General features: G+C 29.4%; 150 protein-coding genes, 2 other RNA genes, 1 pseudogene, 4 CRISPR repeat arrays and 1 riboswitch. Of the genes and pseudogenes, 101 read left to right on the forward strand and 52 right to left on the reverse strand.

Going from position 1 to position 166,271, the window contains the following annotated elements; all coding sequences use genetic code 11:
* Positions 1 to 110 precede the first annotated feature (110 nt).
* From HBE96_RS25945 to HBE96_RS02905, 7 genes are all read right to left on the reverse strand, one after another.
* Positions 111 to 335 (reverse strand): hypothetical protein, encoded by a 225-nt coding sequence (locus tag HBE96_RS25945; RefSeq protein WP_206154812.1) that lies wholly within the window; start codon positions 333 to 335, stop codon positions 111 to 113.
* Positions 336 to 438: 103 nt separating this feature from the next.
* The gene (locus tag HBE96_RS02880; protein ID WP_169296263.1) at positions 439 to 1,542 is read right to left on the reverse strand and encodes a DnaD domain-containing protein; all 1,104 of its coding nucleotides are present in this window, start codon (positions 1,540 to 1,542) and stop codon (positions 439 to 441) included.
* Between the two features lie 35 nt (positions 1,543 to 1,577).
* Positions 1,578 to 1,928: a sigma-70 family RNA polymerase sigma factor gene (locus HBE96_RS02885; protein WP_169296264.1), complete on the reverse strand. Its 351-nt coding sequence runs from the start codon at positions 1,926 to 1,928 to the stop codon at positions 1,578 to 1,580.
* Positions 1,919 to 2,563: a sigma-70 family RNA polymerase sigma factor gene (locus HBE96_RS02890; RefSeq protein WP_169296265.1), complete on the reverse strand. Its 645-nt coding sequence runs from the start codon at positions 2,561 to 2,563 to the stop codon at positions 1,919 to 1,921. Before HBE96_RS02890 ends, HBE96_RS02885 begins: the two co-directional genes overlap by 10 nt.
* Before the next feature lie 276 nt (positions 2,564 to 2,839).
* A complete protein-coding gene (locus HBE96_RS02895) occupies positions 2,840 to 3,013 on the reverse strand; it encodes a YvrJ family protein (protein ID WP_169296266.1) in 174 nt (57 codons plus the stop codon).
* Between the two features lie 247 nt (positions 3,014 to 3,260).
* Entirely contained in the window at positions 3,261 to 3,479 is a 219-nt protein-coding gene (locus HBE96_RS02900) for a DUF2922 domain-containing protein (RefSeq protein ID WP_169296267.1), read from the reverse strand.
* Positions 3,480 to 3,531: 52 nt separating this feature from the next.
* Positions 3,532 to 3,756, reverse strand: a complete 225-nt coding sequence (locus HBE96_RS02905; protein WP_169296268.1) for a DUF1659 domain-containing protein — start codon at positions 3,754 to 3,756, stop codon at positions 3,532 to 3,534.
* Positions 3,757 to 4,128: 372 nt separating this feature from the next.
* Between HBE96_RS02905 and HBE96_RS02910 the strand changes: the two genes are divergently transcribed.
* Both HBE96_RS02910 and HBE96_RS02915 read left to right on the forward strand, forming a co-directional pair.
* The gene (locus HBE96_RS02910) at positions 4,129 to 4,665 is read left to right on the forward strand and encodes a hypothetical protein (RefSeq protein ID WP_169296269.1); all 537 of its coding nucleotides are present in this window, start codon (positions 4,129 to 4,131) and stop codon (positions 4,663 to 4,665) included.
* 28 nt (positions 4,666 to 4,693) lie between these two features.
* On the forward strand, positions 4,694 to 5,278 hold the full coding sequence (locus HBE96_RS02915) for a hypothetical protein (protein ID WP_169296270.1): 585 nt from the start codon (positions 4,694 to 4,696) through the stop codon (positions 5,276 to 5,278).
* Positions 5,279 to 5,645: 367 nt separating this feature from the next.
* Here HBE96_RS02915 and HBE96_RS02920 read toward each other — a convergent pair whose 3' ends face one another.
* Positions 5,646 to 6,401 carry an MBL fold metallo-hydrolase gene (locus HBE96_RS02920; RefSeq protein ID WP_243186812.1) on the reverse strand — a complete coding sequence of 252 codons (756 nt, stop codon included), beginning with the start codon at positions 6,399 to 6,401 and terminating at the stop codon, positions 5,646 to 5,648.
* Between the two features lie 106 nt (positions 6,402 to 6,507).
* On the opposite strand from HBE96_RS02920, the gene HBE96_RS02925 reads away from it, so the two are divergent.
* The 5 genes from HBE96_RS02925 to HBE96_RS02945 all read left to right on the forward strand — a co-directional run bounded on the left by HBE96_RS02925 (position 6,508) and on the right by HBE96_RS02945 (position 10,696).
* Positions 6,508 to 6,921 carry an Lrp/AsnC family transcriptional regulator gene (locus HBE96_RS02925; RefSeq protein ID WP_169296271.1) on the forward strand — a complete coding sequence of 138 codons (414 nt, stop codon included), beginning with the start codon at positions 6,508 to 6,510 and terminating at the stop codon, positions 6,919 to 6,921.
* 176 nt (positions 6,922 to 7,097) lie between these two features.
* A complete protein-coding gene (locus tag HBE96_RS02930) occupies positions 7,098 to 7,655 on the forward strand; it encodes a sigma-70 family RNA polymerase sigma factor (RefSeq protein ID WP_169296272.1) in 558 nt (185 codons plus the stop codon).
* 4 nt (positions 7,656 to 7,659) lie between these two features.
* Entirely contained in the window at positions 7,660 to 8,520 is an 861-nt protein-coding gene (locus HBE96_RS25950; RefSeq protein ID WP_206154813.1) for a hypothetical protein, read from the forward strand.
* Positions 8,521 to 8,601: 81 nt separating this feature from the next.
* Positions 8,602 to 9,510, forward strand: coding sequence for a DUF4351 domain-containing protein (locus tag HBE96_RS02940; RefSeq protein WP_169296273.1), 909 nt, complete (start codon positions 8,602 to 8,604; stop codon positions 9,508 to 9,510).
* 277 nt (positions 9,511 to 9,787) lie between these two features.
* Entirely contained in the window at positions 9,788 to 10,696 is a 909-nt protein-coding gene (locus HBE96_RS02945) for an EamA family transporter (protein ID WP_169296274.1), read from the forward strand.
* A gap of 204 nt (positions 10,697 to 10,900) precedes the next feature.
* Here the strand turns inward: HBE96_RS02945 and HBE96_RS02950 are convergent, their stop codons facing one another.
* The gene (locus HBE96_RS02950; protein ID WP_169296275.1) at positions 10,901 to 11,443 is read right to left on the reverse strand and encodes an MORN repeat-containing protein; all 543 of its coding nucleotides are present in this window, start codon (positions 11,441 to 11,443) and stop codon (positions 10,901 to 10,903) included.
* Between the two features lie 199 nt (positions 11,444 to 11,642).
* On the opposite strand from HBE96_RS02950, the gene HBE96_RS02955 reads away from it, so the two are divergent.
* Together HBE96_RS02955 and HBE96_RS02960 are read left to right on the forward strand one after the other, a co-directional pair.
* Positions 11,643 to 11,891, forward strand: a complete 249-nt coding sequence (locus HBE96_RS02955; RefSeq protein ID WP_169296276.1) for a hypothetical protein — start codon at positions 11,643 to 11,645, stop codon at positions 11,889 to 11,891.
* A gap of 398 nt (positions 11,892 to 12,289) precedes the next feature.
* On the forward strand, positions 12,290 to 13,300 hold the full coding sequence (locus tag HBE96_RS02960) for an Rpn family recombination-promoting nuclease/putative transposase (RefSeq protein WP_169296277.1): 1,011 nt from the start codon (positions 12,290 to 12,292) through the stop codon (positions 13,298 to 13,300).
* 176 nt (positions 13,301 to 13,476) lie between these two features.
* On the opposite strand, the gene HBE96_RS02965 is transcribed toward HBE96_RS02960, so the two are convergent.
* Both HBE96_RS02965 and HBE96_RS02970 read right to left on the reverse strand, forming a co-directional pair.
* Entirely contained in the window at positions 13,477 to 14,493 is a 1,017-nt protein-coding gene (locus HBE96_RS02965) for a fumarylacetoacetate hydrolase family protein (RefSeq protein ID WP_169296278.1), read from the reverse strand.
* Between the two features lie 140 nt (positions 14,494 to 14,633).
* Positions 14,634 to 15,266, reverse strand: coding sequence for a TetR/AcrR family transcriptional regulator (locus HBE96_RS02970; protein ID WP_169296279.1), 633 nt, complete (start codon positions 15,264 to 15,266; stop codon positions 14,634 to 14,636).
* A gap of 402 nt (positions 15,267 to 15,668) precedes the next feature.
* Between HBE96_RS02970 and HBE96_RS02975 the strand changes: the two genes are divergently transcribed.
* The 5 genes from HBE96_RS02975 (at position 15,669) to HBE96_RS02990 (ending at position 20,233) form a co-directional block, all read left to right on the forward strand.
* Entirely contained in the window at positions 15,669 to 16,601 is a 933-nt protein-coding gene (locus tag HBE96_RS02975) for a DUF1848 domain-containing protein (protein ID WP_169296280.1), read from the forward strand.
* A gap of 140 nt (positions 16,602 to 16,741) precedes the next feature.
* Positions 16,742 to 16,876, forward strand: coding sequence for a hypothetical protein (locus tag HBE96_RS26595; RefSeq protein WP_281064323.1), 135 nt, complete (start codon positions 16,742 to 16,744; stop codon positions 16,874 to 16,876).
* Positions 16,877 to 16,936: 60 nt separating this feature from the next.
* A complete protein-coding gene (locus HBE96_RS02980) occupies positions 16,937 to 17,791 on the forward strand; it encodes a GNAT family N-acetyltransferase (RefSeq protein WP_169296281.1) in 855 nt (284 codons plus the stop codon).
* Positions 17,792 to 18,124: 333 nt separating this feature from the next.
* The gene (locus HBE96_RS02985; protein WP_169296282.1) at positions 18,125 to 18,400 is read left to right on the forward strand and encodes a CD3324 family protein; all 276 of its coding nucleotides are present in this window, start codon (positions 18,125 to 18,127) and stop codon (positions 18,398 to 18,400) included.
* Between the two features lie 264 nt (positions 18,401 to 18,664).
* Positions 18,665 to 20,233 (forward strand): ATP-binding cassette domain-containing protein, encoded by a 1,569-nt coding sequence (locus HBE96_RS02990; protein WP_169296283.1) that lies wholly within the window; start codon positions 18,665 to 18,667, stop codon positions 20,231 to 20,233.
* 63 nt (positions 20,234 to 20,296) lie between these two features.
* Here the strand turns inward: HBE96_RS02990 and panC are convergent, their stop codons facing one another.
* The 3 genes from panC to HBE96_RS03005 are packed head-to-tail and all read right to left on the reverse strand — an operon-like array spanning position 20,297 to position 22,833.
* The gene (panC, locus tag HBE96_RS02995) at positions 20,297 to 21,142 is read right to left on the reverse strand and encodes a pantoate--beta-alanine ligase (protein WP_169296284.1); all 846 of its coding nucleotides are present in this window, start codon (positions 21,140 to 21,142) and stop codon (positions 20,297 to 20,299) included.
* A 15-nt stretch (positions 21,143 to 21,157) separates the two neighbouring features.
* Positions 21,158 to 21,985, reverse strand: a complete 828-nt coding sequence (gene panB, locus HBE96_RS03000) for a 3-methyl-2-oxobutanoate hydroxymethyltransferase (protein WP_169296285.1) — start codon at positions 21,983 to 21,985, stop codon at positions 21,158 to 21,160.
* Positions 21,985 to 22,833, reverse strand: a complete 849-nt coding sequence (locus tag HBE96_RS03005; protein ID WP_169296286.1) for a Rossmann-like and DUF2520 domain-containing protein — start codon at positions 22,831 to 22,833, stop codon at positions 21,985 to 21,987. The genes panB and HBE96_RS03005 overlap by 1 nt, the downstream gene beginning before the upstream one ends.
* 341 nt (positions 22,834 to 23,174) lie before the next feature.
* Here HBE96_RS03005 and HBE96_RS03010 point away from each other — a divergent pair, with 341 nt between their 5' ends.
* Complete coding sequence (locus tag HBE96_RS03010; RefSeq protein ID WP_169296287.1) at positions 23,175 to 25,292, forward strand: C1 family peptidase; 2,118 nt, start codon at positions 23,175 to 23,177, stop codon at positions 25,290 to 25,292.
* Positions 25,293 to 25,526: 234 nt separating this feature from the next.
* On the opposite strand, the gene helD is transcribed toward HBE96_RS03010, so the two are convergent.
* A complete protein-coding gene (gene helD, locus HBE96_RS03015) occupies positions 25,527 to 27,773 on the reverse strand; it encodes an RNA polymerase recycling motor HelD (RefSeq protein WP_169296288.1) in 2,247 nt (748 codons plus the stop codon).
* 485 nt (positions 27,774 to 28,258) lie between these two features.
* Between helD and HBE96_RS03020 the strand changes: the two genes are divergently transcribed.
* The 4 genes from HBE96_RS03020 (at position 28,259) to HBE96_RS03035 (ending at position 31,227) form a co-directional block, all read left to right on the forward strand.
* Positions 28,259 to 28,495: a hypothetical protein gene (locus HBE96_RS03020; RefSeq protein ID WP_169296289.1), complete on the forward strand. Its 237-nt coding sequence runs from the start codon at positions 28,259 to 28,261 to the stop codon at positions 28,493 to 28,495.
* A gap of 648 nt (positions 28,496 to 29,143) precedes the next feature.
* Complete coding sequence (locus HBE96_RS03025) at positions 29,144 to 29,716, forward strand: MarR family winged helix-turn-helix transcriptional regulator (RefSeq protein ID WP_169296290.1); 573 nt, start codon at positions 29,144 to 29,146, stop codon at positions 29,714 to 29,716.
* Entirely contained in the window at positions 29,706 to 30,692 is a 987-nt protein-coding gene (locus tag HBE96_RS03030) for an alpha/beta fold hydrolase (protein ID WP_169296291.1), read from the forward strand. Before HBE96_RS03025 ends, HBE96_RS03030 begins: the two co-directional genes overlap by 11 nt.
* A gap of 214 nt (positions 30,693 to 30,906) precedes the next feature.
* Positions 30,907 to 31,227 carry a YbjQ family protein gene (locus HBE96_RS03035; RefSeq protein ID WP_169296292.1) on the forward strand — a complete coding sequence of 107 codons (321 nt, stop codon included), beginning with the start codon at positions 30,907 to 30,909 and terminating at the stop codon, positions 31,225 to 31,227.
* A gap of 240 nt (positions 31,228 to 31,467) precedes the next feature.
* Here the strand turns inward: HBE96_RS03035 and HBE96_RS03040 are convergent, their stop codons facing one another.
* On the reverse strand, positions 31,468 to 31,632 hold the full coding sequence (locus tag HBE96_RS03040; RefSeq protein WP_169296293.1) for a hypothetical protein: 165 nt from the start codon (positions 31,630 to 31,632) through the stop codon (positions 31,468 to 31,470).
* Positions 31,633 to 32,166: 534 nt separating this feature from the next.
* Between HBE96_RS03040 and yjeM the strand changes: the two genes are divergently transcribed.
* Positions 32,167 to 33,711: a glutamate/gamma-aminobutyrate family transporter YjeM gene (gene yjeM / locus HBE96_RS03045; RefSeq protein ID WP_169296294.1), complete on the forward strand. Its 1,545-nt coding sequence runs from the start codon at positions 32,167 to 32,169 to the stop codon at positions 33,709 to 33,711.
* 324 nt (positions 33,712 to 34,035) lie between these two features.
* Here yjeM and yeiL read toward each other — a convergent pair whose 3' ends face one another.
* The gene (gene yeiL / locus HBE96_RS03050; protein ID WP_169296295.1) at positions 34,036 to 34,710 is read right to left on the reverse strand and encodes a transcriptional regulator YeiL; all 675 of its coding nucleotides are present in this window, start codon (positions 34,708 to 34,710) and stop codon (positions 34,036 to 34,038) included.
* Between the two features lie 89 nt (positions 34,711 to 34,799).
* Between yeiL and HBE96_RS03055 the strand changes: the two genes are divergently transcribed.
* The 4 genes from HBE96_RS03055 to HBE96_RS03070 all read left to right on the forward strand — a co-directional run bounded on the left by HBE96_RS03055 (position 34,800) and on the right by HBE96_RS03070 (position 40,242).
* Complete coding sequence (locus tag HBE96_RS03055; RefSeq protein ID WP_169296296.1) at positions 34,800 to 35,987, forward strand: MFS transporter; 1,188 nt, start codon at positions 34,800 to 34,802, stop codon at positions 35,985 to 35,987.
* A 371-nt stretch (positions 35,988 to 36,358) separates the two neighbouring features.
* On the forward strand, positions 36,359 to 37,048 hold the full coding sequence (locus tag HBE96_RS03060; RefSeq protein ID WP_169296297.1) for a response regulator transcription factor: 690 nt from the start codon (positions 36,359 to 36,361) through the stop codon (positions 37,046 to 37,048).
* A complete protein-coding gene (locus HBE96_RS03065; protein ID WP_169296298.1) occupies positions 37,045 to 38,259 on the forward strand; it encodes a sensor histidine kinase in 1,215 nt (404 codons plus the stop codon). Before HBE96_RS03060 ends, HBE96_RS03065 begins: the two co-directional genes overlap by 4 nt.
* A 114-nt stretch (positions 38,260 to 38,373) precedes the next feature.
* The gene (locus tag HBE96_RS03070) at positions 38,374 to 40,242 is read left to right on the forward strand and encodes a subtype A tannase (protein ID WP_169296299.1); all 1,869 of its coding nucleotides are present in this window, start codon (positions 38,374 to 38,376) and stop codon (positions 40,240 to 40,242) included.
* Between the two features lie 183 nt (positions 40,243 to 40,425).
* Here HBE96_RS03070 and HBE96_RS03075 read toward each other — a convergent pair whose 3' ends face one another.
* On the reverse strand, positions 40,426 to 41,658 hold the full coding sequence (locus tag HBE96_RS03075; RefSeq protein WP_169296300.1) for a PucR family transcriptional regulator: 1,233 nt from the start codon (positions 41,656 to 41,658) through the stop codon (positions 40,426 to 40,428).
* Between the two features lie 212 nt (positions 41,659 to 41,870).
* Here HBE96_RS03075 and HBE96_RS03080 point away from each other — a divergent pair, with 212 nt between their 5' ends.
* The 5 genes from HBE96_RS03080 to HBE96_RS26135 all read left to right on the forward strand — a co-directional run bounded on the left by HBE96_RS03080 (position 41,871) and on the right by HBE96_RS26135 (position 47,260).
* The gene (locus HBE96_RS03080) at positions 41,871 to 43,349 is read left to right on the forward strand and encodes an FAD-dependent oxidoreductase (protein WP_169296301.1); all 1,479 of its coding nucleotides are present in this window, start codon (positions 41,871 to 41,873) and stop codon (positions 43,347 to 43,349) included.
* Positions 43,339 to 45,108, forward strand: coding sequence for a CocE/NonD family hydrolase (locus tag HBE96_RS03085; RefSeq protein ID WP_169296302.1), 1,770 nt, complete (start codon positions 43,339 to 43,341; stop codon positions 45,106 to 45,108). The genes HBE96_RS03080 and HBE96_RS03085 overlap by 11 nt, the downstream gene beginning before the upstream one ends.
* A gap of 109 nt (positions 45,109 to 45,217) precedes the next feature.
* The gene (locus tag HBE96_RS03090; protein ID WP_169296303.1) at positions 45,218 to 46,624 is read left to right on the forward strand and encodes a DHA2 family efflux MFS transporter permease subunit; all 1,407 of its coding nucleotides are present in this window, start codon (positions 45,218 to 45,220) and stop codon (positions 46,622 to 46,624) included.
* Entirely contained in the window at positions 46,621 to 47,013 is a 393-nt protein-coding gene (locus HBE96_RS03095) for a MarR family winged helix-turn-helix transcriptional regulator (protein WP_169296304.1), read from the forward strand. The genes HBE96_RS03090 and HBE96_RS03095 overlap by 4 nt, the downstream gene beginning before the upstream one ends.
* Positions 46,997 to 47,260, forward strand: coding sequence for a hypothetical protein (locus HBE96_RS26135; RefSeq protein WP_243186828.1), 264 nt, complete (start codon positions 46,997 to 46,999; stop codon positions 47,258 to 47,260). Before HBE96_RS03095 ends, HBE96_RS26135 begins: the two co-directional genes overlap by 17 nt.
* On the opposite strand, the gene HBE96_RS03105 is transcribed toward HBE96_RS26135, so the two are convergent.
* Positions 47,208 to 47,342 (reverse strand): DUF4829 domain-containing protein, encoded by a 135-nt coding sequence (locus HBE96_RS03105; protein ID WP_169296305.1) that lies wholly within the window; start codon positions 47,340 to 47,342, stop codon positions 47,208 to 47,210. The two genes, HBE96_RS26135 and HBE96_RS03105, sit on opposite strands and share 53 nt — an antisense overlap.
* A 751-nt stretch (positions 47,343 to 48,093) precedes the next feature.
* On the opposite strand from HBE96_RS03105, the gene HBE96_RS03110 reads away from it, so the two are divergent.
* Both HBE96_RS03110 and HBE96_RS03115 read left to right on the forward strand, forming a co-directional pair.
* Positions 48,094 to 48,318 (forward strand): hypothetical protein, encoded by a 225-nt coding sequence (locus HBE96_RS03110; protein ID WP_169296306.1) that lies wholly within the window; start codon positions 48,094 to 48,096, stop codon positions 48,316 to 48,318.
* The gene (locus tag HBE96_RS03115; protein ID WP_169296307.1) at positions 48,309 to 49,052 is read left to right on the forward strand and encodes a serine/threonine protein kinase; all 744 of its coding nucleotides are present in this window, start codon (positions 48,309 to 48,311) and stop codon (positions 49,050 to 49,052) included. The genes HBE96_RS03110 and HBE96_RS03115 overlap by 10 nt, the downstream gene beginning before the upstream one ends.
* 98 nt (positions 49,053 to 49,150) lie before the next feature.
* Here HBE96_RS03115 and HBE96_RS03120 read toward each other — a convergent pair whose 3' ends face one another.
* A complete protein-coding gene (locus HBE96_RS03120; protein WP_169296308.1) occupies positions 49,151 to 50,074 on the reverse strand; it encodes a cation diffusion facilitator family transporter in 924 nt (307 codons plus the stop codon).
* Between the two features lie 266 nt (positions 50,075 to 50,340).
* Here HBE96_RS03120 and HBE96_RS26935 point away from each other — a divergent pair, with 266 nt between their 5' ends.
* Positions 50,341 to 50,565: a hypothetical protein gene (locus tag HBE96_RS26935; RefSeq protein WP_425350700.1), complete on the forward strand. Its 225-nt coding sequence runs from the start codon at positions 50,341 to 50,343 to the stop codon at positions 50,563 to 50,565.
* Positions 50,566 to 50,589: 24 nt separating this feature from the next.
* Here HBE96_RS26935 and HBE96_RS03130 read toward each other — a convergent pair whose 3' ends face one another.
* On the reverse strand, positions 50,590 to 51,228 hold the full coding sequence (locus HBE96_RS03130; protein ID WP_169296309.1) for a hypothetical protein: 639 nt from the start codon (positions 51,226 to 51,228) through the stop codon (positions 50,590 to 50,592).
* A gap of 535 nt (positions 51,229 to 51,763) precedes the next feature.
* On the opposite strand from HBE96_RS03130, the gene HBE96_RS03135 reads away from it, so the two are divergent.
* The 3 genes from HBE96_RS03135 (at position 51,764) to HBE96_RS03145 (ending at position 55,380) form a co-directional block, all read left to right on the forward strand.
* On the forward strand, positions 51,764 to 52,573 hold the full coding sequence (locus HBE96_RS03135) for a MerR family transcriptional regulator (RefSeq protein WP_169296310.1): 810 nt from the start codon (positions 51,764 to 51,766) through the stop codon (positions 52,571 to 52,573).
* Between the two features lie 141 nt (positions 52,574 to 52,714).
* Entirely contained in the window at positions 52,715 to 54,658 is a 1,944-nt protein-coding gene (locus HBE96_RS03140; protein WP_169296311.1) for an NAD(P)/FAD-dependent oxidoreductase, read from the forward strand.
* A gap of 113 nt (positions 54,659 to 54,771) precedes the next feature.
* Positions 54,772 to 55,380: a flavodoxin family protein gene (locus HBE96_RS03145; protein ID WP_169296312.1), complete on the forward strand. Its 609-nt coding sequence runs from the start codon at positions 54,772 to 54,774 to the stop codon at positions 55,378 to 55,380.
* A 10-nt stretch (positions 55,381 to 55,390) separates the two neighbouring features.
* On the opposite strand, the gene HBE96_RS03150 is transcribed toward HBE96_RS03145, so the two are convergent.
* Positions 55,391 to 55,606, reverse strand: coding sequence for a hypothetical protein (locus HBE96_RS03150; protein ID WP_206154814.1), 216 nt, complete (start codon positions 55,604 to 55,606; stop codon positions 55,391 to 55,393).
* Positions 55,607 to 55,992: 386 nt separating this feature from the next.
* Here HBE96_RS03150 and HBE96_RS03155 point away from each other — a divergent pair, with 386 nt between their 5' ends.
* The 4 genes from HBE96_RS03155 (at position 55,993) to HBE96_RS03170 (ending at position 59,119) form a co-directional block, all read left to right on the forward strand.
* Complete coding sequence (locus HBE96_RS03155) at positions 55,993 to 56,673, forward strand: TetR/AcrR family transcriptional regulator (RefSeq protein ID WP_206154815.1); 681 nt, start codon at positions 55,993 to 55,995, stop codon at positions 56,671 to 56,673.
* Between the two features lie 59 nt (positions 56,674 to 56,732).
* On the forward strand, positions 56,733 to 57,521 hold the full coding sequence (locus HBE96_RS03160; protein WP_169296313.1) for an acyl-CoA thioester hydrolase/BAAT C-terminal domain-containing protein: 789 nt from the start codon (positions 56,733 to 56,735) through the stop codon (positions 57,519 to 57,521).
* 227 nt (positions 57,522 to 57,748) lie between these two features.
* The gene (gene cap37, locus HBE96_RS03165) at positions 57,749 to 58,378 is read left to right on the forward strand and encodes a transcriptional regulator Cap37 (RefSeq protein ID WP_169296314.1); all 630 of its coding nucleotides are present in this window, start codon (positions 57,749 to 57,751) and stop codon (positions 58,376 to 58,378) included.
* Between the two features lie 18 nt (positions 58,379 to 58,396).
* On the forward strand, positions 58,397 to 59,119 hold the full coding sequence (locus tag HBE96_RS03170; RefSeq protein ID WP_169296315.1) for a polymer-forming cytoskeletal protein: 723 nt from the start codon (positions 58,397 to 58,399) through the stop codon (positions 59,117 to 59,119).
* A gap of 205 nt (positions 59,120 to 59,324) precedes the next feature.
* Here HBE96_RS03170 and HBE96_RS03175 read toward each other — a convergent pair whose 3' ends face one another.
* Positions 59,325 to 60,011 carry a YjjG family noncanonical pyrimidine nucleotidase gene (locus HBE96_RS03175; protein ID WP_169296316.1) on the reverse strand — a complete coding sequence of 229 codons (687 nt, stop codon included), beginning with the start codon at positions 60,009 to 60,011 and terminating at the stop codon, positions 59,325 to 59,327.
* A 347-nt stretch (positions 60,012 to 60,358) separates the two neighbouring features.
* Between HBE96_RS03175 and HBE96_RS03180 the strand changes: the two genes are divergently transcribed.
* The 3 genes from HBE96_RS03180 (at position 60,359) to HBE96_RS03190 (ending at position 63,519) form a co-directional block, all read left to right on the forward strand.
* Positions 60,359 to 62,359, forward strand: coding sequence for a molybdopterin-dependent oxidoreductase (locus HBE96_RS03180; protein WP_169296317.1), 2,001 nt, complete (start codon positions 60,359 to 60,361; stop codon positions 62,357 to 62,359).
* A 52-nt stretch (positions 62,360 to 62,411) separates the two neighbouring features.
* Complete coding sequence (locus tag HBE96_RS03185; protein ID WP_169296318.1) at positions 62,412 to 63,287, forward strand: Rpn family recombination-promoting nuclease/putative transposase; 876 nt, start codon at positions 62,412 to 62,414, stop codon at positions 63,285 to 63,287.
* An 88-nt stretch (positions 63,288 to 63,375) separates the two neighbouring features.
* Complete coding sequence (locus tag HBE96_RS03190) at positions 63,376 to 63,519, forward strand: hypothetical protein (RefSeq protein WP_206154816.1); 144 nt, start codon at positions 63,376 to 63,378, stop codon at positions 63,517 to 63,519.
* Between the two features lie 282 nt (positions 63,520 to 63,801).
* Here the strand turns inward: HBE96_RS03190 and HBE96_RS03195 are convergent, their stop codons facing one another.
* Positions 63,802 to 64,638 (reverse strand): class I SAM-dependent methyltransferase, encoded by an 837-nt coding sequence (locus HBE96_RS03195; RefSeq protein ID WP_169296319.1) that lies wholly within the window; start codon positions 64,636 to 64,638, stop codon positions 63,802 to 63,804.
* A 372-nt stretch (positions 64,639 to 65,010) separates the two neighbouring features.
* Between HBE96_RS03195 and HBE96_RS03200 the strand changes: the two genes are divergently transcribed.
* The 8 genes from HBE96_RS03200 to HBE96_RS03235 all read left to right on the forward strand — a co-directional run bounded on the left by HBE96_RS03200 (position 65,011) and on the right by HBE96_RS03235 (position 74,164).
* Positions 65,011 to 67,983, forward strand: coding sequence for a DEAD/DEAH box helicase (locus tag HBE96_RS03200; protein ID WP_243186813.1), 2,973 nt, complete (start codon positions 65,011 to 65,013; stop codon positions 67,981 to 67,983).
* A gap of 371 nt (positions 67,984 to 68,354) precedes the next feature.
* Positions 68,355 to 69,116, forward strand: a complete 762-nt coding sequence (locus HBE96_RS03205; protein ID WP_169296320.1) for an MBL fold metallo-hydrolase — start codon at positions 68,355 to 68,357, stop codon at positions 69,114 to 69,116.
* A gap of 174 nt (positions 69,117 to 69,290) precedes the next feature.
* Positions 69,291 to 69,728, forward strand: a complete 438-nt coding sequence (locus tag HBE96_RS03210) for a MarR family winged helix-turn-helix transcriptional regulator (RefSeq protein WP_169296321.1) — start codon at positions 69,291 to 69,293, stop codon at positions 69,726 to 69,728.
* A gap of 137 nt (positions 69,729 to 69,865) precedes the next feature.
* A complete protein-coding gene (locus tag HBE96_RS03215) occupies positions 69,866 to 70,177 on the forward strand; it encodes a 2Fe-2S iron-sulfur cluster-binding protein (protein WP_169296322.1) in 312 nt (103 codons plus the stop codon).
* Between the two features lie 21 nt (positions 70,178 to 70,198).
* A complete protein-coding gene (locus tag HBE96_RS03220) occupies positions 70,199 to 70,660 on the forward strand; it encodes an L-2-amino-thiazoline-4-carboxylic acid hydrolase (protein ID WP_169296323.1) in 462 nt (153 codons plus the stop codon).
* A gap of 20 nt (positions 70,661 to 70,680) precedes the next feature.
* Entirely contained in the window at positions 70,681 to 72,474 is a 1,794-nt protein-coding gene (locus HBE96_RS03225; RefSeq protein ID WP_169296324.1) for an FAD-binding protein, read from the forward strand.
* Between the two features lie 186 nt (positions 72,475 to 72,660).
* Positions 72,661 to 73,098, forward strand: a complete 438-nt coding sequence (locus HBE96_RS03230) for a GNAT family N-acetyltransferase (protein ID WP_169296325.1) — start codon at positions 72,661 to 72,663, stop codon at positions 73,096 to 73,098.
* 196 nt (positions 73,099 to 73,294) lie between these two features.
* The gene (locus HBE96_RS03235; RefSeq protein WP_169296326.1) at positions 73,295 to 74,164 is read left to right on the forward strand and encodes a LysR family transcriptional regulator; all 870 of its coding nucleotides are present in this window, start codon (positions 73,295 to 73,297) and stop codon (positions 74,162 to 74,164) included.
* Positions 74,165 to 74,268: 104 nt separating this feature from the next.
* On the opposite strand, the gene HBE96_RS03240 is transcribed toward HBE96_RS03235, so the two are convergent.
* From HBE96_RS03240 to HBE96_RS03260, 5 genes are all read right to left on the reverse strand, one after another.
* Entirely contained in the window at positions 74,269 to 75,570 is a 1,302-nt protein-coding gene (locus HBE96_RS03240; protein ID WP_169296327.1) for an acetyl-CoA hydrolase/transferase family protein, read from the reverse strand.
* 158 nt (positions 75,571 to 75,728) lie between these two features.
* Positions 75,729 to 76,670, reverse strand: a complete 942-nt coding sequence (locus HBE96_RS03245; protein ID WP_169296328.1) for a thiamine pyrophosphate-dependent enzyme — start codon at positions 76,668 to 76,670, stop codon at positions 75,729 to 75,731.
* Positions 76,671 to 76,685: 15 nt separating this feature from the next.
* Entirely contained in the window at positions 76,686 to 77,867 is a 1,182-nt protein-coding gene (gene porA, locus HBE96_RS03250) for a pyruvate ferredoxin oxidoreductase (RefSeq protein WP_169296329.1), read from the reverse strand.
* A gap of 12 nt (positions 77,868 to 77,879) precedes the next feature.
* Positions 77,880 to 78,188 carry a 4Fe-4S binding protein gene (locus HBE96_RS03255; protein ID WP_169296330.1) on the reverse strand — a complete coding sequence of 103 codons (309 nt, stop codon included), beginning with the start codon at positions 78,186 to 78,188 and terminating at the stop codon, positions 77,880 to 77,882.
* Positions 78,185 to 78,763 (reverse strand): 2-oxoacid:acceptor oxidoreductase subunit gamma family protein, encoded by a 579-nt coding sequence (locus HBE96_RS03260; protein ID WP_169296331.1) that lies wholly within the window; start codon positions 78,761 to 78,763, stop codon positions 78,185 to 78,187. Before HBE96_RS03260 ends, HBE96_RS03255 begins: the two co-directional genes overlap by 4 nt.
* Before the next feature lie 161 nt (positions 78,764 to 78,924).
* On the opposite strand from HBE96_RS03260, the gene HBE96_RS03265 reads away from it, so the two are divergent.
* Positions 78,925 to 80,340, forward strand: coding sequence for a sigma 54-interacting transcriptional regulator (locus HBE96_RS03265; RefSeq protein WP_169296332.1), 1,416 nt, complete (start codon positions 78,925 to 78,927; stop codon positions 80,338 to 80,340).
* A gap of 283 nt (positions 80,341 to 80,623) precedes the next feature.
* On the opposite strand, the gene HBE96_RS03270 is transcribed toward HBE96_RS03265, so the two are convergent.
* The 4 genes from HBE96_RS03270 to HBE96_RS03285 form a co-directional block, all read right to left on the reverse strand.
* A complete protein-coding gene (locus HBE96_RS03270; RefSeq protein WP_169296333.1) occupies positions 80,624 to 80,908 on the reverse strand; it encodes a hypothetical protein in 285 nt (94 codons plus the stop codon).
* 97 nt (positions 80,909 to 81,005) lie between these two features.
* A complete protein-coding gene (locus tag HBE96_RS03275; protein WP_169296334.1) occupies positions 81,006 to 81,698 on the reverse strand; it encodes a radical SAM protein in 693 nt (230 codons plus the stop codon).
* A 99-nt stretch (positions 81,699 to 81,797) separates the two neighbouring features.
* Complete coding sequence (locus HBE96_RS03280; RefSeq protein WP_169296335.1) at positions 81,798 to 83,009, reverse strand: trans-sulfuration enzyme family protein; 1,212 nt, start codon at positions 83,007 to 83,009, stop codon at positions 81,798 to 81,800.
* A 453-nt stretch (positions 83,010 to 83,462) separates the two neighbouring features.
* Complete coding sequence (locus tag HBE96_RS03285) at positions 83,463 to 83,894, reverse strand: EamA family transporter (protein WP_169296336.1); 432 nt, start codon at positions 83,892 to 83,894, stop codon at positions 83,463 to 83,465.
* Between the two features lie 668 nt (positions 83,895 to 84,562).
* Positions 84,563 to 84,658: riboswitch (guanidine-I (ykkC/yxkD leader) on the forward strand.
* Positions 84,659 to 84,761: 103 nt separating this feature from the next.
* Here HBE96_RS03285 and sugE point away from each other — a divergent pair.
* From sugE to HBE96_RS03325, 8 genes are all read left to right on the forward strand, one after another.
* Entirely contained in the window at positions 84,762 to 85,082 is a 321-nt protein-coding gene (gene sugE, locus HBE96_RS03290; RefSeq protein ID WP_169296337.1) for a quaternary ammonium compound efflux SMR transporter SugE, read from the forward strand.
* A 102-nt stretch (positions 85,083 to 85,184) separates the two neighbouring features.
* Positions 85,185 to 85,892 carry a B3/B4 domain-containing protein gene (locus HBE96_RS03295; protein WP_169296338.1) on the forward strand — a complete coding sequence of 236 codons (708 nt, stop codon included), beginning with the start codon at positions 85,185 to 85,187 and terminating at the stop codon, positions 85,890 to 85,892.
* Positions 85,893 to 85,992: 100 nt separating this feature from the next.
* Positions 85,993 to 86,682: a radical SAM protein gene (locus HBE96_RS03300; protein WP_169296339.1), complete on the forward strand. Its 690-nt coding sequence runs from the start codon at positions 85,993 to 85,995 to the stop codon at positions 86,680 to 86,682.
* Positions 86,683 to 86,984: 302 nt separating this feature from the next.
* A complete protein-coding gene (locus HBE96_RS03305; protein WP_169296340.1) occupies positions 86,985 to 88,562 on the forward strand; it encodes a spore germination protein in 1,578 nt (525 codons plus the stop codon).
* Between the two features lie 2 nt (positions 88,563 to 88,564).
* Complete coding sequence (locus HBE96_RS03310) at positions 88,565 to 89,752, forward strand: Ger(x)C family spore germination protein (RefSeq protein ID WP_169296341.1); 1,188 nt, start codon at positions 88,565 to 88,567, stop codon at positions 89,750 to 89,752.
* Between the two features lie 14 nt (positions 89,753 to 89,766).
* Positions 89,767 to 89,973, forward strand: coding sequence for a hypothetical protein (locus HBE96_RS03315; protein ID WP_169296342.1), 207 nt, complete (start codon positions 89,767 to 89,769; stop codon positions 89,971 to 89,973).
* A 9-nt stretch (positions 89,974 to 89,982) separates the two neighbouring features.
* Complete coding sequence (locus HBE96_RS03320) at positions 89,983 to 91,053, forward strand: GerAB/ArcD/ProY family transporter (RefSeq protein ID WP_169296343.1); 1,071 nt, start codon at positions 89,983 to 89,985, stop codon at positions 91,051 to 91,053.
* 227 nt (positions 91,054 to 91,280) lie between these two features.
* A complete protein-coding gene (locus tag HBE96_RS03325) occupies positions 91,281 to 92,831 on the forward strand; it encodes a cell wall-binding repeat-containing protein (protein ID WP_169296344.1) in 1,551 nt (516 codons plus the stop codon).
* Positions 92,832 to 93,075: 244 nt separating this feature from the next.
* On the opposite strand, the gene ssrS is transcribed toward HBE96_RS03325, so the two are convergent.
* The 3 genes from ssrS to HBE96_RS26600 form a co-directional block, all read right to left on the reverse strand.
* Positions 93,076 to 93,267, reverse strand: a non-coding RNA gene (gene ssrS / locus HBE96_RS03330) — 6S RNA.
* A 12-nt stretch (positions 93,268 to 93,279) separates the two neighbouring features.
* Positions 93,280 to 93,545, reverse strand: an RNA gene (gene ffs, locus HBE96_RS03335) — signal recognition particle sRNA large type.
* A 103-nt stretch (positions 93,546 to 93,648) separates the two neighbouring features.
* Positions 93,649 to 93,780 carry a hypothetical protein gene (locus HBE96_RS26600; protein WP_281064324.1) on the reverse strand — a complete coding sequence of 44 codons (132 nt, stop codon included), beginning with the start codon at positions 93,778 to 93,780 and terminating at the stop codon, positions 93,649 to 93,651.
* A 373-nt stretch (positions 93,781 to 94,153) separates the two neighbouring features.
* Between HBE96_RS26600 and HBE96_RS03345 the strand changes: the two genes are divergently transcribed.
* Together HBE96_RS03345 and HBE96_RS03350 are read left to right on the forward strand one after the other, a co-directional pair.
* Complete coding sequence (locus HBE96_RS03345; RefSeq protein WP_169296345.1) at positions 94,154 to 95,083, forward strand: AraC family transcriptional regulator; 930 nt, start codon at positions 94,154 to 94,156, stop codon at positions 95,081 to 95,083.
* Between the two features lie 30 nt (positions 95,084 to 95,113).
* Positions 95,114 to 96,094: a serine hydrolase domain-containing protein gene (locus tag HBE96_RS03350; RefSeq protein ID WP_169296346.1), complete on the forward strand. Its 981-nt coding sequence runs from the start codon at positions 95,114 to 95,116 to the stop codon at positions 96,092 to 96,094.
* A 553-nt stretch (positions 96,095 to 96,647) separates the two neighbouring features.
* On the opposite strand, the gene HBE96_RS03355 is transcribed toward HBE96_RS03350, so the two are convergent.
* Positions 96,648 to 97,847: a pyridoxal phosphate-dependent aminotransferase gene (locus tag HBE96_RS03355; RefSeq protein ID WP_169296347.1), complete on the reverse strand. Its 1,200-nt coding sequence runs from the start codon at positions 97,845 to 97,847 to the stop codon at positions 96,648 to 96,650.
* A 488-nt stretch (positions 97,848 to 98,335) separates the two neighbouring features.
* Positions 98,336 to 98,755, reverse strand: a pseudogene (locus tag HBE96_RS26140) (AI-2E family transporter); the annotation flags it as partial.
* 660 nt (positions 98,756 to 99,415) lie between these two features.
* On the opposite strand from HBE96_RS26140, the gene HBE96_RS03365 reads away from it, so the two are divergent.
* Entirely contained in the window at positions 99,416 to 99,943 is a 528-nt protein-coding gene (locus HBE96_RS03365; protein WP_169296348.1) for a GNAT family N-acetyltransferase, read from the forward strand.
* A 182-nt stretch (positions 99,944 to 100,125) separates the two neighbouring features.
* On the opposite strand, the gene HBE96_RS03370 is transcribed toward HBE96_RS03365, so the two are convergent.
* Both HBE96_RS03370 and HBE96_RS03375 read right to left on the reverse strand, forming a co-directional pair.
* Positions 100,126 to 100,584: a DMT family transporter gene (locus HBE96_RS03370; protein ID WP_169296349.1), complete on the reverse strand. Its 459-nt coding sequence runs from the start codon at positions 100,582 to 100,584 to the stop codon at positions 100,126 to 100,128.
* A 14-nt stretch (positions 100,585 to 100,598) separates the two neighbouring features.
* Positions 100,599 to 101,021, reverse strand: a complete 423-nt coding sequence (locus tag HBE96_RS03375; protein ID WP_169296350.1) for a DMT family transporter — start codon at positions 101,019 to 101,021, stop codon at positions 100,599 to 100,601.
* A gap of 184 nt (positions 101,022 to 101,205) precedes the next feature.
* On the opposite strand from HBE96_RS03375, the gene HBE96_RS03380 reads away from it, so the two are divergent.
* The 4 genes from HBE96_RS03380 (at position 101,206) to HBE96_RS03395 (ending at position 104,250) form a co-directional block, all read left to right on the forward strand.
* Complete coding sequence (locus HBE96_RS03380) at positions 101,206 to 101,898, forward strand: cyclic nucleotide-binding domain-containing protein (RefSeq protein ID WP_169296351.1); 693 nt, start codon at positions 101,206 to 101,208, stop codon at positions 101,896 to 101,898.
* A gap of 436 nt (positions 101,899 to 102,334) precedes the next feature.
* Positions 102,335 to 102,601, forward strand: a complete 267-nt coding sequence (locus HBE96_RS03385) for a CD3324 family protein (RefSeq protein WP_169296352.1) — start codon at positions 102,335 to 102,337, stop codon at positions 102,599 to 102,601.
* Positions 102,602 to 102,832: 231 nt separating this feature from the next.
* Positions 102,833 to 103,588, forward strand: a complete 756-nt coding sequence (locus HBE96_RS03390) for a class I SAM-dependent methyltransferase (RefSeq protein ID WP_169296353.1) — start codon at positions 102,833 to 102,835, stop codon at positions 103,586 to 103,588.
* 248 nt (positions 103,589 to 103,836) lie between these two features.
* Complete coding sequence (locus tag HBE96_RS03395; RefSeq protein WP_169296354.1) at positions 103,837 to 104,250, forward strand: GNAT family N-acetyltransferase; 414 nt, start codon at positions 103,837 to 103,839, stop codon at positions 104,248 to 104,250.
* A gap of 242 nt (positions 104,251 to 104,492) precedes the next feature.
* Here HBE96_RS03395 and HBE96_RS03400 read toward each other — a convergent pair whose 3' ends face one another.
* Positions 104,493 to 104,864, reverse strand: coding sequence for a MerR family transcriptional regulator (locus HBE96_RS03400; RefSeq protein WP_169296355.1), 372 nt, complete (start codon positions 104,862 to 104,864; stop codon positions 104,493 to 104,495).
* 118 nt (positions 104,865 to 104,982) lie between these two features.
* Between HBE96_RS03400 and HBE96_RS03405 the strand changes: the two genes are divergently transcribed.
* The 21 genes from HBE96_RS03405 to HBE96_RS03505 all read left to right on the forward strand — a co-directional run bounded on the left by HBE96_RS03405 (position 104,983) and on the right by HBE96_RS03505 (position 141,018).
* Positions 104,983 to 105,555 carry a flavodoxin family protein gene (locus HBE96_RS03405; RefSeq protein WP_169296356.1) on the forward strand — a complete coding sequence of 191 codons (573 nt, stop codon included), beginning with the start codon at positions 104,983 to 104,985 and terminating at the stop codon, positions 105,553 to 105,555.
* 473 nt (positions 105,556 to 106,028) lie between these two features.
* Positions 106,029 to 107,057 carry an Rpn family recombination-promoting nuclease/putative transposase gene (locus tag HBE96_RS03410; protein ID WP_243186814.1) on the forward strand — a complete coding sequence of 343 codons (1,029 nt, stop codon included), beginning with the start codon at positions 106,029 to 106,031 and terminating at the stop codon, positions 107,055 to 107,057.
* Between the two features lie 419 nt (positions 107,058 to 107,476).
* Entirely contained in the window at positions 107,477 to 108,343 is an 867-nt protein-coding gene (locus HBE96_RS03415) for an AraC family transcriptional regulator (RefSeq protein WP_169296357.1), read from the forward strand.
* 275 nt (positions 108,344 to 108,618) lie between these two features.
* Positions 108,619 to 109,434: direct repeats of the CRISPR family, unit length 30 nt; unit sequence GTTGAACTTTAACATAGGATGTATTTAAAT.
* Between the two features lie 99 nt (positions 109,435 to 109,533).
* Entirely contained in the window at positions 109,534 to 111,198 is a 1,665-nt protein-coding gene (locus HBE96_RS03420; RefSeq protein ID WP_169296358.1) for an AAA family ATPase, read from the forward strand.
* 208 nt (positions 111,199 to 111,406) lie between these two features.
* Positions 111,407 to 113,137: direct repeats of the CRISPR family, unit length 30 nt; unit sequence GTTGAACTATAACATAGGATGTATTTAAAT.
* 96 nt (positions 113,138 to 113,233) lie between these two features.
* Positions 113,234 to 114,904: an AAA family ATPase gene (locus tag HBE96_RS03425; RefSeq protein WP_169296359.1), complete on the forward strand. Its 1,671-nt coding sequence runs from the start codon at positions 113,234 to 113,236 to the stop codon at positions 114,902 to 114,904.
* Between the two features lie 208 nt (positions 114,905 to 115,112).
* Positions 115,113 to 116,588: a CRISPR direct-repeat array (repeat unit 30 nt; unit sequence GTTGAACTATAACATAGGATGTATTTAAAT).
* Between the two features lie 788 nt (positions 116,589 to 117,376).
* The gene (locus tag HBE96_RS03430) at positions 117,377 to 118,084 is read left to right on the forward strand and encodes a CRISPR-associated endoribonuclease Cas6 (protein WP_169296360.1); all 708 of its coding nucleotides are present in this window, start codon (positions 117,377 to 117,379) and stop codon (positions 118,082 to 118,084) included.
* Positions 118,085 to 118,100: 16 nt separating this feature from the next.
* Entirely contained in the window at positions 118,101 to 119,867 is a 1,767-nt protein-coding gene (locus tag HBE96_RS03435) for a hypothetical protein (RefSeq protein WP_169296361.1), read from the forward strand.
* On the forward strand, positions 119,860 to 120,792 hold the full coding sequence (locus HBE96_RS03440) for a type I CRISPR-associated protein Cas7 (protein WP_169296362.1): 933 nt from the start codon (positions 119,860 to 119,862) through the stop codon (positions 120,790 to 120,792). Before HBE96_RS03435 ends, HBE96_RS03440 begins: the two co-directional genes overlap by 8 nt.
* A 3-nt stretch (positions 120,793 to 120,795) precedes the next feature.
* Positions 120,796 to 121,524 (forward strand): type I-B CRISPR-associated protein Cas5b, encoded by a 729-nt coding sequence (gene cas5b, locus HBE96_RS03445; protein WP_169296363.1) that lies wholly within the window; start codon positions 120,796 to 120,798, stop codon positions 121,522 to 121,524.
* A 13-nt stretch (positions 121,525 to 121,537) separates the two neighbouring features.
* Positions 121,538 to 124,138 (forward strand): CRISPR-associated helicase Cas3', encoded by a 2,601-nt coding sequence (gene cas3 / locus HBE96_RS03450; RefSeq protein ID WP_169296364.1) that lies wholly within the window; start codon positions 121,538 to 121,540, stop codon positions 124,136 to 124,138.
* Positions 124,139 to 124,186: 48 nt separating this feature from the next.
* Complete coding sequence (gene cas4, locus HBE96_RS03455) at positions 124,187 to 124,681, forward strand: CRISPR-associated protein Cas4 (RefSeq protein ID WP_169296365.1); 495 nt, start codon at positions 124,187 to 124,189, stop codon at positions 124,679 to 124,681.
* Between the two features lie 179 nt (positions 124,682 to 124,860).
* Positions 124,861 to 125,862: a type I-B CRISPR-associated endonuclease Cas1b gene (cas1b, locus tag HBE96_RS03460; protein ID WP_169296366.1), complete on the forward strand. Its 1,002-nt coding sequence runs from the start codon at positions 124,861 to 124,863 to the stop codon at positions 125,860 to 125,862.
* Position 125,863: 1 nt separating this feature from the next.
* The gene (gene cas2 / locus HBE96_RS03465; protein ID WP_169296367.1) at positions 125,864 to 126,151 is read left to right on the forward strand and encodes a CRISPR-associated endonuclease Cas2; all 288 of its coding nucleotides are present in this window, start codon (positions 125,864 to 125,866) and stop codon (positions 126,149 to 126,151) included.
* Between the two features lie 179 nt (positions 126,152 to 126,330).
* Positions 126,331 to 128,647: direct repeats of the CRISPR family, unit length 30 nt; unit sequence GTTGAACTTTAACATAAGATGTATTTAAAT.
* A 328-nt stretch (positions 128,648 to 128,975) separates the two neighbouring features.
* A complete protein-coding gene (locus HBE96_RS03470) occupies positions 128,976 to 129,431 on the forward strand; it encodes a MarR family winged helix-turn-helix transcriptional regulator (RefSeq protein WP_243186815.1) in 456 nt (151 codons plus the stop codon).
* Positions 129,432 to 129,635: 204 nt separating this feature from the next.
* Positions 129,636 to 131,012, forward strand: coding sequence for an MATE family efflux transporter (locus HBE96_RS03475; protein WP_169296369.1), 1,377 nt, complete (start codon positions 129,636 to 129,638; stop codon positions 131,010 to 131,012).
* Positions 131,013 to 131,158: 146 nt separating this feature from the next.
* The gene (locus HBE96_RS03480; RefSeq protein ID WP_169296370.1) at positions 131,159 to 131,407 is read left to right on the forward strand and encodes an SHOCT domain-containing protein; all 249 of its coding nucleotides are present in this window, start codon (positions 131,159 to 131,161) and stop codon (positions 131,405 to 131,407) included.
* 174 nt (positions 131,408 to 131,581) lie between these two features.
* Entirely contained in the window at positions 131,582 to 132,277 is a 696-nt protein-coding gene (locus HBE96_RS03485; RefSeq protein WP_169296371.1) for a response regulator, read from the forward strand.
* 55 nt (positions 132,278 to 132,332) lie between these two features.
* Entirely contained in the window at positions 132,333 to 133,751 is a 1,419-nt protein-coding gene (locus tag HBE96_RS03490) for a HAMP domain-containing sensor histidine kinase (RefSeq protein WP_169296372.1), read from the forward strand.
* A 275-nt stretch (positions 133,752 to 134,026) separates the two neighbouring features.
* Positions 134,027 to 135,241 (forward strand): cytochrome c biogenesis protein/redoxin, encoded by a 1,215-nt coding sequence (locus HBE96_RS03495; RefSeq protein WP_169296373.1) that lies wholly within the window; start codon positions 134,027 to 134,029, stop codon positions 135,239 to 135,241.
* Positions 135,242 to 135,257: 16 nt separating this feature from the next.
* Complete coding sequence (locus HBE96_RS03500; RefSeq protein WP_169296374.1) at positions 135,258 to 135,683, forward strand: winged helix-turn-helix transcriptional regulator; 426 nt, start codon at positions 135,258 to 135,260, stop codon at positions 135,681 to 135,683.
* Positions 135,684 to 135,975: 292 nt separating this feature from the next.
* A complete protein-coding gene (locus HBE96_RS03505; protein WP_169296375.1) occupies positions 135,976 to 141,018 on the forward strand; it encodes a diguanylate cyclase domain-containing protein in 5,043 nt (1,680 codons plus the stop codon).
* A 153-nt stretch (positions 141,019 to 141,171) separates the two neighbouring features.
* Here HBE96_RS03505 and HBE96_RS03510 read toward each other — a convergent pair whose 3' ends face one another.
* Positions 141,172 to 143,253 (reverse strand): methyl-accepting chemotaxis protein, encoded by a 2,082-nt coding sequence (locus tag HBE96_RS03510; RefSeq protein ID WP_169296376.1) that lies wholly within the window; start codon positions 143,251 to 143,253, stop codon positions 141,172 to 141,174.
* Positions 143,254 to 144,027: 774 nt separating this feature from the next.
* Between HBE96_RS03510 and HBE96_RS03515 the strand changes: the two genes are divergently transcribed.
* The 3 genes from HBE96_RS03515 (at position 144,028) to HBE96_RS03525 (ending at position 146,046) form a co-directional block, all read left to right on the forward strand.
* Complete coding sequence (locus HBE96_RS03515) at positions 144,028 to 144,510, forward strand: RNA polymerase sigma factor (protein ID WP_169296377.1); 483 nt, start codon at positions 144,028 to 144,030, stop codon at positions 144,508 to 144,510.
* A complete protein-coding gene (locus HBE96_RS03520) occupies positions 144,503 to 145,273 on the forward strand; it encodes a hypothetical protein (RefSeq protein ID WP_169296378.1) in 771 nt (256 codons plus the stop codon). Before HBE96_RS03515 ends, HBE96_RS03520 begins: the two co-directional genes overlap by 8 nt.
* Positions 145,274 to 145,842: 569 nt before the next feature.
* On the forward strand, positions 145,843 to 146,046 hold the full coding sequence (locus HBE96_RS03525; protein WP_169296379.1) for a GHKL domain-containing protein: 204 nt from the start codon (positions 145,843 to 145,845) through the stop codon (positions 146,044 to 146,046).
* Here the strand turns inward: HBE96_RS03525 and HBE96_RS03530 are convergent.
* Complete coding sequence (locus HBE96_RS03530; RefSeq protein WP_169296380.1) at positions 146,038 to 146,175, reverse strand: hypothetical protein; 138 nt, start codon at positions 146,173 to 146,175, stop codon at positions 146,038 to 146,040. The genes HBE96_RS03525 and HBE96_RS03530 overlap by 9 nt on opposite strands.
* Positions 146,172 to 146,744, reverse strand: a complete 573-nt coding sequence (locus HBE96_RS03535) for an accessory gene regulator ArgB-like protein (protein WP_169296381.1) — start codon at positions 146,742 to 146,744, stop codon at positions 146,172 to 146,174. Before HBE96_RS03535 ends, HBE96_RS03530 begins: the two co-directional genes overlap by 4 nt.
* A gap of 1,018 nt (positions 146,745 to 147,762) precedes the next feature.
* On the opposite strand from HBE96_RS03535, the gene HBE96_RS03540 reads away from it, so the two are divergent.
* Positions 147,763 to 148,437, forward strand: coding sequence for a response regulator transcription factor (locus tag HBE96_RS03540; RefSeq protein ID WP_169296382.1), 675 nt, complete (start codon positions 147,763 to 147,765; stop codon positions 148,435 to 148,437).
* Complete coding sequence (locus HBE96_RS03545) at positions 148,434 to 149,447, forward strand: sensor histidine kinase (protein WP_243186816.1); 1,014 nt, start codon at positions 148,434 to 148,436, stop codon at positions 149,445 to 149,447. The genes HBE96_RS03540 and HBE96_RS03545 overlap by 4 nt, the downstream gene beginning before the upstream one ends.
* A 519-nt stretch (positions 149,448 to 149,966) precedes the next feature.
* Here HBE96_RS03545 and HBE96_RS03550 read toward each other — a convergent pair.
* The 5 genes from HBE96_RS03550 to HBE96_RS03570 all read right to left on the reverse strand — a co-directional run bounded on the left by HBE96_RS03550 (position 149,967) and on the right by HBE96_RS03570 (position 154,743).
* A complete protein-coding gene (locus HBE96_RS03550; RefSeq protein ID WP_169296383.1) occupies positions 149,967 to 151,409 on the reverse strand; it encodes an MDR family MFS transporter in 1,443 nt (480 codons plus the stop codon).
* A 194-nt stretch (positions 151,410 to 151,603) separates the two neighbouring features.
* Entirely contained in the window at positions 151,604 to 152,206 is a 603-nt protein-coding gene (locus HBE96_RS03555; RefSeq protein WP_169296384.1) for a TetR/AcrR family transcriptional regulator, read from the reverse strand.
* Between the two features lie 263 nt (positions 152,207 to 152,469).
* Positions 152,470 to 152,919, reverse strand: a complete 450-nt coding sequence (locus HBE96_RS03560) for a hypothetical protein (RefSeq protein WP_169296385.1) — start codon at positions 152,917 to 152,919, stop codon at positions 152,470 to 152,472.
* Between the two features lie 16 nt (positions 152,920 to 152,935).
* On the reverse strand, positions 152,936 to 154,111 hold the full coding sequence (locus tag HBE96_RS26145) for a 4Fe-4S binding protein (protein WP_169296386.1): 1,176 nt from the start codon (positions 154,109 to 154,111) through the stop codon (positions 152,936 to 152,938).
* Positions 154,108 to 154,743, reverse strand: coding sequence for a sulfite exporter TauE/SafE family protein (locus HBE96_RS03570; protein WP_169296387.1), 636 nt, complete (start codon positions 154,741 to 154,743; stop codon positions 154,108 to 154,110). Before HBE96_RS03570 ends, HBE96_RS26145 begins: the two co-directional genes overlap by 4 nt.
* A gap of 319 nt (positions 154,744 to 155,062) precedes the next feature.
* Between HBE96_RS03570 and HBE96_RS03575 the strand changes: the two genes are divergently transcribed.
* Positions 155,063 to 156,061: a DUF4003 domain-containing protein gene (locus HBE96_RS03575; protein ID WP_169296388.1), complete on the forward strand. Its 999-nt coding sequence runs from the start codon at positions 155,063 to 155,065 to the stop codon at positions 156,059 to 156,061.
* Positions 156,062 to 156,296: 235 nt separating this feature from the next.
* Here HBE96_RS03575 and HBE96_RS03580 read toward each other — a convergent pair whose 3' ends face one another.
* The gene (locus HBE96_RS03580; RefSeq protein ID WP_243186817.1) at positions 156,297 to 157,319 is read right to left on the reverse strand and encodes a PLP-dependent cysteine synthase family protein; all 1,023 of its coding nucleotides are present in this window, start codon (positions 157,317 to 157,319) and stop codon (positions 156,297 to 156,299) included.
* Between the two features lie 335 nt (positions 157,320 to 157,654).
* Here HBE96_RS03580 and HBE96_RS03585 point away from each other — a divergent pair, with 335 nt between their 5' ends.
* The 6 genes from HBE96_RS03585 (at position 157,655) to HBE96_RS03595 (ending at position 160,228) form a co-directional block, all read left to right on the forward strand.
* Positions 157,655 to 158,173 (forward strand): metallophosphoesterase family protein, encoded by a 519-nt coding sequence (locus HBE96_RS03585; RefSeq protein WP_243186818.1) that lies wholly within the window; start codon positions 157,655 to 157,657, stop codon positions 158,171 to 158,173.
* Positions 158,174 to 158,188: 15 nt separating this feature from the next.
* On the forward strand, positions 158,189 to 158,494 hold the full coding sequence (locus tag HBE96_RS26150) for a zinc-binding metallopeptidase family protein (protein WP_243186819.1): 306 nt from the start codon (positions 158,189 to 158,191) through the stop codon (positions 158,492 to 158,494).
* A gap of 18 nt (positions 158,495 to 158,512) precedes the next feature.
* A complete protein-coding gene (locus HBE96_RS26155; RefSeq protein ID WP_243186820.1) occupies positions 158,513 to 158,929 on the forward strand; it encodes a M20/M25/M40 family metallo-hydrolase in 417 nt (138 codons plus the stop codon).
* Between the two features lie 42 nt (positions 158,930 to 158,971).
* The gene (locus HBE96_RS26160) at positions 158,972 to 159,265 is read left to right on the forward strand and encodes a peptidase dimerization domain-containing protein (RefSeq protein ID WP_243186821.1); all 294 of its coding nucleotides are present in this window, start codon (positions 158,972 to 158,974) and stop codon (positions 159,263 to 159,265) included.
* On the forward strand, positions 159,244 to 159,525 hold the full coding sequence (locus HBE96_RS26165) for a hypothetical protein (RefSeq protein ID WP_243186822.1): 282 nt from the start codon (positions 159,244 to 159,246) through the stop codon (positions 159,523 to 159,525). Before HBE96_RS26160 ends, HBE96_RS26165 begins: the two co-directional genes overlap by 22 nt.
* 151 nt (positions 159,526 to 159,676) lie before the next feature.
* Complete coding sequence (locus tag HBE96_RS03595) at positions 159,677 to 160,228, forward strand: TetR/AcrR family transcriptional regulator (protein WP_169296389.1); 552 nt, start codon at positions 159,677 to 159,679, stop codon at positions 160,226 to 160,228.
* 157 nt (positions 160,229 to 160,385) lie between these two features.
* Here the strand turns inward: HBE96_RS03595 and HBE96_RS03600 are convergent, their stop codons facing one another.
* On the reverse strand, positions 160,386 to 162,380 hold the full coding sequence (locus HBE96_RS03600; protein WP_243186823.1) for a methyl-accepting chemotaxis protein: 1,995 nt from the start codon (positions 162,378 to 162,380) through the stop codon (positions 160,386 to 160,388).
* 694 nt (positions 162,381 to 163,074) lie between these two features.
* Between HBE96_RS03600 and HBE96_RS03605 the strand changes: the two genes are divergently transcribed.
* Positions 163,075 to 163,785, forward strand: coding sequence for a histidine phosphatase family protein (locus HBE96_RS03605; protein WP_169296390.1), 711 nt, complete (start codon positions 163,075 to 163,077; stop codon positions 163,783 to 163,785).
* Between the two features lie 159 nt (positions 163,786 to 163,944).
* Here HBE96_RS03605 and HBE96_RS03610 read toward each other — a convergent pair whose 3' ends face one another.
* Positions 163,945 to 165,006 (reverse strand): M20 family metallopeptidase, encoded by a 1,062-nt coding sequence (locus HBE96_RS03610; protein ID WP_169296391.1) that lies wholly within the window; start codon positions 165,004 to 165,006, stop codon positions 163,945 to 163,947.
* Between the two features lie 278 nt (positions 165,007 to 165,284).
* Here HBE96_RS03610 and nudC point away from each other — a divergent pair, with 278 nt between their 5' ends.
* Complete coding sequence (gene nudC / locus HBE96_RS03615; RefSeq protein ID WP_169296392.1) at positions 165,285 to 166,127, forward strand: NAD(+) diphosphatase; 843 nt, start codon at positions 165,285 to 165,287, stop codon at positions 166,125 to 166,127.
* The last annotated feature ends 144 nt before the right edge of the window (positions 166,128 to 166,271 follow it).

Below are 166,271 nucleotides of genomic sequence, written 5' to 3' on the forward strand. Positions count from 1 at the left end.
GCATGCCTTCCAACATTAAGACATCATAGGAATTTCACCTAATAATTCAGATATGAAGTTAGACTGAACATCAGTCTTCTAGTTTTATTGCATATTTCTATGCAGATTGTCTAGAAACAATTCATACAGTGTGATTTTCCACTACCAACTTGTCCTAAAAAAGCTATACTGTTTTTTCTGGTGTTTCTTATTTCTTTAAAGCTTTTAAAGTATTTGAGGGCAGAATCCTTTGCCTTTTTTGTAGCTTCATTATAAACTCTGTAGTTTCCAAAGGTAAGTCTATTTCTTTGAGGTTCTATACCTGAAAAGCTCCATATTCTCTTGAGTTTATCCATTTCTCTGCACCTGCAGAAAGCAATGGTATCCTGGCAGTCAGGAGAATGTTTTATAATATATCCTTTTCCACCACAAATAGGGCATGTTTCTAAAGCGTCAACTTCAGATGACTCCCTCCATGTCTCCCTGATACCATTCTGTTTTTTCTTCCTCTGATTGATATTTTCTATATTCTTCTTCCTCAATCTTTGAATTATATCCCCAACTCTTTTCATAGTTTCTCCATGTTGTTCCAAAGCGTTTCCCTCCTTGCAGCTTTTTATAATCATCAAGAAAATTACTTTTAGTTTTAAAGTTATGAAAACCGTAATAACTCTTATGTTTTTTATAATTATTTAAATAATTTATAACTTCCTTTTCATCTCTTAAACCTTTATTTTTCCAGCTGTAAAGCACCTTTTCAATATATCTTAAATTTTTGGCATTGCTTTTTAGTGCCTGCTTCATTCCAAGAATAATTAAGTCCTTGGAATTAAAGTCCTCCATAAAATTTTTTAACAGGTCAATTTCATAAGGACTAGCACAACTTATGTTGTCACTGTAAAAACTTACAACATCGGTGAACTCTTCTTCTTCTTTTTTTAAGTAAGTCTCTGTAGTAATCTCTGGTATTGCTTTATTAAAATAGGCATTATCCATTTGACTTTTTGACTCAATGGAAGAAGGAGAATGGTACTTACTTTTGGACTTATTTACATAATCTAAATTTTCATAAACTCTATCATTGTTGTAATAAATATTTTGATCTATAGAAACTTCATTTGCTTGTAAGTTATCAGTAGCTTCTAATTTTTTATCATCTTCAGAAATGTCAGATGAATTTTCACCTGGCTTTCCTTTAGTGTCAATTGTTGAATTAGTACCATCTTCAAAAGAATCACACAAACTTTGAAGTTTTTCATAATCTATGGTGTACCATTTAGTTTTGTCCATTTTTGATTTATTGAAATTAGAGCTTAAAACTACTCCGGTATCTTCAAGTTTTTTTATAGCTCTTATTATGGTCCTTTTACATAAAAAGCTTATTTGATTGTGCCAGGCTTCGTAGCTGTTATAAATCCAGGGTATACCATCTATTATGTGAGTGCTTTTTAAAAGCCAGTAGTGGATTTGTTGAAGTATTATACTTTCCGTAATCCCAAAGATTTTTGCAAGTTTAGGTTGAAAAACCATAGTTATTTCATCTTCTAAAAGTACTTTTTTCATAATTAACACCAATCCTTTACTTATAAGTTTTGTATTTAAAAATAATACGAACCTTCCTTTGAGGTACTATTCAGGCTAAATTCAAATTTTTCTCCATTTCTTTTATTTAGGAAACTTCTAAGTTCATTGTTTACAGCATTTTTAATAGCTGTGGTAGCATAGGTTGTAAAAGCATTTTTATATTCACAGTTATATTTAAATACAGCCTTAATTAAAGCTATACTTTCTATTTGAAAAAGATCTTCAACTTCATATCCATTTATGTAAATGGAACTGGCAATTTTGTACATAAAGCCTTGAAAAATTTTAATTATAGCTTGCAGAGACTTTTCATCTCCATTCTGAGCTTTTTTTACTAAATCCAGAAGTTGTGATATTATAGACACCCCCCAATGATACAGGCCATGAATAAGAAGAAACTGTGTTTCAATTCTAATAGGGATTTAATCTTTTTATAATCTATTTTTTTACACATTCTGCGAGAGATGGATCTTATAGAGGAATAGTTTAGGTTATGAGTTTCAGCAAAATATTTTAGTGTTTCCTTTTTATAATAAGTACTTTTAAATAACTGAATTTCTAAAGGGTTTAGTTTACGATTTAAATAATGCATTAATTCTTTATTAAATAAAGTTTCATTTAAAACATTATTTTCTTTACAGGTAACATTTTTTTCTATATAGGCTAAATCATTTTCATCATCTAAATATTTAATTACAATTTGAGATTTAGAGTTATTTCTAAGGGTTTTTCTTACACAATTTAATATGGTTTCATAGATATAACTTTTGTAATTACGGCTATTGTTCCCATTAAAATTTAAGGTTGCTGTAAAAATTGATAAAGATACTTCACTTACATAATCATTCCAATATTTATTGCCATAAAATCTACCAATTTTTTCGTTATATTTTTTTATAATGTAGCCGTTGCAGTATTTGAATAGTTCCTTAAAGGATTCATTATCTTTGGACCTTAACTTTTTTAAAAAATTTTGAAAATCAGTTTCGTAAGTAAGCATATTACTACCTCTCTTTCTTTTTTTACTCTTCAATAGCTTATTTCCAATTTATGAATGAAATGTTGCATAAACAGTTTTACTTATTTATACAGCTTTTTTCTACAATACGTCAAAAAGTTAGTGTTATATGCTGATTGTTTAAAATTAATGAAGAAACATAACTACTTTTAGTGTTGAATTTTTTCTATATAGATAAGTTTTATGGGGAAAATAATTCGAAAAAAATTCTGATTGACTTGATATCAATCAGAATTTTTTAAAGTTGATTATTTTGTATCAGGGATCATTTGACTTTTTTTCATCCAGTAACATTTGGTTTATAGCATTGGATAAATTATTTATGCTGCAGGTTAAGTTTTCCATTTTACTTTCAATTCTCACCAATAGGTAAGCAGATACTGCAATAGGAAAACCTAAATTGCCTATTAAGTTTACAAGATTTACTTCCATGTTTTAAACCTCCAGGTTGATTTTGAAAATAATGTGACAAATGGACAATTAAATTTGATTTAGGCATATGAAAGAAAATAGCAAGTCAAAGATGTTAGTATATTTTGCCATGGACAAGGAAACAGTTTCCGCTGATAGTTGTTCTATCAAAGGGTTCTGTTGACGCAAAATATACTAACATACTGACTTGTTATTTTTTGAATATGCCTTAACTGTCCATCTGTCAATTATGAGTTTTAAAATTTTATTATTTTACTGATAGGCTGGAACTATTTCTTTCTATTATGTGAGCTGAGTCTTTTGTCTTTAAGTCTAAACCATCACATGTAAATATATTTTTAGCCAGTATTACATCCATAGCTGCTTTAACTTCAGCTTCAGTAACATCATTCTTAACGTTGTTTAAGGTTATAGAAGATTTTTTTCCGTCTTCATTTAAAAAAGTCATAGATAATGATTTTGCCATATTAATGCCTCCTTACTTTTTATTATTTGGAAATAGTTAAATGTGCAATTTTCTAAGCGTTAGTTATTCCGTTTTGGTCTTCCCTTATAAGTTCATCTAAGGTCCTTCCAAGAAGCTTTTCAAATTCCTTTGCTACATCAAAAAGATCCTGATTTTCTGCTGAAGTTTTGATTTTTGAAAAGCTTTGTTTCTTGATTACCTCCTTCCCGTTTTTATCTACTCCATCTGGGTATTTAAGAATCATTACAGTTTCAAGCTTTGTTGCTTTTGCAGCCATACTTATCATCTCCTTTCACTTAATATATAGGTACAATTTTTTAAAAGGAGACAATTAAAGATTATTGTTGCATACAAGATAGTTATTGAAAATATAGATGAAACTTCAATAAAGTATAATAATACTTATGTTAGTAGAATAAAATTTTTAGAAAGAGAAGATTTTTTGTGTAGAAAATTATTATATAGTAAAGAAATACGAAAAAATTTACTATTTATTGAAATTATTGTAAAGTATTCATTTTTTGAAAAAATATACGATATATTTCATGTAGCTGGTGTTTCTAAAATATAGTTTTTTTGTTAAAAAAGAGGAATTTGCAAGGTGTAAAAAACTATATGTACATTACTAAAAATTTTAAGGAGGTTCTTTATGAAAATAAAAAAATGTATAACAGCGTTAGTTGCAACTTTGGTGATTGCTTGTAGTACTTTTCCAACAAGTGCATATGCATCAACAACGACACAAAAAACAACATGTGACAAAACAATAATGTATACTTCAAACATGTCAAAAACAGTTAACGCTTCTAGAGCAATGTCCTTAGCACTTTATCCTGGTCAAAGTGGTTATTCTAATACAGTTTCATTTAATTTTATAGGTCTACCTGCTAATGCTATTGTAAAAAGCATTAAAGTAGATGCTGGTAGAGGTACTGTTTTAGGAGGTTTGGGTGCAATTTTACCCCAAAAGATAAAAATTACCAACCCTGCTGGTGAATCAAAAGAAGAACCATGGGGTAGAGGTAATGTAACTACTACATCAGCATTTATTGCTGATAAAGCAGCTGGTGTATGGAATGTTTGTTATTATGGAACCAATATAGCTTCTCCATCTAGTGGTTCACAATTTATAGGTGGTACAAAATATGCATCTGTTAAAATGACTATTGACTATGTACTTGAATAAGTATTATATAGAAAGTTAGTGATTTTCAATGTTAGTATCAAAATTATCATACAATAACCTGTCACCGCTTAATAAATTTTATAAGAAAGCTGAAAAAGAAAACATAGTAAAAGAATCAAAATCTACAAAATCTACTCAAAACAACAGCTTAGAAGAATCTATTATTGAAATGGCAAAAAAAGATGCATATAATGGAGAATATATGGGTAGAGAATTTATGGCACTTAGGCGAGCTTGTGTTAATAAAGTATCTCCAAATAGAAGTTTACCAATGTTTCAAGCATCTAACCTTATGAGAAATAGATACACTTTTACTAACGAACTTAGCTATTGGATTGCTAAGTTACTAGAGCTTCCATTTAAAGGTGAATCTACAGGCATCTCATTTGGACAAGATACTGCACAAATATATAGCCCTAATGGAGAAATGATTGCAGCTTATCATTGGCAAAGTGGATGGACATCTGTTCCAACATCTGCTGAAATTGCAAAGAGTGATGAACTAAAATTTGCTTATTACAAGGCTTACCATGAAGCACGAGAAGTTATGAAAACAAGAAATATTTCAAATGCAAGAGATACTCAAGGAACACTATTTAATGCTGAAGCTTAAACAATAAACAATTTTTAAAGTAACAAATTTAAATTTTAATTTGGTAGAGATAAATAATTTTTTTACCTTCTTTAATAACTCTTAAAAAACTCTATCAAATAGTATTACAGATTTTAGAGCATCAGCTATAAGCTTCATATTTATTAAGAAGCACTGTTGTAATAGCAATTTTTCAGATGTCTAATACCAAAATTTCATTTATAAATAATGAGTGGTTTTGGAGGGAATAGAGGTGTTTGTTATATATTTTAGTGTGATGGTTGCAAAATAAGTGGGCTTGAATGGTAGTGTGGATAGTTCATTTTACAATAGTTACTGTAAAGTAAAATAAGAGTAGTTTGTTTTAAAGAAACTACTCTTATTAATTTTAAAAAGTTATTAATTCACCATCCTCAGGTATAAATATATTGTTATCTATATTATTAATTTTAATATAATGCTTTAAGTCTTTTCTTGATACTCTGCAATGATTCCATGATTCCATGTGTACAGCAACAACTGTTATGCTTGGAAACCTGTAGCACAAGCTCTTAATATCTTTTGGTGTCATAGTTATTGGTTCACCATAGGAAAATTGAGCAGCGCCACAATTACAAACAACTATTTCAGGGGTGTATTTTTCAATAGATTTTTCTACTTCATTACACCAAACTGTGTCCCCAGCAATATAGACAGATGGTTCTCTATTAGATGAAATAATAAAGCCTGATACTGGTGCCATTTGTACAGCTAATTCACCATGACCATGTTCTCCATTAGTGCGATTAAAAGTTATATTATCCCATGTATAACTATTATTAATAGGATATACATTAATAAAACCGTATGATTTTATTTTAATTTCATCTTGAGGTTGACAGAATATAGGAATATTTTTAGAAAGTAATTTTGTGGCTGCATCATCAAAGTGATCTCTGTGGGTATGAGTAACAAGTACAGCATCACAATTGATAATAGTATCAATATTTACAGGTAATTTTACTAAAGGATTAAAATTTTGGTTTGGGACATTTGGAAGAGGAGCTATAGCTCCCATATGACTTAACACAGGATCTACAAGTATTTTTTTATTACCTAAATATATTTTTAATGTACTATGTCGTATTAATTGGATTTTCAACATAAAGCCCTCCTGTAATTTAATATACATTTAGTATATAATAATTGTTAATTGACTGGCCAAAGTATATTGGAAAAAAATATTTAATTGTGAAAGGATTTTAGGGGTTATGCTTGATCAAACTGATATAGAAATTTTAAATTTGCTTATAAAAAATTCACGTATGCAGTGGCAAGAAATTGGTGAAATAGTTCATCTAACTGGACAAGCGGTTAGAAATAGGATAAAGAGAATGGAAAAGTTAGGGGTTATAGAAGAATATACACTAAAAATAAATTCTTCTAAAATAGGCAAAGTTTTAATTGCTTTTATAACTATTTTTATGAAGACAAGAGACCATGGAGCATTTCAAAGTTATATACAAAATAATTCACTAATAATTGAAGCAAATAGGATAAGTGGGGAAGGATGCTATATGCTAAAAGTAGGTGCATCTACTCAAGAAGAAATTGTAGAACTTTTAGATGAAATTTTAAAATACGGTAATTATAAAATAAATTTATCAATAGAAAAAATAAAGTAAATTTCTAAATAGCAAGCTCAGGAATGCCTTAATAAATATTTTAGTGGTGTACTTTTTACATGATAGATATTATTCATTAACTAAAAAGGTAGTAATACCTTTTTTTATTTATGTATGATAGAAATATGTATTAACAATCGTATTAGGTTTATGAAGAGCTCTTCAGGAGGTATATGATGAAGATAGATGAAAGTAACTATATAAGCGAACTAAAACGAAAAAATAGCAAGGCATTGGAGTATACATACTCAAAATATGTTGGGTTGGTATATAAGGTAGTATTTGATTTATTAAAAGATACAGCATCTAGGCAGGATGTTGAGGAATGCGTAAGCGATATTTTTATATCACTTTGGAAAAATGCTGTACAATATAATGATAATATCACAACTTTTAAAAAATGGCTTGTTGCTATATCAAAATATAAAGCTATTGACTACATAAGAAAGCTAAGAAAAGCACAAGAAATAGTTGAACTTAAAGAGGATACAGCAATATCTAATGACAATATTGAGGAAAAAATCATTCAAACTGATGATGTTAATACAATTGTAGGTATTATAAAAAATATGAGTGAAATCGATAAGCGAATATTTTTTAAACGGTATATTTTAAATGAAAATATCAATAATATTGCTGAATACTTAAAGTTGCCTAGAACCGTAATTGATAATAGGTTATCTAGAGGTAGAAAACTTATAAAAAATAAATGGGAAAAGCTTATGGGGAGGTAATTATATGAGGAATGCAAATAATAATGAAGATGTTATATTCCAGTTATTAAATTATGCTGAAACAAATGATGAATTTGATGAAAGTTTAGAATTAGATGATTTAACGTCAAAAAGAATTAAAAATAGAATTAACAAAAAAATACAAAAAAGAAAAAACAAGCTAAAATATGCTGTTGCAGCGTGCACTATACTTATATGTACAGGGTTAGTTTTTGCAGTTTCATTTAACATCAGAGCATCAAAGCTTCAAAATATAGATAAAAATGTTGCTGGTTATACAACAATAAAAAATTATGATAAAGTACCATCAAAAGAGGAATTAAAAACAGATTTAGGCTTTGAAGCAAAAATGCCAGAACTTCTTCCAGAAGGATATAAGTTAGTTGAAGGTAGTATAGCTGGTTATATTGATGGAGCACAGCCAGCAGAAAAGCAATATGAAAAGAAACAAGTTGGTGCAATATATTCAAAACATATCTTTAGTCCCAAAATAGTTACATTAAGCATTTGGAAAGTTGGATCAAAACCTGATTCATCAATTTTAAAAAATGCTAAGAGCATAACTATTGGAAATACTACTGCATATTGGACAGAGTATAAAAAATGTAGAATTCCAATAAATACTTACAATAAAATGACACAACAACAGAAGGATAAACTTCATGAAGATATGAAGAATGGTAAAGCAACTCTACAACTTCATGGTGGTAGTATTTGGGGGGATAATGGAAAAGAGAAAGTTAAAATCACACATGTATTAAAATGGACAGAAAATGACGTGAATTATCAGCTTACTGATTCAGATTATGGATTAAGCTTTGAGCAAATGTCAAAAATGGCTAATAGTATAATAACTTCGAAATAAGAACTTATGTTTGCATAAAATCTGAAAATTATACCAATACTATAGTTAAGTAAAATTTGGTATAATTAAAGGAGATTTATTATGGATTATCAAAAAATTGAAGATTCAGTTTTAAAGAGTGCTATGGATTTCTTTAGACAAAGTGCAGTTAATTTCTTTGGTATAAATACTAAAATAACTGCACCAGCGGAAACAGAATTAAAAGATATAAAAATAAGTACAAATATTATGGATTATACCTTTTATACAGAGGATGGCAATTATCTTCATTTTGAATTTCAAACTACAAATAAGGAAGAAGACATAAGAAGATTTTTATTTTATGATGCATCGTTACATTATAAAAGCAATAGAAAAATAAAAACTATAGTTGTATATTCATCAGATATAGAAAATGTTAAAACTTATATAGATGCAGGTAATATAAAGTATAGTATAGATGCATTTTATATGAATAGTATAAATGGAGATGAAAAATATGATATTTTAAAAGATAAAATTGAAAACAATGAAGAGCTTACTGATGAGGAAATATTAAGTCTTACATTTATACCTTTAATGAAGGGGAAATTAACTAGAACGGAGAGAACTTTAAAGAGCATAGAATTAGCAGATAAGATAGAATCAGGTGAAAAGAAGATAAAGTGCCTTGCAATGTTGTATGCACTTTTAGAAAAGTTTGGGGATGAAGAAAGTAAAAAAAGGTTTAAGGAGGTTTTCAATATGACTGAGATAGGGAAAATGATATTAGAAGATGGAATGGCAAAGGGTATGGAAAAAGGTATGGAAAAAGGGAGAGCTGAAGGGAAAATTCAAGGGAAAATTGAAGGTAAAGCTGAACTTTTACTTAAATTATTAACTAAGAAATTTAAAAAAATGCCAGAAGAATATAAAAAAAAGATAAAAGAATTGTCAGATGAAACACTGGAAATAATAGGACTAGAAATATTTGATATGAAAGATATTAAAGAGCTTGAGAAATATTTCTAAAAATATAAGAGAAGATATAAAAATTAAGACATATTTAAAAGAGATTTGATGTGGGAATGCAAGTAGGTAAGAATAAAGTAATGCAGTTAATGTTAAAGAATCCTAATATCAATAATTATCCTTGACAATTTAAATTATTAATTTTATACTATAATCGGAAATTAAATAACAAAAATTTTTAGTATGTGGATTTTTCTAGAGAAATTCTATTTTCGCCACGCAATTATTAATATGATAATTGTGTGGCTTTTTATGTTAAAAGAAAGGGGTAAGATTTTTGAAAAATTGGTATTATGCATTAGCTGTTTTTTTAGGCGGATGCTGTTATGGAGTATTATCAACATTTGTTAAACTTGCTTATTCAGCAGGCTTTTCATCACCAGAAGTAACAGGAGGTGAATATTTTTTTGGAACAGTGCTTATTTGTACTGTGGTGATGTTCACAAAAAAGGAAAAGTTAACTTTCAATCAAATTTTTAAACTAATATTATCTGGAATTCCATTTGGTTTAACAGGTTTATTTTATTATCAATCACTAAAGACACTTAATGCCTCATTAGCAATAATCTTTTTATTTCAATTTGTCTGGATTGGTACACTTTTTGATTGGATATTTAATAAGAAAAAGCCTACAAAAGAAAAGCTTATTTCTATATTCATTCTAGTAGTTGGTTCAGTTTTTGCTGCAAACATTATTACACAACAAAGTGGGGTTATTTCTTTGCAGGGGATAATATGGGGACTACTTGCTGCTTTAACGTATACAACTTCTATTTTTCTTAGTAGTTCAGTTGAGAAAGATACTTCTCCAGTGTTAAAAAGTGCTCTTTTTTCCATTGGCGCTTTAATAGTTGTTTTTGCATTGTTTCCGCCAACATTTTTATTGAATTTATCTACCTTAAAGAGATTGACTCCATATGGATTGATTCTTGGTATATTTGGAGTGGTTCTTCCACCACTTTTATTTTCAATTGGAATGCCACACATTGGACCAGGGCTTGGCACTATACTATCTGCTTCTGAACTTCCAGTAGCTGTTACTATGTCCTTGCTATTTTTATCTGAACATGTGAACTGGACTCAATGGATGGGGGTGTCACTTATATTAGTAGGAATTATAGGTAGTAATATAAAGCTAAAAAAAGATAAGATAGATGATACTATTAATCTGAAAAAAGTTGCCTAATGCAATGAATTCATTTTACTGAGCAAGTATTAAAAGTTAAAAATAAAGGAGAAATTGCTATCAAATAAAACAGTGTATATTCATTAATAGGTAAATGATTGAATGCTAAATAACCGTACACTTTTATATAATTTGAGTGTACGGCTAAAAAGCGAGGTATAGGCCACAAGCTATTATACCTGAAAAAATGGTAACTTGTGAGACTTATTTAAAAAATATATTGTTTTCAAAATTTCCTATAGAAATCTCAGAATTTGAGTGGAGATATATGCCGCTGCCATCTCTTATATCATCCTTCCAGTCACCTAGATACTTATCGCCATCTGACCAGGTATGAGTACCTTTGCCATGACGCATATCATTCTTCCAATAGCCTATATAAGTTTCACCATCTGACCATGTGAATATACCAAACCCAGTTTTTTCACCCATTTCCCATTGACCTTCATACTTGTCGCCATCTGGCCAAGTGTAAATACCATAACCATGTTGCATATCATTTTTCCATTGGCCTATGTATTTTTCACCACAAGCCCAGGTAAAAGTACCTTGACCATTCATTTCATCATTTTCCCAGTCGCCTGTATACTTACTACCATCATTATAGAAATAGATGCCTTTACCATGCATTTTACCATCTTTATGTTCACCTGCATAATGCCCACCATGGACATGCACACTAGTGTCTTGTTTAATATTTAGTTTTATGCTATTTAAAGCTAACTCAGATATTTGAACCTTTTTCATTTGTGATTCTCCTTGTATATAATATATAATTATTTTTTTAGGTAAGTTTTAATAAAAGAAAATGAAAATCATTATCGAATAAAAACTAAGTTGATTATATCATATAAAACCTATAGTGTATATTATTTATTAAATTCTTTAATATTTTTTGCATAATCTATAATGAAAGAATTGTCAGATGATTTTTTTCATTTGCAGCTTGTTATTACCAAATTTCATTTATTATGTTCCTTTGAAGCCAGTAGTAGAGGAAGGTAGTGATTACACGGCAAATGGATATGTATTTTCGGCAATAAGCATGCAAAGAATTGTGGGTATTAAAGATGGTGAATTATATACATTAGGAAACTTAATATTTGAAACATCTTTAAGGGAACATGTAGGAGAAGTATATAACTTACTAATAGATGAGTTTAAAGATCTAAATAATATACCTTATGAAATATAATGTAGACAGTATTTACTCATTTTAACAATAGGTAATTATAATCCAATCAACAAATACAAGTAAATAACCAAGCTGTATGAAAATAGACTGCTATACCTAGTGTACCAGTCTATTTTTTATAAATAAATTGCCCTTTATTTTGTAACTCCATTTAGTATAAAAGTTTTCTAAGTTTTTGGCCGAACTGTAACATATCTCTCTATTTATCATATGAATTGTATCAGAGGTTTCAAAGAAAAGAATATCCTTATACCGTTAATATTAGAATTTAAGTCTGCGTCTAAAAAGTATAAAGATAAAAGTACATAATAGAAGAGAAACCTAGTGCAGCCTTTGAAAATTTCGGATATAATATAAGTAATAGTTATTACATTATAAAAATGATAGGTGAATAAAAAATGCGAATAAAGAAAGAAATGCATCACATACATGATAAGAGCTATAAGGACTTATTTTCAAATAAAGAGCTATTAGTAGATATGATACAAAACTTTGTTAAAAGTTCATGGATAAAAGAAATAACAAAGGATAATATTGAACTAGTAAACAAGTCATATATACTTTCAGATTATGAAGAATTAGAATCAGATATAGTATATAAAGCAACAATAGATGATAGAGAAGTTATATTCTATATATTGCTAGAATTTCAGTCATATGTTGATTATAGTATGCCTATAAGACTATTTTTGTATATGTCAGAAATATGGAGAGAAGTTCTAAAAAATACAAAACAAGCAGAAGTAAAAAGTAAGGATTTTAGATTACCAGCAATAGTACCCTTGGTTTTATATAATGGAGAATATAAGTGGACTGTAGAGAAAAAATTCAAAAACATTATAAATAAAAGTGAGTTATTTGGAAATAACATAATCGATTTTGAATATATACTTATAGACATAAATAAATATGAAAAAGAAGAGCTGATGGAACTGAAAAACTTAGTATCGGCAGTATTTTTATTAGATCAAAAGGTTGATATTGAAGAGTTTATAAGTAGAGTAAAGGATATAGCCATAGGTTTCAACAACTTAACAGAAGAACAAAAAATGATGTTAAGACATTGGTTAAGAGTAACTTTAAGTGATGAACTGAAAGGTAAATTAGGAGAAAAAATAGAGGATATTTTGATAGCAAAAAAAGAGGAGGTTAATCGTATGACTTCTAATATTTCAAAAACGATAAAGGAAACTTTTGAAAAAACTAGAGAAGAAGGAATGGAAAAAGGAATAGAAAAAGCTAGGCAAAAAGATGTAGAAATAGTCTTAAAGCTGCTTACAAAAAAATTCGGAAATTTAGATGATGTACTTAAGAAAAAAATAGAAAAATTAGATAGTGATAAATTAAGTTGCATTATTGAAAATATTCTAGATATAGAAAGTTTACAAGAAGTTATTAAAAGCATATAACACTAATCGATGTTGATATTTTAGCAAACTCAGGTAAGTTTTGTAAAACACTTCATGGGGTTAAACTTTGCAAGTTGAGCAATATTTGTAACTGCTTTTATTTACATCATTCCTGTTTTTTATACTGTATATAAAAATAATTAAAAATGTGGTTAATTTGACCACATTTTTAATTATCATATTAATTCAGTACTAACCTGATTTGTTAGTGTGCCAATATTATCTATTTCCAATTTTATAACATCACCCAAATTGAGTAAATGACCATTTTCCATTCCACAACAATTAGGAATTGTTCCAGATGCCATAAACTCACCTGCATAAACCTGCTCTCCTTTGGAAGCATAAGCAATAGCTTTTCCAATGGAATGGTAAAATTCATTTAGCTGTCCTTCAGCTGCTAATTTTTCATTAATAAATACTCGTGTTTTTAAAGTATTGAGCACTGGCAATATTTCATCCGCTGTTACAACTATATTAGATATGGAGCTTGCAAAATCCTTTGCTTTACATGGTCCAAAGCCTGTCTTTCTCATCTCATCAAGCTGAACATTTCGGGCGCTGAAGTCATTAAATACACAAAAAGCACCTACAGCAGCAAGACCTTCTTCTTCCGTTGCATTAAGAAGATCCTTGGTAATGATCATGCCAAGCTCTAACTCATAGTCTTTAAGTGTTGCATAATGTGGATAGCTTACTATGTCACCATCTCCAATAAATGATAGGGCATTTCCCTTATAATATACAGGATTATCATACCACGCCTTTTTAGGTTTAAAAGCTGGAAATGGATATCTGAATATAGATTCATAGGCTTTTACTATGGGGTATACCTTAGGCATAGTATATTTTGTAAAAAGTCGGCCACTGTTAATTACATGTCTTTCACACAGCATAAAATCACGGTAAAGCAGGGGACGAAAAGGTATAATTTCTTTCATGTTCTCAGTTTCACAGGCAGCTTTCAAATCAGCTTTTTGTAAAAGTGAATTTAAATACTCTTTATTTTTAGGAAGTGTTTGTAAAAACAAAATAAGGTCTTTAGAAACAGAATTTATTTTTGAATATTCTTTGCTGTTATCTGCCTGAAATTGTTCCAGCAGCTTAGATAGAACAATCCATTGGTCTTTATATAAAATAGCAAGTGAAACCTCATTCTCGTTGGAATTTATTTGTAACTTCTTAATTTTCAATTTAATCTCTCCCTATATATTAATTTTCTTTAAAAAAATTGATGAAGGTTAATGCTATTTGAACATGTTCAAATAAAAGTAATCTAACACCCGAAATGAATGCTGTAATGACAGCCATATCGGGTTATTATTTATTGCTATTAGTCTTCTTTTATTGACAATGCAAATTCTTTCATTTGATTTTTTAATTGGACTATATGTTTTTTTACTTGATGGATTTCAGGTTGTGATACATTGTAAGTTTGCAGGCTAAAATCTAAGATCATATCGATTCTTTTTTCAAGAGAAATCTTTTGGGTTAAATACTTATTAGCAATAAAACTGCGCATAGCGCCTTTGATTGCCAAAGTTCTTATGTAATAATCCTCAAACTCAAAATCAGGATTATAATTTTTAAAAAGAATTTGTGATCTTCTAGCAGCAGCATCTACAAGTCCATCAAAAACACTTTTTAAACTGTAAGCTTCATAATATATTTCACAGATGCATTCATCTTCTTCTACTGCTGTAAGTTCAATAGCACAGGATAGTCCATATCGGAGAACTGGATTTAAATCTTCTCCAAAATAATTGCAAATGACCTCGTCACTTTTCTTAAATGTTTCAAGAATAAGACTTTTGAAGATTTCTTCTTTATTTTTGTATAGGTAATATATACTGCCAATTAACACACCAGATCTTTCAACAATTTGACGAATTGTGGTCTTTTTGTAGCCCTGCAGTATAAAGAGCTCTTTTGCACTCTGAAGTATTTTGCTTCTAGTGTCTTCCATCATAGTCACCTCAAAAATAATCTTTCTTTAACATGTTCAACAACTAAATAATACTACCTTGGATATAAAGTGTCAATAATGATTTTAACATGTTTAAGTAGTATATTTTTTAAAAGGGCTTGATTACAATAAATACTATACTTGATTCTATGACAAATAAATGCTTCTAACTTATTATCTTTTGAAGAAAGGAAAATGAAAGAAGGAGAGGCTATAGGAAGGAGCAAGAATTACACAAAATTATATGAAAATAAAATTTTAGAGATGCAATATTTGAAGTAAGTTTGGGGGTATAATTAATGATATATAAATGGAAAGTTAGAAAAATATGCTTTTGAAGAATTAGAAGTAATTCATCTTATTAATCTATTTATTTCATAAGAGATAAGGAGAAATGTATATATGATACTTAGTGCTAGTAGGCGTACAGATATACCAGCTTTTTATAGTGAGTGGTTTTTTAATAGAATAAGGGAAGGATTTGTATTAGTGAGAAATCCATTTAATACAAAGCAAATTAGTAAAATAAGTTTAAGTCCAGAAGTAGTAGATTGCATAGTATTTTGGACTAAAAATCCCAAAAGGATGATAAAGAAATTGGAAGAAGTTAAAAAATATAATTATTATTTTCAATTTACTTTAAATTCATATGATAAAACTTTAGAAAAAAATGTTCCTGAAAAGAAGTATTTAATTAATACATTTATAAAGTTATCACAAAAAATTGGTAAGGATAAAGTAATATGGAGATATGATCCCATAATATTAACGGACAAATTTACAAAAGAATATCATTACAGGTGGTTTGAGTATCTAGTAAAAAGATTAAGTCCATATACAAATAAATGTGTTATTAGTTTTTTAGATTTATACAAAAAAACTGAACGTAATTTAAAGAGTATAAATATTTTACCATTAAATAAAGATGATATGTTTGATTTTGCCAGGAAATTTTCAAAAATAGCTTCTGAATATAATTTGATTATTGAAACTTGTTCGGAAGAAGTAGAATTATCTAAATTTAATATTAATCATGGAAGATGTATAGATGATAAGTTAGTTTCTGATATTATTGATGAAAAATTATTTATAGATAAAGATTCAACTCAAAGGGAAGTATGTGGATGTGTAAAAAGTATTGATATAGGAGCTTATAATACATGTAATCATAATTGTTTGTACTGTTATGCTAATTTTAGTAGAGAGTGTGTGGAAAAGAATTTATTAAAACATAATAAAAAATCACCATTATTATTTGGTGACTTAAATGGAGATGAAAAGATTACAGATAGGAAAATGAAAACGTATAGGAGAGGTCAAATTTCTTTTTTATAGTAGCAGCAAAAACTATTCTAGTGTTTGCAAAAATTAGAAATTTGAGGCAAACGTTTTTAATACTCCACAGGTGTAAATTTCTAAAAATTATACCAATACTATAGTTAGGTAAAATTTGGTATAATTAGAGGAGAGTGATTATGGATTATCAAAAAGCTGAGGATTCTGTTTTAAAAAGTGCTATGGATTTTTTTGGACAAAGTGTAGTTAGTTTCTTTGGAATTTTTGATTTCCAATATGAAAAAAGGATATCAAGGAGTTTTTCGGTTAAATAAAGAATAATAAAGAGTTTAGCTATCAAATAAACAAAAAATATAGTTAGGGGGAGGAAAGAAATGTTTAATTACAGCACTTTGGAAAGTATAGGTATGGAGAAATTATATAAAACTTTTTTAGAAGCATTTTCTGATTATCAAGTAAAAATTGATTTACCGATTTTAAAGTTTCAACAAATGCTTCAAAGACGAGGGTATATTTCAAAAGTTTCAATAGGGGCATTTGAAAATAATACATTAGTTGGATTTCTTTTAAATGGAATTAGATACTGGGATGGGAAATTAACTGCATATGACACAGGAACAGGTGTTATAAAAACTTATAGAGAGCACGGAATAACAAGTAATATGATTTTTAATACAAAACAATTACTTGGAGAAATGGGAGTGGAACAATATTTACTTGAAGTAATTCAATCAAATATTTCTGCAGTTCGTCTATATAAAAAACAAGGCTTTGAAATATTAAGAGAGTTTGAATGCTTCAATTTAGATAAAAATAAATATACTCCTACAGCAGCATATGAGACTCAACATATAAATAGTATTACTAAAAGTAATTGGAAAGAATTTGCAAAGTTTTGGGATTTTAAACCATCATGGCAAAATTCTATTGATTCAGTTAATGATGCATCAGGTACATTTGTATATTCTATTATAATTATAGATAATACCATAGTTGGTTATGGAATTATTGATAAATATACAGGAGATATCCCACAGATAGCAGTAGATAAAAATTATAGAGGTAGAGGGATTGGGAGAAGTATATTTGCAGATTTATTGAAGAATACGGAAGCGTATAATGTTAAGGTTTTAAATGTAGATAATCACTGTGATTCTGTGAAAGATTTTTTATTTAATTTAAAATTTCAACAAAATGTTAGCCAATATGAAATGGTTTTAAAATTATAAACATAGAAAATATGTAAAAATTGATAATATACAATTGTTTTAATCCAATAAAAATGGGAATATCTTCAACTAAAATGTTTTATAATAAGGTACTTTGGTATGCAAAAGCAAAACAAGTAAATTTAAAATTGACATAAATTACTGAAATGGTGTAATGTAGAATAAAAAAAGGAGATGAAATTATCATGAGTTTAACTATAGTAGTTAGCTCCATGCAAAGATTGTAAGATATGAAAAACTTTTGCTTGGAGCCAATATATTAAGTTTTTCATATTTTAATTAATCTTTGCATCTTCATTTATATATTAAATGTAGGATTGGAGCAAAGAATTTATGAAATATGAAAAAGCACAAAATATATTACCAGACACTATAATTGAGATAATTCAAAATTATATGGACGGTGGATATATATATATACCTAGAAAAGATGAAAACAAAAAATCCTGGGGGGAAAATACTGAAACTAAAAAATATCTTAAAGAACGGGATAAAGAAATATTTGATAGATATTCTTCAGGCGTGCCTGTTAAAGCTTTATCACAAGAGTATTTTTTAACAGAAAGCAGTATTAGAAGAATAATCAGAAAGAAAAAAAATTATGATTAATATAAAAGGCATATTTTTCACAGTTATTGCTATGAAAATATGCCTTTAATTTTAAGATATAAGTATTTTTAAAGGGACTGTGGTATTAAGAATAAATACTACAATAATATTATGTTGATTTTAAATTTGCAAATCAATATGTTGTATGTAATTCCTTAGTGAGGCATCAACATATGATTATAAACATTACAGAATCATTTATGAACTTGGTCTTTGCATCTTATGATGATATTATTCATTATGAGATGTAAGGAGGAGATAATTGTGAGTATTTTGAAAATCCAAAATATGAGTCATTCATTTGGTGACAGAATATTATTTAATAATGTATCTTTTAGATTATTAAAAGGAGAACATATTGGACTTATTGGTGCTAATGGTGAAGGTAAATCAACCTTTATGAAAATTATAAATAATGAAATTTTACCTGATTGTGGTACTATTGAATGGAATAGCAAATTCAATATTGGATATATGGATCAGTTGGTTGATTTAAAAGAAGGAATTACTGCAATGAATTTTTTAAAAAAAGCATTTATAAATTTATTTAATATAGAAAATAGAATTAATGATCTATATATTAAACTTGGTAATATGGATATAGAGGAAATGAATAAGAGCTTAAATAAAATTTCTACTTTGCAGGAAATCTTAGACAAGAGTGATTTTTATAGTATTAATTCAAAAATACAGGGAGTGGCAGCTGGTCTTGGAATTAATGAGTTTTTATATAAAGATGTTTCAGATCTAAGTGGAGGGCAGAGAACTAAAGTTTTACTTGCCAAGCTGCTTTTAGAAAAACCAGATATTTTATTGTTAGACGAACCAACTAATCATTTGGATGAAAAACATATAGAATGGCTTAGAAATTATTTATCAAACTATGAAAGTGCATTTATATTAATATGCCATGACAATAGTTTTTTAAATGGTGTAGTAAATATAGTTTATCACCTTGAACACAAAGTATTAACAAGATATGAAGGAAACTATGATTATTTTGTTAAGCTTTATGAAATACGAAAACAGCAGAGGATAATTGAATATAAAGAGCAGCAAAATAAAATTACAAAGCTTGAAGAATATATAAGAAAGAATAAAGTTAAAACATCAACTGCAAAACAAGCTAAAGCAAGAGAAAAGCAACTTAATAAAATTGAAAAAATAGAAATTAAAAAAGAAATCATAAAACCTCATTTTAATTTTAAAAGTATAAAAATGCCAGAAAACATAATTTTTAAAACTAGTAATTTAATTATTGGATATGACAAACCCTTAAGCAAGCCTTTAAATTTAAGTATGAAAAGAGGACAAAAAATTGTAATAACAGGAGCTAATGGATTAGGAAAAACAACTCTTTTAAAAAGTTTACTTGGATTATTAAGACCTATAAATGGTAAAGTAATCTTAAGTGATTACAAAAAGATTGGATATTTTGAGCAGGAAATTATGGGAGATAATACTAATTCAGTTTTATATGAAGTTTGGAACACTTTTCCAAATTTTACTCAAACAGAAGTAAGAAGCAGCCTTGCTAAATGTGGATTAACAAGACGACATATAGATAGCTCCATTAACTTATTAAGTGGAGGAGAACAAGCTAGAGTTAGATTATGCAAGCTAATTAATAAACCTACAAACGTATTAGTTTTAGATGAACCTACAAATCATTTGGATATATATGCTAAAGATGAACTTAAACGTGCCTTAAAAGAATACGATGGAAGTATAATTTTAGTATGTCACGAACCAGAGTTCTATAGAGATATTGCAACAGATGTATGGAGTTGTGAAGATTGGAGATACTCTAATAAAGGTTTCTCCACTTTTTAAACAAAAAAATCTCCTGCAGCTAATTTATCTTAAGCAGGAGATTTAATTATTTTGGTTATGAAGTTATATATTCCAGGTAAAATTATCTATAAGTCTTGTCTTTCCTATAAATACTGCAATAGCTATAAGTACGTTATTTTCTATTTTTTTTACAGGTTTTAAGGAAATGCTGTCTACTATTTCTACATAATCTATTTTTGCTAAAGGCTCATCTCTTAAACTATTTGTAATTACTGATTTTAAATCATTGCTATCTTTCAACCCACTTTTTAGAAGTTTTTTAGCTTTGCCTAAGCTGCAATTTAAAATAAGTGCTGCTTTTTTTTCTTCTTTTGAAAGATAAGTATTTCTAGAGCTTTTTGCAAGTCCATTGTATTCTCTTATAATAGGGCACCCTACTATAGTAACATCAAAATTTAAATCTTCAACCATATGCTTTATAACAGCCAATTGTTGGGCATCCTTTTCGCCAAAATAAGCTTTATTTGGAGTTATTAGATTAAAAAGCTTGGACACAACAGTACATACTCCTCTAAAATGCCCAGGACGTCTGCTTCCGCACAAGCCATCAGTAAGATTTTCTACATTTATATAGGTAGAAAAGTTTTTGCTGTACATTTCATCAGGTGAAGGAGCAAAAATTAAACTAGCACCACTTTCCTCACATAATTTAGAATCTCTTTTAATATCTCTTGGATATTTGTCTAAATCTTCATTAGCACCAAATTGAGTTGGGTTTACAAAAACAGAAACCACTACTTTATCATTTTCTCTGCAAGCTCTATCTATTAAACTTTTGTGACCTTCATGCAAATAGCCCATAGTTGGAACAAGCCCTATGCTGCAATTAGAATCCTTCCAAAGTTTTATACAACTTTTTAAATCTTTTATGTTATTTACTATTTTCAATTTTAAATTCATCTCCTAATATAGTTTCTTTAGTATTTCTTCTTTCATTGTAAAGCAGTGTTCCTTTGCTGGAAAATCACCTTTATTAACTTCTTCTATATATTTATTTATGCCTTCCTTCATAATATCTCCTGTATTGGCAAACTTCTTAACAAACTTTGGAGTAAAATCAGAAAACATGCCAAGCATGTCTTGATAAACTAGTATTTGACCATCACAATACTTTCCAGCACCAATGCCTATAGTAGGTATTGAAATAGTTTCTGTGATTATTTTTCCAAGATCAGATGGAATTCCTTCAAGAACTATAGAAAAAGCACCTGCATCTTCTAATCTTTTGGCATCCTCTATAATTTTTTTAGCATCGTCTAAAGCCTTTCCTTGAATTTTAAAGCCGCCAAACATATTTACAGATTGAGGAGTAAGGCCTAAATGACCCATTACTGGAATTTGAGCTTTAACTATAGCCTTTATTTGTTCAGAAACGTCTGCACCGCCTTCTAATTTTATGGCATCAGCATGAGCTTCTTTTATAAATCTTCCTGCATTTTTAACTGCATCATATACAGAAGCTTGATATGACATAAAAGGCATATCTCCAACAACTAAAGCATTTTTTACGCCTCTTTTAACAGCAGCAGTGTGATGAAGCATATCTTCCATAGTAACACTTAAAGTATCTTCATAGCCAAGACATACCATACCCAAAGAATCGCCTACCAGAATACCATTGATACCTGTACTATCCATAAGTTTAGCAGTTGAATAATCATAAGCCGTAAGCATAGTCAAATTTTCTTTATTAATTTTTGCTTGTTTAAAGCTTTTAATTGTATTTTTCATTATTCTATACCTCCTAAAAATTTTTCACTTTCTATATAGTCTCTTTCTGGATGCTTTTGTTTTGATAAATTTAAAAGATTTAAGGATAAATTTTTATAAATCTCTTTATCTTCAATAGGTACAGCATTTATATGCTTTTTTATTGTACCTAAATCATTTCTTTCAATAGGGCCAGTTAAAGCAGCTGTGAATCCCTTTTCTTTTAAATTTAGCAAGCTATTTTCTATTAAGGGCATTAGTGAATTTAAAGCAATTTTTTCATTAACTCCACAGCTAATAAGGTAACTGCATCCCTTGTTTAAAAGAGAAAGTACAAGGTTTGATACAGTTACATTAGCTAAGTGATAAAGATCTTTTTTATCCTTATCAATAGAGAGTATAGAATTGCCAAGAGAAGCAATAAAAGCTTTCATTTTACATAAGTATTTTGCATCACCTTCAATAGAAAAATAACAATCTTTTAAATGTTTATAGGTAGTAAACTTGCTAGAGAAAGCAAACATAGGATGAATAGAATATGCAAAAGCACCTAAATTGTTTATATCTGAAAAGATTTTAGAAGATAAAGAACCACTAGTATGACATATAATTTTATTTCTAATATCAGAATGTTTTATAGTCTGCCATATTTTAAAAACAATGTCATCTGGAGTTGTTATGAAAACAATATCGCTGTCATCAATTAACTCATTAATGCTTTCATAAAATTTTGAACCTGTAAATTCAGCAGCTTCTTTTGAAGAAGAACTGCTCTTACTATAATAGCCTGTTAAGGTTATATTATTAATGGAAAAATACTTTCCTAAGGAAAATCCTACTTTTCCAGCACCAATAAAACCAATTTTCAATAAAAATCACCACCTGGAAGTTTATTCTCCAAGTTGAAATTGTCTCATTCTATAAGATATGAGCAGAATACTAGAAACATTAAACAATTAAGGTGCAGTTCCTAAAAAAGGATACTACCCTAAGAAAAGTTTAACATAAATGAAAGTATTAGACAATATACATAAATCCAAGTAAATGTAATTTAATTACAGTAAAGGTGTATATATATTCAAACAAATCTGAATTTACAATATAGTGAACTTTGATTAATTCAAGCTAGTATATTAATATTAGTATTAATGTAATATTTATTTTACAATAAATTACTTATTTTCAAAAAACAATATAAGGGGGAATTTTAATGAAGAGAGGTAATGCGTTACCAAAAGTGTTCACAACTGTTGTTATGTCTTCCGTATTACTTACAAGTACTGCTTTATCATCAAATGTATTTGCAAAGGGTGATGCAAATAAAATCTATATGGGACAAATTAATCCGGAGTTCAAAAATGCAACCGCTAAAAGTAATTCAAATGGCAAATCTGGATATGGATTTATTCCTAATCCAGTTAAAATTACTAAAAGTACATCAAACAAAAATCTTTTAAAGAATGCAAACTTACCTGCCAAATTTGATTTAAGGGATCAAAACAAAGTTACTTCAGTAAGAAATCAAGGTAAGATTGGAAGCTGTTGGGCTTGTGCTACTTACTCGTCATTAGAATCTTGGATGCTGATGTCACAAAATACTGATGTGAATTATTCAGAGAATAATCTTATAACTCATAGTGGTTTTGATTTTGGACCTGATGATGGCGGAAATTCTTTTATGTCAACTGCTTATCTTTCCAGATGGAATGGACCTGTTTTAGAAAAAGATGATCCTTATGCTTCTCCTGCTACACCAAGTAACATAGTAGTAAGAGATGGTAAAAAAGCAGTTAATCATGTACAGGATGTATTATTTATTCCTGAAAGAACTGGTTCTGCAGATAATGATGAAATAAAAGCTTCAGTAATGAAATATGGTGCATTAGATATTAGTATGGCATATGATAAAAAGTATTATAATCCTAGTACAAGCTCCTATTATGCTTATGAAGATTCCAATACAAATCATGATGTTGCAATTGTAGGATGGGATGATAATTATTCTAAAGATAACTTTAAACAAGCTCCTGCTGGAAATGGTGCCTTTATTGTTAGAAATAGTTGGGGACCAAATTGGGGAGACAAAGGATATTTTTATATTTCTTATTATGATAAATGTGTAGCAAAATATAATGCAGCATTCATAAATGCACAACCTACTAACAACTATGATAAGGTATATGAATATGATCCTCTTGGAATGGTAAATGTTGCTGGATTTAATAGTGAAACAGCCTCTTTTGCTAATGTTTTTAAATCAAGCTTAAATAATGAAAAGTTATCTGCTGTTAGTTTCTATACTACAAAAGAAAATGCAAAGTACGAAATATATGTTGAACCAAATTATGAAACAAATGAATTTACAAAATTAACTAAGATTAAGTCAGGAACAATTGATATGCCTGGATATCACACTATTAATTTGGACAACAGCATTTCTTTGACTAATGGAAAGAAATATGCTGTAGCTGTAAAATTAGTAGAAGATGAAGAAAAAAGCCCAATTGCAATTGAAGGAGTTGAGTCTGATTATTCGAGCAAAGCATCTGCAAATGTTGGCGAAAGTTTTATAAGTTCTGACAATAAAAACTGGACTGATTTAAAAGAATCAAATCCAGAACTAAATGCAAATGTATGTTTAAAAGCGTTCACAAAAGGTGATGTTAATACAGATAAAACTGTAGAAGTTGTTTCAACAACTCCATCAAATGGAGCAATTGATGTGGATTTAAATAGTAAAATTTCAGTTAAATTTAATGAAGCGGTTCAAAAGGGGACAGGCTTTGAAAACATTACTTTAAATGATGGACAAAATAAGGTTTCAGCAGCTTGTACTATAAATGGTGATTCTATTTCTATATCAGCAGCTTTAAAGGAAAATACAAAGTATACTTTAACTATTCCTGCAGAAGCTGTAGTTGGAAATTCTGGTAATAAGTTTTCCAATCCTTATACAATGAGTTTTACAACTAAAAAGGATACAAATGTAGATCCATACGAACCAAATGATTCAAAAAATACAGCATACCCAATTAAATTAGGCGAAACTTATAATGGATATATTTCTTCACCAAATGATATAGATTACTATAAAATAAAGGTAACAAAAATGGGCATTTTAAAAGTGAATTTAACAAACTTACCAGCAGATTATGATTTACATTTGTATGATTCATTAGGACTGCCATTAGGTCATTCTAAACTTTATGAAATAAAAAGTAAAAGTATAAAGTTTCTTGTATTTCCTAGAACCTATTATATAAAGGTTAATGGAAATAATAATAACTACAATAATAAGCTGCCATATACTTTACAGGTAAATCAATAAACCTATAAGAGTTGTAAAAAATACTGTAGTAACAGCTTTAATACTTTTAGTAATCAAGAAAAATATTCAATAGATTTACTGCATTATCATATATAAATAGATTAGCTACTAATTTTTAAGAGCTGTCTTACAATAGAAAGTAATTTCAAAAGTAAGGTAGTTCTATTTTTATGGTGGTTTGTTTAAGTAGGAATCATATTTACATTCCTACTTAAACAATTATATTTTATAGAACTAAATTTGATAATTTTCTTTCAATAATGGAGTGCAATTGCCTGAATAATATATGCGTAAAATGTGAAGAGCTCTGGTGCAGGCAGTATATAAAAGAAGCCTTTCCTCCTCGCAGCAATAATTTTCATCTCCTGCATTATATATAAGAACTACATCAAATTCTAATCCTTTAGCAAGATATGCTGGGATTACCAATGCATCACTTACATATTCATCATCATCCTTCAATATGGCTTTAACATCAATACTTTCTTTTAAAAAATTGTATACTTCATTTCCTTCTTTTATAGTCCTTGTTATAATACCAATGGATTTATAACCTTTTTCCTTATATGCTTTTATATCCCCAAGAAGTTTTTCTTTTATAGCTTTTTCATTTGAAAACCCAAGGACTAAAGGTTCAGCTCCACTTCTTTCTACACATCCATCGGTAATATCCTTGCCAAGTAGCCTTCTTGAAAACTTAGTAATTTCCATTGTTGATCTGTAACTTTTGGTTAAATTTATTATGCATGTATTATCTTTAGGAAATATATGAGATATGTTGTTATAATCTCCTACATTCATAAATGGATTGATGGATTGATTAAGGTCACCCAGTATGGTTATATTAGCATGATTAAAAAGCTGATAAAAGATTTCATACTGCAATGGTGTATAATCTTGTGCTTCATCAATAATAACATATTTGATTTCTGAGGTTTTAGGAATTCCTTCTAGTGCTCCTTTGAGATATAGAAGAGGAGGTTGATCCTCATAATTAAGCTTTCCAGCCTTCAAATTTCCCAAAGTATAGCTTTTTATTTCATCAAGTTCATTCTCACTGTATCCAGTATTACAATTTGCAGAAAAACATTCTAATTTTATAAAAAGCTTTTTATAAATATCCATTAAATCAAACTCTGTCATTTTATTGATTTCAGAATATATATCTTTCATTTCATTTTTTACAATACTTATGCTGCGATTCCTAACTTCTGCTTTATCTATATAAGAATCTGACTCCCTAAGTTCGCTGGCAGCTTCTTCAATCCAATCTTTTTCATAAGGTTCCATAAGAAATAATATTCTTTCTTTTATCTTTTGAAGTCTCCTTTTTAGTGGGAGTTGTATATAATCTTTAGAAAACAGTTTCTTCAAATCCTTAGAGGAGATTATTAGCTTGTCTCTCACAATGACATCTTTAAAGTTTCTGTCTTCTTTTTCAGTATAGCCTATATATTTTTTTAATATATCTATAAATTGTATGGAAGATTTATATTTTATACTCGTTATTCTTTTTTGATACATTGGTTCTTTCTTAGATGCAAGAATATTTTCCATCATTTCACTGTAATCTTCCTTTTTAAAACCAGATTCTAAGGCTCTTTGCATATATTCTTTAAATGTAGTTTGACACATATTCTCTTCTCCAAGTTGAGGTAATACATTAGAAATGTACTCATTAAAAATCTCATTTGGAGAAAATATTATTATATTTTTTGATAATATTTTATCTCTATGCTTGTATAAGATGTATGCAATCCTATGAAGGGCAATGGAAGTTTTCCCACTTCCAGCAGGGCCTTGAACAATCAAATTTTTATACTCCTCATTACGAATTACTCTATTTTGTTCTCTTTGAATAGTTGTCACTATATTATTCATTTTACTATCAGTACTTTTACTCAAGATACCCTGAAGTATTTCGTCGTCAATATTTAGATTGCTGTCAAACATATACTCAATTTCACCATTATTGATTTTGTACTGTCTTTTTAAATTAATTTCACCATAAATTCTTCCTTCAGGGCATGTATAATTAGCTTTCCCAATTTCGTAATCATAGTACATGCTGGAAATGGGTGCTCTCCAATCATATATTAGAAAATCAAAATTATCATTGATAAGATTGAAACTTCCAATATAACATTTTTGAGTTTTTTCATCTCCTTTTTCGAGAAAATCCATCCTGCCGAAGTAGGGAGATAAAAGCATTTTTCTATATTTTTCTTCAAGTTTTCTGACAAATTCATGTCTTCTTTTCTGTGCTTTCATAGTTGTGATGAATTCCATAAAGTCTACAACCTGATCCAACCCATTAGTTATGGACAAAGAACCTATATCCTGCCAGAGCTGCTTTTGCGTTTCAATAGAATCCTTTTTAAATTTTTCTTTAAAATCATGTTTCTCATTAAGTTGTTTTTGAGCTTCTTTGAGCACTTCCTGTAGCCATTGATTTTCCTGCTTCCATTCAAAGTTGTTCAATTAACCCCATCCCTTCCTTATAGTGAATAATTCAGTAATATTACCATAAAAAAACATTGACATTACTTTATAAGAATAGTATAATATAATTGAGAAAATGTGTTGATTTATACACATATAATATAAGTAAATTTATAATATCATTTTTGTTTTGGTATGTCAATGGTTATATGTTTTTTTGTTAACTTTAATTATTAAAAAATCTTGCTCATCATAATGTGAGCTTCCATCCATTCACACTCGTGAGTTTTATTTTCAATACAATAGATACAATGTAATTTATTAGGTGTTTTTTTCTATTATACATAAAAATAATTAAAGGGGCTGTGGCACTAAGAATAAACATTACAACATATTGTGCTTGTGATTTATTTACAGGCCAATATATTGTATATAGGTTTCTTAATGCGACAGCTCCTTGTTGTTTATGTTAAAATTAGTATTAGAATAATTTGCAAAGATTGATTTTTTAAGGAGAAAAGGCTATGAAAGTTATATTTGAATTTAAGGATACAAGTGGAAAAGTACTTACAGATAATATTATAGAAAAGGAATTAACCAATGATGAAATACTTGTAATATTGAATAGTAAGGAAGTAGATTATCCAGTTAATAATGGATTTTTGTTTACTGTTAAACATTGTATAGTTGAAAATTCTACGTATGATATGTTTACAGAACCATATAAGCTAAAAATAACTCTTATAGAAAAGTCAGAATAGTTATAGCAAGAAAAATAAGGGAGGTAGCTACTCTTCTTACATGTTTTTTTTACTCAGGGAACATAAACAAATTCATTTATTTTTCAAGGAAATCGTCATATATCCATAGGTGAGTATAGAAACTATGCTGGAAATTAATTTGAATAGAAATACAATTAAGCAATATAGCATTATACATAATTACAATTGCTATAAGGGAATGTGAAATTTATTAAAATTGAATAATTAGATTATAGAAAATAACTCATGTTATATAAAATTATAATATGAGTTATTTTTTATAAGGACAGATTTTGTAAAAGTTCAATTCAAAGGAATAAAGGAAGGAGAAAATAAAAAAGCAATAGAAATAGCTAAAAATCTTATTAATTTAAATATTGATATTGAAACTATAATTAAAGTATCTGGATTATCAAAAAATGATATTGAAGAATTAAGCAAGATTAATAAGTAATAACAGCTTTTGAGATACAAAGTTATAAAGTTATTTGGAAACTACTAATGAAGTATATTACATTAGTAGTTTTTTATTTATTTCTGTGTAAAAGAGAGTATAAATAAGAATGAAATTAGACAATATATTGACAAAATTACAGAATGTTATTAAACTATAAATAGACAATATATTGACTAAAGGAGAAAAACTTTATGGATACATATAGAGAGATATTTTTAATGCAGCAAACTTATGCAACATTATTTTCAGTGGCAAATAAGCTTCAGGTAAGGGGAGATGGATATCTGGGGGATTTGACTTCAAGGCAATATATGACTATGGTTGCAATTGCTCATTTACCTGAAGGAAAAGCTACCTTTAATAATATTGCAAGAAAGCTTGGAACAACTAAACAGAATGTAAAACAAATTGTTACTGCTATGGAAAAGAAAGGACATGTTGATGTTATACCTAATCCTGAAGACAGGCGTGCAGTTAATGTAATAATTACGGAAGCTGGAAAGCAGGTAGTGTATCAAGTTTCAGAAAAGGGAATATTCTTTATGGCAGAGCTTTTTAAGGATTTTTCAACTGAAGAGCTGGAAACTATTTGGAAAATGCTCAAAAAGCTTTATAGATTTGATGGAGAAGAACAGGATGGCTTTGAAGAAGATAGTAACTTAAAAGTAGGTGAAAGTCAGAAGGAAGATGTAACAAGAATATTAAATGAGTTTGAAAGGATAAGAAAAAATCAGAAAATGGAGAGAGAAAATTATGAAGAATAAAAATAACAGACCAATATGTACTTCTGAATATGTAAGCATTAATGAAATAGATCAATTTCTATTTCATCTAGGAACAAGCTTTGATAATCCTGTAATGCTGTTTTTGCACGGAGGACCAGGTTCAGCAGAATCCTTATTTACAGGATTATTTCAAGATAGATGGGAAGAAATATATACTGTGGTTCATTGGGATCAGCGAGGTGCTGGAAAGACACTCACTAAGAATCCAGATAAGCTTCCAACAATAGAGTTAATGCTCCAGGACCTGTTTGAAATTATCCAGTATCTTAAGAAAAAATATAACAAGAAAAAGATTGTTATATTTGGACATTCCTGGGGAAGTGTTTTGGGGTCGGTATTTATTAGAAAGCATCCAGAAGAGGTAGAGTACTATATTGGTGCTGGACAGGTTGTTGGTATGATGGAAAATGAGCAGGTAGCCTATAACAAACTTAAAGAAATTATTGAGAAGTCAGGTGATAAAAAATCATTGAAGAAGCTTGAGAGTGTAGGTGAATATCCTGGCAGCAAAATTGTTTTTGACAAAGGTTTTTTGAGAAAATGTAATATAGTTCATAAGCTTCTTGGTAAATATAAATTAGGTATGGAAATAGGCATTGATATATGGATAGCTATGTTTAAAAGTCCTATTTTTAAGTTTTCTGATATTATAGCATTTATGAAAATCTTTAAGGCAAATTCAAAAGTTCATAGTTTTCTTGGAGACTTCAATCTCCGTACAGAATCCAAAGAATATAAGGTGCCAGTATATTATATTTTAGGAGAAAGGGACTGGCAAGCTCCTTGTGTTGTAGCTGAAGATTATTTTAAAGATATAAAGGCACCCAATAAAGAAATATTTATAATCCCAGATGCAGGGCACTTTTTAATGATGGATCAGCCTGACCTTGTTTTTGATACATTGTCAGCAATAAATAAAAATGAAACAAGCTATAAGCAGGTATCGGCTATATAGAGAAGGAATTCAAACAATCTATGAAGATATATTTTGTTATGTACTTACTCACTTTCATATAATCCAATCAATTTTATAGATTAATTTAGAAAATATGATATAATTAACTAAATAAAGTATGGTAATAGAAAAATATAATTTTAGTTATGATTATATTTAAGATAGTAAAAAATATTTCTAAAGTATAAAACTTTTCATTGAGGAGGTAAGGTTAATGATAATTGTTACTACTGAAAATGTTCCAGGTTATAAAGTAAAAGAGGTAAAGGGAGAAGTTTTTGGATTGATTGTAAGAAGTAGAGGTTTGGGTGGCAATATAATGGCTGGCCTAAAAAGTTTGGTTGGAGGAGAAATTCATCAATATACATCTTTGCTTGAAGACACACGTAAACAGGCAGTTGAACGTTTAACTGCAAATGCTACTGATATGGGTGCCAATGCAATTGTAATGATGAGATTTGATTCAAGCGAGGTTGGGGAGACAATGAGTGAAGTGGTGGCTTATGGCACTGCCGTAGTAATTGAAAAGGAATAAATAGTATATTAATACAATACTTAAAAATTTAATATTTAATGAAATGTGATAAACTATTTATGTCTTTTATTAGACAATACTCCTATGTTTTTATATTTGCAGTTGGCTAGACTTGCATTTATTTTAACATAGGAGTTTTTATGTTTTATACAAAACGTATAAGAGGCAGTAAAAGGTAAAATTCAAACTTCTAATGCACTTTTGTTTCACATTATGCTTATATTAACTTAAAATAAATTATTATTTATTCTTTTTGTAATGATTCATGCTTAAAAAAATATAAGACACTCCTAAAAGTCCAAAAATAATTCCTGTATAATATTTCTTGCTGATAAAATCCATTATTGCTACAAATAAAAAACAAATACTTGAAAATAGCCATAATTTCCATGATTTTATGTTCAAAATTGCATCCTCCTCTAAAGCTTAAGTATTTGATTATTTATTATAGCATGACTTAACATAAATGCATATACTACTACTGGAAATGCTAGGTTTTTATGTCCAAAAGAAACACGCTTAGGTGAGCTTATACAAATATCTCCGGAGACGCAAACATTTATAAAGAAAAATTATAAACTTTACCAACTTTAACCACCATTTTCGATATTTAAGACAAAAAATTAATTATTAAAAATTTTTTGATAATTATTACTGATTGAATTGCATTTCTCGTTTAGGAAAATTTCATTTCATTTGTTTTTTATTTAAATTTTTCAATAAATAATATATAAATTTATTGGGATTTTGAATTTGGCTTTAAACATTCGTAATTATTTAAGTATTTATGAAGGCTTAAGACTAAATATAATATCACTAATCAAAATATATAAAATTTCAATAAAATTACAACTATTGTAATTTTATTGAATTGTTTTTTCGTTTGAAATACAATATATATATGATTAACTAATATATAACACGAAAGAGGGTAATTATATGGAATCTAATGAAAAGGATTACAAAAAATCTAGCAAGAAAAAAATGGGACTGGTTGGAATAATCTTTATGATATTCGTTGCAGTTTTTGGATTTGGTAATGTTCCTCTATCTTTCTATAAGATGGGTTATGCTGCTATTCCTTGGTACGTAATAAGTGCAGTATTGTTTTTTGTACCGTATGCATTAATGTTTTCTGAATTTGGATCTGCATTTAAAAATGAACGAGGTGGAATTTATTCATGGATGGAAAAGTCTGTGGGACCTAAATTCGCATTCGTAGGAACATTTATGTGGTATGCCTCAAATATTATATGGATGGTATTGGTTTCGTCAACAATATGGATACCAGTATCAAATTTTATATATGGTAGTGATACAACTCAATCCTGGGCATTATTTGGTATTAAATCATTATCTGGACCAAAAACAGTTGGAATAATTGGAATACTATGGATTATATTTGTTAGTTATGTATCAAGCAAAGGATTGGACAAAATAAAGAAATTTACTGACGTTGGAGGTGTAGCAGTTGTTATAGTAAATATTGTTGTAGTAGTTGGTGCTTTAGCAGTATTCTTTGCCCATGGTTGTCATTTTGCAGAACCTATAGAAGGTCTTAAAACATTTACTCAGTCACCAAATCATGCATATGCAGGGAATCCTTTATTAACACTTGCATTTGTTGTTTATGCATTATTTGCTTATGGTGGAGTAGAAGCTATTGCTGGTGTTGTTGATGAAACAGAAAATCCAGAAAAGAACTTTCCTAAAGGAGTTATGATTTCTGCGCTTGTTATAACAATAGGATATTCATTATGTGTATTCTTAGTAGGCATGTTTACTAACTGGAATACAGTTATGACTGCTAAAACAGCTAACCAGGGAAATGTAACTTATGTTGTTATGGCAAATCTAGGTTATGTATTAGCACAAACTTTTGGTGCAAGTCAGGCAGCTTCAATAGTTGCAGGACAATGGATGTCCAGAGTTGTTGCTGTATTAATGTTCTTACCGTTAGCTGGTGCATTCTTTACACTTACATACTCTCCACTAAAACAGCTTATAGAGGGAACACCTAAGGGACTATGGCCAGGAAGAATAGGAGAAGTTACAGATGGAGTTCCTAAATTTGCTATGGCTATTCAGGCAATAGTTGTATGTGTAATTATAGCACTTACTTCATTCGGTGGAGATTCAATGGCAAAATTATTTGATATACTTGTTGCAATGTCAAATGTAGCAACTACACTTCCTTGTGTATTTATAGCTTTTGCCTTTGGCCCATTTAAGAGGAATACTGATATTGTAAAGCCATTCTCAGCATTTAAGTCTGTTAAAAGTGGTGTGGCTTGGTCATTAATAGTTACAATAACAGTTGCATTAGCTAACTTCTTCTGTATAATACAGCCAGCAATGGAAGGAGATATACCTACTTCAATATGGAGTGCTATAGGTCCTGTAATATTCACTATAGTACCACTATTAATGTTCAGAAGATATGAAAATAAAAACAAAACTAATAACAACCAAAGAGCAATTTAATTTTTAAGGACAAGCTTCCATTCATAGATAAAATAAAGAAAAAATTGAAGCTACAACTTAGAAATATATAAAATACATTGCTCACTTAAAGTCTGTAAAATAAAAAGGATGAACTTCTTATTAACAGGTTTATTTTAGAAGTGAAAAATTAAAAGTTACAACATTTTTTACTATGATTTTTATAATAAAAAACCTATGCTTTAACAGGAGTTTTGGCATAGGTTTTTACACCTATTTGGAATGCATTTACAAAATTTGAATAAAAAAGATTTTGATATTTTTGGAAGAGAAAAAGATTTTTAGAATAATATTTCATTAAGCTTTTCAGCTCAGGTTTGTAAGTCTATTTAAGGCTTCGTGATCCACAATTCTATATTTGCCACAGTTAATCTTTTCAAGGATTCCACCTTTCACAAAATCCGCTAGTACATATAGAAGATGACGATAAGTAACAGCTAGATATTCTGCAGCTTCAGTATGTTTTTCAGAATAAATATCATTTTGGGCTGTTAGCTGAATAAATCTAGCAAGTCGGTTTTCAAGAGGATAGGACATGTTATGTGTGTAGGTTCGTGAATTAGTAGTAGCTTTTTTGCTTAGATATATGCAGAGTTCCCTAAGAAATATGGGATCATTCAATAAGGTTTCGCGGAATTGATGCATGGGTATAGCAATACAGGTTACTGTAACCATAGCTTGCACACCAATAGCATCCCTTTGAGCATTAAGAAGTTCCATTTCACCTATAAAGCATGGAGCATGCAGGAAATTTACTAACGAAATCTTACCATTGTTATGTGTAATATAAACTTTTACCCGTCCTTCTATTACGAAATATAAATAGTCAGGAATCTGACCTTCACATAATATAAATTCATTGGATTCAAAACGATGCAGCTGTACAGAAGAGAGAAAATCTACATCTGTAGAAAAATAATGAAAAAAGTTAGAATGTTCTGCAGCATATTTGATTTGTTTTGGCGATGAGATCTGTTTCATGATTACCTCCGATAATATGAGATTTCTCATATTATTATATAATATGCTTTGTTATAATACAATAAATATATACAAACGGAGGAAAAGGTATGGAAAACAGGAAGTCAGTTAAAAATGCAACACTTCCTTATGCTATTTTACAGTCAATGGTATGGGGGAATTTCGGTGTACTAATCTGCTATGCAGGCAAATATTGTCTTGCCCAGGGGTTTAGCAACACACAATATGGAGTTATATTTGGACTGGTTTCAGGAAGTGCATTTATACTTCAGGTTCTTCTGGCACAAATTATAGGTAAAAGTTCAAAAAAAGATGCTCTTAGCCTAGCTATACTTGTGCAGACAGGTCTTACTGTTATCTGTGGAGTTATTTTATGTGTTTCTGGGATTCATAGATATTTAGCTGTAGCTCTTTTAGCTATTATGTGTATTCTACTGCAAGTATTTCCGGCTATGGTGGATTCTTTGGGAATACAGAAAATACAGTCAGGTATGAATATAAATCTTGGTATGGCCAGAGGATGGGGGTCACTTGCTTATAGTCTACTTACCTGCATATGTGGTTGGTGTATTGCATTATTTGGAATAAATACAGTTCCTCTTATGGGGGGGTTTTTGGCTTTTATATTATTTATAGGTGTAAAAACATTTCCTGATAATAAAATCGCTGTAGATCAGGAAGGTAGTAAAAATTCAGGTAAGGGGAAATTATGGAATAAGTCATTTGCATTAACTTTGACAGGATTTTTTCTTTTGTATGCTAGTCATAATTTTTTATGTAATTACATGTATCAGATTGTGGTAGCACGTGGTGGCAATGAATCTACCCAGGGAATGGCTACTGCTTTTGGAGCAATACTAGAACTTCCAGCTATGTTTCTGATAGTTAAGCTTATGAAAGTGAAACGCTGTGATTTTTGGTTGAAAGCTTCAGGGATTTTTATAACAATGAAAGCAGTACTTTATTTTATATCTGGTACAATGGTTGGATTATATTCAGCACAGTTAATGCAGCTAGGTGGTTTTTCATTATTTTCAATTAGTGCTGTTTATTACATAGGTTCTACTGTATCAAAAGAAAATTCTGTGATTGGACAGACCTATCGTGCTGCAACCTGTACATTCAGCAATCTGCTGGCATATTTTCTTGGTGGCGTGGTTTGTGACTATTCTGGTTCACAGGCTGTTATTTTGTATTCAATAGGATGTGGACTTGTAGGTACTATAATACTATTTATGTCCTGTTGTAAAATTGAAAAAGTAGTGGGAGAAGATTGAATAAAGGTTTACTTTTATCATGTCAAAGAAAATTATAAAGTGAAAGGATACAACAATACATATTTTAGATGGAGCTAAGCCTGGAGAAATTTTTAAAGATTTGTATATGACATCTATATAATTAGTTGAGAGATGATTAATAAGAAAATTAGAAGTCAGAAATATAGTACTTAAAATTTTCATCATATCAAGTTAATATTGAGATAACAATTTTTTATGTGTTATAATCTTTTATATTAGCTCATTTGACAAAATGTAAATGGGATATTAAGTGTATGCTTAGAATACTTAAGACAAGCCATTTATAACAAAATAATATGAATTATATTTATACGAACATAAAAAATTTTTATAACTTAGGTGATTTTAAAATGAACGAAGAATTAAATATTTTAATATGTGATGATAATATAGCTGTTCATGAAAGTTTATCTGCTTATCTTAAAGCAGAAAACATGAAATGTGTATCGGTATATGATGGTGAAGCAGTATTTGAAAAGTTGAAATCGGAGCATTTTGACTTGATTGTGTTAGATATTATGATGCCCAAAATATTTGGCACAGATGTGTGTCGAGAAATACGAAAGACAAGTGAAATTCCAATTATTATGCTTAGTGCCAGAGGTGAAGAATTCGATCGTATTATGGGACTTGAAATTGGTGCAGATGATTATATTACAAAACCATTTTCGCCCAGGGAAGTTACTATTCGTATTAAGAAAATATTAAAACGGATGTTACCTAAAGCAGAAAAAAGTAATATCCTTCAGATTGGAAAGTTGAATATTGATGCGGATGGGTATACAGTATTTGTTTTTAGAAAAAAGATTGAATTGACTCCAAAAGAGATTGAAACACTTGTTTACCTTTTCAAAAATAAAAACAAAGTTATGTCCCGTGATCAGATACTCAACGGGGTATGGGGATATGATTATTCTGGGGACTCGAGAGCTGTAGATACCATCATAAAAAGACTTAGAGCTAAACTTCCTGTAGGAGATCTAGGCTTTGAGATCAAGGCAGTGTATGGTGTAGGTTACAAGCTGGAGGTATCCATATGAAAAAGTTGTTCTCAAAAGGAAGGACAGTTTTTATTGCCATTGCATTTTTGTTTATTATTGGTCAAATTTTAGGTTTTTATGCTATTCGATATCTTTTTTTTCAGTATAAAACCAGTGAACTTGAACCACTGGCAAAACAGCTTTCATCTCAATATGCTAATAATTCAACCTTAAATCAAATGCCTAGTAATGTGATTATTAAAATTTTTGATGTATATGGTAATGATAAAGAAAAACAAAGTTCAATTAATATGAAAGATGTGGCAAAAAAGTTCATTCCACAAATTATTGAAGGCAAGACAATATCCTCTATGGAGAATATTAGTAGTTTACCCCACACTTCTGTTGTTATTGGTGTTCCTATAGAAAAAGATAATCTTGTAATAGGTGCATTATTTGTGCTTGTTCCAGCAGATGACATTAATGCAGCACTTAAGGGGTTTATGCTTGTTTTTACAGTTACACTGCTTATTGGCACAGGTATTATTGGTGTACTTTTGAAGTTTTATATAAGAGAAAGTAGAGAACTTGATTATATACAGAAAGAGTATGTGGCAAATGTCAGCCATGAATTAAAATCTCCTGTTTCCTCAATCAAAGCTTTGACAGAAACGTTAGCAGATAATGTAATAACAGATGAGGATACACGTCAGAAATACTATGGTATTATTCTCAAGGAAAGTGCAAGACTACAAAGCCTTATTTCTGATATACTTGAATTGTCACGATTGCAAAGCGGTAAAATAGTAATAGAAAAACAAACAATTAATACAAAAGAATTGCTTGAAGAAGTTTTTGATAAGTATTCCATTATTATGAATGACTTGGGAATAGCTTTTGAAGTAACAAATGCAGCTTGGAGCACTCCAGATGTTTTATCATCAAAGGATAGGGTATTGCAAATTTTCTGTATTCTTATTGATAACGCAATTAAATTTGTAGATGAAAATGGTAAAATTATAATTAATGCTAGAACAAATCATTCAGATGTAATATTTGAAATAGTTGACAATGGAATTGGTATTAAGCCAGAGATACTTCCACATATATTTGATAGATTTTATAAGGAAGATACATCTCATAATACAAAAGGAAGTGGGCTTGGCCTTTCTATTGCAAAAGAAATAGTATCCGTATTACATGAAGATATTTCAGTGAAAAGTGAATATGAAAAAGGCACAACCTTTTTCTTTACAATAAAGCGTGCATAAATCAAATGGCATAAAAGGGTATGAATAATATCTCTTTTATGCCATTTTTATGCCACAATTTTATGATAAACTAATGTACAAAAATAAACACTAGATATTTAAAGGAGGTAGAAAATGAGATTATTTAAAAAAGTATTACCTATCATGATAACTTCAACACTTATTGTATCCCTTTGTGCCTGTTCAAATTCTTCTAGTAGTTCTTCTAATGAAAAGTCTTCTGATATATCCAGTAACTACACTGAAGACACGAAAAGTTTAACTTTTAGTAACAGTAAATGGAACTATGATAAAGATAATAATGTTTATTGGCAAATCAAAGTTGGATATTGTTCTAAACCAGAAACCACTGATTATGAAACCATGGGCATCTATGTTCCAGGTACATATATGACTGGTACTGCTAATGGTGATGGGACTTACACTTGTAAAATCAATACAAGCAGTAAAGTAAATGGTTACACTGCTAAAACTGCACCTATTGTCTTTCCTGTAAATACTGCAGGTTATTCAGCACAGGCAGCTCCAACTTCTTACAGCTATAATGGTATTTCCAGCTATATTAAAGCAGGTTTTGTTTATGTATATGCTGGTATGCGCGGCAGAACTAATGGTTATGACAGCAGTGGTAATTTGACTTATAGTGGTGGAGCACCTTGGGGAGTTACTGACTTAAAGGCTGCGATCCGTTATTATCGCTTTAATAAAAGTGTTCTTCCTGGTAATACAGATAGCATTTTTACTTTCGGTCACAGCGGTGGTGGTGCTCAAAGTGCTCTAGCAGGTGCAACTGGTGACAGTAAACTTTATTACACTTACTTGGAATCTATCGGTGCTGCTATGTACGATAATAACAAAAAGTACATCAGTGATTCTATTTCTGGAGCAATGAGCTGGTGTCCAATTACAAGTTTAGATTATGCAGATGAAGCTTATGAATGGAATATGGGACAGTATTCTTCTACAGGTACCCGTGCAGGTACAACTTGGACTTCTTTAATGTCTAAGGATTTGGCTGAAGCTTTTGCAACTTATATTAACAAGCTTGATCTTAAAGATAAGAATGGTACAGTGCTTAATCTTAAGGAATCCAGTAAGGGTATATACACATCAGGAACTTACTATGATTATCTTCTTTCAGAAGTTGAACGTTCTTTAAACAACTTTTTAAGTGATACCAAATTCCCATATACGGAGTCTTCTGGTATGGCTATGGGTGATGGAGGATTTGGAGGCGGAGGAGCTCCAAGTGGACAGATGCCTAGTGGTGGTGCCCCTAGCGGTTCAATGCCTGATGGTGCTGCTCCAAATGGTGGTTCAAATCAGTCTACAAAATCATCCAAGACATATGCAACTGCTCAGGATTACATTGATTCATTAAATTCTGACGAAAAGTGGATAACATATGATGCAAAAACTAATACTGCAAAAATATCAAGTATAGAAGCCTTTGTGAAACATTGCAAGACTCCTACTAAGAGTGTAGGTGCATTTGATAGTACAAATCGCAAACAGGCTGAGAACATGCTCTTTGGAAATGGTAAAAGCAAGAGTGATGCACTGCATTTCGACACCGTTATGGCAAATCTCTTACAAAAAAATGAAAAGAAATATTCTGCATATAGTGATTGGGATTCTTCTCTTGTGAAAGCATATCAGGATGATATTAAATCTGCTGATAAGCTTAATAATAGCTCTGAATACCGCCAGAATATGTATAATCCAATGTATTTCTTATTAAATTATTATAAAGGCTACAAAACTTCTAAAGTAGCACCTCATTGGAGAATCCATACTGGAATCAATCAGGGAGATACAGCTTTAACAGTTGAATCAAACTTGGCGTTGGCATTGAAAAACTATGCTGGTGTAAAAGATGTTGATTTTGAAACTGTTTGGGGTCAAGGACATACAACAGCTGAACGTACAGGCAGCAGTACAGACAACTTTATTAAGTGGGTTAATCAGTGCGTAAGTAAGTAAATGAATTAATGAAATTTAAAATAAAGGACAAGGCCAATTTATTCATAGGCCTTGTCTTATCTTTTATGCAATAAAGTAAGTGATTTTTTATTGATTTTACTAGATTTAATAGGTCTTTTATTTTAACAATACTGTTGTATTTTCAAATTAGCATAGGTTAATTTTTGGATTTTTATAAATTTATTATATTGAATTTACTTTGCTCAAGTATTCTAAAATTTTAAGTGATATTTCAAACAAAAATAAAACATCATTATCCTCAAAGGAAATATTAAGCAAGTCTTCAATCTTCTTTATTCTATAAAATAGTGTAGTACGATGGAGATTTAATGCACTAGATGTCTTACCAGCATTTCTATTGTTTTCAAGATATACTTTTATGGTTTTTATATAATCAGTATTGTATTTATTATCATAATCTAAAAGATATTTAATATGGTAATGGATTAGATTTTGAAGGTCAGTTTTTTCATAACTATCAAATAGATGAAACAACAAGTAGTCAGAAGAAAAATAATATAATTTATTTGGATTAAGGGTAAGACCAATCTTCATAGTTTTTGCTGATTGTTTGTAATATAAAGGTGCATCTAAAATATTCATAAATGGTTGACTAATACTAGCCTTTAAGTTATATGTACCTAAAAAATCAATTAATTGATGCATGTATTCATCAGAAAATTTAATCTCACTGTTTTCCATTACTAAAAGTACAATGATATCATTGTAAATTACGGACATGGAATTTGGAAAAATTTTTCTAGAATATTCAATTAAATTTTTATTAAAGAAACTATTATTAGATGCTTCTTTGTATGAAATACAAGCTATAAATAAATATTTATAAAGCTTACAATCAAGGGCTTTTAACCTTGCTTCAATTACACTAGAATTCTCAAATTTAAACTGTTCATCAAGTAGACTAGTTAAAAAATATTCATATTTAAGGCCAGTTTTAGATGTATAGGGATTGTGTTTTTGCATTTCAACTGAAATAACCTGAGCAAGAATATTTGACATCTCAATATCAGTTTCAGTTGGAATTTCATGAAGAAAAAAGATTGCAATAAAACCTAGTAAGGAAGAATGAATCTTTATTGGAGAAAAGAGCCAACGCACATCATGACAATCGTCATGGATTGGAAAAGCACCATTACTTTCATACATTTTTTCTAGTATCTTATTATTTTTCATACGTTCTATTTCAGCACTTCTAATATAAGTTATATTTTTATTAGATTCTAGACCATGATGAATATCATTAACTTTACTGGATGAAGCTATGATTTGAAAGCTTGTATCATAGAGTATAAATGGCATTTTAAAATATTTCTCAGCTTCAAAAATTATATCTTTCATGTTGCCATTGTATAAAACTTTGTAAAGAGAAAGACTATTTTTTTCAATGATATTCATATATGTACATCTCCTTATGTTTCAATATTTGTTGAATAATTAGCTTCAAAGTGAATTAAGTTTCATACAAATAGACGATGATAACTCAATTAATTGTTTATATAATATGTATATAAGTTTAGCACAGGTTAGCAAGCAATATCAATAAATCCGATATAGTGTAAATATTACAAGTATGAAAGGCAAATACAAAAAAGATAGGAGAGAAAAATATGAAGAATATTAAAGCAGATGTGGCTGTAATAGCACTTGGAGCTGCAGGACTTGCAGCATGTGCACAAGCAGCAGAATTAGGAGTTAAAGTAGTTGCTTTTGAGAAAGCAGCAGTACCAGGTGGCGCAGCTAATATGGGAACAGGTCCACTTGCAATAGAAAGTAAATTTCAGAAAGATCATAATGTAGATTTAACAAAAGAGAAGGCCTTTAATATGTTTATGGATTATACTCATTGGGAAGCTGATGCAAGATTAGTTAGAGATTATTTTTGGAAATCAGCAGATACTCTGCAGTGGTTAATAGATATGGGGGTTGAATTTGATAAACCTGCAAAGTTTTGTTTAGATTCTGAAAGCACATGGATAAAGGTGAAACGTCCTGATGGAAAACCATCTGGTGCAGGAGGAGCTTCTTTTATGAATAAAAGAATATTTGAAAGAGCTAAAGAATTAGGAGCTGAAGTATACTTAAATACTCCTGTAATAAAAATTACTAGAGATGATGAAAAAGTAACTGGATTAATTGCAAAAGGTAAAGATGGGGAAGAAATATACGTAGAAGCAAAAGCGGTAATTGTTGCAACTGGTGGATTTGGAAATAATCCTGATATGATAAAAGAATATACTGGTTACACATATGGAGTAGATATGTTTAATTTTAGACTTCCAGCCATAACTGGTGATGGATTAAAAATGGCCTGGAAAGTTGGAGCAGGAAAATCAAAAATGACTATGGAAAAGAATGTAGCACCAACTACACCAATGTCATGTTCTTCAATAATGATAAGTTTTATGCAGCCACATTTAATTGTAAATTTACAAGGAGAAAGGTTCTTTAATGAAGAGTGTATGCAAAATGGAGCTGTTGCATCGAATGCGTTCGATAGACAAGAAAATAAATGTGGATTTTCCATTTGTACTCAGGAAACTATAGAATATTATAAAGAAAATGGAGTAGATTTCACAACAGAAGTATTTTCAGTGGATATAAGTGCTTCTTTTGATGAACAGGTTAAAAAAGCTGTTGAGAGTTCGCTTGAATCAATATGTGTTGCAAGTTCAATTGAAGAAATAGCTAAACACTTTTACATGGATGCAGATAATTTTAAGAAGACAATTGAAGAATACAATTTTTATTGTGATCAAAATCATGATCAATTATTTAATAAGAATGCTAAATTTTTACGTCCAATAAGAGGAAATAAATTATATGCTGTAAGAATTGCTCCTTCTGCCTATGGTTCACTAGGAGGAATTAAAATAAATTACAAAACTGAAGTTATAACTGAAGATTTTAAAGTCATTCCAGGATTATATGGAGCAGGAAATGATGTTTGTGATATTTATGGAAGCACATATCTTTATAAAATACCAGGTAATTCAATGGGATTTGCACTCAATACTGGACGTATTGCGGCAGAAAATGCAGTGAAATACATTAAAAGCAGCGAAGGAGTTGAGTATAGTGGAAAGTAAGAAAAAAAGTTTGGTTGAAGGTATTATATTTAGAAAATCTACTCCTATAAATGATCCAGAAAGCAGATATAGAGGATTTAAACAGGAAACAATAGTTTTACCTAAAGGGTATGTTATGAAAGAAGGTTATATGCCATTACCTTGTGAAATTATTTTTGAAAGAGATGTACCTGTAAAACTTAGAGATAAAGTTACAATTTATACAGATATTTTTAGACCAGCAGATAAGGATAATGTTCCAGCTATTGTAGCTTGGAGTCCTTATGGTAAAAACGGAAGTGGAAATCAAAATTTAGATACTTTTCCAGGAATGTTAGGAATAGATCAAAAAAAATTATCAGGCTTGATGAAATTTGAGGGTCCTGATCCAGGATATTGGTGTAATGAGGGCTATGCAGTATGTAATCCAGATGCAAGAGGAGCTTTCATGTCTGAAGGTAACATATATTTTTGGGGAAGTCAAGATGGAAGAGATGGTTATGATTATATTGAGTGGTTAGCAGAACAAGAATGGTGCAATGGAAAAATAGGCTTGTCAGGTAATTCTTGGCTGGCTGTTTCACAATGGTTTATAGCAGCAGAACAACCACCACATTTAGCAGCTATAGCACCTTGGGAAGGGCATTCTGACCTTTATGGCGATGATGTATGTAGAGGTGGAATTCCTAATCAACATTTTAATGAGGACATACTAACACATCTTTATGGCAATAACTATACAGAAGATATAAAGGAAATGCTAAAAAAATATCCACTGATGAATTCTTATTGGGAGGACAAGATACCAAAGTTTGAAAATATACATGTGCCAGCATATATTGTAGCAAGTTATACAAATAGCGCACATACTAATGGAACCTTCAGAGCATTTAGAAACATAAAATCAGAAAATAAATGGCTTAGAGTTCACAATTCAATGGAATGGATAGATTATTATGAAGAAAAGAACAAAGAGGAGTTAAGAAAATTCTTTGACTATTATTTAAAAGGGATTGAAAATGATTGGATTAAAACACAAAGGGTACGGCTTTCAGTATTAGACCTTGGTGGAGAAGATATAGTTAACAGAGTTGAAAATGAATTTCCTTTAGCCAGAACTAATTATAAAAAATTGTATTTAGATGCTAAAACTAAAACTTTAAACAATAACCCAATTAGTGAAAAAGGTTTAGTTAGCTACAATACAGATAATGGAAAGGGAGAAGCAGCATTTACAATTGCTTTTCATGAAGAAACTGAAATTACAGGATATTCTAATGTTAAGCTCTGGGTAGAAGCAAATGCGTCTAATGATATGGATTTATTTGTTTTTATTCAAAAGCTTGATAAGAATGATAATGTGTTAGTTCATAGGCTTATAAAACCTAAAAAGGTTCCACAAATGAATATTTCTCAAGATATAGAGATGAAGGGACCTGTATATTTCGGGCCAAATGGAAGACTTAGGGTTTCACTAAGAAATATTGATGAAAAAAAATCTAAAGAAGAAGAACCTTACTTAACATACGATAAAAAAGAATTATTAAAAGAAGGAGAAATTGTAAGTGTTGAAATACCATTATGGCCAACTGCATTGATTTTTCATAAAGATGAAAAGTTGAGACTAGTAATTTCAGCCTACAACATAATAGGAGCTCCATTACCTAATATAAAAGATGTTGAACCAAATAATAAAGGAAATCATATTATCCATACTGGCGGAAAATATGAGTCATATCTACAGATTCCTAATATTTCAGAAGATGCAAAAAATAAATAGCTTCATATATCATTAATTATTAAATGGAACTGCAAAAAGGGAGTGAGTATTAAACTTAACTTAATTGGAGTTCCATTTCAATTTATATATAAAGAAAGGATTAAAGCTAATGGAAAATAAAAAAGTTAATAAAATTACAATAATGGTTGGATTATTACTGAGTGGATTTGCGATTATGTTTAGTGAGACTGCACTTAATATTGCACTTGTACCACTTATGAAAAGTTTTCAAGTTAACGAAACCACTATACAATGGGTATCTACTGGATATATGATGGTGGCAGGGATTGTATTACCTATTTCTAGTATGCTAATCAAGAATTTTACTACAAGACAAATAGTTATTTTTGCACAGGTGGACTTTATATTAGGAACTGTAATTGCAGCTCTATCTAGTTCATTTTACATGCTATTATTTGGACGTTTAATACAAGGTATTGCAGGTGGCTTAATCTTACCAGTTGTATTTAATACAATTATGGCATTATACCCTCCAGAAAAAAGAGGAGGAGTTATGGGGATGACAGGTTTGGTTGTGATGTTTGCACCAGTAATTTCTCCAACAGTAGCAGGTATTATTTTGAATTCTCTTTCATGGCAGTGGATTTTCTGGGCTGTTCTATTGTTAATGACTTCAGCTTTAATAGTAACACTCTTTAACCTTCGCAATGTTACAGAAGTTATGAAGACTAAATTAGATATTTATTCAGTAATTTTTTCTACATTAGGGTTTGGTGGTGTTGTTTTTGGTACAAGTATGGGTAGTGACAAAGGATGGACGTCTGCTTCTTGTATATTAGGATTTATAATCGGATTAATAAGCTTGATAGTATTCTGTTATCGTCAATTGAAAATTGATAATCCAATTTGGCAGCTTAAAGCTTTTTACTATAAAGAATTTACACTAGGAACAATTTTAGTTGTAGTCATTTTTGGAGTAACTATGTGTGCTAACATATTATTACCAATGTACTATCAGAATGGAAAACAAATTAGTGTGGCAACAGCAGGATTGTTAATATTGCCTTCAGGTGTTATTAATGGAATTATGTCAGCAGTTTCGGGAAAATTATTTGACTCCTATGGAGCCAAAAATATTGTACGTATCGGATCTTTCATTACATTAATATCAACTGGACTGTTATGCATGATTAATGCCAGTACAGCAACAATATTAGTTGTAATTTTTAGTAGTATACTGATGTTTGGTTGTCCATTAGCATTATCTCCAGCACAAACTTATGGGCTAAATAGTTTGCCATCAGAGTTATCGGCTGATGGAAGCAGTATAATGAATACTTTACAGCAGATAGTGGCAGCACTTTGTACAGCACTTGCAACTAACTTTCTAAAAATAGGGCAAAATTCATACTATTTATTAGGTGGCAATAATAGTTCTGAAGCAGTTTCCAAAGGAATTCGGTATGGATTCATATATGCATTATTTCTTTGTGTAGTTATGGTAATTACTTCCATGCAAGTTAAATCTGATAATAAAATAATAGACAATGTATGACTATGGTTGCAATTGCTCATTTACCTGAAGGTAAAGCTAATTTCAATAATATTGCAAGAAAGCTTGGGACAACTAAACAAAATGTAAAACAAATTGTTACCGCTATGGAAAGAAAAGGATATATCGATGTTATACCTAATTCTGAAGACAGGCGTGCAGTTAATGTAATAATTACGGAAGCTGAAAAGCAGGTAGTGTATCAAGTTTCAAAAAAAGGAATGTTTTTCATGGCAGAACTTTTTAAGGATTTTTCAACTGAAGAGTTGGAAACTATTTGGAAAATGCTGAAGAAGCTTTATGGATTTGATGGTGAAGAACAGAATGGCTTTGAAGAAGATAGTAACTTAAAAGTAGATGAAAGTAAGAAGGAGGATGTTAAAAGAGTTTGAAAGAATAAGAAAATGGAGAGAGAAAATTATGAAGAATAAAAATAAAAGACCAATATGTACTTCTGAATATGTAGGGACTAATAGAATAGATCAATTTTTGTTTCATCTAGGAACAAAAATTGATAATCCTGTAATGCTGTTTTGGCATGGAGGACCAGGGTCATCAGAATCATTGTTAAGGAAGCAATGCCCTTCTAACCTCCTCCTCCATCATCAATTAACCAGAGTGAGTTTTTATCTTTCCTAATGAGAGTATAAGGTTTTTTATATTTTCCGCTGACTTCTGGTTCTATGTTATCATTTTTGTATGCAACTTTATATTGGACCATAAGTGTTGATTGACCCAAAAATGTAAATAAAAATATATAAAAAAAGAGGTCATTCTATAATAATATTAAAGTGTGAACAAAAACAATACTAAGGAGAATGCCCTCATGAAAAATACTACTACTATAATTTGATATATTTCACTTACTTTTTTAACAGCTGAAGAAGTTAAAAAAGTAAGTGAAAGCTTAGGATATATAGATACTGGAAGGAAATTTACTGTAAATTTATCAAACAAAATTTGAATGTAAAAAGATTATTTGAAACGAGTGAAAATTCTGCCTATAATTAACTTTTTATATCATTAATAACTTATGTTTTGCTTCAATTTAACTACGTTGAAACGACTAAAAATTTAAAATACGTAAAACTATCACTGATTCAATTTATACGAAAATTACTTCAAAAAAGTCTTAAGCCTGAAGTCTATGTATCTATCAACTTAGTTAAAGTAAAAAATTGGCTAGCATATGGATTTGTTATTTTTTTTGAAGATGCCTTAGTTTGATTAGTTCTATTTTATTACTTTTATTTATAACGTATAGTTTTATAAATTTTTCTTAAATGCAATTAGAAGTGGTTATCGTTTGTATTTTGTTATCAATTGATAATGACGTTCGACTATGATTTTATTGGATTATTTGTTGACAAACAAGGTATTATATCATATTATTGAAATACAAATTATATTCGTAGTTGATAATTGAAGTGATGTGTATTAATAAAAAATTAATTAAAAAAGGGGTGTATTAAATGAGTTTCTTTTCAAGATCATCAGGAAGAAGACATCATGGTGATAATCACAGAGGTAGTAATTATTATAAGCGAGAAGGACTTTTGGGTCGTATACTGAAGATGTTTGGTTCTTTTTCTAGATCAGGTAGGAGACATAGTAAACACTATTCACATGATTCACATCACAATCATCATTCAAATCAAGGATATGGTAAAAGAAGGTATAAAAGTTCATGGTCATGATACCTTTTTGGAGAAGAAAGACATATCCACCAGGTTTTTTGCTTGGTGGATATAAGGTCATAAGGTTAATAGGTGAAGGTCGATTTGGGGTATGTTATTTGGTGGATTTAGATGGTAAAGAATATATCTTAAAAGAGATTAAGCCTAAAGCACTTAAGAAAAGTGGTAATAAAGTCATCTTTGAGGAAAAAATGCTTTCCAATATTGATCATCCATCAATCCCTAAAATAATTGATACAATAAAAAATAATAATATATATGCTTACATTTTGGAATACAAAAATGGAAAGACAATAGAGAATTTGATTTTTGGAGATAATCATGTATTTACTTCTGATGAAATTTATAAAGTAGGAATTAAGCTTATAAATATAATAAAGTATTTACACAAAAGAAACATTGTGCATAGGGATATAAGGGTACCAAATGTGATTATTAATGAAGAAGAAGTTTATCTTATTGATTTTGGGCTTGCTCGATTAATAAATAATGAGAGATATGTTCCTTCTGTAGACTTTTCATATCTCGGTCACTTGCTTCTTCATTTATATTATTCTTCTTTCAAAAAAAACAATAGAAAATCTAAGCCCTGGTATAATGAACTTGAATTATCCTCAAGTGAATTAAACTTTTTGAAAAGATTGCTGGGGGTGGATGAGGAGTATAAAAATATTTATGATGTTGAAAAGGACTTTTTGGCATTAGATAATTTTAACACCCGTTTTAACTTTTAAGTCTATTATAACTGCTAAGAAATAAAATGTTTTTTAATAAAGACTTCTTAAATAAAAATGTGGAAGTCTTTATTTTATTTTGCTAAAAGAAAATATTTTTAATGGTTACTTTTATCATGTACAATGCAATGACTGTTATCATAAAGGTTACATTCTATACATGTTTTTGTACAGGATTCAAGATGTATTAAGATTTCAGTATTTTTCAGAAGCGTTTCTATATCATTTTCAATTACATCACATAAGGTATGAGCAACTTTAACAGTCATGTTTTCAGGAAATACTAGGTGTAAATCAACATATTTTGTTTTCCCAGATTTTCTTGTTCTAAGATTATGATAGTCACAATAAATAGCTTTATGTTTATTAATCTGTTCAGTAATAATTTTAATTTCTCCTTCAGATAATTTAACATCTAAGAGAGGGCTGAAGGCAGATATTAATAAATGATAAGCTTCTTTAAGTATAAATATGGCTACAAGAATAGCAACTACAGGATCAAGAAAATTAAGTTTTGTAGCCCAAATTAGTAAAAGTCCTCCCCCAACTCCTAAAGAGGTGAAGACGTCTGCTTTAAGGTGAAGAGCATCTGCTTCAAGGGCAATAGAATCTTCTTGTTTAGCTACCGTGTATAGCTTTTTAGATACTAAATGATTTACAAAGGCTGATACAAACATGACAATAAAACCAATTCCTATGGATTCTACAGGTTCGGGATGAAGTAACTTTTTTATACTTTCGACTATTATCCATATAGCAGCTATAAAAATAAGTAAAGCTTCTGTTACACCGGATACATTCTCATATTTACCATGACCATAGGGATGATCTTCATCTGCTGGTTTATCTGATGCTCTCACTGAAAAAAATGCTATAATAGCAGCCAATAAATCCATTGTTGAATGAATTGCTTCAGAAATAATACTAACAGAACCACTTATAAGCCCTACTATCAATTTTAGTACTATTAAGGTTGTATTGGAATAGATAGATAATCGTGCAACTTTAATTTTATTATTCATAAAAACCTCCGTTAGTAGTCATCTTAATAATTTTATAATATAAAATTATTATTTAGTATAACCTAAAATGCACTAATCATGATGAGAAATGGGTTAAAGAATAAATTAATGCAAAGGTTGTTGTATATGAAGGGAAGGTAAGATTGTAATTCTTGGTGTAAGTAGAAAAAAGATATTAATATGAAAAACAAGTGAAATCCTAATTATTATGCTTAGTGCCAGGGGTGAAGAATTTGATTGTATTATGAAATTTGAAATTGGTGTAGATGGATTATATTACAAAACCATTTTCGCCCAGGGAAGCACCTTCTAACCTTCTCCTCCATCATCAATTAACCAAGGTGAGTTTTTATCTTTCTTACAATATTTTTATCATTACGATATTTAAAGAAGAAAAAGACAGGTTTGGAATACTTTCAAACACTGTTATGTTATACGAGAACTGGGGCTATTTTAAAATAGCCTCAGTTGGTTTAGCTGTTATGAGGTAAGCTTTCTTGCTAGCATTATGTATTTTATTTAGAACAGTAAGAATCTTTAATTATTGTAGATTCTTCTATATATTTGTTTTTAAACAATGGTTTTCCAAGAGGAAGAAAAACTCCTCCAAAAGAACAAATTGTTGCTATAGATATATATAGCCCCCCGACAGCAACAATAAAGCAAAGAATTGTGATTAATGGATTAATAGTTGTAGGAAATACACTTAAACCTACTAGACCAGATAATATCAGTAGCAATGAACCACAAGTAAACACAACAAAAGTAAGGGCATCTGCATATCTAATACATATAAGAATAGGAATTACAATAATACCAGACCATAGAATAGGAATAGAAAGCATAGTTGTATCTACTGGCCAGCCTAAAAAGCTTGCTATACCAATTCCTGTATTTCCAAATCCACTGAGTCCACCAAATATGGTAGCAAAAATTAGATACGTATTGCCACTAATAGAGTCACCTTTTTTCAAAAAAGTAATGCCACCAATGAGATAAGCTGGGAAACAACCTAATTGAAATAATCCTAGAAGTAACTGTGCCTCTGGTTTAACAATACCCATGTACTGTGCCCAAAACATCATAGTAATCATGGTGAAAATGAATAACATTGTGGGTGCTGGATTACCCAACTCTAATTTCTCTTTTTCCATATACAACATCTCCTTTTTATTGATAATATATTTGCAAAAGATAGTCCATATCAAGCATATAGATGAACTGCCTATACAACAACATGATAGCTGTTATTTTTTTGACATCTTTTACTTACAAAGTGGCTTAATTCATGTATCAATTCTGCATGTTAATGTTTACAATTCAAATATACAGTATAGAGTAACTCAAGAGTCAATATAGAAACATTTAAAACTTTAAACATCTGTAGGTTGTTTTTCTATTATCCTATGATGGAGAAGAAAAAATGGTTGTTTTCTGGGAGAGAATCAATTATACTCTCTTATTTGTAGAGAGCAAGATTTTATATTGTGGCTTTACATATGAATAAGGTATAGAATAACTGCACAGAGTTGGTAAAGTAATCAATTATCAAAATAATAATGATTATATGTTGACTATGGAGTTAGTCCATAGTATATAATATAACGGATATTGTTAAACTTATAGCAAATTAAATTTCATAATTTTAAAATTAGTGTGGTATGTTTTTTATTTTTAGGAGGGATTTTAATGTCGGATTATTTTAAGATAAGTGACATAGCTAAACTTATGAGAATTACTCCAGATGCAATACGGTTTTATGAAAAAAACAATATAATCAAACCAGAAAGATGCAATGATAATAGATATCGTAAATTTACAGTGGATGATATTCGAAGGTTATACGATTGCAAGTTATTGCAAAATTTACAATTTTCAATATCTGATATTGCTAGCATGATCCAAAACACCAAGATTAATGAACTGGATGATATGATTGAACAAAGAGAACAAGAAATTAAGAAAACAATAGAACTTCAGCAGATGGCATTAAATAAGATAAAGAGAATCAAAAGAGCAACTGAAATGATTTTAAAATATAAAAATAAGTTCTTAATACAAGAAAGACCTCATTTATTAATCTATAGTTATGCAAATAACAACAAACTGGATGTAGAAAGTGTAAACCATCCCTATTATGAAGCTGTTATGAATTATCACAATCTGTTTGACTGTACGGTAGAGATTCCATTAGAAAATGCTATGGATTTTGAATTGGAGAATAAATCTAAGTTTGGATTTTCTATTGATATTGAAACTGCAAGTAAAATTGAAATTCCCAATAAACCTCCAGTAAAAGAATTGCTTCCTTGTAAATGTGCATATACAGTAATAGAAGCAACGACAATTATTAACTATTCGTCATTAAAGACTGTATACAGGTGGTTAGAAAAACACAACTTTAAATTAAACGGAGATATATTATGCCGAGTAATGAAAACGGGCTTTCATGAAGGAAAATCTTATCGCTTTTATGAGATATGGTGTCCTATAGAATAGAAGAGTTCAAATTTTTGTAACAACATAATAGAAAATTAGAATATAAATGTTTAAACTTTTATATTGACTCTTGAGTTACTCTATACTGTATATTTGAATCATAGATATTGTTAATTTTTTAATATTTAAGGAGGCAAATATATGAGTTTTACAAATTTACTTAAACCAGGGAAGATAAGCAATTTGAAATTAAAAAATCGTATGGTAATGCCTGCATTAGAAATTCTTGCAGCAGGATTTAATGGAGAAATGTCTGATGATCTTATTTCTTATTATGAGGAAAGAGCAAAAGCTGGCTGTGGACTAATAATTACAGCATATGCAAGTGTAGATGATGAATTCTCTCAATCTTTTGCTGGAGCACAACTTAAGTTAACTGATCCTCGTCACACTGCAGGATTTACTAAACTATCACGTGCTTTACATAAATATGACACAAAGGTTATGGTGCAAATTTATCAAGCAGGACGTCAGGCAGTTCCATCAAAAATCACAGGAAAACGTATTATTGCGCCAAGTGCAGTAGGGTTTTCTCTTTATGATCAAATTCCTGAAGAAATGACATTGGATGAAATTAAACGCTCAGTTCAAAAGTTTGCGTGTTCTGCAAAAATTCTAAAAGATGCAGAAATTGATGGTGTAGAAATTCTTGCAGCTGGTGGTTATTTGATAAATCAATTTATAAGTCCATATAGCAACAAGCGTACAGATGAATATGGTGGTTCTTTTGAAAACCGTATGAGGTTTTTAACAGAAGTTATTCAGGCAATTCACAATGAATGTGGAAAAGATTTTGTAATAAGTGTTCGCTTCAGCGCAGATGAGTTTACTGAAGGTGGATACAATCTTGAAGAGGGTGTAAAAATAGCGAAATATTTAGAAAACATTGGTGTTGATGTGTTAAACGTCAATAATGCGAACCAAGAATGCCGTTACTATATTATTGAACCTATTACATTTAAGAGTGGTTGGAAATCATATATAACAAAGGCAATCAAAGATGCAGTAAGTATACCTGTGATATCAACTAATGTAATCAAGAAGCCTGAACAAGCTGAGAAGTTATTAACAGAAGGTATTATGGATTATGCTGCAATTGGACGCGGTATGATGGCAGACGCAGATTGGGCACGTAAGGCTTATGAAGATAGATCAGAGGATATTAAGCCATGTATAGGATGTTTGTATTGTTTGGATCAAACTGCAAAATTCCGTCGTAGTATATGCGCTGTTAATCCAGGATTGGCAAGAGATAGAGAGTTTCCACCATTACAAAAAGACCTTGTAGGAAAATCAGTTGTTATTGTTGGAGCAGGTCCTTCGGGAATGGAAGCAGCAATAGTTTTAGCAAAACGTGGTTGCAATGTAACTATCTTTGAAAAGAATAATTACATTGGTGGTGCAGCAGAGCTTGCTACGCGTACACCAGATAAAGAGGTATTGTCTTGGCTTATTGATTACTATAGAACACAGCTTCATAAACTTGGTGTAATTGTTAAGCTAAATACATTTGCAACAGCTGAAATGATTAGGAAAATGAATCCATATGCTGTATTTGTGGCAACTGGTTCAAAACCTATTATCCCTAATATAGAAGGTGTTTCAGGGGAAAATATTTATACTGTTGAACAAGCATTAGATAAAAACTTTGATGTTAAAAGTGAAAAGGTAGTTGTAATAGGTGGTGGTATGACAGGCTGTGAAGTTGCTGAAGATCTAGCACTTAAGGGTAATGATGTAACTTTAATTGAAATGCAAGATAAGCTTGCACCAGAGGTTTCACCAGATAACTTAGTCACTGTATTAAAAAATCTAAATAGTAAAAATGCAAAGATACTTCTGTCTCATAAGATGGTTAAGGTTGGAGAAAAAGGAATTATTGCTCAAAATATTACAAACTCTGAGATGGTATCAATTCCAGCTGATCGTATTATACTTTCTCTTGGAGGACGTTCCAATGATGAGCTTTATAATGAATTAGTAGGTCAGCTCCCAAAGGTGTATCCATTAGGCGACAGCATAAAAGTTGGTAGAATAGCACAGGCAGTTCAGACAGGATTTGAGCGTGCATATGTAATGGAATAGAGATTAGTTAACCCATATGTTAAAAAAACATATGGGTTTGTAAGCAAGTTATAGTTATTTTTATATTTAAGTATTTTTTATGGAAAACAATTATATATTTTGGAGGAGTTAACATGAAAAACATATTAGTTATTATTGGCAGTGGTCGCAAAAAGGGAAATACCGATTTGCTTGCTGACGCTTTTATCAAAGGTGCAACTGAAGCAGGACACGAGGTTACAAAAGTTTTTCTCGGCGATAAACTAATCAACGGATGTCTTGGATGTAATGCTTGTAGATATGGGAAGCCTTGCATTCAAAAGGATGGAATGACCGACATATATCCGCTTATTGACAAGTGCGAAGCAATCATTCTTGCTTCACCGCTTTATTTTTGGACAATTTCAGCAAGAATAAAAGCATTTTTGGAAAGGCTGTATGCCATTGCTGCAGAAGACAAAAATCCACCTAAAGGCAGATATGAAAAGTTCCCTCACAAAGACTGTGGTTTGCTTATGACTGCTGCCGACAATTTATTTTGGACTTTTGAACAAGCAGAATCCTATTATCGTTTTAACGTCATTAATTACCTAGGATGGACGGATAAGGGTATGGTTTTAGCAGGTGGTTGCGGTGGCGTAGAGGATAGGCGTCACATTGAAGATACTGGCAATTTAGAAATCGCTTATGAATTCGGAAAAAGCATTTACAGTAAACCATCGGAACAAAAATTGAATTCATAATGAACTTTGGTTATGTTTTATCATTAATCTTATGCATTTTTAACATAACCATTCTTGCTATTGGTGGTGCAATGAACGCCTCTACTATAAAGGAAATTACGATATTGCGTGGCCATTTATAAAAGAACATTTGAATTGGCTCCATGCTCACTTGCCTGTTTCCTATCCATGAACCAATCACAGTCAAAAATAATGCAAACTCCTTCTTGTTTCTTGGTAACTTCATGTAAAATTCTATACTATATGTCCCTCTTTTCTTAGTTAATTAAAGCATTTTATGTAAAAAATAAAGCGTGAAACCAATTACTTGATTTCACGCTGAACAATTATACGCGCAAATGCTTTCGCGCTATTTATTATAAAAGCATTTTCTATTTTTTTCAAGAGAAATTAAAAAAAATTTTACTTACATCGATTAATTTTTATGTAATAAAAGCAGCATTAATTTGATAGAGGAAAAATCTATATCATCTGCTCTTTTGTCATATAAAAAAACAAAATTATAGGCTTTTATTTTTTATAAAAAATATTGACACATAATACAAAAAGAAATATAATGAATCTGAATTCGAATTCAAATTCAATTTTAATTATATAGGAGAAAAAAGTGTAATGAACAATACTATTTCAAACAAATCAGTAAGCAAAAGTGCTTTAAAAAGAAGGACTATCCTTGAAGCAGCTGCAAGGGTCTTTTCAGAGAAAGGATATATTGAAACTTCCATAAAAAACATAACTGATGAAGCATCTGTAGCTGTAGGCACTTTTTATACCTACTTTAATAACAAAGAAGAAGTCTTAGAGCAGATTTATGAGGAAATTTCTAATATGAGTTTACAAGCTGCATCTACCGCTTCTATTGACGAAAAAGACAGTGATATTAAAAAATTTACATTAGGAATGGCTTGTGCAATTTCTACATATGCAAAGAATAAGGGTTTATCAAAAATACTGTTTGTGAAGTCTATGGGAATAAATGAATCATTTGAGAAGAAACGCTGGGAGATATTAGACAGGACCAATACTTATTTAAGGAGTATATTAGAGCATTTAAAAAAAGATTACCCATCAAATATCTATGATATAAATGTAACTTCGGTCTTGGTTACTCAAAGTATATTTGGCGTTATATCTTATTGGCTTGATGAAAAAATTACAAGTGATTTAAAAGACATAATCTTTTCTTTGTGTACGTACCATCTAAAAGCATTGAATATTGACTTCACACATGAAGAAGTAAATAAATATATTACCCAAGTAATTACATCAGATTATGAAAAATTTTCTAAATGAGAGGAAGAAGCAGAATGTAACTGATATTTAAAACAGTTAATATTTAAGGGGAGGTTACTATGGAAAAATATCGTTTAAAAGAAATTTATGGTGATTTTTATGAAAATGAGGGTAAGCCACTAGTTGTTCTTATAGGAGGCAGCAGACCAGGACTTCCAGCGCCTTTAAGTGAAGATTTATTGAATTATTTAAAATTAAATTATAATGTTTTACTACTAGCGTATTTTGGTGTTAGGGATCTCAATGAATCTTTAGAAATGGTTCCAATAGAATACTTTATTAATGCTATTGAATTTATTAAAGAAAAGTATAAAATAGCTGATAATCAAGTTATTGTTATTGGTCAATCTAAAGGAGGAGAAGTTGCGTTATTATTAACTAATTATATGGATTCAGCGATTACTATTGCCCTGGTAGCTGGTTGTTATGTATTTCAAGGTTTACCAAGGGATATTTTTAGTATGAGTATGGCACAATCTAAATCTTCTTGGACCTTCAACAATAAGGAATTACCATATATTAAATTTGATTTTAACAAAGATGATATAGAAGATGCAAAGAACAAATATTTTTGTAAAATCCATGAAAAGTCTATAGAGAAAAACTTTAATAGAGATGCAGTAATAAATATTGATAACTATAAAGGAAAGGTATTTTTCCTTTCTGCCGAAAATGATAGTTACTGGCCAAGTAAAAAAATGAGTAATACTCTAATTGAAAATAGTAAAAATAAAAATAACCTAAGTCATATTACCTTAGATGTAAAGGGACATTACTTATTGAGTTATAAGGAATCAGTTAATGAAATAATTAACTATTTAGAGAAAAATGGTTTAAGATTTGCTTAATATTTGAGTTAAAAGCTTCATCTCAAATAGCCAATTTATATGAGCAGCTTCAATAGCAGCTCTTTTTTTTCTTGTCTTTGTATTTATTTTCGCATATTCATCAGCTATTTGTTATAATTTCTTAATCTTTTTATAGCTAAGTTTTTTATTTTCAATCAACTATTGCTAGCGTAACAATGTTATGTTATACTGTTTACATAAAGCAGACTAAAGAGGGGAATGAACATATGGAAGAAGAAAATCTAATTTCTAAAAAAGAATTGCTTAAAATAACGGATATATCCTATGGGCAATTATACAGATGGAAGAGAAAGAACCTTATACCTGAAGAGTGGTTTATAAAAAAGTCCAGCTTTACAGGACAGGAAACCTTTTTCCCAAGAAATGAAATATTAGACAGAATAGAAAAAATTAAAAATTTTAAAGAAGATATATCCTTAGATGAGCTAGCAAGAATATTTTCTCCAAATCTTTCAACAGTATTTTTGGAAGAAAATGATGTATTGAAACAAAACATTGTTTCACAGACTGCGATAAATCTATATAAGGATGCTCATAGAGAAAGTACTGGGTTTTATTTTAATGAGTTATTATTTATGAGTATTGTAGATAGGTTTATCAAATCTGGTAAGGCAAGTTTAGAAGAAGGAAAACTGGTTCTGGATACTTTAGAAAGAAACTACAAAAACTTTGATGGTAGATATTGCGATGTAGTACTTATAAGAAAATTTGGGGTAGGAATATGTTTTTTAATGCTAATACCCAATGAAATATATATTGAAAGTGAAGCTGTACTTGTATTAAAGATAAATGCTGGAGAATGTGTAGAAGAGTTAAAATCAAAAATAAATTTGTAAATGAAGGGAAGCTTTAAAATGGAAGAAAAATTAGTTGATATGAAAATTTCTGGATCAGGAAAAATTAGTGGTGGAAAATATAATGAAGTGAAAATCAGTGGTTCAGCTAAAGTTGAAGGAGATATAGAATGTTGCACTTATAAGTGCTCAGGATCATCTTCTGCGAATGGAAATGTAAAGGCTGAAACAGTTGGAATTAGCGGCAGTACTAAAATAATGGGAGAACTTGATACTAATGAAATAACTGTAAGTGGATCTTCTAATATACTAGGTAATGTTAATGCAAAAAAAGTGAAAATAAGTGGATCTTCCGAAATAGGAGGCAGTTTGCATACAGAAAATATACAAATATCAGGGTCGGTTTCCATAGATGGTGACTGTGAGGCAGAAAGTTTTAATGCAAGAGGTGGATTTAAAATAGGTGGACTTTTAAATGCAGGGAATATTGATATAGAGATGTATGGAAGCTGTAGAGTAAAAGATATAGGAGGAGAAATCATAAAAGTAAGATTGGGAAGAGGGCACTTTTTTGTTAAAATGCTAAATCTTTTTATGAATACTAAGGGACTTGAAGCAAGTACAATTGAAGGTGATGATATTTTTCTTGAAAATACTACAGCGAAGATAGTAAGAGGGAACAATGTTACAATAGGAAATAATTGTAATATTGAAACTGTTGAGTATAGAAATGAAATAAGTATTGATAGTATGTCTAAGACAGTTTGTAAAAAAATAGATTAAATTTATGAAATGGTGAAAATATAAATAAGCTTTAACTTTAAGGAATAAAAGTAGAAAACAAATTAATTCATGTTGTATTTAGCATGAATTAATTTGTTTTTTGTAAAAGATCGGCCCCCTTATAAAGATATTAAGCAAAAAAGTAATAGTTGTTTACTTATAACACTAACTTTAACATTAGTAAGGAAATTTTTATATATTAATACTATTTAAGTATATCCTTAAGTTCCATCAAATTAGAAATTTCATAAGTAGGTTTAAATTTTGTTGTATTTGCAATTTTGTTTGAGTTAAGCCAGCAGGTGTCAATACCTGAATTTATACCGCCCTGTATATCAGAGGTTAAGCTATCACCTACTATTAATACCTTGCTTTTATCAGTATGCTTTAGATTATTTAAAGCAAGTTCAAATATTTTAGAATCTGGCTTGGACACTCCTGCTTCTTCAGATATAACAATATCTTGAAAATATTTTGCTATAGTGGATTTTCTTATTCTTTTATTTTGCACATCTGTAAGACCATTAGTTACTATACTAAGCTTATAGCTTTTATGCAAATTTTCCACAAGAGATATGCTGTCATCATATAAAAAGGATGCATTAGCTAAATGCTTCATATATGATTTGGCAAATTTAACTTCATCAAATTCAAGGTTTAATTTATCAGATAATCTTTTAAATCTTTCTACCTTTAATTTTTCCTGAGTAATTAGTCTTTTCTCAAATTCTTTCCAAATGGCTTTATTTATATCACTGTATATTTTTAAGTGATAATTTTCATCATATTCAATATTAAATTCAAGCATAGCGTTTTTAAAAGCATGTCTTTCAGATTTTTTAAAATCAAATAAAGTTTCATCTGCATCAAATATTATTATTTTGTATTTCATAATAATCCTCCAATTAATTAGTTTTTATAATTGTAACATAATAGATTTATCCTTTGCTTTACAGTACTTTAAGGATAAGTTACCATATTGATATAAATTATTATATGACATCTATATAATTAAAGGAAGTTAATAGGAGCTTTTATTTTTAATTACTATAAAGTTTAAGGCAGCACTAGTATAAATAATAAATTTTTTTATAAGGCTATATTCACTTTTAGAAAAGCTTGAATTTGTGTTATAATCTATTAAATATAAAATTAAAAGTTTTTTATACACTAATTTTTTGAGCATCATTTTTAAAATACAAATATGAAAAACTTGTGAAAATATAAGGAGGAATAGTTGTGGAAATTTTTAGATCAGTTTGTCCCTATGACTGCCCTGATACCTGTGGTCTTATTGTTCATGTTGAAGATGGAAAAGCTGTAAAGGTACAGGGAGATCCTGAACATCCTTTTACAAGGGGAACACTTTGTCCAAAGATGGCACATTATGAAAAAACAGTTCATTCTGAAGGACGTATTTTAACACCACTTTTGAGAAAGGGTGCTAAGGGCAGTGGTGATTTTACGCCTATATCCTGGGATGAGGCTATTGAACATATTAAAACAAATTGGAAAGAAATTATTGATAAGTACGGGTCAGAGGCAATACTTCCATATTCATATGCAGGAACTATGGGATTAGTTCAGCGCAATTCAGGTCATCCATTTTTTTATAGTTTAGGTGCTTCAAGACTTGATAGAACTATTTGTGCACCAGCTAAACAATGTGGATGGAATGCGGTTATGGGAGAAACTATGGGGCCTCATACGAGTGAGATACAGGAAAGTGATTTGATTATTTTATGGGGCATCCATGCAATAGCAACGGATATTCATATTATTCATGATATAGGTATGGCTAAGAAAAAGGGAGCAAAAGTATGGTTAATTGATACATATGAAACTGGTACAGCTAAAATTGCTGACAGGGTTATTATAGTTAAACCTGGTACTGATGGTGCTCTAGCACTTGGAATGATGCATGTAATGGCGGAAAAAAATTTAATTGATAAAGATTTTATAAATAAGTATGTGCAGGGATATGAAGAACTTAAAGATACTGTTTTACCAGATTACTCATTAGATAAAGTAAGTGAAATAACTGGAATTGATGCTTCAGTAATTGAAGATATGGCAGTACAGTATGGGAAGGCTAGAGCACCATTTATTAGACTGGGTAGTGGTTTGTCACGTTATGGTAATGGAGCAATGACTGTAAGGACAATTACCTGTCTGCCAGCACTTGTTGGTGCATGGGGAAAAGCTGGAGGCGGTTTACTTACATCTGTATCTGCATCTGATGCTTTTGATAAAAAACTTGTAACTCATGAAGAATTTCAAGAAAAAACAACAAGAATTATAAATATGGTTGAATTGGGTAATGCTCTAAATGAATTGAATGATCCACCTATAATGAGTTTATATGTATATCATTCCAATCCAGCAGCAGTAGCTCCTGATCAAAACAAGGTACTGCAAGGGTTAGCTAGGGAAGACTTATTTACAGTAGTTCATGAGCGTTTTATGACTGATACAGCAAAATATGCTGATATTATTTTGCCAGCAACAACTTCTCTTGAACACAGTGATTTATATAGTGCTTATGGTTACTACGCTGTACAGAGAGCTTATCCAGTAGTATCTCCAGTAGGTGAAGCAAAATCCAATTTTGAAGTATTTAGCTTGCTAGCAGATGCAATGGGAATAAACAAACCTTTCTTTAAGCAGTCAGCTGAGGATTTAATAAATACTATCCTTAAAAAGCCAACTTCATGGCTTGCAGGTACTAAAATTGAAACATTAATTGAAGGAAAGCCAGTAGAGCTGCCACTGCCTGAGGGATATAAGACTCAATTTAAAACCTCTTCAGGAAAAATTGAAATCTTGAATACAAATGAGGATGAACCTTTACCAAGATATTTTAAACCTCATGGAGATGATGCAGAATTTTGGTTAATAAATGCTCCAGATCCACGACTATTAAACTCATCCTTTAATGAAAGAGAAGAGCTTTTAAAAACAAATAAAATGATTTTACAGGTAAATCCAGAGGATGCTTCTAAAATAGGATTAGAAGATGGTGAACTTGTTACTGCCTATAACGAAAGAGGAGAAGCTGACTTTAAGCTAAGTATAACAACTAAAGTCCCAAAAGGAGTTGTTGTTACTGAGGGAGTTTGGTGGCTTAAGAATACACCAGGAAATCGTTCAGTTAATACACTTACTTCTCAAAGGCTTACTGATCAGGGAAAAGGAAGTACTTTTTATGATGTTAAGGTAAATATTAAAGTACATAAATGATGTGATATAATAAGGTAAGGTGTTGATAAACTTTGAAAAAGAGGTGAAAACAATGTGTAGATTAAATCCAAAAGTAGATTTTGCATTTAAAAAGTTATTTGCCAGTGAAGAGAATAAGGATATATTAATGGCATTTATCAATTCTCTTCTTAGAGAAGAGGAGCAAATTAAAGATATAGAATTAAAAAATCCATATAACATAGCAAACTACAGAAAAGGGAAAATGACTATATTAGATATAAAAGCTGTAGATGAAAAAGGAACCTGGTATGATATAGAAATGCAGCTAGCAGAGCAAGGATTCTATGACAAAAGAGCTTTTTATTATTGGGCTAAAGTATATTCAGATCAAATAGAAAGCGGAAATGACTTTGAACTTTTAAGAAAAACTATAGCTATAAATATATTAGATTTTAATTATTTAGATGAAGAAAATTTTCACAATGTATACAAAGTTTACAACGAAAAAACAAAGAAAGAGTTTTCAAATATATTTGAAATGCACTTCATAGAGTTAAACAAATTCAAAAAAGACTTTAAAGATTTAAAAACAGCTTTAGATAGATGGGTAGCTTTTTTAAATAGAGCTTATGAAATTGATAAAGATAAGATACCAGAAGAACTAGCAGCAGATGAAAATGTAAAAAAAGCCATAGAAAAATTAGATATAATGTATCTAGATAAAGAAGAAAGAGAAATATATGAAACTGATTTAAAAGCTTTAATGGTTCACAAAGCAGAATTAAAAACTGCAGAGAAGAAGGGAAGAGAAGAAGGAATAAAAGAAGGAATAAAGGAAGGAGAAAATAAAAAAGCAATAGAAATAGCTAAAAATCTTATTAACTTAAATATTGATATTGAAACTATAATTAAAGTATCTGGATTATCAAAAGATGACATTGAAGAACTAAGCAAGAGTAGCAAGTGAGACCAGCTGCTATTATGTATAATTAAATATTCAAGCCTTTAAGGCTCTTGAGAATAAAGTAGATACCATAAAGGCTGAACAAGAAAATATGAAACATGAATTGGCTCATATATCTGGAGATACAAAGTCAATTAAAAGTAATATAGAAATTATGTCTAAAGATTTAAATTTTATTGAAGCTGCAACTGGGAAAAATATAACAGATATCGCTCATTTGAAATCTGTAAAATAAAAAAATATGCATTAACGAGAATTATTAATACCTATTTCATAGAATATGGAAAAAATAAGTAAAGGGGCTGTCACACTAAGAATATGCCTAAATACTACAGTATATTATGTTTGCTATTAATCTTAAAAACAATATATTGCATGTAAATTTCTTAATGCGACAGTCCCTTAATTATAGTTATTGAGGATAGCTTGCTAGTAATTTTTCTAATAACTTTTGTTTCATAATATAAGAATGTTGTGTATTAAGGTTATCTTAGATTATTCTTATAACCTACGGCTGTTAATTTTTTTCTAGCACATAAATGATATTCATTCCACAATCAAGTGTTCCTTGCATTTTAGTAAAAGCAATTTCTTTTTCTATAATGAGTTTCCAAAATTCTTTATCCTGTCTAGCATTTTCTAGCGCAGAATCGCCAGCTTGTGTAAATAATCCAGCAGAACTTCTCTCTTTTATAGTGATTGGGTAATTGGCAAATAGTGCATCCATTTCTGAACTTCTCATCATATGGACATAGTGCTTACTTGGGACAGGGTAGTGCTCTTCATCTTGAATACCTGTATTAAATACCCACCTTGTAGCTTCAAGGCCAAATTGCTCTTTTTCATATCTAATGCCATCTAAATAATATAGTGATGCACCGATAAAACTCATAGCACCTACAATTAATGTTCCGCCGGGCTTTAGAACTCTTAACATTTCATTTATGCCATCTTTTTCTTTATCTAAAAGATAGTTTATTACTCCACCAATACAAACAATACAATCAAAGGAGGAATCTTCAAAAATCCCCATATTTAGCACATCTAATACACAAAACTTCTTAATTTTCTGAAACAATGAAAGTTCTTTCATTTTAGATTTATTAAATTCTATCTGATGTGCTGATATATCTCCTACAGTTAGTTCTTTGCACATTTTTACAATATCTTTTGTGTATCGTCCGGAACCAGCACCTATTTCTAAAACCTTGTCATTTTGATTGATATAACGCTTTAATATATCAAAATGCACATGATAAAGAAGTTCTCCGTGTCCATCTTTTTCAAGACGAGTCCATTCACGATCTTCATAATTATCATATCTGTTTTTCGGGATTTCGGGGTTGTAACTCATAAAAGCATCTCCTTATCATTTTTAGATTTATAATCGGTATAATGTCACTAATATCGCTTTCACTCATATAACCACCACCCTCAAAATATAAATAATAGTTAGTTGACAATAATTTACAACTGCGAAGTAACTGAGTATATAATAAATTATACCACTATTTCCATGCATTTACATGTTTTTATAAATATTAGCATAACTAATTTTAACATGTTTTCTTAATTGCTTGGAAAATGATTTATCAATATGTTTAAAAATATCATTATGTGCTAGAATGTTTAATGAGAATAGAAGGCATCTTGAAAAAAACAGTAAGTTCATCTCGCATTTGGACCTATTATTTTCTTTCAGATGCCTAAACAGGAGTGAATAAATTTGTTTGAAATAAATGAAGAAGAGAGAAGATCAGTAATAAAGAAAAATAGTAAATTAATTCAAAAATTAAAGGAAAGTCTAATATCCTCTAAGGAAAACATAGAAACTAAGACTTTAAACCTACAGTATAAGCTACAATTTAATATTAGCCGCAGAGTAAGTGAAGCTTTTTTAGAATTAAAGGTGGGAGAGGAAAAGCTTTATGTAGTAAAGAATATGAAGAGTTTTTTAGAAGCAGTTATAGAAAAGAATGATCTGGAGTTTGGTAAAAATTTTACATATAGCTCATATTTACACAGGTTTAAGGATGAAGACAAATTTATTCTGAGTATGCTTAAAGATCTATATGAAATAGATAGAGCTACAGAGAGCATGGTAATGTATGGTTATCATTATAGCAAAACACCGAGATTTTTAAGCGGAAAAAAGGCAAGGCTTACGGAAAATAACTTAAAAAAATTTTTTGATAATATAGGAGAAATAGCTATAGATTTGGTCATAAATGATGATAACTACAGTGAAGTTAAAGTAGTAAGAGAAAATTTTCCTTTAGAATTTAAATTAGATAGCAAGGGAAATAATATAATTTTATCTCAAACTTCAAAGCTGCCTAAAGCTTTAGTGAAAAGTGGAAATTATTTTTATTATAATGACAAAATATATATGCCAACAAATGAACAGGTAAGGGTGTATAAAGCACTTTACAATACTTTTACTGAACAAAGAAGTTCTAAAATTACTTTTCATCAAAGTGAAAGTGAGGAAATAGCTTCTTATATAATTCCAGCCTTAAAAAAGATAGGTACAAAGGTAATAGTCAATAACAGTATTAAAGAGAAATTTTATGAAGAACCTTTAAAGCCTTGTCTTTATTTTGATAAGGATAGAGATGCTGTAGTTTGTGATGTAATATTTAAATATGGGAATATAGATATAAATCCCTTAAGAGATAATGAGGCAAGGGAAGATGGGAAGGTATTGGTCAGAGATATTGAGGAAGAAGCAGCCATAGTAGATACCTTGACTGCCTTTCAATTTGAAAAAAGGGAATTTAATTTTGTTTTAGAAGATGAGGAGAAAATTTTAGATTTTGTAGGAGAAGGCTTGGAAAAGCTTCAGGAATCTGCAGAAGTTTACTATTCAGGTGCTTTTAAAGATATAAGAATTTATACCTCCAAAAGCTATAAATCCAACATAAGATTAAATGATGAGGATCTTTTGGAATTTACCTTTAATATTGATGGGGTAAATAGAGAAGAATTAAAGCATATATTTGAAGCATTAAAACAAAAGAAAAAATATTACAGACTTAAAAATGGAGGCTTTATTCCGTTACAGACAAGTGAACTTCAAAATATATCAGATATGATAGAGTATTTAAATATAAAGACTTCAGACCTTACAAAGGATCAAATAATTCTTTCTAAATATAATTCTGTTTACATAGATACAAGCCTTAAGGAAAATAACATAACTTTTGTGCAAAGGAATAAGAAGTTTAGAGAATTGATAAATAATATAAAGGATATTAGTGACATTGATTATACAATTCCAGAAAAACTTGATAATACTATGAGAGGCTATCAAAAATTTGGATTTAAGTGGTTTAAAACTCTTTCAAGCTGCGGCTTTGGAGGTATTTTAGCAGATGAAATGGGTCTTGGAAAAACCCTTCAGACTATAGCTTTTATAAAATCGGAGGTAGATGAAAATGAGGAAAAGCAGCCTTCTTTAGTGGTGTGCCCTACATCCTTAGTATACAATTGGGAAAGTGAAATAAATAAATTTCAGCCAAATTTAAAATGTTTAATTGTATCAGGCAGCAGGGATGTAAGAGAAAGTCAATTAAAGGACATGGAGGAGGCGGACATAGTTATAACCTCCTATGCACTTATTAAAAGAGATATAGAAGAATATAAAGCTATAAAATTCAGACACTGCTTTTTAGATGAAGCTCAAAATATAAAAAATCCTAAATCCTTAAATGCTCAAAGTGTAAAATCAATTAAAGCCGGCAGCTATTTTGCATTAACAGGAACCCCTGTTGAAAATTCTATTACAGAATTATGGTCAATTTTTGATTTTATAATGCCAGGATATTTGTTAGGTCATGGAAAGTTTAGTCAAAAATATGAAACACCTATTGTAAAAAATGGTGACAAAAAAGCTTTAGGGGAATTAAATAAACATACAAAACCTTTTATTCTTAGAAGACTTAAGAAAGATGTTATAAGAGAACTTCCACCTAAAATTGAACATAATATGGTGGTGGATATGACAGAGGATCAAAAGAAGGTATATGCAGCTTACCTTCAGCAAGCTAAAGAGGAGGTAAATAATGAAATAAGAGATAAAGGTATCAATAAAAGCAAAATAAAGATACTTTCTATAATTACAAGACTTAGGCAAATATGCTGTGATCCCTCTACCTTTATAGAAAACTATGAAGGTGATAATGGAAAAATGGAAGCTCTTAAGGATATAGTACAGAATAATGTAAATGATGGACATAAAATATTGTTGTTTTCTCAATTTACCTCTGTGCTTAAAAATATTGGAGAGATGTTTAAAAGTGAAAACATAAAGTATATGTACCTTGATGGCAGTGTAAAAGCAGAAGATAGAGGGGAAATAGTTAAACAGTTTAATGAAGGGGAAATTCCTATATTTTTAATATCTCTTAAAGCTGGCGGAACAGGACTAAATCTAACTTCTGCAGATATAGTGATTCATTATGACCCCTGGTGGAATCCAGCAGTAGAGAGTCAGGCTTCGGACAGAGCTCATAGAATTGGACAGAAGAAAACAGTAGAGGTTATTAGACTTATAGCTAAAGGAACCATAGAAGAGAAAATACACAAAATACAGGAGAAAAAGAAAGAAATAATAAACAATGTTATAGAAGAAAATACTGGAGAGGAAATTTTGCTTTCTAGTATGGAAGAAAAGGATATCGAGGAACTTTTTGGTTAAATAAATAATAATAAAAAACTATGTGAAATAAGTAAAAATGGGGATGTCGTATTAAGTAAGTACTACAATATATTGTATACAAATTACTTAGTGCAACAGCCCCATCGTTATTTCAATTACTATAAAATCTTAAAGAGTAGTTCTATCAAGTTTACCACCTCTCCACTATTTAATCTATTAACTTTTATTTTTAAATTTCCCATAATGAAAATTTGATGCGGCAATTAATAAAAATTTAATAGTGAGATACATGTATGTTATAATTTAACAGTGAGTAAATTGAGTTTTGCCAGGATTTATTTACAGATTCAATGAAAGCAATCCTTGTAGCCTAGGCTACACGAGATATTTAAGAAAGAAGGACAAGTTAAATGGACAATTGGTTTACAATAGATCATATTGATAAGGATACACATATCATCAGTGAATATCGACATTGGGAGGAAACACATGCTTATCTTTTAAATGGTACTGAAAGAAGCATATTGATTGATACTGGTCTTGGCATTTGTAATATTTACGATGAAGTTATAAAGCTGACTGACAAACCAGTAACTGCTGTGGCAACTCATATCCATTGGGATCATATTGGTGGGCATAAATTTTTTCCTAACTTTTATGCTTATGAGGATGAATTAAACTGGCTGAATGGAGAATTTCCACTAACTTTAGAACAAATCAAGGACATGGTAGTAGATCGCTGCGACTTGCCCGAAGGTTATAATGTGAACAATTATGAATTTTTTCAAGGTATGCCTACAAAGGTTCTAAAAGATAATGACATTATTGATATAGGAGGACGTTCTATTCAAGTTCTACATACGCCAGGTCATTCACCAGGACATATATGTTTTTTTGAAAAGGAATGTGGTTATCTTTTCACAGGTGATTTAGTTTATAAAGATACTTTATTTGCTTATTATCCGTCTACTGATCCGAAAGCTTATTTGAAATCAATTGAGAGAGTTGCAGCACTTCCAGTAAAAAAGGTTTTTCCAGCACATCATAGTTTGGATATACATCCAGAAATACTAATTAGAATGCGGGATGCTTTTAGACAGCTGGAATGGGAAGGTAAATTGCATCACGGCAGTGGTACTTTTAAATACAAAGATTTTGCCATATGGATATAGAATACCATTTGCCATGAGGGTATGGAAAAAATTAAATTGTTTGGCATAAATTGCATAAAGATAGCAAACTATAGAATTCAACAGTATTTGGAAAATTATGCCTTGACAAATTATATAAGTTGTTCTAAGATTATTACATGATATAGATATTACGAAGTAAGGAAGAAAAGTTATATGATAAACGATGAAGATATTAAAATTGTTGATAAAGCTATACATGAACTTGTATATAAAATGATAAATAGTAAGTTTATGAATGAGTATTCTGATAAAGCTAAAAAAATGTCTATGCTTGATTTTAGAGCACTTAGGTTAGTGTCAGAAAATCCAGGAAAACAGATAAAAGATTTGCTTAGTATCTTGCAAATTCCTAATAGTACACTAACAAGCGTCATAAATCGTCTTGAAAAGCGTGGAATCCTAAGGAGAGTTATAAGTCCAGAAGATAGACGCTCCTTCAATCTTGAAATTACAGAGGAAGGTGAAATTATTCAAGAAGAACATATGAAGTTTGATTATGAGGTTGCTAAAAAGTACTTAGAGGCAACGGAAAATGATCAGGAAAAAGAATTCCTTATTAAATTTCTAAGAAGACTAGCAGAGTCATTATAATATTTTACAAAAAAGCTTGGTATAAATTTAAGTGTTTAGTTTTAAAGCATTTAAATTTGGACCAAATTTTTTTAATAAATTATTACGAATCATAAAATATTCGTAAATAAAAAAATTCATTAATCGGAGGTTTGGAAATGAAAGTAAAAGTATATCGATTTGATCCAACATTAGAAGAGGGAGAACACTATGATTATTTTGATGTTCCAGTAATTTTTGAAGAAAAATGGACTGTAATGAATGTTCTTGATTATATTCAAGAACATTGTGACAGCAGCCTCAGCTATTACAAGCACAGTGCTTGTGGACATGGAATTTGCGGAAGGTGCACACTTATGGTTAATGGTACTCCTAATCTAGCATGTACTCATATAGTAGAGAATGCTGATGAGATTGTTCTTGAACCTTTAAAAGGAAGAAAATTTATAAAAGATCTAGTTACTATATAAAATTTTAAGGGAGGTAATAAAATGAGTAATTTAAGAAGCAATGAAGAACCAGCAGTGAGGTTTGCAAAGCTTATGTCGGAGCTATACTACTTTATGGCACAGGAAATGGTTGAAAGAATGGGCAAGGAAAATGGAATGGAGGCAGTTTCATCAGCAGTAAATAAATTTGGTAAGGCAAGAATAAAGGCGATGAAAGAGGAAGCAAAGGAGAGGGGATTAGATGCAGATGATGCAAGAACTTATGCCGCAGTTAGAGATATGCCTTCAACTGGGTGGAAATGCTCAGCGGATAATCCTTTAGAAACTACTTATTGTCCTATGGCGGATATATGGCAGCAGTATGGAAAAGGTGGTATGGAGCTTGGTCATTTATATTGTGAAATAGATCATATTTTATTTGAAGCTTTTGGCATGAAGTTAGAAAGGCCTTATTGTATTGCAAAAGGTGATAAAGTTTGTAAGTTTAATTTAAAAAGGTTATAGGAAATAAGGAGGTTATTAAGATGAAAATAGACAAGATACTTGATACGGATATATTAGTTGTTGGCGGTTCTGGAGCAGGATCAATGGCCGCTATAACAGCAGCAAGGAAAGGCTCAAGAGTAATACTTTCAGTAAAAGGAAAGCTTGGAAAAAGTGGAAATGCCATTATGGCAGGAGCAGGATTTTCTATGGATGGAGAAACTGCATATTATAAATATGGCTTAAAGGAGGCAGACCCTAAAAGCACAAAGAAAGACTTATTTGAACAAATCGTAAAACAGTCTTTTTATTTAAGTGATCAAAATATGGTTGAGCAGTTTGTTAATGATTGTGGTGAATGCTGCTGGGAGCTTAAACAGTGGATTGAAAAAGCAGGACACAAGGTTGCATTCTTTGGACAAGAAGGATATATAACCTCAGGTAAAGCTGTAGGTGATGGATGCCGATTGGGAGTTTCAGAAGCAGGTGGTATTGATGTTATAGAAGATTTTATAGTAGCAGATATTTTAATGGAAGATAACAAAGCTGTAGGTGCAGTGGGAATAGATATATATTCAGGAGAAATTATTGAAATTAGATCAAAGTCAGTTATTTTAGCTACTGGTGGATATCAACCTTATTCCTTTAAATGTACTGTTTCTGATATGACTGGTGATGGAATGGCTATGGCGTATCGTGCAGGAGCAAAGCTTGCAGATATGGAGTTTTTATTGTATATACCATCAGTTGCACTTTCTCCAGCTGTTTATAAAGGTTCAATTTATCCTTTTTTACACTCAAGTATGCTTATGCCTATTGTTAAAAATGGTAAGGGTGAATGTATTTTAGATAATATACCAGAAAACTTGATTAAAATGGGCAAAGAAAGTGAGATGGGGAAACTTATATTTACCTACTATTATGGAGAACAAATTGTAAAAGGAAAAGGAAGTCCAAATGGAGGAGTATATTTTGATTATTCCAATGTACCTTTTGAGGTTTATGAAGAGTTTCGAAAAAAAGTTGAACCAATAATGAATAATTGGTATGGAAAAGGGTTCTATCAAGGAAATAATTTAGATACTTTTGTTCAGAATATTAAAAAGGGAATTCCATGGGAAGTGGGTATTGGCGCAGAATACAGTATGGGTGGTATTGAAGTAGATGAAAATATGTATACTGGAGTACCGGGACTTTATGCAGCTGGTGAAACTACAAGTGGTGTGTTTGGAGCTATGAGAGTTGCAGATGGACTTATTGAAATGCTTGTACAAGGATATAGAGCAGGGTTATCGGCTTCACAATATATACAAGGTGTAAATGAACCAATTATGAAAAACACTAATGTTGACTCTATAATTGAAGATATTCTCTTGCCTATTGAAAGAAAAGGTGGAGTAAGTCCTATAAAAATACACAAAAATATAGAAAAAACAGCTGATGACGGCTTTAATTTTAGAAGAAATGAGGCAGGACTATCAAAGGCTTTAGATGAAATTTTGAAAATACACAATTACGATATAAAGGAAATGAGCACTAAAAGCAAAAACAGAGTTTACAATTATGAATGGATAGAATCCATACAGGTTAGAAATCTGTTAACATGTACTGAAGCAGGTATAAGAGCTGCTCTTATGAGAAAGGAAAGCAGAGGTACACATATCCGTGAAGATTACAAATTTGTAGATAATGATAACTGGCTTGTAAGAATTATGAGTTCAAAGGGTGAAGATGGGCTCATGAATTTATCAATGAGAAAGCCAAAGGTAACACAGATGGAGCTTCCAACTGGGAAGAATAAAGATATTCCGGATTATATACTTTCTGTTTTATAAGTGAAATCCCTCTCTTTTCAATATTCTATAACGTTCTTTTCAAACAGGAACAACATCTTTAATATAACAGTTAAAAATGTGGTGAAATATCAAATAAAAAAGTAGGGGTGAGACATCCTATAAATTGAATAATATGGTGTTTATGATAAAATAAAGGAATTGGGTATTAAAAGAGAGGTGAATGTTATGAAAGTAGCTTATGCAAAAAATTGTGATTTTAAAAATTGGATAGATTTGCTGGAGCTAGTTAAAGAAAATTTTCCTGGACTTGATTTAAAGCAATATGAAAATATATTGCAACAGAGCATTTTGAGACAGGAAGCATTAATTGCAAAGGATGATAAAGGTGAATTAGTTGGGGAGTTAATATTTTCAATGGAGAATTGTGAGCTTGAATTTCTTGCAATTCATCCAAGCCATCGAAAAAAAGGGATTGCCACCAATTTAATACGTCATATGTTTGATTTGTTTCCTAAAGGTACGAATTTAAAAGTAATAACCTATCGTGAAGGAGATGTAAAAGGTATAGCTGCACGAAAATTATATGAGAGCATAGGTTTTACTGAAGGAAAACTTATTACAGTTTTTAATTATCCATGTCAGGAATTAAATTACATTGTTTAATTAATGTTGAAAATATTAAGATTATCATATAGTTATTTTGTAAAGTATTTAGTTTACAATTATAATTTATGGTGATTTATTTATATTAATCAATATTGATTATTTTATTGTTTAATTGTAGTATTAAATTATATAAAGTATAGTCCACAATTATATTTTTTAAATGAATAATATTCACTTATGATGAGAAATGCATATGTCATTATTTTCATACCAAATTTTTGATGCTGTGGCAAAGCAACAAAGCTTTTTACGGGCAGCTGAAGTTATGAATTTAACTCCATCAGCTGTCAGTCATTCTATATCTTCGCTGGAAAGCAAGTTGGGTTTTCCATTATTCTTACGAAGTAGAACTGGTGTAAAACTTACAGGTGAAGGAGAACTTATGCTTATGCATGTACGTGAAATTCTAAACTGTGAAGAACAGCTGCAGCAAAAAGCAGCTGAAATTAATGGATTAGAAAAGGGCACTGTGATAATTGGTACCTTTAGCAGTGTTTGCGCCAATTGGATTCCGGATATTGTAAAATCTTTTCGCAATCTTTATCCAAATATTGATATCAATATTATGCAAGGGGATTATGAAGATGTTCTTTTTTGGACAAAAACTGGGGTTGTAGATATTGGCTTTGCTACTTTACCTGTAAAGGAAGACCTTGTAGAAACGCCTCTGTATATGGATAGACTTTTGTGTATTACACCGAAAAATTTTAAACCTGTTCATTCTAAATATGTCACCATAGATGATATAAGAGATCAGCCTTTTATTTTGCAGCGAGAAGGTTATAATTCAGATACAATTTCTTTTATTAAAAAATACAATTTATCCATCCGTCCTCAATTTTTCATAGATGATGACCAATCCATCATCGCAATTGTTGAGAGTGGACTTGGTATAAGCATTGTTCCGGAATTGATTCTAAATAAAGTGCGATGCAATGTAAATGTCTATCCAATAGTGCCAAATGAGTTTCGTACTATTGGGCTAGTAACACATAAAAAACAATTACTTTCTCCAGCAACTTTAAAAATGTTTGATCACATTGTTTCGTATGCTAAAGAGTAAGCGTCAAAAAATCTTTGACGCTTACTCTTTAGCAATCTTGAATAACTTATTACGCTTACCGCATATATGGATTTTTGTATATACTTTTTGTATATAAATTTTAACTACAACTCACACTTAAATCTGTTTTTAAATTCTTCTATTAGACCTTCTCTAAAATCTGGGTGTGCAATATTTATTAAAGCTCTTGCTCTATCTTTCAAGGTTTTACCTTTAAGTTTAGCAATTCCGTACTCTGTAACTATATAATCTACGTCATTTCTTGAAGTTGTAACCGCTGCTCCATTATTTAACAGTGGAACTATTCTTGAAACCCTTCCTTTTGAAGCTGTTGATGGTATTGCAATTATTGATATGCCATCTTCACTCATATTTGCTCCTCTTACGAAATCAACTTGTCCTCCTACGCCACTAATTTGTTTTGATCCTATACTTTCCGAACACACCTGTCCCATCAGATCAACCTGTACACAAGAATTTATAGAAACCATCTTATAATTTTTCATTATTACAGTAGGATTATTTACGTAATTTACAGGATACATTTCTACCATAGGATTATCATTAACAAAATCATAAAGTCTTTTAGTTCCCATAAGGAAAGCCACAACAATTTTTCCAGGATGAAGAGTTTTCTTTTTATTAGTTATGACACCTGCTTCTACTAATTCTACTACACCATCTGATATCATTTCTGAATGTATTCCTAGGTCTTTTTTATCCTTTAAAAATAAAAGCACTGCATCTGGAACAGCACCTATACCAAGCTGTAAAGTAGATCCATCTTCTATTAAAGATGCACAATTCTCCCCAATTGATTTTTCAACTTCTCCAATTTTGGGTGGCTGAAGTTCAGTTATAGGATGAGAAGTTTCAACTATATAATCTATTTTTGATAAATGAATAAATGAATCTCCCATAGTTCTTGGCATTTTATCATTTATTTCAGCAACTACAATCTTTGCACATTCTGCAGCAGGTTTTGTGTAGTCGTTTGATACTCCAAAACTGCAATACCCATGTTCATCTGGATAACTAACTTGAATTAAAGCTACATCTACAGGCAAGTCTCCTTTTTTGAACAGCTTAGGGATTTCATGAAAGAAGCAAGGAGTAAAATCTCCTCTTCCAGATTCAATGGAATCTCTAGTGGATGCACTGGCAAAAATTGAATTGTTTTTATAATATTTTTCCATACCTTCTTTAGCATATTCACCCTGGGTAATCACTACCATATTAATTAATTCTACATCTCTATAATTTTCTTTATTAGCTATCATTGCATTAATTAATGTTGTTGGTTCTCCAGCAGCATGACCCAATACAACTCTATCTCCAGATTTTATTACCGAAACCGCTGTATTTGCTGTAACTAACTTACTTTTGTATATATCTCTCCAACTCATTTTAATCATCCTTTCTAAAAGTATTAGTGATTTTTATATTTTATAAAACAGACTGCTTTCAGTATTGTGAAAGCAGTCTGTTGAGAAATAATCGAAGGAATTTTTCTATGGACTTATGAACTTAATAAAATATTTTTGTTAAATTTCTTTTAAATGATTTATTCTACTTTTTCTCCACATCTAATTAATAATTCATTCCACTTTTTATCAACATTTACCTGTATTTCAGCAATCATATGCTCATTGCCTTTTTTGAACAAATGTTTAAATCTTCCCTGTGGTTTTAAGAATTCTTCAATCGGAAGCTTCTTCTTTGGCTTATAGGAAAGTTTCCATTCTCCATCAACAACCTCAAATAAAGGCCAGTAACAGGTTTCAACAGCTAATCTGCAGATTTCCATAATTTCTTCTGTTTTATACCTCCATCCACGAGGACATGGAGCCATTACATTAAGAAATGCTGGACCTTTTGTATAAATAGCCTTCTCTGCTTTTTCATGAAGATCTTTAAAATTACCTATAAAAGTGGTTTGAGCCACATAAGGAATTTCATGAGCTGCTATAACTTGTGTTAAATCTTTTCTAAACTGCTTCTTTCCTGAACTTTCTTTACCTACTGGTGTTGTTGTAGTATCTGCATATTTTGGTGTAGCAGAAGATCTCTGAATACCTGTATTCATATATGCTCCATTGTCATAACAAACATAAACCATGTCATGACCTCTTTCCATAGCTCCAGAAAGGGATTGGAATCCTATATCGTAAGTGCCTCCATCTCCACCAAAAGCGATAAATTTATAATTTTCATTAAGTTTTCCTTTTCTTCTTAGTGCATTATATGCTGCCTCTACACCACCTATAGTAGCGCCTGCGTTTTCAAAGGCACTATGTATAAAGGAATCCTTCCACGCTGTGTAAGGATATAAGTTAGTTGAAACTTCAAGACAACCTGTTGCACTTCCAATAATTGCATGATCTTCTGGTTTAAGTGCTCTAAGTACACCTCTTACAGCAATAGGAGCACCGCACCCAGCACACATTCTATGACCACCAGTTAATCTATCTGTCTTATTCATTTCTTCTTTAAAATTATAACTCATTTTCTTCTACACCTCCTATTCTCTAACCCCTAGATATCTATATACTTCGCCAACTTGTCCATCTTTAGATATCTGGAATAAATCGTTATAAACACTTGCAATATCATTTGTTCTTATATCTCTTCCACCAAGACCATAGATGTAGTTTACCATCATAGGTCTTTTCTTAACATCATAAAGGGCAGATCTTATTTCTGCAAATAGCGGTCCACCTGCTGCTGAAAAGCCTTCTGCTTTATCCATTACAGCAATTGTTTTAACATTCTTTAATGCATCTGCAATTTCTTCCATTGGGAATGGTCTGAAGACTCTTATTTTTAACATGCCTACTTTTTTACCTTCAGCCCTCATTTCATCTATAGTTGCTCTTGCAGTACCAGCAGTAGAATTTATAACTACAATTGCGTACTCTGCATCTTCTAATTTATATGTGTCAAATAAACCATATTTTCTACCTGTCAACTTTTCAAATTCCTCTGCTACCTGAAGAATTACCTTTTTAGCATTCTTCATACCTTCTGCTTGATGCCTTTTATGCTCTATATAATAAGAAACTGTATCATATGGTCCAACAGAAATAGGTCTTTTAGTGTTTAGCATATAATCTTCTGGCTGATACTCACCTACAAAAGCTTTAACTTTATCATCTTCAATAAGTTCTATATTCTCCACAGCATGACTTGTTATAAATCCATCTTGACATACCATTACTGGTAGTAAAACATCTTTATGTTCACCAACTCTGACAGCTTGTATAAAGTTATCATAAGCCTCCTGATTAGTTTCGCTGTAAATTTGGATCCAACCAGTATCTCTAGCTCCCATGGAATCACTATGATCATTATTTATATTAATAGGTCCTGTAAGGGCACGATTAACACAGGCCAAAGTAATTGGTAATCTAGATGATGCTGCAACATATAACATTTCCCACATTAATGCAAGTCCACAAGAAGATGTTGCAGTCATTGTTCTTGCTCCTGCTGCTTGCGAACCTATACAGGCAGACATTGCACTATGCTCTGACTCAACAGGTACGAATTCAGTTTCTACCTGTCCATTTGCAACATATTGTGAAAAGTACTGTGGTACTTCTGTTGAAGGTGTTATAGGGAAAGCAGCTACAACATCTGGGTTTATTTGCTTCATAGCTATAGCAACCGCTTCATTACCGGATAATCTTTCTCGAATAGCCATTATATCACTCCTCTACTTTTCATCCTTAATAAAATCAATTGCATCAAAAGGACATACTTTTGCACAAATCCCGCAGCCTTTACAATGCTTAAAATCAAAGTCCATGCGTTCACCATCTTTAACTGGAATGGAGCAGTCAGGACATACCGGTACACAAAGCAAGCATTGTTTACATTTATCAGCTTTGAAAACAGGCTTCATTGTTCTCCAATCACCAGTATTAAAGTTTTCTGCACTTCCGTTTTCATATATTACACCACCTGGAGTTATATCCTTCCATGTAATGTTCTCATCAATTATTTTTCCTTCTTTTGTTCTCATATTCCTTTCACCTCCTCCATAGATCTTTTTAATGCCTCCATATTTCCCTTAAGAACTTCTGGTTTTGTTGCAAACTTATGAGCAAAGGATGCTTCCATATCTTTAATAAAAGCTTCTTCATCCATAATTCCACTTACCTTTACAATTGCACCTAGCATTGGTGTATTAGGAAAGTTTTTTCCTAAAGTTTCTTCAGAAATCTTTCCTGCAGCTATTGTGCAAACCTTTCCTTTATAACCTCTCAAGTGCTTCTTTATATCTTCAGGTGATTTTTTTGTGTTAATAACAATTGCACCCTCTTCTTTAAGTCCTGCTGTAACATCAATGGATTCTAACAATGATTCATCAACTACAACTACATAATCTGGTTCATAGATATTAGAATGAACTGTTAATTTTTCAGTACTTATTCTGTTATAAGCTGTAATTGGTGCACCCATTCTTTCAGGACCATATTCAGGAAATCCCTGAACGTAACAACCTGTATTAAAGGCCGCATCTGCTAACAATAATGATGCAGTTTTAGCTCCTTGGCCACCACGGCCATGCCAACGAATTTCAGTTAATTTAGACATTTTAAATCCTCCTTTATCATTTTACTAAATATTATAGCAATTACCGTGCCAAAGAATAAATTCCTTGTTTTTTCTAATATTTTATTACATTTTATACAAACTTGTTAGAAAAAATGTTATAATTAGTGTTGTAATGAGAAAAATGTTATAAAGGTGATATAATGAATTATAAAGATTTGGTAAATAATGATGTTATAAAAGATGTATTAGATAACTGTAATGATGGGATTAATATTGTAGATGTTAATGGACAACTTATTTTTGCTAATAATATATCTGCATCTTATGTTAGTACACAGCCAGAGTCCATGATTGGTAAAATGATAACTGATTTTTATCCTAAAGCTGTATTGCTTTCCGTACTAAAACATAAACATTCAATTCATGATAAAAAAATTCATCAAGTTGGTAATAAAAAATATATGGTTAACTCCTTTCCTATATTTATTAATGGTGAATTTTGTGGTGCTTATTCAATTTTTAAAAGTGTTAATGACATCGACGCTCTTAATAAAAAAATTAAATCACTGGAATTACAACTTGCATTAAGTTCTGTGGAATCCGATCCTATGTCTATTATTGGTAAAGATGGTTCTTTAGAGAAGGTATTAAAATCTGCCAAAAGAACAGTTGGTTCCCTTGCAGGTCCAAGACATTCTATTATAATTGGTGAGTCTGGAACAGGAAAAACCATGCTGGCAAAGATGATTCACAGCTATGCTGTTAAATTAGGAATTCTAGATAAAGATGCTCCATTTGTAGAGATTAACTGTGCCCAATACACCAATTCAGATATTGCAGCAGTTGAAATTTTCGGATCTGAACAAGGTGCTTATACTGGATCTAAGCAGAAAAAAGGACTTTTTGAACAAGCAAGCGGAGGCATATTATTTTTGGATGAAGCCCATGCATTAGACCACTATCAAAACCTTCTATTAAAAGCAATAGAATCTGGCAAAATAAGACGAGTTGGTGGATCAAAAGAAATCAGCGTTGATGTAATCATTATTGCTGCATCAACTAAAAATCTTAAAGATGAATTATTGCCGGAGTTATACCAAAGACTTGCACAATATGAGTTAACTTTACCTTCCCTAGTAGACCGCAGCTTAGATGAAAAGCTAGACTTACTTAACCACTTTGTAAAAAAATATGAGGATGCTGTAATGCTTCATAATAACATTAAATATAAAGTTATTTTAAGTCCATCATGCCGGGAGGTATTGCTTAAAGCACATTATCCTCGAAATATAAGGCAAATGAGAGATGTTATAAACTTAAGTATTGATGCAGCTTCTCCTCTTATTTCAGAAATTCACGATGGTGAAGAAATAGTAACGCAAGTAGAATTAGAGCATTTACCCTTTGAGCTTTTTGATGAAAACACTTTCAATAAACATAATTCTATCGAAGCTAACATAATTAATAATCATATTGCTGATATAATTGATGAACTTAGTCGTCAAGGCTTAGGGCCTAGAAAAATTTCAAAAAGGCTTAAAGAAAAAGGATATAGCATTGAATATTATAAAGTTGCTTACTATTTGAAAAAAAGGGGCTGTCCTGAAAACTTATAATAATTACTACCTCTTAAAAATCCTTTATTAGTGCTAGAAATGTTTAAACATTTTTACTATGTTAGTAGTCATTATTGCGACAATTTTTTCATCGATCGCTTCCTCTTATCTTAAGAATCAAATACAACATTGTATTTGTTTGTACAAAGTTAAAGTGAGCAAAAAAGTTAAATAGCCTGATTCCAACAGAATATGGAAATCAGGCCAAATACCATAGATAATTCTTATTTGCATACATTAAATTTTGAAGTTAATCTGGTAGCATATTTTAATTTTAAAATTTCTATTTTCTGGACCAGTTAAATTTCACATCTTGTAATAAACTTGTTACTAAAACTTTTTCATTATAGTATTTATCTTTATTTTTTATAGTTTCTTTTAAACTTTTAATTTCATCATTCAATTTAAGAATAACTTCTTTATAGTTTTTAATATCATTGTAATATTTAGTATTTTCACTCTTTAATTTCATTATATTTTCATTTTCCCTTTTGATTTCTTCTTTACTTTGATTCAACAATATTTGGATATTTAAATATTGTTCTTTATAATTTATTTCATTTTTCATAACTAGTTTTTTACCTCTCTATTCAATTAATAAGTTATTGTAAAAATTCATTTGAAGTTATACTCCAAATGAATTTTTATTATTGTATTTACTATCATTAATAAGCATTTAGTAATGCATTTGAAATTTCCTCAAATCTTTCATCAGTTATACCAAGTTTTTTCTTAAATGGTTCATCTTCTATTCTTGCAATAATTATTTTGTCAGGAGATATCTCTTTAATAACGTTTTTTAACTTCTTAATTGATTCTTCATCATCGTTATAGCCCTTAATTATAGTGATTTCAAATATAAATGTTCCTTTATATTGTTTATTAAAAGAAACCATGTTTGAAATATATTCTGCTAATGTATATCCTTCAATAGGTCTTTGGACTTTTTGAAAGCCTTCTTCTGTTATTATTTTTATTTCTCCAACAACCTCATCACATTTATTAGCAATTTTCATATATTTATCTCTACCTAGCAAATATCCATTAGAAAGTAGTCTTACAGGCAAACCTTTGGCTTTGATAAAGTCAATAATATCAACAATTTTATCATTTACTAAGGCTTCTCCTTTTGAGTTGATAAAGACTAATTCTGCTTTTGTACTTTCTATAATGTTTCCCAGTTCAATCAATGAAGTATCTATTTTGTCAAATGACCTTTGGGTATCTACTTTATTTTGCGACCTTCCAATAGGACAAAATATGCAATCAAAATTACAATACTTTTCTGGAAGTACATTGATCTCTAGAACTCTTCTTCCATCTTCCATATAAATATCTTTATAACTGAAACCACCCATTACTTTTTTCTCCTTTCACTTGAGACACAGAGTAATTAAAACCACTTACTTCGTTTGTAAATTACCTGTTAAAGGGCATTTTATGTTTTGTACTGCAAATTACAAATTTAATGCCTTTTTAACATTATTTAAAGCTTGATCTAAGTCTTTGATAATTTCATCTGCTTCTTCAATTCCTACTGATAATCTAACTTGTCCATCTGCAATTCCAACTGCTTCACGTTCTTCTTTACTCATGGAAGCATGGCTCATTGATGCTGAATGCTGAATTAGTGAATCAACATTACCTAAAGAAGTTGCTAAACTGATCATTTTTACATTATCCATTAACATTTTTCCTGCTTCGAATCCACCACGAACATTGAAGCTCATCATTCCGCCAAAGTTTTTCATTTGCTTTTTTGCAATTTCATGACCTGGATGAGATTCTAGTCCAGGATATAGCACTTTTTCAACCATGTCATGATTATCTAAAAATTTAGCTACTTTCATAGCATTTGAACAATGTATTTCCATTCTAGCACCTAAAGTTTTAACACCTTTAGAAAGTTCTGATGCATCTGCAGGTGACATAATTCCACCCATAAATTTCATAAACTCTCCATCTATTTTATGAATTAAATTTTTACTGCCTAAAATTGCTCCACCTAAAACATCTCCATGTCCATTTAAATATTTAGTTGTTGAATGCAGCACAATATCTGCACCTAATGAAAGTGGATTTTGTAGATATGGTGTTGCAAAGGTATTATCAACATATAATAATGCTCCAGCTTCATGTGCTATTTCTGCTGCTTTCTTAATATCTGTAATGCCCAAAGTTGGATTACATGGTGTTTCAATATAAACAATCTTTGTATTCGATTTCATTGATTTCCTGATGTTTTCAATGTTATCACCAGTTGTGGAAACTGTAGTTGCTTCAATACCAAAACGTGGAATAATATTTTTAATAAAAGCAAAAGTTCCTCCATAAATAGTATTACCAGCAACTAAGTGATCACCTGTATTTAAATTTGCAAGTAATGATGTAGTTATAGCACACATTCCTGATGCAGCCATTAAACATGCTTCTGCATTCTCTAAAGCTGCGATCTTACGTTGAACAGCATCTATTGTTGGATTTGCATATCTAGTATATGCATAAATTCCTTCTACATCACCATAACCTGCAATAATTGCTTTTTCAACATTTTCCATTACGAATGTTGAAGTACGACAAATAGGAGAAACATGTGCACCAGTAGTTGGATCTGGTTCACTCCCTGCATGTATTGCTCTTGCATTAAATAATAGTTTTTTTGTGTCCATTTCTAACCTCATCCTTTCTAATACTTTTTTTATTTAGCTTCTCATTATACTTTTTATCAGCATAGTACATTTCTACATTACATATTCATCTATTACTTTAAATTTCATAATTAGAATAGGTAGTGCTTTTATGTAATCGCTTTATTTATAATATAGCTCTCATTTATAAGTTAGTAAAGTTCATTATGTTCAACTTATAAATGAATATTTTTCACTTAATAAAATAATGTCTCCTATATTTAGTTATTTGATTTTTGTAAAACAAAAAAAGATCCATAACAAAATTTTAGTTTTGCTATGGATCTTTGCTTTTGCTATTAACTTATTAAGAAATGTATTATGAGGTAGGTAACTTCATACTTATAACTATGTAATCTCACAATTATTTAAATGTTATGTATTTATAATTAATATTCTTAAAAGAAATTCATGAACTGACTATAAATAAAAAAGTTATCTTTTATTTATAAAAAATAATCCACCAATGCATAATAGTATACCTAAGATTTGGCTTGGGGATATATGTTCTTTATATAATAGTATGCCAACAAATATTAATGCAATAGCAAGACAAATATTTGTTACTACTGAAAAAGTACTGATATTCCAACCTACTCTAAATGCTTGAACATACCCATATTCTAACCCAACTATTAACATTCCTGTCATAAAGCTTGCCCAATTTATATTTTTATATTGCAGGAAAATTCCTTCTGATGAACTTTTGTTCAAACATAATAAAAGAAATGTAATTATAGTTGCTGTAGCATATGTTATATTTAATGATGCAAAAGCATTTACTTTTTCTGGAACTGATTTGGCACAAATATTGTAGAAAACATTAAAAACTGTAATAAGAATAACTGGAAAAGTATAATTTAACATTTAGTAAAGACCTCCCTATATCTATTAATAATTTTGTTGTTTCTTATATGGTATTTTATCGTTTACAATCTATATTGCAAATTACAGATTTAATGCATTTTTAATATCTGTAATTCCCAAAGTTGGATCTAGTTCACTCCCTGCATGTATTGCTCTTGCATTAAATAATAGTTTTTTTGTGTCCATTTCTAATCCCATCCTTTCAAATACTTTTTATTTAAATTTTTATAATATTTTTTATTAACATATTACATTTCTGCTTTTTCAACCATTATATTTAATTTAATAATTAGAATAGGTAGTGCTTTTGTGTAATCGTTTTATTTATAATATATCTCCCGTTTTTAAGTTAGTAAAGTTCATTATATTCATCATATGGATGAATATATTTCACTTATAATTACTACAAAAAATATAAAAAGTTTATTAGTTTACAATGTTTTTATTTGACATTACAACAGTCACAAAAAAGTGCTCCCGTTTTTGTTTTTATAAAAAACGGAAATATACGTTTTGTAGTTACCTTTTATACAAATTATTGCCGTATCTTAAAGCTTCAGCAGTGAAATTTTTCGAAGAGTAAAGGGAGATATATAGTTGACTTAGCTTTAATATTATGCTAAAATCAATCCATAAATTTAAATTTTTAAGTTATAATTTAATTATATATTTGAGTTTTCTAGGGTTCCGCAGTTTGTAACTGGCTGGTCCAAGAGGAGACGCACATTTAATTGTGTACACGGAGGGATAAAAGCCTGGGAGATATTTTTGTAATATTTCCTTAGGCTTTTTGTTTTATTTTCTTTTAAATAAGCCATGAAATATTACTATGCTAATCTTAATTAATAATTTAGGGAGGTAAAGTTTATGGAATGGATTTATTTAGTTACAGCAGGTTTTTTCGAAGTAAGCTGGGCAATAGGGCTGAAGTACTCACAGGGATTTACAAAAATATTACCTAGCATCCTAACTGTTATAGGAATGATTGCAAGCTTCTATTTTTTATCATTGTCTTTAAAGAGCTTACCACTGGGCAATGCATATGCAATTTGGACAGGGATAGGAACTGTTGGCACTGTAGTTTTAGGCATTATTTTATTTAAAGAGCCAATTAATTTAATGCGTATGATTTGTATGGCATTTATAGTTCTTGGAATTGTTGGTTTAAAATTAATATCAATAGACTAATAATAATTGTATATAACTTAGAAATAAATATAATTTTAATTAAAGAAAAGTGATAAGAAGAAAATACGCAGCTATTTAGCTTAATATGAAGGAGGAATTTTAATGAAAAAGTTTGTTATTGAAGATGGTTTTTGGAGTTTATTTCCAGGTGCAAGGATAGGAATTATAGTTTGTCATGGAATAGATAACTCTATAAAAGATGAAGAGCAATATAAGAATATGATTAGTAAGTCAGAAAAAGAAGCCTTAAAATATTTGGAAAATGCAGAATTCAGCAGCAATGAAGTCATAAAAGTATGGAGAGAAGCCTTCCAAAAATTTAAAACAAAGAAAGGTGCAAGATCATCTATTGAAGCATTGTTAAAACGAGTTGATAAAGGAAATCATATAGGAACTATTAATCCGCTAGTTGATATTTACAATTCTATTTCTTTAACATATGCATTGCCTTGTGGTGGAGAAGATATAGATAAATTTGCCGGAGATATAAGATTGACTAAGGCAGTTGGAGATGAAAGCTTTATTACATTAGGAACAGATGAGAGTGCACCACCATATGAAGGTGAAATAGTATATAAAGATAACGAAGGAGCAATTTGCAGATGCTTTAATTGGCGTGAATCAGTAAGAACAATGCTCACTGAAAATACAAAGAATGCTTTTTTGTGTATTGAATTAGTTGATGAAGGAAGAGTTAAAGATTTTGAGAATGCTTTAAAAGATTTAGCAAAAAAAGTACAGGATAATTTAGGTGGAACATGCAAGATTTCAATTCTTGATATTAACAATAAAGAAGTATCAATAGATTAATTTGATGTTAAAGGTCTAAATGACCGTTAACGGGCAATCTACGAGTGGGAGCTAGTAAGATTAGATTGCACCGCGGTTATACGAAAGGAGAAAAAAGGTAATGAGTGGTTTCAGTTATAAAGATATTTATATAGAAGATGGAAGAAGAGTACTGGAGATTAACGTACTTCCAGAAAAGTATTGTAATTTTGATTGCATATTTTGTCCTATTGGAAGGTCACAAAATAAAGTAGATACAAAAATGTCATTTGATAAAATAGATAGTTCATTGATTGAACTTGGAAACAGGATAGAAAGTACAAAAGCAGAATTAGTCTTTATTAACTCAAAAGGAGAAGCTTTAGTAAATGATAAAATTGGTGATATTATTGACTTTATTATAGCCAAAGGTTTGCCTGTAAGACTACTTTCTAATGGATATTTATTAGGTAGAGATGAATATATGAAAATTGCTAATAAATGTGATGAGGTTGTTGGAGAAATAAAAATAATAACGGAAGAAGGCTTTCAAAAAGTCCAAAGACCTATTGAAGGATATACATTAGCAGAATATATTTCAAACATGGTTTCCTTTAACAAAAAATACAAAGGAAAATTTATATTTGAAATTACTATCATTAAGGGTTATAACGATGATGAAGAATCAATTGAAAAGATAAAAAATATTATTAAGGAAATATCTCCTGACAAAATAATTGTAGCAAGAATGGAAGATGAACCATTTAAGAAAAAACTTGGTATAACTGATGAAAGATTTGAGGAAATTTCAAATGCATTACTAAATATTTAGTAATGACAATAAATAATATTCTTTTAGTTTCTTAGGTAATCAGTAAAATCCTTTTATAAACTAAATGAAATAAGGTAGAGGAGCATAAATTAAAATGGAACCTATGTCAAGGACATTTTAAATAAGGCACTCTACCTTATTTTTATTAGTTTATATTTTTAAATATAGTATTTCTAGATTTTAATTATTTAAAAACTAAAATGTTAATACATATATGTCCTTAATTTGATTATACTATTTACTAATTAGTATATTATGCATTTATTTTAAAAAGTATGTGGTGAAAGAAGGTAAAATTACCAATGGATTATGGAAACACTTTTAATCACAATTCATACGATAAATCTAAAAATGAAACTACAAGTTTAAAGCAAGAGAAACAAAAGATATCTAAATCTATTGATGATATTAAAAGCGATTTACAATATATATTTTCAGACTGCAGTGATTTTGTTTATAGGGAAATAGAATTAAAAGAATCTCAGATAAAGATTATTATGGCTTATATTAATGGCCTTATAGATAACAATATAGTCAATACGGATATATTGAGGCCTCTTACTGTTGAATTAAAGCTAAGCAGTTTAAGTAGTGAACTTAGTAAAAACAATATAATAAATATGCTAAAAAAGCATTTATTAAGTATAAGTGAAATTCAGGAGACGAAAGACTTTAGAGGATCAGTTCAATATATTCTTTCAGGATATGTGGTTTTATATATAGATGGTTTGGAAACGGCACTTGTGGCAGCAGCACAAGCATGGGCATCTAGAAGTGTAGGACCACCAGAAACAGAGGTAGTGGTAAGAGGACCAAGGGAAGGTTTTGTTGAAACTTTAAGAGTAAATACTTCTCTTTTAAGAAGAAAAATTAAAAATCCTAATTTAAAATTTGAAAATATAGTGTTAGGGGAACAAACTAATACATCTGTTTCTATTTGCTATATAAAAGGAATAGCTGATGAAAGAATTGTTGACATTGTAAGAAAAAGACTAAATAATATTAAAATTGATGCTATTTTGGAATCAGGTTACATAGAGGAATTAATAGAAGATCACCCATTGTCACTATTTCCAACAGTAGGTAATACAGAAAAACCAGATATTGCTGCAGCAAAGATTTTAGAAGGAAGAGTAGCTATAATTTGTGATGGAACTCCCTTTGTACTAACTGTACCTTTTCTGTTTATAGAACCATTACAATCAAGTGAAGACTATTACTCTAGACCATATTTAGCTTCAATAATTAGAATTTTAAGGCTGTTAGCATTACTAATCTCTACTACATTACCAGCCTTTTATGTTGCCTTAGTGGCTTTTCATCCAAATGTTATTCCATTTAAATTACTTTTAACTATGGCGGCTTCAAAGGAAGGAATTCCTTTTTCTCCAATTATTGAGTCTCTTATTATGATAGTTTCTTTTGAAATTTTACGAGAAGCTGGAATTAGAATGCCAAGACCTGTGGGGCAGGCTGTAAGTATTGTTGGTGCATTAGTATTAGGAGATGCAGCTGTTAAGTCAGGACTTGTCAGTAATCCAATGGTTATAGTTACTGCATTAACAGCTATAACAAGTTTTATTGTTCCACCATTAGGAGGTACTGTTCCTATCCTTAGGGTATTTTTACTGATTGCTGCCAATATTTTAGGTTATATGGGTATTATTCTTGCATGGATTGTAATAATTATTCATCTAACTTCATTGAGATCCTTTGGAGTACCTTATTTAAGTCCTTTGGCACCTATGAATTTTTCAGATTTAAAAGATACAGTTGTGAGAGTACCAATATGGGCAATGTTTATAAGACCAAGATCTTTAATAAGATATGGTAACAATAAAAAACGGATGAAAATTGATATTAGAAAGAAAGTAAATTAATTATGAAGATAAAGAAATACATATTTTATATTCTTATTATTTGTTTTACTTTAAGCAGCACAATAACAGGTTGCTGGAATAATGTGGATTTAACGAAACGATCCATTGCTGTTGCCATAGGAATAGATAAAAATGATAATGGTAAAATTGAAGTTACAGTACAAGTGGTAAATTCTCAGCAAATGAAAGGAACTACAGAAGCAGGTTTAAGCAGTAAGGAAAACGCAGTATGGACTTTGTCCAGTACTGGCGAAACCACCTTTGATTCTATTAGAAACCTTCTAAAATCAATTAATCGAAAATTATTTATAACAGATGTCCAAATTATAGTTATTGGAGAGAAACTTGCAAGAACAGGACTAATGGAAACTTTGGATTTTTTTGAAAGAGATCAGGAATCCAATATTCAAGCATATGTGCTTATAGCAAAAAATACAACTGCAAAAAATATAATAAATGCAAAAACAAAAATATCTCAAATTCCAGCAAGTCATATTGCTGAAACATTGAAAAATAATACTGCCCTTTCCAAGACACGAGATATTAAGTTATTTGATTTGATGAAGGATTTAAGAGGTAAAGGAAAGAATGTAGTTATTGGTACAATACAGTCAGAAAATGATGAAGGAAAAGCTTTAGTAGAAAATATGAAAATAGAGGGTGCTGCTGCTTTTGAAAAAGATAAGCTAGTTGGCTGGCTTGATGCAAAGCAGATAAGAGCATTACTTTTTGCAGAGGGTAAGGTAAAAAGCACAATTATTAACTTTTCTCACCCAGATGAGGAAAAAAAGGAGTTTTCCATTGAGGTACTGCGTTCTAAGAAAAAAGAAAGTGTAACATTTGCTAATAATAAACCAAGGTTTAATATTAAAATTAAATTAGATGGTAATATTGGTGAACAGATTGATGCTGAAGATTTTACAGTTTCAGATAAACTTAAAGTGCTTGAAACTCAGTCTGAAAAAGTTGTTGAAAGAGAACTGACAGATGTTATAAATTATGCAAAAAAAGATTTAAAAAGTGACATCTTTGGATTTGGTGAAATATTGCATAAGAAATATCCTGAAGAGTGGAAAAAACTAAGTAGTGATTGGAATAAAAAAGGGTTTAGTGAAGCAGAAGTTAATATAGACATAACTACAAAAATTCGTGGCTCAGGATATATTTCAAAACCAACAAAACCTGAATAAATGGGGTACTAATTATGATAATTATAATTATGCTAATTTTTATTGCCATAGTATCTTTTGATGTACCAGAACTATTAAAAGTAAAAAAAAAGGCAAAAGTATTAGCTATATACTTTGTTTTTACAATTATCAATGTTTGGTTAAGTGTACTTATTGTTCTTGATAAAGCACCATTAAGCCCTTCTATTTTTATTGAAAAAGTAGTTAAATTTATATTTTAAGGAGATAAAATGGTTAAAGGTGTAAAAATTTCAAAAATCCAATTATTTTTATTGATTATCGGTTTTTTATATTCTAATACAGTTATTATAAATCCCGTAAAAGGAGCACTTCAGGATATTTGGATTGCATATATACTAGCATTGGCTGGAGGATTTGCTTTATTGAGTGTTTATTTAGGTATAGCCAAATTAAATCCTTATAAAACACTTATACAGATTTTAATAGACACCTTTGGAAAAATAGCAGGTATAATAATATCAATTGCATATATATGGTATTTTATTCATATTTCTGCACTTGTTTTAAGAGATTTTGGAGAGTATATGATTACTACTACTTTTCCAGAGACACCTATTGCATTTGTTATGGGTGCTCTTTCACTAATAATTGCCATTGCACTTAAGAAGGGGTTTGAAGTTGTAGCAAGAACTAATGAGTTAATGATGTTAGTACTACCTTTATTTGTACTGTTTCTTATTGTTGCAAGTGCAGAGCGTTATGATTTCAAAAATCTTTTGCCAGTTTTGGAAAATGGCTTTGTATTTGTTTTAAAACCGGCTTTTTGCAATCTGACATTTCCTTTTGGTGAACTTGTTGTGTTTTTAATGATATTTCCTTACTTAAATAAGCAAGAAAAACTTCTAAAAACTTCTTATTTTGCTCTTGGAGTTGGTGGATTTCTTATTTTTATGTCTATTATAAAAGATTTTTTAGTTCTTGGCTCTGATATGATTATAAGAACTCACTTTCCTTCTAATATATCAGCAGAATTAATTCCTAGTATTAATCCTGAACCACTTATCACTGCTAATATGATGATTGGTGGTGGTGTAAAGGTAGTTATCTGTATATATGCTGCTATAGCAGGTATATCTGAACTTTTTAATCTAAATAATCTTAGAATTTTAGTTATTCCAGTTAGTTCATTTGTTCTTATTCTTTCTATTTGGCTGTTTGACAATATATTTGATACACTAAGGTGGGGAGGAGAAGTTTGGCCTTATTATTCCATTCCATTCCAAATAGTGATTCCACTGCTAATATTTGCAATATCACTTGTTAAACATAGAATTGAATAAAAGTAGTAGATAAAATTGTATGTTTAAATTAATAGTAAAATGTCAGATTAAAGCACAAAAAATAGACTGTATGGATTATATGAAAATAAAAAGAAAGAGGAAATAATAAGGATAATGCGGATGATAATTACATATTTTAAATTATTAGGAGTAATTATAGTTATTGCATTATTATGTATATTAATCCATAATTTAATCACTATGTCTTAAGGGGGAACTTTATAATTATGAAAAAAACATTAATTTTAGGTCTAACAGTATTAATCGCATTAGGCAGCTCTGCATCAGCTTATGCGGATAATGGTTACAACGTTTCTAGATTGTCCGGAAGTGACAGATATAAAACCTCTGTTAATATTTCAGAAAGCTTTAACAATGGTAATATACAAACCGTAATATTAGCTAATGGTGAAAACTTTCCAGATGCATTGTCTGGCGGCTTACTATCAAAAAAATATAATGCACCTATTCTATTAGCAGGATCAACTCCTGGTACAAGTTCTGATGCCTTAGAATATATAAAAAATCATTTAAACAAAAGTGGAACTGTGTATGTTTTAGGTGGTACTTCTTCAATAAGCGATGATTCAATAAATTATATAAAGCAGCTGGGCTATAATAATGTAGTAAGATTAGGTGGTCAAAATAGGTTTGATACAAGCAAGGCCATACTAAATGATGTAAAAGTTCAAAAGGGAACTCCAGTTATACTTGCTAATGGCTTTGGTTTTGCAGATGCTTTAAGTGCATCAAGTATAGCTGCCATTAAGGGATATCCAATATTGATGACTGATTCGAAGATTTTGCCTGAAGAAACTAAAGATTTAATAAATGATATACAACCTAACCAATTGTACGTAATAGGTGGTACTGGTGTTATTTCTGACAATGTTGTAACACAGGCTAAAGCTATATCTAAATCATTATCTGATGATAAGGTATTTAGAATACCTGGTAATAATAGATACGATACTTCTATGAATATATGCAAGTATTTTAATTTGGATTCTGATACTGCAGTATTAGCTAGTGGTGAAAATTTTCCGGATGCTTTATCTGGCAGTGCTTTAGCAATAAAATCCAAGGCACCTGTAATACTTACTGATGGACAAGATATATCATCACAAAAATCTTATATAGGTACTAAAAATTTTAAAAATATAATTTTACTTGGTGGTGCTGGATCAATAGATGTAGTTGCAGAATATAAATTAAAGAGATCAAGTGACATTTCACAGCAAGAAAAAGATTTTACAAAAAATCTTTTAATTTACTGCGGTAATTTTTATAACAGTACTGAAAGTTTTGGAAATAAGTTTAGTGAATATGGAGAAAGTATTAAAAAAATTTCAGCTAACTCAAATACAAGCAGTATACAGGATACAGAAAATTCTTTAAATCAAATTTCAGGTGTTTTTAATAATATGACTTCATGTTTAAATAATTATAAACAGACTTTACTTAGTATGAAAAATGAAGTTTCAAGCATGAATGCTCCAGAAAGTTTAAACTCTTTAAAAACCGATTTAGTTAAAAACATTAATTCACAAATTGCAAATGTTGATAAATTTACTGGCCTTATCAATAATTATTCAGGTTTAGTTAACTCTCTTAATAATGCTGTAAAGGAAAGAAATTATCAGAAAATGTACAGTGCAGTTGCTAAAATAAAAGCAGCTAATACTGAGTTATCTAAATTCAGTACTCAAAATGCAATTTTAAATATGAATAAGTTAAGTGAAAAGATAATTACTATTAAAAATATTATGAACTTTTAATTTTACTAAGGCATCTGAAAGAAAATAATAAGTCCAGATGCGAAGGATATTTTGCGTCAGGCAAGGAGGCAGGTTCCGCAGATAGTTTTGAACTATCTAAGGGTTCTGCCGACGCCGCATGACACAAAATAGACTAGTAGATGGACTTATTATTTTTTTGAAGATGCATAAGTTTAAATATCAAGATAAAAGCTCAAATAAAAAGCCAATGCTTAACAACTAAGCATTGGCTTGAAATTTCTAAACAACATCCAAAATATCGGTACTCTGATTTTGACACCTATGTCTCCATAGGTGGGTATCCTCATAGATGTATCAATCGCCTTCAATGCCGTAAAAGGACTCACAAGAAAGTACATTTCTTCATCTAATTATTGGATTCCCTTAAATTAAATGTAGGTTCAAAATAAGAGCTTAACGAGTATTTCAGAACTATTATTTATGTATATCGTGCACCCACTGTCGACAAATAATCTACTAACGTTACAGATCTAGTTAGCTCAAACCAGGTTGTTCCACGGTACTCAGAAGTGATCACTTACCGCTGCTTCCTTCCGGATCTGACGGAGTTTGTGAGCTTCTGCTGCATGGGACCCAATTCTCAATACCACTTTGATCAGGCAGACTAAACAGATTAAAGCCTATAGTGGGAATTCAATCCTGCTGTAGCGGATTGCAGGTTACAGGGCACCGCTAGCTCCCCATCTAGCACGAATTTTATTTTTAAATTTGTTATTCTTTTGCTGTGAAAATATAATAACATAATTTAAATCCTTATTCAAGGGATATATGGATAGTAATTATTACCTACTTAATTTTAAACATTTAAATTATTACTTAGAATAAAATTCAACTCTTTTTTAAAAGGGTCAAATTCTATTAAAGTAGCTTCTACATCATTACTTATCCTGATTTTATAATTATTATTGTAAACATCTATTATTTCCATTTTAAATAGCAGCATTTTCATAGGAAATGTATTTCACACCTTTCAAAGCCTTATTCTAAATTGGTTCATTTCTTATTTTCATTCTAATACTTATTAGAAATTTTCTCAATTTATCTTGTGCTATTTTTATTCTAGCAGAAATATATCTTAATATAAAATATCCTTTACTATGAAAACAAATAAATGTAAAACTATATTAATATTTTCATTGGCAGCTGTGAAGTAAGCTGCGAAAGGTATACATTAATTAGGTATTTATGGATGTTTTTATCTTTAAATAGCAATACTTTCTTTGCTTTAGGATATTAAAAGTGAGTCGTCAGAAAATAACATTTCTGTTATACTGGGGTTAACAGGAACAGGAGGGAATCATATGTCAGAACAGAAGTGTCAGGAAGAGTACATACGAAGAATTCATAAAGTGCAGGATTACATCGAAAATCATTTAGAACAATATCCGTCTATTGAGGAGCTTGCTGATGCTGCAGGGTTTTCAAAATATCATTTCAGCCGGATTTTTCAGGGCATATTACATGAACCGTTAGCTCATTATGTGAATCGGATTCGCATGGAGAGGGCACTTTTTTTGCTGGCACACCGAACAGATAAAAATATGACGGACATTGCCTATGAACTGGGATATACGGATTCAGCTGTATTTTCCCGAGCATTTAAGAATTATTATGGTGTAAGTCCAAGAGAATACCGGAAGGAATATAGCAAGAATTGCAAAGATTCTTTTTTATTGTCTGAGTATAATAAGAACACAGCAAAGAAAGAATGGGCAGGCAATCTGTTTCCCGTGACTGGGCAGATTACCATAGAAAACCTGGAGGAGAAACAAGTCGCTTATGTGAGACATACAGGTACCTATGAGACATTAGCAAAAGAGTATGTTAATCTGATGCAGACGTTATTTGCTCATGCAAAGAAGCAGAACCTTCTTGTAGATGGTAAAAACTTACTACTTGCCATGTATCATGACAATCCGGAATTTGGGGAGGAGAGCCAGTTTCGTACCAGTCTGTGTCTGACGGTGCCAGAGGACATTGGGGTTCAGGAAGATGGAATCCTTGGAACGATGAAGTTAGAAGGAGGTCTGTATGCGGTGGGACATTTTCAGATTCAGCAGGAACAGTACAGTGATGCCTGGAATTACATGTACCAGGAGTGGATCACGGGCAGTGGTTATGTTCCAAGAAACTCCTATCCATTTGAAGTGTATCGCAACGATGCTCGTGTAAGTGAGAGCCATATCCATGAGGTGGATATATACATTCCCATTGAGCCTATTCTTTTCTAACATGCTGCAAATTTATTTAGAGGTGATCATATGAATCAAACAAAAAAGATGTGGTTAGAAAAGACAATAAACAGTAGCTATAACAATACTGCAGGCATAATTGTACTGAAAGACGGTAAAACACTATATGAAAACTACTTTAATGGATATACAGCTGCTAGCAACCTCCATGTTTTTTCAGTGACAAAAAGTATTATTTCCATATTGATTGGTATTGCCATAGACAAAGGTTATATAAAAAGTATCAACCAAAAAGTATTAGAGTTTTTCCCTGATTATGCAGTAAAAGGAGGAGAAAAAACAATACAGAATGTTACACTTAAAGATATGCTGACAATGACAGCTCCGTATAAATATGAGTCAGAACCCTACACAGAGTATTTTACAAGCCATAACTGGGTAAATAGTGCGCTTGATTTATTAGGAGGAAGGGGAAAGATAGGAGAATTTAGATACACTCCGCTCATAGGACCAGATATTTTTTCTGGTATTCTTGTAAAAACAACTGGACAATCTGTGCTTGATTTTGCAACAGAATACTTATTCTCACCAATTGGCATTAATGTTTGTGGCAATGTAGTTTTTCGTAATAAGGAGGAACAACTTGCCTGGTATAAAGAGAAAGATGTTAGGGGCTGGGTTGCGGACCCGCAAGGAGTAAATACAGCAGGTTGGGGTCTTACCTTGACACCTATGGATATGGCAAAAATAGGTAAGTTGTATTTAAATAAAGGAATATGGAATGGTAAACAAATTGTACCGGCATGGTGGATAGAGGAGAGTACAAAAGAACATAGTAGGTGGGGCAAGCTGTTATATGGCTATCTGTGGTGGATTATTGATGATAAAGAACATATCTATGCAGCTATGGGAGATGGAGGAAATGTGATTTATGTCAATACAAAGAATAAAATGGTAGTTTCTATTGCTTCTCTTTTTATGCCGAATGCTGAGGATAGAATAAAACTTATTAAAGAGTATATTGAACCAATGTTTGAGGATTGTGTATAGTTAAAGCATAATGCGACGTAACTAGATATTAAAGTGCAGTGGTAGTTTGAATTTTAACTTTTACTACGTGATATATAATAAGTGTTTCATCACTGCTAAATGTTTTTAATTATTCTAAGCTCAAAGTTCATGAAAACCTAAGAACTTTGCCAAACTCGGTTTCCTCAAACAAGGCTAAAGTTCTAAGGCTTTCATGAACTTCTCGCTAAGAATAATAAAAAAACAATTTAGCTAATGTGGTGAAACACTTATTATATATCCCTACATAAAAGTCAAAATTCAAACTAGTTACTTCAGTTATACAAATTTAGGTTCATTGTTATATATAATTTGGCTTAATCAAAATTGTATTTGATTAAAAGTTAATATAACTAAAAAATTGAGGGGACGTCTATTATTTAATATTTTATAGAAATATCTCGAAAGAGATTAACAAGTTAGACAGTTTTCTATTAAATGCTTTATATATCAGCCGTAATACAGCTTAACGTTTCTTCGGTTACTTGCTTCGCATTATTTTTATTTAATTCAACAATTGAAAAGTCTAAGCTTACTATTTTGTAGTTCTTCCTGGATATTTTTTTAATCCTTCTTTTAAAATGTTCATGGATTTCAACAAATCAGACTCATTAAGAATATAGGCTATTCTAACTTCATCTATTCCACGTCCTTCTGTTTCATAGAAACCATCTGCTGGTGCCATCATCAATGTTTCTCCATCTACATCAAATTCTTCTAAAAGCCAAATTACAAATTTTTCTGCATTATCTACTGGAAGTTTTACCATGTAGTAGAAGGCTCCTTCAGGTTTTCTGCATACTACACCTTCCATATTGCTAAGAGCTTCAAAAACTATATCTCTTCTCTTTTTATATTCTTCATTAACTTCTTTTAGATAATTTTGTGGAGTTTTGTATAAGGCTGCTGCTCCTATCTGTTCTAATTCAGCAACAGATAATCTTACTTCACAAAGTTTAAAGGCATTTGTAATAAACTCTCTGTTTCTGCTTACGATTAAACCTACTCTAGCACCGCAAGCACTATATCTTTTAGATATGCTGTCTATTATTATAACCTTATCTTCGATATCCTTTATAGTTCCAAAACTTGCATAATCCAAATTATCATATACAAACTCTCTGTAAACTTCGTCAGATATTATAAATATATCTTTTTCCTTAGCAACAGAAGCTAGTGTATTAATTTCTTCTCTTGTGTAAGCTGTTCCTGTTGGATTTCCAGGATTTGAGATTAGTATAGCTTTTGTTTTAGGAGTAATAATTTTTTCGATTTCAGATTTTGAAGGAAGATGGAAGCCTTCTTCAACTTTAGTGCTAATAGGAACAACATTTATCTCTAGAACTTGAAACAAGCTCTTGTAATTTGCATAAAATGGTTCAGGAATAACTATATCATCACCTTTATCAAATAATGACATAAGTGTGAATAATAAAGCTTCACTTCCACCATTAGTTACTAATATATCATCCTTTGAAAATTCCATACCATAATTTCTGTAGTAGGGAATTACAGCATCAATTAATTCGGGTATTCCGTTAGATGGTGAATAAGTTAAAATTTCACAATTAAAGTTTTTTACAGCATCAAAAAATTGTCTTGGTGTTACTATATCAGGCTGCCCAATATTTAAATGGTAAACCTTTTTACCTTTTTCTTTAGCTTTATTAGCATATGGTATTAATTTTCTTATTGGAGAGCACTCCATTGCAGTTATTCTGTTAGAAAATTTCATTATAGTCTTCCTCCTCTTTAGCTATATAGTACCTAACTTTAATTGGATGTTGTTTTATTAAGTACTTAATATGCTTTTGTCTAATGTGTTTTTATTTTTACATAGTCATTAATGTACAAGGCTATGTTCAAATTTAAACTTAGTATTTTTTAATTTAAACGAATTATGTTAACCTTTTCATAGTTTTATTATATTACTGTAAAAAGTCAAATGCAATAGCTATTTGAATATTTTCTTGCATTTACATTTGTGCTCATGAATTTTTTGTTTTATATGCTGAAATCAGTTAATGTACAAAAATCCAATGTTTAACGACTAAGTACTAGTTTAAAATTGAAAAAGTTAAATTCTATTAAAATATATTCCTATTATTAAAAGCATATATTATTTTCATTTTAATATAGTGGCATTTTTATAGAAAATTATTCATTTACTATGAACTTATTTTAAAAATAATGAAACAGGTTAGGGGACTATGATAATGCATCTTACCGTATTTTTATTATTCTATATTTATGTAAACTTAATACAGTAACCTTTGTCATGGCATATAGAGGAACAACAATAAAAGCTGCCATAGGTCCTCCATAGGAAACAGCTGTTACTACTAAAAATATATCTGTGAGAGGATGAATTTTTAATGCAGATGACATTATTAGTGGAACTACTATTCTTCCTTTTAATGTTTGAACAGTAATAAATACTATACTAAGTTTTATTATCATATATAGACCTTTACTTATAGCTACAATTGATGGAAGTATCATAGATATAAAAAATCCTATAAAAGGTATAAAACCTAAAATAAAAGTAAAAAAAGCCCATATTAATGCATTTGGCATACCTATTATTTTATAACCTATATATATCATAATAGCCAGAGAGGATGATACCATTAGCTGACCGGTAACGTAGGCATTTAATGACTTATCTACATCATAAAGTGTTTCAGATAAAAAATCTTTATATTTTTAGCTAATCCATTAAACTCTAATATGGCATATCTAATAAAGAAATATAAAATTAACAAAGTAGCAATTAGGCTAATAGTTAGTGTAAGTAAGGATGAAATACCATTACTAATGCCCTTACTGTTAAATGTATTATTCAAAGGCTTTAATATATAGTATAGGAATACTGAAATAATTATAGGAACTAAAATGCATTTATATAGAGTATCTATTATCTTAAAAATAAAATGTATTTTACTAAAAAGTATTATGGATAAAAAAAGTAGATTTACAATTATTAAGATCCTGATTACCTTATTATTTAATATAATAAATCATCCCCTTAAAATTATGAAATAGTAGTTGGTTGTAAATATATTATAGGTATAATTTATAATATTTATTTAAAGTACAATGATGAAGGGGAAATTTACGACTGAGCTGTTTAAAACAGAAATATAAAGGATGTTTTTGAAAATGAAATAATGCAATATTTAGGAAGAGAAATATTTATTTTTATAATAAGTCATTATGTAATTATATTACATAATGTGGTATAATTTCCATACCAATAGATTTGAGCTATAATTAATAGTAAATCGGGAGATGGGGTAAAATATGAATTATTTTAAAAAAATAGTAGGCAAACGGCTTTATTTATCACCTATGAATGTTGAAGATGCAGAAACTTATGTTAGGTGGCTTAATGATTTTAGTGTTACAGATGGCATAGGAACTTCCTGTAAAATTACGTCTCTGGAAAACGAAACGGAATGGATTGTACAAAATTCTGATAAATATCAGTTTGCTATAGTTTGTTTAGAAAATGATAAATTGATTGGTAATTGCGGAATTCAGGGCATTCAACAATTAAGGCGGTGTGCAGAAGTTGGATTATTTATTGGGGATGAAGAAAATCGTAATAAAGGATATGGAGAGGAAGTACTTAATTTATTGTTAGATTATGGGTTTGATTATTTAAATTTAAATAATATAATGTTGAAAGTTTTTTCATTTAATGAAAGAGCAATTAATTGTTATAAAAAAGTTGGATTTAAAGAAATAGGAAGAAGAAGACAATCCTATTATTTGAAAGGCAAATTTTATGATGAAGTATATATGGACATCTTAAAAGAAGAACGATAGGATTTGAAGTATTAAATGTACAAAACATATTATCAAAGGAAATTCTATTAATCAGTTAGCTATTATCTTACTGAAAATATCATAAGACCAATTATTAAAAAGTATATTATGATATTAGGGAAGCCATTTCAAGGTAACTTCCCTAAAAATTATATAATAATACGTATAATTTAAATAACCTATTAAGAATTTTTAGCAGTTTCCGTATCATTTTTATCTACAAATGCGTTATAAACTAATCCCAATAACACTAAAACGCCACCAACAACTTTTCCTGTTGAAAGAACATGTAATGTGAAATAGTCTACGATTATTCCAGCAAAAAGTTGTCCCACAAATAAAAGTACTGTGGCATATAAAGCAGAGATTTTTGGGGTTATGTAGCTACAAATTCCTACAACAACCACTCCTAGAGCACCACCAATATATGCATATACAGGTAAGCTTAAAAATTTATCAGGAGAATATCTTATGGTATTACTGCTAAACATAAAGAAAATTGTTGAGGTTATTAGGCCTGTTAAATAGTTATAGAATGTACCAGGTAAAATGCCTATTTTATTAGCTAAGTTTGAGTTTATAATTCTACCCAAAACGTTAGTTAGTCCACTTGCTAGAGCAAGAATTATATTTAATATCATTATAATTATCCTTTCTAATAAATTGTCATTACAACAAGGCCTAGAACCATTATTATAAATCCAATTATTTTTTTCTTATTAAATTTCACAACTTCCATGCCCAAAAGTCCATAGTGATCTATTATAATTGAAGTAATCCCTTGTCCGAAAAGACCTAATGCAACAGATAAGGATGCGCCTAAAGCTATCATTGAAGAATTACAGAATAGAACTGTGAAAACTCCTATAACACCAGCTGAATATGTAAGTAGAGATATTGATCTATCAAAAGGAATTTTTAACCTTTTAATAGCCAGCACAAGTAAAATTCCAATTAATCCAACAATATGAATTATAATAGTTGAAGTATAGTTCCCAAAATTCTTTGAAAGTATGGCATTAAAGCTTACCATTATGGTGATTAAAGCACCTGTTAAAATTGATAAAAAATTATACATTAAATTATGACCTCCTAAAATAACTAATATTAAATTAACATAATAATAAAATTCAATACTATGACATATGTCACATATGACAAAATATATGTTATATTTATAGAGGGTAATAATAGGAAGTTTTTTAATTGGGTTTATTGGTGAAAGATACTAGTATGTCAATGAAAGATAAAGGTGAGCTCTAATGATAGAAATTATTGATGATGATAAGATTGCTTATTATGTTGAAAAATATAGTCTAAATGATATATTTACAGATAATATGCAAATGTATATGAAGCTTTGGAAATTTAATAAAGGAGAACATATTTGTAGGTCAGATGAAAACATAACTAAATTATGTTTTTTAGTATCGGGAAGAGCAAAAGTTTATACTATATTAAGTAATGGTAAACAATTGCTACTTAGTTTTAATAATCCTTTAGAGGTGATTGGAGACCTTGAATGCATAAAGCTAAATAAATTTCATTGCAATATACAGGCTATCCAGGAAACTTATTGTATATCTATTGATTTGAATATTATTAGAGAGCGATTAATGAATGATGGTAAGTTTTTAAGATACATCATAAGTAGCTTAGGTAAAAAACTTGCTGAAAGTACAAATAATAATTCAATAAATCTTCTGTATCCTTTGGAAAATAGGTTAGCAAGCTATATTTTAGCCATATCTATCAATGATAAGGGTGAAGAAGCTAAGATTATACAGGATTGTAATTTAACTGAAATATCGGAGCTATTAGGAACAAGTTACAGGCATTTATTAAGAACCTTGAATAAATTTATTGAAAGAGGAGCTATTGAAAAGAAAAATGCAAACTATGAGATAGTTAGAAGGAATATTTTAGTAGGATTAGCAGGAGATTTATATGAATAAAATGAAATATATTAAATAAATCAAAATTGATTTTACTTAAAAAAACAAAAGTTATTTATAACTTAAATGCGTATTATGGATATACAGCTTGAAAATCTTAATTTTGTTATAAAATGAAGATTAAATTTTAGTATTTATTGAAGCAATGCAAAATTTAATTATGATGTTGTATATCTATATATAAATTAAGCTATTTTATTCTTGTTTTATAATATGGGGAGGTGAAAAAATGTTAATGATTCGTTTGAATCTAGCATATTTTGGAGGTAATTTTATAACAAATACAAAGCTCTATGCAGAATCAGTCTTATAGACAATGGCGATAGCTGCATAGAGATAACTTAAATCGCCATATTCATTCTAATTTTGAAGTGTTAATAAGTCTGATTTTGCAGCCTGAACTATTTTTTAATTAGTGATGAAGGAGCGAATTAGAATGAAATATATAAATGCTATGGAAGTATTACCTGAAGGTTTACTTAACGAGATTCAAAAGTACATTTCTGGTGAGATAGTATATATTCCTCAGATAGAAGGTATAAAAAATAATTGGGGAAGTAAAACTGGTGCAAAAGAGAAAATTGCCAATAGAAATAAACAAATTAGACTTGAAAAAGAAAATGGTAAAACCATTGATGAACTTATGCTTAAATACAATCTTTCCTATGACTCAATTAAAAAAATTGTATATGTAAAAAAGTAGTTATTTATACCCCTCTGTAGTTTCAGAACTATAGGGGGTTTGTGCATAGAATAACTATAGTAATTATTTATCTTTTATAGTAATAAAATATTGTTTATGATAATTATAGGATTCTTAAGGTAATTGGTTTCTTTAAGCTGCTTTATATAGATAGATAAAACTTTTTTATTTTAAATGAAAATTTCATATAAACTTAAGAGTCACTTTATAATGAAAGAGGGTTATATTTATATGGATAAAAAATATACAGATATAAATTCTAAAATTATTAGTGAATGGTCTGAAAAAGGTTGGAAATGGGGTCAACCTATTAGTCATGAAGTTTTTGAAAAAGCTAGAAATAATGATTGGTTTGTGTTGTTGACGCCTACTAAACCAGTACCAAAGGAATGGTTTGGTAAAATGGAAAATGCTGAAGTACTAGGACTAGCTTCTGGTGGTGGTCAGCAAATGCCTATATTTACTGCATTAGGTGCAAAGTGTACAGTACTAGATTATTCAGAAAAGCAGTTGTTAAGTGAAAAAGAAGTGGCTATGAGAGAAAATTATGAAATTAAAACAATTAGAGCAGATATGACAAAGCCGCTTCCTTTTGAGGATGAAGTCTTTGACTTGATATTCCATCCAGTTTCTAATTGTTATATTGAAGAAGTTATTCCTGTTTGGAAGGAGTGTTATAGAGTGCTCAAAAAAGGAGGGATTTTATTGGCAGGATTAGATAATGGTATTAATTTTATTATTGATGATAAAGAAACAGAAATAATTCAAAAGCTTCCATTTAATCCATTGAAAGATAAAGAATTGTACGAGACTTCAATGAAAAATGATTGGGGAATTCAATTTTCACATAGTATTGAAGAACAAATTGGAGGACAACTGCAGACAGGATTTACACTCACAGATATATACCAGGATACCAATGGTGAAGGCAGACTTCATGAATTGAATATTCCCTGTTTTTATGCAACAAGAGCAATTAAAAAGTAATGATTTTTTATTCAAAGTTTAGTTCTATGGAATATGATCTAAAGCATAAATTAGTAAAAACGTATGCTTCCTTATTTAGGGAGCATATTTTTACATAAATAAAGGCTAAAATCCTTTATTATTCTGCTAGAGATTTAGCTGTGTGCTATAATGAAAAATGAGAATGGCTATTTTACAGTGGTTAAACTTTAATATAGTAGGTATGCTAAAAAAACAATAGTAAGCATATAAGGAGGTATAGAATTAAAATGAAAATTGAGATTACTGATGAAATTAAAGAACAAGATAAAGATATTATTTTTCAAGGTTTATTAGAATATAATTTAGCGAGAATTGAAGATAAAAACCCAAAGGATTTAGGAGTTTATGTACAGGATGAAACAGGCAAAAAAGTTGCTGGTCTAATTGGAAATACGCATGGTAATTGGTTGTTTATAAAGTTTTTATGGGTGAATGAAAAGTTACGTCAGCATAACATCGGAAGTAATATTTTAAAGCAGGCAGAAAAAACAGCAAAAGAGCGTGGTTGCAAGTATTCATTTTTAGATACTTTTAGTTTTCAAGCACCTAAATTTTATAAAAAATATGGGTACAAAGAAGTGTTTGCGTTAGAAAACTATCCTGTCACAGGAAAACGTTATTATTTTACTAAAATTCTTTAAATATAAAGACAAATTTCAACTTTAGGTAAGAGTTATAAATAGTAAGTTTTACACGAAGATATAATAAATAGAATCATAAAATAAAGACATTACCAATTGATGCAAGCGATAAAGAAATTAAAAGTTTGGTTATTGAGTAGAATAAAACAAGGGAAATTTTGATTTTAAGTTAATTATTATAAATCTGCAAAATAAAGTACTCCTAAAGCTTTGGAATATAAGTATTAAGAGTACTTTTTTATTTACAACTGCTGCATTAGTAGATGATATCGATCTAATTTTTCATCAATTCTATTCAAGATTGTTTTTAAATCTTCAATTTGAATTTCTACTCTTTTTCTATGTTCTATAAGCATCTTTTCTCTTTCAAATATAGTTGAATTACCCGGTGACATGAGTTCTGCATAACATTGCAAATCCTTTAAAGGCATGCCTGTATTTTTTACTTTTATCAAAAAATTTATCCATTCTATGTTAAAATCAGAATAAATCCTATAACCATTTTTATCACGAGAAATATTTTTTATTAAGAGCTGTTTTTCATAAAATCGCAGTGTGTGTTCACTTAAACCTGTTAATTTAGAAACTTCCTTGATATTGAACTGATTTTTCATTTAATATAATTACCTCCTTAAAAGCTGGCTTATATAAACATTATAATTTAAAAATAAAAAGCTTGCATTAGAGTTAACTCTAAGGTATATACTTACAAAGTCTGAAGGAGGGGGTTGTATGAAGGTTATAGGAATAAGTGGTAGTGCACGGAAAAATGGGAATACAGCAATATTAATTGAAACAGTGTTTAAAGAATTAGAAAAACGAGGAATAGAGACAGAGCTAATACAGCTATTTGATAAAGAAATTCAGGGTTGTAAAGGATGTTTTGCTTGCAGTGGAAAGGAAAAATGTGTTATTGAGAAAGATACTTTTAATGAATGTTTTAAAAAAATGATTGAAGCAGATGGAATTATTTTGGGATCACCAGTTTATTCAGCTGATATATCATCTAAAATGAAAGCTTTTCTTGAACGATCAGGTGTTATTATTTCAGTTAATCCTGGACTAATTAAATATAAAGTAGGCGCTTCTGTTGCAGCAGTTCGACGTGGTGGTGGAATGACTGCTGTAGATACTTTAAACCATTTTTTATTAAATAAAGAGGTTTTACTGGTAGGTTCTACTTATTGGAATATGGTTTATGGAAAAGATATTGGTGATGTTTTAAAAGATGAGGAAGGTATGAGAAATATGAGAAATTTGGGTGAAAACATGGCATGGCTAATGAAAAGGTTAAAATCAGTTTAGCTTTATAAAGGCTTAAGTTGAACTATTTGTGTTAAAATAATTGTTTCAATATCTATACACAATTAATTGTTCAAATTTTACCAGCCAAAGCTAAAAGTAAAGTGCCTTTTAAATCTTGATATATAAGGCTTAAAGGTGCTTTTTTATTATAGTTTTAAAAATAAAAAAACGGCTGGTAAAATTTTAAGTAAATCCTTTGATTTCAATGAATTAAGGGGTATAATAAAAAAGAAGAATGGCTATTTTACAGGTTGAACTATAACATAGGATGTAGTATTGTTTGTATAAAAATTATAATTTACAAAATTTTAAAATTGAACAAATAAGATAATGATAATAAAGGAACTGCATTACTTAACTTAGAATTTTGCAGTGTTTTGTCATATTCAATAAAAATGATATTGAATAGAATAATATAAATGCTTTATAATTGTTTTAAAGAAAGATAAAACGCAAGAGGAAGTGGATAAGTTTTGGCAAAGAAGCATGATTTTGATGCAGCATGGAAATCGATTTTGGAAGCTTTTGAAGTAGAAATAGTAGAAATGCTTTTTCCAGAGATATTTAAAAATATAGCCTGGGAATATGGAGCAGATTCTTTGGACAAAGAATTGCAGGAAATACAAAGGAAAATTTTTGATAAAGACAGCAGCGAAAAGGTAATATCGGACAAAATAATAAAGGTGAAGTTAAAGAATAATAATAGTAAAATATTGTTTATACATGTGGAAGTACAGAGCTACAGTAGTGAAAATGAAGTATTTGGAGAAAGAATGTTCAGATACTTTTATAGAATTTGGGATAAGTTCAGGTATAAGTATGAGGATAAATCAGAAATAGTAGCAGCAGTTATATATACATATAAGGGAGAAAGAGGCAAAGATAAAAGTTACATATATAAATTGCCAGATATAAATGAAGAAATATTAATATATAATTTTAGGACAATAGATATAGAAAATATAAAACTAGAAAATATCAGTGAAAATAATCCACTAAAGTTAGTATTTAAAATGGCAAAGAATTTACTAGAAATAAAAGCTAATGATGAAGAAATATTTAAGGCAAAAATTAAATTAGCTGAAGAACTAAGAGGATATGAAAAAATAAAAAATAATGAACAAATAAAAGCATTAGTAGACTTTCTAGAATACTTATTTTTAATTGAAGATCCAGAGTTAGAGAAAAAATATGAAGAATATAAAAAAGAAATTGGAGGTGCATTTAAAATGAGTATAGATGAAATTAGAAGATTACATTATAAACAAGAGGGAAAAGAAGAAGGAAAAGAAGAAGGAAGAGAAGAAGAGAGAGAACAATCTAGATTAAAAGATGTTGAAAGAGTTATAAAATTACTTAATAAGAAGTTTAATAATGTAGATGAAGTAATAATTGAAAGTGTAAAAGTATTGGACAGTAATAAGTTAAACTCAATTATTGAAGATATACTAGATATAGAAAATATAGAAGATTTAGATAAGTATGGAGTTAAATCTTGTTAAAGATTAAATATGATAAAAATTTAATGAATATAATGTAAATAGATAGCAAGATTTTATAATTTTATTTTTGATATGAAAATTTACCAGCCATAGGAAAAGCTAAAGTACCTTTAAAACTTTGAAATATAAGGCTTAAGGGTGCTTTTTATATTATATTTTTAAAAATCAAAAAACGGCTGGTAAAATTTTAAGTAAATCCTTTGATTTCAATGAATTAAGGGGTATAATAAAAAAGAAGAATGGCTATTTTACAGGTTGAAATATAACATGGGATGTATTTGAGGAAGGGGCTACATTATGAAATGTAAGTTTACTTCACTGAAATTGTTTAATAATTTTTCAGACAAAATATAACACAAAAAGTCGGGAATAATCACTTGAAAAGAGATAAGATATATGTATAGATAGAGGTGATGATTATGAGATGGATTGAAGGAATAGGTGAAGTTGTCAACTATATAGAGGAGAATATCACTGAAGAAATTGTAATAAAAAATATTGCAAAAAAAGCACTTATATCTCCCTTTTATTTTCAAAAATGTTTTGCAATGCTTTGTGGTTTTACAGTGGGAGAGTATATCAGACAACGAAGGCTTGCCCTTGCTGGAAATGAGCTCGTTTTTACTGATAAGAAAATCATTGATATTGCATTGAAATACGGTTATACATCACCAGATAGCTTCACAAAAGCTTTTACTCGATTTCATGGTGTTACACCTACTGCTGTTCGAAAAGATGGAGCAATGATTAAATCGTTTGCTCCTCTGAAAATCAAATTTTCATTGGAAGGTGGTTATATTATGGATTATAAAATTGTTAAAAAGGATTCCTTTACTGTTATGGGTGTATCAAAAGTATTTAAGTACGATGATGCACTTGCAGAAATTCCACAGTTTTGGGTAGAGCATTATAAAACAGGAAAAGGTAAATTTGTATGTGGAATGTATGGAATATGTATAGATGAGAGCATGGGCTCAAATGGGTTTGAATATTTGATTGCAGATGATTATAATCCATCCATAGAAATACCTGATGGTTTTATTACAAAGGTTATTCCTAAGCATATATGGGCTGTTTTTGCTTGTAGAGGTGCGATGCCAAAAGCTATACAAGATGTGAATAAAAAAATCTTCTCAGAATGGCTGCCTAATTGCAAGGATTATGAAATTGCAGCAGGTTATAATATTGAAATGTACACTAATTTGGATGACTATCCAAAAGGTAATCAGGATGAAAACTACTACAGCGAAATATGGATTCCTGTTAAGAAAAAAATAACTGCATAGAAATAATTTAAATCATCATATTCATTCTAATCTTGAAATGCTAATAAATTTGATTTTATATTATAAAATGTAGTTTTAACTTTAATTTAACTAAGAATTTTACCAACTGAAGCTAGAAATAAAGTACCTTTAAAGCTTTGAAATATAAGGCTTAAGGGTACTTTTTATATTATATTTTTAAAAATCAAAAAACAGCTGGTAAAATTTTGAGAAAATCCTTTAATTTCAATAGATTAAGGGGTATAATAAAAAATAAGAATGGCTATTTTACAGTGGTTGAACTTTAACATAGGATGTATTTAAATACAACCATTTGCTTTATCTGTTTCATAAGCATTAACAGTTGAACTTTAACATAGGATGTATTTAAATACTGTATCTAAGCATCTAACTCGTCCACTATAACCTGTTGAACTTTAACATAGGATGTATTTAAATTTTACCATATCATATGTATATGCTGTAAGGGTATAGTTGAACTTTAACATAGGATGTATTTAAATAACATTTAGTGATGTAGATATAGAAAATATAAAAAAGTTGAACTTTAACATAGGATGTATTTAAATGGTTCATAGCCATGTTCTTTCATCCAAGCAAATAAGTTGAACTTTAACATAGGATGTATTTAAATTAAAACTTAGGATGTTCGTTAAGCCGCCCTATAAGTTGAACTTTAACATAGGATGTATTTAAATGATATATCAGCTGCCATTAAGTCGATTACTGGAGTAGTTGAACTTTAACATAGGATGTATTTAAATTTTGCGACTGCAGCAGTTACCTATGGTAAAGAAACAGTTGAACTTTAACATAGGATGTATTTAAATTTTAGGTGCATTGGTATAATTCCAAGCAAAATATCTGTTGAACTTTAACATAGGATGTATTTAAATCTGTAATACCCTTTAAAAAAAGATTTTTCTCTAAAGGTTGAACTTTAACATAGGATGTATTTAAATTCTATTTTAGTAATTGTGTCACTCTTTACTTTATGTTGAACTTTAACATAGGATGTATTTAAATTAAGGATAGCTTTGTACTTCCAGTTAAACCACAACGTTGAACTTTAACATAGGATATATTAAAACTAAATGCTATTGCTATAAATCAGCAGTAGCATTTAGTTTTATGAATGTTTAAATTGTACTGTTTGTGTTAAAATAATTGTTAAGGAAGGAAGTGGTTAAGTGAAAAAGATTCCTATAGGTATAACTGATTTTAAAGGAATTATAAATGATAATTACTATCTTGTAGATAAAAGTTTGCTTATAAAAGATATAATGGAAGATGGATCAAAAGTTTTATTATTACCTAGGCCAAGGCGTTTTGGAAAGACTATAAATATGAGTATGCTTAAGTATTTCTTTGAAAAAACTGATGAAGATAATAGCTTTCTTTTTAAAGAATTAGATATATATAAACATAAAGATGTTATGGAAAGACAGGGGAAATATCCTGTGATTTATATAACTTTTAAAGATTTAAAAGACAAAAATATTGATAAATGTTATGAAAAGATAAAAGAAATTTTAAGTGAACAATATAATAAATTCAAATTTATATTAGATAGCCTAAGTGAAGTAGATAAAATATATTATAATGATATTTTACTTAGAAAGGCATCTGAAGCACAATATGAAACCAGTCTTAAGAATTTAAGCAAATTTTTAAGCATATATTATGGCATTAATGTAGTGATTTTAATTGATGAATATGATGTACCAATACAAAGCGGATATTTGAATAATTATTATGAAGATATAGTTGAATTTATGAGAAATTTTTTAAGCGGTGGAGTTAAAGATAATGAATACCTTGAAAAGGCAGTGATGACAGGCATTCTTAGGGTAGCAAAAGAAAGTATATTCTCAGGACTTAACAATCTAAGCGTATATGATATTTTAAAGAATAAATACAGCAGCTACTTTGGATTTTTAGAAGCTGAGATAGAAGAAATTTTTAAATATTATGAAGTCGAATTTAAATTAAATGAAGTTAAAAGCTGGTACAATGGCTATGTATTTGGAGAAAATATAATATATAATCCCTGGTCCATATTGAATTACGTAAATAATTATGAAGAAGGACTTCAGCCATATTGGATAAATACTAGCAGTAACGATTTAGTAAAAAGTCTCATAACAAAAGGTGGACAGCAGCTAAAAAGTGAATTAGAAGATTTAATTCAAGATAAAAGCATAACAAAAGAAATAAATGAAAATATTGAAATGAAGGAAATAGACAAGAGTACAGAAAATGTATGGAGTTTCTTACTTCTTAGTGGATATTTGAAAACTATAAAAAAGACAAGAAATCCAGATGGAAGACTCATATGTGAACTTTCTATACCAAATTTAGAAGTAAAGTATTTATATAATGAAATAGTAATGAGCTGGCTTAAAGAAAGTATACGCAATGATGAATTTAATATTATGTTAAATTCACTTACAAATGGAGATATAGAAACCTTTGAAGATATTTTTGCAGATTATGTGACTAAGAGCTTTAGTTACTTTGATATAGGTGATGAAAGTGAAAGCTTTTATCATGCTTTTGTACTTGGAATATTAGTGGCATTAAATAATAAATATAGAGTAAAATCTAATAGGGAAAGTGGTTATGGAAGATACGATATAATGATTATTCCAAAGGATGCAGAAAAACGAGGTATAATAATTGAATTTAAAAAAGTTAATAAAAGAAGAAAAGAAACTTTAAATACAGCAGCTGAAAATGCATTAGCTCAAATAAAAACTATGAATTATAAACAAGAGCTTATTGAACTTGGAGTAAAAAATGTAATAGAGCTTGGAATTGCTTTTGAAGGTAAAGATGTTCTAGTATTAACATAAAGTGTAATACTAACTTGAATTAACTAAGAAATTTACCAGCTGAAGCTAGAAATAATGTGCCTTTAAAGTCTTGAAGTATAAGGCTTAAGGGTACTTTTTATATTATGTTTTTAAAAATCAAAAAACAGCTGGTAAAATTTTAAGGGAATCCTTTATTTTCAATGTATTAAGGGGTATAATGAAAAAGAAGAATGGCTATTTTGCAGTGGTTGAACTATAACATAGGATGTATTTAAATATCATACCTAGATTATCCTTCGCTATATAGTAAGTTGTTGAACTATAACATAGGATGTATTTAAATTATTTTAAAACCACTTTATCAATTCTGTTTAAAGTGTTGAACTATAACATAGGATGTATTTAAATTTTAAAGTTGCTTATGTAGATGAAGATAAGCTTAAAGTTGAACTATAACATAGGATGTATTTAAATCTAAAGGAATATTCAATTCTAATAAAGCATTATATGTTGAACTATAACATAGGATGTATTTAAATGAGAATGGGCAAATTATAGGAGTTGTAGGTAATGTGTTGAACTATAACATAGGATGTATTTAAATTAAACAAATCCCCCTATATATGTAAACTTTAAATGCGTTGAACTATAACATAGGATGTATTTAAATTAGATGTACACAAGTTTCCCCATTCCAAAGCAACCATGTTGAACTATAACATAGGATGTATTTAAATTTTGCCACATAAAAATAAGCTACTATAGTACGGAAGTTGAACTATAACATAGGATGTATTTAAATGTTACCTTTTGTGGGTTTCTAGCTTGTACTATAGGTTGAACTATAACATAGGATGTATTTAAATAAAATTGCTAGATTAATTGTCCTGCTGCCTATATGTTGAACTATAACATAGGATGTATTTAAATTGGTGAATATTATGGGCTAACTTCAAAGCCACTTGTTGAACTATAACATAGGATGTATTTAAATAAAGAGGAATATGGAATATATCTTATACCTAGCATTGTTGAACTATAACATAGGATGTATTTAAATTGGAGCTATAGGAGAATTACAAAACGGCGGGCTTAAGTTGAACTATAACATAGGATGTATTTAAATTCAGTACCAACATATTAAAATACATCTGCTTAAAAGTTGAACTATAACATAGGATGTATTTAAATCCAATTACTCCTGGTAAACTACCATCCTCTGCATGTTGAACTATAACATAGGATGTATTTAAATATATTACTAAGTGCATTTAATGCTCTATCTATCTGGTTGAACTATAACATAGGATGTATTTAAATGCAAATGCTGAACTTATAACTACAGTTACAAACCACGTTGAACTATAACATAGGATGTATTTAAATTAAATTTAGCATGAGAAATGATCCAAAGCCAGTGGAGTTGAACTATAACATAGGATGTATTTAAATGTATATTCACCTAATGCTAATATCACATAATTTTTAGTTGAACTATAACATAGGATGTATTTAAATAAATCACCTCTTTATGTATATTGTATACGATATATCGTTGAACTATAACATAGGATGTATTTAAATTGACGTAATTACGAATATACAACGTTCACCATCTTGTTGAACTATAACATAGGATGTATTTAAATAATATTTCCTCACTAGATTCATCATTTTCTATTTTTGTTGAACTATAACATAGGATGTATTTAAATTTTCAACCATTTATTTCACCTGCCTTATAGCACCTGTTGAACTATAACATAGGATGTATTTAAATACACTGTTTCTCCACCAGAAAACCACCTAAGAGCTTGTTGAACTATAACATAGGATGTATTTAAATTGCACAGAATCATAAGTCCATTCTGATTTCGAACATGTTGAACTATAACATAGGATGTATTTAAATAACTTTGCCAAAGTTTCCACTTCCTTTCCTATCTGTGTTGAACTTTAACATATGACATATTTAAACTAAATGCTACTGCTATAAATCAGCAGTAGCATTTTTTATGAATGTTTAAATTGCACTGTTTGTGTTAAAATAATTGTTAAGGAAGGAAGTGGTTAAGTGAAAAAGATTTCTATAGGTATAACTGATTTTAAGGAAATTGTAAATAATAATTACTATCTTGTAGATAAAAGTTTGTTTATAAAAGAGATAATGGAAGATGGATCAAAAGTTTTATTATTACCAAGGCCAAGACGTTTTGGAAAGACTATAAATATGAGCATGCTTAAGTATTTCTTTGAAAAGACTGATGAAGATAACAGCTTTCTTTTTGAAGAATTGAATATATATGAACATAAAGATATTATGGAAAGACAAGGAAAATATCCAGTTATTTATCTCACCTTTAAGGATGAAAAATATTTAAGTTGGAAAGATTGTAAAAGTGGGATGAAATTTGTAATAGGAAGTGAATTTAAAAGGCATAAATATCTTCTTGAAAGTAATATAATGGATGATGAAGAAAAAGAAATTTATAAGGATGTTATGAACTTAAAGGCAGAAGATATATATTATTATAAAAGTTTATTAAGTTTAAGCATGTATTTATCTAAGTATTATAATAAAAAAGCTGTAATAATTATAGATGAATATGATGTACCAATACAAAGTGGATATAATGGTGATTACTACGAAGATATTATAAATTTTATGAGAAATTTTTTAAGTGGAGGCTTGAAGGATAATATATATTTAGAAAAGGCAATTCTTACAGGTATACTTAGAGTAGCGAAGGAGAGTATATTTTCAGGACTTAATAATTTAAATGTATATAGTATTTTAAAAAATAAATACAGCAGCTACTTTGGATTTTCAGAGGCTGAGATAGAAAACATTTTTAGATATTACAAAGTAGAATTTAAGCTTGATGAAGTTAAAAGCTGGTACAATGGCTATGTATTTGGAGAAAACATAATATATAATCCATGGTCCATACTAAATTATGTAAATAATTATGAAGAAGGACTTCAGCCATATTGGATAAATACCAGCAGCAATGATTTAGTGAAAAAACTTATAACAAAAGGCGATCAGCAGCTAAAAAGTGAACTGGAAGATTTAATTCAAGATAAAAATATAACAAAAGCAATAAATGAAAATATTGAAATGAAGGAAATAGACAAAAGTACAGAGAATGTATGGAGTTTTTTACTTCTTAGCGGATATTTGAAAACTGTGAAAAAGACAAGAAAGCCAGATGGAAGACTTGTATGTGAACTTGCTATACCTAATATAGAAGTAAAATACTTGTATAATGAAATAATAATGAGCTGGCTTAAAGAAAGCGTAAATAATGATGAATTCAATCTTATGTTAAATTCACTTACAAATGGAGATATAGAAACCTTTGAAGATATTTTTGCAGATTATGTGACCAAGAGCTTTAGTTACTTTGATATAGGTGATGAAAGTGAGAGCTTTTATCATGCTTTTGTACTTGGAATATTAGTGGCGTTAAATGATAAATATAGAGTGAAATCTAACAGAGAAAGCGGCTATGGAAGATATGATATAATGATTATTCCAAAGGATATAGAAAAAAATGGTATAATAATTGAGTTTAAAAAAGTTAATAAAAGGAGAAAAGAAACTTTAAATACAGCAGCTGAAAATGCATTAGCTCAAATAAAAACTATGAATTATAAACAAGAGCTTATTGAACTTGGAGTAAAAAATGTAATAGAGCTTGGAATTGCTTTTGAAGGTAAAGATGTTCTAGTATTAACATAAAGTGTAATACTAACTTGAATTAACTAAGAAATTCACCAGCTGAAGCTAGAAATAAAGTGCCTTTAAAGCCTTGAAGTATAAGGCTTAAGGGTACTTTTTATATTGTGTTTTTAAAAATCAAAAAACGGCTGGTAAAATTTTAAGTAAGTCCTTTATTTTCAATGGATTAAGGGTTATAATGAAAAAGAATAATGGCTATTTTACAGTGGTTGAACTATAACATAGGATGTATTTAAATTACCAAACATATTTAACATAACCTTTTGATACTTTTGTTGAACTATAACATAGGATGTATTTAAATCCTTGTAACTTATAATAATGTTTTCCTTCAATAAAGTTGAACTATAACATAGGATGTATTTAAATGAGAATGGGCAAATTATAGGAGTTGTAGGTAATGTGTTGAACTATAACATAGGATGTATTTAAATTTGCCTGCGTTGTAAGAATGTCTCCGCCACAGCTACGTTGAACTATAACATAGGATGTATTTAAATTTGTACCACTTCTCCTTTATGATAAAATTTTATTGAGTTGAACTATAACATAGGATGTATTTAAATGCATCAGAAACCTCTTTATGTCCTAACTTATTTACAGTTGAACTATAACATAGGATGTATTTAAATTGTGCTAAGTCACCTTCATATACTCCATTTATTAAAGTTGAACTATAACATAGGATGTATTTAAATCCGCCTTGGTAAGCTCTATAGTGTCTACCAAATACAAGTTGAACTATAACATAGGATGTATTTAAATTTTATTTGTGTAAACGGAATTAAACAAGAGATTTCGGTTGAACTATAACATAGGATGTATTTAAATTAGTAGTTATTTATCCATCTGTAACGAATATTAATAGTTGAACTATAACATAGGATGTATTTAAATTTCAGCATCCCCCTATCTGTCTTCAAATTTATATATGTTGAACTATAACATAGGATGTATTTAAATGTATTGAAAAAGGAATGGTATTAGACAAATGTTTAGTTGAACTATAACATAGGATGTATTTAAATTCTTATCTATCTCCTTTTAAATTAACCTATATTTACGTTGAACTATAACATAGGATGTATTTAAATGAAAATGTTATCTATGGTGGTATGATTTTGAAATATGTTGAACTATAACATAGGATGTATTTAAATTGAAGATGTTGCAACTAAGGTTAAAGTACAAAGGGTTGAACTATAACATAGGATGTATTTAAATTATTCTGAAAAATTGATTTAACCTCTTGTAACTTTTGTTGAACTATAACATAGGATGTATTTAAATACTACAGTAATTAATAATTTCACTTATAATAGTCCGTTGAACTATAACATAGGATGTATTTAAATTTGATGGGAATAAATACTATGATGATGCAACATAATGTTGAACTATAACATAGGATGTATTTAAATTTTCTATTGCTTCTAATGCTATGTTATACCACATGCGTTGAACTATAACATAGGATGTATTTAAATCAGTAACATCCATCCAAAACGGATTAGGACAATATAGTTGAACTATAACATAGGATGTATTTAAATTGGTAACCTCCTGCACTTTTTCTTACTTTATACTAAGTTGAACTATAACATAGGATGTATTTAAATGAGTTGCATCAAAGCTTATACCGCAATCCATATCTGTTGAACTATAACATAGGATGTGATTGAAAATATTTAGAGACTAAAATAAATAAATTTTTTATAAGTGTATATTATTTAGAACTTAGGCAATAATGTCTTGTGTAATGAAAATTTAGCTTTTGATATTTTCGCCTTTGAATAAATTTATCTCAAGTATAATTTAAATTTAACTTCAGCAAAAATTGTATTTAAATATATTATTTGTTAAACATTTAATGTGAACAATAACAAGAGTTGTGTAAAGAAAGTTATATAGTTAAATAATAAATCCTTAAATTCAATATTATTTGTAAAACAATTTAATAACTTTGAAATTTAATTATTATGATAAATGGAGGTGCTAGAAAATGAAAGGCTTTATAAGTAAAACTATATTTACAGCAGCAATATTAACTGGAGTATATATTTTATCTAATTCAAAAAACTTAATAAACTTAGGGGTGAATTTTAAAGAAAGCAAATAGGTGATTTTTATTACTTAGTTGCTTTTTTATTGTAAAATTGATGTTCTATTAATGTGAATGTGAAGAGATTTTTGAAATTCTACAAAAAATTTCAAAAATTATAGAGGTATTGTAATAAAAACGTAGAATAGTAATATATATGAAATTAATTGGTGCATTTAGAAACAAATATAGATATATAATATTGTAATCAAAGCTTAGGGTATTTAATTTTTCACTCTCAATTTTTAAATGAAAGCTTTGTTTTGTAATTTGATTGTACTAAGTTAAATTTTGCATGGGTGAAAATTGGATTATATATCTATAATAAAATTTTAGTAATTTAGTGATAAAGCTTAAAAAGGAGAAATATTGTGCATATATTTGAATGTAATTTTAAAGTTTTTTTAATAAAAGATATATCAAAAGAAGATGTACAGGAGGCTATAAGTAAGTTAATAGACAAATCTTTTTATAAAAATGAAAAACTGAAGGATTTTCATGAAGAAAACAGAATAAAGGGTTATTGCTTTAATAGCTTGTATCCAATTTCAATAAATAAGAATTATAATGAAGGTGAAATATACAATTTTCAAATAAGATGTGTAGGAGAAGAACTAAAAAATCATTTTGTAAAGTTTTTAACTAATGAGTATACAACTTCTATAAAGGCACTTACCTGTGAAAGCAAAAGCATATTTAAAAAGCCAATAGATAGAATTTACAGTATAACTCCAACTGTAATTAAGATTTCAGATGTGGAAAAAACAGAATACTGGAGAAATAAGCATAATGAAGAAGACTTTTTTGAATACATAAGAGAAAATAGTATAAAAAAATATGAAGTATTAACAGGGGAAAAAGTAGATAGAAGCTTAAGGATATTTACTTATGAAAGAATAGATAACAGAACTCCAATAGCTACTAGTTTTAAAGGTAGAAGAATGCTTGGTGATAAAATTACATTGACTGTAGATATAGGTATTGAAGCTCAAAATATTGCATATATGCTTCTTGGAACTGGCATTGGGGATATGTCTCCCAGAGGCTATGGATACATGAATTATCAATACATTAAATAGAGAGAAGGGATAATTTGTGATAAGTGAAATAAGTGAAGTGTTTAAAAAGCAGTATGAGGAAAAAGGTGAAGGTTTAATTATAGATAATTATGTGCTTGCACCAGGACAATATGCTGTGTTTACCCTGAAAGATACTGCAGATACAATAGACATTTTTGACGTGAATAAGAAAACAGATAAGGAAGAAGAAAGTTATAAAAATTTTGCAAAGCTAGACTATATGAGTGGCCTTATTTCAATGAATAAACCCGTTGATCCTAATAAAATAATTCACAGTAATAATATGTATGCCTTTTATGTAAAGAAGGATAATTTAGATGCTGAAAAAGGAAAGCTTAAGGATGAAATTATTGATACATATTATAGCGTACTTAAAAATCCTAAAATTAAATATAAAAACAAACCTAAAAGTTTAGAACTTTATTTAAAAGTTGAAGAGAAGTATGGAAAATCAGATGAAGAGATTATAGATAAAATAAACTTATGGATAAAGGAAAATATATATAAAATAGCTTTAAAGCTTAAGTTAGATAAAACTTACCTTAAACTCTTCTACAAAACCAATTCAGAAAATTATGAAAAGGAAAGTAAAAAGTACATTCTTCCTAATATTTATAATAGCACTGATTACAATGTTAAAATCGAAGAAAAGGTTTATGGACTTCCTGATTTTAATATGGGACTAAATTCGAAAAAACCTTATTTAGAAAATAAAACTAGGAAAACTAAGCTGCCACTTCTTGTACCAGCTGATAAAATAGTTATTCAAAAAAAGCTTTTTAGTTATTTATTGAATTGCTCTGCACAGGGTAAAAATTATGTCTATGTTGGAAATGAAATAGAGGAAATGACACCTAAGGAAGGAAGAAATAAAAACTTCCAAGGTCATTTTTTAAGGGTAAACAAGGGAAAAGAAGTTGAAATTGTAGATTCTGATGTTGTAACTAATTATAGATATAAGTTAAAGAAATCTATGAAGCTTTCAAGAATAATTGATAAGGGCGTTGGCAAGGATTTTTTACCACTTAAAAAAAGCTTTAGCAATTTAAATGAATTAAAAGGAGCTATAGATGAAATATTTTTTAGCAATTACCTAAATAATAACTATTTTACAGAACCTAAAGATATAAGGTTGGATGATAATAAATTGAAGGAAATTCTTATTAAATATAGATATGGATTTTACACTTGGTTTTATAAAGGAGAAGATTCTCTTGTAAGTAAGTTTTGGAACAAAGTAACAAGAGAACTTTTGTGTAATTCAATGCTTCGTGGAAATGTAAATAAAGCCATTAATCAATTTAATTTAAGGCATGCTTTATTGGATTATTTTAAAAATGAAAATGGAGGGGACAATATGGCAAGTAGTGTAAAGGATATACGAAAAAGTTTAGATGAAAAGATAAATATAAAAGTAGATTCAGATTATAAGGTAGAAATAAATGATGATAAAGAATATTACTTTTGCGTAGGGCAGTTAATGCAGTATTTTTATGCACTAAACAAGTCTAGTACTAAGAATTACTCATTTATAAGACCAATACTTAGTGCTAAAAATGATGATTTTATAAAGGAACAGCTTAGAAGGTTATTCATGAAATACAGTTATGCAATAAAAGGGTCTTTAAAATTTAGCAATATGTATTATATGGTTGAAGCTTATGCTCCAGAAGGTGATGTAGACCAGGATATACTTATTGCAGGTTTTTTGTGTCCTAATTTAATATTAAAAAAATCAGATAAAAATAATGGTGAAATAGGGGAGGATATTAAGCATGAATAGAGTATATGGAGTAATTGGAATTAAAGCTGTTATGGCAAATTGGAATGCAGATTTCAGTGGATACCCTAAAACAATTAGTGATGGAACGGTTTTTGGAAGTGATAAAGCTTTAAAATATAGTATGAAAAAATATTGGGAAGCTAATTCTGAAAAGGTGCTTTATATAAAGTCCTTTAAAGTGGATAAGGATAAAAAGATGAAACCAAAATCTTTAGAAGAAAGATATAATGAAATTTTTAATACTACACTTACTAAAAAGGATGAAACTACAGTTATACTTAAAAACCTTTTTTCAGCTGTAGATGTTAAAGCTTTTGGAGCAACCTTTGCAGAAGAAGGTAACAATATTGGATTAACTGGAGCTGTACAAATTGGTCAGGGCTTTAATGTTTATGAAGCTTCAAATGCTGAAGAACAGCAAATACTTTCTCCTTTTAGAAGTGACAAAAAAGCTAAAGAGGGAGAGGAAGCAGCAGAAGCAAATCAAAGTACCCTTGGTACAAAAATTGTAAGTAATGAAGCACATTATTTATATCCATTTTACATTAATCCAATTTCTTATAAGAACTATGAAGAAATGAGTGTTACAGAAGGTTATACAGAAGAAGATTATAATAAATTTAAAGAAGCAGCTCTTGTAGGGGCTACTGCTCTTAATACAAACTCCAAAGCAGGCTGCGAAAATGAATTTGCCATGTTTATAGAAACAGAAGAAGATACATATCTTCCTAATTTAACACAGTTTATGGATTTTCAAAAAGTAAATGAACATGATGCTCTTGAACTTAATTTAGATGATTTGTTAGATGGAGTCAAAGATAAGATAAAGAGTATGGAGATTTACTATAATGATTATAAATTAAAATTAAATAATATTCCTAAAGGAGCTAAAACCTTCAATATATTTACAAGAAAAGAGGTTTAAGATATGCAGGTGGTAAGATTCAAGCTTTCAGGCAGAACTGCATTCTTTAAAAAGCCAGATGTAAACACTTATTATTATTTCACTTATGGAAACATACATAAGGTTGCTCTTCTTGGAATTATGGGAAGTATTGTGGGATTAGATGGATATAACAAACAAAGTGAAGTTTATCCTAAATTTTATGAAAAGTTAAAGGGTGCCAAGGTAGCTGTAGTTACTTGTAATAAGCAAGGATATATAACCAAGAAAATTCAAACCTTTAATAATTCTGTGGGATATGCAAGTTTGGAGCAGGGTGGAAATCTTATAGTTAAAGAACAATGGCTTCAAGATCCATGCTGGATAATATATGTTAGGATAGATGAAACTACAGAAGAATTTGCAGAATTGATTTTAAATAATAAAGCTAAGTTCATACCTTATTTAGGCAAAAATGATCATTTTGCAGATATTACAGATGTAAAAAAGGTGGATTTGAAAGAAGTAAAAGAAGTAAGTCATATACAAAGTTTGTTTAAAACTGGAGATTTTAAAATAGATGCTTATATAGATGAAGAAGAGGACGATTTTAATCCATGGAGATATAGAGAATGTTTGCCTGTAGGTTTAGATGAAGCATTAAATCAATATGAATTTGAAGATTTCACAGCAACAAATCTTTCAATTAAAAATACTAACAGAATTACTTTATATAAAGATAATGAGCTTAATAAGGTTATATACTTATTTTAGAAGGAGATTAAAAATGTATTTTGAAGATGTGAATATTTTTCAAATTGAAGATCATGTAAGCAATTTAAAAAATATGTATGCTCATAGAGATACTGAAAATAAAAAGCCTAAGGAATATTTAAGAGATCATATAGAGTGTACTATTGAGTATTTTCACTTTATTTGCAGAGAGAAAAATTTAGATAACATTTTTATAAATCTTGAAAAAAGTCTTCTTAAAGAAAAGGATAATGTTTTAGTACAGTTATGGAAGGAAATGCTGATAAATACTGTATACATGCATGATGTAGGAAAAATAAATCCAGCTTTTCAATATGATATTATGTTAAATGATTTTTATAAAGATAATGAAAGTAGGGATAGTAAACATTCCCTACTTAGTTCTTATATATATGTTAGTTATTTTGATAAAAAAATAAAGAATTTAGACATTGAAAAGCTAGATAAAAGTTTTTTAAGATATTTTATGTATTTAAATGCCTACATTATATCCAAACATCATGGCTATTTATCAGATTTTGAAGACTTCGGTACTTATTTAGCAGATGAAACTGAAGATTATTTTAAAGAAGATGATTTTCCTGATTTAAATATGAACACCCTAAAAAATAGCACAATAGTCAATTTCTTTTATGGTGACAGCTTTAAAATTATAAAAGAATATGTGAAAAATAAAGATAGTGATTTTAATATTTATATATACTCTAAAATTTTATTTTCAATACTTACAGCCTCAGATTATTATGCAACAGCAGAATATATGGATGGACACAAAGTAGTTGATATGGGCATTATAACTAAAGAGTTAAAGGAAAAGTTTTGCTCAGAATTTAACAATTATGAAATCACAAAAAACATAAGAAATTATGAAAAAAATCCAGTTATTGATGGTAATTATACAAGTATAAATGAACTTAGATCTGAAATAACTTTAGAAAGTGAAAAAAATTATTTAAAGAATAAAGACAAAAATATATATTACCTTGAAGCACCTACAGGAGCAGGTAAGACTATAACCTCTATAAATTTGGCAAATTTAATACTCAAATCAGAGAAAGCTATTAATGAACTTTTCTATGTGTTTCCATTTAACACTCTAGTTGAACAGACAGAAAAGGGATTAAAGGACATATTTAAAAGAAGCGATATAACACAAAACATATCTGTAATAAATTCTTTAACACCAATAAAAACAGTAGATAAAAATGAAGATTATAAAGACTTTAGAAGTAAAGAAAATAATAGAAAAATTGATTATAAAAAATCACTTTTAAATAGAATTTTTCTCAATTATCCTTTTATTATAACAACTCATGTTAATCTATTTAATTATCTTTTTGGCACTAGCAGAGAAGAAGGTTTTCCTCTAATTCACATTTGTAACTCAGTAATAATACTTGATGAAATTCAAAGCTATAAAAATGGAATATGGAAAGAAATAATTAATTTTTTAAGTGCTTATGCGGAAATTCTCAATGTAAAGGTTATTATAATGTCTGCTACACTTCCTAGACTTAATAAGCTTGTAGAAAGAGAGGATAATAACTTTGTTTATCTCATAAAAGACAGAAAACACTATTTTGAAAATCCACTATTTAAAAATAGAGTTGAATTTGAAATGATGGATTTAGGAGAAGATCCAGAGAGTGAGGGTTTTGAACTGCTTTTGAAGGATATATTAAAGGAAAGCAAAAACAATAATAAAATTTTGATAGAGTTTATATTTAAAAAGCATGCAGATAAGTTTTTTGATTATATGAATGAAAATTTTATTAGTGATAGTGGTCATGAAATTAAGATTATAACTTCTGATGACAATAAAATAGATAGAGAAAAGATTATAAAATTAGCAAAGGGAAAGAAAAATAAGGTGATTATTATATCAACTCAGGTTATAGAAGCAGGCGTGGATATTGATATGGATCTTGGATATAAAAATATATCTATTTTAGATGCAGAAGAACAGTTTATGGGCAGAATAAATAGATCATGTTTAAATTCTGGAAGAGTAAAATTCTTTCAAATAGATAACTGTAGACTTCTTTATAAAGATGATGTGAGAAAAGAAAAAGAACTTACCTTGATTAATACAGAAATACAAGAAATTTTGAGAAATAAAGATTTTGAAGGATATTATGACAGGGTTATAGATAAAATTGATAAGAAAAAAAGAGAAATTAATGATAAAGGTTATTTGAGTTTTATAAAACAGCTTTATAATTTAAATTTTGAAAAGATAAAGGATTATATGAAGCTTATTGATGATGAAATTAATCAAAATAAGTATACTATATTCCTTTCAAGAAAAATTGAAGTCAAGGACGAGAAAGATGGCAATGTTGATATGCTTGATGGGAGGATTTTGTGGAAAGATTATAAAAAACTATTGGTGGACAGTGAAATGGATTATTCTGAAAGAAGAGTGAAGCTTTCAGAAAAGAACGCACAGTTAAGCTATTTTATTTATAAGGTTAAAAAGCTTCCAAGCCAGTATAATGAAATACTTGGAGATATTTATTATATTGAAGATGGAGAAAAGTATGTGTTAAACGGTAGATTCAATCAGGAAATATTTATGGGAGAAACTCCAGATGAAGCTAATTTAATATTATAAACAGAGTTCCTGGCGTAGGATAAAATTTGTTTTTAATGGAGGTGTAATATGAAAATCACAGGAACAATAATAAATTACTACATCCACTGTAACCGTCAATGCTGGCTTCATGCTCACAGAATAAATTTGGAGGACAACAGTGAAGAAGTGAGAATAGGAAAAGTACTGCATGAATTGGCAGCAGAAGGCAAGAAGAACACGGAAATATCCATAGAAAATATAAAAGTAGATAAGATAACTGATGAATACTTAGTGGAAATGAAAAAATCAGATGCAGATGTGGAAGCTGTAAAATGGCAGGTTTTGCTCTATCTTAAAATATTGAAGAATAAAGGCATAGAAAGAAAAGGAAAAATTCAGTTTGAAGAAAAAAATAAACAGGATAAAAAGATAGTTTATATTGACCTTACAGAAGAAAATGAACAAGCTTTAGAAGAATTTTTAAGCAGCATAAATAATTTACTGGAACAAGAAAATCCTCCAAAAGAAGAATTGAAAAAGGGTTGTAAGAAGTGCGCTTATTATGAATACTGCTTTATTTAGAGACAATAGAGTGAAAAATAGAGCATGTTGTTAATTTTATAATTAGATTTGCTGAAAATAAGAAATTACATTTTTAATATTTATTAGATGTTTTCAAAAATATTTTATTCAATGTAATCAGTACAAATTTAAGATTTTTGAAAGTGTATATATTTATTATAGAGTGAGAAGGGGATATTATGGGAAATGGAACGAGATTTATAATGTCTCAGGGAGATATTACAAGGAAAGATAATTCTATTTGTTTTAGAAAAGGAAACAAAAATACATATATGCCAGTGGAAGCAACTAAAGAACTTTATTTATTAAATGAAGTAAATTTAAATACCAAATTCTTAGATTTCGCAGCTAAAGCTGGTATTGTGATACATTTCTTTAATTATTATGGCTATTACAGCGGTACTTTTTATCCAAAGGAATATTTAATAAGTGGAAATCTTACAATAAAACAGTCAGAGGCTTTTATTAAAAATAGAATACATATTGCAAAGGCTTTTGTAAAAGGGATAGGTATCAACATTTATGAAGTAGTTTATCATTATTATAAGCATGACAAGAAGGAAACCAAGGAATTTTTGGATTGGATCAAAAAAGACTTTATGGATGTTTTAGATAAAACAAATGATATAAAACAAATTTTGTTTATAGAAGGTCAAGTTTGGATGAAATTCTATGATAACTTTAAATATTTTTTGCCAGAGGACTTTTTAATGAATAAAAGAGTAAAAAGACCACCAGATAATCCAATGAATGCTATGATTTCCTTTGGTAATTCCATACTTTATGCTAGAACTATTTCTCAAATTTATCATACCCATTTAAATCAAAGTATAAGTTTTCTTCATGAACCTAGCGAAGGAAGATTTTCTTTAAGCCTTGATCTTTCAGAAGTATTTAAACCAGCTATTGTATATAAAACTATTTTTGAATTAGTTAATAATAAAAAGATACAGGTATCAAAGCACTTTGAGAGGAAGCTTAATTATTGTTTATTAAATGAAGCTGGAAAGAAAGTATTTATACCAGCTTTAGAGGAAAGGTTTAATAGTGTATTTGAACATGCTAAATTAAAAAGAAAGGTTAGTTATGAGGCAGCTATTAAATATGATGGATACAAGCTTATAAAGTATATATTTGAAGGAAAAGATTTTGCACCATTTAGCCTTAAGGAGATGATGTGATATGGGAAAGATAGAAAATTGTAATTATGCTTTTGTTTTTTATGATATTAATGAAAAAAGGGTTCAAAGAGTTTTTAAGATTTGTAAAAAGTATTTTAAGCATCATCAAAAATCAGTGTTTAGAGGAAATATAACTCCTTCTAATTTAATAAAGCTAAGGGCGGAACTTAAAAAGGTTATTGATGAAAGTGAGGATTTTGTATCAATAATAAAATTAATGAATGAAAAAAGCTTTAGTGAAGAAACGTTAGGAGTAAATTTAGAAAATAGTGAAGCATTAATTCTTTAAATTTTACCAGCTAAAGTTAGAAGCAAAGTGCCTTTTAAGCCTTTAAATACAAGACTTAAAGGTACTTTTTTTATTGTAGTTTTGAAAATTAAAAAACGGCTGGTAAAATTTTAAGGAAATGCTTTATTTTCAATGGGTTAAGAGGTATAATAAAAAATAAGAATGGCTATTTTACAGTGGTTGAACTTTAACATAAGATGTATTTAAATCCACCATAATAAAAAAGGTAACGCTTAAAACGCTACGTTGAACTTTAACATAAGATGTATTTAAATTTTCAGAAAGCTTTTTGTTTTGTAAGTCGATAGTATGTTGAACTTTAACATAAGATGTATTTAAATTATCCCTAGTAGTTTTTTTGAAGCTTACGTATATGTTGAACTTTAACATAAGATGTATTTAAATGGTAATATTAAGATATCTTCTATATTTATCTTTCTGTTGAACTTTAACATAAGATGTATTTAAATCCAAATTTTCTTAAATATTCATTATAGCTTTCTTCGTTGAACTTTAACATAAGATGTATTTAAATCTTTGAGTGATTTCTGAGTGAGTAACTTTTACTAGTTGAACTTTAACATAAGATGTATTTAAATTGCGCTGTATAACTACTTGTTTTATCTTTATTAAGTTGAACTTTAACATAAGATGTATTTAAATTTGTATACCTCAGATACCCATATCCTGTGAATTCATGTTGAACTTTAACATAAGATGTATTTAAATTGTTGTAAATCCTACAGATCCAGGGAGAAAAATTCCGTTGAACTTTAACATAAGATGTATTTAAATTCAGCATTCATATTTTTATATTCATAAAAATCCATGGTTGAACTTTAACATAAGATGTATTTAAATGCTATTTGCTCTTTAGACATTTTACCGATTTTCTGTTGAACTTTAACATAAGATGTATTTAAATAGTGATTCCTTTATTTTCTTAGCACTAGCCATATTTGTTGAACTTTAACATAAGATGTATTTAAATCCAGTTCTCATCCCTATAAGAACAGGTGAACTTGCTGTTGAACTTTAACATAAGATGTATTTAAATCTAACATTAGTAACGTTTAATTGAACTTTAGCACCTGTTGAACTTTAACATAAGATGTATTTAAATCTCATAATTGTACTCCTTTCTATTAATCTAAAGCTAGTTGAACTTTAACATAAGATGTATTTAAATACTATCCTTATATACTCATAATTATTAGGATTAGTAGTTGAACTTTAACATAAGATGTATTTAAATTGTATAAAGCATATGGTCTTCTTTTTTAACAAAATAGTTGAACTTTAACATAAGATGTATTTAAATGGTATTAACTGTACCTCAAAGCTCTCTATCCTTTTGTTGAACTTTAACATAAGATGTATTTAAATGGTAAAGAATTAAGTGCAGACCTAATAGAAGAAAAAGTTGAACTTTAACATAAGATGTATTTAAATATACATTTTTTAGTTAATACTCTCTAGGCTTTTGTTGAACTTTAACATAAGATGTATTTAAATTCTGATATTGGCTTGCTATATTTGTGTCTACATAATGTTGAACTTTAACATAAGATGTATTTAAATATATTAGGTAAACTAACTGCCAATATAATCATTCCTGTTGAACTTTAACATAAGATGTATTTAAATAGATTAGCCACAACCTTTACTATTCTAGGTTTTATAGTTGAACTTTAACATAAGATGTATTTAAATTATTTAAAAATTTTATTTGTTCTTCCTGAAAAACTTGTTGAACTTTAACATAAGATGTATTTAAATCAGTAACAACTTGATTTTTTAAGACCATCTATTTGTTGAACTTTAACATAAGATGTATTTAAATTAAACCAATAGATGGTCTACAACGTGCGATACTAGTTGAACTTTAACATAGGATGTATTTAAATGAGACAGACTTTTTTAGTCTGCCTGAGATATTGCGTTGAACTTTAACATAGGATGTATTTAAATGGCCATTTTAAGCTTGAAAGATAAGCAGCTCTATAAGTTGAACTTTAACATAGGATGTATTTAAATGCGTTAGTTCAAGTTGAACAATCTGCATATGGTTCGGTTGAACTTTAACATAGGATGTATTTAAATCCTCCATTCTAAAGCATGTCTATTATCTTTTGTGCTGTTGAACTTTAACATAGGATGTATTTAAATATCAATTTATCAACTCCTTATATAGTTTGTACACTCGTTGAACTTTAACATAGGATGTATTTAAATTTTCCTGGACTGTTATGGAATGTACTTACAAGTGCAGTTGAACTTTAACATAGGATGTATTTAAATTAGCCCTGCCCATAGGAGAAGATGTATCGAATTGGTTGAACTTTAACATAGGATGTATTTAAATGTGAATCCTAATTGTTTAGCACTACCTCCTGTCCAAGTTGAACTTTAACATAGGATGTATTTAAATTATATAGCTTTTACTGTACTTACCATCTGTGGTATGTTGAACTATAACATAAGATGTATTTAAATTAAATGCTATTGCTATAAATCAGCAGTAACATTTAGTTTTATGAATGTTTAAATTGCATTACTTGTATTAAAATAATTATTAACAAAGGAATTAGTTAAGTAAAAAAGCTTTCTGTAGATATAACTGATTTTAAGGAAATTGTAAATGATAATTACTATATTTGTGGTATTAAGAAACTGTTATTTTAAAAGAGGCTACTACATAACTAACTCAGTTTAATAATTTTTTACAATAGCTTCTTTACAAAGATTAGAAGTGCAACGAACAAACTTTGTGGTTGTACTTGACAGATGTGTTTAGCAGCTATATACTATCATCATGATGAATATGAAATTTAAAAATAGAAATAAAGTAAGTTATACTTTTTTGAGAATAGTATCAAAAATTTCCGAATTTGACAAGAAAACTCGATATTATGGGACGGATAAACCATTATATGAAGCTGAAATTCACATGATCAAGTCCATAAAAGAAAATGAGGGTATTCATGTGACAGGTTTGGCTGATATGCTGGGAGTTACGAAAGGAGCAGTTTCCCAGATTATTATGAAGCTTGATCGTAAAGGTATGATTATCAAAGATACTGATCCCCGCAATCAGTCAAGACTTTTGTTAAGGCTGACTTCAAAGGGGGAGACAGCATATATGAATCATGAAAAGTTACATAAAAAATATGAGGAGATTTTTGACGATTTACTTGAAAATGCAGCAGAAGAAAACAAGATGTTTTTTAGAGAATTGCTTAACTCATTAGAAAAACAAATTGATGATTTTGAAAAATAAATGCATGTTGAATTTTGATTATGAAAGGTTAATGGTAAAATGAGGGTAATTATAAATAAGGTGTTTTTTTATCAAAAGAGTATAGATACTATACACTTGTTGGATGATAACTATGCTAAACCACCTTAAACAAAATTAAATAAAGAATATATTTTTTTAAAGAAAGTGTATAGTGACTATACACATTAGAAAGGGTATGATATTTTGAATTCGAACAACGAAAAACTTAAAATGATGCGTGATGAAAAAATTCCTAAAGTATTGTTGAAAATGGGTGTGCCTATTATGATAGGCATGATGATTTCTGCACTTTACAGTGTGGTTGATGCTTACTTCGTAGGTGGTCTTGGAACTAGTCAGATGGGAGCTGTGTCCATTGCATTTCCCATTGTACAAGTTATAATCGGGCTTGGCATGACCTTTGGAAGTGGAGCAGCCTCTTACATAGCAAGACTTCTTGGAGAAGGGAAAACTGACAAAGCAAATCAGACAGCTTCAACTGCACTGTTTTCCAGTTTGGTTGTGGGCATTATTTCTATAGCTATATCTTTATACTTTCTTGATGACATATTGGTTGGTTTGGGAGCTACAAAAACAATACTGCCATATGCAAGAGAATTTGCAGTTATATATATTACGGGTTCAATTTTAAATATTTTTATTGTTACTATGAACAATATTGTAACCTCTGAAGGCATGTCAAAACTAACTATGACCTCTATGCTGCTTAGTGGTGTGCTTAATATTATATTAAATCCAATTTTAATATATCCTCTAGGTCTTGGAATTAGAGGATCAGCCATTTCAACTGTTATATCACAAGGTGCGGCCTCTCTCTTGTACATTTGGTACATGTTAAGTAAAAAAGGATGTTTGAGATTTTCTGTAGGTAACTTTAGATTTGATACTGCTATTTTTGTAGAGATTTTTAAAGTTGGAATTCCAATTTTTGTTTCTCAACTGTTGTCAAGCACTTCAATGGCACTTTCTAATACTGCAGCAAGCAGTTATGGTGATTCAGCAGTAGCAGCCATTGGAGTTGTAACTCGTATCATGGCACTTGGAAGTTATGTGGTTTTTGGATTTATGAGAGGATACCAGCCAGTTGCAGGATATAATTATGGTGCAAAAAACTATGATAGATTGAAGGAAGCAACAAAGGTATCAATTAAGTGGTCGACAATATTTTGTATTGTTACTGCATTTATTTTAATCTTAATTCCTGGACAAATTGTATACTTGTTTTCTAAAAATGATGCAATGCTCATTGATATAGGCAGCAGAGCACTTAGAGCAAATGGGATTGCATTTATGCTGTTTGGATTTGAGCAAGTATATATGTGTTTATTTCTTGCTCTAGGAATGGGAAAAGAAGGTGGACTTCTAAGCATCAGTCGTCAAGGATTATTTTTTATTCCAGCTATTTTAATCATGCCAAGGATTTTTCATATTGAAGGTGTAATTTGGGCACAGCCTGCAGCGGATTTGTTTACTGTAATTTTAACATTAATATTTGCACTGTCATTAAGTAGAAAGCTGAAGCTTTTGAAGGCAGAAGCTTTTTCTGAGAATGGAATTTAAAATAAAAAATTTACGCAGAAAAGTTTTTATTTGCTATGAAAAGCTATTAAAAAATCTCCATATTTCCTCCACATTTCTTAGTTATAATTAATTCAAATAATAAATTAGAAACAATTAAAAATTAATGTTTATAGGAGGAAATGAATATGCTTTGTGGATTTAGAGGTTCAGGATTTAGAGGATCAGATTTTGTATTTAGCCCATGGATGTCCATAATGATGGGAGTTAGAATATTATTATTTATAATTTTAGTAGTAGTTGCAGTAAAACTTATAAAAAGTTATATGGTGAATTCTAGTAGTGCCATGAGAATACTTGATGAAAAATTTGCTAGTGGAGAAATTAGTGATGAAGAATATACAAGAAGAAGAACTATTATAATGAAGAAAAGATAAAGTTTTTAACACGGAACCCTCTGGTTTTATTGACTAGAGGGTTGCTTTGTTATCTGATGGCTACTTACTATAACATTCCCTAAGTAAGATTCATTGATAAATTATTGAAATTATAAGTACAATAAAATATAATCAAGCTAAAATTAAGATGTTTTTTATAAAGAGGTGATAATAGTGAATGATATAAAGAAAATATTGGTGGTGGATGATGAACCTAATATTGTTGAAGTGGTGGAGGCTTATTTAAGAAAAGAAGGATTTCAGGTATTAACTGCTGAGAATGGTGAGAAAGCATTAACATTGTTTAAAGAAGAAGTAATTCATTTAGTTGTTTTGGATTTAATGCTTCCAAAGATATCAGGAGAGGAAATTTGTAATAAAATAAGAGCTGTATCTGATGTGCCTATAATTATGTTAACAGCTAAATCGGAAGAAGAAGATAAAATTAGTGGTTTAGCCATTGGAGCAGACGATTATTTAACTAAACCTTTTAGTGTGCGTGAATTAGTTGGAAGAGTAAAAGCTTTAATTAGAAGAACTTATAGAGATTCCACTCCACTTGCTGATTATTTGCTTTTTAATAATGGTGACTTAGAAGTACACATAAAAAAAATGAAGGTAAAAAAAGCTGGTGAATATGTAAATTTAACTACCAATGAATTCAAGGTATTATTAGCATTATTAACAAATCCAGGTCAGGTGTTTTCAAGAGAGCAATTAGTACAAAAGGCTTTTGGGGAAGATTATGAAGGCTTTGACAGAACTATTGATAGCTATATCAAAAATATAAGACAAAAAATAGAGGATAACCATAAAGAACCTAAATATATTATCACTGTCTATGGTATGGGATACAAATTTTTAGATTAGTGGTGGCGTAATAATTTGAAACATTGAAGCTTTATAATGAATGGGGTGGACTCAAATGAAAATGTCCTTGATGAAAAAATTATCTATAGGTTTTCTTCTCGCTGTAGTAGGTGCAATATTGATATCAGTTTTTATTTCAAATTATATGGTGGGAAAAAAATTCAATAATTACTTGTTGGATGAGCAGAAGGATAAAGTGAATAAAATTGTAGCTACTGCTCAGGATTTATATGATGATAAAGCTGGATTTTCCAGTTTTAATAAGGATGAATTATTAAGATATGCAGTGTTAGAGGAACTTTATATACAGGTTAAGGATACAAACGGAACTGTTGTATTTGATTCAGGTAATTCTCATCTTCAACATAAAAATATGATGGAGTCAATGATGGGAAATATGATGAAAGGTGACATGCATAAATATTCTCATATGAATTTAGGAGAATATAAAGAAGAAACCTATCCTTTAATAAAAAATAAAAAGAATATTGGTAGAATAGTTGTTGGATATTTTGGAACTTCATATTTAAATCAAGGAGCTATAACCTTTAAAATGACATTAAACCATTCCTTTATACTTTCAGGTTTTATAGCATTAATATTTGGGTTTGGAGTAAGCTTTATTTTAGCTAAACAGCTTACTAAGCCATTAGTTAGAATAACTAAAACTGCTAATGAAATGAGAAAGGGTAATTTAGCTGTTCGTTCACAGGTTAAAAGTGAAACTAGAGAAATACAGGAATTATCAGCCTCTATAAACTATTTAGCAGAAACCTTGCAAAATCAAGAAATGCTCAGAAAAAGAATGACTTCAGATATGGCACATGAAATTAGAACACCTCTTACCACACTTAAAACTCACGTAGAAGCATTATTAGATGGCATATGGGAGCCAACAGAAGAAAGATTTCAAGTTTTTTATGATGAAATAGAGAGATTGATAAACTTAGTTAATAAGCTTCAAAATTTAGCAAAATTGGAACAAGTAGATTTAAAGTTAAATAGTACAAAATTTAATTTATCAGAGGAATTGAAAAAAAGCATATCAAGTTTTGAACCCTTGTATTTAAAAAATAATTATATTATTGAAGCTAAAATTTATAAAGAAATATGGGTGTACATGGATAGAGATAAGTTAAAGCAAATAATGCATAATTTGTTGTCAAATAGCTACAAGTATTTAAAATCCAGTGGAAAAGTAGTAGTAGAGCTTAAAGAAGAGGAAGGCATTTGTATTAAGGTTAAAGACAATGGAATTGGCATACCAGAAAAGGATTTGCCTTATATCTTTGAAAGATTTTACAGAACAGATTTATCTCGAACAAAAAATACTGGAGGATCGGGAATAGGCTTGACTATAACAAAAAGTTTGGTGGAATGTCATAATGGGAAGATAAGTGTGGAAAGTAAAGAAAAAGAAGGAAGTACATTTGTAGTATGGTTTCCAAAGGAAATTATTTGTGAAGATAAGTAATATTATGTGTAGCTCCATCTGCATAGAGTGATTGTTAATATTAATGTTCAATCTGCAAAAACTATATATATCAGTCTAGATGTGACATGTGTTAAGTTAAATATAATTGACTTAATTGAATAGTAGATTTAAAATATAAGAGTAACTTTACTTTTTAAAGTTACTCTTATATATTTTTACAAGACAATTGACAGAGGACAATGAAGGTGAATTTTCTTTCTTACGTTTGTACTTGAAAAAGTTGAACGTTAAATAAAAAAGTGGGGGTTAGAAGAATGGAAAATGTAAATTTATTTTTGGTGTTTGCAGAAGGTGTATTGTCACTATTTTCACCATGTATACTTCCTGTGCTTCCAGTATATTTAAGTATATTGTCAAATAGCAGTGTGCAGAGTTTAAAGCATGGAGAAGTTAAATTTATAAATAGTTCACTACTAAAAAATACAATTTTATTTGTGCTTGGAATATCTACAACTTTTTTCATATTAGGTTCTTCAGTAAGTGTATTAAATCAATTTTTTACCTCTAATAAGAAAGTAATTATTTTAATAGGTGGAATTTTAATTATAATTATGGGAATTTTCTATATGGGGTATATAAACATACCATTTTTACAAAAAGAGAAAAAAATACATATTGAGATAAATGAAATGAAACCTATAACTGCTTATATACTTGGTTTTACCTTTAGCTTTGGATGGACACCATGTGTTGGACCTATGCTTTCTTCTGTATTAATAATGGCATCAGCTTCAAAAAGTGCGCTGATTGGAAATCTTTTAATATTAATTTATACTATTGGATTTATATTGCCATTTATAATAATTGCAATTTTTTATAACAAGTTGTTTAAATTTATTGATAAGATAAAGCTTCATATGGGAATAATACAAAAAATTGGCGGAGTTATTCTAATAGTTTCTGGATTGATTATGATAATTGGAGGAACAGGTAAAACGTTTGATTATACAAATAAGAAATCAACAAATAAAGTAGAACAAGTTCAAAATAAGGATGATAAAAATGCACAGAGTAGTAAAGATAATTCTACAAAAGTGGATAAAGTTAAAGCTCCAAATTTTAGTTTAGTTGATCAATATGGAAAAACACATAAATTAAGTGATTATAAAGGCAAAGTAGTATTTTTAAACTTTTGGGCTACCTGGTGTCCTCCATGTAAAGGTGAATTGCCTCATATAGAAGAAATTTATAAGGAGTATGAAAATAATACTAAGAATGTTATAATTTTAGGCATAACTGCACCAAATTTGGGCAGAGAGGGATCTAAGGAATATATAATGAATTTCCTTAATAAACAGGGATATACCTTTCCAGTAGCCTTTGATAGCGCTGGAGAAATCATGGAGCAATATAGTATAGAAGCTTTTCCAACTACATTTATAATTGATAAAGAAGGAAATGTAAATAAATATGTTCCGGGAGCTATGGATAAGACTGCAATGGAATCATTAATAAATAATGTTAAATAACTTAGGAGATGGTATTTTGAAGGGAACATACGACTTCCAGTGTAATTTGGCTCAAACTTTAAATATAGTAGGTGATAAATGGACTTTACTGGTTCTTCACAGGATTTTAAATAATAAAAATACATTCAAGGAACTGCAGGAAGCTTTAAAACCAATACCTACTAATATTTTATCCGATAGAATAAAGCTGCTTGAAAAGAATGGATTTATAGTTGCTCAAATATATAATGAACATCCTCCAAGATATCAATATTTATTGACAGAAAAGGGAATGGATTTTAAACACGTATTCAATTCAATAATATTATGGGCAAATAAGCATTTAGAAGCATGTAAAAAAACAGTGTGCCATGAGAAGTGTGGAAAAGAAGTGGAAATAAAATATTATTGTAAAGATTGTGATGAATATGTTGATGATTTAATAATTAAGGAATTGTATTGAAATATACATAGATAAAAGATGACAGAATAAAAGAAATTACTATTTTCAGTGGTATAGGAGCTGTGACTAATGAAGGTGAAAATGAAATTAATTAGTTAAAAAAATAGTGTAAAAATTGGAAGGAAGATTTTAATGTCTTCCTTTTAGTTTTTAGAAAATTTTTAATAATAGAATATATAGAATGAATGATTTTGATTTTTTTGAAGGATAATAGATTTTATTGTCGAATATATAAATGTTTACTTATTAAGAAATATGAAGTTTACTTAATCTTTTATTGGGAGGTTATTGAATGATCAATATTGCAGGCTATGAATTAGAGAAAAAGATTTATGAAGGAAACAAAACTATAATTTACAGTGGGATTAGATTAAATGATGGTATGCCTGTTTTATTGAAATTTCTTTGCGCAGAATATCCTAATTTATGTGATGTAATAAAGCTAAAGAACGAATATGAATTAAATGAAAAAATTCACAGTGATAATATTATAAAAATTTATAGTATGGAAAATTATGAGAAAATACCTAGTTTAGTTTTAGAAAATTTTCATGGCAGGTTTCTTAGAGAAATTCTAAATAAATTTAAAAGGTTTAATCTAATGAATTTCTTAATGATTGCAATTAAATTAGCACAGGCGCTTATTGATGCTCACAATAGTAATATTATTCATAAAGCCATTAATCCTGATAACATTATAATAAATATGAAAACTAAGACAGTAAAGCTTACTGGATTTGAAAGTGCATCATTTTTCTCACAGGAGCTAAGTGATGTGAATGCTATGAATGATTTAGAAAATACATTAGAGTATATTTCACCGGAACAAACTGGTAAGACAAAAAGTAAAATTGATTATCGTACAGACTTCTATTCTTTAGGAATAATTTTTTATGAAATGCTCACTGGATTTTTACCTTTTCAAGCAAATGACAAACTGTCCATGGTTCACTGCCACCTTGCTGTACAACCTGTGCCTCCATATGAAAATAATACTGATATTCCAAAGGTAATTTCAGATATAGTGATGAAACTCATTGAAAAAATGCCTGAAAAAAGGTATCAAAGTGCCATAGGTCTAAAGAGAGATTTACAAAAGTGTAATGAGTTATTTGAAAACACTGGTTCAGTAGCATATTTTAAAATAGGAGAAAAAGATTTTTCAGAAGCATTTAAAATTCCAGATAAACTATATGGAAGAGAAAAGGAGATCAAAATATTAAAGGCTGCTTTTCAAAGAATTAATAAAAATCCCATGGAAATTGTTATGATTACAGGCTATTCAGGTGTAGGAAAGTCTCAATTAGTAAATATGGTTCAAGGATCTGTCAAAGAACAATTTGGATACTTCATTTCAGGAAAGTTTGATCAATTTGAGCATGATATACCTTATTCAGCATTAATCCATTCTTTTAAGGATCTAGTTCAACAGATTTTAGGTGAAGATAGAGAGCAAATAGAACTTTGGAAGAATAAACTTTTAGCTTCCCTGGGATTAAATGGTCAAGTAATTATCAATGTGATACCTGAAGTAGAATTTATAATAGGAAAACAGCCAAAAGTTATTGAAGTTTCTCCAGAAGAAGCAAAAAATCGTTTTTTAAAAGTATTTAAAGATTTTGTCAGAACCTTTTGTGAAGCACAGCATCCGTTAATAATATTTTTAGATGATTTACAATGGGCAGATTTATCTTGTCTTAAGCTAATAGAACTTTTAATAGATGATTCTCAAATAAATAATTTACTTTTTATTGGTGCCTATAGAGATAATGAAGTACATGAAAATCATCCTCTAAAATTAACTTTAGACAAAATTAAAAGTAAAAATATATTAGTTAATACAATTTTTCTTAAACCGTTGGAACTTATTAATGTACAGCACTTGATTACAGAAACCTTTCACTGTGATTTAAAGGAAGCAAAATTGCTGGCAGAATTAAGTCATCAAAAAACAGAAGGGAATCCCTTTTTCTTAAGCCAATTTTTATATTCATTATATATGGAACATTTAATTGAGTTTGACAAAAAACAGTGGAAATGGCAGTGGGATTTAAAAAGTATAAAAAATTCTCAAATAACTGATAATGTTGTAGAGCTAATAGCTGATAGAATATCAAAATTTCCTAAAAATACAATTGAAACTTTAAAATTAGCAGCATGTATAGGAAATCAGTTTGATCTAGATACATTATCAATCATATGTAAAAGAGATTTGAAGGATATATATATTGATATTTGTGCTGCATCAGAGGAAGGTATGATTTTACCAATAGATAGTTCAATTTTAGAAAGCTATGCTTTTCTTCATGACCGTATTCAGCAAGCTGCATATTCACTAATTGAAGAAAAAAATAGAAAAGAGATACATCTTAAAATAGGAAGACTTATGATATCAGGCACTGATTTAGAGAAAAACAGAACAAAAGTCCTGGATATTGTTAATCAATTAAACTTAGGTATTGAATTAGTACATGATCCTTCTGAAAAAGAGCAAATAGCCAAGCTGGAATTAATTGCTGGAAAAATGGCAAAAAAATCAACTGCATATGATACTGCATATAAATATTTATCTATAGGGATAACGCTCATGGGTGAATATGGTTGGAAGAATTTTTATAAACTAACTCATTCTTTGTATATTGAAGCTGCAGAAGTAGCATGTTTAAATGGAGACTATAATGGAGTAGAACAATATACTGAAATAGCATTAAACAATAGTAAAACAATCCTGGACAAAATCAAGTTATATGAAATTAGAATTATTGCCTATACTGTACAAAATGAAAAATTAAAAGTATTGGATACTGCATTATTTGTTCTTAAACTTTTAGAAATGAATTTTCCACAAAATCCAAGCTTAACAGATGTTTTAATTTCATTAATGAAAACAAAATTTATGCTTTCAGGCAAACAGCCAGCTGATTTATTTGAATTGCCTGAGATGACAGATTTATTTCTATCTGCGGCATTAGGTATTATGGTAAAGATGGGCATGGCAACTTATATGCTAAATCCAAACCTTTTCTTGCTTATAACATTAAAAGCAGTAAGATTATATGTAAGGTATGGAAACTTAAGTAGTTCACCTATAGGTTATGCTGCATATGGAATGATTTTATGCTGTACTAATGATATTGATTCTGGCTATGAATTTGGACAACTATCTTTAAAATTGTTAGATAAGTTTGATTCAAAAGAATATAAAGCGCAAACACTTGTGTTATATAATTGCTTTATAAGTTCGTGGAAGTTAAGTGCAAAAAGTACATTAAATGAGTTTGTTAATGCTTACTCTATTGGACAGGAGACAGGAAAGCTGGATTATGCCTGTACAGCTGCCTGCGTTCACAGCATTTATGCCTATTATTCAGGACAGAACTTGATTGATTTAGAAAGAAAAATGTCTGAATATAATAGGTTTATGCATAATATGAAAAACAAGGAAACCTTAACTACTCAGTCAATATATCATCAAGCAGTATTAAATTTAATAGGTTCTTCAAATAATATATATTATTTGAAGGGTAAGGTATATGATGAAGATCAAATGATACCCATACATTTAGAAACAAAGGATAGAAATAATCTTTGTGATGTATATATAAATAAAGCTATTCTTGCATACTTGTTTGGTGAATATGAGAAAGCTTTAAAATATTCTGTAATTGCAGAAAAATATTTAGACGGAGTAAGTGGTACTTTAAGCATTCCAGTTTTCTATTTTTATAATTCATTAATTATGCTGTCGGAGTTTGAACATCAATCATTATTTAGAAAAAGACAAATTGTAAATAAGGTTTCTGCAGGTCAACGTAAAATGAAGAAATGGGCAAAACATGCAGAAAGTAATTTTTTGCATAAATTTAATTTGGTGGGGGCGGAACAGGCAAGGGTTTTGGGAAAAACTCTTAAAGCAATTAATTTTTATGAAAAGGCTATTAAATTAGCATCAGATAATGGATATATTCAAGAGGAAGCACTTGCAAATGAATTAGCAGCAAAATTCTATCTATACCTAAAAAATAAACAAATAGCAAGAGTTTATATGAAACAAGCTATATACTGCTATATTTTATGGGGAGCAACTTCTAAAGTAAATCATTTGAAAGAATTATATTCACAAATTTTGGGTTTTCATAAGAATGATGGTACATCCATTAAAGATATGGCTGTTAATTTGGAAAATGAAATAGATAAAAGTTCTATGATTTTAGATACCGCAACAATTATAAAGGCAACCCATGCAATTTCCAGTGAAATAAAATTAGAAGAGCTTTTGAAAAAGCTTGTATATATAGTTCTTGAAAATGCAGCAGCACAAAAGGTTTGCTACTTATTAAAAAAAGAAGAAAAATATGTTATACAAGCTGAAGGAAGTATGGATGGAAATAACATAGAAGTTATGAAAGAAATTGATATTGAAAACAACTTAAGTCTACCCAAGAAAATAATTTACTATGTAGGACGCTCAAGGAATAGTGTTATATTGGAGGATGCTTCTGTTTCTGAAAAATATAAAAACGATCCTTATATTGCTTTCCAAAAACCTAAATCAATCATGTGTATGCCTGTGATAAGTAAGGGAAATTTACTTGGCATACTTTATTTAGAAAATAACTTAATCCAGGGCGTATTTAATAATGAACGTATAGAAATATTGAAGATTATTTCTTCACAATTAGCAATTTCTATGGAAAATGCAGCACTCTATGCTAATTTAGAGAAGTCTGAAAAGCAGCTAAGAAAGAATCATGAAGAGCTTGAAGAATTAGTAGAAGAAAGAACAGCTAAGTTAAGAGAAGAAATTGCTGAACGTAAAAAAGCTGAAAAGTTATTAAAAGAAATGGCTAATCATGATAACCTTACTGGTCTTCCAAACAGAAAACTATTTTATAGCAAGCTGAAGAATTCACTGCAATTAGCAAAAGAAAATAATTTTTTACTGGCAGTTTTATTTATTGATTTGGATGGTTTTAAAATGATAAATGACACATTAGGACATGGAAGCGGAGATATAGTTTTAAAAATCGTTTCAGAAAGGCTGCTTAATGTTGTAAGAGAAGGCGATATGGTTTCAAGGTTTGGTGGAGATGAGTTTATAATATTTATGACAAACGTATATAATACTGATATTATTAAAAATACCTGCGAAAATATTATTAATGAGGTAGGAAAAAAAATTATTTTAGGTGAAAGCAATGGCTATGTGTCAGCTAGCATAGGTGTTTCTACTTTTCCATATCATGGAGATAGTGTGGAAGAATTGATTAAAAAAGCTGATGATGCAATGTATATAGCAAAAAAGTCCGGAAAAAATAAGGTTGTTTTTAGTTAACTTATCAGCATAAAAATAAAAAGCCAATGCTTAATATGTAAGCATTGGCTTAAAATTCCTAAACAACTTTTTAAGTAATTGAAAAGTGGTGTATTTGTATTAGGCATCTTAAAAAATAGACTAGCATATGGACTTGTTATTTTTGAAGATGCATTAGTTTAATTTGAAAGTTTTTATTGATTCATTGAGAGTAGAGGCCATCTTGTTTAAATCTTCTGCTAGTGCTGTTACTTCTTCCATAGCTGCGTTTTGTTCTTCTGTTATAGCTGAAACATGCTCAGAAGATGCTGAGAGAGTTTCTGATACTTTTGCTGCATCTTCCATAAGTATAAGCAGTTGATCTCTACTAATAAGTACATTATCAAGGCTGGATGCAGTAGTAATAATTTTGTTTACTACATCCTGAATTTTTGAGGAAATTTCATTAAAGGTTTCACCGGTATATTTAACTGCATCATTTTGGCTTTTTACTACAAGTTCTGCCTGTGATATAGCCTTATTGGCGTTGTCAATATCCTTTTGAACATTGGATATAATATCTTTAACATGGTGACTTGATGCGGCAGTATCTTCTGATAACTTTCTAACTTGATCAGCAACTACAGAAAAACCCTTTCCAGCTTCACCGGCTCTTGCAGCTTCTATAGCAGCATTTAAAGCTAAAAGATTAGTCTGTTCTGAAATTGAAGTTATAGTATCTGCTATATTTCCTATTATATTAGCTTTTTCACTTAGAGAATTTACAACTAGTGCTATATTGTTTATAGATTGATTATTTTCTTTTGCAGCGGTTTCTAAGCTGCCAATAACATTAACCCCTTTAGTGCTAACAGTATATATTTTTTCAGCAGAGCTCTTTCCTTCATTCATATAATTTGTCATGATAGAAATTTCATCTGACAATTTTGTAGTTGTATCAAGTCCAGTAATAGAGTTTGAAGTTTGTTTTTCAGCAGCAGCAGCAACATCTGAGATATTTAAGGTAACCTGTTCAATAGATTGAGAAGTTGCATCAGTGTTAATTGCTAAAGTTTTAGCTGAATTTGTTACAAGGTTTGAAGTATTGCTTATATTGTTAATAAGATCTCTAATTTGAGATATCATGCAATTAAAGTTGAAGCTTAAGTTTCCAATTTCATCTTCACTTTTATGCTTACATTCAACTGTTAAGTCTCCTTCAGATGCTCTTTTCATTAAAGATACCAGGTCAAGAATAGGTTGTGTAAATTTTTTAGCTAATAAATATATTAATATGGCAATTAGTATTAATAATCCTAATGCTATAAAGGTGTTCTTAAGTTGAGTAGATTTTATTACTGACATAGCATAGGCTTTGTTTTCAACGGTTACTACTGCCCAACTCTGTGATTGACCAGGAAGCTTTATTGCAGTATAGGCACCTAGCATTTCTTTTTTATTACTATCTGAGTATTCAACAACACCAGATTCTCCCTTTAGTGCTTTTCCAACACTTTCTTTTAGCGCTTGGGGAATAGCTATATCTTCAAGTTTAGTTTTTAGATTTCCTGATGTATCTTTTTCTACATTACCAGAAGCATCTTTAACTAATACTGTTTTTTTCAAAGTTTTATAATTATAAAGTTCTGAAACTTGAGCTTTATCAGGATGAGCAATTACAACACCTTCACTATCTAAAACAAATGAGTAGACGTTTTTACCATCTGAATACTTGTCTACAAGTTTTTGTAATTCATTTAATTTGAGATCAGCCCCAAATATTCCTAGCATATTGGAATTTTTATCAAGAATAGGGTGAAATATTGAAGTTACAGCCATATTTCCGCTTGTAGAGTAGTAGGATTTACTAACAAAAGGTTTTTTATCCTTCATAATTTGAGTAAACCACCATCTATTAGATCTATCTCCTAATTCTCCAGAGGAGCGAGCTGTTTGTTTTCCATAAGTATTTTGAATATAAAATAAGTCGAAATAAGTATTTTTGGCTAAAGTGTTTATAAGCATTTCTTTCTGATCTTCTGCATTGAAATCAACGGTTGTTTTGTTTTGGGCCATTTCTTCAGTAAGTGTGTAGGCTTTATCTATAAAATCCTTAACACCATCAGATATTGTAGACGAAAGTTTTTTATTACTATTGATTACACTAGAAGATATGTTGCTTGAAAAGTAGTAATAACATACGAAATTAGTAATTAGAACTGGTAATAATACTAATAATACTGCAAAAGTAATTAATCTGTTTTTAATAGATTTCATAGAGTATCTCCTTTAAAATTAATGTTTATAAGGGGGAATTATTTTGTATGATACTTGTCTGCTTTTATAAAATATTTTAACATAACTAAGTGAAAACTTCTAGTACCATTATGACAATATATTACAAAATAATTTAAAATTTTTCAAGAGAATTGCAGTATTTTTAAAAGCATCCCTACTTAAATTTGAAATAATCTAAAAAAATTCAAGTAAACAAAGCTTAATATAAAATTATAAAAACAAATATTTAAGAGACATTTAAAAGTTATATCGGTGCTATTATACTTTCATTAACTCTAAAAATTTCCTCAAGCGATATACATTTAACACCTGAAGTTTTTAAAGAAGTAGGGCCTTGATATATTAAACTTGAACAAAGCACTAAAACCTTAAGTAGAGAAGAAGTTCAAATGGTGAAGCTTGCAGAAGCACTTAGCAGAAAAACTAAAGAAAAAATTGTATATATATTTGATGAGTGTATAAATGGGCTGCATTTTCATTATGTATCCCAGTTGCTTGACATCTTTAATAAATTTCTTAAGATATCCTATTATTCAGAAATGAATTTTATGATATCTTTGTTTTGTAATTAATTTACAAGATACAGCTTACATCTTTAGGTTAAATTATCATGAAAATAAATTTAGTTTTAGATATTATAAAAAAGTTTAAATTTAAATGAAAATAAAATGAACCATTTAGTACATATATCCATCTAACTAGTGTAAAGCAAAAAAGTAGCGCTACAGTTTGCAAAGAAAGGTAGGAAATCAATTGAATAAGGAAACATTTATAGCTAATGTCCTTGAAGCTGAATCTACTTTATATCACGTATCTAAATCAATTTTGACTCATGATCAAGATTATGAGGATGCAGTTCAAGGGGCAATTTTAAAAGCCTATGATAAAATAGATACACTTAAAAAAGAACAATATTTTAAAACATGGCTAACTAGGATACTCATAAATGAATGCTATGATTTAAAACGCAAAGAGTATCCTGAGGTATCTTATGAAGACTACTTTGAGTCTGCTAAAGTTGATGAGAGAAAGAATTATAGAGAATTATATCTGGCAATTCGAAACTTACCAGAACGTATTCGTATTACAATTGTTCTTTATTATGTAGAGGGATATTCAGTAGAAGAAATTAAACAGATTTTAGAAATACCTTCAGGAACCGTAAAAAGTAGATTGGCAAAAGGACGAAAATTATTAAAAATAAAGTTAGAGAATATGGAGGCAATTTATGAGTAATTATGATTGGAATAGTGTCTTTCCAGATACACCTGAAAGTTTTAAAAATAAGGTAAGTGCAACGTTAAATAGTTTACCAGATAAAAAGGAGATTGATAAAATGAAAAATGTTAAAGTATTCAAAAAAGGATCAATTAGGAAAAAAATTATAGGTGCATTAGTAGCTACTATGGTAGTAGGAACAACTGTATTTGCTGCAGGAAAAGTAACTTCTATAACTTCACATTCAAGTAATATACCAACATATACTACTATACCTACAGTACAACAAGTAAAGAAGGATTTCGAATGTAATCCTAAATTAGTTAATAAATTTGACAATGGATACACTTTTGTAAATGGATATATTGGAGATAACAAAGGAACTGATGATAAGGGCAATTTTGCAGGAAAAACAAAATCACTTGACTTTGATTATGCAAAAGGAAATGATAAATTAAGTCTTGATATGGAAAATGGAAGGTTAGGTGAAAGATCAAAGAAGGAGACTGTTGCTGCTAATTATAAGGGTATAGATTTATATTATTATTCATATACTAATAAATTTGTGCCAGCAAATTATAAAATGACAGAACAAGATAAAAAGGATAAGGCATCTGGTAAATATGTATTTAGTTTTGGATCTGACAAGGAAAAAATGTCTCAAGTTCAAGGATTAAATTGGATGGAAGATGGAGTTTACTATTCTTTCTTAGGAATTGATTCTAATATATCAAAAGATGAATTAGTTAAAATGGCACAGCAGGTTATAAGTACCAAGTAAAACAATAGTGCATATAGATTTAAAGTTTTTTAAAATAAAATCCTTAGGAGGATGATTGTTTCTTATTATGAGAGACAATATTCATAGAAAGTCTATTTTATATTTAGATCTTCTATATAAAGCAGTAGCCATAATGAATTTTAATGTCATTATGGCTTTTTTTCAGTTCTTCAGATATGATAAATATTTTAATTAATTTTGGTGGTAGACATTGTGAAAGGAAACCACTAGAATTAATCTATAGAAATAGACGGGGGGATTTAGCATGTTCAAAATTATGATAGTAGAAGATGACTATGAGATAAGAGAAATAATTATAGAAAATATAAGTTTCATAGTATAGTAGCTCTTGCTTGCATTGGTGATGTACTGGTACCTGCTGCAATTACTATAACTCTTTATGTTTTGATTTATACTGGATATTACTTTTTGACAGTAAGATCTTATATTAAAATAATAGATTCAGTGGCATAAAATGTTTTTAAGTTATAATAAAATAGAGATAAAGTCTATCTATTGTAAATTTGGAATACATAGATAGGTTTTATTTTTATATTTGATATTCTCCATTGAACTTCCTAGATATTGTAAGAAATTATTACGATTCTACAAATATTATTGATATTAGTTCAATATTAAAAAAAGGTTTTTCAACGAAAGGTGAAAATAGGGGATATGGATTGTATAATGTTAAAAAAATAGTAAAAAACAGTGGAGGCAAACTCCAACTGTTTTTTGAAAATGATCAAATAATATTTAAAATATTATTTTAAAAGATCTTTTGGTGGTTCAGGCTCTCCCCATAAAGCAAAAGAACCAGTAAGAGTAATAGTTTTAGAAACACTAACTAACATTAAAGCTAAAGTTAAGCAAAGCTTATTTTTAGTTGATGGATGTTTCATTTTAACACCTCCCTATGTGATAATATCAACTGTATAGATTGAATTGTAATTGTGGCTAGTCCACAATTAAATAAAAATGTATCAGTAATGTAAAAAAACAAAATTCCAAGCCATATTATAGTGAAAAAAATTGATAAAATTTTTAGTCTTATTAATCTATTAAAATTTTTAATAGGTCTTTTAGGGCTTGGACAAGGTGATTTTACAGCAACTGATAAAATATCTAAAATGGCAATTCCATAATAGATTTCGCTATATGTTTTAGGCATAATTGGTGCAACTAAAGAAGTTATTATGAATATAAATGCAGAAAATAGTAAACATTGATTAAATGTTTTAAGATGTATACCTCCTGAAAAAGTTCTAATAGAAATTAATATTACTAAGGAAAAGATAAAGAATTTAACTCTATGTAGAATGTAAAATAGAAGTATTAAAATTATTATTTTAATTACTTCACCTAATATAGCTTTTAGAGCGTAAATAGCCTTTTCTTTATCTGATTGGCTAATAGAACAATTTGAGGAAATATAATCCCCTATCATATTTGATAAAATATCTATTATCATAGCTCATCACCAGGTTAATTATAAATCTGCTTTTATAGGAAGTAAACACATTTGGTATAAAAAGTGTAAAAAGCGTAATAAAAAGTAAAAGAGGATATTTGATTTATATTTTCATACCAAAATTAAGTGTTTTAAGGACAATAGTATTGAATTTTATACAAAAATAAGTATTATTATAACTAACAAGCTTGTTATATTGTGATGCATCATTATAATATTTTGTTTGATTAGTAAAAACGTGAACATTGTAATATTATTATCTAATAGGGAGGTGAGCTAAAAAAGGTAAGGAATGATTTAAAACATTGTTTTGGCAAAACAACTCCAGCTGCTTAAACAGTGTCTAAAGTTGATAATAGTAATGACATTTATTTAAATTACGCTGTATACGTATTGTATGCAGATCCCCAACCTAGTATAATTTTATATATATAATGTCAAAATTTGTGTTATCAAGTGTAGAACTTTCTAGTACGGATATTATTAGAAATGTTAACGACATTTCGATTATGTTTAATTAAAAATTATTAATGAGCATTTTTATAGTCCTATCCCAAATAATAATGCTCTTAAAATTAAAAGAATGTTTATTGCAAATATGAGCGTGTATTTAATTATTTAGAATTAAAAATAATAGCATAAAAGATAAAGTAGTATAACGTTATGGAGAAATTTTTAAAAAAATTTCTCCATATTTTTATTATCTAAAAATCTACCTACTAGTGACTTTTTTAGTATAATCAATTAAGGCATCTTCAAAAAAATAGCAAGGCCAAATGTTAGTCTATTTTTTATAATACTGCGTCGACAGAACCCTTAGATAGCTTAAGCCTTTGCGGAACCTGTCTCCTTGTCTTACAAAAAATATCCGTCACATATTGGACTTGTTATTTTCTTTCAGATGCCTAAAATGATTAGCTGTAGTTAATTAAATAGTGTATTATGTTATTACAATAAACTTTATTAGAAAGGAAAAAGATAATGAACTTATTACATGTTCATTATGTAGGTTATACTTATGTTTAAAATACTTGTGATTGAAGATGACGAAATTATAGGAGAAGAAATAATTACTGCTTTGAAAAAGCATGGATACCAGGGCAAAAAAATTGAAGATTTTAACATGGTTATAGAAGAATTTATTAAATATAAGCCGGATTTGGTACTTCTAGATATAAACTTACCAATATATGATGGATTTTATTGGTGTGGAAAAATAAGAATGCTTTCAAAGGTGCCTATAATATTTATATCTTCAAGGGCTGAGGAAATGGATATTATAGTAGCAACAAATATGGGTGGAGACGATTATGTTAGTAAGCCATTTTCAATAAATATTCTGCTTACTAAGGTAAATGCAATACTCAGAAGAACTTATGCTTATTTTAATGATTTGGAATCAGATGTAATTACTCATAAAGGATTAATACTAAATTTAAAAGATGATACAATTATGTATAATGGGAAAAATCGTCAGCTTACTAGGAATGAATTTAAAATTCTTCATATACTTATGAAAAACAAAGGTTCTATAGTAAGTCGTGATAGGATTATAAGAAATCTTTGGGAGGATGAAAGTTTTGTTGATGATAATACTTTAACTGTAAATATTACAAGGCTTAGAAAAAAACTTAAGGATGTTGGCTTAGAAAATTATATTGAAACTCAAAAAAGCATGGGGTACATAGTATGAATTTAAGAGAATATTTAAGAGATAGAAGAAATTTAATCATTTTTTTTATAATACTAATGATATTCATAGGTGGTGTGATTTTCTTTGATAGATCTACAAGGATGCTAAAATCCAATGTGGAGTACCTAGTTATAGTTTTCTTATTAATGTTTATAATATATCTAGCAATTGATTATAGTATAATTAATTGCCATATAAGTAAAGTTAAAAAACTGCCTAAGGAAGGGTTAGATTGGATTCATAGTTTACCTTTACCTTTAAGCTCAGAACAGAAAGTTTACTTAGATACAATTAATACTTTATATGAAAATGCAAATATAAAAATAGAAAAGCTTAATGATAATAATAATGAAAGTTTTGAATTTTTAACCACCTGGGTTCATGAAATAAAAACACCTATTGCAGCTTCTAAGCTTATAATTGAAAATAATTTAAATAATGACAACGAAAAAATATTATACGGCATAGAAATGGAAATAGAGAAGGTTGAAGATTATATTCAGAAAGTATTATTTTATTCAAGAATAAATGATTTTTCTAAAGATTATAGAATAGATACCATTAAAATTCAGCATGTGGTAAAAGAAAGTATAAAGAGTGAGGCTTCCTGGTTTATAAATAAGAATATAAAATTAGAAGTAGGAAATTTAGATATAGAGGTTAATTCTGATTACAAATGGCTTCAGTTTATAATAAAGCAAGTCTTGGATAATGCTATAAAATATACAGCTAAAGGCGGAATTATAAAAATATATGCTAAAGTGGAACAAAAGGAGAAAATCCTGTACATAGAAGATAACGGCATAGGTATAAAAAAAGAAGATATTGAAAGAGTTTTTGAAAAAAGTTTTACAGGCTATAATGGAAGGATAAAGCATCATTCAACTGGAATGGGGCTTTATATAAGTCAAAAGCTTGCAGGAAAGCTGGGACACTATATAACTATAGATTCTGAGTATGGCAGCGGGGTAGAAGTTCTAATTCATTTTCCTTCTATAAATTATATGTGAGTACTTTCTAGGAACACTCACTTCATTAAGAAGTTTTAATTGCTTGAGATATTGAAAAATACCTACCTCTTCAAATGCGACGTCCTGCCGCTTTCAGAGCTTTTTCCGCCTTGACAAAAATTACGGTGTTTTTAGAGTAAGGAAACTCCTCTTCATTTTGTCAGAGGAGTAAGCGGTTCGCACAAAATCATAGATTTTGGCTCTCTGCTTAACAACTTCTAAAATTTGTTCGAATGTTACTGCACAATAAATATCAGCCTTCATAAAGCTTAACGTTTCTTCTTACTTCAGTTTACATATATAATTGTTATTCCTATTATCTTAAAACAGCAGGCTTCGTCTCAATTTTTAGAATCTAAATTATAAAATTATCAACATTAATATGTACAAATGAAGTTACTAGTTTGAATTTTAACTTTTATGTAGTGATGAAACACTTACCCTATATCATGAAGTAAAAGTTAAAATTCAAACTTTCACTATACTTTAAGTTGCGCTAATTATTTTGTGATTATAATATTATTTTACGCTATTTTTGGCTTTACTTTTTCTACTAAGGATTAAAGATAATATAAAACCTATTCCAATTAGTATAGCAGCAATTGTTATAGAATGACTAAAGCCACTATATATAGCATTTACTTGACTGCTTAGATTTGCTGTATTATTTATATTTTTTAAATAGATGTTTTGATAGGCTGTCATAACACCTACAAATAAAGCTGAACCTAAAGCACCAGCTAGCTGCATAGCAGTATTTACTATAGCAACACCATCTGCTTGATTTTTACCTGATAACTGGCTTAGTGCAGTGGTTTGACTAGTTGACATGGACATAGATATTCCTACCATTATAGCACAATATATAAGAGTAATTGTCCTTATAGGCGTTGATGGTGAAATACGTGATAATACAAAAGTAAAGATACATGCTACTAAGAAACCTAATGGAATTAATATATTACCGCCTATTTTATCATAAATTTTACCAACAAATGGAGTTAATACACATCCAAGAAGAATTGGTGGTAAGATAGCCATTGCTGATGCAAAAGAAGATGTATTTAAACCATTTTGTAGCAATAAAGGTAATATTACATTTATTGAAAAATTAAACATTTGCATTAATATAATGAGTAGTGTACCTATTGTAAATATAGGATGTTTAAATGATCGTATTTCAAGTATTGGCTGTTTTAAAGACAATTGGCGTTTTCCAAAGAAAATTAATGATACTAATCCAATTGCAAAAATAGTAGCTGTAGATGATAAACTTGAAGTACCAGCTGAACTTACTGAATATATAATGCCTGCAAAGCCTATAGTTGATAGCAATATAGATAAGTAATCAATTTTAGGTTTTGTTATAGCAGAGGTATTTTCTAAATAAATATAACCTCCAATAATGCAAATTAATAAAATTGGAATTAACATTATGAATAATGAGTGCCAACTAAAATATTGTAAAAGTAAACCAGAAACTGTTGGACCAAGTGCAGGTCCTAATGTGATTACGCAAATACATAATCCCATTATCGAACCACGTTTTTCTGGTGGGGTTACTACTAAAGCTGAATTCATCATAATAGGTATTAGCATACCAGTACCTAATGCTTGAATTACTCTTGAAATTAACAGTGCTGTAAAGGTACTGGAAAATACAGCACATAGAGTTCCTATTAAAAATATTATCATTGCGCTTAAAAATAGTTGTTTTGTAGTAAAAGTGTGAATAAGAAAAGCTGTAACTGGTACAAGAATTCCAACTACCAATACGTAGCCAGTAGTAAGCCATTGTGCCGTAGTAGCTGTAATATGCATTTCTACCATTAGCTTAGGAAATGCTACATTTAATATGGTTTCGTTAAATAGTGCTATAAAGCTTCCAAGTAGTAATACAAACATAATTGCTTTTGCATTGTACTCAGGCTTTTCTTCCGTATAAATTTTTTTTGCTTCCATTAATTATAATCTCCTTAAATATTTATCTAGACCAGTTTATATATTAAGAGGACAGAGGACAGTTAAGGAAGATTTTTCTATGCTACATTACAAAAAATCTTTAATTAAATTTTTCAATGCTCGTTTCGCTAAAACGAAACATTACTTATTTATATAAATTTAAAGATTCTTTTGCGTTAGCAAAAAATCAATCTTCACTGTCCTCTCAAAAAAGTTGAGTTATTTATATATGAATTTAGTAAAATACCTATTTGTTTACTGACTGTTAAGAAAGCTCTAGAATTTTTTTCAGTAACTGATATTGTAATAGCTCCTTCAATGATAACTTGAATAAAAATGCCTAACTCTTGTGCAGTTTCTTTAGAAAGTCCACTTTCAATTAGTTTTTTAGTATATACATTTTGTATATCTATAAAAGCTGACTCACAGGCTTTTCTTAAAGATTCAATTGATAAATAAGTTTCTAAAGCTATGAGACTTAAAGAAATGTCTTTTAATTTTCCGTCATTTTTTAAATCTTCTATTATATTTTTAATTACGGATTGTATAGCTTCAACTGGATTTGAGTATTTATCTAATGTATTTTTTAACCTTTTTTGAATAGTTTCACTGGAAAGTTTTATGGCTTCTAAAGCTAATTCTTCTTTTCCACCTGGAAAATAGTAATATAAAGAACCTTTAGGTGAACCACTTTCTTTTAAAATTTCATTTAATCCTGTGGCATTATATCCATTAACTTGAAAAAGCATTGCTGCTGCTGTAAGTATTTTTTCTTTTGAATCGGTTTTGTTTTTCATTGAATTAATGTCCTTTCTAATAATATAACAACTGGTCTATATATATTATATAGATATGCTTAAAAAAATGTCAACAGTAAATTAGATTAATTTTAAAGGTAAGATAATAAATAGAGTTATTGGAATCATATGGGGTCTGTATAAGACTACTGGACAAATTACTCATTGACATTAAGTAAACATGCCAGTTAAATACCATTTAAGCATTTAACCTCCACGGACCATAATTAAGTATAGTCAGTAGAGGTTATTTTTGTTAAAGTCTATTTTTTTAAGTTTACTCTTATGGCATAACCACTTTTTATTTTATATATTCCTTTTAAGGAAACTACATTTTTATTTAAAGACTTAAATTCAGAAGTATTGTTTTGTGGGTTATATTTAATTGAAAAATCATCTTTACCATCATCATCAAAATCTATATTTTGTGAAATTATATCAGGTGTATTTTTGCTTTCATAATCAACTTCTACAAATCCTTTAGATCTATCAGAAAAAAGCCCTTGAAATACAGGTTTGTGTATTTTTATTTGTGAGTCTTTAAAAGAAAGTGTTTTATATACTTCACCACCAGTATATAAAGGGGAAACCTTTAGTGAAGTTATGTAAGCAAACTTTTTAGCTAAAAAGTCATTGCCTATAAAAGTAGCTAGCACTACAAATAAAGCTAGAACAGCAGCAACATATCCTAAAAAAGCCTTCAATTTAATCATTTCATTCACCTTCCTTTTAAAAAAAACTGCCTGTAGTTATAAGTTTTAAAATTCTATACAATCCCTTAATCATAGTTCCACCACCAATTGTAAGTGCAAAAATGTAGGTAGGGTAAAGAAAAAGGTATCTTGATAAATTAGTTTTTATTCCTATTTTTGTTCCTTTTATATGATAAGATACAGCTGAAGCAGAGCATATATCTATACATTTTCCACATTTAGTACAAGTTATTAAAGCTTTTGAATTTGAAAGACTATTTTCATCTATAGAGTAAGTTGGACATTCTCTTATACATTTTTTACAATTTAAGCATTTACTTTTATCTATTCTTATTTCAAATATATTTATTTTGTTAGTAAAGGATTGAAAAGCACCGAAGGGACAAAATAGTCCGCATTGAGTTCTTTTTCCAGTAAGTATAGGAAGTACTATAACTAGAATTAAAAATAAAGAGTAGAAAACTATAGCTTTAATTAATACTACTGTAGAGGTTATTTGTTCTGCTTCTGTAACTGCTTTAAAAGGGCAAAGCCAATCACAATAAACAGGAGAAAGAGTAGCAGCAGATAACAGAACAATGGATATTAAAATAGCAAAGGATAAATAAGTCCATTTTTTATCTATTTTTAATTTTGGCCTTTTGCATAATGAAGAACAACCTTCATCAAGACCTCCATAAAAACAGGCCCAGCTGCAGAATCCGCGCCCGAAAGCTAAAGAAGCACCAAGCCAAATTATTATCATACTTGCAATGCTGGCAAATCCGGTTAAAAGAGAACCGGGGAAAATTATAGTTTTAGTTAAAGCAGCAGGTATTATAATCATGGGAATTACCATGTGGCAAAAAGGAGTTTCACCATTAATAAAAGTAGATTCATTATAGAAAATGCTGCCTCTTACTTCTATTAAATTAGTCATAAAACTGACTGCAAAAAGTAGTGCATAGGTTACAAAAAATATTTTTCTGTATTTATAGGTTTTCTTTGTGTATACCATGAGAAAAAATAGTGCATTTATAAAGATATAGCCTATGAAAAAAGAAATTTTCATTAAAGGTTCTTTTGGGAGAGTGCTGCCACCACTTAATAAGACAATACTTAATAATAATATTGGTATGCAAGCTATTATTGATTTTATGATTTTTTTATTGTTATTTATTTTTGTTATTTGTTTTGTTTCTAAATTATTCACTTTAACATCATCTCCTTAAAAAGCATTATGATTCCTGAATACATATAAAATATTCCAATTATTAAAGAACACATTTGGCCTATGAATTTAATTTGTTTTCCTTTTAAAATACCTATAAAAGGAATGGGTATAAAGTAAATGGTGGTGCCTATAAAGAAAGCAATAAAATATAAAATGCTGCTGATAATGTTGGAAAAAAAAGCAGCATCGGAAAAAGCTAAAATAAATGGCGGACATACATTTATGCCAGTTAAAAACCCTAAAAGCAGTACTGTAGCAAAGCTATTTCTTCTATTTGAGTGGTTAAAAATTTTACTAAAATATTTAATGTTGCAAGCTCTGTGGGATTTTGAAAATGTGTAAATTATAAGTATAAATGATAAAAATATATAAGACAGAGAAAATATAATTTCTTTATAGTAGGATTGTTTTATTATAAAGTTTCCTGTAATCCATGCTAAAAGAGCAAATAATATATAACCGAGAAGTCTTCCTAACATGAATTTGGATAAACAAATAAAATTCCATTTTGTCTTTTTATTCTCGCTTAAAATATAGGGAACAAACACAGGAATGCAAGAAGCAAGGCAATAGCCGCCACTTGAAAGTCCCAAAATAAATCCTTTGAACATATAAGGTACCTCCTTTTTTCTACAATTCTATTGTAGTTAATTTTATCAACCTAAACTATAGATTGCTTTTAACATGCAATATTGAGTATGTAAGATGCATTTAGATTAAATTGAAAGAAAGTTCATTTATTAACAATTATTTAAAAGTTATAATATGCTTGAAAAAAAGGATTATAGGGTCTTGTTATAGGATCAATGAATCTTAAGGTTTTCTTAAGGTTTTCTTTAATATTTTTTGAATGTTTTTTTTTAATATATATGTACAAGGTAAATGTTTTAAGTGATAATGAAATTAAGTTAAAATATGGAGGGAAACATTATGAATATAGAATTAAAAGGAAAAGTAAATTTAATGGTGGAAAATTATAAGGAACTAAAAGGCAATTTTAAATGGGATACAAACATATTAAAACATTTTTGTGCAATGATGAATGCCACAAGGTCAGAAAAGGTGAATATAGATAAAATTAAAGAAATAAAAAAATATATAAAAGAAGAAACAGGTTTGATATCTGACTATAGAGGAAATAATTTATTGATTATGGCAAGTCTTTTATGTTTTGAAGAGGATTATAAAAGCTTTTTTAAGAACATGGTATGGGTTCATGAAAAGATGAGCCAATATGGATTTAGAAAGAGTCCGTACTTACCACTAGCTACTTATACTATAGTTAAAGATGTGCCAGAAGAGCAGTGGAATCATAAGATTCAAAGAATGGATGAATTTTATAAAAGCATGAAGAAAAATCATTTTTGGTTAACTTCTACCGATGATTATGTTTTTGCTGCAGTACTTGCTGCTACAGAATTGGACGTAAAAGAAACTATGGAAAAGATAGAAGAATGTTATAAAGTTTTAAGTGAAGAGGGTTTTTGGAAGGGAAATGATCTTCAAACTTTATCTCATATTATGGCACTTGGCGAAGAGTCTGTTTATGAAAAATGTAAAAAGGCAAATTCGCTTTATAATAAACTTAAAAGTGAGAAATGTAAACTTAAATATAGTGGACTCGCAACGCTGGGAGTGTTAACCCTTATTTGTGAGGATGAAAATGAAATAGTTAGAGAAGTAAAAGAGGTTAATGACTTTATTTATGAAAAAGATGGATATGGTATGTGGAGTTTAGATAAATCCATGAGAACTATACTTTCAGCTAATTTAGTTTCTGATTTTTATATAGATGAAATGAAAAAAGGAGTACTTAAGGTTGCACTAGCAAATAGTATTAATGCTATTATTATTGCTCAAGAACAAGCAGCAATTGCAGCTTGCATTGCAGCAAGTGCTGCTGCATCTTCTTCATCAAGTTCATCATAAGAAAATAAGTGTAATTATAAACTTAACTTCCGTAGTTTAAAAATAATGTGAAGCAAAGTGCAGTAAAAGTTTGGATTTTAACTTATCCTATATCACTACATAAAAGTTAAAATCCAAACTAGTAACTTCAAGTATACACCGTATATTCAATGTGGACTCAACCTAAAAAGTTGTGTCGCAATGTGTTCACATTAAATATAAAAGAATTTATTGATCTGTTTATAAGTGTTATAACTTATCTGATAGCTTTAAATCCAATTAGTTCAATATTATGTGTCATATGATCAAGTTTTACAGGCTGTTCGTTCATGAGATCTGTAGACAAATATTTTTTATTGTCATCAGCAAATACTGTAACAATAACTGCATCTTTGTTTTTAAGAATATCCTGAGCCTTCAAAGCACCTAGGAAGTTTGCACCAGAAGAAATACCAACGCCAATACCGAAAACTCTGGAGAGTTTTCTTGCCATATTGATGGCATCACCGTCGTCAACCATTACAATATCGTCAAGCTCATCAAGTTTAACAATTTCAGGAATAAACTCATCACCGATTCCTGCAATTCTGTGAGGACCAACTATTTTTCCTCCTGAAGACATAGTTGGAGAATTGGCTGGATCAAGAGGAAATGCTTTGCAATTTGGATATACTTCTTGAACTGCCTTCATAATACCCATAATAGTTCCACCTGTACCAACACCTGCAACAATACCATCAGGCACTTTTCTGAATTTAGCAATTTGATCTAAAATTTCTTTACCAGTTGTTTTATAGTGAGCATCCACATTTAGGGGATTGGAGAATTGGTGAGGTAAGAAAGCTCCTTTTTCCACGCCCATTTTATCTGCTAATTTAATAGAACCTGTAAAGCCACCTTCCTCTTTAGAAACAGAACGAATAGTTGCACCAAGACTCTGCATAAGATTTACACGTTCCTTACTCATCCAATCTGGCATAAAGATTGTAACAGGATTTCCAAGGTAAGCACCAACTGCACAAAAAGCAATACCTGTATTTCCACTAGTTGCTTCAGCAATAGCATTACCTTCTTTTATAATTCCTGTTTCATATGCATTTTTCATGATATGATAGGCAATTCTATCCTTTATGCTTCCAGAATAATTATAATATTCTGCTTTGGCATAGACCTTTCTATCTTCACCTTTGTATTTAAGTGATATTTCAAGCATTGGTGTGTTACCAATCATTGCATCTAGTCCTTTGAATTTTTTTAACATTTTCTTACTTATAGTCATTGTTTATTACCTCCAATTATCAATATATGCAAAAAACTTGATTATTCTCACATATATAATAAAAAATATTATGATTTTGATAAACAAGTAACTTCAGTTATTTCTTGTAATAAATTTAATTTGTCACAGATTAGAGTAGTATACGGATAAGAAAATATTCTGTTTTTTTAATTCAGCCAATTTATCCCATTGCTACCATTGCTAATACCTCCATCTGAGTCTAAGAATTACTTGATTATTAACAGATATTTGAGATAGTTTTATAATAATAAAAAACTTCAAAAACCAAAAACTTATTTTTAGTTTTTAAAAAGGGGATTAGAGAGGCAAATGTATTGAATATCAAAGTAGGTATGATAAAAACAGTATTGAAAGCAACTGGTTTAATAAATTATAAAAAATATAAGTATTCTCAGGAATATAAAGATAATCTTAAATACATGGATTGGAGAGAAAAGCTTTGGTGGGGATATAAATTTTTTATTAAGCAGCCTGACATGGGACAAAGAGGAAATAATATTGAGGAATATTTTTTACATGAAAATTTGAAGTATAACCGACCAAAGAATTTTATTAAAAAGAGCAGCTTGTTTCTAACTGCTGCAGGTGATTTAAATGCATCGGCTCATATAAGGCCAGATAATACAGAAAACATGTGGGAAGATGTAGGTGATTTCTATTTTTCTGGAGATATTGTCGTGGCGAATTTGGAAGCACCATTAGATCCTAAACATTCTTCAAAGGGCGTGCCTACAGAATTTACAGCTCCACCTGCTGAAGACTTAAAAAGACTTAAAAAACATTTATATAAATGCCTGCTCCCAAAGGAACATGGTAATTTACTTGTAAAATAAATGGGAGGAATAAGTATGGGGATTAATATTGATGATTTTAGTATAAATTTACTTCAAAAGCTTATAGGCTTTAATACTACAAACCCTCCAGGAAATGAGAGAGAATGTATATTATTTCTTGAAGGTATTTTTAAAAGTGAAGGATTTAAAACCCAAATCATAGGCAAAAATGATGAAAGACTTAATTTATATGTTCATTATGAAGGAAAAGGCGAAGCACCTCCTCTACTTATGTATGGTCGTGTTGATGTTGTCACAACAGAAGGTAAAAAGTGGAAGCATGATCCATTTGCAGGGAAAATAAGTGATGGATGTATTTGAGGAAGAGGTACTCTGGATATGAAGGGTGCGGTTGCAATGATGTGTTCAGCGCTTATAAAAATGAAAAGGGAAAGAAAAAAGCCTTCTGGAGATATTATTCTAATGATTGTATGTGACGAAGAAAATGGTGGAATACAGGGTGCAAAATATGTATGTGATGAATATGCAGAACTTTTTAAAGATGTAAAATATGCTATTGGGGAAATTGGTGGATTTACTATGTATTTTGGAGAAAGAAAAGTTTATCCTATAATGATAGGTGAAAAGCAAAAATGTGATGTGAAAATGACATTTAAGGGTGAAGGTGGCCATGGTTCTATGCCTGTTAGGGGAGGAGCAGTGGGTCAGCTTGGATACATTTTGAATGCAATGGATAAAAAGTATATGCCTTGTCATATTATACCTGAAGTGAAACTGATGTTATCTGAACTTTGAGCTGTACTACCATCTCCATATAAAATTATTTTTAAATCACTGATGAATCCTATTACATGCAATAAAACACTTAAGCTTTTAAAGGGTAAAGGTAGATTTTTTGAACCATTGCTTCACAATACAATTACTCCTACAATTGTAAAGGGAGGAAAGAAAATTAATGTTATACCACAAGAAATAACTCTTGAGTTTGATGGTAGAATACTACCTGGATATGGTCCAGATAATCTTAAGAAAGAAATAAAAGCATTATTACTTGGAAGAGAAGTTAATATAGAAATTACGAACTTTGTAAAAGGGCCAATAAGCTTAATATGGGGCTTTACAAATTTTTAGTAAGTATTTTAAAGGAAAAGGACAATGATGGTGCACCAATACCTTATTTTGCAAGCGGAGTAACAGATGCAAGACATTTTTCAAAACTTGGAATACAGACCTATGGCTTTACACCAATGTATTTTGAAAAGGGTGTGGATTATTCTAAGCTTATACATTCCGCAAATGAAAGAATACCAATAAAAGCACTTAAGTTTGGTACAGATGCTATATATAAACTTCTTACAGGGTATGATAGCAGCATAATTTTAAAAAGTTAGGATTATGATTAAAACTTATTCATGTTATAATGTCAATGTAAAATAAGGTGTCACTATAAATTGTTTATTTACGTGAAGTGATAATTTATAGTGAACAAAATCATATATTGTAATCTTGTTGAACTTATTTTCAGCATAGGGAGGGAATAGCTTGAAAGAAAGAATACTTGATGCTGTTTACAGGCTTGTTAAAGTTAAAGGTATAAATGGCTTTACTATGAATGATATTTCAAAAGAGCTTCATATAGGAAAACAGACTATATACACATATTTCAAAAGTAAAGATGAATTAATGATAGAACTTGTAAGAAGCAGCTTAGAAGATAATAAAACTCTAACTGAAGAAGCTGTTGCAGAGGCTCATGAACTTAAAGAAAAACTAAAAGCGGCACTGATTTCATACCATAAATATAAGATACCTTTAGAACTTTTAGAGGAAATTAGAAAAATATATCCAGAATTATGGGGAATGTTAGAAGAACAGAGAAACTTTAAGCTTAAAATTGTAAGGGATATATTAGATGAAGGAATAGAAGATGGTGAAGTATCAAAAAAGATAAATCCACAAATTATAAATTATTTACTTGATAAGGTTACATTAGCCCTATTAAATGACGAATTTCTTCAGAAAAATAATACGACTTTAAATCAGGCTCTTGAAGAATTAATAAATCTCATTTTTTATGGGATACTTATAAGATAAAAGATTTGTTATCTTGCTAAAAACAATAAGGAAAAAGCAAAAATTTTGTAATGCATTCAATATTACATTATATAAAAAATAAGAGCAACTGTAGTTACTCTTATTTTTTAAAGTATATCTAGGAGATATCTCACAATCGCTATTTTTAAAAACTTATTTAAATTTTAAATTTAGAAATTTGGATTTTTAATTTATCAGCACAATCTTTTGCTTTAAACACCTGTTCTAATATATAACTTGAGTTATCATTAATTCCAAGTATTTTATCTGAAATGTTTACTAGTCCATTTGTTCCTTCACTTGCAGATTGTGTTACACTATCTATGGTTTTCAGTACATCACTAATTGATGCTAAAAGTTCTTGTGATGTGGAACTAAAATCTACTACTAAACTTTCTACAAATTTAGCATCATTACTATATTCATCTGCTACTGTAATCATTGACTTATAATCATTAGTTACATCGGTTTCCATAAACTTCAAAATGTTATTGGAATTTTGTGAAAGGTTTTTTACTGCCTCGATTACTTTATTAGTTATATTTTGTATTTTAGAAGCTGCATCTTTTGATTGTTCAGCAAGTTCTTTAATTTCTTCAGCTACTACTGCAAATCCTTTTCCTGCTTCTCCTGCTCTTGCAGCTTCAATAGCTGCATTTAAAGCTAAAAGGCCTGTTTGTTCTGTTATTTCCATAATGGTGTCTGAAAGTACATTTATTTCTTCTGCAACACTTGAGTTTTTTATGGCAATTTCAAGTTCTTTTGTTGTATTTGCAAACATTTCATAACCTTTTTTTTGAGACATTTGAATATTTTTTTTAGTTTTATTTGCCCTTTCATTTATTTTTTCAGCCTGCATTGCACCTTGTTGTGATTTTTTAGCTATACTTTGAGTAGCTTGACCTATTTCTTGTGATGCAGCTGACATTTCTTCAGCAGCAGCGGTTGTTTCTTCCATACCTGCTGATAATTCTTCTGTATTTGCTGATACATCTGTTACATCTTCACTTAAATTTGACATTTTATCTTTTACAGTAGTTACTATATTTTCTATTGTATATGATTCATCTCTTACTTGTTTTATTAATTCTATAATTGAACCTTTCATTGAAATTGTAGCATTGGCAAGTTGTCCTATTTCATCTTTCCTTCCTAATAAATAATCGCAGCTATTATCAGGAGTTAAATCTAAATTAGAAGTTCTATTTACTGATTTTGTTAAAGATATTATTGGATTTGCAATTTTTCCTCCAACGTATAAAGAAAATAAAATTGAAAGTGCTAGTACTGCAATTATTACTAAAGTAAATCCTATAAGTAATGAGTGTAATGGTTTTTCTAATTCACTTTTAGGTACTGTAATACCAACAATCCAATTACAAGAACTAATTTTACTGGTGACAAAATATTTTTCTTTATTATCAAAATCTTTTAATAAAGTTATTTGATTGTTTAATATTTTAGAAAATATTCCATTCATAATTGTGTTAATGTTTTTACTTTGATTTTTAGCAGGTTGAAAATCTTTATTAGGATGCACTATAAAATTATTTTTATTATCTAATAAAAATGTATAACTATTATTTATAGTTTTTGATTTTTCTAATGTAGTTGTAATTGTATCTAATTTGATATCACAACTTACAACTCCAATTATTTCATTGTTTTTTACTATAGGTCTAGATATAGAAACTATTAATTTTTTTGTAAGTTCATCTAAATACGGTTCAGAATAAACCAATCCATTTTTTTGGACAGCATTTTTATACCAATCTCTTTGAGTACAATCAAAATCTTCGTTAGGTACCCAACCAGATCCATCTAAATATCGCTTGTCTTTAAAACCTATATATGAACCTGCAGTGTTAGGATTATCCTTTGTCTTTTCTTTTAAATATTCTAAAATCTTATTATTATCATTTAGGTCCATTTGCTCAATATTGCTACCAATTTCTTTAACTATTTTTCCTTGACCATCAATCCAACCATTAATCATTTCAGAATATTTGCCTGATTGTGCAACAATCTTACCCTTAGATTCATTCATTATTAAATTGTAAGATATAAAATAACTTACTGAAGCTAGTACTAATAAACTTAGTATGCATATAGACGAGATAATTAACGTGATATTTTGTTTAATACTTTTCATGAATTATAACTTCTCCTTTTGTAAATATTTGCATAACCAAATAGAATTTGGTTATGCAAGTGACATTATATACCTAGTTTTATTCGTTTTCAACACTAGTTTTCATATTAATTCCAATTTAGCATAAAAGTAAATATAGTTTAAAGCAATGCATAGTTTACGGTGAAGCGTTTTCAAAATTTTTGTATAGAGTTATAAAAAAAGTCAAAAATTATCAATCTGTATATTAAAAATTCATGTATTAAAAATATGTGCTGAAAAATAATTAATATTCAAAAATAATAAATTTAGGTGTAAAATGCAAACAACAATCATTATTAAATAATAAATAATTTTAATGAAGTGATGTAGACAGAGATGGGAGGAATTAATTTGCAATTAAAAGTATTAAGACAAAAATAGGAACTTTTCTAATTTATACTGACAGTTTTTGTTCAATAGCTGCTGCTATTGTTTCAAATTAAGAATAAATATTATGTTATTTACGTTCTTAATACTTTGAAACATATAATATATAATGAAATACTATAAAAGATAAGTTATAATAATTATATGTATACATTGTCAGTACAAGAAAATTTATGCAAGAATCTTTTAGAATCAATGAAAGCTCTGTTTTTAATAAGCTTAAACTTTAAAGTGAAAACATACAAAATATTATTTGAAAATTTCATTTATAATTATGGAGGAAAGTATGACAGATAAAAATAAAGGAAAAGTTGTTATCTATTTAATGAGACATGGACAAACTATTTTAAATAAAGCTGAGAGAACTCAAGGCTGGTGCGATGGTGTTCTTACAAAAGAAGGTATAGAGGTAGCTGTAAACACTGGATTGGGACTTAGTAATATAAATTTTAAAGCAGCTTACAGCAGCGATTTAGGTAGAGCAGTAAAAACTGCAAAAATTGTTATAAGTGAAAATAAGGTTAGTACAAATTTAAAATTAAAAGAACTTGAAGGCTTAAGAGAGGTGTATTTTGGAAAATATGAAGGTGAGTTTCACAATATAATGTTTAATGACATACTTAATTATCTCAATGTAAGCTCAATTAAAGAAGCAGAAGCAAAATATGACTTTCAAAAAGAATATTGTAATGCTTGTGCTGCTTTAGATGAAACAGAAGAAGCTGAAAGTTATGACATTATAATAAAAAGATTAATGAAAAGCTTAAAGGATATATGTGAGGAAAATTCAAAGGATAATGGAGGAAATGTACTTATAGTAGCTCATGGTGGAGTGATTAGGTTGATTATTGATTATTTGGACAAGAGTTTTAGTGTGCGAGCTTTGGACAATTCTAGTATATCTAAAGTTGTATATGAAAATGAAAACTTTAAAGTTGAGTCTGTAAATGATACTAGTTATAGTGAAAAAGGAAAAGCTATGAATAAAACAATATAGAAAAATGTAACTATTTTGAAGTATTATGGTTGTTGCATTAAATAATTTACATGCAATATATAATTTATAGTAGTTGTTTTTAATGCAACAGCCGTAGAATAAGTAAATAACTGAATAATAAAAAGCAATTATAAAAATTGTGTTTGAAATTTATAAATTTTAATCTAAATTTGTTATAAAATCTATAAGCATTTGCTCATACGTATAAATAGAATCTATTATTACAAATTCATTATCACCATGCCAGTTTCCACCCGTAGGACCAAATTCTACAGCAGGAATGTCATACTTTGAATAAAATCTTGTATCAGCTGAACCATGCTGACCAAATACATTAGCTTTATTATTAGATATATTACTAATTGATTTTTCTAATTTTTGTACATATAAATCATCAATTTTAGTTTTTACAGGATCTCCTGTGGAGTCAACGTTTACTTTAGTACCAGTAATTTCTTCAATTTGTTTTATTATTACTTCTGGATCTTGTTCTGGAAGAAATCTTATATCAAGATACATTTTACAATAATCAGGTACTTTATTATAAACATCTCCACCTTCAATTTTTGATAAATTAATAGAAGGGCAACTATAAAGTTCTGATTTTTCTTTAGTGAAAGGCAAATTTGTAATTTTTTTAAAAGCTTCATAGGCTTTAATTATAGCGTTATCTCCTTCCCAGGGTCTGCTGCCGTGAGCAGATTTTCCGGTAAACTCTAAATAAAGCTGTAATATACCTTTTGCTTGTATGCCTATTCCTAATTGAGTAGGTTCGCCACAGATTACAAAATCTCCTCTAAAACCGTTATCAACTAGGTGCTTTGAGCAATTGAAGCCTCCTGTTTCTTCATCTGTAACTAATTGAAGCTGTACCTCACAGTTTAAATTTTCATTTTTAAGCTTCAATATTGTAGAAATCATGGCAGCAGCTCCAGATTTCATATCAGCACTGCCTCTTCCATAAAGTTTTTCGTTTTCTACATGAGGTATAAATTGTTTATCTTTTCCAGGAACAACATCTAAATGCCCGTTTAATATTATTTTTTTATTTCCACTTCCAATAGTGCATGTTAGAGTTTTAAAGCCGTTACTTTCAATTACTTTTGTTTTTAATCCATTGCTTAGTAATAAATTTTCACAAAAGTTTATAGCTTTGTTTCCTCCCTCTAAATTTGAACTATCAATTTTAATGAGTTTTTTTGTAATTTCTATACAATCCATTTTGTAAAACCTCCCATTAGTATGCATATAATACAAGTTAAGCAAAAAACATACCAACAATATTGTAATATATTTTTATTGATAAATTATCAATTATTAGTTAAAGTTTTGTATATAGATTAATTTTAACACAAGGTTAAAGAAGAGTATGGCAGTTTTTACAAATGGTAATTATAGATTATTAAAATAAAAATCTATAAAATGGCTAAAAAACGGGTGGAATTAATGACCTAATTAGCCTATAAATACAAATTAGAAAGGTGGAATTATAATAAATAATGAAGAGAGAAAGTATTTATAAAAGATATAGCCCTAAGTTTAAGCAAACTAAAGAAAATGATAATAATACATATTGGTTTATATTCAATTCCGATAAGCTTTTAGTGAAAATGACAGATAATGTGGCTAATATACTAACATCGGAAAGTATAGAAGAACTAAAGGTTCCTTTTATAAGTACAAACTATATGGGAACTTTAAATGGACATAATTGCTTTGCCGCAATTACAAATGTTGATGAAGTTAAGCTATCAGGTATGTGTTTTAAGTCATTGAGATCATTATATGATTATTTAGCCGAAGATATATTTTTATTAGCAGGAAAAGCCTTGCAAATTGCAAAATGGGAGGAAACTCATAAATTTTGTGGAAGATGTGGAAGTGCTACAAATACAGTGGAAGGTGAATATGCTAAAGTTTGTCCTAAATGTGGATTTACAAGTTATCCTCGTATTTCACCAGCTGTGATAACAGCCGTAATAAAAGATGGACAAATATTACTGGCGCATAATAAATCCTTTCCAGGCAATGTACACAGTATTATTGCTGGATTTGTGGAACCTGGTGAAACTCTTGAAGAATGTGTTAGAAGAGAGATATTTGAGGAAGTAGGAATTAAGGTTAAAAATATAGAATACTTTTCAAGTCAGCCCTGGCCCTTTCCCAATTCTTTAATGGTAGGTTTTGTTGCTGAATATGAAAGTGGTGAAATATCTGTGGATGGTGAGGAAATAACTAAAGCAGAATGGTTTAAGGATCTTAGTACTATTGAATTACCATCTAAAATGAGTATAGCAAGGGAAATTATAGAATGGTACAGAGAGAAGTATTGTTCAAAGTAAATTTTAACTTAATATAATAAGCATATTGCGACGTAAGTAACCGAAGAAACGTTAAGCTGTATTACGTCTGATATATGTTGTGCAGGAACACTCGCTTCATTTAAGAAGTTCTAATGCCTGAGATATTAAAAAATGCCTACCTCC

This window comes from Clostridium muellerianum (assembly GCF_012926525.1).
In the GTDB taxonomy this organism is placed as follows: Bacteria; Bacillota; Clostridia; order Clostridiales; family Clostridiaceae; genus Clostridium_AM; species Clostridium_AM muellerianum.

What these genes read in the sequence shown, in the direction of transcription:
- HBE96_RS25945 (WP_206154812.1), bottom strand. Translation starts at nt 335, where the DNA reads ATGGATAAACTCAAGAGAATATGGAGCTTTTCAGGTATAGAACCTCAA.
- HBE96_RS02880 (WP_169296263.1), bottom strand. Translation starts at nt 1,542, where the DNA reads ATGAAAAAAGTACTTTTAGAAGATGAAATAACTATGGTTTTTCAACCT.
- HBE96_RS02890 (WP_169296265.1), bottom strand. Translation starts at nt 2,563, where the DNA reads ATGCTTACTTACGAAACTGATTTTCAAAATTTTTTAAAAAAGTTAAGG.
- HBE96_RS02895 (WP_169296266.1), bottom strand. Translation starts at nt 3,013, where the DNA reads ATGGAAGTAAATCTTGTAAACTTAATAGGCAATTTAGGTTTTCCTATT.
- HBE96_RS02900 (WP_169296267.1), bottom strand. Translation starts at nt 3,479, where the DNA reads ATGGCAAAATCATTATCTATGACTTTTTTAAATGAAGACGGAAAAAAA.
- HBE96_RS02905 (WP_169296268.1), bottom strand. Translation starts at nt 3,756, where the DNA reads ATGGCTGCAAAAGCAACAAAGCTTGAAACTGTAATGATTCTTAAATAC.
- HBE96_RS02910 (WP_169296269.1), top strand. Translation starts at nt 4,129, where the DNA reads ATGAAAATAAAAAAATGTATAACAGCGTTAGTTGCAACTTTGGTGATT.
- HBE96_RS02915 (WP_169296270.1), top strand. Translation starts at nt 4,694, where the DNA reads ATGTTAGTATCAAAATTATCATACAATAACCTGTCACCGCTTAATAAA.
- HBE96_RS02920 (WP_243186812.1), bottom strand. Translation starts at nt 6,401, where the DNA reads ATGTTGAAAATCCAATTAATACGACATAGTACATTAAAAATATATTTA.
- HBE96_RS02925 (WP_169296271.1), top strand. Translation starts at nt 6,508, where the DNA reads ATGCTTGATCAAACTGATATAGAAATTTTAAATTTGCTTATAAAAAAT.
- HBE96_RS02930 (WP_169296272.1), top strand. Translation starts at nt 7,098, where the DNA reads ATGAAGATAGATGAAAGTAACTATATAAGCGAACTAAAACGAAAAAAT.
- HBE96_RS25950 (WP_206154813.1), top strand. Translation starts at nt 7,660, where the DNA reads ATGAGGAATGCAAATAATAATGAAGATGTTATATTCCAGTTATTAAAT.
- HBE96_RS02940 (WP_169296273.1), top strand. Translation starts at nt 8,602, where the DNA reads ATGGATTATCAAAAAATTGAAGATTCAGTTTTAAAGAGTGCTATGGAT.
- HBE96_RS02950 (WP_169296275.1), bottom strand. Translation starts at nt 11,443, where the DNA reads ATGAAAAAGGTTCAAATATCTGAGTTAGCTTTAAATAGCATAAAACTA.
- HBE96_RS02960 (WP_169296277.1), top strand. Translation starts at nt 12,290, where the DNA reads ATGCGAATAAAGAAAGAAATGCATCACATACATGATAAGAGCTATAAG.
- HBE96_RS02970 (WP_169296279.1), bottom strand. Translation starts at nt 15,266, where the DNA reads ATGGAAGACACTAGAAGCAAAATACTTCAGAGTGCAAAAGAGCTCTTT.
- HBE96_RS02975 (WP_169296280.1), top strand. Translation starts at nt 15,669, where the DNA reads ATGATACTTAGTGCTAGTAGGCGTACAGATATACCAGCTTTTTATAGT.
- HBE96_RS26595 (WP_281064323.1), top strand. Translation starts at nt 16,742, where the DNA reads ATGGATTATCAAAAAGCTGAGGATTCTGTTTTAAAAAGTGCTATGGAT.
- HBE96_RS02980 (WP_169296281.1), top strand. Translation starts at nt 16,937, where the DNA reads ATGTTTAATTACAGCACTTTGGAAAGTATAGGTATGGAGAAATTATAT.
- HBE96_RS02985 (WP_169296282.1), top strand. Translation starts at nt 18,125, where the DNA reads ATGAAATATGAAAAAGCACAAAATATATTACCAGACACTATAATTGAG.
- panB (WP_169296285.1), bottom strand. Translation starts at nt 21,985, where the DNA reads ATGAAAAATACAATTAAAAGCTTTAAACAAGCAAAAATTAATAAAGAA.
- HBE96_RS03010 (WP_169296287.1), top strand. Translation starts at nt 23,175, where the DNA reads ATGAAGAGAGGTAATGCGTTACCAAAAGTGTTCACAACTGTTGTTATG.
- HBE96_RS03020 (WP_169296289.1), top strand. Translation starts at nt 28,259, where the DNA reads ATGAAAGTTATATTTGAATTTAAGGATACAAGTGGAAAAGTACTTACA.
- HBE96_RS03025 (WP_169296290.1), top strand. Translation starts at nt 29,144, where the DNA reads ATGGATACATATAGAGAGATATTTTTAATGCAGCAAACTTATGCAACA.
- HBE96_RS03030 (WP_169296291.1), top strand. Translation starts at nt 29,706, where the DNA reads ATGAAGAATAAAAATAACAGACCAATATGTACTTCTGAATATGTAAGC.
- HBE96_RS03035 (WP_169296292.1), top strand. Translation starts at nt 30,907, where the DNA reads ATGATAATTGTTACTACTGAAAATGTTCCAGGTTATAAAGTAAAAGAG.
- yjeM (WP_169296294.1), top strand. Translation starts at nt 32,167, where the DNA reads ATGGAATCTAATGAAAAGGATTACAAAAAATCTAGCAAGAAAAAAATG.
- yeiL (WP_169296295.1), bottom strand. Translation starts at nt 34,710, where the DNA reads ATGAAACAGATCTCATCGCCAAAACAAATCAAATATGCTGCAGAACAT.
- HBE96_RS03055 (WP_169296296.1), top strand. Translation starts at nt 34,800, where the DNA reads ATGGAAAACAGGAAGTCAGTTAAAAATGCAACACTTCCTTATGCTATT.
- HBE96_RS03060 (WP_169296297.1), top strand. Translation starts at nt 36,359, where the DNA reads ATGAACGAAGAATTAAATATTTTAATATGTGATGATAATATAGCTGTT.
- HBE96_RS03065 (WP_169296298.1), top strand. Translation starts at nt 37,045, where the DNA reads ATGAAAAAGTTGTTCTCAAAAGGAAGGACAGTTTTTATTGCCATTGCA.
- HBE96_RS03070 (WP_169296299.1), top strand. Translation starts at nt 38,374, where the DNA reads ATGAGATTATTTAAAAAAGTATTACCTATCATGATAACTTCAACACTT.
- HBE96_RS03075 (WP_169296300.1), bottom strand. Translation starts at nt 41,658, where the DNA reads ATGAATATCATTGAAAAAAATAGTCTTTCTCTTTACAAAGTTTTATAC.
- HBE96_RS03080 (WP_169296301.1), top strand. Translation starts at nt 41,871, where the DNA reads ATGAAGAATATTAAAGCAGATGTGGCTGTAATAGCACTTGGAGCTGCA.
- HBE96_RS03090 (WP_169296303.1), top strand. Translation starts at nt 45,218, where the DNA reads ATGGAAAATAAAAAAGTTAATAAAATTACAATAATGGTTGGATTATTA.
- HBE96_RS03095 (WP_169296304.1), top strand. Translation starts at nt 46,621, where the DNA reads ATGACTATGGTTGCAATTGCTCATTTACCTGAAGGTAAAGCTAATTTC.
- HBE96_RS26135 (WP_243186828.1), top strand. Translation starts at nt 46,997, where the DNA reads ATGTTAAAAGAGTTTGAAAGAATAAGAAAATGGAGAGAGAAAATTATG.
- HBE96_RS03105 (WP_169296305.1), bottom strand. Translation starts at nt 47,342, where the DNA reads ATGGTCCAATATAAAGTTGCATACAAAAATGATAACATAGAACCAGAA.
- HBE96_RS03110 (WP_169296306.1), top strand. Translation starts at nt 48,094, where the DNA reads ATGAGTTTCTTTTCAAGATCATCAGGAAGAAGACATCATGGTGATAAT.
- HBE96_RS03115 (WP_169296307.1), top strand. Translation starts at nt 48,309, where the DNA reads ATGGTCATGATACCTTTTTGGAGAAGAAAGACATATCCACCAGGTTTT.
- HBE96_RS03120 (WP_169296308.1), bottom strand. Translation starts at nt 50,074, where the DNA reads ATGAATAATAAAATTAAAGTTGCACGATTATCTATCTATTCCAATACA.
- HBE96_RS26935 (WP_425350700.1), top strand. Translation starts at nt 50,341, where the DNA reads ATGGATTATATTACAAAACCATTTTCGCCCAGGGAAGCACCTTCTAAC.
- HBE96_RS03130 (WP_169296309.1), bottom strand. Translation starts at nt 51,228, where the DNA reads ATGGAAAAAGAGAAATTAGAGTTGGGTAATCCAGCACCCACAATGTTA.
- HBE96_RS03135 (WP_169296310.1), top strand. Translation starts at nt 51,764, where the DNA reads ATGTCGGATTATTTTAAGATAAGTGACATAGCTAAACTTATGAGAATT.
- HBE96_RS03140 (WP_169296311.1), top strand. Translation starts at nt 52,715, where the DNA reads ATGAGTTTTACAAATTTACTTAAACCAGGGAAGATAAGCAATTTGAAA.
- HBE96_RS03145 (WP_169296312.1), top strand. Translation starts at nt 54,772, where the DNA reads ATGAAAAACATATTAGTTATTATTGGCAGTGGTCGCAAAAAGGGAAAT.
- HBE96_RS03150 (WP_206154814.1), bottom strand. Translation starts at nt 55,606, where the DNA reads ATGAAGTTACCAAGAAACAAGAAGGAGTTTGCATTATTTTTGACTGTG.
- HBE96_RS03155 (WP_206154815.1), top strand. Translation starts at nt 55,993, where the DNA reads ATGAACAATACTATTTCAAACAAATCAGTAAGCAAAAGTGCTTTAAAA.
- HBE96_RS03160 (WP_169296313.1), top strand. Translation starts at nt 56,733, where the DNA reads ATGGAAAAATATCGTTTAAAAGAAATTTATGGTGATTTTTATGAAAAT.
- cap37 (WP_169296314.1), top strand. Translation starts at nt 57,749, where the DNA reads ATGGAAGAAGAAAATCTAATTTCTAAAAAAGAATTGCTTAAAATAACG.
- HBE96_RS03170 (WP_169296315.1), top strand. Translation starts at nt 58,397, where the DNA reads ATGGAAGAAAAATTAGTTGATATGAAAATTTCTGGATCAGGAAAAATT.
- HBE96_RS03175 (WP_169296316.1), bottom strand. Translation starts at nt 60,011, where the DNA reads ATGAAATACAAAATAATAATATTTGATGCAGATGAAACTTTATTTGAT.
- HBE96_RS03185 (WP_169296318.1), top strand. Translation starts at nt 62,412, where the DNA reads ATGTGTAGATTAAATCCAAAAGTAGATTTTGCATTTAAAAAGTTATTT.
- HBE96_RS03190 (WP_206154816.1), top strand. Translation starts at nt 63,376, where the DNA reads ATGAAACATGAATTGGCTCATATATCTGGAGATACAAAGTCAATTAAA.
- HBE96_RS03195 (WP_169296319.1), bottom strand. Translation starts at nt 64,638, where the DNA reads ATGAGTTACAACCCCGAAATCCCGAAAAACAGATATGATAATTATGAA.
- HBE96_RS03205 (WP_169296320.1), top strand. Translation starts at nt 68,355, where the DNA reads ATGGACAATTGGTTTACAATAGATCATATTGATAAGGATACACATATC.
- HBE96_RS03210 (WP_169296321.1), top strand. Translation starts at nt 69,291, where the DNA reads ATGATAAACGATGAAGATATTAAAATTGTTGATAAAGCTATACATGAA.
- HBE96_RS03215 (WP_169296322.1), top strand. Translation starts at nt 69,866, where the DNA reads ATGAAAGTAAAAGTATATCGATTTGATCCAACATTAGAAGAGGGAGAA.
- HBE96_RS03220 (WP_169296323.1), top strand. Translation starts at nt 70,199, where the DNA reads ATGAGTAATTTAAGAAGCAATGAAGAACCAGCAGTGAGGTTTGCAAAG.
- HBE96_RS03225 (WP_169296324.1), top strand. Translation starts at nt 70,681, where the DNA reads ATGAAAATAGACAAGATACTTGATACGGATATATTAGTTGTTGGCGGT.
- HBE96_RS03230 (WP_169296325.1), top strand. Translation starts at nt 72,661, where the DNA reads ATGAAAGTAGCTTATGCAAAAAATTGTGATTTTAAAAATTGGATAGAT.
- HBE96_RS03235 (WP_169296326.1), top strand. Translation starts at nt 73,295, where the DNA reads ATGTCATTATTTTCATACCAAATTTTTGATGCTGTGGCAAAGCAACAA.
- HBE96_RS03240 (WP_169296327.1), bottom strand. Translation starts at nt 75,570, where the DNA reads ATGAGTTGGAGAGATATATACAAAAGTAAGTTAGTTACAGCAAATACA.
- HBE96_RS03245 (WP_169296328.1), bottom strand. Translation starts at nt 76,670, where the DNA reads ATGAGTTATAATTTTAAAGAAGAAATGAATAAGACAGATAGATTAACT.
- porA (WP_169296329.1), bottom strand. Translation starts at nt 77,867, where the DNA reads ATGGCTATTCGAGAAAGATTATCCGGTAATGAAGCGGTTGCTATAGCT.
- HBE96_RS03255 (WP_169296330.1), bottom strand. Translation starts at nt 78,188, where the DNA reads ATGAGAACAAAAGAAGGAAAAATAATTGATGAGAACATTACATGGAAG.
- HBE96_RS03260 (WP_169296331.1), bottom strand. Translation starts at nt 78,763, where the DNA reads ATGTCTAAATTAACTGAAATTCGTTGGCATGGCCGTGGTGGCCAAGGA.
- HBE96_RS03265 (WP_169296332.1), top strand. Translation starts at nt 78,925, where the DNA reads ATGAATTATAAAGATTTGGTAAATAATGATGTTATAAAAGATGTATTA.
- HBE96_RS03270 (WP_169296333.1), bottom strand. Translation starts at nt 80,908, where the DNA reads ATGAAAAATGAAATAAATTATAAAGAACAATATTTAAATATCCAAATA.
- HBE96_RS03275 (WP_169296334.1), bottom strand. Translation starts at nt 81,698, where the DNA reads ATGGGTGGTTTCAGTTATAAAGATATTTATATGGAAGATGGAAGAAGA.
- HBE96_RS03280 (WP_169296335.1), bottom strand. Translation starts at nt 83,009, where the DNA reads ATGGACACAAAAAAACTATTATTTAATGCAAGAGCAATACATGCAGGG.
- HBE96_RS03285 (WP_169296336.1), bottom strand. Translation starts at nt 83,894, where the DNA reads ATGTTAAATTATACTTTTCCAGTTATTCTTATTACAGTTTTTAATGTT.
- sugE (WP_169296337.1), top strand. Translation starts at nt 84,762, where the DNA reads ATGGAATGGATTTATTTAGTTACAGCAGGTTTTTTCGAAGTAAGCTGG.
- HBE96_RS03295 (WP_169296338.1), top strand. Translation starts at nt 85,185, where the DNA reads ATGAAAAAGTTTGTTATTGAAGATGGTTTTTGGAGTTTATTTCCAGGT.
- HBE96_RS03300 (WP_169296339.1), top strand. Translation starts at nt 85,993, where the DNA reads ATGAGTGGTTTCAGTTATAAAGATATTTATATAGAAGATGGAAGAAGA.
- HBE96_RS03305 (WP_169296340.1), top strand. Translation starts at nt 86,985, where the DNA reads ATGGATTATGGAAACACTTTTAATCACAATTCATACGATAAATCTAAA.
- HBE96_RS03310 (WP_169296341.1), top strand. Translation starts at nt 88,565, where the DNA reads ATGAAGATAAAGAAATACATATTTTATATTCTTATTATTTGTTTTACT.
- HBE96_RS03315 (WP_169296342.1), top strand. Translation starts at nt 89,767, where the DNA reads ATGATAATTATAATTATGCTAATTTTTATTGCCATAGTATCTTTTGAT.
- HBE96_RS03320 (WP_169296343.1), top strand. Translation starts at nt 89,983, where the DNA reads ATGGTTAAAGGTGTAAAAATTTCAAAAATCCAATTATTTTTATTGATT.
- HBE96_RS03325 (WP_169296344.1), top strand. Translation starts at nt 91,281, where the DNA reads ATGAAAAAAACATTAATTTTAGGTCTAACAGTATTAATCGCATTAGGC.
- HBE96_RS26600 (WP_281064324.1), bottom strand. Translation starts at nt 93,780, where the DNA reads ATGGAAATAATAGATGTTTACAATAATAATTATAAAATCAGGATAAGT.
- HBE96_RS03345 (WP_169296345.1), top strand. Translation starts at nt 94,154, where the DNA reads ATGTCAGAACAGAAGTGTCAGGAAGAGTACATACGAAGAATTCATAAA.
- HBE96_RS03350 (WP_169296346.1), top strand. Translation starts at nt 95,114, where the DNA reads ATGAATCAAACAAAAAAGATGTGGTTAGAAAAGACAATAAACAGTAGC.
- HBE96_RS03355 (WP_169296347.1), bottom strand. Translation starts at nt 97,847, where the DNA reads ATGAAATTTTCTAACAGAATAACTGCAATGGAGTGCTCTCCAATAAGA.
- HBE96_RS03365 (WP_169296348.1), top strand. Translation starts at nt 99,416, where the DNA reads ATGAATTATTTTAAAAAAATAGTAGGCAAACGGCTTTATTTATCACCT.
- HBE96_RS03370 (WP_169296349.1), bottom strand. Translation starts at nt 100,584, where the DNA reads ATGATATTAAATATAATTCTTGCTCTAGCAAGTGGACTAACTAACGTT.
- HBE96_RS03375 (WP_169296350.1), bottom strand. Translation starts at nt 101,021, where the DNA reads ATGTATAATTTTTTATCAATTTTAACAGGTGCTTTAATCACCATAATG.
- HBE96_RS03380 (WP_169296351.1), top strand. Translation starts at nt 101,206, where the DNA reads ATGATAGAAATTATTGATGATGATAAGATTGCTTATTATGTTGAAAAA.
- HBE96_RS03385 (WP_169296352.1), top strand. Translation starts at nt 102,335, where the DNA reads ATGAAATATATAAATGCTATGGAAGTATTACCTGAAGGTTTACTTAAC.
- HBE96_RS03390 (WP_169296353.1), top strand. Translation starts at nt 102,833, where the DNA reads ATGGATAAAAAATATACAGATATAAATTCTAAAATTATTAGTGAATGG.
- HBE96_RS03395 (WP_169296354.1), top strand. Translation starts at nt 103,837, where the DNA reads ATGAAAATTGAGATTACTGATGAAATTAAAGAACAAGATAAAGATATT.
- HBE96_RS03400 (WP_169296355.1), bottom strand. Translation starts at nt 104,864, where the DNA reads ATGAAAAATCAGTTCAATATCAAGGAAGTTTCTAAATTAACAGGTTTA.
- HBE96_RS03405 (WP_169296356.1), top strand. Translation starts at nt 104,983, where the DNA reads ATGAAGGTTATAGGAATAAGTGGTAGTGCACGGAAAAATGGGAATACA.
- HBE96_RS03415 (WP_169296357.1), top strand. Translation starts at nt 107,477, where the DNA reads ATGAGATGGATTGAAGGAATAGGTGAAGTTGTCAACTATATAGAGGAG.
- HBE96_RS03440 (WP_169296362.1), top strand. Translation starts at nt 119,860, where the DNA reads ATGAATAGAGTATATGGAGTAATTGGAATTAAAGCTGTTATGGCAAAT.
- cas5b (WP_169296363.1), top strand. Translation starts at nt 120,796, where the DNA reads ATGCAGGTGGTAAGATTCAAGCTTTCAGGCAGAACTGCATTCTTTAAA.
- cas3 (WP_169296364.1), top strand. Translation starts at nt 121,538, where the DNA reads ATGTATTTTGAAGATGTGAATATTTTTCAAATTGAAGATCATGTAAGC.
- cas4 (WP_169296365.1), top strand. Translation starts at nt 124,187, where the DNA reads ATGAAAATCACAGGAACAATAATAAATTACTACATCCACTGTAACCGT.
- cas1b (WP_169296366.1), top strand. Translation starts at nt 124,861, where the DNA reads ATGGGAAATGGAACGAGATTTATAATGTCTCAGGGAGATATTACAAGG.
- cas2 (WP_169296367.1), top strand. Translation starts at nt 125,864, where the DNA reads ATGGGAAAGATAGAAAATTGTAATTATGCTTTTGTTTTTTATGATATT.
- HBE96_RS03470 (WP_243186815.1), top strand. Translation starts at nt 128,976, where the DNA reads ATGAAATTTAAAAATAGAAATAAAGTAAGTTATACTTTTTTGAGAATA.
- HBE96_RS03480 (WP_169296370.1), top strand. Translation starts at nt 131,159, where the DNA reads ATGCTTTGTGGATTTAGAGGTTCAGGATTTAGAGGATCAGATTTTGTA.
- HBE96_RS03490 (WP_169296372.1), top strand. Translation starts at nt 132,333, where the DNA reads ATGAAAATGTCCTTGATGAAAAAATTATCTATAGGTTTTCTTCTCGCT.
- HBE96_RS03495 (WP_169296373.1), top strand. Translation starts at nt 134,027, where the DNA reads ATGGAAAATGTAAATTTATTTTTGGTGTTTGCAGAAGGTGTATTGTCA.
- HBE96_RS03505 (WP_169296375.1), top strand. Translation starts at nt 135,976, where the DNA reads ATGATCAATATTGCAGGCTATGAATTAGAGAAAAAGATTTATGAAGGA.
- HBE96_RS03510 (WP_169296376.1), bottom strand. Translation starts at nt 143,253, where the DNA reads ATGAAATCTATTAAAAACAGATTAATTACTTTTGCAGTATTATTAGTA.
- HBE96_RS03520 (WP_169296378.1), top strand. Translation starts at nt 144,503, where the DNA reads ATGAGTAATTATGATTGGAATAGTGTCTTTCCAGATACACCTGAAAGT.
- HBE96_RS03530 (WP_169296380.1), bottom strand. Translation starts at nt 146,175, where the DNA reads ATGAAACATCCATCAACTAAAAATAAGCTTTGCTTAACTTTAGCTTTA.
- HBE96_RS03535 (WP_169296381.1), bottom strand. Translation starts at nt 146,744, where the DNA reads ATGATAATAGATATTTTATCAAATATGATAGGGGATTATATTTCCTCA.
- HBE96_RS03540 (WP_169296382.1), top strand. Translation starts at nt 147,763, where the DNA reads ATGTTTAAAATACTTGTGATTGAAGATGACGAAATTATAGGAGAAGAA.
- HBE96_RS03545 (WP_243186816.1), top strand. Translation starts at nt 148,434, where the DNA reads ATGAATTTAAGAGAATATTTAAGAGATAGAAGAAATTTAATCATTTTT.
- HBE96_RS03550 (WP_169296383.1), bottom strand. Translation starts at nt 151,409, where the DNA reads ATGGAAGCAAAAAAAATTTATACGGAAGAAAAGCCTGAGTACAATGCA.
- HBE96_RS03555 (WP_169296384.1), bottom strand. Translation starts at nt 152,206, where the DNA reads ATGAAAAACAAAACCGATTCAAAAGAAAAAATACTTACAGCAGCAGCA.
- HBE96_RS03560 (WP_169296385.1), bottom strand. Translation starts at nt 152,919, where the DNA reads ATGATTAAATTGAAGGCTTTTTTAGGATATGTTGCTGCTGTTCTAGCT.
- HBE96_RS03570 (WP_169296387.1), bottom strand. Translation starts at nt 154,743, where the DNA reads ATGTTCAAAGGATTTATTTTGGGACTTTCAAGTGGCGGCTATTGCCTT.
- HBE96_RS03575 (WP_169296388.1), top strand. Translation starts at nt 155,063, where the DNA reads ATGAATATAGAATTAAAAGGAAAAGTAAATTTAATGGTGGAAAATTAT.
- HBE96_RS03580 (WP_243186817.1), bottom strand. Translation starts at nt 157,319, where the DNA reads ATGACTATAAGTAAGAAAATGTTAAAAAAATTCAAAGGACTAGATGCA.
- HBE96_RS26150 (WP_243186819.1), top strand. Translation starts at nt 158,189, where the DNA reads ATGGGGATTAATATTGATGATTTTAGTATAAATTTACTTCAAAAGCTT.
- HBE96_RS26155 (WP_243186820.1), top strand. Translation starts at nt 158,513, where the DNA reads ATGAAGGGTGCGGTTGCAATGATGTGTTCAGCGCTTATAAAAATGAAA.
- HBE96_RS26160 (WP_243186821.1), top strand. Translation starts at nt 158,972, where the DNA reads ATGAATCCTATTACATGCAATAAAACACTTAAGCTTTTAAAGGGTAAA.
- HBE96_RS26165 (WP_243186822.1), top strand. Translation starts at nt 159,244, where the DNA reads ATGGGGCTTTACAAATTTTTAGTAAGTATTTTAAAGGAAAAGGACAAT.
- HBE96_RS03600 (WP_243186823.1), bottom strand. Translation starts at nt 162,380, where the DNA reads ATGAAAAGTATTAAACAAAATATCACGTTAATTATCTCGTCTATATGC.
- HBE96_RS03605 (WP_169296390.1), top strand. Translation starts at nt 163,075, where the DNA reads ATGACAGATAAAAATAAAGGAAAAGTTGTTATCTATTTAATGAGACAT.
- HBE96_RS03610 (WP_169296391.1), bottom strand. Translation starts at nt 165,006, where the DNA reads ATGGATTGTATAGAAATTACAAAAAAACTCATTAAAATTGATAGTTCA.
- nudC (WP_169296392.1), top strand. Translation starts at nt 165,285, where the DNA reads ATGAAGAGAGAAAGTATTTATAAAAGATATAGCCCTAAGTTTAAGCAA.